Here is a 230,686-nt window from a genome sequence, read left to right on the forward strand (position 1 = left end):
AGGCGCGCGAGCGCGTCGTGGTCTTCCGGCGGCCACAGGGGTTCCTCTATCCACAGCGGCGCGGCCGCCGCCATGCCCGCGATCGCCGCTGGCGCCTCTTCGGGCAGCCAGGCGCAGTTGGTATCGACCATCAGCGGCACGCCCGCGCCGGCGGCCCGGCGCGCGGCGTCGACCGCCGAGACCGTGCGCTCATGCAGCTTGACCTCGGTATAGCCCTCCTCCAGCGCCTGCGTCACCACGCGGTCCAGCAGGGCGGCATCGCCGTAGTACTGCAGCAGCGATGCATAGGCCCTTATGCGGGGACGCTGGCGGCCGCCCAGAAGCTGATACACGGGTACGCCCGCGCGCTTGCCGCGCAGATCCCACAGGGCGATATCCAGGCCGGCGATCGCGTGCAGCACGGGACCCGAGCGTCCAAGGTTGTGCAAGGTGCGCCGTAGCGTCGGCAGCAGCGTTTCGTCTCCGGCGTCCCGGCCTTGCGCGAGCGGCGCGATCAGGGTTTCGAATATGGCGACAATCGCACGCGGCTCGACGCAGTAGGACTCGCCCCAGCCCACTGTGCCATCCGCGGTTTCCACGCGCACCAGCGCGCTATCGAGCCTGTCGCGCGGGCGCCCGGCGAACAGCGGCGGCGAGGTCCAGTGATGAAACGGCAGGCGCATGGGTATGCACTGCACGGAAACGATGCGGTTGGCTGCCATCTGTGCCTGCGGTTGCGCGGCGTTGTTGGGGAATGCCAGTGTCCCAGCCACCATACCCGTGGTCAAATAGCTGGATGGTCTGGTTTCATATGAATTTCTTATGGTGAGCCACGCATGCTGAACCGCCGCGAACTCGCGCTGCTGCGCGCGATGTACCAGCACGAGACCGTCACCGCGGCCGCGGCGTCCATCCACATGGCGCAGCCGGCCGCCAGCGCCCTGTTGCGCGACCTGGAAACGCGCCTCGGATTCGCGCTGTTCAGCCGCGAGAACCGCCGCCTGCAACTGACCAGCCAGGGCCGCGCCCTGTTGCCGGAAGTGCTCAACGCACTGACGGGCATCGAAGCCGTCGACCGGTTGGCGCGAGACATCCGCCACGGCTCCGCCACGCGCCTCGCGATCGGGGCGGTGGCCATCGCGGCATCCAGCCTGTTTCCGGCTGCGCTGGCGCGGCTGCGACGCGGCTACCCCGACGTAGCGGTGACGGTGCGCGCCGGCACCGCCCTGGAAATCGTCGACATGGCGGTGGACCATCGCATCGACCTGGGCATCATCATCGGTCCGTCGCCCGACGAAAGAGTCGATATGCAGGTGCTCAGCACGCTCAGCCTGTTCTGCATCCTGCGCCCCGACCATCCTCTGGCGGCGCGCAAGCGGCTGAGCCTGCGGGAAGCCGTGCGGGAACCCGCCATCGTGCTGGGTGCCGCGCTGCCGGCCGGGCGCGCCACCGCCCGGGCGCTGGAAGCCGCGGGCCTGGCGCATATGCCCACGGTGGAAGTCATGCAATCGTCCGCCGCGTGCGCCCTGGTGGCGGCCGGCGTCGGGATCGCCATCGTCGAAAGCCTGGGCGCGGTCTACGCCCAGCGCCAGGGCCTGGCCGCCATCCGCCTGATGCGCGTCGATGACCTGGCATTGCGCCTGGTGTGGCCGCGGCATCGCGGCATGAGCCCGCCGGCGGCGGAGCTCCGGCGCTGCCTGGTGGACGAAGCGGCCGCGCTCGGGCTCAACCGCTAAGGCTCTCTCGCCACCTTACATAAAGTTGAACAAATAGGGATTTCTTGCTATCTTCCCCAGCCTCTGACTGAGAATAATTTTCGTTAACAGCCTCCCGGCCCACGCGGGCGCCGGGGCTAGTCCGGAGCTGACCATGAAACCGCACCGTTCCACCTTGTCCAAGATCCTGGGCACGCTCTGCGTTGCCGGCGCCACCTACGCCACCCCGGCCCTGGCCGCCGGGGAGGTCACCCTCTACACCACGCGCGAGCCCAAGCTGATCCAGCCGCTGCTGGACGCATACACCAAGGAAAGCGGCGTCAAGGTCAATACGGTCTTCGTCAAGGACGGCCTGCTCGAACGGGTCAAGGCGGAAGGCGACAAGTCGCCCGCGGATGTGCTGATGACTGTGGACATCGGCAATCTGCTGGACCTGGTGGATGGCGGCGTCACCCAGGCCGCGCCGTCGAAGGCGCTGGAATCCGTGGTGCCCGCCAACCTGCGCGGCAACGGCGGCAGCTGGTATGCGCTGTCGCTGCGCGATCGCGTGCTGTACGCGGAAAAGGACCTGAACGTCAGCAGCTTCCATTACGAAGACCTGGCCGATCCCAAGTGGAAGGGCAAGGTGTGCATCCGCGCCGGCCAGCACCCGTACAACACCGGCCTGATCGCGGCCATGATCGCGCATGACGGCGCCGAGGCCACGGAAAAATGGCTGCGCGGCGTCAAGGCCAACCTGGCGCGCAAGGCGGCCGGCGGCGACCGCGACGTGGCGCGCGACATCCTGGGCGGCATCTGCGATATCGGCATCGCGAACGCGTATTACGTCGGCCACATGAAAAACGCCGAGCCCGGCACGGACGCACGCAAGTGGGGCGACGCCATCAAGGTCGTGCGCCCGACGTTCGCCAAGGCCAAGGACGGCGGCACGCACGTGAACATCAGCGGCGCCGCCGTCGCCAAACACGCGCCGCACAAGGCCGAAGCCGTCAAGCTGCTCGAATACCTGGTGTCGGCGCCGGCCCAGGCCATGTACGCGCAGGCCAACTACGAGTACCCGGTCCGTGAAGGCGTCAAGCTGGACCCGGTGGTGGCCAGCTTCGGTCCGCTCAAGGTCGACTCCCTGTCCGTGGCGGAGATCGCCAAGTACCGCAAGCAAGCGAGCGAGCTCGTCGACAAGGTGGGCTTCGATAACTGATGGCCTGGTCCTGGGGCGCGGCACTGATCGCGCTGGTGGTATGCGCCCCGCTGGCGGCGCTGGGGTGGCAGGCCTGGGGCGGCGATGCCGGCCACTGGCCGCACCTGGCGCAATACGTCCTGCCGCAAGCGGCCGCCAACACGGGGCTGCTGCTGTTGGGCGTGGGCGTGGTGACGGCCGTGCTGGGCACCGGCAGCGCCTGGCTGGTCAGCGCCTATGAGTTCCGCGGACGGCGCGTCCTGAGCTGGGCGCTGCTGCTGCCGCTGGCGGTGCCCACCTATATCGTCGCCTTCGCCTACCTGGATCTGCTGCATCCCCTCGGGCCCATACAGGGCGCCATCCGCGCGCTCCTGGGCTACGACAATCCGCGCCAATTCCGCCTGCCGGAACTGCGGTCCCTGCCCGGGGCGATCTTCGTGCTGGGCTGCGCGCTGTATCCCTATGTCTACCTGACCACCCGGGCGATGTTCATGACGCAGGCGGCCAACGTCATGGAAGCCGCGCGCACCCTGGGCGCCGGGCGCTACGCCGCGTTCTGGCGCGTCGCCCTGCCCATGGCGCGCCCGGCCATCGCGGTGGGCTTGAGCCTGGCGCTGCTGGAAACGCTCAACGACATCGGCGCGTCGGAGTTCCTGGGCGTGCAGACACTGACCGTCTCCGTCTACACCACCTGGGTCACCCGCTCCGACCTGGCCTCGGCCGCGCAGATCGCCTTGTCCATGCTGGCCATCGTGGTCGCGCTGATCCTGTTGGAGCGCCATGGGCGCCGCCGTCAACGCTATGCGGGCACGCAGCGCATGCGGCCGATGCAAGCGGTGCGCCTGCACGGATGGCATGCGGCCCTGGCCGCCGGCCTGGGCGCGCTGCCGGTCGCGCTGGGCTTCGTCGCGCCCGCCCTGTACCTGCTGTGGGAAACGCAAAAGCGAGTGCACTTGGTCGGCGGCGTATCGCGACAGCTGCTGGCCGCCGCCGGCAATACCGTGACAATCGCCGCGGCGGCGACCGTCTTGACGCTGGCATGCGGCATCGTGGTCGCCTGGGCGGCGCGGACCGTCCGCGAAAGCGGCCGGCGCCGCCTGACGGGCATTTATGCACGCGCGGCCGGCCTGGGCTACGCGGTGCCGGGGACGGTGCTGGCCATCGGGCTGCTGACGCCCTTCAACCTGGTCGACAGCGCCTTGTCGGCCACCGTGGGCACCGGTGGACTCGTGTTGATGGGCTCTGCCGCGGGGCTGGTCTGCGCCTACGCGATCCGCTTCCTTGCCATCGCCTCGGGTGGACTGGAAGCCGGCCTGGCGCGCATACCGCCGTCGCTGGAACAGGCCGCGCGCCTGCTGGGCGAAACCGCGGGCGGAACGTTGCGGCGCGTGCATCTGCCGCTGCTGCGCCCGGCGATGGCCTCGGCCGCCCTGCTGGTGTTCGTCGATGCCATGAAGGAACTGCCGGCCACGCTGCTGTTGCGGCCCATGAATTTCGACACCCTGGCGACCTGGCTGTACGCAGAGGCGGCCCGAGGCACCTACGAGGAAGGCGCGGTGGCGGCGCTGGCCATCGTCGCCGCGGGACTGATCCCGGTCATCCTGCTGGCACGCGGCCAGGAACGGGCGCCGACGCACGCCGCGCGCCCGCGACGCCACGCGGCAATCGGACGAAGCTCTACACCATGACGGCATACACAGCATGACCGCGGCACTCGAACTCGAACGCCTTAGCCTGGCATACGACACCCCGCACGGCACCCGCCGGGTGGTGGACGGACTCAGCCTGGCCTTGCCCGGCGGCCATATCGGCTGCCTGCTGGGGTCGTCCGGTTGCGGCAAGACGACCGTGCTGCGCGCCATCGCCGGTTTCGAGCCGCCGGTGGATGGTCGCATCCTGCTGGATGGCGCCGTGCTGTCCAGCCCCGCGCACTGCGTGGCGCCGGAAAAACGGCGCGTGGGCATGATGTTCCAGGACTATGCGCTGTTTCCGCATCTGAACGTGCGCCGCAACGTCGCCTTCGGCCTGCGCCGCATGGCGCGGGCGGCGCAGGATCGGCGCGTGGCCGAGATGCTGGAATTGGTGGGCCTGGCGCAGGCGGGCGACAGCTATCCGCACGAGCTCTCGGGCGGCCAGCAGCAGCGCGTGGCGCTGGCGCGGGCCCTGGCGCCCTCGCCCGATCTGCTGCTGCTGGACGAACCGTTCTCCAACCTGGATGCCGACGCGCGCGAACGCTTGGCTTTCGAGGTGCGCGACATCCTCAAGCAGACCAGCCACACGGCGGTGCTGGTGACCCATGACCAGGCCGAAGCCTTCGCCATCGCGGACCGCATCGGCGTCATGAGCGAAGGCCGCGTCGCGCAATGGGACACGCCCTACAACCTGCGCCACCATCCGGCTTCGCCCTTCGTCGCGGACTTCATCCGCCGCGAGGCGCTGGCCGAACGCCGCGCCGCCGCCTATGCGCGCGGCGCGCTGCGCACGGGGTCCTAGCCGGCTAGCGGCTCCCGGGCAGCGGCGCCAACGGCGCCCAGGGCGGCGCGGGGATGAACTCCGTCGTATCTTCCGGCACGGTCTGGCCGAAGCGATCGCGCTCCCAGTCCTCGCGTGCCTGATGGATGCGATCGCGGCGGCTGGAAACGAAGTTCCACCACAGATAACGCGGACCGTCCAGCGGCTCGCCGCCCAGCAGCGCCACGCGCGCGGCGGTGGCGGCCTTCAGCGTCACCGCCTTGCCCGGCGCGAACACGACCAGGCGGCCCGCCTCGAAACGCTGCCCGTCGATCTCGACTTCGCCGCGGGCGATGTAGGCGGCGCGTTCCTCGTATTCCGGGTCCAGCTGCACGCGCGCCCCGGCTTCCAGGGCGACGTCGCCCAGGAACAGCGGCGACAGCGTGCGCACCGACGATGTCTGTCCGAACAGCGAGCCGGCGACGATCTGCGCCCGCACGCCCTCGCCTTCGGCCACCGCCTGCGCGTCGCGGTCGTAGTGGACGAAGCCGGGATCGGTTTCCTCCAGGCTGGCCGGCAAGGCCACCCAGGACTGCAGGCCCGCCAGGCGCTGGGGCTGGGTCCGGCTTTCGGGGGACGAACGTTCGGAGTGCACGATGCCGCGCCCGGCCGTCATCCAGTTCACTTCGCCCGGCAGGATGGTGCGCACGTTGCCCGCGCCATCGCGATGCATGATCGCGCCTTCGTACAGGTAGGTGACGGTCGCCAGGCCGATGTGGGGATGCGGCCGCACGTCGATGCCGACGCCGGCCTGCAGCATGGCGGGACCCATCTCGTCCAGGAATACGAAGGGACCGACGGTCCGGCGCTCGCGCGACGGCAAGGCCCGCCGCACCTCGAAATTGCCGATATCGCTGGTGCGGGGAATCACCACGGTTTCGACCGATGCGGGAAACGGGGGCGTGAGCTGGGACATGGTTTTCTCCATCCGGGAACGATGATCACGATACGCCAGGTCGGCGCGCGGGTGTGGGGCGCCGCCCGCCCCGCGGGAGCGCGGGACGGGCGGGATGGCGGGACTGGGATCAGGGCAGATCGAACACCAGCACTTCGGCGCCCTCGCCCTTTTCCAGCGAGATGCCGGCCTCGTCTTCCACCGCCAGCGCGTCCCCGTCGACCAGGGCCTGGCCATTGACGGTGATCTTGCCGCGCGCCACGTGGACCCAGGCGCGGCGTCCGCCAGGCAGGGGCAGCGTGGCGCTTTCGTCGCCGTCGAACAGGCCGACGTACAGGCGGGCATCCTGATGGATCAGGACGGAACCGTCCGCCGCGTCGGGCGATGCCACCAGGCGCAGGCGTCCGCGCTTGTCGGCTTCCTCGAAGCGCTTTTCCTCATAGCCCGGGTCGATGCCGACGGCATTGGGCTCGATCCAGATCTGCAGCAGATGCGTGCCGCGGTCGGGCTGCGGGTTGAATTCGGAATGCAGCACGCCGCGTCCGGCGCTCATGCGCTGCACGTCACCCGGACGTATGGTCGACCCATTGCCCATGTTGTCCTTGTGCGCGACGGCGCCGTCCAGCACGTAGGTCAGGATTTCCATATCGCGATGCCCGTGCGTGCCGAAGCCGCGGCCGGCCGCGATGTGGTCGTCGTTGATCACGCGCAGCGGACCGAAGCCCATATGGCGCGGGTCGTAGTAGTTCGCGAAAGAAAACGTATGGGCGCTCTTCAGCCAGCCGTGGTCGGCGTGGCCGCGTTCTTCGCTGCGTCGCAGGGTAAGCATGGCGGAACTCCTTGTGTACGTTGTCGATGAACGTCATTGTGGGCGCCCGCGCCGGGCTTGCGGCTGAGCCGCTTTGAAGACATCATTCAATAAATTTGAATGACCTCCACCATGCCTGCCTCCCCTACGCCACCGCCTTCCGACGCCCTGATCACCCCCGAACTGCTGCTGCTGGTGGACGCGATCGCCCGGCACGGCAGCTTCGCCAAGGCGGCGCGCGAAATGGGCAAGGTGCCCTCGGCCGTCACCTACGCCATCCGCGGCCTGGAAGACCGGCTGGACGTGCTGCTGTTCGATCGCAGCGGCCATCGCGCGGTGCTGACGCCGGCCGGCCAGGCCCTGCTGGACGACGGCCGACTGCTGCTGAAATCGCTGGAAGACCTGACCCGCCGGGTCCGCCGGATCTCGACCGGCTGGGAGCTGGAACTGCGCATCGCCGTCAACGGCGTGCTGCCGTGGCCGCCGCTGTACGACCTGATCGAAGAATTCCAGACGCTGGACAGCACCACCAAGCTGCGCTTCACCAGCGAAGTGCTGAGCGGCACCTGGGACACCCTGGCGGGCGGGCGCGCGGACCTGCTGATCGGCGGCGATGCGGCGCTGGCGCCGCCGGGGCGTTTCGCCACCCAGCCCCTGGGCGAGGTGCACATGCTTTTCTGCGTGGCGCCTCACCACCCGCTGGCGCAGGCCACAGGGCCGCTGGGGCCGGCGGACATCGGCGCGCACTGCGCCGTCGTGGTGGCCGATACGTCGCGCGCCCTGCCCCCCTTGACGCGCAACCTGCTGGATACCCAGCAACGCGTGGTCATGCCCACCATGCAGGCCAAGATAGACGCGCAGATCCGGGGCGTGGGCTGCGGCTACATACCCAGGATGCTTGCCGCGCCGTACCTGGACCAGGGGCTGCTGGTGGCAAAGCCCACCCGCGACGGCGACCTGCACGAACGCCTGGCTTGCGCCTGGCGCGCGCCGGCGCAGGGCGAGGCGCTGAAGTGGTGGTTGAAGAAGCTGGAATCGCCGCGCCTGCGCGGCAGCCTGGTGGACGCGCCGGCCGCCGGGTAGACAGAAGCGGCCACGGCCAACCCGATCAACGGCATTTGCGCATCGATATCGCGACCGCCTGCACCACGTTGTTGGCCGCGAAGTTCACCCGATGGCATCCCAGCCATTCCGTCCCGTCCCCCTTGATGGGCGTGAATTCGACGTAGAACCGGGCATCGGCCGCCGCCGGCGTCCCGCCCATGCCGAAGATGGCCCGGAACGCGCCGCGCGCGCCATCGACGGCCATGACCGTATCGGCCGCCCCCTTGAAGGCATCCACCAGCGTGGCGCCCGCGCCCATGCGGCCGGCAATGCCGGTGGCCTGGGCCACGACCAGGTCCGCGACGATGCCCGCCATGGTCTTGAGGGTATCGCTGGCGCCGGCGGCCAATGCCCGTGCGGCAGAAAGATCGCTGAATCTTTCCATGGCCCGGTAGCGCGCCACCTTGACGTAAATATGCGGCAGGCCCTGGATATTGTTCACGATGCCATATCGCGACTCGTTCGCCAGGAAATCGCTGATTTCGGTCAGGGTCCCGATGAGAACCAGTGGCCGGGCGCCCACGGAACTGTCCTCGAAGTGGTAGCAGTTGGTTCGCGCCGATCGCAGCGCCGGCGAATACTGTCCGCGGTCTTCGACGAAGCTGGCGCCCTTGAACATATGGACTCGCGCGGAGCCCTTGCGCATCAAACGGATAGGCATGTCCTTCTCATACTGGTCGGTGGTGTTGGGGAAGCGGCGCGCATCTTGGCATCCGCGGTTCCGACCGAGAAGGTGATTATTCTGAAGCCGGCGACGGACGGCGCCCGCCGTCCCGCCGGCGACCGCTATTCGTCTTCCATCCCCAGATCGCGCAGCTTGCGCGTGATGGTGTTGCGGCCGATCCCCAGGCGCGACGCGGCTTCGACACGCCGCCCGCGGCTGGCCTGCAGGGCCGTCTGCAGCAGTATCCGCTCGAACTGCCGCGTCAGCGTCGCCATGATCGCCGGCTCGCCGCGATCCAGCCGGTTCTGCGCGTCGCGCAACAGCGATTCCTGCCAGTTCTGCGGCGTGGCGTCCGCCGCCGGCGCGCCCGCCGTGGCGGGTATCGCGGAGACGACGCGCGGCGTGGCCGCCTGCGGCAAGCCCGGCTGGGACGGCGCGCCGCCTTCCATGGCGCGGATTTCCGGCGGCAGGTCGGCGCGCTCGATGGTCTGGCCCGGCGCCATCACGGTCAGCCAGTGGCAGAAGTTCTCCAGCTGGCGCACGTTGCCGGGAAAGTCGAACTGGGTCAGCACCGCCAGCGCCTCGGGCGTCAGCCGCTTGGCTGACACGCCCAGCTGGCGCGCGCTCAAGGTCAGGAAGTGCTGCGCCAGCGCGGGGATGTCCTCGACGCGTTCGCGCAAGGGCGGCAGGCGCAGGCGGATGACGTTCAGGCGGTGAAACAGGTCCTCGCGGAACAGGCCTTGTTCGACGCGCTGTTCCAGCGGCTGATGGGTCGCCGCGACGATGCGCACGTCCACCCGCACGGGCTGGGCGCCGCCCACGCGGTAGAACGTGCCTTCGGCCAGCACGCGCAACAGGCGCGTCTGCAGTTCGATCGGCATATCGCCGATCTCGTCCAGGAACAGCGTGCCGCCATGGGCTTCTTCGAAACGTCCGCGGCGCAGCGTATTGGCGCCGGTGAAGGCGCCGCGTTCGTGGCCGAACAATTCGGCTTCCAACAGGTCGCGCGGGATCGCCGCGGCGTTCAAGGCGACGAAGGGGCCCTTGGCACGCGCGCCGTGGCCGTGCAGCGCCCGCGCCACCAGTTCCTTGCCGGTGCCGGATTCGCCGGTGATCAGGACCGTCACCTTGGACTGCGCCAGGCGCCCGATGGCGCGGAAGATTTCCTGCATGGCCGGCGACGCCGACTGGGTCATCATCCAGCGTTCGCCCGATTCGGCCTGCGCGCCGGAGGTCTCGCCATCCTGCCCGTCCACCGACTCCTGCGCCGCCCGCTGGATCAGCGAAACCGCTTCATTGACGTCGAAAGGCTTGGCCAGGTAATCGAACGCGCCGCCCTGGAAGGCCGACACGGTGCTGTCCAGGTCCGCGAAGGCCGTCATCACGATGACAGGCAGCGCGGGATGGCTCTCCTTGATCTGCCTCAACAGGTCCAGGCCGTTGCCGCCCGGCATGCGGATGTCCGATACCAGCGCCGCCGGCTCGTCGCCTTCGAGCGCCGTCAGGACGTCGTTGGCCTGGGAGAAGCTGCGGGTGTTGATGCCGGCCCGCGCCAGGGCCTTTTCCAGGACCCAGCGGATTGCCTGGTCATCGTCTACGATCCATACAGGTTTCATGCGGATTCCATCGGCAGGACCAGGCGGAATTCAGTGTGCCTGGGTCGGGATTCGAATTCGATGATGCCGCCGTGCTGCTGCACGAAGTCCTGGGCAAGGCTCAGGCCCAGGCCCGTGCCGCCGGGACGCGCGGTAACGAGCGGATGGAAAATGCGGTCGCGGATGTGTTCCGGCACACCGGGACCGTTATCGATAATGGACAGCACAGCGGCCAGACGATGCTGGCGATGCGCCAGCATGACCCGCCGCGCCACGCGCGTGCGCAGCGTGATCTGCGGCGGCGGCGCGTCACCGCCAGCCGGCTGGATGGACAATTCCTGCGCCGCGTTGCGCGCCACGTTAAGCACGGCCTGCATCAGGCGCGCGGCGTCGCCCTGCAGATCGGGCATGGACGCATCGTAGTCGCGGACGATGGTCAGGCCATCACGGAACTCGGCCTGGATAAGGGCGCTGACGCGTTCGCAGATTTCGTGGATATTCACCGCCCGCGCGTTCAGGGGTACGCGTTGCGGCCCGATGAGGCGGTCGACCAGCGCCTGCAGGCGGTCGGCCTCCGAAATGATCACCTGGGTATATTCCGCCAGCGCCGGATCGGGCAGTTCGCCTTCCAGCAATTGGGCGGCGCCACGCAGGCCCCCCAGCGGATTCTTGACTTCATGCGCCAGGTTGCGCAGCAACTGCCGGTGCGTTTCGATCTCGTCGACCAGCCGGTGATTGCGGTCGGCGGTCACCCGCAATTCGATTTCGCGCACCTCGATCAGCACGGGCCAGGGCTGGCCCATCAAGGCAACGGTGGTCACCGCGACGCCGACCGACTCGGCTCCGCGTCGCAGCGACGTCATCTGGCGAACGTCGGCAACATTGCCGGCCTTCGCCAGATCGATCGAAGATTGCATGGCCTCGCGGTCGTCGAACAACGTCTCGGCCGGCTGGCCGGTCAGCTGGCGACGCGAACGGCCCAGCAGATCCTCGGCCGCCGCATTCGCGTATTCGATACAACCCCGCTCGTTAACCAGCAGTACCGATGTCGCGAGCAGTTCAAAGGCTTCTACATTCATCGTCTTCACCCGGGGCGGTGTACAGGCGGACCGGTGCCCCGGTCCGCCCCTGCGCGCCCCCGGGAACTCAGCCGGCGATCACAGGCTGTAGTACATGTCGAATTCGACAGGGTGCGTCGTCATGCGCAGACGCTGCACTTCCTGCTCCTTCAACGCCAGATAGCCGTCCAGCATGTCGTCGGTGAACACACCGCCGCGCGTCAGGAACTCGCGATCCTTGTCCAGCGCTTCCAAGGCCTGGTCCAGCGACGAGCAGACGGTCGGGATCTTGGCATCTTCTTCCGGCGGCAGGTCGTACAGGTTCTTGTCGGCCGGGTCGCCCGGGTGGATCTTGTTCTGGACACCGTCCAGGCCGGCCATCATCAGCGCCGAGAAAGCCAGGTACGGATTGGCCAGGGGATCCGGGAAACGCGTTTCGATACGGCGGCCCTTGGGGTTGCCGACGTACGGAATGCGGATCGAAGCCGAGCGGTTGCGCGCCGAGTAGGCCAGCTTGACCGGCGCTTCGAAGTGCGGAACCAGACGCTTGTAGGAGTTCGTGCCCGGGTTGGTGATCGCGTTCAGCGCGCGGGCATGCTTGATGATGCCGCCGATGTAGTACAGCGCGAATTCGGACAGGCCGGCGTAGCCGTTGCCGGCGAACAGGTTCTGGCCGTCCTTCCAGATCGACTGGTGCACGTGCATGCCGGAACCGTTGTCGCCGACGACGGGCTTGGGCATGAAGGTGGCGGTCTTGCCGTAGGCGTGCGCCACGTTGTGCACGACGTACTTCAGGACCTGGTTCCAGTCGGCGCGCTGGACCAGCGTGCTGAACTTGGTGCCGATTTCCAGCTGGCCGGGCGCGGCCACTTCATGGTGGTGCACTTCGACCGGCACGCCTTGCTGTTCGAGCAGCAGGCACATTTCCGAACGCATGTCCTGGAAGGAGTCGACCGGGGGCACGGGGAAATAGCCGCCCTTGACCAGCGGACGATGGCCCAGGTTGCCGCCTTCGAATTCCACACCGGTGGACCAGGGGGCTTCTTCCGACTTGATCTTGACGAAGGTGCCCGACATGTCGGTGTTCCACGTCACGCCGTCGAACACGAAGAATTCCGGTTCCGGACCGAAGTAAGCGGTGTCGCCGATACCGGAGGACTTCAGGTAGGCTTCGGCGCGCTTGGCCAGCGAGCGGGGATCACGGGAATAACCCTTCATGTCCGACGGTTCGACGACGTCGCACGTCAGGATCAGGGTGGTTTCTTCCATGAACGGATCGATCCGGGCCGTGGTGGCGTCCGGGATCAGCAGCATGTCGGAGGCTTCGATGCCCTTCCAGCCCGGGATCGAGGAGCCGTCGAAGGCGTGGCCGCTTTCAAACTTGTCTTCATCGATCACGTGGGACGGCACCGACACATGGTGCTCGCGGCCGGCGGTGTCGGTGAAACGGAAGTCGACGAACTTGACTTCCGCGTCAGCAATCTGTTTTAGGACTTCTTTAGGACTTGCCATGTCATCTCCGTTGATAAAGGGTCGAGTGCTGCAACTCGACTGGCACTCGGCTAAAAAGCAACATCCATGCCATGTTTTCACATGGGAATCCCGGGGAGATCGGCCCGCCGCCGGACCGATCCCGGGATAATGCACCAATTATGTGCAAAACACGAAGCATGAAAAGAACCACTCTGGTGCATCAGTTCAAAAACAGTGCTTGAAGGTCGTTGAGGAACGCCCAACCGCGAGGCGTTGCCTTCAACCGGGTCGGGTCCGCGTCCAGCAAACCCTTGCCCGTGGCCGCCTCCAGTTGGTGCGCGATGGCCGCCAGCGACACCCCGGTGCGCTCCGCGAAATACGTCGCCGGCACGCCTTCCTTCAACCGCAGGACGTTCAGCATGAACTCGAAAGGCAGCTCATCCGCGGTGCTTTCGCGCGACTCGGCAATGTGCGAGCCGTCGCGCGCCACCGCGGCGGCCATCCAGCGTTCCGGATTGCGGGTACGGGCTTCGCGCAGGATACGGTCGTGAAATGAAAGTTTGCCGTGCGCGCCGGGGCCGATCCCCAGATAGTCGCCGAATTCCCAATAATTCACGTTGTGGCGACAGCGGGCGCCGGGCCGCGCGTAGGCGGACACCTCGTAGCGCGCCAGGCCGGCCTCGGCGGCCAGGGCTTCCACCTCGTCCTGCATGGCGGCGGCCGTATCGTCATCCGGCAGGTGCTCCGGCGGAAACTTCGCGAAGACCGTATTCGGCTCCATCGTCAGGTGGTACAGCGACAGGTGTTCGGTGCCATGGGACAGGGCTACACGGACGTCGGCCTGGCAGGCCTGCAGCGTCTGCCCCGGCAGGGCGAACATCAGGTCCAGGTTGACGCGGGGCACCGCGGCCTGCGCCATGGCGATGGCCCGGCGCGCCTGGCCGGCGTCATGGATGCGGCCCAAGGCGCGCAACTGCGCGTCGTCGAAGCTCTGGATGCCCAGCGACAGCCGGTTCACCCCGCTGGCGGCGTAGTCCCGGAAGCGGCCGGCCTCGGCGGTGCCCGGATTGGCCTCCATCGTGATTTCGGCGTCGGGCCACAGGTTCAGGTAGGCGCGCAGCATCGCCAGCAATTCGTCCAGGCCTGCGGCGGACAGCAGGCTGGGCGTACCGCCTCCCAGGAACACCGAGGTCACCTGGCGGCCCCAGACCTGCGGCAAGGCCTGCTCCAGATCGGCGCGCAGGGCGTCCAGGTAGGCGCGTTCCGGGATCTCGCCGTCAGCCGCGTGCGAGTTGAAGTCGCAATAGGGGCACTTGCGCACGCACCACGGCACATGCACGTAAACGGACAAGGGCGGCAGGCTGGTCAGGCCGGGGCGCATGAGCCCGGCCCCCGCGCTGGCGCGCCCGGGCGTGGGCGCGGCGCCGGCCGGCCGGATCGGAATGGTGATGGGCATGGCGTATGGCGTATCGCGTTGGCCGGCGCGTTCAGCGCGCCGCGCGCTGCAACTTGGCCATCAACTCGCGCAAAGCCTGCGCGCGGTGGCTGACGGCGTTCTTTTCGGCGGGCGCCAGTTCGGCGGCCGTCCTGCCCAGGTCGGGCAGATGGAAATACGGGTCATAGCCGAAACCGTGCTCGCCGCGCGGCGCCTCGGCGATTTCTCCATACCAGACGCCCTCGCCCAGCAAGGGCCGGGGGTCGTCGGCCGCGCGCACCAGGGCCAGGACGGCGATATAACAGGCGCGCCGGTCCGGCTGGCCCGCCAGCTCGCGAACCAGCAGGGCGTTGTTGGCGGCGTCGGACTTCTCGCCGCCGTTCATGCTGGCGTAGCGGGCGGAGTAGACGCCGGGCGCGCCGCCCAGGGCATCGACGCACAGGCCGGAATCGTCCGCCAGGGCCGGCAGGCCGGTCACCCGGCTGGCATGCCGCGCCTTTTCCAACGCGTTCTCGATAAAAGTGCAATGCGGCTCGGGGGCCTCGGGCACGCCCAACTGGCCCTGGGGTATCAATTCGATGCCCAGCGGCGCGAACAGCGCGGAGAATTCACGCAACTTGCCGGCATTGCCGGAAGCGAGCACCACGCGGCCTAGGCCGGGTACTGAGTCTGAAGCCATGGGATTTGTAACCAACGATGCGGGTGGCAAAGCAAACTGGTAGTGTATCGCCCGCGCGGCAAGACACAGATTGAAACGCCTGCGCAATATGCGCCGCTCACCATTAGGCGGTCTCCACCCGGTGCCAAAGCATGCACGCGTCCGTTCCTTCCGCTCTCCCGGCTGCCGGCGCTCCCGCCGTCCTGTCTCCCCTGGGCCTGCTGGACGAGATCCTGCGATCGGGACGCCTGAGCGCGCTATTCCAGCCGGTGGTCGACTTGACCAACACCCGCGTCTACGGCTATGAGAGCCTGATCCGCGGCCCCGTCGACAGCGAATTCCACATGCCGGAGGCGCTGTTCGGCGAAGCTCGCCGCCGCGGCGTGCATCCGCTGGTCGAACACGCCAGCGCCACCAGTGGCATGCGTTCCTTCCAGGACACCGAGGCGCCGGCCGGCAGCAACCTGTTCCTGAACATGTCGGCCTCGGCCCTGCTGCACTTCTGGATGCAATGGGGCGAATCGATGCCGGCCCGCCTGCTGGACGGCTGCGCCCTGGACCCGGGGCGCATCATCATCGAATTGACCGAGCACGATCCGGCCTTTCCGGACATGCGCGTGCTGACCCGCATCCTGCGCGCCTTGCGCGCGCATGGCATGCGGCTGGCGCTGGACGACTACGGCGTGGGCCATGGCAGCCTGCAACTGTGGTCCGAGGCGCAGCCCGACCTGGTCAAGATAGACCGCTATTTCTTCCATGGCATCGCGCAGGACGAGCGGCGGCAGAAACTGGTTCGCGCCGTGCTCTCGGTGGCGCAATGCCTGGGTACGCCGACGATCGCCGCGGGTGTCGAAACCGCGGAAGACCTGGCCGTCGTGCGCGACCTGGGCATCCGCTACGCCCAGGGCTGGTTCCTGGGCTATCCCGCCGCGCGCCCGCATGGCGATGTGGCGCCGCAGGTGCGCCAGGTCCTGGAGCAACGTGCTCCCGCGCGCGGCGCGGCGCGCGTCCCGGGCGCGACGGCGGCCACGCTGCGCGTGCAGGCGCCTTCGGTTTCGCCCAGCCGCCATACCAACGACGACGTCCACCGGCTGTTCGACGAACATAAATCGCTGCACGCCGTGGCCGTGGTCGACGACGACAACCGGCCGCTGGGCATCATCAATCGCCGCGATTTCACCGACCGCTATGCTCAGCGCTATACGCGCGAGCTGTTCGGGCGCGATGGCTGCACCACCTTCATGAACGGCGAACCGGTGCTGGTGGACGTGCATGCCTCCATCGACCAGCTCAGCCACGTGCTGGTATCGGACGACCAGCGCTACCTGGTCGACGGGTTCATCATCACCCGCGACGGCAATTACGACGGCCTGGGCACGGGCGAAGCCCTGGTGCGCTCGGTCACCGAGATGCGCATCGAAGCCGCGCGCTACGCGAACCCGCTGACCTCCCTGCCCGGCAACATCCCCATCAGCCAGCATATCGGCAGCCTGCTGGAAGGCGGGGTGGAGTTCGTGACCGGCTATTGCGACCTGAACCACTTCAAGCCGTTCAACGACGTGTACGGGTACTGGCGCGGCGACGACATGATCCAGCTGTGCGCGACGGTCATACGCAACCACTGCGATCCACAGCGGGATTTCGTCGGCCACGTGGGCGGCGACGATTTCGTGATCCTGTTCCGCAGCGCCGACTGGCGTGAGCGCGCCGAACGCATCATCCACGACTTCAATCGCAACGCGATCGACCTGTATGACGACGAAGGCCGCGCGCGCGGCGGGATCGAAGCGGAAGACCGCTATGGGGTCATGCGGTCATTCCCCTTCGTCACGCTGAGCATCGGCGCCCTGTACGTCTCGCCCCAGTCAGGCGTGCGCATCCGCCCGGAAGACATCGCTTCGGCGGCCGCCCGCGTCAAGCACCAGGTCAAGCATGGAGACGTGCCGCTCGTCGTCGAGCCTTACCTGGCGCCCGGCGGCTGACGCGGTATCCACCGAGCCGACGGGGGCCAGCCGGAATACTTCCACCGCTTGCCGCAGGCGTTCGGCGCGTCCTTCCAAGGCCGCCACCGCCGCGGCGGTTTCTTCCGCCAGGGCGGCGTTTTCCTGGGTATTGCGGTCCAGGCCCGACATCGCTTCGTGCATCGCGCCGATACCGGCTGCCTGTTCCGCGGCGGCCTGCGATATCTCCTGCACCAGCGCCGTCACCTGGGCGACCGCGACGCGCATATCGCCTATGGTCTGCCCGGCCGCGCCCACTTCCCGCACGCCCGCATCCACGTGATCGGCCGAGCCGGCGATCAAGGACTTGATTTCGCGCGCGGCACCGGCGCTGCGCTGCGCCAGCGTGCGCACTTCGCCCGCCACCACCGCGAAGCCGCGGCCGGACTCGCCCGCGCGGGCGGCCTCCACGGCGGCATTCAAGGCCAGCAGATTGGTCTGGAACGCGATGCCGTCGACCACGCCGACGATATCGCCGATGCGGCGGGCGCTGTCGGCGATATCCTGCATGCGCGCGACCACTCGGTCCACCGCTTGCGCGCCCTGCTCGGCCAGCGCCTCGACGCGCTGCGATCGGGCACTGGCGCGCTCGGCGTTTTCCGAGGTGGCGTTCACCGTGACCGCCAGGGTCGACATGCCGGCCGCCGTTTCCTGCAACATGCCGGCCTGTTCGGCGGTGCGCGCCGACAGCTGGACGCCGCCAGCGGCCAGCGCGCGCATATCGGAATGGATATCGTCCACCGCCAGGCGTACCGAGCCGACCGCGCCGGACAAGCCGCCCTGCATGCGGCTCATGGCGGAAAACAGGATGCCGATCTCGTTCCGCCCGCCCGCCGCGATGGGCTGCGTCAGGTCGCCATCCGCGATGCGGTCGAAATGGCCGCCCGCCTCGCGCAGCGGCCGCAACAGCGAACGATGCAGCACGACGCGGATGCCGACGGCCAGCAGCAGCACGAACAAGGCCAGGCCGGCCGCGCTGTAGACGGCGGCGTCCTGCATATGCGCCACTTCGGCGATGGCCGCGGCGCCCTGCGCCCGCGTGTAGCGCTGGAAGGCGCTTTCCGCCTTGACGTAGGCTTCTGCGGCCGCGGGCAGGACCTGGTCGTTCAGCCGGTTCACCTCCACGCCATTGAAGCCCTGGATGGCCTTGCGCATGGGCGTCAGGCAATCGTCGACCAGCCTGGCGTAGGCCTGCAAGGCGGCGTCGTACAGGGGCTTGCCTTCCGTGTTGGCATAGGGCAGCGCCTGCAAGCGTTCGACGCCCTTGCGGGCATCGCCCAGGAATCGCTCGACCACCGCGACCATCTGGTCGCGCTCCGGTATACGGCCGCCTTCCATATAGGTCTTGGCGTCCACCAGCGCGGCACGGGCCTGGAACACCGCGCTGCTGACGTTGCCCAGTTCGCTGGCGCGCTCGATATTGTCGCGCCCGAGTTCCTCTACCCACGCGCGGTTCTCGCGCAGCAAGGCGATCGCCGCCGCGCCCGCCGCGACGAACAGCGTCACGAACAGCGCCAGCACGATCGTCAGCGCCAGGTTCACACTCAATTTGTTCCGCATCACATCCTACCTACGCGCCCTCGCGGGCAAAAACATTCGGTAGGGATTATGTTGCGGTGAAGTGGCATTTTCTTGACATGCCACCGCTCGTCTTCAGGCCAGCGCCTGCTTCTGCGCCTGTACCAGCCCGCCGATGCCATGTTCGGCCAGCGCCAGCATCGCGTCCAGTTCGGCGCGGTTGAACGCCACGCCCTCGGCGGTGCCCTGCACTTCCACGAATGCGCCCGCGCCTGTCATGACCACGTTGACGTCCGCATCGCAGCCGGAGTCCTCTTCGTAGTCCAGGTCCAGCACCGGACGGCCATCCACCATGCCCACGGACACCGCCGCGACGTGATCGCGCAAGGGGTTCGCCGACAAATCGCCGCGCTTCATCAGCAGCGCGACCGCGTCGGCCAGCGCCACCCAGGCGCCAGTGATGCTGGCGCAGCGCGTCCCGCCGTCGGCCTGCAGCACGTCGCAATCGATATGCACGGTCCGTTCCCCCAGCGCGGTCATGTCGATCACCGCGCGCAGGCTGCGGCCGATCAGTCGCTGGATTTCCTGGGTCCGGCCGGATTGCTTGCCGCGCGCCGCCTCACGGTCGCCGCGCGTGTGCGTGGCGCGCGGCAGCATGCCGTACTCGGCCGTCACCCAGCCCTGCCCCTGGCCCTTCAGGAAAGGCGGCACCTTGTCCAGCACGCTGGCCGTGCACAGCACATGCGTATTGCCCGCCTTGATCAGCACCGATCCTTCGGCATAGCGGGTAAAGCCGCGCGTCAGCGCCAGCGGTCGCAGTTCATCGGCCGCGCGGCCGGAATGGCGCGTCGGGGAGGATGCGGATGAGGTCACGGATATCTCCAGTCGGTGGGAATTCAAAACGGCGTAGCGGCGCCGCCCCGGATTGTACGGGCCGCCCCGCCTTCGGGTTATCCTGCCGGCATGCGTACGCTTCGCGACGCCTCAATCAGGATGCATCAACCATGATACGTAGCATGACGGCCTTCGGCAGCGCCCGCGCCGATCTGGATCAAGGCTCGCTGTCGCTGGAATTCCGCAGCGTCAACAGCCGTTTCCTCGACCTGTACTTCAGGCTGCCGGACGATCTGCGCCACCTGGAAGCGCCGCTGCGCGAACTGCTGACCGGCAGCCTGGGACGCGGCAAGGTCGAAGTGCGCGTCAGCTACACGCGCAATGCCGCCGCCGACCTGGATCGTCTGGACACCCAATGGCTGCAGCGCCTGGCCGAACAGTTGCAGGCCGCCCGCCAGATCCTGCCGGAGACCGAGGCGCCGCGCCTCGTCGAACTCTTCAACTGGCCCGGCCAGCGCAACAACGACGCGCTGGATCCGCAGGCCTGGGGCGCGGCCGGCATGCAGGCCGCGCGCGAAGCGCTGGCGCAACTGCAGGACGCACGGGTCCGCGAAGGCGAACGCCTGGCCGCGATGATGCGCGACTGCGCCACGGGCATACAGAAGATCGTCGAGGACGTCGAACAGCATCTGCCGCAACTGCTGGCCGACCATCGCGAAAAGCTGGCCAACAAATTGCGCGAAACCGTAGAAGCCGCCTTCCCCGGCGGCTTCACGCACATCAGCGGCCCCGAATTGACCGAACGCCTGGCGCAGGAAGCGAACCTGTTCGCCATGCGCATCGACGTGGCCGAAGAACTCTCGCGCCTGCGCTCGCACCTGGCCGAGCTGGTCCACATCCTGGCCGACGACAAGGCCGGCGGCAGCGGTGACGGCAAATCCGGCAAGCGCGCCGGCGGCAGCGGCAGCGCGGGCAAGCGCCTGGATTTCCTGTTCCAGGAAATGAACCGCGAAGCCAACACCCTAGGCTCCAAGGCCGGCAGCGTCGACGTCACCCGCGCCGCGATGGATTTGAAGCTGCTGATCGAACAGATGCGGGAACAGGCGCAGAACATCGAGTAAAGCGGGGGAAAAGGCGGGGAAAAAGGCGCCCAGGCCCCCAGCGTCTGGCGCCCTGTTCCCGTGGCGATTTCGAAGGCGATGACCGTGCCACCGGGCGGGGCCGGCCCTAAGGGCTGTCGTCGCCGCCGGAAAAACGCGGCAGGCTCCACTTGTACCGCAGCGCGAGGCAACGCAAGGCGAAGCAGGACGCCACGGCAACCCAGGTCCGTCCGATCGACAACCATCCCAGGCGTTCCCCCGCCACCTCGATGGCAGCGCCTACCAGCGCCGCCGACGCATAGATCTCACGCCGCAGGATGATCGGCACCCGATTGAGCAGCACGTCACGCACGACGCCGCCGCCCACCGCGGTGACCACGCCCAGCAACACCGCCGCCTCCGCATCATGGCCAAGGATCATTGTCTTCTGCGCACCGGTCACGGCAAAAAGTGCCAGGCCGATGGAGTCGAAAATGATGACCGGGTGCGAAATGCGCACGACCATCGCATGGGCGGAGATGGTCAGCAAAGAGGCCGCCAGGGCGGCGGCCAGATAGCGCCAATCGGTCAGCCCGACCGGCGGCACCGCGCCGATGCAGACGTCACGCACCACGCCGCCGCCGCAAGCGACCGCGAACGCTATCGCGACCACGCCAAACCAGTCGAGGCCGCGGTCCCTGGCCGCGACGGCACCGCTGATGGCAAAGGCGAACGTACCCGCCAGATCGAGTGCCGTGAACAGCCGATGCCCGTTCAGGCTCTCGGCAACCAACTCCTGGGCAGTCACCTATTCGTTTCCTCCAGCGGTTGCGGCGGGCACAACCACGCGGCGGCCGCGGTCAGCATGGCCTCAAGCCCGGTCTCGAGCGTCGGATGGATCTGCGGCGCGAACTTGGGCGAGTGATTGCTGGGAATCTTGTTGACCGCTTTTTCCTGCACGGCTTGCGCGTACGTCGCCGGGTCGGTGCCACCCAGGAACCAGAACACATATGGGACGCCCCAGGTGCGGCCGAAGATGCTGAAATCCTCGCTCGCCGACGCCGCGCGCGGCGCCAACGAAGCATTTTCGCCGAACTGGCTGGCGAAGGCCTGCGCCACCTTCTCCGTCGCGACCAGATCGTTCTCGGTCAGCGGGTAGCTGTTGATGGTGTTGAACTCGGGCGGCCGCTCGGCGCCGGAAGCCTCGCATTCGGCGCAGCAGATGCGGCGGATCGCCTTGAGCATGTACTCGCGCGTGTCGTCGCTGAAGGTGCGCATGTTCAGCTTGATCGTCGCATCGTCAGGGATGATGTTTTCCTTGGTGCCTGCCTGTAGCGAGCCGATCGTCAGTACCGCCGGTTCGGTCGGCGCGATCTCCCGCGAGACGATGGTCTGCAGGCGCAGCGCGGTCGCGGCGGCCATGATGACCGGATCGATCGAGGTCTGCGGCTGTGACCCGTGCGAGCCGCGCCCGAACAGCTTGATCTTCAGGCTGTCTCCGGCGGACAGCGTCACGCCGGGACGGTAACTCACAGTACCCGCCGCCCCCACCATGACGTGCTGGCCCAGGATGATGTCAGGCTTGGGAAAGCGGCCTTCGCCCCAATCGCGCACCATGGCCTGCGCACCTTCGGCCGTTTCCTCGCCTGGCTGGAACACGATCATCAGCGTGCCCTGCCAGGCGGCGCGATTCGCCGCCAGGATGCGTGCCGCGCCGATCATCCAGGCGACGTGCATGTCGTGGCCGCAGGAATGCGCGACGCCGACCTCCATACCGTCCGCGTCCCGCGCCGTCACGGTGCTGGCATAGGGCAGCCCGGTGTTCTCCGCCATCGGCAGCGCATCCATGTCCGCGCGCAACATCACGGTCGGGCCGACGCCGTTCCTCAACACGCAGACCACGCCGGTCACGCCGACGTTGCGCGTCACCTCATAGCCCAGCGACTGCATCGTGTCGGCCACGATCTTCGCGGTGCGGACTTCCTGCATCGACAACTCAGGATGCTGGTGAAGATCCTTGTAGAGGGCCTCGAGGTCGGACACCAGGGTGGGCTCGGCTCCGCCAAGCGCTTGTGTGAGTGGATTCATGACAGCTCCTGGAAGGAGAATGACGCCTGACGGGAACCGCGCCTTGGGAATGGCCGGGGCCTGGAATGAAAGTCGGAAATTCAGGTCTGCGACCTTGCGCCCCTGGGCACCGTGAGCATGATCGAGAAGATCGCTATCAAGACCATCAGGACGTTGAAGCCCAGGGCGACCATGGCGGCTTGCCGGACGGCCACATTATCCTGGCGGCCACTGAACGTGATCAGTCCTTCCAGCCAGTTCATGCTCCCGTTGTCGCCGCTGAGCGCGGTGAAGATGGCGGCGGAGATCGCGACGCCGAAGGCGCTACCGAGCGACGAAGCCATTTTGTAGATACCCGCGCCCGATCCCGCCTGAGCCGCGGGCAGGTTCGACAGCGCCGCGTCGGTCGAAGGGGTGGCGTAGAAGGCCAGGCCTATGCCGAACAAGGTGTAGCCGAAGATGGCGAAGACCTTGTAATGCGACAACAGCAGTTGGGCGGGCGACAACAACAGGATTGCCAGGCCCGTGATCACGCAACCCCAGATCATCGGCTTGCGTGGACCGAAGCGCCGCAACAACATCTCGCCCACGCGTATAAATGCGATGATGGCAATCGCGTAACCCAGCGTGAGCAAGCCCGCCTGCTGGGCATTCATGCCGCCGCCGATCTGCAGCAGTTGCAACGACACGATCAACGTGCCAGCCGTTCCGTTGACCAGGAAGTTGGAAATCGTCGCACCGGTGTAGGTCGCATTCCTGAACAGGCTGAAATCGAAGAACGCATTCGATGCCTTGCTCTCGATGCGCAAGAACAGCCAGCCGAACACCACCGTCACCACCAGCAGCCCCAGACTGACCGTGCTTGTCCAGCCCAACTTGTTGCCCTGCGTGACCAGCACCTGCAAGGCCACCATGGTGACCATGAACGTCAGCACGCCAAACAGGTCGAACCTATAATCCGGCCTGGTTTCAGCCTTGCTCTCGGGCGTGCCGCGTATCATCCACAGGCCAAGCGCACTGACCGCGATCGCCACCCAGAAGATCGAGCGCCAGCCGAAATGCTGCGACATCAAGCCGCCAAACAGCGCGCATAGCCCGGAGCCGCCCCAAGATCCGATCGACCACATGCTGATGGCACGTTGGCGTTCCGCGCCTTCCCAGTACGCCTTCACCAGCGCAAGGCTCGCCGACATGATGCACGCCGCCGACAAGCCCTGCAGCGCGCGCCCCGACAGCATGACCGGCGCCGCCAGCGGCCCTTGCGGCGTGATGGCGACCAGCAGCGAGCCGGCAATGCTCAGGCAGAATCCGATGCGGGTGATCTTGAGCCGGCCGACGCGATCCGCCAGGCCTCCCATCACCACGATGAAGATGCCGGAGAACAGCGACGTGATGGCCACCGCGACGTTCATCGTGCTCGCGTCCATGCCGAGGTCGCGCCGCATGTCGGGCGCGATGTTCAGCGTCGTCTGGGCAAACAGCCAGAACGCGATGACGCCCATGATGATGCCGAACAGCAGCCGGTCGTTGCCCTTGTACGCGACCGTCGATCGGACACTGGTATCCATACCGTTCTCCATTGCGCATGCGCAGCGGGTCTATGTAGGCCTCGGCATCAACTTCGGTGTAGACGTGTTGTTCACACTACGCCTCTTTGAATTCATAAGCCACAGATTTTCCGTCGCTTAGCGCCTGGCCACCTCTACGGTGTTGATTCAGGTGGACGCGATGGGCGATTTTTTTTGAATAATGCCGCATCGGACATGCTGCCGCCTGCGATCCCGGGACGGCGGCGCTTCACGCCGCGCAAGTCTTCGTGCAAGCGCGGTGCTCATCCGCCATCTATCTGTTCCTCGATCTCACGAAGTACTCCCCATATATCGTGATCCGGGTATCGCCCTGCGGCCCATCGCCATAGATCTGGCGCGCGCGTATCGTCGCCAGTGCGCCCTTGCAGCCCCAGATGCCGCAATCCGCCCCGGCGTCGAATGGCGAAGGCGGCAGGAAGACCGCGTTCGTGGTCCATGTACCGTCCGACGCGGCCGTCACGTATTGCGTGGCGCCGCTGCCGCCGATCTGGCTGACTTCCAGCAAGGCGCCCGGCGCGGCGGTACCGGATACGCCGATGGGTGGCGGCGGGTTGCGGTTGGTCCAGTACATCACCGTATCGTTCGCTGGCGACGTAATCGCGACCGGCTGCAGGACCGCAAACTGCCTCACCGCGGTCGAGCCGGATGGTTGTGTCTGTTGCGCGGCCACGCTGTAGGCGCCGGCGCCGGTCACCGTGTAGGGGCCACACGACCACGACCCATCCGGCTGCACCTGGACCTGGCACTGCGGCCCGCCCGATAGCGTCACGGTCGCGCCGGGAACGCCGTAGCCGCGCACCACATAGGATTGCCCGACCAGCACCTGATCCGCCATGGGCCAGGCGATATAGAACACGGCGCTGCCAGGACAGGTCGCGCCGCCGACCGGATATTGCACGGACGCCTGGTCCAAGGGATAGCCATCCAGCACCTGCGTCGCGGTCAGGCTGTAGCAGCCCGGCCCGCTGGACAACAGATGCGGAAATACCCACTTGCCGCCGCCTTCCACGACGCTGAAGCCCAGGTCGTGCACGCCCATCAGCTTGAGGAAGACCTGCGCATTGGGCTCGCCCGTCCCGGACACATCGTAGGGTGTGTCGGCAAGCAGCCCGGCCCCTTGCGCCGGGTTGCCGAACATGGCGGGCAGCGCGGCCCGCGTCTTGAATTCGCGGCCAACAGGCTGATCCGACCAGTCGTAGGCCTGCCCGGACTGCAGCACGCTCAGGGTATAGGACGACGATGGCATGATGCCGTTCAACACGCAGGACCACGCGCCATTGGCGACCGTGGCGGCGCAGCCTTTCTTCGGATTGGCGGCCAGCGCGCCATCCACGATATCGACGTTGATCCTGGCGCCCTCCTGCCCCTGTCCGCTGACCGTCACGTCGCCGATGTCCTGTATGACCTCGCCATCGCGCGGCTTGTCCACGGTCGCCACCTTTGCCACGTCGACCGTCACGGTGGCCGCGCCCTGGGGCTTGTCGTCCACGTACTCGGTCGCGGTGATCGACAGGCGGACGCCGTTCACGCCATAGCTAACCAGCGGTACCCGATCTGTCGCCCAAACGCCGTTGACGATATCGATGGGCGCCAGCGCGTCGTTGCCCACCACGACCTTCGCCACCGCGCCGCTCTGGCCCGTTCCGCGCACCTGGATGCCGTCGACGGGATTGTTGCTGGACACCACGGCTTGATCGCGCGGGCTGCCGATGGAAATGCCCGTCGCGGCGGCAACCGAGTAAGGTCGGCCCACCGGCGGATCCTGCCAGCCAGGCCCGCTCTGCACACTGTTCGCGGTATAGGATGTTCCCGCAACCAGCCGCGTGATCGTGCACGCCCATCTGCCCTTGTCATCCGCGGTGGTGGAGCACGGCTGCGCGGGCGCGGCCGTGACCGCGATACTGGCAAAGGCCTGGCCCGTGCCGCTGACGTCCACGGTGGTATCGGCGGCGGGCAGCACCTGGTTCGGCGCCGGCAGCAATACCACCAGCGGCGTCGCGACCGTGAAATCGGCGTATTGCGGATCATCCGTCACGCCCTGCAAGGTCTGGGTCGCCGTCAACAGATAAGAGCCGCCGGGCTGCAGCCCCGCGATCTGGCACTGCCAGTTGCCGGGCGCGGGCCCGACCGTCTGCGGCGCGCAGGGCTGGGCGCCGGGGACGCCGACCTGCAAGGTGGCGCCCGGCTGCGCGGTTCCGGAAGCCGTGATGGCGGTGGTCGCGGACGCGAACACCTGGTTCTCGACAGGCGCCGCGATGGTAAGCGCACTGAAATCGGCGATCGAGAATTGGCGTTGCACGCCGGGGTCGATCCAGCTTCCCGCGCCCTGGATCGCATCGCTGCTGCCCTGCGTGACCGTGGCGGTATACGGCTGGCCGTAGCGCAAGCCCGCCACCTGGCACGACCAGGATCCGTCGCTGCCCACCACCTGGATGCCGCAGGGCGCGGCGCCCGGCACCGCCACTTTCACCGACGCCCCGGGCTGGCCGCGCCCCGCCAATCGCACGGCCGTCGTCTGCGGCGGAAACGACTGGCCGGCGCCGGGCTGGTCGATGCCCAGCGGTTGCGCGACGGCGAAGGACAGCGGAACGGCGGGATCGCTTTGCGAGAACAAGGACTGCTGTACGCTCCCGCCGTAGGAGGCCGGGGTCAGATTCTGGATCAGGCAGGACCATGAGCCATCCGCGGCGATCGTGGCGGACGCGCAGGCGCTCGCGCCATTCTGCGGCGTCAGGGGCCCCGGCGTCACCCTTGCCGAAGGCATGCCGGTGCCGGTCATCAGCAGGCTGGTCTGGCCCGACGGCAGCATCGCGCCGGATGTGGGATAACTGATTTTCAGGCGTGGCCATGAAGCAAACGTGGTACTGCTGCTGGGCGCCGGCTTGCCATTGACCGTCTGCAACGCCGGCACCATATAGCTTGTCGGCGGCGGGAAGAGGAACACCGGACCGGTCGTCCAGGTGCCATCCTGGCCGATCAGCGCGATGACAGGCCGCGTCTTGCTGAAGTCGGTGTCTATCGTCACCTGTCCGCCGGGCGTACCCGTCCCGCTGACCGCCCAGTTCGGCGGCGTGTCGCCATCGATATGGCCGCCATTGGGCGGACTGAGGATCGCCAGAGGGATGGGATCGATATGCAGGGGCCATTGCGCCTGCATGGGGTCCAGCCAGCTCCAGTTGCCGCTGCTGTCGTTCACCTGGCCCTGCTGCCAGGCGGCGAGGTCGTAGTCATTGCCCGCCAGCAGGTCCGTCAATCCGCAGGACCAGTTTCCATAAGGGTCCGCCACGCCGGAACACGTCGGCGCATCGGTATCGTGGGGATCCGACCGGACGACGACGGTGGCGCCGGGCATCGCGGTCCCGGTCACCGTGATGGGATCGCTGGTCCAGGTCACCGGGGACGGCGGCCCGTTGATCACCACGGCCGGAACGGAAATGAAGGTCGACGTATAAGTGCCTTCCACCGTCGACGTGACGGTCGCCGAATACACTTGGCCGGGCGTGAAGTGGTAGGCGGTATCGGTCGTCCAGTTGCCGCCATTGTCGGCCCAGGGAGATTCGACATGCCCATTGGCGCTCACGGTGACTTGCGTCTGCGGCGACGCCGTGCCGGTGATGGCCACATTGGCGGGATCGTCGCCATGGATCGCGCTGTGCTGGCCCGGCCACGTGATCACGGCCGGCTGCTTCTTGCCGTCGTAGCTGCCGTCGAAGTAGATGGTGATGCTGTCGCTCACGCCCGGAAGCAGCTCGGGGACCCATTCGTTCAGGCAACCCCACGTGCCGCAGTTCGCGCTCGTGACCAGGCCGTTTCCGGACGATGTGCCCTGGGGGCCCTGGATGGTCGTGCACCATGATCCCAGGTTGCAGGCGGCCACGCCTACCTTGAAGAGATCGTGCCTGAACATCAGGGGATACGGATTCGTCTGTCCGTTTTCCGTTTGGGCATGAACCGTCCACTTCACCCATTTCGGCTGATCGGTGCAGTTGTGGATGATGTGGAAGTGATTGCTGTCCACCAGGCTGATGCTGGTGGAACCGTACGAAGGCACATAGATCGAGCCCGGGCCCGCGTCATGCATGCACCCGTCATCCGTATGATCGATCGTGATGTTCGCCGGCCCGTTGTTGATGAACTTAACGCTGTAGGTAGCCTCCCGCGACTCCGGTCCCGTCTTCTGCGACGCGACGGACGCCGCGGACGCGCGCTCCGGGCGCGCTCTCGGCTGGTCCGAGGCCGCGGCGCTGGCTCCGGACCAGCCGAGAACCAGCCACGCCAAGGCGATCACGACGCCAGTCCCTCTTCCCCACGCTGCCATGCATCACCTCTTGACGTTGGTCCGGACCACGCCGTAGATCGTCACGGAAGCATCATTGATCTTCCGGCCGCCGTAGTACTCCGTCGCGGTGATCGTGCCCGGACCGCTCTTGCAGTCATAGGAACTCCAATAGCAGTTCTGCCCGTTCGGCGGATAGGGCGGCTGGAACACGGGATCGGTTTGCCAGTTGCCGCTGTCGTCGACCTGCACCGTCACCGGTCCGCCCGAGCCGCCGGTCTGGCTGACCTGCACCTGCGCATGCGGCGTCCCTGTACCCTCGACCAGGTAGTACAGGCAGTAGTTGCCGCCATAGCACGGAAACTCCTGTCCGTCGCGCGGGCTGGCGATCACCGCTGGCGGCGGCGCGCTCGTCGCCAGCGTGAACGACCGTGGCTCCGTCGGTGGGCCGACCTGCTGCGAGCCGTAGAACTCCGTGGCCACCGCGGTTCGCGGACCAGCCGGATTCGGGTCGTCCTGCGTTGTGTATTGAAGCGACCACTGTCCGCGGCTGTCCACCAGCGCCTGACGCGGCGACAGCCCCGACACCGCCACCTGCACCGTATCGCCGTTCGTCCCCGCGCCAGCGACCGTGTACGGCAGATAGACCACGGCGTCTTCACGGGGCTGCGTAATGCTCGCGCTCGCATTGCCGCCCACGTGGAAGGACACCGGCGCCGATGCCGTGCCCACCTGCGCGCCCTGCGGGTCGTACTGCGTGGCCGTGAGCGTGAAATCCCCGCGCGGCGGCGTGCCGCTGCCGTATTGCTGGAACCAGGCCCCCTGCGCATTGACCGGAATCCGCTGATAGGTGGGCAGCAAACCGCTGGCCTCCTTCAAGGTCACCGTCGTACCCGCCTGCGCCGTGCCGCTGACTGTGTACGGCACATCCACAGTCGCGCCGCCCGCCGGACTCACGATGACCACCGGCGCGGGCTGCACCTGATACGAACGCGGATCCGACGAGCCCTGCGCCTGGCCGTTGAGCCACTGCGTCGCCGTGATGGTGAAGCTGCCCTGCCATGGCGTATCCAGGCCGTACACCGTCGACCAGCTGCCGTCGGGCTGCACATCGATATCCGGATGCGGCGGCAAGCCGTTGTTGCCCGTCACAGTCACCTGCAGTCCAGGCTCCGCCGTGCCCGATACCGTGTAGGGCACTTGAACCGTCGCGCCCACCGTCGGCATTCCGATCACCACCGCCGCCAGCGTGGGGCTGGGCGGCGCCTGCCGCACCACCGTGTAGTGCCGCGTGACGCCATCGCCCACCTGCCGTGCCATGTTGCCGACCATCATCGACTGCGTGGCCTGCACCCAATAGGCGCCCGGCCCCGTATCGTAGGGACCGCATGACCATAGCCCGCTCGCCGGCACCGCCACCTGGCATGGCGAGCCACCCTTCGGATCGCTCAGCGTCACCGTCGCGCCGGCCTGCCCCTGCCCGCTGATCGAGTACGGAGATTGATCGATGGCCTGGTTCTCCCACGGCGACACGATCGTCAGCGCCGACGCATCCGTGCTCACGCTGTAGCTGAGCGGATCGCTGCGGCCGACGACTTCGCCATCGATCGATTCCCTGGCCATCACCGTATAGCTGCCGCGCCTGGCCAGGTAGGCGGCGGACCACGTGCCATCGGGGCGCACCGCGATCGGGCCCACGTCCGGCAGGCCCAGGCCGCGCACCGTGACGCTGGCGCCCACCGCCGCCGTGCCCGCTATCGTGTAGACCACGTCGCCGACGACCTGGCCCGATGTCGGCTCGGAGATCAGCACGGGCGCCGCGGGCGCGCCCACCGCGTAGTCGCGCTGTACCGCCGGGCCGGCGATCTGGTTCCCGATCCATTGCGTGGCCGTCACCGAGTAGGGTCCTGGCGCCAAGGCGTAGGGACCGCATTGCCATGTGCCCTGTGGCGTCACCGTCGTGTAGCACGCATTGTTGGCCGGCCCCGACAGCGTCACCACCGCGCCCGGCTGGCCACCGCCGCCGACCGGCGAGAACGCGCCAACCGTGGCGCCTGGCGTCGGCTCCAGGATGCTGACATTGGCCGGCGCCGCGACGGCGGCGACCGTATAGCTCACCGGATAGCTGCTGCGCCAGGCCGGCCCGCCGTCCGGACCGGCCTGCGTGGCCGTCGCCGTATAGCTGCCCGCCCGCGAGATGTAGGTCGTGGACCAGGCTCCCTTGTCGTCCACCGGAATGTCCGCGTGCGTGGGCAAGCCGGGTCCCGACACGCTGACATACGCACCCGGCTGGCCGCTGCCGGCTATCGTGTACGACGAATTGAGGATCTGCGCGCCGCCCTGCGGCGTGGCGATCGTCACGCCCGCCGCGCTTCCTTGCGCGGTGTAGATCACGGTGCCCGGCGAGCCTGCCTGGATGCCCGCCGTGGACGCTTGCACCGTCACGCTGTGCCCGCCCGGCACCGACAGGTAGCGCGTGGACCACTGGCCGCTTCCGTCCGCCTGCAGCGTGCGCCTGATCGCGAAGCCGCCGCTGCAACCGGGCAGCGCGCCGCCATTGCAATCGACCAGCGACAGCGTGGCCAGCGGCTGCGCGCTGCCTTGCACCGTCAGCAATCCCGCCGGCACCGTGGCGTTCGGCGTCGGCAACCACACCTGCGTCGGCGCCAGGGCTACGGTGTAGTCGCGCGTGGTCGGTTGTGCCTGTGCCACCTGGCCGATGTACTGCGTCGCCGTCACCGTGTAGGCCCCGGCCACCGGCACCAGTTGCGGCGACTGCCACGTGCCGTCGGGCTGCACCTGCAACGCCCATTGCAGCAGGCCTGCCGCGCCTGCCGGCGCCTGCGTACTGTCCAGCACCACCGTCGCCCCCGGCTCGCCCGTGCCCGAGACCCCATAGGTCCCACTGGTCACGTTCGCGTACTCCGCGGGCACCTGTATCACCGCCGCCGGGGTGCCCACCGTCACCTGGACTGCGTTCGAACTGGTCGGTACCCCAGACAGCGTATGGGTCACCGTGACGGCATAGGTGCCTAACTGGTCGGTCGGATACTGCCCGCATGACCAGTCGCCCGTGACCGGCACCGGATCCACCGTGCACAAGGTCGTGTTCCCGCGCGTCACCTCCACGCGCGCGCCGGGAAAGGCCCTGCCCACGATCGCGCGCGACTGGTGCAGCACCAGGGCCAGCTGCTGGGCGTTCTGCTCGATCTCCACCGCCACGTAGAAATGCCGGGTCACCGGCTCGCCCACCGGCTGCCCCTGGCGATAGATCTGCGCGTTCACCGTGTACTGGCCGCCCGGGGGAAACGGCAGCCAGGGCGAACGCCACGCGCCGGTGCTTGGACTGATAGGAATATCGATGCCACCGTCCGGCCCGCCGCCGCCACGGCCCTGCGGATTGCCGTTCTTCAGGTCGTAGCCTGGCGGCCAGAGATGCGAGGTGTCGCCGCCGCCGTTGCCACCACCGTCGCCACCTTGATGCCCGCCGAAGTTGACGTTGTTGCCGCCGTTGCCTCCACCACCGCCACCGCCCCCTCCGCCACCGCCTCCTCCTCCGCCGCCGCCACCGCCACCCGATCCGCCGCCGGTCATGCCGCCGTCCTTCGGGTCGTCGATGTTGTTCTTGTTCCTGTCCTTGTTGTTGTTATTGTCCGTCACGCTGTACTGACGGGATTCCGTGTTGAAGTACCGGCCGTCGATGTACTCCTTCACCGTCAACGTGTGTTTGCCCTCTTCCGTCGCCAGCACGCCGCAGCGCCAGTAACCGGTGGCGTTCACCGTCACGTCGCCGCTGGTGCATAGCGCGGTATCGGTGGCCAGGTTCGCTCGTGATTGCGCCAGCGTCGACCCTTGGTCACTGATCTTCAACTTCCCCCAGGGTTGGCCAGGTCCCTGCGCCACGAACAGCCCTTTTTCCTTCACATCACCGTCCTGGACATTGCTCACGTCCACGGGTTTGCCGATCTCGAAGGTGCGGGTGATCGTATCCACCCATTCAGCGGGATTCGTCGGAGCAAGCAGCTTCACCGTCATCACATAGGTGCCGGGTGTCTTGTCGGTGAAATCCGGACACTGCCACGAAGCGTCCGGCTTCACATCGATCTTGCAGGTGTAGTTTCCGGAATAAGGCGCGTCGTCCTTGGTGATGTCGCTTATGGAAACCGTGAATCCTGGCGATCCGGTCCCGGAAACGTGCACGATATCTTCGGGATGATATGCGCCGTCATCCTTGCCGCGTGGCGCGGAAACGGCAAACTCTGTCCCTGCTTGAAGATCGATATGTATCTGGTGAAAGCCCGTCTGCTCGCCATTTGTGAATTGGCTCGCCCATAATGGCGTGGGTTCCACGACGTACATCGCTATGCTCCGAGACGAACTATCTTGTACGTCCACGCGAGCAAAGATCGAATCCGACAACTCCGCCTGGCTATCGGCTCCGGACTGCCCAACAAGCTGCGTCATGAATCGCTCCGACACGCTGTCGTGATCGTGCGGAGAAAGAATGCTGATCGGCGCAACCGGCCCCCCATACGCGCTATACCCGGCTTGCGCGGTGCGATTGCTCACCCCCGCGGCTGTATCGTCCGGAAACCGTTGTACGGCTGTCAGCCTATACGCTTGGCCATCGCGGGCAACAGGGAGCGGACACACCCATTTCCGCAAGCCGTCTGGCCCAAGCCAATTGCAGATGGGCACGGATTGCGACAGCGTGTCCGCCAAGCTTGTACCGATCTCGATGATCGACGCTGCCGAACCAGTTCCAAGGACAGAGAACCTGTCCAGCACAAGGTGTGTACCGTCTCGATGGTAGTTTCCTGATGTCGTAGTCGGTGCCGTGAATTTCACGGCACCCACGTCTCCATAAGGAAGAAACACCCAATCTGCCGCGACGATCTCCTGGCCCGCATCGGGGACTATCGCGGCCGTGAGTTCGCCTTCTGAATCCGGCGACCCGGGCCCGGGCATGAAATCAGTCGATATCTGGCAGGCCCAGTCTCCTTGCGGACCGACCGGTATATTTTCACCGTCCGGTCCATAGCAATCGAGATCGCCCAACCACGCCGTAATAAAAGCGCCGGGCGGTCCCTTGCCCTTCACGTTCAGGATGGCCGGCTTTCCAGCGAACAAATAGGTTCCAGGCACCGGGGCCGTAATCAAAACACTGGAAGTAATCCTCTGCACCCACAGCGGATCCACAAGCGATGTGACGAGTACGCCCGGAGTGGATTTTCCCAGGGCAGACTCCTCAACGGTGGATGTGGACTGAATACCGAGCAGATATCTGCTGCGGTATACAAGCGGTCCGCCCGACGCGCCGGACAACATCGACGTGACTGGCGGCCCGATCAGTTGGACTCCTGTGCCACCCTCGCCGTCCACAACCCTGCCCATGGACGAAAAGGCGACCACGCCTCTCGTCAGCGGGTATGGATCCCGACGTGTTGCGGAACCCCCATATCCATACAGCCAGGTATTTTCGGCGTCTTTGCCGGGGTTCAAGTCCACACGCGCTATTGGAAGCAACTCCGACGGCTCGGTCCGCGCCGCCTTGGCTTCGGTCATCATCAGCAGCACGTCGCTGCCATATCCAGCCGATGTGTCCGGTTGCCTGCAAATCCGCGAAATCGCCACGCTCTGTTGGCGCGTGTCGTTCAAATAGCGGATGCGAAGGTCCTTGATATGGGAATTCGTCGTCGCATCGAGGCACTTGTCGTCTGACGCAGCGATCGGCACGGAGCCGGAGACGCAGTGATAGGCCGTCAAGATATAGTCATGCGTCAATGATGGATTCTGCTTGTCCGTGCTTTGCCAGACCACCGAACCCGAGCATGTATGCCACCACCCAAAGTTGGGAAAGAGCTGTTCTATGGATACGATCCCGGGCGCCTCGCCCAGCGGGATTTCATCATGGCGCAGCGGCCGTTGTGCCGATGCAGACGCAGTGGTTAAAAGCAGCGCTGCGCCAAGCCACCCCAGCGCGCGCAAGCGTCGCCCGCGCAGCCGGTCTATTCCATATACCCAGGTCCCCACCCGCATCCCCTTCGATCCGGACGCATCACAACATCAGGATATCCAGCGACGCGAATGGCGGGTGTTAATCCGCGGCAAAGTGTTTTGAAATGCGCCCCGCGCAGCACGGCGCGATGCTACGCATGAAGGGAAGCGCCCGAGGCTACAGCACCCGCCCGAACCACCACAGCGACACCAGCCCCGCGCAAGCAGCGAGCAGCGCGCCCAGGGCGGCGAACAGGGCCGTGATCTCGACCATGTCCTGCTTGTCGAAGGCCAGCCGCGCGCTGAGGATGCCGTAGACCTTCTTCAAGCCTTCCGCGTCTTCCGCGCGGAAGTATTCCCCGCCAGTGGTGTCGGCGACTTTCTTCAGGACCGCTTCGTCCAGCCGCACGCGCGACGACCAGCCGTCCACGGTGATGACCACGCCGTCGGGCGTGCCGATGCCCACCGTGTAGATGCGCACGCCGTGCTCGGCGGCCACCTGCGCGGCCTGGATGGCTTCGGGACCCGTGTTGCTCTCGCCATCCGACAGCAGCACGATGGCGCCGGAGTTGTCGGGGGTCGACGCCGACGGCGGACTTTCCCGCGGCAACCCCAGCCCATTCGACGCCTGGTCCGCCGGGCCGCGCGGCGCGGCGCGCGCGCCTTCCGACCGTTGCGGCGGCTTGGCCTTGTCTTCCTTCATGCTCTCGTTCATGAAGCGATCGACGTCGATGCCCGCCTTGGGCAGCAGCGTGACCAGCGCGATGATCAAGCCGTTGCCCAGCGCCGTGCCGCGCTGCGGCTGCAGGCGATCCAGCGCGGCGGCGACATCTTCCTTGCGGCGGCTGGGCGCCTGCGCCACGGAAGCCGTACCCGCCACGGCGACCACGCCGATGCTCACATCCGCCGGCTGCGACTGCACGAACAGCTTGGCCGCCTGCCGCGCCGCCTGGATGCGATTGGGCTTGATGTCTTCCGCCCGCATGCTGCCCGAAGCATCCATGGCCAGGATGATGGTCTGCAGCCGCGACGGCAACATCATCAGCGCCTGCGGACGCGCCACCGCCAGCAGCAGCGCGGTCACCGAAAGCAGTATCAGCGCGGCGGGAAAATGCCGTCGCCAGCCCGCCCCACCCTGCACGCGCAGCCCGGTGATCTTCAACGCCGGATAGCGCGCCGCCGCGCGCAGCCGGCGCCGATCGTGCCACACGTAAAGCAGCAGCAATATCGGCACGAGCACCAGCAGCCACAGCATGCGGGGCCACATAAAGCTGATGGTGGGCATGGCATTCATCGCAGCTTACGACCGTTTCATGGTTGACGCCGCACCGCGCTCGCGCGCCTGGCGGCCGGCCCCTTGGACGCGCCGCTGTTCGTCATCAGGACCGCGCGCAGATGCTCCTGCGAACGGGCCGGCGTGACGCCGGCCACTTCGGCCACTGGCGCATCGGCGCCCTTCGCATCGCCACCCGGCCGGCGGCGCTGCTGCGCGAACTTCAGCAGGGCCAGATCCAATCGCTCGTCGGTCCCCAGCGACAGGCAGGCCACGCCGGCTCGCGCAAACGCGTCGCGCAGCTCGGCCTCACGCGCCGCCGCCGCTTCGACAAAACGCTTGCGGAACGACGCATCGTGGGTATCCACCAGCAGCTGTTCGCCGGTTTCCGCGTCCTGCAGCACCACGAGCCCCAGGTCCGGCAAGGCCGATTCCAACGGATCGACCAGCCGCACCGCGACCACGTCGTGCTGCCGCGCCAGCAACCCCAGCGATGTTTCCCAACCGGGCGCGCTGATGAAATCGGAAACCACGAACACCGCCGACCGCCGGCTGACGACGCCGCGCGCATGATCCAGCAGATCGGCCAGCCGCGTCTCGCCCCGCGCGGCCGCGGGCGCCGCATGCATGCAGTCCAGCAGGTGCAGCAGATGGCGGCGGCCAGCCCGCGCCGGCACGACCGCCGGCCGTGCGCCCTGTGCGCCGGAATACAGCATGGCGCCGACGCGATTGCCATGGCGGGTGAGCAGGCGCGCCATGACCGCGGTGAAATCGCCCAGCAAGGCGCGCTTGCGTACGTCGCCGGAGCCGAAATCCACCGAGCCGCTCAGGTCCAGCAGGAACCAGGCGGCGATTTCGCGATCCTCCTGGAATTCGCGTACATGCGGCGTCTGCAGGCGCGCCGTGACGTTCCAGTCGATGTAGCGCACATCGTCGCCAGGCTGGTATTCGCGCAGGTCGGCGAAGTCGATGCCGAAGCCGCGGAAAAGCGTGTGGTAATCGCCCTGCAGCAGGCCGTCCAGGCGGCGGATGACCGTCCATTCCAGGCGCCGCACCAGCGCGTCGGCGCGCCGCGTGCGGACGGCGGCCGCGCCATCGCCCGGCGCCTTGCCGGACGCGCCGTCCCCCGGCGCCTCCGACGCCGCGCCATCGGCGCCCCGGGCGCGCCGGCTAGGCTTCCGCCACCCGAACATGGGATTCCAATGGGCGCTCGGGCGCCGGCATGGCCTGCAGGATACGCACGATGAGCTGGTCGGCGGTCACCCCGTCGGAAAGCGCTTCGTAGGAAAGCACCAGACGATGGCGCAGCACGTCGGGCACCAGGTCGATAACGTCCTCGGGCAAGGCGTAATCGCGGCCGCGCAGGAAGGCCAGCGCACGCGCGCCTTCGATCAGGCCGAGACTCGCGCGCGGGCTCGCGCCGAACGAGACGTAGCGGTCCATGTCCGCAAGGCCGAAGCGTCCCGGCGAGCGCGTGGCCGCCACCACGCGGACCGCGTACTGGATCAGCCCGGGGTCGACGTACACCCGGCGGCATTCCTCCTGCAGTCGCGCCAGTTGCGCCGGCGTCGCGACGGGATTCACCCCGATCGACGCGCCGGTGAAGCGGTTGACGATGACGACTTCTTCCTCTTCCGTCGGATAGCCGACCAGCACCTTCATCATGAAGCGGTCGATCTGCGCTTCGGGCAAGGGATAAGTGCCTTCGGTCTCGATGGGATTCTGCGTGGCCATCACCAGGAAAGGCGTGGGCACCGGGTGCGTCTCGCCAGCGATCGTCACCTGCCTTTCCTGCATGACTTCCAGCAGCGCGCTCTGCACCTTGGCCGGCGCGCGGTTGATCTCGTCGGCCAGCAGCAGGTTGGCGAAGACCGGCCCGAGCACGGTGGAAAACTCGCCGGTGCGCTGGTTGTACATGCGCGTGCCCACCAGGTCCGCGGGCAGCAGGTCCGGGGTGAACTGAATGCGCTTGAAGGAGCCGCGCATGGTGCGCGCCAGCGTGTTGACGGTAAGGGTTTTCGCCAGGCCCGGCACGCCTTCCACCAGCAGATGCCCGCGCGCCAGGATGGCGACCAGCACCCTTTCCAGGAAGTGGTCCTGGCCGACGACCACCCGCTTGACCTCATACAGCAGGCGTTCCATCAGGTTGGCGCTGTCCGCCGCGCCCATGGGTAGATCGTTCATACGCCTCCGCCTTCAGAAAGGAGAAATGCCCACGGCCGTGCCCGCGCTTTCGATCGTCGTGGCAAAGCCGATGCCGAGGAAAGTCTTGCTGTTCGTGGGGTTCAGGATGGCCGTCACGATGCCGACCACCTCGCCGTCCATGTTCACCAGCGGGCCGCCGGAATTGCCGGGGTTGGCGGCCGCGTCGAACTGGATGAGATGGTCGAGATCCTGCTTGCTCTCCGGGGACACGAACTGGCGGTTCAGGCCCGACACCACGCCGGAAGAGACGGATGGGCCGATGCCGAAAGGGAAACCGACGGCGACGACCTCGTCGCCGGGCGCGAGGTTGCGGCTGGAGCCCAGCGTGGCGGCCGGCAGATCGTCCGGCAGCGACGCCGCGCGAATGACGGCCAGGTCCTTCTCGGGCTGCGCGCCGACGACCGTGGCTTCCGATTCGTGGCCGTCATAGAAGCGCACCTTGAGACGGCGGGCGCCCGCGATGACGTGGAAGTTGGTCAGGATGACGCCCTGATCGGTGATGACGACGCCGGAGCCGATGTTGACGGCTTCGTCCTTGTCTTCGGGGTCGTCCTTGTCGCCGGGCTTGTCGGCGCCCGGCTTGTCGGTGCCCGGCTTGTCAGTGCCCGGCTTGTCGCCTTTCGGCGCGGCGCCCGGCGGGGTCGCGTCCGCGCGCGGGCCGTTGCCGGCGTCCGGGCCGTTCGCCCCTGGCGCATTCGCCCCCGGGCCGTTCGCTTCCGGCTTGCTGCCGTCCGGCGTGCCGGCCCCGGGTTTGCCCGCATCCGGCTTGTTCGCGTCCTGGCCCGGAGGCTTGCCGGCGTCCGCTGATTTGTCGTTTGGCGCGGCGCCGGTCTTCTCGTCGAGTTGCGGATAGCCGATGATCTCCACCACCGACGGCCGCACCGCTTCGGCGGCGCGCGCGGTGCGCGAAGGCAGGCTCTTGGTTTCCAGGGTATGCAGGACAGCGGCGTCGATGTCCTTCTGCGTCAACGGACGAAGCTTGGGTTGCATCAGCCAGGCTGAGCCCAGGCCGGCCACGAAAACCACCGCGACCGCCGCCGCTACCCATCCGTATATCGCAACCCTTTTCATCGTTGCCACCGGAATTCCGCCTCGTCGTGGAGGTACAGTACCATCGTCGCATCCATGCGCCAAGGAGAACTGCATGAGGTTTCTCTGGCCCGAATTGCTCTGGCTGCTATTGGTGCTGCCTTTGCTCGCCGCCGCCTACTTCTACGTGCTGGCGCGACGCAAGAAAGCGGCCGTGATCTACCCCAATCTGGCGCTCGCGCGCACCGCAATGGGGCCTGGCCAGCGGCTCCGAAGACATGTCCCTCCTTTTCTTTTCTGGCTGGCGCTGGGCGCGGCCCTGCTTGCATGCGCGCGTCCCGCCGCCACCGTCACGCTGCCCGCCGATACGCTGACGCTGGTGCTGACCATGGACGTGTCGCGCAGCATGGAAGCCGCCGACGTGCAGCCGACACGGCTGACCGCCGCGCAAGAGGCCGCGCGCAATTTCATCAAGGAACTGCCGGCCAGCGTGCGCCTGGGCATCGTCGCTTTCGCCGCCGCGGCCACCGTGGTGCAACCGCCCACCGACAATCGGCAGGACATGCTCGATGCCATCGACCGCTTCGAACTGCAACGCGGCACGGCCACCGGCAGCGGCCTGATCGTGGCGCTGGCCACCTTGTTTCCCGATGACCGCACGGAGTTCGATGCCTTGCTGCTGAACGATCCGGCGTCGCGTTTCGGCCCCTATGCGGCGCCGCTGGGCAACGCCGACGCCGCCAGCGATGCGCTCAAGCGCGAGCAGGAGCGCCCGTCGCGAGAGCCTGGCTCATACCGTAACGGCGCGATCATCCTGCTCAGCGATGGCCGACGCACGACCGGCCCCGATCCAATGGAGATCGCGCGCATGGCCGCCAAGCGCGGCGTCCGCATCTACACCGTGGGCTTCGGCACGCAGCAAGGCTCGACCGTAGGCGGTGAAGGCTGGTCGTATTTCATGCAGTTGGACGAGACCACCTTGCGGGCGGTGGCCAAGCTGACCGGCGGCGAGTATTTCCAGGCGGGCTCGGCCGCCGACTTGAGCCAGGTCTACAGCAAGCTGAGCACGCGGTTTTCGCTGGAGCGGCGCGATACCGAGATCAGCGCCCTGCTCGCGGCGGCGGCCGGGTTGCTGCTGGCGGTCGCATGCATACTTTCGGTGCTGTGGTTCAGGCGATGATCGACCGGCGTATCGTGGACTGAAGACTGACCTGGAATCGGGAAGCGACGTCTAGTCCAGGCGATAGCGCGCGTCGGGAACCGGCACGGCGCGCAGTTCGGTGTCGCCCACGGTTTCCCGCAAGGAGCGTTCGATATGGATGGCCAGCGCATCCAGCGGCAGGTCGTTGGCGTCCTGCCCAAAGGGATCTTCCAGCTCGCCGGCGATGGTGTGCAGCGCCATGAAAGCGTAGGAGATGAACACGGCGATGACAGGCGTCGCCCATCCCACGCTTTCCACCAGCCCCAAGGGCAGCAGCACGCAATAGAAATACGTGGTTCGGTGCAGCAGGACTTCGTAGGGATACGGTACCGGCGTGGTCCGGATGCGCTCGCATGCACCGGACGCCTGGGTCAGCGTGTCCAGATGCGCCAACGCCGAGGCCAGCAGAACGTCACCGATGCGCCCCTCCCTATGCCAGGCGACGATTCGCCTCTGGACGAGCAACAGAACGCCGTGGGGGCGATAGGCCCGCGCCAGGATTTCGGCGGCCTGGGTCTCGCCGACGAGCTTGCGCAGGTCTTGCGCCGGATCGGAATCGCGCAGCTGATGCTTGAGCACTTGCACGAAGGCGGTGAGCAGCGCCACCACCTGCCGGGCATCCTGATCGCCCGGCCCGGGTACCGTGACGGCAAAGCGTGCCAGGTCGCGCGTGGTCGACGTCAGCGTTCCCCACTGCTTGCGTCCTTCCCAGTACCGTTCGTAGCAGGCGCTGTTGCGAAAGCTGGCGAAGATTGCCAGCGCCACGCCGATCAGGGAAAACGGCACCGGACTCAACGAAAAGAGGAAGGCGTCGCTGCTTCGGTAACCCCACAGGGCGGCCAGCGATAACGCGAAGATGATGGCCAATGGGACCAGGATGGTGTTCTGCACCGAGTTTTCCCAGGCGAACAACATACGGAACCAACCAGTTTTTGGGCGCACGATCATGGGCTCGCACCATACCGGCGGGCCGTGCCGCATGCAAGGAGTACTTCAGAATTCTCCCGGATCTGATATGAAATAATATATCATTACATAAGAGGGTGAAAAAGCATCGCCGGCTGTACAAGCCCCCTCTTCCAAATCATCCGGGGAAAGCAGTTGCCGCTGGCGCCCAGTCCGTTCATGTCATCAGCAAGGCGTCCGACCGTGCGCGTCGCCGCCTTGCTATGGCTATGGCTGACGGTGATCGTCGCGCCCGTGGGCGCGACCTTGCATGCGATGTCGCACCTCGCGCCGCGGACGGGCGCGGTCATCGCCACGCCCGCACGGGAACCTCGCGCGGAAGCCGGCGCCACGTTCGGCGACCAGCATGGCGCCGCGGCGCATTGCCATGTGTGCGATGAATGGCAATTCCTGGATCACGTCCTGCCCAGCATGGCGTTCACCGGCGATGCGCCGGCGCCGGCGGACTCCCCCAGCCCTCTGCCGCTGGCCATGCGCCTGGCGGTCGAAGCGCCATGGATCCTGGCGCGCGCGCCGCCGGGGCGTGAACCCGGCGGCGCCGCCTGACGCCAAGCCGGCGCGGCCCGATCGGCGCCGCCCGATCTGCGCCGCCCGGCCTCCTCGGGCCGGCCGGGGCGGCCCCACCTGCGCGGCGCCGCCGGGGCGCCGAGTCCCCGGCCGCCACACCTGCCCATATCGCTTCCACCTGACCGTTCCCCGGTCCGGCACGACCTCTTTTTGCCTGTGAAAAAACCATGTCTCAACATTCCCACGCCTTCCCGCTCGCGTTGTCGCTGAGCGCCACGCTGGCCATTTGCGCCGCGCCGGCGGCACGCGCCCAGGATGCCAACACGCCCGCGGCCGGCGCCAGCGCCGGCGCGCAACCGCCGACGGTGACGCTCCCCACCGTCATCACGACCGGCAACCCGCTGGGCAGCGCCGAGATCGCCGCGCCGACCACCGTCCTGGAAGGAACCGGCCTGGACCTGCGGCGCGCCGACACGCTGGGCCAGACGCTGAACGGCCTGCCGGGCGTGTCCACCACCACCTACGGCCCCATGGTCGGGCGTCCCATCATTCGCGGCATGGACGGCGATCGCGTCCGCATCATGAACAACGGCCTGGGCTCGGTGGACGCATCCTCGCTGTCCTTCGACCACGCCGTGCCGCTGGACCCGATGAGCGCCAGCCGCATCGAAATCGTCCGGGGACCGGCGGCCCTGCTGTATGGCGGCAACGCGGTGGGCGGCGTCGTCAACGTCATCGACGACCGCATCCCGACCGAGCCGGTCCAGGGCATCCATGGACAAGCACAGGGCGACTGGGGTGGCGCCAACAACAGCCGTTCGGGCGCGGTCCAGGTCGAAGGCGGTGACGGCAGGTTCGCCATCCGCGCCGACGCCTACGGCCGCGAGACCGACGAGCTGCGCATCCCGGGCTATGCCCGATCGCCCGCGCTGCGCGCCCAGGACGACCCGGACACGGACCAGCCACGCGGTCGGCTGCCCAACAGCGACGGCTCGGTGCACGGCGGCGGCGTGGGCATGGCATGGACCGGCGACAGCGGCTACGCGGGCATTTCCTACAGCGGCTACGACTCCGACTATGGGTCGGTGGCGGAAGACACCGTCCGCCTGAAGATGCGCCAGGAACGCTTCGGCGCCACGGGCAAGATCGACGACCTGGACGGTCCGTTCAAAAGCCTGAAGTTCGACTTCGCGTACACGGACTACACGCACCGCGAAGTGGATGACGGCGTCACCGGCACCGTGTTCAAGAACCACGGCTACGAAGCCCGCGTCGAAGCCCAGCATCGCGACCTGGGTCCGCTGCATGGCGCGCTCGGCCTGCAGGTCAGCCAGACGCGTTTTTCCGCGCTGGGCGACGAAAGCCTGGTGCCGACCACCGCCACCGATTCCTTCGCGCTATTCGATGTCGAACAGTGGGATGTGACGGACAGGCTGAACCTGAGCCTGGGCGGCCGCGTCGAGTACACGCGCCTGTCCCCCTCCGCCGGCGGCATCGACAAGTTCGACGCCGCGTCCAAGCGCGACTTCACGGCCGGCAGCCTGGCGCTGGGCGCGGTGTACAAGCTGGACAGTGTCTGGTCGTTGGCGGCCAACGCCTCCTATACCGAACGGGCGCCCACCTTCTACGAGCTCTATGCCAACGGGCCGCACGACGCCACCGGCCAGTACATGATCGGCGACCCTTCGCTGTCCAAGGAACGTTCGTTCTCCGGCGACCTGGGGCTGCGATTCAAGGACGGGCCGCACCATGGCAGCATCGGCGTGTTCTACAGCCACTTCCGCAACTACATCACCGAGGTGAACACCGGGCTGTTCACCGACGACGACGGCGACATCGTGCCGCGCGGCACCGACGATGCCTTGTCGCAAGCGGTCTACCGCGGCGTGCCGGCGGATTTCTACGGATTCGAAGCGGAAAGCACCTTCCGGGTCCTGGACCGCGGCGCGCACAAGCTGGATCTGCTGCTGTCGGGCGACTACACCAACGCCCGCAACAGCGACACGGGAGAACCGCTGCCGCGCATCCCGCCGCTGCGCCTGGGTTTCGGGCTGGACTACACCCATGGCGCATGGGGCGCCGGCGTGTCCTTCACCAAGGCCTTTGCCCAGCATCGCCATCCGGACAACGACGACAGCACCGCCGGCTACTACAAGCTGGACGCGGACCTGACCTACAGCTTCCGCGTCGACAAGACGCAATGGCAGGCCTACCTGCGCGGCACCAACCTGACCAACCAGGAGATCCGTTACGCGACGTCCGTCCTCCGCGATATTGCGCCGGAAGGCGGACGCGCGGTCATGGTGGGACTGCGCGCCAGCTTTTGATGGGATTTATATGCGAACGCGCGCGCTTTTTCCGCAATCTTTGCGCATGCCGACGCAAACTTCCCATGTGGCCCGACAACCCCGCGGCGCGCCACCGGCGGTAAGCCGATGGCCTTGCGATCGACCCGTCGAAGCGGCCAGGAATAAGGGAATCAGTCCTTATTCCGGCCGCTGTAACGGACGGATTTCAAGGGGCCGGAGGGTTGTCACCAATTGCCGCCAGGATGCGCGAGATAGCAAGATATTCCCCGCAGATGTAAGAATTATTTCCGTTGTACAATCCGATTCGCGAACTATTTCCGCATCCGCCGGCTTGAACGCAGTTGAAGCCACGCCATTCCACTCCGATTTTCTGAAGTGAAGTTATGACGCCGCCGACGAGACGCTTTACCTTTTCTCGAGTTTTCCTTCCCACCGCCCTACTGACCATCGCCCTCTCCAGCCTGCCCGGCACCGCCGGCGCGATGATTTCGTCAGACGCCATACCCAGCCTGAAGGGGCTTTCCCCGACCGACCTGCCCACCGTCCCCTCGCTGCGCGAGCGCGTGGTCGCCGCCGGCCTGGACGCCCTGGGCACCCGCTACCGTTACGGTGGCGACGATCCCGATACCGGATTCGATTGCAGCGGCCTGGTCAGCTTCATCTACAAGGAAGTGGCCGGCATGGACCTGCCGCGCCGCGCCCGCGACCAGCGCGCCGAAGGCCGCGCGGTGAAAACCGCCCAGCTGCAGCCCGGCGACCTGGTGTTCTTCGGCATCCGCCGCCAGAACCAGACGTCCCACGTGGGCATCTACATCGGCAACAACGAATTCGTGCACGCGCCGACGCGTGGCGAAAAAGTGCGCATCGATACGCTGGACAGCGCCTATTGGTCCAAGCGCTACAACGGCGCGCGCCGCTACATCACCCCCGGCGAGGCCGCCGGGCTGGCCGTGGCGTCGAACGCCCGATAGCGGGATCCCGCCGCCGGCCCTGCCGGTGGCGAGCACCGTCTTCCCCTCGCGTCAGCCGCGACCCAGGAACGGCATCTTGGTCGCCATGATGGTCATGAACTGCACGTTGGCATCCAGCGGCAGGGCCGCCATGGCCGCCACCGCCTCGCCGACATGGGCCACGTCCATGCGGGGTTCGGGGCGCACGGTATGGTCGGGCTGCAATACCCCCGCCACCATGCGGTCCGTCATGGGCGTCGCCGCGTTGCCGATATCGATCTGGCCGCAGGCAATATCGTACTGGCGGCAATCCAGCGAGATGGACTTCGTCAGGCCGGTCACGGCGTGCTTCGTCGACGTATAGGCGATGGAGTACGGCCTCGGCGTGTGCGCCGAGATGGATCCGTTGTTGATGATGCGGCCGCCGCGCGGTTGCTGATCCTTCATGATCCGGATCGCCGCCTGCGCGCACAGGAACATGCCGGTCAGGTTGGTATCGACGACGCTGCGCCAGGTCTCCACCGGCAGTTCCTCGATGGGCACCGCCGGCGCGCCCCGGCCCGCATTGTTGAACAGCACGTCCAGGCGCCCAAACGCCGCCTTGGCCTGCTCGAACAGATTGCGCACCGAATCCTCGTCGCAGACGTCGGTCGGCACCGCCAACGCCTGCCGCGCATCGGCGCCAGCCGCCGCGCGCGTTTCCTCCAGCGCATCGGCGCGACGTCCCGCCAGGGCGACGCGATAGCCTTCGGCCAGCAACTGCAGCGCGACGGCCCTTCCTATGCCGCTGCCCGCGCCCGTCACGATCGCAACCTTTCCTTCACCGCGCCTGCCATTCGGATTCATCTCAGTCTCCTGTAGGAAAATACCGGGCATCCTACTCCAAGGCACCACGCTGCGACGATTTGTTATCCTTTACATCCCGCGCGCGCCATGCCACCGAAACGCCGATAGAAATGCCTGTCTCCGGAACCCCCGCTACGCCTGGAAACGTTTTTATGGTCGTCGCGCCCAGCGGCGCGGGAAAGTCCAGCCTCGTGCGCGAATTGCTGCACCGGGATCCGGCGATCCGCCTGTCCATTTCGTGCACGACTCGGCCGCCAAGGCCCGGCGAGCAGGACGGCCGGGAATATCGTTTCGTCAGCGTCGCGGAATTCGACCGCATGCGCGAGGACAACGCCCTGCTGGAATGGGCGGAAGTCCATGGCAATTTCTATGGCACGCCGGTGGATGGCATCGCGCAGAGCACCCGCGACGGCCACGACGTGCTGCTGGAGATCGATTGGCAAGGCGCCCGCCAGGTCCGCCAGCGGTTTCCGGGCGCGATCGGCATATTCATATTGCCGCCGTCGATCGACGAACTGGAAAGCCGCCTGAAGGCGCGGGGCCAGGATTCGGATTCGGTTATCGCGCGCCGGCTACTGGCCGCCGGGGGCGAAATCGCCCACGCGCCCGAATGTGAATATGTTATTATTAATCAAGAATTTAGCGTCGCATTACAAGAGCTGACACAGATTGTCAATGCGGCCAGGTTGCGTTTCTCCTCTCAAGCCGTCCGCCACGCTCAGCTTTTTTCCCAACTGGGTATCTCGGCGCCCCACTGAGTCCAGGGCGCAACCTTCGGTATTCCATCAATTGTCGTATTTCAGGTGACCACTATGGCCCGTATTACCGTCGAAGATTGTCTGAACAACATTCCGAATCGTTTCACGCTGACCCTGGCCGCCACCTACCGCGCGCGCGAACTGGCCCAGGGCCATGCTCCCCGCCTGGATAGCAAGAACAAACCCACGGTAACGGCGCTTCGCGAGATCGCCAAGGGCATGACCGGCGCTGAAATGCTGCGGAAAGTGCCTACCTGAGCGCGGTCGGGAGGTGGCGCATGGCCTTCCCCGCACTGAAATCCGCCTCTACCGGCCTGCTTGCCGCGCTGCGCGCGGGCTCCCGCCTGGGCCGCCGGCCCGGGCGAAAATCCGGTAAGGCCGGGCCTTCGCCTATCGCGGCGGCGGTCCAGCAGGCCGCGGAAACGCCGGCCTCAGCCCCCGTCGCATCGCTGGCCCCGCTGACGGAGATCATCGGCAAGTACCTGGAGCCCAAGGACGTCGAGCGGGTGCGCGAAGCCTATCGCTTCGCCGACCAGGCCCATCTGGGGCAGTTCCGCGCCAGCGGCGCGCCCTACATTTCCCACCCCATCGCCGTCACCGAAATCTGCGCGGGCTGGAAGCTGGACGCCAACGCGCTGTCCGCGGCCCTGCTGCACGACGTCATGGAAGACCAGGGCGTCACCAAGCACGAACTGGCCGAGCGTTTCAGCCCTGAAGTCGCCGAGCTGGTGGACGGCCTGTCCAAGCTGGACCGCCTGGACTTCGCCACCAAGGCCGAACAGCAGGCGGAAAGCTTCCGCAAGATGCTGCTGGCCATGGCGCGCGACGTCCGCGTCATCCTCATCAAGCTGGCCGACCGGGTGCACAACATGCGCACCCTGGATGCCGTGGCCCCCGAAAAGCGTCGCCGCATCGCCCGCGAAACGCTGGAAATCTACGCGCCCATCGCCCATCGGCTGGGCCTGAACCTGCTGTTCCGCGAGCTGCAGGACCTGTGCTTCGCGGCCATGTATCCCAACCGCTACCAGGTGCTGTACAAGGCCGTGCTGGCGGCGCGCGGCAACCGCCGCGAAGTCATCAGCAAGATCGAGGACGCCGTGCGCGCCGCCCTGCCCGCCGCCGGCATCGAGGCGGAAGTCAGCGGCCGCGAAAAGACCCTGTACGGCATCTACCGGAAAATGGTGGACCAGAAAAAGACTTTCTCGGAAGTCCTGGACATCTACGGGTTCCGCGTCATCGTGCACACCCTGCCGGAATGCTATCTGGCGCTGGGCACGTTGCATCAGCTGTATCGCCCGGTGCCGGGCAAGTTCAAGGACTACATCGCCATTCCCAAGGTGAACGGCTACCAGTCGCTGCACACGACGCTGGTCGGGCCCTACGGCACGCCCGTCGAGTTCCAGTTCCGTACCCGCGACATGCATCACGTGGCCGAAGAAGGCGTCGCGTCGCATTGGCTGTACAAGAGCGCCGATGTCTCGCTGAACGACCTGCAGAAGCGCACGCACCAATGGCTGCAATCGCTGCTGGACATCCAGAGCCAGACCGGGGATTCCAGCGAATTCCTGGAACACGTCAAGGTGGACCTGTTCCCGGACGCGGTCTACGTATTCACGCCGCACGGCAAGATCATTTCGCTGCCGCGCGGGGCGACGCCCGTGGACTTCGCCTACGCCATCCACACCGATATCGGCAACCAGGCGGTCGCGGCCAAGGTCAACGGCGAATTCATTCCGCTGCGCACGGAGCTATCCAGCGGCGATACGGTGGAAATCATCACGTCGCCCGCTTCGCGTCCCAATGCCCAGTGGCTCAATTACGTACGCACGGGCCGCGCGCGTTCGGAAATCCGCCATTACCTGCGCACGGTCAAGTATGCCGAGTCGGTCGCCTTCGGCGAACGCTTGCTGACGCAGGCCTTGCAGGAACTGCATCTGTCGCTGCCGCCGGCCGACGATCCCGAGTGGGAAAAACTGGCGCGCAGCACCGGCGCCAGCTCGCGCGACGAAATCCTGGCCGATATCGGGCTGGGCAAGCGCCTGGCTGCCGTGGTGGCGCGGCGCTTCGCGCCGGAACACGAACTGATCGCCACCACCGCCGCAGCGGTGGACGAAATCACCGCCGCACGCAGCGCGCCCATCCTGATCCAGGGCAACGAAGGCCAGGCGGTGCAACTGGCGCCGTGCTGCGGTCCGCTGCCCGGCGATCCCATCATTGCCGGCATGCGGCTGGGACACGGACTGGTCGTGCATACCGTCGACTGCCCCGTGGCCATCCGCCAGCGGGCGCGAGAGCCGGAACGATGGATCAGTGTCGCGTGGGATACGCAAACCGCCAAGCACCTGTCCACGCGCCTGGACATCGTGACCCGCAACGAACGCGGCGTACTGGGCCGGCTGGCCGCGGAAATCACCGCGACCGACGCCAATATCGTGCACGTGACCATGCATGACGACGCGGTGGCCACGGTGTCGCTGCACGTCACCGTGCAGGTGGATAGCCGCAAGCACCTGGCGCAGGTGATCCGCGCGATCCGCCATGTGCCGCAGGTGCAGAAGATCGTCCGGGTGAAGGGCTGATCGGGTCAGCGCGTACCTTGTCATCGCACCATGTATGGCGGCCTGACGAACTGCTGCAGGGCCGGATATCGGCGGAGATCGCGGTCCCGCAGCGACCTGCAGAAAAAGCAATGGACTTTCGTGTACCCATGGCCTTGCGAACGCAGGTGCGCGAGCAGCTCGGATAGCAGCATGTGCTCGTGGGGCCCGTTGTCGTCCAGTTGTTCGATGGTGACAAGATCGTAGCGCGGCAGGCACTCGATGACGTGGTTGTAGTTCTCGCCCTTTCCTTCCGCGGGCCGTGACTGGATCTTGCTCAGCTCATAATCCAGGTAGCTATGCCCCGATGAACGAATCTCGTAGGGGCGCGCGGCGACCTGCTCCCGTATGAAGGCCTGGTCGACCAGGCACGTCTTGATGGCCGCGTAGTCGGGTCCGTAAAAATGCAGGGCCATGCCCGGCGGCACGATGTGCCTTCTTCTGCGGTCTTCCACGACATGGCTGCCGTGGGAGGAAATCACCAGTTCCGTATTCCTTCTGCCCTGCCACAGGACATAACGGCCATAGTGCGTGCTGGACACATACCTGTCCGGCCGCGCGGACGCCGTGCGCACGGATGTTGGAAACGCCCTGGCAGGACGCGAAACGGGGAAGGCGGTGGCAGGCTGCGAGGAAACAGGAAAGGTGGTGGTCAGGCGGGGCTTGAAGAGGTGATGGCCAGGCATGCGAGGAAATCCGTCTATAGGGCTGGAGGCTCATATGGTGCGGGTCCTCCACACTATGCAGAATGCGAAGAATCTGACACCACTCCCACCAGGCGCGTGGACGGCATGAAAAATGTCTGCTGTGGATCGGCTGTCCTATGGGCAGAAGGCTATGAATCAGCCATTGTCGTGTTCTTCGCTTCGTCCAGCACCCACTGGGCAAACGCTCGTATCGGTTCGCCGCTCAATTCGATCGGCTCGGGAAGGAAGAGGCAGAAGGTTTTGGCGATCGTGTTGCCCTCCGGCCACGGTGCGACCAATCGGCCAGATGCCAATTCCGTTTCAACGTAGAGGCGCGGCACCAGGGCCACGCCAAGACCGGCCAGCGCCGCTTCGATCAACATCGAATGAAGGTCGTAGCGCGCGCCAATCGCGGGATTGGCCAGCAGGATGCCAGTCTCTTGGGCGTAGCGTTGCCAGGCCTCGGGGTTCTGCCGTCGGTGTAGAAGTGGCAGGCTGTCCAACGTGGCTGCCCCTTTACCTCCCTTCACGAGCGTGGGGTGGCACACCGGCACCAACACCTCATTGAGCAGGCGGTGCATCCGCATGCCTGTCCAGGCGGCGTGCTCGAAATGGATTGCTGCATCGAATCCGCTTCCGGCCAGGACGAACGGTTCCATGCGCTCGGCGAGGTGCACCGTGATGTTCGGGTACTTCCGCTGAAATCGTGACAGACGGGGAATCAGCCATCTCATGGCGAAAGTCGGGATGGTGGCAATGTCCAGGCTTGCCCCGTCAGGAGGTTGCCCCATCAGGTACTGGCTGTCCCGATCCAGTCGGTCGAGCACTTCACGCACTTGAGTCGCGTAGCGTTCCCCATTGGGGAGGAGTCGGACCCGGTTGCCGATGCGCTCGAACAGCGTGACACCGAGGAATGCTTCCAGCCTGCCGATCTGCCGACTGATGGCCCCTTCGGTCAGAGACAGTTCCCCCGCTGCGCGGGCAAAGCTGCCATGACGGGCAGCTGCCTCGAACGCCATCAGGGCCGTGTTGCTGGGGATCTTTCGGCGCATGAGCGCGGCAGGTTCTGGCCTCGGCATTCGTTTTACCTTGATGTTTTATCACTGAAGCGTACCGAAAAATCGTTTTATGCGCTGACTTCAAGGACATACCATGACTAAACATCAACAAAGAGATTCGTGGGGCGTCAGGCTCCCGGTCGTGATCCGATGATCTATACAGTCGAATGCAGCTTTGCCGATCCAGCCACCGAAGCGGAATGGAACGATTTCTATAGCCTGGAGAAGTTGCCAGCACTCATTTCCGTAAGTGGATTCCATACCTCGCAGCGCTTCAAGGCGTTGAGTTCGGGTTGCCCGACCTACTTCGCCATTCATACGATTGATAGCCTCGATATTCTCCAGGGCGATGAATATCGCCAGAAAGGCGGTGGCAATTTCGCGCGCTGGCAACAGCACATTACAGATTGGCACCGCAATCTGTATGAAGGCCTTGACCGTGCTCCGGCCATCGGTGACGGCGAATACTTGCTGGCCAGTTCGGTCGGCCCCGAGCCGCTGGTCGAAATGGGCCTCGTGCCCCTCCCGATGCAGGCTGTCGCATTGGAAAAATTCCCCGAACATCGGTGGCTGGCGAAAGCACGCTCCATTGATCCAAGCGAGGGACTTCCGGAAGGTGTCTATCTCTACGAAGCGATGACGGCACAGCTTCCCGAAACTGAATCCAGACTATGACTAACATGAGCTTCCCGAGCCAGCAGATCGGAGAGTTTTCGATCACGGCAATCAGTGATGGATACCTTTCCGCGAGCCTGGATTTTCTCTCCAATATCAGCCCGGAGGATGCGTCAAAGTTGCAGCAAGACGCAGGCGTGAACGGTCCATCTTCTATTCACATCAATTGCTACCTGGTCCGAGGTCGTGGCCGCACGATCCTGATTGATGCGGGTGCGGGAGGATTCAAACAGTGGGGAGGCAAGCTGAAAGCGAACCTTGCATTTGCTGGGGTGCAGCCTTGCGACATTGATACGATTCTTCTGACCCATGCGCATCCCGATCACGTTGGAGGGCTGATCGATTCGTCGGGAGAGGTCGCCTTCCCCGGTGCGGAGCTGGTCGTGCACCAGCATGAGGTTTCCTTCTGGGAGGACGATGGGAATCTGAGTCGAGCAAGTGAGCGTGCGCGCGGGAATTTTCTTTTTGCTCGAGAAGTATTCGATAAATATCGGGCAAGGATGCGCACATTTAGCGATAACGAAGTTCTTCCCGGCATCAGTGCGATGCCTCTACCCGGGCATACCGCTGGACATTCCGGGTATCGCATCGAATCCGATCATCGAAGTCTGTTGGTATGGGGAGATATTGTCCATTTCCCTCAAATCCAGATTGCCCGTCCTGACGTATCCATTGCATTTGACCAAGACCCGATTCTTTCTGCCAATACACGATCCCGACTATTGGATATCGTAAGTTCAGATAAGCTCCTTATCGCCGGCATGCACCTCGGCGAACTTGGATTTGCACATATCGAGCGAACAGGCAATACATACAAAATTTCTTACGAGCCTTGAGGGAATTGAATCCAGGTCATTTCCCTCCGCCCCGCGTTGCTCTCATGGTGAAATGAAAAAAGCCGCCTCGAGGTCGAAGTCGAGGCGGCTTGGCAATGGAACGCCTGGTTATCGGGATTCCTGTCAGGCGACGTGCTGCAGGAAATCCTTCAGGCGCTGGCTGGGCGGATCGGACAGCAGCGTTTCCGGCGAACCGTCATGCGCCACCTTGCCGCCATCGATGAATATCAGGCGGCTGCCGACGCGGCGGGCGAACTCCATTTCGTGGGTGACCACCACCATGGTCATGCCCTCTTCCGCCAGGTCGCGCATCACTTTCAGGACCTCATGGCGCAGCTCCGGATCCAGGGCGGATGTGGGCTCGTCGAACAGCATCAGCTTGGGCTTGATGGCCAGCGCGCGGGCGATGGCGACGCGCTGCTGCTGGCCCCCTGACAGCTCGGACGGATAGTGGCCCATGCGCTGGTCCAGGCCGACCTTGGCCAGCAGCGCCTCGGCTTCCTGCCGCGCCTGCGCTCGCGCGATGCCGCGGGTATGGACCGGACCGAACATGACGTTTTCCAGCGCGGTCATCTGAGGGAACAGATTGAACTGCTGGAAGACCATGCCCGCCTCGCGGCGGATCTCGCGGATCTGCGCGGTATCGCCCTTGACGCTGAGCCCGTCGACCAGCAGGTCGCCGTCCTCGATGGTTTCCAGCACGTTGATACAGCGCAGGAATGTGGACTTGCCGGAACCGGAAGGCCCCACCACGACGACGACCTCGCCGGCCTCGATGTTCAGGGTGATGCCGTTCAGGACGGTGGACGCGCCGAAGCGCTTGATGACGTTCTTGAATTCAACCATGCTCATAGGATGCGCATCCTCTTTTCGGCGATCCGCAGACCCACGGCCATCAGGCCCGTGATGATCAGGTATATGACCGCGACGGCGGACCAGATTTCGACAGCGCGGAAGTTGCTGGCCATGATTTCCTGTCCCTGGCGGGTCAGCTCGGCCACCCCGATCACGATGAACAGCGAAGAGTCCTTGAGACTGATGATGCACTGGTTGCCCAGCGGCGGAATCATGCGGCGCACCGCCACCGGCCCGATGATGTGCGTCAGGATCTTGTGGAACGGCAGCCCCATGGCCTGGCCGGCTTCCTTCAGGCCCTTGGGTACGGACAACAAGGCGCCGCGCACGATTTCGGCGATATAGGCGCCGGAATTGATCATCAGCGTAATGATGGCGGCCAACTCGGCATCGATGCGCAGGCCTTTGGCGATCAGCGGCAAGGCAAAGTAGATGAACATCACCTGCACCACGATGGGCGTGCCGCGGATCACGGCGACGTAGACCAGCGCGATGATGGCGAAGAAGCGCGGCGCGTAGGCGCGCGTGACCCCGGCCAGCGCGCCCAGCAGGAAGCCGCCGATCAGCCCCCAGGCGGTGATCTTGATCGTCATCACCGTTCCGTCGAGCAAATTGGGCAAGGCGGCCCAGATCACGGACCAATCGAAATTCACATGTTTCCCCTGAGATAGGAACCCGCGCCAGCGATCGGCGTAGCGATCGAGGCAGGCGGCGCAGCCGCGGCGGGTGAATCGGAAGAATCAGCGGGTCGCTGGAAAGATGCGCGCACGAGGCGCCCGGCGACCCGCCGGGTCGTGGTTTATTGCGGCTTCTTGCCGAACCACTTGACGTAGATGGCGTCGTACTCGCCGTTGGATTTCAGGGTGGCCAGCGCCTTGTTCACCTCGGCGACCAGCGGGCTGCCCTTGGGGAAGGCGATGCCGTAGAAGTCGCCGCTCTTGACGTTGCCGACGACCTTCACGCGGCCTTTGCCGGCGGTGTTGGCGTAGTACTGGACATTGGGCGTATCGTGCACGGCGGCGTCGACCCGGCCGGTGGCCAGTTCCAGATACGCGTTGTCGATGTTCGGGAACAGCTTGAGCTTGGCGGTCGGGACGTTTTTCTGCATGTAGTCCACGGTGGCCGTGCCCGTCTTGACGGCGACGGTCTTGCCGCCCAGGTCGGCGGCGTTCTTGATATTGCTGTTGTCGGCATTGACCAGAATGGACAGGCCGCTTTCGTAATAGGGATCGGAGAAATCGATCACCTGCTTGCGGTCGTCGCGGATGGTGATGCCAGCCAGGGCGGCATCGATGTTCTTGGTCTGCAGGCCCGGAATGATGCCGTTGAAGTCCATGGGCTGCAGCTTGTACTTCAGGTTCAGCTGCTTGGCGATGGCAGCCCAGAGGTCGACGTCGAAACCCGTGTAGGTGTTGCCCTGCTTGAACTCGAAGGGGACGAAGGCCGTATCCGTGGCCACCACCAGTTCCCGGTCCTTGCCGCTCTGCGCGGCGGCGGGCGTGGCCATGGCGAACCAGGCAACCGACACCCCGGCCATCATCGCGGCGAATTTCTTATTGAGCATGTTCGACTCTCCTTTGTTGAGCTGCGCCCGGGATACGGGCTGCGAGGCGTGCCACGGTTGGCGGCACGCCGAAGCAGAGGATGTTAACGCAGCACAACCGTCCGTATCCGTGCGGATATGTTTCGGCCCCGTTAAATTTTGCCGAAACCCCCTCCTCCCGGTGTTTCAACGACGAAGATGTCGTCAGGCTGGAGCTCGGTGCTGTCCTGCGGTCCCAGGGGCTCGATCCTGCCGTCCGCGCGTTCGACGTAGTTGCGGCCGACCTGTCCCGGCTCGCCGCCGTGCAGGCCGAACGGCGCGTAGCGGCGGTTGTTGGACAGGATCGCCGCCGTCATCGGTTCCAGGAAGCGCAGCCTGCGGATGCCGCCATCGCCGCCGCGATAGCGCCCGTTGCCGCCCGATCCATGACGGATCTCGTACGACTCCAGCCGCACCGGGAAGCGCAGTTCGAGCACTTCCGGATCGGTCAGGCGCGAATTCGTCATGTGCGCCTGCACCACCGACTGACCCGCGAAGCCCTGGCTGGTATCGGCGGGCGCGTCCACCCGCAACGGGCCCGCGCCGGTGCCGCCGGAGATGGTCTCGTAGTACTGGTAGCGGGCATTGCCGAAGGTCAGGTTGTTCATGGTGCCCTGGCTGGCGGCCAGTACGCCCAGCGCGCCGTACAGGGCGTTGACGATGCACATGGACGTCTCGACGTTGCCCGCGACGACCGACGCGGGCGGGTTCGGACGCAGCATGGACCCTTGCGGCACGATGATCTCCAGTGGCTTGAGGCCACCGGCGTTCAGCGGAATCTCGTCGTCGACCAGGGTGCGGAAGACATACAGCACGGCCGCCACGGCGATCGCGCCGGGCGCGTTGAAGTTGTTGTCCAGCTGCGGCGACGTTCCGGTGAAGTCCACCACCGCGCTACGCGCGGCCCGGTCGACCCGTACCGCGACGCGTATCACCGCGCCGTTGTCCAGGGGATACTCGTAGCTGCCGTCCTTCAGCACCGAGATGACGCGCCGCACGGCCTCTTCGGCATTGTCCTGTACGTGTCCCATGTAGGCGCGCACGACGTCCAGGCCGAAGTGGTCGCACATGCGCAGCAGCTCCTGCACGCCTTTTTCATTGGCGGCGATCTGCGCCCGCATGTCCGCGATGTTCTGGTCGGGATTGCGGGCCGGCCATTTACCCGAACCCAGGATGGCGCGGGCCTCCCGCTCGCGGAATTCACCGTCGCGCACCAGTTGAAAGTTCGTGAAAAGAACGCCTTCGTCTTCCACGGTACGCGAATCGGGCGGCATGGACCCGGGCGTGGTGCCGCCGATGTCCGCATGGTGGCCGCGCGACCCCACGTAGAACAGGATGTCGCGGCCGGCACGGTCGAATACCGGCGTGATGACGGTCACGTCCGGCAGGTGGGTGCCGCCATGGTAGGGGTCATTGACGACATAGGCGTCGCCCGGCTTCATGCGCCCTTCGTTGGCGGTCATCACGGTGCGGATGGACTCGCCCATGGACCCCAGGTGCACCGGCATGTGCGGCGCGTTGGCGATCAGGTTGCCCCGGTCGTCGAAGATGGCGCAGGAGAAATCCAGGCGTTCCTTGATGTTGACGGAGTACGCGGTGTTCTGCAGCCGATAGCCCATCTGCTCGGCGATGGACATGAACAGGTTGTTGAACACCTCCAGCATGACCGGGTCGGCCTGGGTCCCCACCGCGCGCCGTTGGGGCCGCGCTTCGAAGCGCCGCAGGACCAGATGGTCGCGCGGCGTCAATTCCACGCGCCAGCCCGGCTCCACGACGGTGGTCTGGTTCTTTTCGGAAACGATGGCCGGGCCGTCGACCCGGTCGCCCGGCATCATGTCGTCGCGTACGTACAGCGGGGTATCGCGCCAGGCGCCGCCGCTGTACATGCGCACCACGCGGCGCGCCTGCAGCGGTCCGTTGCGGTGCCCCTGCACGGGGGCCTCCGTCACGGGTTCGCCGCCGCCGGTGGCTTCCACCGAGATGGTTTCCACCACCAGTTCGCGTCCGGGCATCAGGAAGGAATAGCGTTGGCGATAGGCGGCCTCGAAATCGGCGCGCGCCTGGTCGACAGACGTGAAGGGCACTTCCAGCGCGGTATCGGTGCCACGGTATTTCAGGTGCAGGCGGCGCTGCACCGAAATCGCGTCCTGCGCGACGTGCTGGCGCCGCAGCTCGGCGACGGCGTCGCCGGCCAGCGCGTCCAGCTCCGTGCCCAGGGCGGCGAACAGGTCACCGTCCAGCACTTTCTCGACGGTTTTCTGGCGCATCTCGGTCTGGTCGGCCAGGCCCATGCCATAGGCCGAGAGGACGCCCGCCAACGGATGCGCGAATACCGTGGTCATGCCCAGGGCGTCGGCCACCAGGCAGGCATGCTGGCCACCGGCGCCACCGAAGACCGTCAAGGCGTATTCGGTCACGTCATGGCCGCGCTGCACGGAAATGCGCTTGATGGCCTCGGCCATATTGCCCACGGCGATTTCCAGGAAGCCTTCGGCCAGTTGCTCAGGCGTCATGTCGCGGCCGGTTTCCGCCTTGACGCGTGCCGCCATCGCGCGGAAGCCCTGCTCCGCGGCGTCGCGGTCCAGCGGCTGGTCGGCACGCGGGCCGAAGACCTTGGGGAAGAAGTCCGGCTGGATCTTGCCCAGCAGCACGTTGCAGTCCGTCACGGCCAGCGGCCCGCCACGCCGGTAGCTGGCGGGCCCCGGATTGGCGCCGGCCGAGTCGGGGCCCACGCGCAGGCGCGCGCCGTCGAAGTGCAGGATGGATCCGCCGCCGGCGGCCACGGTGTGGATACTCATCATGGGGGCGCGCATGCGTACGCCGGCCACGCGGGTTTCGAATTCGCGTTCGAACTCGCCGGCATAGTGCGAAACGTCGGTGGACGTGCCGCCCATATCGAAGCCGATGATCTGCTTGAAGCCCGCCAGTTCGCTGGTGCGCACCATGCCGACGATGCCGCCGGCCGGGCCGGACAGGATGGCGTCCTTGCCGCGAAAGCGGTGGGCATCGGTCAGGCCGCCGCTGGACTGCATGAACATCAGGCGTATGCCCGGCAGTTCACCGGCGACCTGTTCGACGTAGCGGCGCAGGATGGGCGAGAGGTAGGCGTCGACCACCGTGGTGTCGCCGCGCGAGACAAACTTGATCAGCGGGCTGACCTCATGCGAGACCGAGACCTGCGTGTAGCCGATCTGGCGCGCGAGTTCGGCGGCGCGTTGTTCGTGCCGCGGCTCGCGCCAGGCGTGCATGAACACGATGGCGACCGCGCGCATGCCTTCGTCATACCGGGCCTGCAGGTCGCGCCGCAGCGCGGCTTCGTCCAGGGGCGCCACCACGTCGCCGTTGGCGGCGATGCGCTCGTCCGCTTCGACGACACCGTCATAAAGCATTTCCGGCAGCACGACGTTGCGGTCGAACAGCCGTGGACGATTCTGATAGGCGATGCGCAGCCCGTCGCGGAATCCCCGCGTGGTCACCAGCAGCGTCCGTTCACCCTTGCGTTCCAGCAAGGCGTTGGTGGCCACCGTGGTGCCCATCTTGACGCAGTCGACCTGATCGGCGGGCACCGGTTCGCCCGGCGCCAGGCCCAGCAGCTTGCGGATGCCGGCCACCGCCGCGTCGCGATACTGCTCCGGGTTCTCGGAAAGCATCTTGATGGTGGTGGTCGAACCGTCGGGACGACGGCCCACGATGTCCGTGAACGTACCGCCACGGTCTACCCAGAATTGCCACTTCATAGCGATTCCTATGCTGTTTGCCGGGGCGCGACAGGCCCCGCCGAAAGGTTAGGTGTTGCGGAAAATATGCGGGCGCAGGTGACTACCGCGCGTGGTTCCATGCCGCGTCTGCCTTGGCGCCGGCGCTAGAGCGAGGTGGCCGCGCGCGCGGCCTGGTCGTACACGCCGGACAGCCCGCGCAGCAGGTTGGCCAGGTCCTGCGAAAACTCCAGGCCGCTGCTGGCCGCGGGCAAGCCGTCGATCAGGCAGCGTTCGCGCACCTCGACGTAGCGGCCGATGATCTCGCTGCCCTTGGGCGTCACGGAATAGATCACTTCCTTGCCGCTGCGCTGCCCCTGCACCACGCCCAGCCGCTCCAGCTTCTTGAGCGAGTAGTTGACGATATGGGTGTCTTCGATGTTCAGGGTGAAGCAGATATCGGCCAGCTTCTTACCGCGCTGGCGGTGATACACGTGATGCAGGACGATCACGTCGATCGAGGTCAGGTCGGGCAGGCCGGCGGCCGCCATGCAGCGCACGATCCAGCGGTTGAAGGCATGCCCGGCGATCATCAGGCCGAACTCCACGGCCGACAGGTCGGGCGCGCGGTCCGACACGAGATGGGATGAAGCCGCGATCAGGGACTTGGGGGCGTGGGTAGCGCTCATGTGCAGGCCTGTGGGGAAACGAAGGGACGCCACGCAGCGGCGATTCCGTCCACACAGCCCCGGCCCGGGCCGGAGGATCTGCGCGCACATGCACACCGCGATGCGATCACGGCGTGATACTAATATTTCGTTGATAAATTATCAACGAAATATCAAATAAATCGGGTTTACCCTAGACTGGGATGTCGGGCGACACCCCTGTCCGGGGTTGGGCCGGTAGAGTGCCGGCCTTCCCTATTTCCGAGTGCCGGCATCGGGATCCAGGCGTATGCCCTCCACGCCCTTGAGCGTGGGCGGGGTCGGGTCGACCGCGCCGGGCTGGGCGGGGGGCGGCGTGGTTCCTGTCGTCACCGGCGGGGCGGAGGGCATGGTGAACGCGGGAGCGCCGGCAGGCATGCCACCCCCAGCGCCACCTCCGGCGCCACCGCCTGCCCCACGCAACGCCGCCATCCGGGCCGAGGACGCCTGGCGCAGTTCCGCGGCCAGGTCCTTGTGCTGGGCCGATTCGGCCCAGGCGGCCGCATCCAGGCCCTGGGTATTGCGCATGGTCGGGTCGGCGCCCGCCTTGAGCAGCAGGTCCGTCATGTCGCGGCTGCCCGAAAGCCCCGCCATCATCAACGGCGTCGTACCGTCCGGCCCGGGCGCGTTGACGATGGCCTTGTGGGCCAGCAGCAGCCTGGCCATATCCATCTGGCCCTTGGAAGCGGCGTAATGGAGCGGCGTCCAGCCCAGGCGGTTGACCTGGGCGCCACGCGCGATCAGCGCCTTGGCGCGGTCGATCTGCCCCTGGATCGCCAGGTACATCAACGGCGTTTCGTCGTGGTCGTTGGCGGCATTGACGTCGGTGCGCCTGTCGGCCGCGAGCACGTCATACACCCGCCACGCGCCGTCGCGGACCGCCTGCATGATGGCGGGTTGACCCTTGATGCGCGTGTTCGGATTCCAGCCCTGGCCTAGCAGGGCACGCATGTCGTCGGCGCGATCGTTGGCCACGATGATGGGTGCGTTGGCCGGATTTTCGGCGTGGGATACGGCGGGCGCGGCCAGCCCCATAAGCATCGCGGCCGATACCACGGCAGGCGCCATTACAAATTTTCTTTTCATATCAGCTCCTTATAGGCAGAAATGAAAGCAGATTCTGAGGAAGCGGACGGTCCGCTGGCGCGCGCTGGCGCATGGGACGTGCCCCCGGCCGCCATTGCCGCATGGGCGGCGGCATAGGCCGCTAATACCTAAAGCAAATTCGAGATTACCGCTCTATCTTATTGAATAGCCGGAAAAAATTCTCTGTAGTGGCGTGCGCCACGTCGGCCACCGCCAGGCCCTTGAGGTCAGCGATCTTTTCAGCAACGTGGATGACCTTGGACGGGTCGTTCAGTTTGCCCCGGTACGGGACCGGCGCCAGATAGGGCGAATCGGTTTCGATCAGCAGGCGGTCCAGCGGCATGCGCGCCGCGACGTCGTGCAGCACGGCGGCGTTCTTGAAGGTGACGATACCGGACAGGGAAATATGGAAGTTCAGGTCCATTGCCGCCCGCGCGACATCCCAGGTTTCCGTGAAGCAGTGCATCACGCCGCCGACTTCCTCCGCCTTCTCCTCGCGCATGATGCGCAGGGTGTCCTCGGCGGACGAGCGGGTATGGATGATCAGCGGCAGGCCCGCGTCCCTGGCCGCGCGAATGTGGGTGCGAAAGCGGTCGCGCTGCCATTCCAGGGGTTCGCTCAGGCGGTAATAGTCCAGCCCGGTCTCCCCGATGGCGACGACCTTGGCGTCCGCCGCGAGCGCCACCAATTCGTCCGATGACGGATCCTGCGTCGACTCATGGTCCGGATGCACGCCCACCGACGCCCAGAGGTTGCGGTGCGGCTTCACCAATTCCATCAAACCGGGCCAATCCGGCATCGCGACGCTGACGACCAGGGCGTGGGTCACCTGGTTGGCGGCCATGCGATCCAGGATATCGGGCAGGTTTTCCGCCAGCTCGGGGAAGTTCAAATGGCAATGGGAATCGACGTACATGGCTCAGGCCTGGCAGGAGAGCACCACGCGCTGCAAGGCGGCGTGGGCGAATAGTTTGGCGTTCAAGGGGTGGCCGGCCAGGGCCCGCTGGCGGGTCAGCCAGCGCGCGGTGTCGGCCAGCCTGGCGGCATCGGCGCGCGCCGCCGTCCGTGCCGATGTGGCCGCCAGCGCCGGGAAATAGCGCGATGGGGCGCCGGCACCATTCAGCATCAGGTCCACGTAGTAGCGTTGCAGCGCGTCTATCCATTGCGCCGCTGGCAGCTTGTCCAACTGGTCGGCCAGGGCGCCCACGTCAGGCGATTGCCCCTGCGCCAACGGCCCCGCCAGTTGCTCCAGCCAGGGTGGGCAGGCGCTTTCCTCGGTTTGCGACAGGCGTAGCGCGCCCAAGGGCGCGCCGCCCGCGGCCGCCAGCCAGGACGCGGCATCGCGCACGCCCTGAGCTTCCAGCCACTGCAGCGCCTGTTCCGGCGCCGGCGTCGCCAGCGGCAGCCGGCGGCAGCGTGACAGCAGCGTCGGCAGCAGCCGGTCCGGCGCGTCGGCCACCAGCAGGAAGATGGTATGCGCGGGAGGTTCCTCCAGCACCTTCAACAAGGCGTTGGCGGAAATCACGTTCAAGGCCTGGGCGGGATAAAGCAGCGCGACCCGCCAGCCGCCACGATGCGTCGCGGTATTGAACCAGGATTCCAATCCGCGGATCTGGTCCACCCGGATGTCCTTGGAAGGCGCGCGCTTGCTGCTGCCGCTTCCCGCCGCTGTCGCGGCCTCGGCGTCTTCCGATTCGGCGGCGGCCTCCGCGCCCTCTTCCAGCGCGATGGCCTCGGGGCGGATGCGCCGCAGGTCGGGATGATTGCCGCTGGCTACCCAGCCGCAGGCCGCGCATGCGCCGCAGGCCAGCCCCTGGCGAGGCGATTCGCACAAGAGGCTGGCGGCGGCGGCGGCGGCGAACTGCAGCTTGCCGATGCCCGCCAGCCCATGGATCAGCCAGGCATGGGCAAACCGCTCACGCTGGCCCAGCCAGGCGCGCGCGGCGTCGGTCTGCCAGGGCAGGAATTGCGCCAGGCTCATCGCGACGCTTCCACCAGGTCGCGGATCTCGCTGCCGAGCTGCGCGCGTATCGCCGGGATATCGCGGGCGCTGTCGACGATATGGATGCGCGACGGAAAACGCGCGGCGCGCGCCAGGTAGACGTCGCGGGTGCGCTGGAAGAAGGCCGCGCCTTCGCTTTCGAAGCGGTCCGGGCTGCGCGCATCGGCCAGCCGCGCGCGGGCGACCTCCAGGGGCACGTCGAACAGCCAGGTGCGGTCCGGCTGCAGTCCCGGGTGCACCCACTGCTCCAGCACCGCCACGCGGTCCACGCCCAATTGCCGGCCGCCGCCCTGGTACGCATAGGTAGCGTCGGTGAAGCGGTCGCAGACCACCCAGTCGCCGCGCGCCAGGGCGGGCTCGATGACCTGCCGCACGTGCTCGCAGCGCGACGCGAACATGACCAGGGTTTCGGTCTCCAGGCTCATGGGCTCATGCAGCACCAGATCGCGCAGGCGTTCGCCCAGCGGCGTCCCGCCCGGTTCTCGCGTCGTCACCACCGACAGCCCGTGGCCGCGCAGGGTGTCCGCCAGCCACTCCGTATGGGTGCTTTTGCCGGCGCCGTCCACGCCTTCCAGGGTGATGAATTTGCCGCGTATCGTCATGGCGCGCGATCCTTGCCCAATATGTAGCGCGAGACGTTGCGATTGTGGTCGGACAGCGTCGCGGAGAACTCGCTGGTGCCATTGCCCCGCGAGACGAAGTACAGGAAATTGTGATGCGCCGGCCGCACGGCGGCGAGGAGCGCCGCGCGGCCGGGGCTGGAGATCGGCGTCGGCGGCAGGCCGGGACGGGTATAGGTGTTCCATGGCGTGTCCGTCTGCAGATCGCGGCGGCGGATACGCCCTTGATAGCTGTCGCCCATGCCGTAGATGACCGTGGGATCGGTCTGCAGCGGCATGCCTTCGCGCAGCCGGTTGGCGAAGACGCCGCCGATGCGCGTGCGGTCGGACGTATCGCCGGTTTCCTTTTCGATGATGGACGCCAGGATCAGGGCCTCGTAGGGCGTGGCCAGCGGCACACCCGGGTCGCGCTCGGCCCAGGTGCGGGCCAGGATGCGCTGCCCTTCCTGGTAGGCGCGGCGCAGCAGGTCGAAATCGGTGCTGCCGGGCGAAAAGACGTAGGTGTCCGGAAAGATCAGGCCTTCCAGGCTGGAGGCGTCCGACCCCAGGCGACGCAGGATTTCGGCGTCGTCCACGCCGCCCAGCGTCTGCTTGACGTCGGGATTTTCGCGCAGGGCCTGGCGGATCTGCTTGTAGGTCCAGCCTTCCACGAAGGTGATCTGGCGCATCGTCATGTCGCCGCGCGCCAGGCGCTCCAGCAGGCGCCAGGGGCTGTCGCCCTGGATTGCCTGATAGCCGCCGGCCTTGATGAGCTTGTCCCGCTCGGTCAGCCGCGCCATCCAGACGAAGCCGTCTTCCCACACCGGCACGCCGGCGCCGTTCAGGATGCGCGCCACCGTGCGGGGGCTGCTGCCGGGGTCGACGACGAAATCCACGCGCTCGGCAGGCAGCCGCAGCGTGTGGTGCATCCAGTACCAGGCGCTGCCGCAAGCCGCGGCCGCGGCCAGCACGACGACGAGCAGAAACGCGAGAAAGAAGGTTAAGGCGGATCGCTTCTTCATGAGATCCAGCAGTTTAAAGGATTCATGGCTGAGACATTCCACGGGCGGCGGGCGGTATCATGGGTGTTTCGGATCCCGTGCCACCGCGGCCAACTTTCCTTGCATTCCATGACCGACCTGCCCCCCTCTTCCCTCATCGCCGACCATGCCGAGTTGCCGGAGCTGCGACTGATTTCGGCCGGCGGCGCGGACGTCATCGATTTCCTTCACGGCCAGCTGACCCAGGACGTCCAGGGGCTGACGGACGACTCGGCGGCGCTGGCCGGCTACTGCACCGCCAAGGGCCGATTGCTGGCGACGCTGGTGATGTGGCGCGCGGCCGCCGCACCGGACGACGCCGGCGCGCCACGCTGGCATGCGCTGGTACGCGCGGACGTCGCCGAAGCCTTGCTCAAGCGCCTGCGCATGTTCGTGCTGCGCGCCAAGGTCACCCTGTCGGTCACGCCGGCGCACGTGGCCGGCGTGTGGACCGCTGGCGACCCGGCCGGCGTCGAGGCCGCCGCTGGGGGGGCCCTGCCACGGCAGGCCTGGCGCCGCGTCGAACTGCCCAGCGGAACCTGGATCGCCGCGCCGGCCGCGCATGGGCTGCGCTGGTGGTGGGTGGCCACGGACGAACAACGCCAGGCCGGCCCCGCGCTGCGCGACGTGCTGGCGGCCGGGGACGCACAGCGTTGGCGCGCGGACGAACTGGCCGCCGGGCTGCCCTGGGTGGGCACGCCGATACAGGACCTGTTCATTCCGCAGATGGTGAATCTGGACCTGATCGGCGGGGTCAGCTTCACCAAGGGCTGCTACCCGGGCCAGGAAGTCGTGGCGCGCAGCCACTACCGCGGCACGGTGAAGCGGCGCATGGCGTACGGGATCGTGGCGGGACAGGATGGCGCCGCGATCGCCCCGGGCGCGGACGTCTACGACGCCCGGGAACCGGGCGAGCCCTGTGGCCGGGTCGTCGATGCGGCCACGGCGGCGGGTACGCCGGACGCCGCGATCCTGTTCGAGACCACGCTGAGCAGCCTGCCGGCCGGCGACCTGCGCCTGGGCCGCGCGGACGGGCCGGCGATCCGGGTGGAACCCCTGCCCTACGCGCTGGAACCCGCCTAGGCCTTGCCGAACTCGTCCGCGAGTTCGCGCGAACGCTGCGCGGCCGCCTGCATCGCGCGGCTGACCAGCCCCATGAAGTCGTCTTCCTCGAACACCTTCAAGGCCGCCGCCGTCGTGCCGCCCTTGGACGTCACGCGATCGCGCAGCACCGCCGGCGGATCATCGGACTCGCGCGCCAGGCGCACCGCGCCGGACAAGGTCCCCAGCGCCAGCTCGCGCGCCTGCTCGGCATTCAGGCCGACCCGCTGGCCCCCTTCGATAAGCGCCTCGATGAATCGGAAGACATAGGCTGGGCCGCTGCCGGATAGCGCCGTCACGGCATCGATGGCGGCATCGTCGGCCACCCACACCACGCTGCCGACGGAGGCCAGCATGGTTTCGGCCAGGCGCCGCTCCTGATCCGTAACGCCCGGCATCGCCAGCATGCCGGTCACGCCTTCGCCGACCAGCGCGGGGGTGTTGGGCATGCACCGCACCAGCTTGGGCCAAGGCGCGGTCGCGCCCAACCAGCCCGCCAGCACGTCGCCCCGTATGCCGGCCGCCACGCTGATCACCAGCGTACCGTCGCGCAGGAAGGGCCGCGACGTGGTCACCGCCTCATGCATGAACTGCGGCTTGACGGCATAGAACCAGACCTGGCATTGCTCCAGCCGGCTGTCCGGCGTCGCCGACGCGGTGGCGCCGCGCGCCGCCCAGGCCGCACGGGCATCCGTATTGATGTCGACCACGTGGAAGTTTTCGGGCGGGCAGATCTTGCCGGCGAGTCCGGCGCCCAGGGCGGTCGCCATATTCCCGCCCCCGATGAAAGCGATGTGCAGATTTTTGTCCATGGAAGGATTGTAGACGGCAGTTCCATCCGACGCGGCGGCGTAGGACAACTCCTATTTGACAGTGAGGGGGCGCGGTGTAACAGTCACGAGTTCGTCACAAACAATTCATATGGTGTCGGGCTGCCTGCCCCTATCCGGGCCACGGCCACGTAATCCACGGAGGAATCCATCCATGCGCTCCCACCGCCTCGCGCTCGTCGCGGCGTCCCTGCTCACCGCATTCGCCGCCACCTCGGCCAATGCGGCCACCGAAATCCAGTTCTGGCACTCCATGGAAGGTGCGCTGGGCGATCGAGTCAACGAGATCGTCAACGACTTCAACAAGAAGAATCCCGACTACCAGGTCAAGGCGGTCTACAAGGGCAACTACGGCGAATCGATGAACGCCGGCATCGCGGCCTTCCGCGCGGGCAATGCGCCGGACATCCTGCAGGTATTCGAAGTGGGCACCGCCACCATGATGTACGCCAAGGGCGCCATCAAGCCGGTGCAGCAGATGTCCGAGGAAGTGGGCGATCCCATCAACCCGAAGGACTTCATCGGCGCCGTCGCGGGCTACTACTCGTCGCCGGATGGCAAGCTGGTGTCGATGCCGTTCAACAGCTCCACCGTGGTGTTCTATTACAACAAGGACGCCTTCCAGAAGGCCGGCCTGGACCCGGAAAAACCGCCCAAGACCTGGGAAGAACTGGCCGCCGACACCAAGAAGCTGAAGGCCGCCGGCGTCGAGTGCGGCTACACGACCTCCTGGCCGTCCTGGACCCAGCTGGAAACCTTCTCGGCCTGGCATAACGTGCCCTACGCCACCAAGGACAACGGTTTCGGCGGCCTGGACGCGCGCCTGGCCATCGATTCGCCGCTGCACGTGCGCCACATGGAATTCCTGGCCAACCTGGCCAAGGACGGCGAGTTCATGTACGGCGGGCGCGGCGACGATCCCAACGCCCTGTTCATCTCGGGCAAGTGCGCCATGATCACCGGCTCCAGCGGCCTGCGCGCCAACATCATGAAGAACGCCAAGTTCAAGTTCGGCATCTCCACGCTGCCGTACTACTCGGACGTCAAGGGTGCGCCGCAGAACACCATCATCGGCGGCGCGTCGCTGTGGGTCTTCGGCAACAAGAAGCCCGACACCTACAAGGGCGTGACCAAGTTCTTCAAGTATCTGTCCAGCCCCGAAGTGGCGGCCAAGTGGCACCAGCAGACCGGCTATGTGCCGGTGACCAAGGCCGCCTACGAACTGACGCAGAAACAGGGCTTCTATGACCAGAACCCCGGCACCGACGTCGGCGTCAAGCAGTTGAACGTCGAGACCACCGCGCAGTCGCGCGGCGTGCGCCTGGGCTACCTGCCGCAGATCCGTGAAATCGAGGACGCCACGATCGAACAGATCGTCTCCGGCAAGGTCGGTGCGCAAGCCGGCCTGAAGGACGCCGCCAAGCGCGGCAACGACCTGCTCGAGAAGTTTGAAAAAAGTGTAAAGTAGCGCCCTTTTCAGGCTGATGTAGGACCAAGTCGCGACCAAGACGCGACTTGGAACCCTGTGCCAACGAAGGCTAGTCCGCCGGCGATTCCCTCGGGAATCGCCCCGCCTGAAATGTTTCACGTTTTTGATGCGTCCGCGGCCATCCCGCGCGCATGCGCTGGCAAACATGGAAAAACGCGTCGTCTTCGGCCATAAGCTACTGCCCTACCTGCTGCTGTTGCCGCAGCTCGTCATCACGGTAGTGTTCTTCTTCCTGCCCGCCGGGCAGGCGATGTGGCAATCGCTGCATGTCGAAGACCCCTTCGGGCTGTCTTCCACCTTTGCCGGCCTTTCCAATTTCAAGGACCTGTTCAGCCAGGCCACGTACATCGATTCGTTCAAGGTCACCGCGGTGTTCTCGATCCTGGTCGCGGTGGTCGGCCTGTCGGTATCCCTGCTGCTGGCCGTCATGGCCGATCGCGTCATCAAGGCCGCCGGGCTGTACAAGACCCTGCTCATCTGGCCGTATGCCGTGGCGCCCGCGGTGGTAGGCGTATTGTGGCTGTTCCTGTTCTCGCCCGCGGTCGGCATCCTGGCCGTCGCGCTCAACAGGATGGGCGTCGCCTGGAACCCCCGCTTGAACGGCACCGAGGCCATGACGCTGGTGCTGATCGCTTCGGTGTGGAAGCAGATCTCCTACAACTTCCTGTTCTTCCTGGCCGGACTGCAATCCATCCCGCGCTCGCTGATCGAAGCCGCGGCGATCGACGGCGCCGGCCCCACGCGCCGGTTCTGGAGCATCGTCTTCCCGCTGCTGTCGCCGACCACCTTCTTCCTGCTGGTGGTCAACGTCATCTACGCCTTCTTCGACACCTTCGCGGTCATCGACACCACGACGCAGGGCGGCCCTGGCACATCGACGGCCATCCTGGTCTACAAGGTGTACAGCGACGGCTTCCGCGGCCTGGACCTGGGCTCTTCCGCCGCCCAATCGGTCGTGCTGATGGTCATCGTCGTGGCGCTGACCGTCATCCAATTCCGCTACATCGACCGCAAGGTCCAGTACTGACACAGAGGCTTTATGGTTGAGCGCCGACCCTGGCTGGATATCCTGGCCCACGTGATACTGCTCTGCGGCGTGGCCGTGGTCGCGTTTCCGCTGTACGTCACCTTCGTCGCCTCCACCCAGACGGCGCAGGAAGTGGCCAACGCGCCCATGTCGCTGCTGCCCGGTTCGCATTTCGTCGAGAACTACCTGCAGGCGCTGTTCGCCGGATCCGGCGGCGGTTCCAGCGGCACGCCGGTGGGCCGCATGCTGTGGGTCAGCCTGGTGATGGCGCTGAGCATTTCCATCGGCAAGATTCTCATCTCGCTGCTGTCCGCCTTCGCGGTGGTGTACTTCCGCTTCCGCGGGCGCATGTTCTTCTTCTGGATGATCTTCGTCACGCTGATGCTGCCGGTGGAAGTCCGCATCGCCCCGACCTACAAGGTCGTCGCCGACCTGGGGCTGCTGAACAGCTACGCCGGCCTGACGCTGCCGCTGATCGCGTCCGCCACCGCCACCTTCCTGTTCCGCCAGTTTTTCCTGACCGTGCCGGACGAACTGGTGGAAGCCGCGCGCATCGACGGCGCCGGCCCGCTGCGCTTTTTCCGGGACGTGCTGCTGCCGCTGTCGCGCACCAGCATCGCCGCGCTGTTCGTCATCCAGTTCATCTACGGCTGGAACCAATACCTGTGGCCGCTGCTGATCACGACGCAGGAAGACATGTACCCCATCGTGATCGGCATCAAGCGCATGGTCAGCGGGGGCGACAGCGTCACGGAATGGAACATCACCATGGCCACGGCCATGCTGGCGATGCTTCCGCCCGCGCTTGTCGTGATCCTGATGCAGAAGTGGTTCGTCAAGGGCCTCGTGGACACTGAAAAGTGATCGCCGCCGCAACTCACCGAATCTTCACATGGCTACTCTAAGCTTTCGCAACGTCAAGAAAACCTACGCCGGCAACATCCCGGTGATCCACGGCATAGACGTGGACATCGCCGATGGCGAGTTCGTCGTCATCGTCGGCCCGTCAGGCTGCGGCAAATCCACGCTGATGCGGATGGTGGCGGGGCTGGAAACCGTGACCAGCGGCGAAATCCAGATCGACGGGAAGACGGTGAACCACCTGGAGCCGGCCGAGCGCGATATCGCGATGGTGTTCCAGAACTACGCCCTGTATCCGCACATGAGCGTGTTCCAGAACATGGCGTACGGGCTGAAGATCCGCAAGATGTCCAAGGACGAGATCCGCAAGCGCGTCGAAGCCGCCGCGCAGATCCTCGAGCTGGGCCATCTGCTGGAACGGCGGCCGCGCCAACTGTCCGGCGGCCAGCGCCAGCGCGTGGCGATGGGCCGCGCGATCGTGCGCGAACCCAAGGTGTTCCTGTTCGACGAGCCGCTGTCCAACCTGGACGCCAAGCTGCGCGTGGCGATGCGCCTGGAACTGCTGAAGCTGCATCGGCGCCTGGGCACCACCAGCCTGTACGTGACCCACGACCAGGTGGAAGCGATGACGCTGGCCCACCGCATGATCGTCATGAACAAGGGCGTGCCGGAACAGATCGGTACGCCGATGGAAGTCTTCGAGCGCCCTGCCTCCACGTTCGTCGCGGGTTTCATCGGATCGCCGCCGATGAACCTGGTGCCGGTCAACGTGCAGGGTGACGGCACGCTGAAGACCACCGCCGGCCTGGACCTGGCGATCGCGCCCACCGACGTTCCTTCGGCGGTGCGTGGACGCAACGCGATCCTGGGCGTGCGGCCTGAGCACATGGTGCTCAACGCACCCGGCATGCGCGTCGAGATCGAAATGGTGGAAACGCTGGGATCCGAGCAGTTGGTCCACGGACGCTGCGGCGACGCGGACATCGTCGTGCGTTGCACCACGCGGCAGCTGCAGGAAGCGATCATCAAGCCTGGCGACCAGATGAACATCGGTCCGGACGGCCGCCACCCCCTGCACTGGTTCGACCAGGAAAGCGGCAAGCGCATCCAGGGCACCTGAGCACGCCGCGGCGGCGCACGGCCGCCGCGCGATCCCTACGCCAGCGACCGTCAGGCTGCCTGGTCCTGCTCCCGCCGTTGCGGCTCGGCTTCGCCGCCCCATGGCACGCGGTGCGCCACCCGCGACAATTCGCGGTCGCGCGAGATGGATTTTTCCAGCGTATCCTGAGCACGCCGGGCGACCGTGATGCGAAAGCCGTCGTCCTCGAACCGGGGCGCGGTCTCTTCCAGCATGGCGATGTTGTTGATGCGGAAGGCGTCCGCCACTTCCTTGGCCTCGTAGGCGCCCATCCCGAGCGCCTCCAGCGCCCGCCGGCCGGCCAGCAGCGACGACTCGAACAATTCCCGCTCGACCATATCGATGCCGCGCTTGCGCAGCTGGAAGTAATGCACGGCGTCGCGCGCCCGCGCGACCACGCGCAGATTGGGAAAGTCGCGCTGCACGACATCGACCAGGCGCAGGCTGTCGGACACGCTGTCGATGGCGTTGACGATGACTTCCGCCCGTGCCGCGCCCGCCGTTTCCAGCAGGTCCGACCGCGTGGCATCGCCATAGAACACCTTGGTGCCGAACTTGCGCACCGTATCGATGTTGTCCGGATCGTGGTCCAGGATCACGACCTTGACGCCATTGGCCAGCAGCAGGCGCCCGGCGATCTGCCCGAACCTGCCGAAGCCCGCGATGATGACGCGCGCCCCGTCGTCCTCGATCTCGTCGGTGGCCCGCGTGCTCTTGGGCTGGCGGCGTTCCAGCACGTCCAGCAACGCCAGGATCACCGGCGTCGCCGCCATCGACAGCGCCACCACCAGGGTCAGCACGCGCGACCAGTCCTCGGGCAGCACGTCGGCCGCGCGCGCCGTCGAAAACACCACGAAGGCGAATTCGCTGCCCTGCCCCAGCAAGGTGGCGAACATCAGGCAACGGCCACGCTGCGCGCCGAACAGGCGGCCCAGCGCGTACAGGACCGCGAACTTCAACACCAGGAAGCCCGCCAGCACGCCCAGGATCATCAGCGGACGCTGCAGCAGCGTGCCGAAGTCGATCGACATGCCCACGCCCATGAAGAACAGGCCCAGCAGCAGGCCCTTGAACGGCTGGATATCGCTTTCCAGCGCATGCCGGTATTCGGAGCTGGCCAGCAGCACGCCCGCCAGGAAGGCGCCCATGGCCATCGACAGACCGGCGTGTTCCATCAGCTCACCCACGCCGATGACCAGCAGCAGCGCCACCGCGCTGAAGACTTCGCGCAGGCCCGAACGGGCCACGAAGCGCAGCAGCGGCCGCGCCAGGTAGCGGCCCACCACCACCGCCACCGCCACCGCCGCGACGATCTTCAGCGTCGCCAGGCCGATGCTGTCGCCGCCTTCGCCGGCCTGGCCGCCCGCCAGCAGGGGAATCATGGCGATCAGCGGAATGGCCGCCAGGTCCTGGAACAACAGTACCGAAAAGGATCTTTCGCCCAGGGTCGTCTGCAGCAGGCTGCGTTCGCCCATGGCCTGCATCGCCACCGCGGTGGACGACAGCGCCAGGGTCAAACCCACCAGCGCCGCCACCGGCCAGGCCAGGCCCAGCCATGCCATGAAGGCTGCCAATGCCGCGCCGCACAATCCGACCTGAAGCGCGCCGCCGCCGAAAACCGGTACGCGCATGTGCCACAGGCGCCGGGGGTCGAGCTCCAGCCCGATCAGGAACAGCATCAGGACGACGCCGATTTCAGCAAAGCCCAGGATCTGCTCGGGATCTTCCACCACGCGCAGGCCCCAGGGCCCGATGACGCAGCCGGCGATCAGGTATCCCAACACCGAACCCATGCGCGCCCGCATCGCCAGCGGTACGAAGATGACCGCCGCGGCCAGGTACTCCAGGACTTCCAGCAGGAACGCCTTATCCATGTCCGGCCTCCGTCATGGCCGGGCTTGCGGGGCTGGCTAGACTGGCCGGGCTGGCCGGGCTGGCCGCGGCGGTACCGGCCGCATGGCGCGCCAGCACGTCGCGGTAGCCCGTCGCCACCGTCGCCAGCGCCATGGCGTCCAGCGTCACGGCGCCATGCACCGCATAGGGCGGCAGCCATTGCATGCCGCACAGCTCCGCGGCGCTGCGCAGGGGCTGGGCCAGTACGCCCAGGTCGGCGTCGGCGCAATGCGCGAAATCGTCCGCCGCGCCGCCCGTCGTCACGGCCCACATCAGGGCCTTGCCGCGCAGGGCGGCGCCGTCCACGCCATACGCCCAACCGTGTTCCAGCACCCTGTCCATCCATTGCCGGAACAGCGCCGGCGCGCCGTACCAATGCAGGGGATGCTGCCACACGACCACGCTGGCGTCGGCCAGCGCCGCCTGTTCGGCCGCCACGTCGATGTGGAAGTCCGGGTACAGGTCGTACAGGGAGCGCACGCGCACTTCCGGCACGTCGTCCAGCGCCGCGAGCATGGCACGATTGGTGCGGGAATGCCGCGGATAGGGATGGGCGTATACGATTAGGATCATGACGATGTCCTGCCAGAATGGCGATATGGCGTTACCCTTCGCATCTTAGCCGCGGGCGGGACGTTTCAGGAGTAGACGATGAAGGAAACGATCGATCTCATCGGCGCGCCGACCGATGTCGGGGCGAGCATACGCGGCGCGTCGATGGGGCCGGAGGCCTTGCGTGTAGCCGGCCTGCAGCAGGCGTTGGCGCGGCACGCACTCGAGGTCAACGACACCGGCAACCTGGCGGGGCCGCCGAATCCGGCCAGCGCGGCACCGGCCGGCATCCGCAACCTGGACGAGGTCGTGCAATGGAATCGCGCGGTCTACCAGGCGGTGCTGACGTCGCGGCGCAACGGGCGCTTTCCGATCCTGCTGGGCGGCGATCATTGCCTGGCGATCGGCTCCATCAGCGCCATTGCGCAACATTGCCGCGACGCCGGCAAGCCGCTGATGGTGCTGTGGCTGGACGCACACGCCGACGCCAACACCCATATGATCAGCCCGACCGGCAATATCCACGGCATGCCGATCGCCTGCCTGTGCGGCGACGGCCCGGATGAACTGACCCGGCTGGCGGATATCCACCCGGCCGTGCCCGACCCCGCGGCCATCCGGCAGATCGGCATCCGCAGCGTCGACGCGGAAGAAAAGCGCCAGTTGCGGGCGCTCGGGATCAAGGTCTTCGACATGCGTTATATCGATGAAAACGGCATGCGCCAGACCATGGAGATGGCCCTGGCGGACCTCACCGAGGACACCCACCTGCACGTCAGCTTCGACGCCGACTTCCTCGATCCGGTGGTGGCCCCGGGGGTGGGCACGCCGGTGCTGGGCGGCCCGACCTACCGGGAAGCGCAACTGTGCATGGAGATGATCGCCGACACCGGCCGCCTGGGATCGCTGGACCTGATGGAGCTGAATCCGGCCAGGGACATGCGCAACCAGACCGCGGAAGTGGTGGTGGATCTGGTCGAGAGCCTTTTTGGAAAATCCACGCTGATCCGCCCATAGCACCCGCGATGCTGATCAGGACGGAAAGATTTGCCATAATTGCGGGGCTTGTACCGGCGCCCGGTGCAAACCCTTGCGGGCCTCGGTGATTGCTTCCCCCCACATCAACCTTGAGAACAAAACGATGACCCGACATGACGACGCAGCCAAGCTTATCCTACGACTGGTGCTGGGCGTTCTTATCCTGCTGCACGGCATATTCAAGATGACCCACGGCGTGGGCGGCATTGCCGGGATGGTGCAGGCGCATGGCCTGCCCTCTTTCATCGCCTACTTCGTTTACATCGGCGAGGTGGTCGCGCCCATCCTGATCATCGCCGGCATATTCACGCGCCTGGGCGCGCTGATCATCGCCATCAACATGCTGGTGGCTTTCTCGCTGGTCCACAGCGGGCAGCTGTTCCAACTCAATGGCCAGGGCGGCTGGCAGCTGGAATTGCAAGGCATGTACCTGTTCACGGCAATCGCCATCGCGATGATGGGCGCCGGACGCTTCAGCGTCGGCGGCGCGGGGGGCCGCTTCAACTGAAGGGGCGGCTTCGGCCCCTCCGGGGGTGGCATTTCGACGGCCTCGTGCGATCCGCGCGGGGCCGTCTTGCTTTTACTCCTGTCATCTGGCTCACGCCTGGAAGCACTTGCATGCCTGTAGGACACACGCTGTACGCAGCGTAGGAATTCGTAACCCCGCGCCCATTTCAAAACGGTTTCAAAGCCGTCCGTATCCAGACAGCATATCTACACTGATTCCGTGTACCGCATCGCGGTGCATTACAGGAGTCAGGCATGAAGAAGCTCTTTGCAGTCTTGGCGGTGACCAGTACCTTGAGTGGCTGCGTGGTGGTGCCGGCACGGCCGGCCTATTACCACCGGCCGGCGCCGGTGTATTACTACCCCGCGCCCTACCACTACTATTACGGTTATTGACGAGACGCATGAACGATGTGGGGGTGTCATGGATACGATCTATCCTCCGCGCATCCGGCGTCTGGCAATCGGGGCGCTCCTGGTTGCCGCCAGCATGTCAGGCCTGACGCCACTGCGCGCGCAAACGACTTATTCGTCATCCGTTCCGGCGGACGCGGGGCCTGACGGTTCCGTGCAGTATTCGACCGGCGCGCCGCCGGACCAGGCCGCCCAGGATCCCACGCAATATCCCGCGCAGTACGGCGGCGATGACCAGGGCTATGCCGCGGACGGCGCGGCGGCGGGCGGCGATCCGGCCGATGCCAATCTGGCGGTATTGGATAGCTCGAACGAGCCGCCTCCCCCCTTGCCGGCCTATGAGCAGCCGCCCTCGCCCGGCGACGGCTACATGTGGGTGCCGGGGTATTGGGCCCGCAACGCCTACGGCTTCTACTGGGTGCCTGGCGTCTGGATGCTCGCGCCTTTCGTCGGCGCGCTGTGGACGCCCGGGTATTGGGTGTATGCGGCGCCGGTATATCGCTGGCGCAGCGGCTACTGGGGCCCCCACGTGGGCTACTACGGCGGTATCGACTACGGCTATGGCTATACGGGTCGCGGCTACGTCGGAGGCTACTGGCGCGACCGCCACTTCTATTACAACCGGGAAGTCACGCGCATCGTGCCGGGGAAGTCGCGCTACGTGTACAGCCATCCCGTTTCCCTGCCGCCGCCGCAAGGCCCGCGGGTGAGCTACTACGGCGGCCCGAATGGCCTGCGCCGGGGGCCCGATGCGCGCGAGCTGGCGGCGCAGCATGAAAGACATGCTCCACCCCTGCGCGCGCAGACCGACCTGGACCGCCACGCCGGCCGCGACCGCCAGCAGTACATGTCCGTGAACCAGGGCCGGCCGCCGCAGGCCGCGTTCGCGCACCCTGCCGGCAGCGCGGACAACAAATGGCCGGGTGCCCAATGGCCGGGGAAGAACGGCCAGGCCCGGCAGATGGAAGGGCAACAACGCCAGTTGGACCAGCGCCTGCAGGGCCAGGAGCGCCAGGCCGCCATGCAGCGCCAGGAACTGCGCCAGCGCACCGGCGACGCGCAGCGCGTGGCCCAGACCAGTCCTTCCTACCCGACGTATCCGCAACAGCTCCAGCAGCAGCAGGAGACGCAGCGGCAACAACTGCGCATGCAGCAGCAATTGCAGCAACAGCAGTTGCAGGATAGAGGCGACCAGCAGCAACTGCAGCAACGCCAGTTGCAGCAGCCCGCGCAGCCTGGCGACAGCCTGTACCAGCAGCAGTTGCGCCAGCAACAGCAAAGGCAGCAGCAGCAATTGCAGCAACAGCAGGCGCAGCAGCGCCAGCAACAGCAACAGCAGCAATTCCAGCAGCGCCAGCAACAGCAGCTCGACCAGCGCCAGCAGTCGCAGCGCGATCAGTACCGCCAGCAGTTGCAGAACGACGCGCGCCAGCAGCAGCAGTTTCGCCAGCAGCAGTTGCAGCAGGACCAGCAGCAGCAGCAATTCCGCCAGCAGCAGTTGCAGCAGCAACAGCAACAGCAGCAGCAACTCCGCCAGCAACAACAGCAGCAGCAGAATCGCCAGCAACTGCAACGGACCAACCAGCGCGAGGGCGACGCACGGCAGCAGGCGGTGCGGCAGGAATACGACCGCAACCAGCGCGCGGTGACGCAGCAGCTGGCGGCGCAACAGCGGCAGATGCAGCAGCAGGAACGCCTGCGTCAGCGGGAACAACAGCAATCGCGCCAACAGTGGCAGAATCAAAGCCGCCAGGCGCAACGCGAGATTTCCCGGCACGACAACGCGCAGCAACGCGAGATCCAGGGCAGGCAGAGCGCGCATCGCGAGGCGCGCCAGCAGCAGATACGCGAGGCGCAGCGATAATACGCATCTTCCGCCACCCCGAGGTCGCCATGAGAAAACCCGCTGCCGCGCTGTCCCTGCTAGCCGCCCTTGCCGCCGCGCCCATGGCGTGGGGGGCCCTGCCCGTCGGGGCGACGGCGCCCGACTTTTCGACGTCGGCGGCGATGGGAGGACAGGTCTTCCAGTTCTCGATGGCGCAGGCCCTGCGCGAAGGGCCGGTGGTGCTCTACTTCTACCCCGCCGCCTTCACGGCGGGCTGCACCGTGGAAGCCCATGACTTCGCGGAAGCCACGGATCAATACCGCGAACTGGGCGCGCGCGTGGTCGGCGTCTCGGCTGACGGCATCGACGTGCTGCAGCGGTTTTCCGTCAGCGCCTGCCAGAGCAAGTTCGCGGTGGCGGCCGATGCCGACCAGCGCATCATGCAGACCTACGATGCGGTGCACGACCGCAACCCCGAGCGGGCGCAGCGCATTTCCTATGTGATCGTGCCGCCCGGCAAGGTCATCTATTCCTATACGGACAGCAATCCGGAGCACCACGTCGCCAACACCCTGGACGCGCTGCGGCAGTGGCGGCGTGGGAATGCGCAGCAGTGAATCAGGCCGGCAGTATCTCGCGCACGACTTCGGCCGGCCGGCAAAGGCGCGTGCCCATGGGCGTCACTACGAATGGCCTGTTGATCAGGATGGGGTGTTCCATCATCGCGTCGAGCAGGCGCTCGTCGCCGACGTCCGCCGCGTCCAGGCCCAGCTCCTGGTAAACCGGCTCCTTGGCGCGTACGGCGTCGCGCACGCCGATTCCCGCCTGCGCGATCATGGACTTCAAGGTATCGCGTGACGGTGGCGTTTTCAGGTATTCGACGATGGTGGGCGTGACGCCGGCCTCTAGCAGGATCTCCAGGACCGTACGTGACGTTCCGCAGCGCGGATTGTGATAGATGGTAGTGGACATGGCGGGACCTGTATGGATGACGCGCCTTGGGCGCCGGGCCGCAAGTCTACTGCGCGCCCGATGCCCTGCCAACGTGCGGCGCCGCAATCCGTCGATCCGCCCGCCTGCGCCCCGCCCGCTAGCTGAAGGGCCAGACGGTCGGATTGGTGCCCGGCGGCACCGACGGCCGGGCCCACTTCGCGGGCGTCGCCGAAAAGCGCGCCGCGTGGCGGACCGCCACCAGCCTGCCGAAGCCCGACGAGGTTTCTTCCAGATATGCATCCAGCTGCGGCATGGCGCAGGTGAAACCATTGGGTACGCGGGGCAGGCTCCTGAGCCAGCGCGCCGTCTGCGCCAGCGACACGCGCACGTGCCAGCTGCCACCTTCGGTCGCCTGCCGCGCCAGCGCGGCCTGCGCGCCGAAAGCCATCAGATAGCCACTGGCGTAGTCCAATATCTGCACCGGCATGGGCCGCGGCGCTTCCTGCCCCGCGGCTTGCGCCTCGGCGTGGTTGAAGCCGCTGGCCGTCTGGACCAGGGAATCGAAGCCGCGGCGCCGCGCCCAGGGCCCGACGTGGCCATAGGCGGACAGCGACACATACACGATGCCGGGACGCAGGCGGGCGACATCCTCGGGACCGAAGCCTTGCGACTCCAGCGCGCCGGGCCGGTAGCCTTGCACGAACACGTGTGCGCTGCGCAGCAGGTTGCCCAGCGTGATGCGGCCCGTCGCGGTTTCCAGGTCCGCCAGCACCGAAAGCTTGCCGCGGCTGGTTTCAGCGATGGCGTTGATGTTGGGCAGTTCGGGGGAGTTCATCAGCATGACATCGGCGCCGTAGGCGGCCAGCGTGCGTCCGCAAACCGGCCCGGCGATGATGCGAGTCAGGTCCAGCACCCGTATATCCTGCAATGGACGTGGATCGTTGCCGTAGCGCGGCAGCGGCCGTTCCGGCGCATCGCCTATGCGTTCGATCGAGACCAGCGGCAGCTGGGACACCGCGATGCCCTGGGGATGGCGATCCCATTCGTCGAAGGTGCGCAGGGCCGCGACCACCAGGCCGGCCTCGGCGGCGGCTTCTTCGAATTCCAGCGCGCTCCAGCGCGACAGCGCGCGTTCCACTGCGCGACGCTCGACCGTGGCGCCGGTCGGGCAGCCCAGCAGCGCCAACGCGCCATCGCGGTGATGCTCGAAATTGGCGTGGATGCGTACCCAGTTGCCGTCGCCGCAGCGGTAGACACCGGTGATCTTGTCCCAGGCGTTCTGCTGTACGCCATCCAGCGTGAAATAGCCGCGGGTTTCCTGCACGGCGTGACGCATGTCCACCGACACCCGCTGCCGGCGCCCGCCGCGCATGTGCCAGATTTCGCCAGCGGCCAGCGCCGCCGCCGCCATGCTGCACTGGGCCGCCATGCCGACGGAAAACGAAGATGGGAGCACAGGATCGGCGCCCGGCAAATCGACATAGCCCAGCGCTTCTTCGGGCATCTCGGCCGACTGCCATAAAGCAGTAAGCGCACCATGCGTCGACTTGCGACTGGTGGATGCCCCTTTGAAGAAGGGCGGACGTAGATCCATCAAGTATCCCATTGCGTCTGGCCGTACTTATCCCAGCGCATTACAAATCCGGGACAACCAGAGCGTCAACATGGTACGAGGCGGCGCGTGTTTCACGGTTTGACCGTGCGACGGCACGGCACGCGGCGGCCTCTGGGCATCGATGTTCCAGCGGCCACGCAGCGGTCACATCTGTTTTCGTTTTGCAGCTCAAACCTACGCGGGTGGCATGGGTGGTGTGACGTCCTTCCAACACTTCGACTTGCGCCTAGCGATCCAATCTGCGTAGGAACACCGTGACTTCCTTCACCACCTGCGCGTCGCCGTGCGCGCTGGCGACGGCGGATGCGCGTTCCCAAGCTTCGCGCGCGCCCTCGCTGTCCTGCTTGCCCAGGCGGGCCTTGCCCAGCCATTTCCAGGCGACGGAGTAGTCGGGGTCGTAGGCGACCGACGTCTCCAGGTGGAGGCAGGCCTTGTCGAAATCGCCGGCTTCGGCGTAAGCCTTGCCCAGGGTATATCGCAACAGCTTGTCATCCCGGCCCGAGGCCAGCATGGCTTCCAGACGGTCCGTCATCGATGGCGGGGTCATGGCGCCTCCTCCTTGTCTTTGCGTGCAACGATACTGCTTTCCGGGCAAGCTTTCGGGTGCCTCTACAATCGCCCTTCCCTGTGGATGATGCCGGAAGCCGCCATGGCCACTCTTGCCGATTTTTCCGCCGTCGACATCGACGGCGCGCAGCGCTCGCTGCGCGAGTACGCCGGACGTGTCGTGTTGATCGTCAACGTCGCGTCGCGCTGCGGTTTCACGCCGCAGTACGAGGGGCTGGAAGCCCTTTATCGCGAACATGTCGATGCGGGCTTCACGGTGCTGGGTTTTCCCTGCGACCAGTTCCGCCACCAGGAACCGGGCGACGAGGCGGAGATCAAGCGCTTCTGTGCGCTGCACTATGACGTGACCTTTCCGCTGTTCGCCAAGATCGACGTCAACGGCGAGCATGCGCACCCTTTGTACCGGTGGCTGAAGCGGGAACGGCCGGGCTTGCTCGGTACGCAGGGCATCAAGTGGAACTTCACCAAGTTCCTGGTGGGACGCGACGGCTTGCCGATACGGCGCTACGGGCCGGCGGACAAGCCGGCCGCGATCGCTCCCGCCATCGTGGCGGCCTGCTCGGCGTGAGCGGAGCTGCTTTGCCATCACCCCAGACATCACCCGATGACGATCGAAGCATGAACCGACCTGTTGAAGCCGGCGGCGATGGCCTGCCGGAAATGCAAGCGGCCGTGGCGGCCATGACAACCCGGCTGCACGGTCTCGTATCGCGCACGGATCCCGGCCAGGTGGCCGCGGAAGTGTTGCGGCTGAATGACGCCGTGCGCGAAGGCGTGCGGGATCGGCTGACGCCGGGATTGCATCCACAGGATTACCCCGGGGTGATGATGCGCATGCGCGATGCGATGGCGGCCGATCCCGTGGCCGGCGCGGCGCCGGGGTCGGGATCGGCATCCACGGCGGAATTCGTGTCCGCATCGGCGTCGGCATCTCCTGCGCATGCCCGGGGCCAGAGTCATGCATCGTTGGCTCACGTATCGTCGCTGATCCGGCGTGGCGAAATCAGCGCCGAGGCCTTGACGCGCCAGGCGCTGGCGCGGGCGGCCGAGGTGCAGCCCGTGCTCAATCCCTTCATCGCCATCTGGGCGGAGCGCGCGCTGGAGCAGGCGCGCGAACGCGACCGCGAGCTGGCGCAGGGCCGCTGGCGCGGCCCGCTGCACGGCATCCCCCTGGCGCACAAGGACTGCTACACCCGCGCGGGCCTGCCGATGACGGTGGGCTCGAAGGTCCTGCCCGATACGCCTGGCGAGGCCGACGCCGCGGTGCTGCAGCGGCTGGACGCCGCCGGCGCCGTCGACCTGGGCCCGTTGAACCTCAACGAGATGGTATCGGGCCCGACCGGCCAGAACCCGCACTGGGGCGACTGCTGCAATGCACACGATCCCGCGCGCATCGCGGGCGGCTCGTCGAGCGGATCGGCGGTTGCGGTCGCCGCCGGCGCCGTGTACGGATCGTTGGGGTCCGACACCGGCGGTTCGATCCGCACACCCGCGTCCATGAACGGCGTCTACGGACTCAAGACCACCTACGGCCTGGTGTCGCGGCGCGGCTGCTTTCCACGCGCCTGGTCGCTGGACTGCATCGGGCCGCTGGCGCGCAGCGCGCTGGATTGCGGATTGATCCTGCAGGCGGTGGCCGGTCATGACGCGGCCGACCCGACCAGCCTGGACGCGCCGGTGCCCGACTACGCGGCCGCGATCGCGGCCGGCGCATCGGGCACGCGAGTGGCGCTGCTGGACGGCCTGGAACCCTATGACGACGCCATCGCCGATGCCCTGGCAGCGTTCATGAAGGGCGCCGCGAGCATGTTCGACGCGGGCGGTCGCGCCCGCTTCGACGACTTGCCGGCCTGCTATGCGATGGGCGACGTGATCGCCAAGGTCGAGGGCGCGACCATCCATGCCGAATGGATGCGCCGCACGCCGGAACGTTATTCGCAAGCGGTCTATTCGCGCACCGAGGCCGGCTTGCACATTCCCGCCGTGCGCTACGCGGAGGCCTTGCTGGCGCGCGCGAAGCTCGTGCAAGCATGGTTGTCCGGGCCCATGGCGCAGGCTGACGTGCTGGTCTGCCCCACCATACCGATCCAGGTACCTACCCGCGCGGAAGCCGACATGGAAGGCAAGGGTCGCGTCTTCGGCGTGGTCGCGGCGATCACCCGCCTGACCCGCGCCTTCAACTATCTGGGATTGCCAGTGCTGAGCGTGCCGATCGGCACGGACGGCAACGGCATGCCGATCGGGGCGCAGCTGATAGGCCGCCCGCTGTCCGAGGCCAGGCTGCTGGCCGTCGCGCACGCGCTGTCCCAGGCGTAGCCGGCCGCCATCAGGCCAGCGGCGGCAGCCTGCGGCGCAGGGTGGCGTCCTTGATGATGGCGGTGTTGGTTTCCGCGTATTCCGTGACGCGGTCCAGGATCTGGTCCAGATGGGTGATGGACCGCAGCACCACCCGGGCGACAAAGCAATCCTCGCCCGTCACCTTGTCGCACTCGATGAACTCCGGAATCTCTTTCAGCAGGGCTTCCACATGCCGCAGTTGGCCCGGCATCGGCCGCACCCGCACGATGGCTTGCAGCGCGTAGCCCAGTGCTTCGGGATCGATATCCACCGTGTAGCCGCGTATGACCCCGGATTCCTCCAGGCGGCGCAGGCGGTCGGCCACGCTGGGAGAGGACATGCCGACCGCCCTGGCGAGCTCGGCGACCGGGGCCCGCGCGTTGGCGCAAAGCAAGGTGATCAGGCGCCTGTCGACCGCGTCCAGGCCGACATCTCGATTATTAAGGGAAACTGCCATTTTTGCCTCCGTAATGCAGCCCTGGCGCTCAAAATTCCGCAATCAAACCATGTAAATCGTCTGATCCGGCTGGGATAATTTGTCCTGGAACTTACTTCGAAGCGGCCTGCCGCGCAAGCCCGCGCGACGGCGCCGACCACCAGGGCATAGCGAATCGCAGACGCGATACACCGAGGATCGCCATCATGGCTACACCAAACGAACGCATGGGCGTCGTGCAAATGAGCACGGCGATGACCATGTCCGGCACGCTGGGCTACTTCGTGCTGGCCTCCGGGCAGGCGCCCTTCAATGTCGTGTTTTTCCGCTGCGTATTCGGCGCCCTGGCGCTGCTGGTCTACTGCCAGGCGGCCGGCCTGCTGTCGCGGCGCTATTTCAACCGCGCGAGCCTGCTGATGGCGGTGGCGGCGGCCGCCGCCCTGGTGATGAACTGGGTGCTGCTGTTTTCCGCCTACCGGCTGGCGTCCATCTCGCTGTCGACCGCCGTCTACAACTTCCAGCCCTTCTTTCTGATGGGACTGGGCGCCGCCTTTCTGGGCGAACGCCCTGGCCTGGGCAAGGTGGCCTGGTCGGTGGTGGCGTTCGGCGGCCTGTTGCTGCTGCTGGACCTGGGCAGCGAACAGGCAACGCCGCGCCAGGGCCACTTGCTGGGCCTGGCATTGGGCCTGGGCGCCGGCGCCCTGTACGCCGTTACGGCGATCATCATCAAGCGTCTGGCGCATATTCCGCCGCATCTGCTGGCCCTGGTGCAGGCGGTCGTGGGCATCGTGATGCTGGCGCCGCTGGCCGATTTTTCCGCCTTGCCCACCCTGCCCGCACAGTGGGCCTGCCTGGTGGTGCTGGGCGTGGTGCATACCTGCCTGATGTACATCCTGCTCTATTCGGCGATCCAGAAGCTCGCCACGTCGATGCTGGCCGCCCTGTCGTTCATCTATCCCGCCGTGGCCATCCTGGTCGACTATGCCTTCTTCGGACAGCGCCTGGATCTGGCCCAGGCGCTGGGCATTTCGCTGATCCTGCTGGCGGTAGCGGGCGTGACGCTGAACTGGCGGCCATGGCCGCGCCGCGCGGGGGCATGCAAAGCGTAAAGGCCGGGCATGGCTTAACATCGACGCACGCGTCGCCGCCACGGCGGACGGCGCTCGTTGAGAGGAATCTCCCATGCATGGCGAATACAAGGTGCCCGGCGGCAAGCTCGTCGTGGCCGATGTGCAAGTCGACGGCGATGCGCTGTCTCAGGTCAGCATCAGCGGCGACTTTTTCCTGGAGCCGCCCGAGGCGCTGGCGGAGATCGACCGGGCCCTGACCGGGCTGTCCGCCGGTGCCAGCGAAGCTGAAATCGCGCTGGCGGTGGCGCTGGCCCTGCCGCGCGGCACGGAAATGTTCGGGTTCACGCCCGAAGCCGTGGCGGTGGCGGTACGGAGGGCGCTGGCATGACACGCACGGACTGGCGCGACCACGATTGGCGGCTGATCCGGGAAGGCCCGCGCACGCCCCTGCAGCACATGGCGCTGGATGCGGTGCTGTGCGACGAGGTGGCCGCCGGACGCCGTCCCCCTACCCTGCGGTTCTGGGAATGGGCCGCGCGCGCCGTGGTGATCGGCCGCTTCCAGTCGCTGAAGAACGAAGTGGATCCGGAAGGCGCGCGCCGCCATGACGTGCAGGTCGTGCGCCGCGTGAGCGGCGGCGGCGCGATGTTCGTCGAACCGGGCAACACCATCACGTATTCGATCTACGCGCCGCTCTCGCTGGTCCAGGGCATGAGCTTTCAGGAGTCCTATGCCTTCCTGGACCAATGGACGCTGGAAGCGCTGCAGTCGCTGGGCATCAAGGCCTGGTACCAGCCCTTGAACGACATCACGTCCGATGGCGGCAAGATCGGCGGCGCGGCCCAGGCGCGGCGCGGGCAGGCGGTGCTGCATCACGTCACCATGGCGTATGACATCGACGCCGACAAGATGGTGCAGGTCCTGCGCATCGGGCGTGAGAAGCTGTCCGACAAAGGCACGACCAGCGCGAAAAAGCGCGTTGATCCCCTGTTGACGCAGACCGGCATGCCCAGGGAACAGATCATCGACCGCATGATCCAAGTCTTCCAGGAACGGCACGGCCTGCGCCCCGGCGCGATCACCGATGCCGAACTCGCCGAAGCCGACCGCCAGGCGCGCGAGCGTTTCGCCAGCGAGGACTGGCTGACGCAGGTGCCATGAGACGTCCCGCCGCGAACAGATCCACCGGAGCCATGATGCCCTTTCCGAGTCCCGCCATCCCCATCCATCGAAACGCAACGCCGGCAAGGCGGGGCCGGCCCTGGACCGCCCGCGTGGCGCGCGGCGCCGCGGGTGGCATCATGGCGTGCGCGCTGGCGCTGCTGGCGGCCTGCGGCAGTTCGCCCCCCGCGGACATCAGCCTGGCGTCGGCGAACGCCCCGGCCGCCGATGCCGGCGACGTGAAGGTCGAGAGCGTGAAGTGGACCAGAACCAAGCCGGGCTGCAGCGGCGGTTGCCCTCGCATCGAGGTCGATTCCGTCGCCTTTCCCGGCATCCCCAAGCTGACCGCCCTGGTGGACCACGTGCTGGCCTACATGACCGGCCTGGACCGCTACCGCCGCGGCCAGTACGAAACGCTGAACGAATACGCGCAGTATTTCTTCCAGACGGCCCAGCCGCGTGACGAGACCTGGTTCAAGGCCAGCGTCAAGGACACGGTCGGCGACATCATTGCCATCGAGCTGCATACCGGCCAATACGTGACCGGTGCAGCCCATCCCATACCGGCCACCCAATACATGAACTGGGAGCGCAGCAAGGGACGGGTGCTCGCCCTGGGCGAAGCCATCCTGCCGGGCCGCGGTCCGCAATATGTCGAGGCACTGAAAGCCGCGCACGCCCGCTGGCTGAAGACCAACGACGACTACAAGCGCGATCCCGCCGCCTACGACAAGATGTGGCCTTACGAACCCACGGACAACTTCGCGCTGACGCGGGACGGGATGGTGGTGAAGTACGACGCCTATTCGATCGCGCCCTACTCCTACGGCGAACCGGAACTGTCGATTCCCTACAAGGACCTGGTCGGCATCCTGCGGCCGGAGTTCATCCCCACACGCAACTGAACGCGGGCGGCACCTGCCGCCCTGCGGTCTAGTTGACCAATTGGTTACCTTGAAGGTTATTCGCGCGACCGCCTCGCACACCGCAATCGCGCGCGGCGTCCTGTCCACAACACTTGGGGTCCGGCAGACCCTAGGGTAATCCCTTTCCCACCTTGACATCGTTGACCAACTAGTTAAACATTCGAGCCCATAGACAGGCGCCCGCGAGCGGCGTCCAGACCACATGGCAAGGGGTTCGGGTGGCCAAGATCCAGAGTTATATCCACGGCGCGAGCGTGGACCATGCGGGCGATGTGCTGCCCTTCGTTTCTCCCATCGATACATCGTCCGTGGGCGACCTGATCGATGCCCCGGCCGACGTCGTCGCGCAGGCCGTGAGCGACGCGGCCCAGGCCTTCCAGGCCGCACGCAAGCTGCCCGTCGCCGACCGCATGAGCTGGCTGTCCAAGGCCGCGGAAGCCATCGAAGCCCATGCCGCCGAGCTCGTCACGCTGATCATCCGCGACATCGGCAAGCCGCGCCGGGCCGCGACCTTCGAGGTCGGCCGGGCCGCCCAGTTCATTCGCGCCACCGTGGCGCAGGCCCAGACCTTCGGCGGCGAATCCCTGCCGCTCGATGTCACGCAGGCCGGCGCCGGCCGCATCGGCCTGACGCGGCGGGTGCCTTATGGCGTGGTCGCCGCCATCACGCCCTTCAACGCGCCCATCAACCTGCTCATACAGAAAGTGGCTCCTGCCCTGGCCGTGGGCAACGCGGTCGTGGTCAAGCCGCATCCGGCCGGTACGCGCGTCGCGCTCAAGGTGGCCGAACTGTTCATCCAGGCGGGCCTGCCCCCGGGACTGTTCAACGTGGTGACCGGCGACCGCGGGCCTGCCCTGGCCCTGGCGGGCGCGCAGGAAGTGTCGGTGGTCACCTTCACGGGCGGTACGCGCGCTGGCGAAGCCCTGATCCGCGCCGCCGGGGCGCGCAAGTTCGTCGCCGAATTGGGTTCGAACGCCGCCAACGTCGTGCTGGATGACGCCGACCTGGCGGACGCCGCCACCCGCATAGCAGCCGCCGGCTTCGAAGCCAGCGGCCAGCAGTGCGTGTCCGCCCAGCGCGTCATCGTCGCGGCCAGCGTGTACGAGGAATTCCTGGCGCATTTCGTCAAGGCCGCCGCCGCGCTGCGCGCGGGCGATCCGGACGATGCCAAGGCCGACCTGGGCCCCATGGTGTCCCTGGCCCAGGCCGATCGCGTCATGGCCATGGCGCGCGATGCCGTCGCCCATGGCGGCCGTTATGCGCTGGAACCGCGCCAGGATGGCTGCATGGTCACCCCGGGCATCCTGGTCGACGTCCCGCGTCGCGCCAGCCTGTGGTGCGACGAGGTATTCGGCCCGCTGGTCGTCGTCGAACGCGCCGCCGATGTCGAGGAAGCCCTGCGGCTGGCCAACGATTCCCCCTTCGGCCTGCAGGGTGCGGTGTTCACCCGCGACATCGCGCGGGCGTTGCGCTTCGCCGACGATTTCGACGTCGGATCGATGTGGGTCAACGAAGCCAGCCGCTTCCGGCTGGACACCTACCCCTTTGGCGGCGTCAAGCAATCGGGCTTCGGCCGCGAAGGCGTGCGCTATGCGATGGAAGAGCTCTCGCAGATGAAGTTCATCGGCATCCGGCCGGTGGCCTGACATGGAACAGGCCCCGCCCATCCCCGACTCCCTGCGCCAGTTGCTGGCCGACATCGGCCCGCGCTGGGGCCAGGACGTCGCCGCCAATGTGCGCCGCATGGTCGACGCCTACAGCCCCATCCTGGCGGCGGCGCCCAAGCACGGGGTGGAGGTCGTGCGCAATCTGGCCTACGGCCAGGACGAACGCCAGGTGCTGGACATCTACACCCCCGGACACGCGGGATCGCGCCCTGTGGTGCTGTTCGTGCACGGCGGCGCATTCGTCGATGGCCATCGCGACCGCAGCCCGGAAGTCTATGCCAACGTGCTGTACTACTTCGCGCGCCAGGGCTGCGTCGGCGTCAATATGGAATATCGCCTGGCGCCCGCGCATACCTATCCCAGCGGGACGCAGGACGTCGCCGGGGCGGTTGCCTGGGTGCGGGAGAACATCGGCCAATACGGTGGCGACCCCGGACGCATCTACCTGATGGGACATTCCGCCGGCGCGGCGCACGCGGCGTCGTATGCCTACGACGGCCGCCACCAGCCCGCGGACGGCCATGGCCTGGCCGGCCTGATCGTCGTCAGCGGCCGCGTGCGCGCGGAAAACATCGCCGAGAATCCCAATGCCCGCAAGGTCGAAGCCTATTACGGCACCGACGCCGCGCGCTACGACGACGTATCGGCCGTGACCCATGCCGGCGCGCACAGCCCGCCCACCATGGTGGCCTACGCGGAATACGAGAATCCCCTGATCGACCTGTACTGCCTGGAACTGGCGAACCGGCTGGCCGCCGCCAAGCGGCGGTCGCCGCGCATGGCCTACGCGCGCGGCCACAACCATACGTCCATCATCGCGCACTTCAATGCCGGCGAGGACTGGCTGGGCAGGGAAATCATGGCCTTCATTCAAGACACCCAAGATACCCAAGACCGCGCGCGCCAGACGCTACGCTAGCCGGCGCCCGCCCCCCTTACACCTGTTCGGAATCTGGAGATCCATCGTGGCCAAATTGCAGTTGAGTCTGGGCGTGTGCGACTACGATCGCACGCGGGCGGTGCTGGACGGTCGCGCGCCTGTCGAAGGCTGCGACATCATCGGCGTGCCGGTCGAGCCGGAAGAAGCCTTCCACCGCGCCTTCCGCTTCCAGGAGTTCGACATCACCGAGATGTCCCTGAGCAGCCACACCATGATGACCTCGCGCGGGCAGAACGAGTACGTGGCGATCCCCGCCTTCGTCTCGCGGCTGTTCCGCCATTCCGGGGTATATGTCCGCACCGACCGCGGCATCCGCAGCGGCGCCGACCTGGCCGGCAAGAAAATCGGCCTGCCCGAATACCAGATCACCGCCAACGTATGGATACGCGGCATCCTGCAGGACGACTTCGGCTTGAAGCCCGCCTCGGTCCACTGGCGCCGCGGCGGCCTGGAAGATGCGGGCCGCGGCGAGCGCGCGCCCATCAAGCTGCCCGACGACATCGACCTGCAGCAGATTCCGGACGACAAGACGCTGTCGGGCATGCTGGAAGCCGGCGAGCTGGACGGCCTGATCAGCGCGCGGGCGCCTTCCTGTTTCCTGAAAGGGGCGCCCAATATCGACCGGCTGTTCCCCAACTACCGCGAGACCGAGGCCGACTACTTCCGGCGCACCGGCATCTTCCCGACCATGCATGTGATCGGCGTGCGCCGGTCGCTGGTCGAGCAGCATCCCTGGCTGCCGGTCAGCATCTTCAAGGCCTTCATCAAGGCCAAGGAATTCGCGATGTACGAACTCGGCCAGATCGGCCACCTGTTCAACAGCCTGCCCTGGGGCGTGGCCGAATTCGACGATGCGCGCAAGCTGATGGGCGAAGACTACTGGAGCTACGGCTTCGAGGCCAACAAGCACGTGCTGGCAACCTTCACGCGCTATCACCACGAACAGGGACTATCGGCGCGCAAGGTGGCGCCCGAGGAACTGTTCGCCGAATCGTCGCTGGACCTGACCAAGATTTAACGTCCTTCCATATGCCTAGCCAGGGATCGAAGTGAAGCCCGCGCCTTTCAACCTGCACCTGCCCGGCACGGTGCAGGACACGCTGAGACTGCTAGCCGGTTCATCCAACGCCCGCGTGATCGCCGGCGGCCAGTCGTTGATGCCCATGCTGAACCTGCGCCTGGCGATGCCGGACGACGTCATCGATCTGAACGGCGTCGAAGGGCTCAGCTATATCCGCCAGGAAGGCGAGGACATCGCCATCGGTGCCATGACGCGACAGCGCGACCTGGAGTTTTCGGCGCTGGTGCGCGAACGCCTGCCGGTGCTGCATGCCGCCATCCTGAACGTCGGCCACCGGCAGACGCGCAATCGCGGCACCATCGGCGGCAGCCTGTGCCATATGGACCCATCGGCCGAGCTGCCCACGATGTGCGTCCTGCTGGACGCGCACATGGTCATCCAGAGCCAGCGCGGACGCCGCGAGGTACCGGCGCGCGAATTCGGGCTGGGACTGATGACGACCAGCCTGGCGGCCGACGAGCTCCTGACCGAAATCCGCCTGCGGCCCTGGCGGCAGGGACATGGCTGGCATTTCGTCGAGTACGCGCGACGCCATGGCGATTTCGCCGTGGCGTCGGCCAGCGCCCTGGTCGAACGGGACGGCAGTGGCAGGCTGACCCGCGCGGCCCTGGCCCTGGGCGGCGTATGTCCGGCGCCGGTGCGCCTGCCGGAGGCGGAACGCCTGCTGCTGGAAGGCAATGGCGATCGCGACGCGCTGCGCGCCGCGGCGGACCAGGCGCGGCTGTGCGATGCGTTGGAAGATCCCGCCTACCCGGCCTGGTATCGCCAGCGGCTGGCGTCGCGCCTGCTGCACGAGGCGATGGAACACGCCCTGGCGCGCGCCGCCGGCACGCACGGAAGCACGACATGAACGAAGCGAACCACGAAGCGAACCACCAGACGAACGAGGCAGCGAACCACGACCCCAGGAATGCGCTGCACCCCATCGTGCTGCGCGTCAACGGCGAAAAGCGTCCGGCCATCGTCGAATCGCGTACCACGCTGGCCGACTGCCTGCGCAACGAACTGGGCCTGACCGGCACGCACCTGGGCTGCGAGCATGGCGTATGCGGCGCCTGTACGGTGCTGGTGGACGGCCACAGCGCCCGCAGCTGCCTGATGCTGGCCCGGCAGGCCGAACGCTATGAATTGCGGACCGTCGAAGCGCTCGAAGAGCAAGGCCGGCTCAATATTTTGCAGCAGGCGTTCCACGACCTGCATGGCCTGCAATGCGGCTTCTGCACGCCGGGCATCCTGATGACGCTGACCGAGCTGCTGCGCGAGCAGCCGGACGCCGACGAAGCGGCGATCCGCGACGCGCTGTCCGGGCATCTGTGCCGCTGCACGGGCTACCAGAACATCGTGGCCGCGGCCATGGAAGCGCTGCGCCGCCAGCGGAGTGAGGCAGCATGAACCCGATGTACCGCTTCGATGAGCATGCCGGCGGCGCGGGCGCCGCGCGCGCCGCCAAGGACGCGCCCGCGACCGACATGCCCGGCGATGCCGCGCGTACGCGAACCGGCGGCAGGATAGGCGACCGCGTGGAACGCGTCGAGGATGGCCCCCTGCTGCGCGGCAAGGGCAAGTACGTGGGCGACGTCGACATTCCCGGGGGGCTGTATGCGGCCTTCGTGCGCAGCCCGCATGCGCACGCCAGGATACGCGGCATCGACACGGCCGCGGCGCTGCGGCGCGAAGGCGTGGTGGCGGTCATCACGGCGGCCGAGATGGCGCGCTACCTGACCAACCTGCGCATGCCCCTGGGCTTTCCCACGACGGCGCTGCCGGCCGGCATCACGCCTTACGTCCTGACGCCCGACGAGGTCTGCTTCGTCGGCGAAGCCTTGGCGCTGGTCATCGCCACCAGCCGCTATGCCGCCGAGGACGGCGCCGGCGACGTGCAGGTGGATTATGAGACGCTGCCCGCGGTCGGTGATTGCCGGCAGGCCCTGGACCCGGCGGCGCCGCGCGTGCGCACCGAGTTCCCCGACAATGCGCTGACGCGTTTCACCGTCGCCTACGGCGACTGCGACAAGGCCTTCGCGCAAGCCGCGCACGTGTTCCAGGATTCCCTGCACCAGCACCGCGGCGGCGCCCATCCGATGGAGGGGCGCGGCGTGGTGGCGGAATACGACGAGCTGCGCGACACGCTCACGGTGTGGTCTTCCACCCAGATGGCGCATGAACTGCAATTCACCCTGGCCGAGCTGCTCGGCGTGGCCGAGACGCGTATCCGCGTGATCGCGCCCGACGTGGGCGGCGGCTTCGGCGCCAAGTTCCTGATCTATCCCGAGGAAATCGCCATCGCGGCGGCGGCGTTCCATCTGCGCCAGCCGGTGAAATGGATAGAAGACCGCGCCGAACACTTCCTGTGCTCGATCCAGGAGCGCGACCAGTACTGGGACGTGGAAGTGGCCGTGGACGCCGATGCCCGCGTACTGGGGATCCGCGGCCGCATGGTGCACGACCAGGGCGCCTACACGCCCCAGGGCATCAACTGCCCCTACAACGCGGTGACGGGCGTGACCGGGCCTTATGTGGTGCCCAACTTCCACGTCGACGCCGTCGTGGCGCAGACCAACAAGGTGTACACCATCCCGGTGCGGGGCGCGGGCTATCCGGAGGGCGCTTTCGTCATGGAGCGCCTGCTGGACCGCATCGCGCAGGGCATGGGACTGGACCGCGCGGAAGTCCGGCGGCGCAATCTGGTCACGGTCGACAAGCTGCCCTACGTGAAGCCGCTCAAACAGCGTTCGGGCAAGCCCATCACGCTGGATACCGGCGACTATCTGCAAAGCCAGGACACCGTGCTGCGCGCCATCGACTATGCCGGCTTCGCGCGCCGCAAGGCCGAGGCCCGCGCCCAGGGCCGCCATATCGGCATCGGGCTGGCCAATGCCGTCAAGGGCACCGGGCGCGGACCTTTCGAGTCGGCGTCCGTGCGCATATCGGCGACCGGCCACATCAGCGCCGCGACCGGCGCCATGGCGATGGGCCAGGGCCTGCGTACCGCCATGGCCCAGATCGTCGCCGACGTCCTGCATGTGCCCGTCGGCGACGTGAACGTGCTGACCGGCGATACGTCGGCGATTTCCATGGGCATCGGCGGCTTCGCCAGCCGCCAGACCGTGACGGGCGGCTCGTCGATGCTGCTGGCCGCGCGCCAGGTCGAGAAAAAGGCGCGCAAGGTCGCCGCCCACGTATTGAAGGCCGACGAACAGGACCTGGAGCTGTTGGACGGCAAGGTGCGGCTGCGCGGCCAGCCCGAGAAATTCGTCACGCTGGCGCAGATCGCGCGCACGCTGCGCGGCATACCCGGCTACGACCTGCCGCCCGATACCGGCGCGGGGCTGGAAGCGACGGTGTGCTGGGAGCCCGACGCCATGACCTACGCCAACGCCTGCCATGCCTGCGAAGTCGAGGTCGACCCCGATACCGGCAACGTGGCCATCCTGCGTTACGTCGCGCTGCAGGACTGCGGGCGGCTGATCAATCCCTTGATCGTCGAAGGCCAGATACACGGCGGCATCGTACATGGCATCGGGAATGCCTTGTTCGAATACATGCGCTATGACGACAACGCCCAGCCGCTGACGACGACCTTCGCCGATTACCTGCTGCCGACGTCCACCGAGATTCCGCGCCTGGAACTGATCTTCACGCAAAGCCCGACGGACGCGAATCCGCTGGGTGTGAAGGGCGTGGGCGAAGTGGGCACCATCCCGGTCACGTCCGCCATCGCATCGGCCATCGACGACGCGCTGTCGGATTTCGGCATCCACGTGACGGCGATACCGGTCGATCCCGTACGGCTGGTGCAGCAGATGGACGAGGCGAGCGCCGCCTGAGGGCGGCCGGCAGGCTGGCGCGCCGCGCCGGGATCGCGTCCCGGCCGGCGCTCAATGCGCGCCGACGATGTAGCCGATCGCCAGGCAGGCCACGGCGATCGCGGCGACCGCGATCGTCTGCCAGACCCGCAGTTCCTTGTAGATATTCCGGGAGGGCAGTCCGGCAGCGGCGCTGTCCTGCCCGGCCTGGACGGCCGCGGGCAGCGTCCGTCCCGCTGCTTGAGGTGCCGGGGCGGCGCGCGCCGGCACGGGGGCCGGCCCGGCGCCATCGGTGACGTCGGCGGCCGGTCCGAAACTGCCCTTGAAACGCGAGAAGAATTCCGCTGCCATCCGCTTGGCCACGCCGTCGATCAGGCGCGAGCCGACCTGGGCCAGCTTGCCCGAGACCTCGGCGCTGGCCGTGTAGGTCAAATGGGTGCCCGGCGAACCCGCATCGTCGGCCGGCGCCAGTGCAACCGTGGCTTGTCCCTTGCCGAATCCCGCCGCGCCGCCGGAACCTTCGAACGACAGCGCGTAGCCGCGTGGCGGGTCGCTGTCATGGATGGCCAGCCGGCCCTGGAAACGCGCCTTGACCGGTCCCACCGCCGCCAGCATGCTGACGCGGTATTCGTTGTCGCCCTGCCGTTCTATCGATTCGCAGCCCGGGATACAGGCCTTCAGTACCTGGGGGTCGTTCAGCGCGGCCCAGACCGCATCCCGCGGCGCGGGAATGCGTTGTTCGCCGGTCATCTCCATTGCAGCCTACTCCGGGGTTTCCTGGAAGCCGTGAACTCTAAATTACCTTGACCGTACAGTCAATAAAACCCCCTCGCCTCCCAGGTGTTGTACGCCTATCTCAGGGTAAACACTGCATGGCAAGCCGGCTTTAAATCTTGTGTTGATTAACCATGTAGTCAATAATTTCGACACCGCCGCAGGTTCAGGGGCGGCCAAGTTCATATCGATATCACGAGGGGTATATGAAAACCGCAACCTTCCTGCAGCGCGCCCTGTTGAGCGCGGCGATCTGCGTGGGTGTGGCGTCCGGCGGCAGCGCCGCGGCTGCCGAGAAGCTCAAGCTCGTCTTCCCGACTTCTTCCGCCACGCTGGCCCTGCCCTATCTGGTGGCACAGAAAAAAGGCTGGCTGGACGCGGAAGCCATCCAGGTCAGCGGCGATTCCAACGCCGTGCGCGCCTTGCTCGCGGGCACGGGCGACGTCGCCATCGTCGGCGCCTTCAATGCCTTCGCCGCGGCTGGCGAAGGCGCCAAGTTCAAGGCCATCGGTACCTGGCAAGGCATCAACGATTACGAACTCGTGGTGTCCAGCGACATCAACACCATGAAGGACGTCGAGGGCAAGATTTTCGCGGGCACGGGCCCCGGCGGCCCGCCGGAAGAATTCGGCAAGCTGCTGTTCCGCAAGAACGGCGTGGACGTCTCCAAGGTGCGTTTCATCGCCGTTTCCGGCGGCCACGCCAACATCGTCCAGGCGCTGATGGCCGGACGGGCGTCGGCGGGCATGGTCAACACCCTGAGCGCCGTCACCGGCGTGCGGACGGGCAAGATCAAGATCCTGGTCAGCATGGGCTCGGCCTATCCGCAGATCGGCTATGTCTACAACCTGGTGCGCAACGATCGCATCGACGATCCGGCGCTCAAGCCCAAGCTGCAGCAGCTGACGCTGGCCGGCATCAAGGCGTCCCGCTACATCATGGATCATCCCGACGAGGCCGTGCAGATCCTGGTGGAACGCTACCCGGACCTGGACAAGGGCCTGGCGACCGACGTCGTGCAGGAGCTGAACCGCAACAAGGTGTGGGGCGTGAACGGCGGCATTTCCAAGGAACAGGTTGCGGCCACCCTGGACATCTTCAAGAGCACCGGCATGCTCAAGGCGGACGTCGATCCCGCGCAGTTGTTCGATTACCGCTTCATCGATGCCGCGCTGAAGGAAGTCGGAGGTAAATGACATGGGTAGCCTTTCCATGCTGAAGACCGCCGGCGCCACCATGTTCACCGGCAGCGCGGCGGTCACCGCCGGCAGCGCCGCCGCGCCCATGCCCGCGCCCGGCGCGCCCATGGTCGATATCCGTGGGCTGAGCAAGTTCTACTTCGTGCGCGACACCGAGAATGGCGGCGAACCGCGCCGCATCGTCGCGCTGGACAAGGTCGACGCGACCATCGCACGCGGTGAATTCATCTCCCTGCTGGGGCCCAGCGGCTGCGGCAAGACCACCCTGCTGCGCATCGCCGCCGGCCTCACGCAATGGGCCGAAGGCTCCATCTCCATCGGCGGACAGCCGGTGAACGGGCCGCGCAAGGATGCCTGTATGGTGTTCCAGCATTTCGGCCTGCTGCCCTGGCGCAGCGTCATTGCCAACGTCGGCTTTCCGCTGGAGCTGGACGGCGTGCCGCTCAAGGAGCGCACCGAACGCGGCATGGAGCTGCTCAAGCTGGTTGGACTGACAAAGTATGCGTCGCACTATCCCCATGAGCTGTCGGGCGGCATGCAGCAGCGGGTGGCCATCGCGCGCGCGCTGATGCGCCAGCCCAAGGTGCTGTTCATGGACGAGCCCTTCGGCGCGCTGGACGCGCAGACCCGCGAGAAGCTGCAGGAAGACTTCCTGAAGATCTGGGCCAACATCGGCACCACCGTCATGTTCGTCACCCACAGCATCGATGAAGCCCTGGTCCTGTCGGACCGCATCTTCGTGTTCACGCCCAGCCCCGGGCGGCTGAAGGCCATCGTCGATTCGCCCCTGAAGGACGAACGGCTGGGCGGCGACCCGCGCGCCCATCGCGCCTATGGCGACGCACGCCACGAATTGCGCAGCATGTTGATGGAGAGTCCGCAATGAGTTCCGCCGCAACCGCATCCAAGCCCTCCGCCGCGGAAACGCGCCCGGCCGGCCCGAAATGGTGGGTCTCGCATCCGAACATCGTCCGCTGCCTGTCGGTGGCGGTTTTCCTGCTGCTGTGGGAATACTTCGGACGCAAGATCGACCCGCTGTTCCTGGCGCCGCCCAGCCGCATCTTCGCGGCGGCCGTCGAGCTCACCAACAGCGGCGAACTGGGCCGCGCCCTGATGGCGACCCTGTATCCCTTCGTCATCGGCATGGCCATCAGCGTGGTGGCGGGCGTGATACTGGGCATCGCCATGGCGCAGTCGCGGCTGTTCGAATACATCATCGATCCCTTCGTCAACGCCTTCTACGCCATCCCGCGTATCGCCCTGGTGCCGCTGATCATGCTGTGGGCGGGCCTGGACACCACCGGCAAGATCGTGATCCTGGTGTCCAACGCGATTTTCCCGGTGATCATCAACACCTATGCCGGGATCCGCGACGTGCGCGGCTCCATACTGGAAGTGGGCAAGGCCTACGGCGCCACGCGGCCGCAGATCTTCTTCAAGATCCTGCTGCCGTCGGCCGTGCCCTTCATCATGACCGGCATCCGCCTGACCGTGGGCCAGGCCATCATCGGCATCATCGTCGCCGAGTTCCTGACCGCGCAGACGGGCCTGGGCGGCATGATCGTCTACTACGCCAACCTGTTCGCCACCGCCAAGCTGTTCGTGCCCATCATCGTCATCGGTGTGCTGGGCGTCGCGCTGACCGAGCTGGTGCAGTTGATCGAGCGGCGCTTCTCGCGCTGGCGCAAGCTGGAGCAGGACCGTGGGTAGCGGCGGCGACGGCCAGGCGGCGCGCGGCGCGCCGCGCCGCATCGCCCTGATCGGCTTCGGCGCGATGGGCGGGCACGTCCACCGCGCCCTGGCGGACGACGACCGCCTGCGCATCACCGACGTGATCGTGCCGCCCGAACTGGTCGATGCAACGCAGGCCAGGCTGCAAGGCCAGGCGCGCGTCGTCGGCAAGGTCGGCGACATCGATACGCCGCTGGATTTCGCGCTGGAATGCGCGGGGCACCAGGCCGTTACCGGCACCGTCCCGCAGTTCCTGACGCGCGGCGTGGACGTCATCGTCGCCTCGGTGGGCGCGCTCAGCCAGGACGGCCTGGTCGAAGCGCTGGAAGCGGCGGCCCTGCAAGGCGGGGCGCAATTGACGCTGGTGCCCGGCGCGGTGGCCGGCATCGACGCCCTGGCGGCGGCGCGCCAGCAGGGCCTGGAATCCGTGGAATACATCGGCCGCAAGGCGCCCGCGGGCTGGCGCGGCACGGCGGCGGAACAGAAGCTGGATCTGGACGCGCTGGCCGAGCCCACGGTGTTCTTCGAAGGCACGGCGCGCGAAGCCGCGGCGCTTTATCCCAAGAACGCCAACGTGGCCGCCATGGTCGGCCTGGCCGGCATCGGCCTGGACCGTACGCGCGTGACGCTGGTGGCCGATCCCTCCGCGCAGCGCAACAACCATCGCATCATCGCGCGGGGCGAGTTCGGCGACCTCGACATCCAGACGGCCGGCGTCACGCTGCCGGACAATCCCAAGACCTCGATGCTGGCGGCGCTGTCCATCGTGCGCGCCGTCCGCAACCGAGTGGCCGGCGTGGTGATCTGAGCAGGTGTATGCCGTTCAGGCCGTCGCGGCCTGGGCGGCGCCGCCACCCGCCGCATCGGCGGCGTCGGGCCGCAGATAACGCAGCACCATCTCGGCGGCGTGATCCAGGCGCTGCTTGATACGCTGCGCCGTCATCAAGCGCTGGCCGAAGATGGCCTCGAAGGTGTAGCGGTTGCTGACGTAGTGCGCGGTCAGCGACGTGATGGAGATATACAGGTCGACCGCGTCGATGTTTTCGCGGAACAGGCCTTCGTGCTGGCCGCGCTGCAGCAGGTCGCGTATGGTGTCCAGCAGCGGGTTGTACATCTCGCGGATCGCCGCGGACGTGACGATGTGCTTGCCCTGGTTCAGGTTTTCGCTGGAGAGGATGCGCTGGAACTCCGGAAAGCGCACCCACACCTGCCCCGTGAACACGACCAGCCGCCGCATGCCGTTGACCGGGTCCATGCCGCGGATCTGCAGGTCCTTCTGGTGCGAACGTATGGAATCGTAGGTGTATTCCAGCACCGCGGTGAACAGGTCGTCCTTGTTGCCGAAGTGGTGGTACAGGACGTTCTTGTTGATGCCGGCGCGCAGCGCGATCTCGTCGACCCGGCCGCCGTCGTAGCCTTTGCTGGAAAACTCCGCCAGCGCGGCCTGGATGATGGTTTCTCGCGTCTTGCGCGAGCTTTCACGGCGCACCACCGGCCGCGTCTTGTCGCGCGGCGGGCGTGCCTCGGTCGGTGCGTCTTGGGAGCTCATGTCGGCGTCGTGGTGATCTTGTTCGGTGGCCTGGCGGCATGGGATTGCTTACGACTCCCATGTGCCCGACGGGTGGCTCACGCAGGGCCTGCACGGACCTTGGGATAGCGCGATCGTGCGGCCAGACGGGCGGCGTCGATGCGGGCATCGACGTGCCGCCATTCTAGACGAGAATGCGGTCCGGCCCGCCCCGGTCAGGACAGGTGGGCAGAGTCCAGGTGGGCCGAACGGCGCTTGAACAGCTCGTCGTCGGCATAGCCCATGGTCTCCGGGCGGGCGCGGCCCAGCATGACCTGGAAGTACACCGGCTCCAGGCTGCGGTTCTCGTAGCCGTGGATGACGCCGGGAGGACACGCGATGCATTCCCACGGTCCCAGGCGCGTCCAGCGCGGTTCGCCGCCCTCTTCCTGGATGAAGACATCCAGGAACCCCTGCAGCACGAAGAACACTTCCTCGACCTCGTGGGTATGGGCGGCGTTGCCCTGCCCCGGGTTGACGAACATGATGCTGAGCGTGAAGCCGCGCGCCGGGATCACGGTGGTATCGCCGACCTTGCCCGACCCGCCCGCGCCGATGAAGCGATGCTGGGCGCGCTTGTAGCCTTCGATCTTGGCGTCTTCGAACGCATTCCAATCCGGCACGCGGTTGGAGAAGCGGGCGATGTACTTCTGCTCGATTTCCTCGAGCGTGGCGTTGGCCAGTTCGGGGGGCCGCGGATGACGGGCGATTGCCATTACTTGGACTCCATGGTCGGTTTTTTCCTGGCCGCGGGGGCGGCTCCGGCATGGTGACCAGATTAAATAAAATTGACCAGATAGTCAATTTCATACGATCAAAGTAGGCTGCGAGCAGCCCTGTTTTCCGGGCTAATGCGGGATATCCCCTAGGAACCCGATGCGAGCGGCATGTCGTTGCGGCGATATTGGTCGACACAAAGATAGACTATCTGGACAGGAAACTCGCCCGGGCTTGATATAAAGCAAAGCGGCCAGCGCTGAGGCTGGCCGCTTTGCTGGCGAACGACGGTGGCGCCTGGCGGCGCCAGAGGCGCTCAGGGGTACAGGCCGCGCACCTGGCGCGCCTGCAGGATGCGCGTGCACGCCACGATGAAGGCGGCGGTGCGCAGTGTCACCTTGTGCTCGCGCGCGACCTGCGACACGGCGGCGTAGGCGTCGCGCATGATGCGCTCCAGGCGGTGATTGATTTCGTCTTCCGTCCAGAAGAAACTGGAGAAATCCTGCACCCACTCGAAATAGCTGACCGTCACGCCACCGGCGTTGGCCACGACGTCGGGCACGACCAGGATGCCCTTGTCGAACAGGATGTCGTCCGCGTCCGGCGTGGTCGGGCCATTGGCGCCTTCCACCACCACCTTGGCATTGATTCCCGCAGCGTTCGCGCCATTGATCTGCCCTTCCAGGGCGGCGGGAATCAGGAATTCGGTTTCCAGCTTCCAGAAGTCCGCCGGATCCAGGGCCTGGGCTTTCTCGTAGCCACCCACGCCGCCATTCTGCGAGACGTGCACCAGCAGTTCCGGCACATCCAGGCCGAACTCGTTATAGATGGTGCCGGTGTGGTCCTGCACTGCGATGATCTTGGCACCGACGCCGTGGAACAGGCGCGCCGCCGTGCCGCCCACATTGCCGAAACCCTGGATGATCACCCGCGCGCCGTTGACGTCGAAGCCCAGGTCGCGCGCCGCTTCGCAGGCGACCACGAACACGCCGCGCCCGGTGGCTTCCACGCGGCCCAGGCTGCCGCCCAGGGCCACGGGCTTGCCGGTGACCACGCCGGTGGCCGTCGAGCCCTCGTTCATGGAATAGGTGTCCATCATCCACGCCATGATCTGGGCGTTGGTATTCACGTCGGGCGCGGGAATATCCTTGGACGGCCCGATGATGACGCCGATTTCGCTGGTGTAGCGCCGGGTGATGCGTTCCAGCTCGGCCTGGGACAGGCCGCGCGGGTCGACCCGTATCCCGCCCTTGGCGCCGCCGTAAGGCAGGTTGACCGCCGCGTTCTTGATGGACATCCAGGCCGCCAGGGCCATGACTTCCGACAGGGTGACGTCCTGGTGGAAGCGCACGCCCCCCTTGCCCGGCCCACGCGAGGTGTTGTGCTGGACGCGATACCCCTCGAAATGCGCGATGCGGCCGTTGTCCAGCTCAACCGGTACGTCGACGATGAGCGCGCGCTTGGGACGCTTCAGGGTCTCGACCCAACGGCCCAGCGCCCCAAGATAGGGCGTGACCCGGTCCACCTGTTGCAGATAGATACCCCAGGGGCCGAGGTCTTCGGGATTCAGGTACGACGGCAAAGCATGGGTAGGCGTTTGTTGCATTCGAACTGCTCCTCACGTGTGGTCGCGCCCATTGTAGTCGCAACACAGATCGCCGTCCCCGTTAAATCGATAAACGAACATAAAGGGGACGCATAGGAACGTTTCCTAAAAACAACGTAATTTCAACGCGCGGCGGCCGCGATACCTCCGATCACATGCCCAGATACGCTTGCCGCACCTCGTCGGAAGCGGCCAGCTCGGCCGCTTCGCCCGACAGCGCGACGGCGCCGCTTTGCATCACATACGCCCGCGTCGCCACGTCCAGTGCCGCATTCATGTTCTGTTCAACCAGCAGCACCGACAGGCCTTCCTGCTTGTTCAGCGCGGCCAGCGCGTCGAACACCTGCTCGACCAGCAAGGGCGAGAGGCCGAGGCTGGGTTCGTCGACGAGCAGCAGACGCGGCCCGCTCATCAGCGCGCGGCCGATGGCCAGCATCTGGCGTTCGCCTCCGGACATGGTGCCGGCCAGCTGCGTGCGGCGCTCCTTCAGCCGCGGGAACACTTCATAGACGTGCTCCAGCCGCTGCCGGTAGACCGCGTCGCTGGGAACCGTGTAGGCGCCCAGCCGCAGATTCTGTTCGACAGGCTGGCGGGCGAAGACCCGCGCGCCTTCCGGAATCAGCGCGATGCCGCGCTTGACCAGTTTTTCCGGGGGCGTGCCGGTGATGTCCTGGCCCTCGAAGTACACCCGTCCGGATGCCGGACGCACGGTGCCGACGATGGCCGCCAGCGTGCTGGATTTGCCGGCACCGTTGGCGCCGAGCAGTGCCGTGATCTCGCCCGGGCGCACCTCCAGCGAGATCCCGCGCACCGCCTGCACGCCGCCGTAGGCCACGTGCAGGTCCTCTACCTTGAGCATCGCGTCAGGCACGGTGCTTTCTCCCCAGATAAGCCTCGATCACCGCCGGATCGCGGACGATGTCCTGCGGCGCGCCTTCCGCGATGGTCTGGCCGAAGTTCAGCACCAGGACGCGCTGCGCCAGGCGCATGACGACTTCCAGCACGTGCTCGACGATGATCAGCGTGACGCCGGCGCCATGGATGCGGCGCAGGATTTCGCTGAGCGCGATGGCCTCGGTGGGATTCAGGCCCCCCGCCACCTCGTCCAGCAGCATCATGCGCGGTTCGGTGGCCAGCGCGCGCGCCAGCTCCACCCGCTTCTGGCCCGCCACGTTCAGGCCGGCCGCCTTGACGTCGGCGCGGTCGGCCAGGCCGACCAGCTCCAGCACTTTCTGCGCGGCCTCGCGCGCGTCGTTCAGGCGCGGATGCCGCAGCAGCGCGCCCACCATGGTGTTCTCCAGCACCGTCATCTGGCCGAAGTTGCGCGGGATCTGGTACGTGCGCACCAGCCCCATCGCGGCCACCTGCTCGGGCTTGCGGCCCAGCATGGACTGCCCATTGAAGGTCACCGTGCCGGAGGTCGGCGCGTGATGCCCGACAAGGCCATTGAACAGCGTACTCTTGCCGGCACCGTTGGGACCGATGATGGCGACGATCTCGCCCGCCTGCACGTCCAGGCTGATGTCCTTGTTGGCGACCAGCCCGCCGAAGCGTTTGGTCAGTTGTTTGACTTCAAGCAGAGCCACGGCGCCCCCTCAAGGTGATCAGGCCGCCAGGCAGGAACATGGTCACCAGCAGTATGGCCAAACCGAATACCAGCAGGTCCAGCCCAAGGCCGGAACTGCCCCACATCACACGCGTACCTTCGGACAGCGGCAGCAGCACGGCGGCCCCTATCCACGGCCCCACCAGCGTGCCGACGCCGCCCAGGATGGCCACCAGCACGACCTGCACCGACATGGTCAGGCTGAAGGTCGACTCCGGATCGATGAAACCGACATACATGGCGAAGAACCCGCCCCAGGCGCCGGTGACGGCGGCCGACAGCACGAAGGCCAGCATCTTGTAGCGATCGGCCGGTACGCCCAGGCTGCGCGAGGCGGCTTCGTCGCCATTGATGGCGCGCCAGTAGAAGCCGGTGCGCGAGTGCACGAGGAAATAGGTCAGCAGGAAGGTCAGCAGCGCCAGCGCCACCGCGATCCAGTAATACGGCGTCTTGGTGCGGAACAGCAGCATGAGCGGCGAATCGCCGATAGGCGCTTCCACACCGACCGCGCCGCCCGCCCAGTCCCAGTTGATCATCAGCAGCAGGCCGATCTGCAGCAACGCGATCGTCGCCATGGCGAAGTAGTGGCCCGACAAGCGCAGCGTCGGGCCGCCGACCAGCCAGGCCAGGATGGCCGAGACCAGCGCGCCCGCCGGTATGCCCAGCAGCGGCGTCACTTTCATGTGATGCAGCAGCAGGATGGTGGTGTAGGCCCCGACGCCGACGAACACCCCGTGGCCGAAGGAGATCCGGCCCAGGAATCCGCCGACCAGGTTCCAGGCCGCCCCCAGCGCGCCGAACATCAACACCAGCAGCAGCACCTGGATGGTGAACTGGTCCTTGATGAACAGCGGCGCCAGCGCGAACAGCAGCGCCACCACGAAAGCGGCCACCAGCGGCGCGCGGGAATGCTTCGCCTTGGCAGGCATCGCCGCGGTCATATCCAATTGTTTTACGGGATTCATATCACCACCGCCCGAACAGGCCGCGCGGCCGGTACCAGAGAACCAGAATGAACAGGATGAACACCGACACCGTCTTCAACGCGGGCGCCACGAAGTAGCCCGTCATCGCCTCGATGATGCCGATCAGGATGCCCGCGATGAAGGCGCCCGGCAGCGAGCCGAAGCCACCCATGCAGACCGCGACGAAGGCCAGCAGGCCGAACACCGTGCCCACCGAAGGGAATACGTAGAAGAAGGTCGTCAGCAGCGCGCCGGCCAGGCCGACCGCGGCGCTGCCCAGCATCCAGACCTGGGCGTTGACGCGGTCCGGCGAAATGCCGACCAGCGCCGCGACCTCGCGGTCTTCCGCCACCGCCTGCAGGGCGTGGCCCCAGCGCGTGCGGTAGACCAGCACGAACAGCGCGATCACCACCAGCAACGCGACCAGGCCCGTCACCACCTGCGGCCGTCCGATCGAGATCCCGGCCAGGGTCACGCTGCCGGACACCATCGTGTCGGGCAGGTTGCGGTAGTCCGGCGTGAAGGCGATGAACGCCAGCTGGCGCAGCACCAGGCCCAGCCCGAAGGTGGCCAGGATGATGGCCATCGGCGGCCCCTTCTGCAAGCGCTTGATGATCAGCGCGTAGGTCAGGAAGCCGACGAAACCCAGCAATATGGCGACCAGCGGCGCCGACAGCGTCGGGTCCACGTGGCCCAGCGTAAAGAACCAGTAGGCGGCGTACATGGCCAGCATCAGGAATTCGCCATGGGCGAAATTGATGACGTCCGTGATACCCCAGATCAGCGCCAGGCCCACGGCCACGGCGGCATAGATCAGGCCGTTGAACAGCCCGGCGTAAAGCGCTTCAAACATGCGGGACTCCTGCGGCGGGCCCCAGCGGACCCGCCGCGTCTTGCGTTGCGCCAGCGTGCCGGCCGATTACTTCCAGGTGAAGGGAAGCGCGGGCAGCGACTTGTCGGCGTTGAAGTTGGCTGGCCACACGGTCTGGTAGCCAGGGCCCTTCATCTGCAGGATCAGGCCGGCGCCCTTGCTGTTCTGGCCCTTGTCGTCGAACTTCACGCCGGACCACGGCATGGCGATCTGGTTGCCGTTCAGGTCGGTGGCGGCCAGCGCCTTGCGGATGGCTTCAGGATCGGTGGAACCGGCGCGGTTGATGGCGTCGGCCAACACCAGCACGCCCTGCATGGAACGGGCGTTGTTGCCGTTCAATTCCTTGCCGGTCTTGGCCTTGTACAGCTCGTTGACCTTCTTCAGGATCGGCAGCGTGGCGGCGATGTCGTTGCTCCACACGTCGCGCGTCAGCACGCCCTGCACTTGCGAACCGACTTCCTGCACGAAGCGCGAATCGATGAAGCCCGCGTCGTTGGCCAGGAAGATGGGCGGCGCGTACTTGGCTTCACGCATGGTGCGCACGAACAGCATGGCGTCGGACGTGTAGCTGGCGAAGATCGCCACGTCGGGCTTGGCATTGGCCAGCTTCTGCACTTCGGACGTCACGGAGGCCGAACCCGCCGTGTAGGCGATGTTGGCGACGATGTCGCGCTTGTACTGCTTGGCGAACTTTTCCAGGGCCTTGTAGGTGTTGACGCCGAAGTCGGTGTTTTCATACACCACCGCGATGCGCTTGGTCGGCTGGTCCTTGATGCCGTCCAGGAACTGCATCATGTTTTCGATGAAGGTGTCGTCGGTGGGCGACGTGCGGAAGAACCACTTGTAGCCGCGCTCGGTCAGGTCCGGGCTGCTGGACTCGCCGTTCAGGTACGGAATGCCGGCCTGCTCGGCGACACGGCTGGCGGTCTTGGTCACGGCGGACTGATAGGCGCCCGTCAGCGCCACGACCTTTTCCTGCTGGATCAGGCGCTGCGCATCGGCCAGGCCGACTTCCGGCTTGCCCTGGGAATCGCCGAACACGACTTCGATCTTGGCGCCGCCCAGCTTGGGGAGGCCCGCGCCTTCCGCCAGGGGCAGGCCCTTGAGTTCGGGATGCGGGTTGTTGATGATGTCGACGGCCAGCTCGATGGCCGCCTTGATTTCCGCGCCGGTGGACGCCAGCGCGCCGCTGAGCGGATAGATCGCGCCGATGCGCACGGTCTTTTCCTGTGCGGCGGCGGGCTGCCCGAACGTCAGCGCGAGACACGCGGCGGCGCTCGCGATCAGCTTGAATTTCATTGTTTGCTCCTGAGGATCTGACAACTTCAAAAAAGGGGAAACTGCCGACAGCAAGCTTATCCGCTGCGTCGCCGCAAAGCCGCCCGAACAAACCCTGACAGAATCGGTAACGAGTGCCGGGATGCCGGACGATCGCGGGATCGAACGGTGTGCCCGCCCGCGCCGCTCGGATGGCGTGGCGCGGGGCGCGCATTTTCAAAAAAGGTTGCGGCGCGTGCGGCGATCGCCGTCACGCGTGTGGGATCACAAGGCCGCGACGCGGCTGTTGATGAGATCGGTCACCAGCATATGGCCGGGGGCATGGGTGATGCAGAATTCCGGCTTGACCGCGGCCACGACCGACTGCGGCGTGACGCCGCAGGCCCAGAACACCGGCACCTCGCCCGGGCGGATATCCACGGCATCGCCGTAATCGGGCTTGTTGATGTCGGCGATGCCGATGGCGGCCGGGTCGCCGAAATGCACCGGCGCGCCGTGCACGGACGGGAAGCGCGAGGTGACCTGGATGGCACGGATGGCGTCGGCCGGCTTGAGCGGCCGCATCGATACCACCAGCGGTCCCGAGAAACGGCCGGCGGCGGCCGTCGGCACGTTGGTTCGGTACATGGGCACGTTGCGGCCCTGTTCGATGTGGCGCACCGGCAGGCCGTTGTCCAGCATGGCTTCCTCGAACGAGAAGGAGCAGCCGATCAGGAAGGACACGAGGTCGTCGCGCCAGACGTGGCGCACGTCCAGCGGCTCTTCGACGAGCACGCCGTCCTTCCAGACGCGGTAGCGCGGGATATCGGTGCGGATGTCGATGTCGACGCCCAGCTCCGGCAAGGACGGATCGCCCGGCTCGGAGACCGCCAGGATGGGGCACGGCTTGGGATTGCGCAGGCAGAAGCGCAGGAATTCGTCGGCCAGCGCCTTGGGCAGGATGGCCAGGTTGGCCTGGACATGCCCTGGCGCCACGTTGGCGGTCGGGCTCGTCGTCGCGCCGGAGCGCGCGTCCAGCCTTGCCTGATAAGGCGCCGACGGCGCGGTGGCGCCGGATTGTTGCGGAAGAGCGGACATCTCGATTCCCCGTGTGAATCATGCGTTTTTATCTGATGGCGCATTGCACCGTACCGCCCGTCGCACTGTCCAATCACATGTTCCGATGAACCGCGATCACAATTTCTTATCAGGGGACGTCGAAGCCCTGTTTTTACGGGGAAAAACGGCTCTGACGGCCTCGCGTCATTTTGCGGCTTTGGCCGCCCGACGCCGGGTAATCCCTAGGCCCGGCACGGGCATCGGCGCCGGGTCGAGGGTGAGCGAGCCGCCACCCGCGCGGGCGGCATCCTCGCGCGCGATGTACTGGGCGGCCTGCGCCACGGTCCGGGCGACGTGGCTGTCGGGACCCTGCATCCAGCAGGCGGTGTAATTCAGCGGCGGCAGTTCGGGGGCCTGCACGTCCAGTATCTGCAGCAGGCCCTGGGCCAGCTCGCGGCCCAGGATGACCGGGGCGATGACGGCGGTGCCGATGCCGTCCAGCGTCATGCGCACGATCACGCTCAGCGCGGAGCTGCCGTACATGCGGGGCGATTGGACCCCGCCTTCGATGAGGATGCGCCGCACCGCCCGGTGGGGGTCGGTGTTGGAGGTGTAGGTGATCACGGGCCAGCGGCCCAGGCGCTTGAGCGAGATCGGCGGACGCCCCAGTTTCAGCTGCGGGCTGGCGATCCATGCCAGCGGATAGCGGCATAGATGGATGTTTTCGACGCGCGGTTCGTCCATGGGGCCCAGCAGGAAGGCCAGGTCGATCTGGTGCGAGGACAATTGCGTGCGCAAGGCGGTGCTGGTGTCCACCTGGATTTCGACCATCAGGGCGGGATAGGCCTCGTGCATGTATTCCATCAGGCTGGGCAGCCAGGTGTGCACGATGCTTTCCGACACGCCCAGGCGCAGCGTGCCGCTCATCACATTCTGCGCCGCCGCCGCGCGCTGCATGTCGGCGCGCATCTGCAGCATGCGCTCCGCATGCGAGAGCAGTTCATAGCCCTTGGCGGTCAGCGTGATGCCGCGCGAGTCGCGCTCGAACAGGCGCACGCCCAGGCCGGATTCCAGCGACGCAATGCGCTGCGAAATCGCCGGCTGGGTAGCGTTCAGCTTCTCCGCGGCCGCGCGGAAGCCGCCCAGGCGGGCGACCCAGAAGAAGGTTTCTATGTTGCGCAGGTCGATCATGAACGGCGGGCGAGGCGAGCCATCAGGAAAATTGATCGCCGTGAGCGTATCATGGCGGCCGGCCAGGTGCGGCCGGCCAGGCGCGGCCGGCCAGGCGCGGCCGGCCAGGCGCCGCAAGCCCGGCGCAGGCGACGAGGCGCGGCGCGGCCGGCGCGTACCACCGCCTGAGGCGCCCGCCGAGGCGCATCGTGGCTCAGCAAGAGGAGGATGGAGGCTTATGTCGTCACGGGTGCAAGACGCCCACGCCCGCCCGCCGACGCGCGTGGCGGCGCCGCTGCCCGTGTCCGCGCACCCAGTGCTGGGCATCGCGCTGCTGCTGCTTTCCATGTGCGTCCTGTCCACCCTGGACGCCAGCGGCAAGTGGGTCATGGCCGCGGGCGTGCCCATGCTGCTGCTGTCGTGGGTCCGTTACGCCGCGCACCTGGTGGTCGCCCTGGCGCTGATCGTGCCCGCCCGTGGATGGCGCATCCTGGCCAGCCGCCGCCCGCGCGAGCAGATGCTGCGCGGCGGCGCCATGCTCTGCGCCACCCTGTTCTTCTTCACGTCCCTGAGCCACCTGCCGCAGGCCGAGGCGACGGCCATCAATTTCCTGGCGCCCCTGATCGTGCTCCTGCTGGCGCCCTGGGTACTGCGCGAACCGCCGCGCCTCTCGCGCTGGGTGGCGGCCGGCGTCGCCTTCCTGGGCGTGATCATCGTGATCCGGCCGGGGGGCGGACTCGATCCCGCCGGCACGATGTTCGGCCTGGCCGGCGCGCTCTGTTTTTCGGTGCAATACATCGCCAGCCGACGCGTCGCCGCCGACGACCCGTTGACGTCGATCATATGGAGCGGCGGCGTGGGCACGGTGGTGCTGTCCTTCGCCCTGCCCTATGCCATACCCGCCGGGCTGCCCGCGTTGCGGGAGCTGGACCCGCTGCACTGGTTCGTGCTCGCGTCCACGGGCGTCACCGGCTGCGTGGGACACCTGCTGCAGATCGCCGCCTACCGCAAGGCCGCGGCATCCACGCTTGCGCCTTTTTCCTACCTGCAGATCGTCAGTTCCACCGCGACAGGCTGGCTGATCTGGGGTCAGTTTCCCGATGCGCTGACCTGGCTGGGCATCGCCATCATCTGCGGCAGCGGCATCACGATAGGCGTGCTCGAATGGCGCCGCGCACGGCTGGCGGCGGGAACCAGCTTGCGCTGAGCGGTTTGCTCCGTTTGCGGTAGCAGCCCGCCCCAGCCCATCCGGCGGCTGGCCGCGCGCCTATACTGGCCGAAAAAATCTACCGGCCCAAGCATCTGCCGGCCGAAGGATTGAATGCGGGCGGCGGCATGCCCGGGCAGCTTGTCCCAGGCGCGCACGAGCCCCGGCCCAGGTACGGAGGAGCACACCATGACGCGCAAATACATCGATTGCCGCGAGTTCCCCAGCGACAGCCATTGCACCGTCGCGCTATCGGCCGATAGCGATGACGAACTGCTGGAAGCTGCCGTACAACACGCCTGCGCGGTTCACCACCACTCGGATACGCCCGAGCTGCGCACGCAGATCCGCACCCTTTTCCACGAGGGTACGCCGCCGGTCGAATCGCCGCCGCGGGCCTGAGAAACAGCGCCCGGAACCGCCGGGCGCGCGCAACGCGGCCCGGCCGGCGTGACCGCGTTGCCCCCAATCGGCGCCCGGCCGCTCCTTGCCCGCGCGCCCCGCCGGCAACGCGCGCGGGGCATACCCATGCCCCGTCGAAGGGGGTATTCATGTTCACACTGTCCAGCACCGCCTTGGACGACCTCAAGGCCAACACACGCGGCCGTGTCGTTCTTCCCACGGATCCCGACTACGACGAAGTACGCAAGGTGTGGAATGCGATGATCGACCGGCGTCCGGCCGCCATCGTGCGTTGCGCCGGCGTCGCCGACATCCGCCGCGCGATCCTGTTCGCACGCGAACACGGCGTGCCGCTGACGATACGCGGCGCCGGCCACAACATTGCCGGCAGCGCGATCTGCGACGATGGCCTCATGATGGACCTGTCGCCGATGCGCGCCATCCGTATCGACCCCGCCGCGCAGCACGCGTGGGTCGAACCGGGCGCCACGCTGGCCGACTTCGACCACGAAGCGCAGGCCTTCGGCCTGGCGACGCCGGTGGGCATCAATTCGACCACCGGCATTGCCGGCCTGACCCTGGGCGGCGGATTCGGCTGGCTGAGCCGCCGCTATGGCATGACGATAGACAACCTGCGCGCCGCGGACGTGCTCACTGCCGATGGCGAGCTCATCCGGGCCAGTCCCAACACGCATGAAGACCTGTTCTGGGCCATCCGCGGCGGCGGCGGCAATTTCGGCGCGGTGTCGATGTTCGAATTCCAGCTGCACGCCGTGGGGCCGCAGATCTACGGTGGCCTGGTCGTTTTCCCGATGGCGCAGGCGCGCGAGGCGCTGCGGGCGTATCGCGCCGCCGCGCAATCCATGCCGGAAGAATTGACCGTGTGGGCGGTGCTGCGCAAGGCGCCGCCCTTGCCCTTCCTGCCGACGGAAACGCACGGCCAGCCGGTCATCGTCTTCGCGGTCTGCTATAGCGGGCCCGTGCAGAACGGCGAGCTGGTGACGGAGGCCGTGCGACAGTTCGGCACGGCGTATGGCGAGCATCTGGGCGCCATGCCCTATACCGCCTGGCAGAAGGCTTTCGACCCACTGTTGACGCCGGGCGCGCGCAACTACTGGAAGTCGCATGACTTCGACGAACTGTCGGACGACCTGTTCGACACGCTGATCGATTCGGCATCGCGGCTGCCTTCTCCGCAATGCGAAATCTTCCTGGGCCAGCTGGGCGGCCATGCCGGCCGCATACCGCCTGACGCCATGGCCTATCCGAACCGCAACGCACGGTTCATCGTCAACGTGCATTCGCGCTGGGAGAGCCCGACGGACGACGCAGCCTGCATAGGCTGGGCACGCGAGTTCTTCGACGCGGCGGCGCCCTTCGCGCTGGGCAGCGTATACGTGAATTTCATGACGGAAGAAGAATCCACGCGCATCAGCGCCGCCTACGGACCCAACTACACCCGGCTGCGCGCGATCAAGGGCCGCTACGATCCGCACAATCTGTTCCGGCATAACCAGAACATCGCCCCCGTCACGCGGACGTGACCACCTTTCCCGCCGCCAGGACCAGCTGACGTTCGCAGCGGGCCGCGAGCCCGGGGTCGTGCGTCACGAGCACCAGCGTGGCGCCGTGTTCGCGGTGCAATTCGAAGATCAGGTCTATCACGCGTTCGCCGGTGGCCGCGTCCAGGCTGCCGGTGGGCTCGTCGGCGAACAACAGGTCTGGCCGGACCACGAAGGCGCGTGCCAGGGACACCCGCTGCTGCTCGCCGCCCGATAGCGTCCTGGGATAGTGATGCAGGCGGTCGCCCAGGCCGACGCGCTCCAGCATGGCGCGCGCCGCCTCGCGCGCCGGCTGGCCCGCCAGTTCCAGCGGCAACATGACGTTTTCCAGTGCCGTCAGGTTCGGCAGCAGCTGGAAGGACTGGAATACGAAGCCCACATGATTGGCGCGCAGCCGCGCGCGTCCGTCCTCATCCAGGGCGAACAGATCGCGGCCGGCCAACGTGACCGATCCGCTGCTGGGAACATCCAGGCCGGCCAGCAGTCCCAACAGGGTCGATTTACCCGAACCGGAACTGCCCGTAATCGCCAGGGCCGTCCCGGCCGGGACCGTAAAATCGATACCATCCAGTATGGCCAGCGTGCCGCCCGCGTCGGCGACCTGCTTGCCCAATCCCCGCACCTCTATCGCATTACCCGTATCCATGCGCCCGCTCATCCGTTTGTTGTTCGCGACCATCCTGTCCCTGCTGGCGGCCAGTGCCCACGCTCAGACCGCCGCAAACCCCGCTGGTTCCAATAATGGCACCGGCGAGCATAAGACCATACTCGTGGTGGGTGACAGTCTATCCGCCGAGTATGGCATCGCGCGGGGCACGGGATGGGTGCCGCTGCTGGGGCGCCGCCTGGCCCAGGAATATCCCGGCTGGTCGGTGGCCAATGCCAGCATCAGCGGCGATACCACCAGCGGCGGCCTGACACGCCTGCCCGCCTTGCTGAAGCAGCGTCCGGCGATCGTGATCCTGGAGCTGGGCTCCAACGACGCCCTGCGCGGCCTGCCGCTGGCCATGACCGAGCAGAACCTGACGGCGATGGCGCGGCAGGCCAGTCAGGCGGGCGCGAAGGTATTGCTGGTGGGCATGCAGATACCGCCCAACTACGGCCGCGCCTACGCGGATCAGTTTCGTGAACTGTTCGTCAAGGTGGCGGCGGCGGAAAACGCCGGCCTGGTGCCTTTCCTGATGGATGGCATCGCCACCGATCGCGAGATGTTCCAGCCGGACGGTATACACCCCAACGAACAAGGGCAGCCGCGCCTACTGGAGAACGTATGGGGTGGGCTGGAACCGATGTTGAAGTAATCGGGATTGCCATCGGGACGGCGATCCCGACGATGGTCGGGGCGGCGGGCCTGGATCCCGCCGCGCCCGGCGATCAGCCCGTCTGCTGCTCGGTGTCGCCGCCCTGCAGGACGCGCTGCGCCTCGGGCGCGATTTCCACCTTGTATTGCTGACGCAGCATTTTCAGCACGGCTTCGTTCTCAGCCTGGCCCCAGGCGCCCGACAGTTGCTGCTTCAGGCTGGCCAGGGCGTCCGCGTCGGTCTTGCCGGGCTCCACCTTGTCGATGCGCGCGACCACGTAGTCATCGCCATCGCGCGCGCCGGCGTAGGAAGGCAACGGCGTGGCCGGCGCCCGCATGACGGCGTCCAGCACCGGGCGCGCCATGTTCTGCGTATTCTGCCGCGACACATCCACCGCATTGCCGAAGCCGTCGGCCGGGGCCGCGGGATTCTTGCGCAGGGCTTCCAGCGCCTGCTGGCCCGCCTTGGCGGCGGCGTCCGAGGCGCGCGTTTCGACCAGGCGCTGGCGGATCTTGTCCTTCAACTGATCCAGCGGCGGCACGTGGGCCGGCGTATTGGCGGCGACCCGGACCACCACCATGGTGTCGGAGGAAAGCTCGATCACACCGGAATTCTGCTTGTCGCGCAGGACCTCGGGGCTGAACAGCGCCTGGCGCACGCGCGGGTTGTCCAGCAGGGCCGAATCGGGGCTGGCCGAAGCCGCGCCCGCGCCAGCCTGGTCCTGCGGCAGCAGGCCGGTGCGGGTGATGCCCCCCGCCTGGCGTATCTTCAGGCCGAGCGCGTCGGCGGCCGGCTGCAGGCTGTCGCGCTGGTCATAGACCAGGGACGTCAGCTTGGTGGCCATATCCGAAAAACGCGACGCGGCGATCTGCTTGCGGATTTCTTCGGTGATCTGGTCGCGGACTTCCGCCAGCGGCTTGGTCTGCGCCGGCTGCAGGTCGGTCAGCTGCACGACGTGCAGGCCGAACGGGCTTTCGATCACACTGGACACCTGCCCCTTCCGCAAGCCGTCGATGGCCTTCTGCAGCGACGGCGTGAGCATGCCCGGGCCGATCCAGCCCAGGTCGCCGCCCTTGCTGGCGGAACCGGCGTCCTCGGAATACTTCTTGGCCAGGTCGGCGAAGGCGCCGGGATTGGCGGCGGCCTGCCTGGCGATGTCGTCGGCCTTGGCGCGCGCGGCCTTGCGCTGCGCGTCGCTGGCGTCGGCCGCCAGCTTGATCATGATGTGGCTGGCGCGGCGGCGTTCGGGCTGGCCGAAGCGGCTCTTGTTCTGCTCGTAGTACTTGGCGATGTCGTCATCGCTGACCTTGATGCCGGCGCTGGCGGCGGCTTCATCCAGCACCACGTACTGGGCCTGGACCTGGTCCGGCACCTGGTACTGCTGCTTGTTGTCGTCGTACCACTTCTGCATATCGGCGTCGCTGACCTGGACCTGGCCCTTGTAGTCGGCCGCGGCGAAGCGGCGCGTCGCCACGTGGCGGGTCTCGGTCAAGGCATGGTCGATGGAGGCGGCCACCTCGGCCGGCAGGCGGGCCGACTGCGCGATCGGATCCAGCACCCGTCCCACGGCCAGGTCGCGCCGCAGGCCGGCTTCGAAGGCGGCGGGCGTCAGGCCTTGCGCGGCCAGCGCGGCGCGGTAGCGTTCCGGGGAGAACTTGCCGTTGTCCTGCACGGCGGGATTCGACGCGATCGTATTGCGCAGGGTCTCGTCCGATACGGAGAACCGGTTGTCGGCGGCCGCGGCGGCCAGCAGGCGCTGGTTGATCAGCTGATCCAGCAGCCGTTCACGCATGGCCGGCGTGTCGAACAGCGCGGGGTCGAATTGCGCGCCCATCATCTGCCGGTACTGGTCCAGCTGGTCGCGCCGGGCCTGGTCGTATTCGCGTTGGGTGATGGGCTTGCCGTTCACCGTCGCCATCTTGGGCTCTTCGGACATGAAGCTGCTGTAGCTTTGCACGCCGAAGAAGGCGAAGGTCGGAACGATCAGGATCAGCAGGATGAACTGCATCCAACGCTGATGGTTGCGGATGAAATCGAACATGTGGTCCCTGTAGCGGCGGACGTGTGAAAACGCATGTGAAAGCACATGCCCGGCGCAAAAAAAAAGCGAACCGGATTCGCCTCGCTTTCTTGACGGTTAGTACCGGATCAGCGCGCTGGAGTTTAACACTTCCGGCAGGGGTGATCCGCTGCGGTATCCTTGGCGCATTGCGCCGACGAATCGCACAGGAACCGCTGTCATGGATACTCCCCTTCCCGCCTGGCCCTATCCCCGCCTGATCGCCCACCGCGGGGGCGGCAAGCTGGCGCCCGAAAACACCATGGCCGCCATGCGCGCCGGCGCAGGGCACGGCTACCGGATGTTCGAATACGACGTGAAGCTCAGCAAGGACAATGCGCTGATCCTGCTGCACGACGACGACGTCGACCGCACCACCGACGGACACGGCCCGGCCAGCGGCATGACCTACGCCGAACTCGCCGCGCTGGATGCCGGCGCCTGGCATTCCCCCGCTTACGCCGGGGCGCGCATACCCAAGCTGGAGGAAGTCGCCCGCTACACCATCGAACAGGGCATCGCCAGCAACGTCGAAATCAAGCCCTGCCCGGGCCGCGACAGCGAAACGGGCACCGCAGTGGCGCTGGCCGTCCGCGAGCTCTGGCGCGATGCGGCCGTGCCCCCGCTGCTGTCGTCGTTCTCCGAGGTGGCCCTGGCCGCCGCGCACGTGGCGGCGCCGCAACTGCCGCGCGGGCTGCTGGTGGAGCAGATCCCCATGGACTGGCGCGACCGCCTCGTGCAGCACGATTGCATCGCCTTGAACGTCAACCAGAAGGACGTCACGCCGGAGCTGGTCAAGATGGTGCACGCGGCGGGATACCGGCTGACGGCCTGGACCGTCAACGATCCGGCGCGCGCGCGCCAGTTGCTGGACTGGGGCGTGGACGGCATCTTCACCGACGAACTTGCGGCCATCCGGCCGGATGCCTGAACGGCACGCCAGCCCCGGAGCCCCCCGCCTTGTTCAGCTACCGCCACGCCTTCCACGCCGGCAACCATGCCGACGTGCTCAAACACGCCATCCTGATCCACGTGCTGGACTACCTGGGACAGAAGGACGCGCCTTATTGGGTGATCGATACCCATGCCGGCGCCGGCCTGTACCGGCTGGACAGCGATTGGGCCAGCAAGAACGCCGAATTCGCCGACGGTGTCGGCCGCCTGTGGGAGTCCGCCGATGCCCCGCCCCTGGTGGCCCGCTACCTGGAGCGTGTCCGCGACTACAACCGCGACGGCAGGCTGCGCCATTACCCCGGCTCGCCGTGGCTGGCGCTGGATGCGCTGCGCGAGCACGACCGCCTGCGTCTGTTCGAGGCCCATCCGACCGAAGCGGAAGTGCTGGTCTCCAATCTGGAAAAGCAAGGCGGCCTGGCCTTGCGCCAGACCACCATCTATGACACCGATGGCTTCGAGGGCATGAAGGCCCTGCTGCCGCCACCGCCGCGGCGCGGACTGGTGGTGATCGATCCTTCCTACGAAGACAAGCAGGACTACCGGCGGGTCGCGCTGGCCCTGAAGGAAGGCTTGAAGCGTTTCGCCACCGGCGTATATGCCGTGTGGTATCCGCAGGTGCAGCGGCGGGAATCGCTGGAGCTGCCACGCCAGCTGGAGAAGGCCGGCAAGCGCTGGCTGCACGTGTCGCTCTCGGTCAGGAAGCCGGCCGCGGACGGTTTCGGCCTGCATGGCAGCGGCATGTTCCTGGTGAACCCGCCCTGGACGCTGGCCGCCCAACTGAAAGAGGCGATGCCCTGGCTGACGCAGCAACTAGCGCAGGACGAGCGCGCGCGCTACACGCTGGATTCCGCGGAAGGCTGACGCCGACATCCCATGCCTGGCGCCCATGCTGGCGCCTTTGCCAGCGCCATGCCGGCGCCCCTGGCGAGGCGCGCCAGCGCTTTCCTTCCGGCTCCTATTGAACGACGGTTCCCGGCGCCTGGCCCGCCTGCGCCGGCGCCTGCTGCGCCTGGACGGTGTGCTCCGTCCAGCCGCCACCCAGCACCCGATACAGATCCACCAGATTGGTCAGGCGCGCCAGCCGCGTCTGCACCAGCACCTGCTGCGAGTCGTATAGCGAACGCTGCGAATCCAGCACGTTCAAGTAGCTGTCCACGCCCTGCCGGAAACGCTGCTGCGACAGGTCGTAGGCGCGCTGGTTGGCCTGCACCAGCAGTTGCTGCGCGCGGATCTGGTCGTCGATCGTGCCGCGTCCCGCCAGCGCGTCGGCCACGTCGCGGAAGGCCGACTGGATGGCGCGTTCGTAGTTGGCGATCTCGATGCGTTTCTGCACCTTGGCAAGATCCAGGTTGGCCTGCAGCGAACCGCCCGCGAAGATCGGCACCGCGATCTGCGGCGCAAAGCTCCATACGCCCTGCCCGCCGTCGAACAGGCGTCCCAGGCTGGCGCTGGCCGTGCCCGCGCTGGCCGTCAGCGAGATGGTCGGGAAGAAGGCCGCGCGCGCCGCGCCGATGTTGGCGTTGGCGGCCTCCAACTGATGTTCCGCCGCGCGGATGTCAGGGCGGCGTTCCAGCAGTTCGGACGGCATCCCTGCCGGCAAGGTCGTCGGCATCATGGCATCGTTCAATGCCGACGGCGTTTCCAGTCTTGCCCGCACGTCCTGCGGCAGCGGATTGCCCAGCAGCAGCACCAGGGCATTCATGTCCTGCGCGACCTGGCGTTCGAACTGGGCCTGGTTGCGTTCGGCCGTGCGCACCGAGACCTCCGCCTGGCTCAGGTCCAGCGCGGTGGCGATGTCGTTGTCGAAGCTCTGCTTGGTCAGGTCATAGGAGTCGCGCTGGCTCTTCAAGGTGTCGCGCGTAAGCTGCAGCAATTCCTGGTCACTGCGCAAGGTCAGGTAGGCCGTCGCCACTTCCGACACCAGCGACAGCTGCGTGGCCGTGCGCGTCTCGTCCTGCGCCAGGTACAGCTGCAATGCCTGCTCGTTCAGGCTGCGGATGCGGCCGAACAGGTCCAGTTCCCAGGAAGAGATGCTGGCGCCCACCTGGTAGGTGCGGCTGGTCACCGCGCTGCCGCTGCGCGACAGATCGGCCGGCGTGCGCTGCGCGGTTTCCTGCGCGCCCACCGCCACCGTCGGCAACAGCTCGGAACGCTGGATGCGGTATTGCGCCCGCGCGGCCTCGACGTTGAGCGCGGCCACGCGCAGGTCGCGGTTGTTCTCCAGCGACAGCGTGATCAGCTGCTGCAACAGCGGGTCCGTGAAGAACTCGCGCCAGCCGACGTCGGACGTGGCGACACCGCCCGCGGGCACGGTCGCCTGGTTGGCCGACCGGTACGCCGGACCGCTGGGATACGCGGCGTCGATGGGCGCCGCGGGACGTTCATAGTCCGGCATCAGGGTGCAGCCCGCCAGCGCCGCCACGAAGGCGGCCGACAGGGAGAAACGCAGCGTCGTTGTCATTCTCGTGGTCGTCATTCGGCGTGTCCCCCTTCCGGGACGGACGGAACCGAACGGTGTTTCGGATCGTTGGGATCGTGCGGATCGCCGCGTTCACTATGCCGCTTGACCTTGAACAGGCGCAGCATGGCCACGAAGAAGGTCGGCACGAAGAAGATGGCCAGGAAGGTCGCCGTCAGCATGCCGCCGATCACGCCGGTACCGATGGCGTTCTGGCTGCCCGAGCCCGCGCCGTTGGCGATGGCCAGCGGCACGACGCCCAGGATGAAGGCCATCGACGTCATCAGGATGGGTCGCAGGCGCTGCCGGGCAGCATGGATCGCCGCTTCGGTCAGGCTGGCGCCTGACTCGTAGTGCTCCTTGGCGAATTCCACGATCAGGATCGCGTTCTTCGCCGCCAGCCCCACCGTCGTCAGCAGGCCCACCTGGAAATAGACGTCGTTGGACAGCCCTCGCAACAGCGTCGCCGCCAGCGCGCCGATGATCCCCAGCGGGACCACCATCATCACCGCCGTCGGTATCGACCAGCTTTCGTACAAGGCGGCCAGGCACAGGAACACCACGATCAGCGAGATCGCATACAGCGCGGGCGCCTGCGAACCGGAAAGCCGCTCTTCGTACGACAGGCCTGTCCATTCGTAGCCGATGCCGGGCGGCATGGTGGCGGCCAGGCGCTCCATTTCCGCCATCGCTTCGCCGGTACTGTGGCCCGGGCTGGGCTGCCCCAGGATTTCATAGGCCGGCACGCCGTTGTAGCGGTTCAGCTTCTGCGGGCCGTAGCTCCATTCGGCCGAGGCGAAGGCCGAGAACGGCACCATATCGCCCTGCGCATTGCGCACGTACCACTTGTTCAAGTCGTCGGGCAGCATGCGCGAGCTGGGCACGCCCTGCACGTACACCTTCTTGACGCGGCCGCGATCGATGAAATCGTTGACGTAGCTGGAGCCCCAGGCCGTGGTCAGCACGCTGTTCAGGTCCTGGATGGAAATACCCAGCACGCGCGCCTTCTCGCGATCGATATTCAGGCGGTATTGCGGCGCGTCTTCCACGCTGTTGGGCCGCACGCCGGCCAGGATGGGACTCTTCGCGGCTTCCCCGAGCAGCTTGTTGCGGGCGTTCAGCAATGCATCATGGCCCAGGCCCGCGCGATCGACCAGCATCAGGTCGAAGCCCGTGGCGTTGCCGAGTTCCAGCACGGCCGGCGGCGGGAAGGCGGCAACCTGGGCGTCGCGGATGTTCTTGGCGAAATACCCGGAGGCGCGCGCCGCCAGCGCGCCCACCTTCCGGCTCGCTTCCGAGCGGTCGCCCCAGTCCTTCAGCTTCACGAACATCATGCCCGCGTTCTGGCCACGGCCGCCGAAATTGAAACCGTTGATGGAGAACACCGACGCCACCGTGTCCTTCTCGTTTTCGAGCAGGTACTTGGTGGCCTGGTCGATGACCGCCTGCGTGCGTTCGGCCGTGGCGCCCGAAGGCGTGGCGACCTGCACGAACAGGATGCCCTGGTCCTCGTCAGGCAGGAAGGACGTCGGGATGCGGGCGAACAGGAACACCATCCCGGCCACGATCAAGGCGTAGATCAGCATCAGCCGCGGCGTGCGGTTCAGCACGCGCGCGACGGTATTGGCGTACCCGTGGCTGCCGCGGTTGAAGGCGCGGTTGAACCAGCCGAAGAAGCCGGTCTTGGCTTCGTGGTGGTCCTTGTCGATGGGCTTGAGCAGCGTCGCGCACAGCGCCGGCGTGAAGACCAGCGCGACCAGCACCGACAAGGCCATCGACGAGACGATGGTGATGGAAAACTGCCGGTAGATCACCCCGGTGGAGCCGCCGAAGAAGGCCATGGGAATGAACACGGCGGCCAGCACCATGGCGATGCCCACCAGCGCCCCGGTGATCTGTTCCATGGATTTGCGCGTGGCCTGGCGTGGCGTCAGCCCTTCTTCAGCCATGACCCGCTCGACGTTTTCCACCACCACGATGGCGTCGTCCACCAGCAGGCCGATGGCCAGCACCATGCCGAACATCGTCAGCGTATTGATGGAATAGCCGAATGCCGCCAGTACGCCGAAGGTGCCCAGCAGCACGACCGGCACCGCCAATGTCGGAATCAACGTGGCGCGCAGGTTCTGCAGGAACAGGTACATGACCAGGAACACCAGCACGATGGCTTCGCCCAGGGTCTTGAACACGTCCTCGATGGACAGTTCGACGAAAGGCGTGGTGTCGTAGGGATAGACCACCTCCATGCCCGGCGGGAAGAAGGGCTTCAGGCCGTCGATGGTGTGGCGGATCGCTTCGGCCGTGTCCAGGGCATTGGCGCCGCTGGCCAGCTTGACGGCCAGGCCGGCCGCGGGCTTGCCGTTGTACAGGCTGTCGATGGTGTAGCTCTGCGCGCCCAGCGCGACGCTGCCGACGTCGCGCAGGCGGACCTGCGAGCCGTCCGGATTGACCTTGAGCAGGATGTTGGCGAACTGATCGGCCGTCTGCAGCCGGCTGGGCCCGATGATGGTGGCCGTCAGGTCCTGGCCGCGCACGGCCGGCAGGCCGCCCAGCTGGCCGGTGGACACCTGCACGTTCTGCGTCGAGATCGCGTTGACCACATCGATGGTGGTCAGGTTGTAGTTCAGCAGCTTGGCGGGATCCAGCCAGATGCGCATCGCGTATTGCGAGCCGAACAGCTGGAAGTCGCCCACGCCGCTGGTGCGGCTGATCGGATCCTGCACATAGGACGCCACATAGTCGGCCAGGTCGGCGCGCGTCATGCTGCCGTCGGTCGAGATGAAGCCCGCCACCAGCAGGAAGTTCTTGGTCGCCTTGGTGACCCGGATACCCTGCTGCTGCACTTCCTGCGGCAGCAGGGGCTGCGCCAGCGACAGCTTGTTCTGCACCTGCACCTGGGCGGTGTCGGGGTTGGTGCCTTGCCCGAAGGTCAGCGTGATGGTCACGCTGCCGTCGGCCGCGCTTTCCGAACTCAGGTATTCCAGGTTGTCCAGGCCGTTCATCTGCTGTTCGATGACCTGCACTACCGTGTCCTGCACCGTCTGCGCCGAGGCACCGGGGTAGTTCACCTGGATGCTGATGGACGGCGGCGCGATGGCGGGATACTGGGACACCGGCAGCCGCAGGATGGACAGCGCGCCCGCCAGCATCATGACGATGGCGATCACCCAGGCGAAAACCGGCCTTTCGATAAAAAACTTAGCCATGCTTGAAACTCCTTGCCGGCCTTACTGGGCCGGCGCGGCCGGGGCCGCCGCCGGGGATGCCGGCTGGGCGCTGACCTCGTGCGGGGCGACTTCCATGCCAGGGCGTATGGTCTGCACGCCTTCGACCACGACCTTGTCGCCGGGCTTCAGGCCGCTCGTCACCAGCCAGTTGGCGCCGATGGCGCGGTCGGTGACCAGGTCGCGCGTCTGGATCTTGCCCTGGTCGTCGACGATGTAGGCGATGGGGCTGCCGCGCTGGTTGCGCGACACGCCGCGCTGCGGCACCAACAGGCCTTCGGTGGCCACGCCGTCGACCAGCTTGGCGCGTACGAACATGCCGGGCAGCAGCCGGTGTTCGGGATTGGGGAACACCGCGCGCAGCGTGACCGAACCGGTGCTCTGGTCCACCGTCACTTCGGAAAACTGCAGCTTGCCGTCATGGTTGTATTGCGTGCCGTCTTCCAGGGTCAGGCCGACCTGGGCGGCCTGCTCGCCGGCGGCGCGCTTGATTTCGCCCTTGGCCAGTTGATCCTGCAAACGCAGCAGCTGCACGCTGGACTGCACGACGTCGACGTAGATGGGATCGATCTGCTGGATGGAGGCCAGCGCGTTGGTCTGGTTGGCCGTTACCAGCGCCCCTTCCGTCACATTGGAGCGGCCGATGATGCCTTCGATGGGCGACAGCACCTTGGTATAGACCAGGTTGATGCGGGCGGTATCGACGGCGGCCTTGGCGGACAGCACGTCGGCCTTGGCCTGGTCGCGCGACGCCACCGCGTCGTCGTAGGTCTGGCGGCTGATGGCGCGCGTTTCCGTCAGCGGCTTGTAGCGCTCGGCCAGCAGGGTTGCGGTCTTGACCTGGGCTTCGGCACGCGCCAGCGCGGCGCGCTGGCTGTCCAGCGTGGCCTGGTAAAGGGCAGGATCGATCTGGTACAGCTGCTGGCCGGCCTTGACGGTGCCGCCCTCCGTGAACAGGCGCTTGAGGACGATGCCGTTCACCTGCGGGCGCACTTCGGCGACCCGGAACGGCGAGGTGCGGCCGGGCAGTTCCGTGGTCAGGGATACCGGCTGCGCCTTCAGGGTCACCACGCCGACGGTAGGCTTGGATGCGGTGGCCGCTGCGTTGTCTTTCTTGCCGCAAGCAGCCAGCGTAAGCGCAAGCACGCCAACCGCGGCCGCCGCGGCCGCGCGCCCGGCAGTCTTCTTGTTCATAAGATGCATTTCCTGATTCCTGCTGGAGGCGGCCGGCGAACGCCGACCGTCGTCACTGTCACGGCAATGCGGCCGGCGGCAGGCCGTGCCCGCGTTGCTGCATTGCAAAAGCCCAGATTTTGCACTATTCCATCCGCGTAACAAAGACCGGGGCCACGAAAACATAGTTCCACTGGTGAGACAATCGGTGGAAAATCACGCCATGACAAAACGCCTGCAAACCATGGAGCTCTTCGTCGAAGTCGCGCGCGCGAAGAGCTTCAGCCGCGCCGCCCTGGTCCTCGGCATCCCCAAGTCCACCCTGTCCCGCCAGGTGGCGGAACTGGAGCGGTCGCTGGGCGTGCAATTGCTCAGCCGCACTACCCGCAAGGTCGAATTGACCGACGCGGGATCGCGCTACTTCGAACGCTGCCAGCACATCGTTGCCGAAGCGCAGATCGCCGACCAGGAAATCCAGGGCCTGGCCAGTACGCCGGCCGGGCCGCTGCGCGTCAACATGCCGGTGGACTTCGGCACCGACTTCCTGGCCGAATCGCTGATGGCATTCTCGCGCCGCTACCCCGACGTCACCTTCCACCTGGACATGGCGGCCCCCGAACACGCGGGCAAGGTCTTCCTGTCCTGCGACGTCGCCATCGAGATCGGCGAACGGCAATCGGCCACCCATATCGCTCGGCTGCTCGGCTCGATATCGGTCTACCTGTACGCCTCGCCGGAATACCTGGCCAGCCGCGGCGTGCCGAGGCAGCCCGACGATCTGACGATACATGAGTGCATGGAGTTCCGCGCGACCTTGGGCGCGCGGGTGACGCCGTGGCCGCTGCACAGGAACGGCGAACGTATCGAATTCCATCCGGGAAAGCGCTTCTCGCTGAACAGCGCCAGCATGCTACGGCGGCTGGCGACGCTGGGCGCGGGCATCGCGGTGCTGAGCGACGTCAGCGCGTCCCAGGAAGTGGCGGCCGGCCGGCTGCAGCGCGTGCTGCCGGACTGGGAGGTGGGGCCCTTTCCCGTATACGCGGTGACGGAAACCCGCTTGCTGCCCGTCAAGACCCGCATATTCGTCGAGTTCCTGACCGAGCGGCTGCAGCACGAGTGGTCACGCCAGGGTAAGGGTAGCGCAGCGCCCTTGCCTGCCATCGGGGCTGAAACCGACTGAAATAGCTGATGCGGCCCTACTTATCGCAGGGTTAATGTTCCCAAGGCGGCACCAGGCGGTAGTCGCTGGCGCGCCCGCCAGCAAGGCGATCGCGCACGGCCGCCGCGTCATCGTCGCGCCCCAGCAGCGCCAGCGCGCCCAATACCTGCCAGTCGGCGCCGACTTCGAAGAAGTCGCGCAGGCGGGCCCGCGTATCGCTGCGGCCGAAACCGTCGGTGCCCAGCGTGCGGTAAGGGGCGCCGACCCATGGGCGTATCTGTTCCGGGACATTCCGCACGTAATCGCTGGCGGCCAGCGTCGGCAGCGGCGAGGCCCGCCATTGCGACTCGATCCAGGACGGGGCCGTGTCCTGGCCCAGCAGGCGCGCACGCTCCACCGTGCGGGCGTCGCGCGCCAGTTCGGAAAAGCTCGTCACGCTCCAGACCTCGGCCGCGATGCCATGGTCGTCGCGCAGGCGTTGGGCGGCGATCACCGCTTCGGCCACGATGGCGCCCGCGGCAAGCAGGCGGATGGCCGGCTCGCCATCGGCCGGCCGCAGGCGGTACATGCCACGCAGGATGCCCACGCGCACGTCGGCGCCGTCCGGCATGTCCGGCTGCGGCAGGTTTTCGTTGGTCACGGTCAGGTAGTAGAACTCGTCGCGCTGTTCGCGCAGCATGCGCTGCAGGCCGGCTTCGACGATCACCGCGACCTCGTAGGCGAAGGCGGGATCGTAGGCGCGGCAGTTCGGGATGGTCGCCGCCACGATATGGCTGCTGCCGTCCTGATGCTGCAGGCCTTCGCCGCCCAGCGTGGTGCGGCCCGACGTGGCGCCGACCAGGAAGCCGCGCGTACGCTGGTCCGCCGCCGCCCAGATCAGGTCGCCGACACGCTGGAACCCGAACATCGAGTAGTAGATGTAGAACGGCAGCATGGGCAGGCCGTTGACCGAATAGCTCGTACCCGCCGCGATCCACGACGACAGCGCGCCGGCCTCGGTGATGCCTTCCTCCAGGATCTGGCCGTCGTGCGCCTCGCGGTAATGCAGCACCGAGCCGATGTCCTCGGGTTCGTAGAGCTGGCCCTGCGAGGAATAGATCCCGATCTGCCGGAACAGGTTGGCCATGCCGAAGGTGCGTGCCTCGTCGGCTACGATGGGCACGATGCGCGGACCGATATCGGCGTCCTTCAGCAAGGCCGTCAGCATGCGCACGATGGCCATCGTGCTGGACATTTCCTTGCCGCGCGGCGCCAGCGCGAAGGCGGCCCAGGCCTCGGCCGGCGGCGCGGGCAGCGACGGCGCGGCCGAACGGCGGCGCGGCACGCAGCCGCCCAGCTCGGCGCGGCGCGCGCGCAGGTAACGCATCTCGGCGCTTTCCGGGTCGGGGCGATAGAAGGACAGCGCCGCGCAATCGGCGTCGCTGATCGGCAAGGCGAAGCGGTCCCGAAAGGCCAGCAGCGCTTCCACGTCCAGCTTCTTTTGCTGGTGCGTGGTCATCCTGCCCTGCCCCGCCTCGCCCATGCCGTAGCCCTTCTTGGTCTGCGCCAGGATCACCGTCGGCTGTCCGGCATGCCGGACCGCGCGGTGATAGGCGGCGTGGATCTTGGCGATGTCATGGCCGCCGCGGCGCAGCCTGTCGATGGCCTCGTCCGACCAATCCGCGACCAGGGCCGCCAGCGCGGGATCGCGGTCGAAGAAGTGGCGGCGGTTGTAGGCGCCATCCTTGGCGGCAAAGGTCTGGAACTGGCCGTCCACGGTATGGGAAAACGCGCGCGCCAGCGCCCCCGTGGCGTCACGGGCCAGCAGCGGATCCCAGTCGGCGCCCCAGAGCAGCTTGATGACGTTCCAGCCGGCGCCGGCATACAGCGTTTCCAGTTCGTCGATGATGCGTCCGTTGCCGCGCACGGGTCCGTCCAGGCGCTGCAGGTTGCAGTTGACGACGAACACCAGATTGTCCAGGCGTTCGCGCGCGGCCAGGGTCAGCGCGGCGACCGATTCGGGCTCGTCCATCTCGCCGTCGCCGAAGATGCCCCAGACCTTGCGGTCCGAAGGCGCGGCCAGCCCGCGGTGCTCCAGGTAGCGCATGAAGCGCGCCTGGTAGATGGCGTTGATGGGACCGATGCCCATGGACCCGGTGGGAAACTGCCAGAAGTCCGGCATCAGCCAGGGATGCGGATAGGAAGACAGTCCGCGCAGCCCATGTTCGGCCGCCGTGATCTCGCGGCGGAAGTGTGCCAGGTCCGGCTCGCCCAGGAAGCCTTCCAGGAACGCGCGCGCATAGACGCCGGGTGCGGAATGCGGCTGCATGTACACCAGGTCGCCGCCGTGGCCGTCCGTGGGGGCTCGCCAGAAATGGTTGAAGCCCACCTCGAACAGATCCGCGGCCGACGCATAGCTGGCGATGTGCCCGCCCAGTTCCCCATGCGCCTGGTTGGCGCGTACCACCATGGCCAGCGCGTTCCAGCGGTTGATGGAGGCGATGCGCTCTTCGATGCGCAGGTCGCCGGGGAACGGCGGTTCCTGGTCCGCGGGGATGGTGTTCAGGTATGCGGAGGCCACCGGCCCGTGGCCCCGCACGCCCAGCCGGGCGGCGTGCGCCAGCAGCTGTTCGAGCACGAAGGCGGCGCGATCGGGGCCTTCCGCCGCGACCAGCGCGGCCAGCGCGTCGCGCCATTCGGCCGTTTCCACGGGATCGCTGTCCTGCGGAATGCGGGCGCCGCCAGCGGCGCCGCCTTCCGCGGTTTGCGCCCATTGCGCCATATCGGTGTCGAACATGCCGGTCTCCCTTGCCACGCCATCGGGTGATGTAGGACTCAATTACCCGTCATCATGCTAGACGCGGCGGCGCGGCATAGGGCATTGAAATAAGCGCCCCGGGCACCGCCAGACGGCATAAAATGCTGCCATGCATAGCCAAGGAGGCATTTCATGCCGACACCCATCCTGGATGCCATCGATCGACGCATACTGGAGGTCCTGCAGACCGACGCCAGCATCACCAATGTGGAACTGGCGCGACGCGTCCATCTGTCGCCGTCCCCCTGCCTGGCGCGGGTCAAGGCGCTGGAAACGGCCGGCGTGATCCGCGGCTACGTGGCGCTGGCCGACCCGCTGGCGCTGGGCTTGAGCCTGAACGTGTTCATCCAGGTCAGCCTGGAGAAGCAGATCGAATCGGAACTGGAGCGATTCCAGCAGGCGATGGCTGCCTACCCCGAAGTCATGGAGTGCTATCTGATGACGGGCGACGCCGACTACCTGTTGCGCGTGGTGGTGCCGGACATGCGCGGGCTGGAACGCTTCATCGTCAGCGACCTGTCGCGCATACCGGGCGTGAAGAACATCCGTTCGGGCTTCGCGCTCAAGCAGGTGAAGTACCAGACCGCTTTGCCCTTGCCGCAATGAAGGCCTCAGCCGGCGGCCGCGCCGCGCAGGCCGGAAATGGTCAGGCGCGGGGATAGCGCGTCCTGGCTGACGCGCAGCTCCAGCAAGGCGGGCGTGCCGGCCGAGCGCGCGCGCGCCAGCGCGGCGGGGAAATCTTCCGTGCGCTCGACCACCTCGCCATATGCGCCATAGGCTTGCGCCATCCGGGCGAAGTCGGGATTGCGCAGCTCGGTGGCGCACACCCTGCCCGGATAGTGGCGTTCCTGGTGCATGCGGATGCTGCCGTACATGCCGTTGTTGACGACGATCACCAGGATGTTCAAGCCATACTGCACGGCGGTGGCCAGCTCCTGCCCGTTCATCAGGAAGCACCCGTCGCCGGCAAAGCACACCACGGTGCGATCGGGGTGGGTCAACTTGGCCGCCACCGCCGCCGGCATGCCGTAGCCCATGGTGCCACTGGTGGGCGCCAGCTGCGTGCGGATGCCCCGGTACTGGTAGAAGCGCTGCACCCACAGGGTGTAATTGCCGGCGCCATTGCTGACGATCGTGTCGGGCGGCAGTTGCTCGCGCAGGTGGACCATGACGCGGCCCATATCGACGGGACCGGGCATCGGGCCGGGTTGCAGATTGTCCAGGTAATCGGCGCGCGCGGCCTGCGTCCACGCCCGCCACGGGGCGGGCGCCGCCGGCGCTGGCAAGGCCGCGGCGGCCGCGGCGAAGGCCGGCATCGCGGCGTTCATGATGAGATCCGCATGGTAGACGTGGCCCAGCTCTTCCGGATCCGCATGAACGTGGATCAGGCTTTGCGCGGGGCGCGGCACGTTGAGCAAGGTGTAGCCGTTGGTGGTGGTCTCGCCCAGGCGCGCGCCGATGGCCAGGATCAGGTCCGCGTCCCTGATCCGCTGCGCCAGGCGCGGGTCCATGCCCAGGCCCGCTTCGCCGACGTAGTGGGAATGCTGGTTGTCCAGCAGGTCCTGGCGGCGGAAGGCGCACGCCACCGGCAGGTCGAAGGCCGTGGCGAAGGCCGCCAGGTCGTCGCTGGCAGCGCGCGTCCAGCCCCCTCCGCCCAGGATCGCCAGCGGACGGCGCGCTTGCGCCAGCCGGGCCGCCATCTCCTGCATGGCATCGGCGGACGGACTGGCCTGGGCGCGTTGGAAAGGCGGGCTGTCGGCGACGACGGCGCTTTCGGCCAGCATGTCCTCGGGCAATGCCAGCACCACCGGACCCGGGCGCCCCGATGTTGCGACGTGGAAGGCGCGGTTGATGTATTCCGGTATGCGCGCCGCGCAATCGATCTGGTCCACCCACTTGGCAATGTGGCCGTACATGTGGCGATAGTCGATTTCCTGCCATGCTTCGCGGCCCATGCAGTCGCGGGCGACCTGGCCGATGAACAGGATCAGCGGGGTGGAGTCCTGCCGCGCGGTGTGCACGCCGATGCTGGCATTGGTGGCGCCCGGGCCGCGGGTCACGAAGCAGATGCCGGGCTTGCCGGTCAGCTTGCCGTGCGCCTCGGCCATATGGGCCGCGCCGCCCTCCTGCCGGCACACCACCAGGCGGATGGCGTCACGCGCATCGTGGAAGGCGTCGATGGCCGCCAGGAAGCTCTCGCCGGGTACGCAGAAGGCGGTGTCCACGCCGTGGATGCGCAGCGCATCTATCAGGATCTGGCCGCCAGTGCGGGATGCGGGCTGCTTGGGGGTCATGTTGTCTCCTCTATCGGTGTTCCGTGGAATCGCGCGGGGGCGGCCGCCGGCGCATCCGCGCGGCAAAGAAAGTCCGGCCCCAGGCCCGCCACGTCGGGGCAGCCCAGCAAGGCCAGGTCGACGTCGATCTCGCGCCGCAACAACGCCAGGGCATGCGCGGCGCCGCGCTGCCCGCCGGCGGCCAATCCGTACAGGGCCGGCCGGCCGACGAAGGCCGCATGCGCGCCCAGCGCCAGCGCCTTGAGCACGTCGGTGCCGCGGCGGATGCCGCCGTCCAGGATCAACGTCAGCCCGGGCGCGGCGGCGGCAATGGCGGGCAGCGCGTCCAGCGACGCGACGCTGCCGTCCAACTGCCGCCCGCCGTGGTTCGATACGAAAATGCCGTCCAGGCCGATGGCGCGCGCGGTCGCCGCGTCCTGCGCGCGCAGCACGCCCTTGACCAGCAGACGGCCCTTCCAGCGTTCGCGTATCCAGGCGATTTCCTGCCAGGTCATGGCGGCACGTCCCGCCCGATGGTCGCCGCGCGCCGCCGTGACGATGGGCCCGCCCCGTTCGGCGGTGAAGTTCTCGAAATGCGGAATGCCCTGACGCAACAAGGTGCGCGCGAAGGTCCGCAGTGCCCAATGCGGGCGGATCGCCCCGCCCCACAACAGGCGCGGGCTGAGCCGCAACGGAATGCTGAAACCGTTGCGCAGTTCGTTTTCCCGGGTGGACGCGATGGGCACGTCCACGGTCACCACCAGCACCGGTACACGCGCCCGTTCCAGCCTTTGCAGCAGGGGCCCGATGACCTCGCGATTCGCGGGCAGGTAACCCTGGTACCACATGTCCGGATTGGCGGCGGCGACACGTTCCAGCGGCGTCGTCGACGCCGCGCTGAGCACGAAGGGCACCTGCGCGTCGCGCGCCGCCCGCGCCAGCGCCACGTCGCCGTCATAGCCGCACAGGCTGACGACGCCCATCGGGCTGATGCCGAACGGCGACCCATAACGCACGCCGAACAGCTCGACCGCCTGCGATCGCGCCGACACATCCACCAGCGGCCGCGGCAGGAAACGCCAGCAATCGTAGGCCTGGCGATTGGCGCGCAGCGAGGCGTGATCCTCGCTCGCGCCGCTGACGTAGCCATAGATGCTGGGCGGCAGGCGGCGCCGGGCGGCGTCCGCCAGGTCGGCGATGGACAGGGCCGATTCCACGGGCATTCAGGTCTTCCTCTTCGTTGGCGATCACGGCGCGCGCCCGGCGTGCGCCGTCGGATGTCCCTGCTCAGCTGCCGCGGAAGGTAGGCGCGCGCTTGCCGTGGAAGGCTTCGACCCCTTCGCGGAAATCGTCGCTGCTGCGCAAGCGGCTATAGCAATGCCCTTCCAGTTCGATGGACGCGGACAGCGAGGCGTCCTCGGTGTCGCTCAGCAGCTTCTTGGCGGTGCGCTGGGCCAGCGGCGAGAAGCCCACCAGTTCAGCGACCAGCCGGTCAGTCGCCGCTTCCAGTTCGCCGTTGGGCACGATTTCCGTGGCGATGCCCCAGTCATAGGCCTGCTGGCCCGAAATGCGGCGCGAGCGCATCACGACGTCCTTGGTACGCGTGATGCCCACCATCTTCTGCAGGCGGGCGGAACCGCCGGAGCCGGGAATCTGGCCCAGCTTCTGTTCCGGCAACGCGTATTGCGTCGTGTCGGTCACCAGGCGGAAATCGCAGGCCAGGGAGATCTCGAAACCGACGCCGAAGCAGTAGCCGCGGTTGGCGGCGATCACCGGCTTGGCGCAGCGGGCCGGCGCGGCGATGTTCCAGGCCAGCTTGGACACGTGCTCGGGCGAGGCTTCGAGGAAGCCCTTGATGTCGCCGCCGCTGGAAAAATGATCGCCGACGGCGCGCAGCACGATGACGCGCACGCGGTCGTCGGCATCCAGGGCCTCGAATACCAGCCGCAACTGGTCGCGTTCGGGCATGGAGATGATGTTGAACGGCGGCCGCTCCAGCACGATGTCGGCACGTGCCCGGACGGCGTCGACGTGGACCTGGAAGCCGTCGAACGTATCGAGCAGCGTGTGGGCGGGATGGTTGATTTGCGGCATCGGGGCAATCTCCTGATTCGTGGGATGTTCAAAGGGCGGTATCCGCGGCATCGCTGGCGTCGCGGGAAGGACGCAATCCTTCCCAGCGCCGCACCAGGCCGGCGGGTTCGATGTCGAAGAGGTCCAGCACGCGGCCCACCGTATGATCGACCATGTCGTCGATCGACGTGGGCCGCGCGTAGAAAGCGGGCACGGGCGGCAGGATGATGCCGCCCATTTGCGTCACCGCGGTCATGTTCTGCAAGTGGGCCAGGTTCAGCGGCGTTTCGCGCACCATGAGCACCAGCCGGCGGCGCTCCTTCAGCACGACGTCGGCCGCGCGGCTGACCAGGTTGTCGGCCAGCCCGTGGGCGACGCTGGCCAGCGTCTTCATGGAGCATGGCGCGACCACCATGCCGGCGGTACGGAAGGATCCGCTGGAAACCGCCGCGCCGATGTTCTTGACGCTGTGCACGACGTCGGCCAGGGCTTCGATGTCGCCGCGGCGCATATCCAGTTCCTGCGCCGCAGTCAGCGCGCCGGAGGCCGACATCACCAGATGCGTCTCCCAGCCGGGCATGGCCTTGAGCACCTGCAGCAGGCGCACGCCATACACGGCGCCGCTGGCGCCCGTGATCGCGACGATCAGCCGTCGCGTCATTGCCGTGCACCATCCGCGGCGAAATCCACGCGCGCGGCCGTATCGATTTCCACGGCCAGGTCCACGTCGTCCTCGCCCGGCACGCGCACCTTGGTGAACACGTGCTCGTGATAGACCACCGGCCGGGTGGCGTCCAGGCCCATCTTGGCGCTGATGCCCTGCAGGTGGGCCGGCGCCGTCTCGCCATCGGCGGGGTTCCAGCCGACCGTGGTGGAAGGATCCAGCACGGAGCCCTGCGCGCCGGGTATCACCACCAGGTCGCGGTCGGCCTGGAAGCGTGTGGCAACCGCCCATTCCACCTGCTGCGGATCGTGCACTTCCACGTCGTCGTCCACGACGATGACCTGCTTGATGTCGTAGTGGGCGCCGAAGGCGGCGCAGATCACGTTCTTGGGCTGGCCCTCATGCGTTTTGCGCAGCTTCACGTAAAGGTGATAGCGCCCCACTCCGCCTATCGCAAGGTGCACGTCCAGGACATTGGGAAAGCTGCGCTGCAGATGCGCCAGCAGCGTCGCCTCGCGCGGGATCGATCCCAGCAGCAGATGCTCCATCTCCGCCGGCACGATGGTGTGGTAGATGGGATCGCGGCGGTGCGTGATGGCGTCCACCGAGATGACCTCGCGCTGCTCGCGCGCGCTGTAGTACTTGGGAAACTCGCCGAATGGCCCTTCGAGCTCCAGATCGCCCGGCATGATGCGGCCTTCGATGACGATCTCGCAGTCGGCCGGCACGCGTACGTCGTTGGTCCGGCACTTGACCACCCGCAGCGGCGCGCCGTGCAGGGCGCCGGCGATCTCCATTTCATCGCTGTCCAGCGGCGCGATGGCCTGCGAAGCGAGCATGGTCAGGGGATCGACGCCGATGGCCACGGCCACTTCCAGCGGCTGCTTGCGTGCTTCCGCTTCCTTGTAGAACGCCCACAGATGGCGCGGCAGGATCAGGATCGCCATGCGCGTCGGCGCGTGTACCTGGATGCGGTGTATCGACACGTTCTGCGCGCCAGTCGCGGGATTGCGCGCGATGACCAGGCCGGCGGTGATGTAGGGACCGTTGTCGTGTTCGCTGTGCGTGGGAATGGGCAGGATGTCGCGGACGGCGCGTTCGCGGTGCACGACCTGCTGGCACGGCGCCTGGTCCTGCGGGATTTCCTGCCACGGCACCGGATGTTCGGCCGCGTCGCGGAAGCGCCGCAGCAACTGGGATTCGGGTACGCCGATGGCTTCGGCGATCCAGGCGCGGCGGGCCATGAATCCCGATACCACGGGCACCGCATGCCCGTCCGGCTTGGGAAAATAAGCCGCCTGCTTGCCGTCCAGGCGTTTGGCGATCGCCGCCAGGCGGTGCTCGAGCGGCACGCCTTCGCGTATGACCGCCATGCGGCCGGTGTTCGCAAGGTGGGCCAGCCAGTGGCGCAGGTCCTTGAAGGGCGCGCCGGATGCCGGAATGGAAGATGCGCTGGTGCTCATGATGTTTCTCGGGCAGGGTTGGAGGGGGCCGTGCCGGCCGGGCCGCACGGCGTACCCAGGGCCTGGTATTCGCCTGCCGCCAGCTTGCGACGCAGGATCTTGCCCACGGGCGACTTGGGAATCTCGGCGACGAAGACGTATTCGCGCGGACGCTTGAAGTTGGGCAGGTCCGATTGCCGGCAGTGGGCGTCCAGGGACTGTGCGTCCAGCGCGGGACGCGCGTCGCTGCGCGTCACGAAGGCCACGACGCGTTGGCCCCAGCGTTCGTCGGGCAGCCCGGCGACGGCGACTTCCGCCACGCCGGGGCACAGCGAGATCACGGACTCGATGTCGACGGGCGAAATGTTTTCGCCGCCGCTGATGATCATGTCGTCGACGCGGCCGGTCACGAACAGGTCGCCGTCCGCGTCCAGGTAGCCGATGTCGCCGGTGTAGTACCAGCCATCGCGCAAGGATTTGGCGTCGGCGTCCGGCCGCTTCCAATAGCCCTCGAAGGCCTCGTCGCCGCTCAGGTCGACGATGATCTGTCCTTCTTCGCCCACGGCGGCGACGTCATGCGCGCCGCGTGCGTCCAGCCGCACCACCCGCAGGCGGGTGTTGATGCCGGCGCGACCGGCGCTGCCGGGTTTGCGCAGGGCATCCTGGTCGATGGAGAAGGTGTAGACCTCGGAAGATCCGTAGTGGTTGACGAACAGGCGCGGCTCGAAGGCGTGCCGCAGGCGCTGCAGCAAGGCGTCCTGCATGGGCGCGCCGGCAAAGCCCAGCTTGTCGACGGACGCCAGGTCGGGGCCGGGCCCCGTGCCGCCGCCCTGCCGCTCGCGCTGCACCATCATGTCGTGGTACAGCGTGGGCACCAGGTAAAGGCAGGTCAGGCGTTCGCGTTCGATGAGCGCGAGCGCGCCGGCCGTATCGAAGCGCGGCATGCAGACGAAGACGCCGTCGACCAGGGCCATGGCCAGCAGCGAGCGCACCCCCATGGTGTGGTACAGCGGCATGACGCCCAGTGTACGTTCGCCGCGTGCATACAGGTTCTGCGCCACGTGCGCCAGGGCGGCGGCGCGTTCCTGCCGGTGACGTCGCGGTACGCCCTTGGGCTTGCCGGTGGTGCCGGACGTATACAGCATCAGCGAAAAATCATCGGCCCGCGCTTCGGGCTCCAGGGCGGCGCCGGTGTTGTCCAGCAGCTCGTCCCAGGCCAGTACGGCACCGGCGCCGTCTTGGGACGCGGCGTCAGGCGGCAGGCCCACGGCGATGCGCGGCAGCGGCCGCGCGGCGACGCTGCCCAACACGGCCCCCTGGCTGGCCGGCTCGAAGAACACCACCTTGGCCTCGGCATCCGTGACGCAGTAATCGACTTCCTCCGGCTTGGCGCGCCAGTTCAGCGGCACCATGGTGACGCCCATGAACTGGCAGGCCCAGTGCAGCGTGGCCGCCTGGTGGCGGTTCTGCAGGACCGACAACAGGCGATCGCCGTGGGTCAGGCCCAAGCGCCTCAGCCCCACGACCGTGCGTGCGATCTGCCCATGCCATGCGGCGTAGTCCAGGCGCAGGTCGCCGTCGACCAGCGCCAGCGCGTGCGGGCTGCGCTCCACGCTTTGCAGAAAAGTTCTTCCCAGGTCGAGCATGTCAGGATCCCGTGGACGACGTGACGGAGATGGGGGACGCGGCGTTGGAGGCGGCGTTGGAGGCCGCGTTGGCAGCCTGGGCCGCACCGCGTTGCGCGGCGATTTCCAGCACCGCGCGGACGATGGGCGTGTAGCCCGTGCATCGGCACAGGTGCCCGGACAGCATCTCGCGCACTTCCGCCTCGGTCGGATCCGGACGTCGCCGCAGGTAGTCGTCGCAGGACATCAGGATGCCGGCCGTGCAGAAACCGCACTGCAGCGCGTGGTGGCGCTGGAAAGCCGCCTGCAGGTCGGACAGCGGCCCGTCGGCATCGCACAAGCCTTCCACCGTGTCGATGTGCCGACCTTCCGCCTGCACCGCCAAGGTCATGCATGAACGCTGTGCGACGCCGTCGATCTGCACCGTGCAGGCGCCGCAGACGCCGTGCTCGCAGCCGACGTGGGTGCCCGTCGCACCCAGGCCTTCGCGCAGGAAATCCGACAGCAGCGTGCGCGCGGCGCAGGCCGCGCCGCGCTCGACGCCGTTCAATTGCAGCCGCACCGTGTGCAGGCTGTCGCGGGCTATCTGCTTCATGTGTTCGTTGTCTCCGTGACCTCGCGCAGCACCTGCGCGCCCAGCCGCCGCACCAGGTGGCGGCGAAAGCTGGCGCTGGCATGCGCGTCGCCCTGCGCGTCCAGCTGCCAGGCGAAATCGTTGAGCGCGCTTTCCAGGTCGGCGCCGCGCAGATCGGCCGGCCAGCACGCCAGCCGCGGCCGATCCGCCACGCCGCCCACGGCCAGGCGCAGCTCGCCGGGGCCGGCCACGGCGGCCACCGCGACGATGGCGAAATCGCCGTGGCGCGCGGAAAACTCCGTGAAGGCGCAGCGCTGCCCGGCGACATCCAGCGGAAAGCGCACTTCCTGCAGCAGCTCGTCCGGCGCGCGCGCCGTCATCAGCATGCCCTGGAAGAAATCCTCGGCCGCCACCGTGCGCCTCCTGGCGGCCCGCCGCAGCACGACTTCGCCGCCCAGCGCCAGCAATGCCAGCGGCAGTTCCGCGCTGGGATCGGCGTGGGCCACCGAGCCGCAGACCGTGCCGCGATTGCGGATCTGGAAGTGCGAGATATGGGGGAATATCCGCTGCAGCAGCGGGACCTCGTGCGCCAGCTTCGCGCGCCACTCCACGCTGGCCTGCGTCGCGGCGGCGCCCACCGCCAGCACGCCGCCGTCCGCGCGCACGTAGTCCAGGTCCGCCGTACGAGAGATATCGATCAACGCGGCCGGCTGGGCCAGGCGCATGTTCAGCACCGCCATCAGCGATTGCCCGCCGGCCAGGATGCGGGCGTCCTCGCCCAGCCTGCCCAGCAGCTCCACGGCCTCGTCGGCGCTGTCGGCGCGCAGGTAGTCGAAAGCAGCTGGCTTCATCGCGATACTCCCAGGCGACGCAGCAGCCAGCGCAGCCAGGACTGTCGCGGCGCCGCCTCTGCCGCGCCGCCGGCGGCCTGCCGGCCCAGTTGTTCGAAGAGCTGGCGCAACACGATTTTGGCGGCGCCCTCCAGCATGCGGCCGCCCACAGCCGCGACCTTGCCGGACACCTGGGCTTCATAGTCGTAGCGCAGCAGGCAGCCGCCATCGCGCGGTTCCAGCGACACCACGCCGCTGCCCTGCGCCGCCCCCATGCTCGACAGGCCCGAACCCGCCAGCCGCAGGCGATGCGGCGGGTCCAGGTCGCTCAGGGCCACCTCGGCGGCGTAGCGGGCCTTGATCATGCCCACGCCCACGGTCACGTCGGCCCGATAGCGGTGCGGCCCGATCTCTTCCAAGGCATGGCAGCCGGGAATCACGCGCGCCAGCGCGGCGGGATCCATCAGCACGTCGAAGACGGCCTGGGGCGTGGCCGACAACGCGATCTCGCCGCGCGCGGACAAGGCCTTGCCCTTGGCATCGCCGCCGATGCGGCCGACGGCCGTGCCGTCGGCGGCGCCCTGGGCCGTCCCGTCCGGGCGGCCTGCCTCGCCTTGTGCGCCCAAGGCGCCCGCGGCCTCCAGCGACGCGGCGACCGCCGCCGACGGTGGCGGATCGTCGATGCCGATCAGCGCCATCACGCGCGCCGGCGTCAAGGGCAGTTCGATGTCCTCGCAGCCCAGCGCATCGGCCACCGCGTTCGCAATACAGGGCGGCGTGCTCATGTTGTTGCCCTCGCCCAGGCCCTTGGCGCCCAGCGGTGTAAAGGGGCTGGGCGTCTCCAGATGCAGGATCACCGGCTCGGGGACTTCGCAGGTGGTCGGCACCAGATAGTCGGCGAACGTGCCGGACTGGAAGCTGCCGTCGCCGCCGTAGCGGAATTCCTCCATCAACGCCGCGCCCAGGCCCTGCGCGAAGGCGCCGCGTATCTGCCCATCGGCCAGGGCGGGATTCAGCAGCGTGCCGGCGTCGTGCGTGGTGACGTAGCGATCGATCCGCACCCGGCCGGTGTCGCGATCCACTTCCACGGCGCAGATGTCGAAGGCAAAGCCATAGGCGGCCGACGTATTGATGCGATCGTCGTCGTCCGGCGGCGTGAGCTGCGGCGGCGTCCAGAACGCCGTCTCGCGCAGTCCCGGCGCCTCGCCCGCGGGCAGCAAGCCGGGCGCCCAGTGCGGGCCGGCGGCGAAGCGGGCGAACGGCAGGCCGCGCGCCGGGTCATGGCGCGGATAGACCTTGCCGTCCTCGAACACCACGTCGTCCGGTTCGCACCCCAGCGTCGCGGCGGCAATGCGCGCGAGCTTGTCGCGCAAGCGCTGGCAGGCGATGTGCAGCGTTCCCGCCACCGCGCCGGCGAAACGGCTGGAATAGTTGCCGGCGGCGACGGACCAGGCATCCTTGGTGGTGTCGAACTCCACGTTCACCATCACGTCTTCGATGGCCACGCCGAAGACCTCCGCGGCCACTTGGGCGCATACCGTGCGATGCCCCTGCCCCGCCGGCGAGGACGCCACGGTGACGGTGATGCCGCCCAGCGGATCGATGGCCACGGTGGCCGCGGCGATCCCGCCGTTCTTGGGGCCGGCCTTGGCGCGCTGGTCGCGCGTCAGGGCCGTGGTGATATAGCCCATGTTGGAAATCGACGGCTCGACGATGGCCGCGAAGCCGATGCCGTAGAGCCGTCCCTGCACACGCGCGGCTGCCCGCCGGGCGCGCAGCTCATCCAGGCCACCCTCGCGCACGGCCAGCTCCAGCGCCTTCTGGTAATCGCCGGAATCGATCAGCGCACCCGCGGCGGCGCGGTAAGGAAACGCGTCGCGGGGAATGAAGTTGCGCCGGTAGACATCCAGCGGATCCATCTCCAGCTCGACCGCGATGCGCTGCGCCAGTCGCTCCAGCACGAAATACGTCTGCGCGCCGCCGAAGCCGCGCACCAGGCCGGTGGGCGTCTTGCTGGTCAGCACCACGCGGTTGCGCACGCGCAGGTGTTCGATGGCATAGGCGCCGGTCAGGCAGCCATGCATGCGGTAGAACGTGGCGGGCTCCGGGGCGCGCAGGTAGCCGCCGCAATCGTCGAACTGGTCCAGCGACAGGGCCAGGATGCGCCCGTCATGGTCGACCGCCGCTTCCGCATGGCACAGGCGCGCGGTGGCCGATGTGGCGGCCGCCAGGTGCTCCAGGCGGTCTTCCACCCACTTCACCGGCGCGCCGGCCTTGCGCGCGGCCAGGCACATGAGCACGACCGAACTCATCACCGCCTGCTTGACGCCGAAGCTGCCGCCGGAATCGGGGAAGGTGCGATGGCGCAGCCGGTTGCCCGGTATCTTCAGGGCCATGGCCATCACCGTGTGCAGCGAGAACGGCCCCATGAAGTTGGACTGGACGTCGTAGCCGTCCTGCTCGGAAAGGAACTGCGCCACGACCACCGCGGTCTCGATGGGCGTGCACGAATTGCGCGGATAGCGCAAGGTCAGCGCGATGCGCCTGGGCGCCGCCGCGAACGCGGCGTCCGGATCGCCATAGCGAAAGCTGCGGTCGCTGACCACGTTGCTGCCCACCTGCTCGTGCAGGACGGGCGCGTCGGGTTCGATGGCGCTTTCGATGTCGGTGACCGGTCCCAGCGGCTCGTACTCGGCTTCCACCAGTTCGGCCGCGTCTTCCGCCAGGTAACGGCTTTCCGCCACCACCACGGCCACCGGCTCGCCTACGTAGCGCACCTTGTCCACCGCCAACGCCCACAAGTCCATGGGCTGCTTTACGCCGACGATGAAGGGTTTGGACCAACGCCGCACGTCGGCGCCGGTCAGCACCGCGCGTACGCCGGGCATGGCTTCGGCGCGCGCGGCGCGGACCTCCCGCAGCCGGGCATGCGCGTGGGGCGAACGCACCACCGCAGCGTGCAGCGTACCGGGCCGCAGCGCCGCATCGTCGCCGTAGCCGCCGCGGCCGGTCAGCAGCGCGCGGTCTTCGACCCGCGCTGTCGCACGGCCCAGATGACGGCGCCGCTCCGGCGCCGGCGCGGCGGACGTATCGGGATCCAGGGTGGTCAGGGTCATCGTACTGCGCTCATTCGGCCCGGATGCCGGCCTTCTTGATCACCGGCGCCCATTTGCCGTCCTGCGCCTGAAAGAACTTATCGAAGTCGGCCGTGGATCCGCCCAGTATCTGGACGCCCTGCGCCTCGAACACCGACTTCACGTCATCGTCGCGCAAGGCCTTGTTCAACTGCGCGTTGAGCTTTTCGATGATGGGCTTGGGCGTGCCGCGCGGGGCGGCCAACCCATACCAGACCGAGACCTCGAATCCGGGATACCCTTGTTCGGCCACCGTCGGAATGTCGGGCACCGACGGCAGGCGCTTGGCCGTGGTGATGCCCAGGGCGCGCATCTTGCCCGCCTTGATCTGCGGCAAGGCGTTGGGCAGGTTGTCGAACATGACGTCGACCTGTCCGCCCAGCAGGGCCGTGACCATGGGCGCGCTGCCCTTGTACGGGATCTGGTTCAGGTCCGTGCCGGTCACGTTCTTGAAGTACTCCATCGCCAGGTGCAGCGACGTCCCGTTGCCGGCGGACGCGTAGTTCATCTTGCCCGGGTCGGCCTTGGCCCTGGCCACCAGGTCGGGCAGCGACTTGATGGGCGATTCGCTGCGCACCAACAGCACGTTGGGCGTCTCGCCCGCCAGCAATACCGGCACGAAGTCGCGTTGCGTGTCGTACGGCAGCTTGGAATAGATGTATTGATTCACCACCAGCGGGAAGCCCACCACCACCAGCGTATAGCCGTCCGGCGTGGCGCGGGCGCCCGCTTCGGTGCCCACCACGGTGCCGGCCCCGGGCCGGTTTTCCACGATGACAGGCTGGTGCCAAGCTTCGGTCAGCTTCTTGCCCAGCACGCGCGCCATGGTGTCGTTGAAGCCCCCGGGCGTATACGGCACGATGATGCGCATCGCATTGTCCGGATAACTGGCCACGTCGGCGGCGGCGGCCGGCGCATTGCCGAGCGCGGCGGCCATGGCCATGCCTGCCATGGCCAGCAATGCGCCGCGGCGGCGCGCGAAATTCCTGTTTTGCATTCGTCCCTCCTCGTTATGGCTGCATCGGTCGACCGATGCTCGCGTCATCGCCCGCGATCAGGCGACCCCCACCTGTTGGTAGATGTGCTTTATTTCCTGGAAATCGATCAGGGCGTCGTAGCCATGCAGGCGTCCCAGGCCGCTGCGCCGGTAGCCGCCGGTCTCGGCTTCGGCAAACAGCTTGTTGTGTTCGTTGATCCACACCGTGCCGTTCTTCAGCGCGCGGGCAACGCGCAACGCGCGGGCCCCGTCGCGGGTCCATACGCTGGCCGACAGGCCGTATTCGGAATGGTTGGCGCGCGCGATGGCCTCGGCCTCGTCCTCGAAGCGTTCGATCACCACCAGCGGCCCGAAAATCTCTTCCTGGATGAAGAAGGCCTGCGTGTCCCGATGCGCCACCAGCGTGGGGCTCAGGAACGCGCCACCCGCCAGGGCGCCGCCCAGGCGCTCGCCACGCAACACGACTTCGTCGGCGGCCTCCATGGCCTGCGCGATGCGCGCGCCCACGCTTTCCGCCGCCGCCACGTCGATCAGCGGCCCCATGCTCGCGCCCTCGGACAGGCCGGGGCCGACCCGCTGCGCGCGCAAGGCGTCGGCCAAGGCCTGCTTCATGGCGTCGTAGTGCCGCGCATGCACCAGCACCCGGCGCGCGGCCGTGCATTGCTGGCCGCTGATGATGGTGGCCGCCGCGGCCAGCGCGGATGCGGCGGTGGCGATGTCGGCGTCCTCGAACACCAGGCAGGAAGACTTGCCGCCGAGTTCCAGCGACAGCTTTTTCATGGTGGGCGCGGCCGCGGCCATGATGCGCTGGCCGACCGCGTTCGAACCGGTGAAGCTGATGACGTCCACGTCCGCCGATTCCACCAGCCGCGCGGCCACGGCATGCCCCGCTTCGCTGACCAGGTTGACCACGCCGGGCGGCAGGCCGGGCGCTTCATGCAGCGCGGCGATCAATGCGGCGGTCAGCAGCGCGGTCTGCGGCGCCGGCTTGATCACCGCCGTGCAGCCCGCGGCCAGCGCCGGCGCCAGCGAGCGGATCAACAGCACCGCGGGCGCGTTCCACGGCACGATGATGCCGGCCACGCCGGCGGGCTCCTTCAACAGCGTCGAAAACGCGCCGGGCTCGACCTCGAACACATGGCCGGGCAGATAACGCGCCAGGCCCGCGTAATAGCGGATCTCCGATACCGCCCCGGCGATCTCGCCACGCGATTGCGCCAGCACCTTGCCGTTTTCCAAGGTCAGCAGCCGCGCCAGCGCGTCGGCGCGAGCCTCCATCGCATCGGCCCAGCGCAGCATGACCATCTGCCGCAGCCGCGGGTTCTGCGCCCACGAGGGCTGGTCGAAAGCGCGGCGCGCGGCGGCGATCGCGTCATCGGCGTCGACGCGCCCGGACGCGGCATAGCGCCCCAGCGCACTACCGTCCGCGGGATTCAGGCTGTCGCCCCACTGGCCGCCTTGCGCGGGCCGCCATTGCCCCTCGATCAGATTGTTCGCCTGCCTGGATTCCATGTTCCCGCGCCCCTTCATTCGACAGTGATATGGCCGTCGCGAACGACCTTCTTCCACAAGGCCACCTGCTTCGCGATGAAACCGCGGAAGGCTTCCGGGGTACCCCCGTCCGGCACCACGCCCTGCTGGGCGAAGGCCTCCTTGACGTCGGGCATGGCCAGCACCTCGTTCAGGTCGCGGTTGAGCTTGTCGACGATGGCCGTCGGCGTGCCCGCCGGCACGACGAAGCCGTGCCAGGATTCGACCTCATAGCCCGGCAGGCCCGCTTCGGCCGACGTCGGCAGGTCCGGCATCAGCGGCGTACGCTTCGCGCTGGCCACCGCCAGCGGCAGCACCTTGCCGGACTTCAGGAAAGGCAGCGCGTTGGGCAGCAGGTCCATGGCCACATCGACCTGGCCGCCGGCCAGGTCGGTCAGCATGGGCGTGCTGCCCTTGTAGGGCACCTGCGTCATGCGCGTGCCGGACATGTTCTCGAACAAGGCCATCGCAAGGTGATTGGATGAGCCCGGTCCCGACGACCCGTAGTTCAATGCGCCGGGCTTGGCCTTGCCGGCCGCCAGCACATCCTTCAGGCTGCGCAGGGGACTGCCCGCGTGCGTCACCAGCATCATGGGCGACCGGCCCGCCAGGATCACCGGCGTGAAGGCCTTTTCGGTGTCGTATGGCAGCTTGTACAGCGAAGGATTCGAAGCGAATGGAAACTGCACCACCAGCAGCGTGTAGCCATCGGGCGGCGCCATCGCCACGGTCTGCGTGCCGATCACCGTGCCGCCGCCGGGCTTGTTCTCGACGATGACCGATTGCTTCCACTTCGGTCCGAGCTTGGCGGCGACCAGGCGCCCCAGGGTGTCGTTGAAGCCGCCCACCGGATACGGCACCACGATGCGCACCGGCTTGGAAGGATAGGATTCATCCTGGGCCAGCGCCCGGCCCGGCGCCATGACCAGGCTCGCGCCCAGCAGGGCCGCGGTCAACGTCAACATAAGGCTGCGGCGCGCCGCGAACCGGAATGCGTGCATGCCAGGTCTCCTCGTTTTTTTTGGATAAAACTGCGTCAGGCGTAAGCCGGTCCTTCGATGGGCGGATGCGCCGACAGGAAAGCCTCGTCGACCTCCACGCCGATGCCTGGCCCGGATGGCGGCGCCACGCAGCCGTCTTCGCCGATGGCGAAAGGCGTGTCCACGAGCGCGTCGCGAAAAAGATTGCCGCGCGATACGTCGGCTTCGAAATAGCCGCCGTGGTCGAGCGCCGCCAGCACATGCAGGGTGGCCGCCATGTTGATTCCCGTCATCGAGGAATGCGGATGCACCTTCAGCTTGTAGGCCGAGCCCAGGGCGGCGATGCGCAAGGTTTCCGTGATGCCGCCGGTCTTGGACAGATCGGGCTGCAGGACGTCGACGACGCGGTCATCCACCAACCGGCTGAATTCGAAGCGCGTGTAGTGGTTTTCGCCCGCCGCGAAGGCGATCCGGCCAAAGGCGCGGGCGCGTTCGTAATTGCGGTAGTCATGGGCGGGAAAAGGTTCTTCCAGCCAGCCCACGCCCAGGGCGTCCAGGGCCGGTATCGCCTGGCGCGCATCGTCCAGCGTATAGGCGGCATTGGCATCGGCAAGGATCGCCAGATCGGCGCCGAAGGCCTCGCGCACGGCCTGCACGCGGGCGATATCGCGGGCGACGGAATCGCCCAGCCGCAGCTTGACGGCCTTGTAGCCCGCGCGCACGTGCGTGCCGGCTTCTTCCACCAGCGCGGCCGGCTCCTGCCAACCCAGCGCCACGCCGCCGGCATAGGCAGGAATGCGCCGGGCCGCGCCGCCCAGCAGGCGATATAGAGGCCAGCCGACCGCCCGGGCGCGGATGTCCCATAGCGCCATATCGATGCCGCTCATGGCGATGGCGCAGCCCGCGCCGATGCCGTGGCTGGCAAGCTGGCGCGTATAGACACGTTGCCAGACGCCGTTGACGTCGGCCGCGTTCATGTCCAGCACCATGGGCCGGAGCCCGTGATTGACGAAATGCGCGATGCTGGAATGGGCGCGGCCGTGATGCGATTCGCCCCATCCCACCAGGCCGCCCGCGGTCGTCACCTTCACGACCACGGCATCGCGCTTCAGCGTGCGGCCCACGCCCAGGCGCACGCTGTGCGCCGGCGGCACCGGAAAGGAGGTGGCCCAGGCCTGGATGTCGGCGATCGCGAGTTCCGGCGCGTCGTACGCCTCTCCGTGTATCGGCATGGGCTGCATGAATCCTGTCTCCTTGTCGCGGTCTCGTGCGGACCGGTTGGAGAAAGTTTAGGAAGCGCGTAACATCAGGTCAATTAATATTAAATTATCCCTCCCATCATTCTGAATGATGGATCACGGAACGATACGGAGCCCAAGGCGATGGAATTCCGCCAGATCCAGTATTTCGTCTGCCTCTACGAGGAAGGCTCTGTGACGCGCGCCGCGCGGCGGCTCAATATCGTGCAGCCGGCGTTGAGCATGCAGATCGCCAAGCTCGAACAGGAGACCGGACGCCAGCTGTTCGTGCGCAGCTCCAGCGGCATGCAGCCCACGCCGGAGGCGCGGCAGATGTACCGGATCTTCATGCCGGTGCTCGCGGATTTCGCCCGCGCACGCGAACAGGTGATGCAGACGGACGCGGAACTGAGCGGCCAGGTGCGCGTGGGCATGATCGCCACCATCGCGCAGGGCGTCATGGTCGATGCACTGATGGCCTTCACGCAGATGCATCCCAAGGTGGCGCTGGCGCTGGTCGACGGCTACAGCGGCGGCCTGATCGACGCCGTGGCCGGGGGGCAGCTGGATGCCGCGGTCATCAACAAGCCGCGCCGGCCGCTGGCCCTGGCCACCGAACCGATTACCGAGGAAAACCTGGTGCTCGTCACGGGCAGCCATCATCCCGGCCTGCCGGCCGAAATCCCGCTGCGCCGCCTGGCGGGATTGAAACTGGTGCTGCCCACGCGCCAGCATGGCCTGCGCGGCATCATCGAAAGCTTCGCGCAGGCGGAAGACGTGGACCTGGCGCCCACCGTGGAAATCGATTCGATCAGCGCCATCCTGAAACTGGTGCACGGCAGCGACTTCGCGTCGGTGCTGCCGCAGATCGCGGTGACCAGCGAAATCGCCCTGGGGCGCGTGCGCACCCATGCCATCGTGCGCCCGCGCCTGACGCGCCAGGTGGTGTGCGTGACACATCCGCGCCGTACGCCAGGCGCGGCCGCCACGGCCTTCCTGCGGGTGCTATTGGCGCACGTGCACGATATGGCCACCGCGTCCGCCTGAGGTGGCCACCGCGCCCACGCAAGGCGATCAGAAGCGCTCGTCTTCCCGCAGATAGCGCCACTGGCCCGGCTGCAGGTCGCCCAGCATGACGCGGCCGATGCGCACGCGCTTCAGGCCTATCACTTTCAGCCCCACCAGTTCGCACATGCGGCGGATCTGGCGCTTCTTGCCTTCCTTCAGGATGAAGCGCAGCTGGTCCTGGTTCTGCCAGGACACCTTGGCGGGTTTCAATGCCTTGCCGTCCAGCGAAAGGCCGTGATTCAGCAGCGCCAGGCCCTGCTCGCCCAGGCGTCCCTGCACCCGCACCAGGTACTCTTTTTCGATGCCGGAATCCTCGCCGATCAACTGCTTGGCGATGCGGCCGTCCTGCGTCAGCACCAGCAGGCCGGTGGAATCGATGTCCAGGCGGCCCGCGACGGCCAGCCCGCGCAGGTGGGCGCGATCGAAACGCAGCGGCGAACGGTCGTTGGCGGCCCGCGACCGCGAATCGATCAAGGCGGCGGCGGGCTGGTAGCCGTCTTCCGCCTGCCCGGAGACGTAGCCCATGGGCTTGTGGATCAGGATGGTCACGCGCTCCTGCTGCCGCGCCTGGGCGGCGCGCTCCAGCGTGATGACCTGGTTGGGGTAGGCTTTCGCGCCCAGTTCGGCGACGACCACGCCATCCACGCGCACCCAGCCACGCTCGATATAGCTGTCGGCCTCGCGCCGGGAACACAGGCCGCGTTCCGACATGAGCTTGGAGATACGTACTTTTTCCATGGAGCGCGTCGTGAAAGCCGACATTCTAGCGGCTTTGGACGTGCGGCCCGGCGCAACCGCCTGGAGCTGGCCGCCATGCCCTCGGCGGCGGCGCGGTGCCGGCTGCCTGACCGCTATGGCCACTGGCGGGGAGTCGCCTGCTTTCCGTCGATGGCAGCGGCAGCAACGCGCTTGCGGGATAATACGTCGCCATGAAGATTCCTCACCCCGGCAGTCGCGGCTGGACGCCGCTCCCCCTACCCTCCTGCACCTCCACCCAGAAATTCTGGCTGTTCCGCCCCGGCGCATTGACCGCCGGCCTGCGCCAGTTGGGCGAATTCCGCCTGCGTGTGCTGGCCGAGTACGCGCAGGCCGCGCCCGCTGACGAAGCGCTGGCCATGCGGCTGCGCCCCGGCGCGATGGTCTGGGTGCGCGAAGTCCTGATGTCGGTCGATGGCATCGACGCCGTGGCCGCGCGCAGCCTGACCCCGCTGGAGGCCTCGCGCGGCATATGGCAGGGCATGCGCCGCCTGCGCACCCGGCCGCTGGCCGATATGCTGTACCACGACCGCACCGTGCGCCGCACGGCCTTCGAATGCCGCCGCCTGGCGCCGGGCGTGCCCTTCTACGCCACCGCGCGCGCGGTCGTCGCCGAGACAGGATCCCGCGAGGCGTCCCGCGAACCGCGCATCCTGGCACGGCGGTCGGTGTTCTGGCGCCACGGACAGCCCTTGCTGGTGGCGGAAGGGTTCATGCCCGGGTTCTGGGACAAGGCCGGCGATCGCCGGCCCGCCTAGCGAAAGTCAAACGCCCGCGGTTGCCGCATCCTCGTCGCGCCGCGCCCGCGGCTGCGATGCGGCGCTTGCGGCGTCGGCGTCCCCGCCCTGCCGCACTTGCGGCTGCGGCTGCGGCTGCGACGTGGCACTTCCCGCTTCGGCGTTTTCCTTCAACCGCTGCGCGACCTGCGCCGCCACCTTCGCCTGGTCTTCCGGCGACATCGCGTCGTACTGTTCCTGGCTGATCCCCATGCTGGCCAGCATCATGTAGAACATGCGCTTGCTCAAGGGCATGGACAGATAGTCGGACAACTGTTGTGCCGCGGCGGACTTGGCGCCGGGGCCGCCGGCGGGAGCGCCGTGCGCCGCCGCCCATTGCTCGGGGTCGGCCATGCTGTACCGGTTGCCCGAGCCGGCCGCGCCCGACGCGCCTGATGACGCGGCCCCGTTCGCCGCGCCGCTGCCGGCCGCATGCTTGAACAACCGGTCGAAGCCGCCGGCCACCCCGCCATCGCCGGACGCGCCATGATCGGCGGCCTTGTCCTGCGGACGCCCGTTCAACAAGCCGACGGTGGCGTTGGCGATGTCCTGCAAACCGAAATTGCCCATACCCGATCCTTTACACGGAAGGCACGGCCGATTCGCGCCCGCTGCATGGGCAGGGGCGCCAGCGTGCTCTGCAATGGGCGGATCATAGCGCCGCCCGGGCCGGTCGCTAGCAGGGGAACAAAGGGCCGGAATCCCTCCTATTCCAGCCTGCGGTCACTCGCGCCAGGTCTCCGGCACGACGACCACGCTGCCGGCGGCGGCGGTCACGTAGACCTCGCCATCCTGCACGTTCAGGTCCAGCGACATGGTGCGCTCGGCCAGTTCGCCCAGCGCCTGCGTCTGCTGCGCCGGCAGATTGATCACCTTCAGGTTGCGCGCGCGCGAGACGCGGTCGCGTATGCCGTCCCACCAGATCTGGCTGGCATGGCCGCCGTAGCAATAGACCAGCACCTGCGCCGAGCGCCCGCAGGCCTTGAGGATACGGCGCTCGTCGGGCTGCCCGACTTCTATCCACAACTCGATGGCGCCGGTCAGGTCCTTGCGCCAGACGTCGGGCTCATCCGTTTCGCTCAGGCCTTTGGTGAAGGCCAGCGATTCATCGGCGTTCAAGGCATAGGCCAGCATGCGCACCATCATGCGCTCATCGGTTTCCGACGGATGCCGGGCGACGGTGACGGCATGGCTGCCGTAATACCGGCGATCGTTGTCCGCGATGTTCAGGTCCGCCTTGTAGATGGTCGCGCGCAATGCCATGGATGTCTTGTCCGCCTGTGAAGCCCGGCATGATACCGCCATGCGCGGGTCACTGGATGCGATGCACCCTGGACACGTAGGCCTCCGACGCGGAGTCGGGGCTGGCGTCGTCGGTTCCGCGCTGGTCGAAATCGCTGCGCGCCGCCTCGATCTCATCGAGATGGTTGATCGTCCAGCTGCCCAGCGGATCGATGGACGCCAGCATGGATGCGCCCATTTCGGTCAATTGGTACTCCACACGCGGCGGGACCTCGGGAAACACCGTCCGCTTGAGCAGGCCGTCGCGTTCCAGGTTGCGCAGGGTCAAGGTCAACATGCGCTGCGAAATACTGTCGGTGATGCGCTTGATTTCGCTGAACCGGCGCGGCCCATTACGCAAGCATCCCATGACGCGCATGGACCAGCGGTCGGCGACGCGCGACAGCACGCCGGAGATCTTCTCGCAAACCTTGGGATCATGATCAGCAGTGGGGTCGGTCACATCCATGTACCTCGGTATAAAAAAAGTGCCTTCTTGTGGCGCCAGGCCCGGAGGCCGAACATGCGGCCACCGAAACCATGGATTACGCCGCATCATGAAGCTTCTGCACATCGACGCCAGCATCACCGCGCCTCAGTCCGTCAGCCGTACGCTGTCGGATGCCATCGTACAGCGGCTGCGCCATACGATACCCGACCTGGAAATCACGCGCCGCGACCTCCACGCCGACCCACTCCCCCATCTGTCCCTGGCCACCCTGCCTTCCAGCCACCCCATGGTGGTGTCGACGCCCGACAGCGCGCGTGCCGTCGCTTCCAGCCAGGCGGTGCTGGACGAATTCCTGGCGGCCGACATCGTCGTGGTGGGTGCGCCCATGTACAACTTCACCATTCCCAGCCAATTGAAAGCCTGGATCGATCGTCTGCTGGTGCCCGGCCAGACCTTCGCCTATGGCGCGGACGGGGTCAAAGGCCTGGCCGGCGGCAAGCGCGTCATCCTGGCGCTGGCGCGCGGCGGCGCCTATGGTCCGGAATCGCCCGCGGCGGCGGCCGAGCATGCCGAGTCCTACCTGCGCACGGTATTCGGCTTCATCGGCATCACCCAGCCCGAGGTCATCGTCGCCGAAGGCCTGCAAATGGGGGCGGACCAACGCAGCCGTGCCCTGGAAGATGCCCAGCGCGCCGTCCAGGCGCTGTAGCCGGCCCATCGCCGTCGGAAGGCCGGGAAATGATGCAAGGAAAATTCTGATTCATAGCGCCGGGCTTTTACCCGAGCATGTAGGCCGGACCTGATCGCGTCAGCCATTTCTCCCGCCCCGGCAGCCAGGGGCGCGGGCGATGAGCCGCGCCCACTTTCTCGCCTCATGCCTACTCCGACCCAGTACGACGCCACCGCCGGCTTTCCGGCCGTCCATATCGAAGCCTTCAAAGAGGTCAGCCGCGCGAACCGCATGGTGATTTCCTCGCGCGGGCTCAACCCCTTGTGCACCGACCTGTTGCTCGAAGGCTATGCGGCCAAGGGTTATCACATCAAGGCCAAGACCTGCGACTGGGGGCCGATGGCGGGCTTCGTGCCCGCCGACCACCGGTTCACCAAGGCCAGCCAGGCGCTGGACAAACAGCGCCTGGCCGTCGCCGATGCCCTGCGCGCGGGCGCGCGGCCCACGCCGCTGGTCATCTCGTCGGCACGGATGGAAACCCTGCGCAGGCTGGGAAAGTTCACCGTACGCGGGCATGGCGGCCGCCTGCTGACCGTCCAGGCCGCGCCCGGCGCGGGGCACGCGCCGCACACCTTCGTACTCGTCAAGCAGCTCGACTGCCGCCACTGGGCCATCTGCTATCCCAGGCCCGCCGCCGGGACCACCGGCGGCCATGAAGGCCGGGCCCAGCCTGGCATGCAAACCGCGGGGCTGGAGCCGGTGCAGGGCCTGGCCAACCCGGGGCGGCGGCTCGCCGCCACCCATGGCGCGGCCGGCTTCAGGTCGGCGGTTTGCGGCGACTACGATTTGTGGTGCCTGTTTCCCCACGGCACCCTGCGGTCGCCTGGCATCAACGACAGGCAGGCGCCGCTGAACGCCACGCTGACCGCGCCGGCTTCGCGGCGCCCGGACGGGTTGGTGGCAAGCCGCGCGCTGCAGGCCGGGCTCATCCTGCCGCCGGTGCTGGAACCGGCACGCATGGCGGCGTTGCTGGGCGACCCGCACCTGGGCAATATTTCACATGCTGTCCTGCGCGTGCGGCAGCAGCTGAACCGCGCCTGCCAGGCGCCGGGGGGAGACGTGGTCATGCACGCCGACTATGGCGGCTATGCCTTCGGCGCCATCGATTACCCGATCATCTTTTTCATGCCCCGGCCCGACACCGGCTTCCAGCAAGTCGACCACGCCGTCGCCACGTCCCTGGCCACGCTCAAGCCGCTGCTCAAGCGCATCGAGGCCATGGGTTATCGGGTCGAACCGAATCCGGCGTGGTCGCTGCCCAATGTTCCCGCCATGCCGGGGCGCGACGCCCCCGCGCCGGCCGCGGCCGGGCCGGCGCCACACCCCGCCTACATGGCGGGATAGGCTCCGACCGCATGCCGCGCCACGAAGTGGCCGGGCGACACCTCGACCAGCGGCGCGACCACGGGCTCGTCGCCCACCTTGCGCACCGGGCTGGGGATCTCGTCGACCAGCAGCGAACGCTGGCGATGGCGCCGCTGCGGATCGGCGATCGGCACCGCCGCCATCAGCTTCCTGGTGTACGGGTGCTGCGGATTCTCGAAGATGGCCCGGCGCGGACCGATCTCGACGATCTGCCCCAGGTACATCACCGCCACCCGATGGCTGACGCGTTCGACCACCGCCATATCGTGCGAGATGAACAGGAAAGACACGCCCAGCTCGCGTTGCAGGTCCAGCAGCAGGTTGACGATCTGCGCCTGGATCGAGACGTCCAGCGCCGACACCGATTCGTCGGCGATCACCACCTTGGGATTCAGCGCCAGGGCCCGCGCAATGCACACCCGCTGGCGCTGGCCACCGGAGAACTCGTGCGGATAGCGGCCTATCATTTCGGGCACCAGCCCGCACTTGTCCATCAGCCAGCGCACGCGCTCCTGCGCCTTCGCGCCCCTGGCCACGCCGTGGATCAGCAGCGGCTCCATGATGGAATCGCCCACCGTCATGCGCGGATCGAGCGAACCGAAGGGATCCTGGAAAATGAATTGGATGTGCCGGCGCAGGGTCTGCATGGCCGCGCCGCGCAGCGCGCCGATGTTGCGTCCGTCGAACTCGATGGTGCCGCCCTGGCTGTGCACCAACTGCAACAGCGAGCGACCGGTCGTGGTCTTGCCGCAGCCCGATTCCCCCACCAGCGAGAGCGTCTCGCCCGGGTAGAGATCGAAGCTGACCTTTTCCACCGCGTGCACCCGGCGCTGCACGCGCCCCAGGATGCCGCCAGCGATGTCGTAGCGCGTGACCAGGTCGCGCACCTTCAGCACCGGGCCGTTTTCCCGCCGCACCGTGCTTTCCACCACGCGGCGCTCGGGCGCGGGCGTCGACTGGCCCTGCTCGACGTCGCTGACGGTCAGCAAGGGGAACGGCGCCGGTTCGTCCGTGCCGTGCATGGCGCCCAGGCGCGGCACCGCCGACAGCAGCGCCCGCGTATACGCATGGCGCGGATGGGCAAAGACTTCGTCCGAACCGCCCTCTTCCACCTTGTCGCCGCGGTACATGACCAGCACGCGGTCGGCCACTTCCGCCACCACGCCCATGTCGTGCGTGATGAAGATCACGCCCATGTTCATCTCTTCCTGCAGCTGGCGTATCAACTGCAGGATCTGCGCCTGGATGGTGACGTCCAGCGCGGTGGTGGGCTCATCGGCGATCAGCAGTTGCGGCTTGCATGACAGCGCCATGGCGATCATCACGCGCTGGCGCATGCCGCCGGACAATTGGTGCGGATAGCGGTCCAGCACGGACTTGGCTTCCGGAATGCGCACGCGCTCCAGCATGCGCAGCGTCTCGGCGCGGGCTTCCGCGGCGTCCAGGCCCTGATGCAGCCGCAGGGCCTCGGCGATCTGCACGCCGGCCGTGAAACTGGGGTTCAGCGACGTCATCGGCTCCTGGAAGATCATGGCGACGTCGGCGCCGCGCACGCGCTGCAGCGTCGCTTCGTCGGCACCCGTCATGTCCAGCATCTCGCCGTTGCGGCGGCGCAGCCGGATCGAGCCGTTGACGATCCTGCCGCCACCGTATTCGACCAGCCGCATCAGCGCCAGCGAGGTCACCGACTTGCCCGACCCGGATTCGCCGACGATGGCCAACGTTTCGCCGCGATCGACGTGGAAGGACACGTTGCGCACGGCTTCGACGGTGCGGTCGTGGGTCTTGAAGCGCACGGTCAGGTCGTTGACGTCAACGACGCGGTTCGATTCCATCGCTTGCATCGCGCTCACTTCTCCTGACGCGGGTCCAGGGCGTCGCGCAAGCCATCGCCCAACAGGTTGAAACCCAGCACCGCCAGGAAGATGGCGGAGCCGGGGAAAATCGACATCCATGGCGCCTGCGTCATGAAGTTCTTGGCCGTGTTGAGCATCGAACCCCAGGACGGATTGGGCGGCTGCAAGCCCAGGCCCAGGAAGGACAGGCTGGCCTCGGCGATGATGGCCGTGGCGATGGTGATGGTGGCCTGCACGATCAGCGGCGGCATGATGTTGGGCAGGATGTGGCGCACGATGATGCGCGTATCCGACGCCCCCAGCGCCCGCGCGCTGGCCACGTAGTCTTCGTTCTTGACCGCCAGCACCTGTCCGCGCGCCAGGCGCACGAACTTGGGCGCGGCCGACACGCCGATGGCCAGCATCGCATTGATCAGGCTGGGGCCCAGGAAGGCGGCCAGCGCGATTGCCAGGATCAGGAAGGGGATCGCCAGCAGCGCCTCGGTCACGCGCGAAATCGAGCTGTCCACCCAGCCGCCGAAGTAGCCGGACAACAGGCCGAACGGCACGCCGACGATCATGGCGATCAGCACGGAGGCCAAACCCGCCATCAGCGATGCGCGCGCGCCGAACAGCATGCGCGTATAGATGTCGCGGCCCAGCTCATCGGTGCCCAGCCAGAAGTTCGCCGACGGCGGCTTGCGGATGGTCGTGAAGCTGGTCTGGAAAGGATCGTGGTTGGCCAGCAGCGGCGCGAGGATCGCCACGACGACGAAGAACAGCACGATGGCCGCGCCTATCATGGCGATGCGGTTGCGGCGGAATTTGGCCCAGGCCCGGTTGGTGCGCCTGGGCGTCGCGCCGCCGGCGATGGCGGCAGGTGTAGCGCTCATGAGTGCCTCAGACGGGGATTGACGACGATGTACAGGATATCGGCCACCAGGTTCATCACGATGAAGCCGACCGCCACGCAAAGCACCACGCCCTGCACCACCGCGTAGTCGCGGTTGAACACGGCGTCGACCACCAGCTTGCCGAAGCCGGGAATCGTGAACACCTGCTCGGTCAGCACCGCGCCGGCCATCAATTCACCGAACAGCAGCGTGACCAGGGTCACGATGGGCATCAGCGCATTGCGCAAGGCGTGGCGCAGCACCACCTTGCGCGGCGACACGCCCTTGGCGCGCGCGGTGCGCACGTAGTCGGCGCCCAGCGCTTCCAGCATGGCCGACCGCGTGTGCCGCATCAGGTAGGCGGCCAGCGCCGTCGACAGCACGATGGCCGGCATGATCATGGTCTTCATGGACAGCCAGAAGTTCTCGGATGGCGAGACATAGCCCGACGCCGGCAGCCAGCGCAGCTGCACCGACACCACCATGATCAGGATGATGCCCAGCCAGAAATTGGGTATGGACATGCCCGACAGGGCCGCCACATTGGCGCCGTACTCCAATAACTTGCCTTTCTTGACCGCCGCCAGGATGCCCATCGGGATGCCCACCAGCAGCGCGATGATCATGGCCATCGCGGCCAGCTGCAGCGTCACCGGCAGCTTCTGCGCGATGAGCGACGTCACGGGCACGTCGGTGCGCAGGGACTTGCCCAGGTCACCGGTGGCGACCTGCTTGACCCAGGCCACGTACTGCACGGGCAAGGGATCGTCCAGATGGTATTTGTCGCGCAGGTAATCCAGCACGGCGGGATCGCGTTCTTCGCCCGCCAGGGTCAGTACCGGGTCGCCGGGCAGTAGCTTCTGGAGCAGGAAGACGATCATCGACACCAGGATCAGCGTCGGAATCGCCACCAGCACACGGCGCAGGATAAGTTTGAACATGAAGAAAAACCGCCGAAAACATAAAGAGCGAAGCGCCGGGACAGGACGTCCCGGAAACCCCGCTCGGCCAGAGCCGGAAGCGCCTTAGTTCGAGAAGGTGACGCCCTTCAGGCGGATCATGCCGTCAGGATAAGGCAGGAAGCCCTTGACCTTCTTCTGCATGGCGAACGGCCATGGCTGGAAGTACAGGAAGGCGTCGGGCATTTCCTTCTGGATAATGGCCTCGGCCTGCTCGTACAGGGCCTTGCGCTTGGCTTCGTCGGGCACCTTGCGCGCCTCGTTCAGGAACTCGTCCACCTTGGGATTGCAGTATTCCCCGTCGTTCAGCGCACCCTTGCAGGTGATGAAGGGATAGACGTTGCCGTCCGGATCGGGCCGGCCGGACCAGCCCCGCAGCGCCACCTCGAAGTTGCCGCCGCGCATCTGCGTCAGCAGCGCCGCGTAGTCGGTGGGCCGCAGGCTCAGTTCGATGCCGGCTTCGCGCGCCATGGCCTGCATCATTTCGGCGATCGCCGCCGTCGTGGTGTTGTTGCCGAAGGCCAGTTCCGCCTTCACCTGCGTCAGCCCTGCCTGCTTGAGCAGCGCCTTGGCCTTGGCCACGTCGCGCTTGGGCACCGGGAACTTATCGCTGTGATACGGGCTCGCCGGCGGGAAGGCCTGGTTGGCCGGTTCGTAGATGCCGCCGCCGATCACTTCGTTGATGGCGTCGCGGTCGATCGACAGGCTCAAGGCCTGGCGCACGCGCTCATCGCGGAAGGGATTGTTCTTGGCCCGTTCGCCGTTGTTCTGGTTGAACACGATTTCCTGGAAGCCCAGCCCCGCCACCGATGAAAAATGCAGGTTGCCGTCCTTCTTGACGTCCGGCGCATCCGACGGATTCAGGCGCTCCAGGATGTCCAGGCCGCCCGAGCGCAGGTTCTGCAGGCGCACGGTGGTATCCGGAATCGGCAGGAAAGTGATCTTGCTGAACTGGTACGACTTGGCGTCGTAGTACTTGTCGAATTTCTCCAGGACGATGCGGTCGTTCTGCACCCGTTCGACGAACTTGTAGGGTCCGGAGCAGATGGGCTTGCGGCCCACGGCGTTGGTGTCCTTGTCGTTGAAGATGGCCGGCGACATCATCATGCCGGCGCGGTCGGTCAGCTGGTACAGCAGGGTCGCGTCCGGCTGCTTCAGCTTGAGCACCAGCGTCTGCGCGTCCGGCGCCTGCACGTCCTGCACGGACGCCAGTTCGCCCTTGCGGAAGCTGTCGGGCAGCGTGCGGGCGCGGTCCAGGTTGGCCTTGGCCGCCGCCGCGTCGAACTTGCTGCCGTCATGGAACAGCGCGTCGCCGCGCAGTTTCATGGTCAGCTCGGTGTTGTCGGCGTTCCAGGTCCAGGACGTCGCCAGCTGCGGCACGATGTGCAGCTTGGGATCGATGTCCACCAGCTTGTCGCACAGCGACGTGAACACGATGCGGCCCACATAGGTGCGGGCGCGCGCGGGATCCAGCACGTCCGGATCTTCTTGCAGGCCGATGCGCAGTTCCTGCGCCACCGCGGACCCGGCCGCCAGCGCCAGCACGGCGGCGCTGATCACGGAACCCAGTTTCTTCATTGCAATCCCCTTGTCAGTGCACATGCATGCATACGATCAGAAACCCACCGCCTGTCCATCCCGCCGGCTGTCGCTGGCGGCGACGTAGCCGAGTTCGTTGTCGTCTTCCGACATGCGCCAGATGAACTGGCCGGAACCGAAATCCATGTAGGGGTCGTTGACGCTCTTCAGCTGGTGGCCCAGGCTCTTGAGCCCTTCCATCGTGCTGGCGGGCATCGTGGCTTCCAGATCCACGGTGAAGTCGCGGTTGACCTTCCAGCGCGGCGCGTCGCACGCCGCCTGCGGGTTCTGATGATAGTCCAACATGCGCACCACGGTTTGCAGGTGGCCCTGCGGTTGCATGTCGCCACCCATGACGCCGAAGCTCATGACCGGCTTGCCGCCGCGCGTCAGGAAACCGGGGATGATGGTGTGGAAGGGACGATGGCCGCCCTTGACCACGTTGGCGGCCTTGGGATCCATCGAGAAGCCGACGCCGCGGTTCTGCAGGCTGATGCCGGTGCCCGGCACCACCACGCCCGAGCCGAAGCCCATGTAGTTGGACATGATGAAGGAAATCATCATGCCGCTTTCGTCGGCGGCCGTCATATAGATGGTGCCGCCCGCATGGGGACGGCCCGCGGAGAAATGCGTGGCGCGGTCCATGCTGATCAGCTTGGCGCGCGACGCCAGGTAGGCGTCGTCCAGCATCTGCTCGGGGGTGACCTCCATGCTGCGCGGGTCGCCCACGTACTTGTACAGATCGGCGAACGCCAGCTTCATGGCTTCGATCTGCAGATGCTGCGACCGGACCGTATCCACACCCAGGCCGGCGACGTCGAACTTGTCCAGGATGCCCAGCGCGATCAGCGCGGCGATGCCCTGCCCGTTCGGCGGGATCTCGTGCAATTCGTAGCCGCGGTAGGAGCGCGAAATCGGCTTGACCCAATCGGGCTTGTAGTTGCGCAGGTCGTCCAGCGTCATCGCCCCGCCGCACTCCTTGCTGAAGGCGATCAGTTTTTCGGCGATCTCGCCTTCGTAGTAGTCGCGGCCCTTGCTGGCGGCGATGCGGCGCAGCGTCCAGGCGGCATCCGGAATGCGGAAATGCTCGCCGACCTGCGGCGCGCGGCCGTTCGGCATGAAGGTCTGCGCGAAGCCGGGCTGGTCCTTCAGCTCCGGCACGGCGGCGGCCCACTTGCGGCCGACGATAGGCGGCACGGCGTAGCCGCGCTCGGCGATTTCGATGGCCGGTTCGAACAGCTGCTCGAAGGGCAGCTTGCCGAACTTCTCGTGCAAGGCCGCCCAGCCCGCCACGGCGCCCGGAACGGTCACGCTATCCCAGCCGCGCTTGGGCTGATTCGCTAGGCCGTTGGCGCCCGTGCCGTACTTATTCTTGAAGTAGTCCACGCTCCACGCGGCCGGCGCGACGCCCGAGGAATTCAAGCCCTGCAGCTGCTTGCCATCCCACACGATGGCGAAGCAGTCGCTGCCGAGTCCGCAGGACACCGGCTCCGTCAGCGTGATCGTCGCGGCCGCGGCGATGGCGGCATCCACCGCGCTGCCGCCCTTGAGCAGCATGCGCAGCCCGGCCTGCGCGGCCAGCGGATGCGAGGTGGACACGAAATTGCGCGCGAACTGCGGCGCGCGGATGGTCGGATACGGGTTTTCCCAGAGGAAGCTCTTCATGGTGTCGGCGATGGCTCGGTAGAACGGCGGGGACGCAAACCGTGCAAGGTACACGCGTGGTTTAATTAGATCAATTTGAATTTTTTTCGAGTCACAAAAGATTTTTTTATGAGTCGATGGCTCCGCTCGTGCGTCGCGACACCGGTCGAACGGTGTCTCAGGGCATACCCTAGGGCGACCGCGGCATCACCGGCACCGCAACCATGAGCACCGTCCGTTTCCTCCGCACTTTCATGGCGGTCGCCCGCTATGGCTCCTTTTCCGAAGCCGCCGAGCGCGTCGCGCTGACCCAGGCGGCCGTCAGCTTCCAGATGCGGGCGCTGGAAGAAGACCTGGGCCGCGAGCTGTTCGACCGCAGCGGCCGGCTGGCCCTGCTGAACGCCGCCGGCCGGGAACTGCTGCCCGAAGTCAAGCAACTGCTCGACCTGTACGACCGCATGCGCCTGCCGCAAAAGCCCGGCCCAGGGCAGTTGGCCGGCTCGGTGGCCTTCGGCGCCATCGTGTCCTGCATGGGCGCCTTGTCCAAGGTCGTGTCCCAGCTCAAGCGCCGGCACGACAGCCTGGACGTGCGCCTGTTCACCGGCAAATCCGGCGAGCTGGCCAGCAAGGTGGAAAGCGGCGACCTGGATGCGGCCTTCGTGGTGGAATCGGGCCGCCGCATGGCCAGCATGCGCTGGACCCCGCTGCATGAAGAACCGCTGGTGGCGCTCGCGTCGCCCACGGCGGCCGGCCAGACCGTGCGCGAGCTGCTGGAACGCAACCCCTTCCTGCGCTTCGACCGTACCCAGCGCACCGGCCTGCAGATCGACCGCGTGCTGCGGCGGATGAACGTGCATGTGCACGACTTCCTGGAATTGAACGCCATCGAAACCGTGGTGGAGCTGGTGCGCCAGGAAGTCGGCGTCAGCCTGCTGCCGCAACTGATGTGGGCGCAGTGGCGCACGGCGCCGGACCTGCGCGTATGGGACCTGCCGGAAGATATCGGCCCGGTGGTCCGGGCCGTGGGCATGATAGAGCGCCGCGAACATGCGCGGCAGAACATCACGGAATCGATTTTCAAGGAGTACGCGGCCCTGCACCAGGCCCGCGACGACAAGCGCTAGCGCCCGCCTTGCCGGGACGTCACGACCCCACCAGCAGGTCCATGAAGCGCGCCATCTGTACGTCCTGCGACGTCACGCCGCCGGCGTCATGCGTGGCCAGCACCACTTCGACCCGGTTGTAGATATTGGACCATTCGGGATGATGGTCCATCTTGGCCGCCATCAGCGCCACGCGCGCCATGAAAGCGAAGGCGGCGTCGAAATCGCCGAACACGAAGGTCTTGGCGATGGCGTCGCGACCGGCGACGGCGGACCATCCGGACAACTCCCGCACGGCCCGATCGGCGCCTATCCTGGCAAGGTCAACCATGTGAGGTACTCCCGTATCCCTGCAACTACAGGGCGTCGTTGTCGGATTCGCCCGTGCGAATCCGGATGGCCTGTTCGACCGCGGTCACGAAAATCTTGCCGTCGCCGATCTTGCCCGTGCGCGAGGCCTTGACGATGGCTTCGATGGCGTTATCCACCATCTCGTCCGGCAGGACGACCTCGACACGGATCTTGGGCAGGAAATCGACGACGTATTCGGCGCCGCGATAGAGCTCGGTATGCCCCTTCTGGCGGCCGAAACCCTTGACTTCCGTCACGGTCAGCCCGCTGACGCCGACGTCGGCCAGGGCTTCGCGGACTTCGTCCAGCTTGAAGGGCTTGATGATGGCGGTAACTAGTTTCACGTGCAGTCCTCGATTCTTATTTATGACGAATGGGTGGCGGGGGTCAGGTCGTTTCCCGGAAGCCGTTCGTGACAGGATAGCGCCAATCCCTGCCGAACGCCCTGGGAGTAATACGGGGTCCGGGGGGTGCCTGGCGCCGCTTGTATTCGCTGACGCGGATCAGCCGCACCACCTGCTCGACCGCGTCCTCGGGGAAACCGGCGGCCACGATGTCGGCGGCGGACTGGTTGCGCTCCATATAGCGCTCGACGATGCCGTCCAGGATGTCGTAGGGCGGCAGGCTGTCCTGGTCTACCTGATCGGGCCGCAGTTCGGCCGAAGGCGGCCGGGTAATGATGCGCTCGGGAATGACCTCCTTCTGGCGGTTGCGCCAATTGGCCAGGCGGTAGACCAGTGTTTTCGGTACGTCCTTGATCACCGCGAAGCCGCCCGCCATGTCGCCGTACAGCGTGCAGTAGCCGGTGGTCATCTCCGACTTGTTTCCGGTGGTCAGCACCAGCCGCCCGGTCTTGTTCGACAGCGCCATCAGCAGCGTGCCGCGCACGCGGGCCTGGATGTTCTCTTCCGTGGCGTCCGGCGCCATGCCGGCGAAATGCGGCGCCAGCGCGGATTCGAAGCCTTCCACGACGGGACCGATGGCGATCACGTCGTAGCGCACGCCCAGGCGCTTGGCCATGTCGGCGGCGTCCGTCTGCGAAATATCGGCGGTGTAGCGCGACGGCATCATGACGGCGCGCACGTTGTCGGCGCCCAGGGCGTCGACGGCGATGGCCAGCACCACCGCCGAATCGATGCCGCCGGACAGGCCGATGATGGCGCCGGGAAAGCGGTTCTTGCCCAGGTAGTCGCGCACGCCAACCACGAGCGCTTTCCAGACCTGCTCTTCCGGATCGCTGGGCCGCAGGTCGGCCTGCGCATCCACGGGGGTGATGCTGCCGTCCGCGCCCACGTCCACGGCATGCACGCAGGCCTCGAACTCGGGCAGACGCGCACGCGGCTGCCCCTGCGCGTCCACCGCGAAGGACGCGCCGTCGAAGACGAGTTCGTCCTGGCCGCCCACCATGTTGGCGTAGATCACCGCGCCGCCGCTCAGGCGCGCGCATTCGGCCACGACCTCCATGCGCTGCGCCTGCTTGCCGGTGTTGAACGGCGAGGCATTGGGAACCAGCAGCACCTGGCTGCCGGCTTCGCGCGCCGCCTGCGGCGCATGCGGAAACCAGATGTCCTCGCAGATCACCACGCCGAAGCGCACGCCCTTGACGTCGAAGGTGAACGGCTTGCCGTCGGCAATGAAATAGCGCTGCTCATCGAAAACGGAGTAATTCGGCAGTTCGCGCTTGCGGTAGGTGCCCAGCACGCGGCCGTCCAGCAGCACCGAGGCCGCGTTGTACAGCACGTGCCGGCCCGTACGGTCCGCGAAGGCGTAGGCCTTGGCGCCGCAGGTGTCGCCGTCGACGTGGCCGACGACCACGTGCAGGCCCTTGAGCTCGGCCAGGTCGCGGCGCAGTTCATCCAGTTGCTGCTGCTGCTCGCAGACGAATTGCGGCCTCAGCAGCAGGTCTTCCGGCGGATAGCCCGTCAGTACGAGTTCCGGCGTCAGCAGTATGTCGGCGCCCATCCGGTGCGCCTCGCGAGCCGCCTGCAGGACGCGTTCGGCATTTCCGCAGATGTCTCCGACACAAGAATTGATCTGGGCGATCGCGACGCGGGGTGCGGTCATGGAGTTGCTTCCGTAGAGAGGGTGGCGGAACGCCGGCGCGGCGGCCGGCACAGCCGTTGGAACGTATACCGATTATCTCACCATCGGGCGGCCAGGCCGGTTCGATTATGACACCGGGCCGCACGGCGGGCTCTATAATCCCCATCACTATGTCGACGCCCTCCTCCCCCTCTCAGAACCAGTTCGCCAACAAGGCGCAAGCCTGGTCCGCCCGGTTTTCCGAACCGGTCTCCGATCTCGTCAAACGCTATACGGCGTCCGTGGATTTCGACCAGCGCCTGGCGCGCCACGATATCCAGGGTTCTCTTGCCCATGCGGACATGCTGGCCGCCCAGGGCATCATTTCCGCGCAGGACAAGGCCGACATCGAACGCGGCATGGCGCAGATCCTGTCGGAAATCGACGCCGGCAGCTTCCAATGGCTGCTGGACCTGGAAGACGTCCACCTGAACATCGAAAAGCGCCTGGTGGAACTGGTGGGCGACGCCGGCAAGCGGTTGCACACCGGCCGTTCGCGCAACGACCAGGTGGCAACCGACATCCGCCTCTGGCTGCGCGGCGAAATCGACGTCGCGCTGGACCTGCTGCGGCAATTGCGCCATGCCCTGGCCACTGTGGCGCTGGAGCATGCCGACACCATCATGCCCGGGTTCACCCATTTGCAGGTGGCCCAGCCCGTGACCTTCGGCCACCATCTGCTGGCCTACGCCGAAATGTTCGGCCGCGACGCCGAACGCCTGCAGGACTGCCGCCGCCGCGTGAACCGCCTGCCCCTGGGCGCCGCGGCGCTGGCCGGCACCAGCTTCCCCATCGACCGGGAACGCGTCGCCGCCACCCTGGGCTTCGATGGCGTGTGCCGCAATTCCCTGGACGCCGTGTCGGACCGCGACTTCGCCATCGAATTCTGCGCCGCCGCCGCGCTGGTGATGACGCACGTGTCGCGTCTTTCGGAAGAGCTGGTCCTGTGGATGAGCCCGCGCGTCGGCTTCATCGACCTCGCCGACCGCTTCTGCACCGGCAGCTCCATCATGCCGCAGAAGAAAAATCCCGACGTCCCCGAACTGGCGCGCGGCAAGACCGGCCGGGTCAATGGGCATCTGGTGGCCCTGCTCACCCTGATGAAAGGCCAGCCCCTGGCCTACAACAAGGACAACCAGGAAGACAAGGAAGGCCTGTTCGATACGGCCGACACGCTGCGCGACACCTTGACGATCTTCGCCGACATGGCGGGCGGCATCAAGGTCAAGGCGGAAAACATGCGCGCCGCGGCGCTGCAGGGCTACGCCACCGCGACCGATCTGGCCGATTACCTGGTCAAGCGCGGCATTCCCTTCCGCGACGCGCATGAGGTCGTGGCCCATGCGGTGCGCGACTGCGAACTGCGCGGCTGCGACCTGGCCGACCTGACGCTGCAGGAACTCCAGGCCTACCACGCGTCCATCGGCGACGACGTACACCAGGTGCTGACGCTGGAAGGCTCGGTCGCGGCGCGCAATCACATTGGCGGAACCGCGCCGCAGCGCGTGCGCGAAGAAGCGCAGCGGGTGCTGGCGCAGACGTCCGCCTGATACACGGACGCCACGCGCCCGGCAGCGGGCAGCGAACAAAGGCCGGCGATCAGCCGGCCTTTTGTTTGGCAGCAGGCCCTGCTCAGGCGGCCTGCGGTTTGGTCCAGGTTGCCGCTCAGGCGGCCTGCGGTTTGGCCCGGCCGCTGCTCTCAGGCAGCCTTCTCTTCGCCCGCGGCCTGTGCGGCTTCCTGGCGTTTTTCCGCCGCCTGGCGCTGGGCCGCCTCGATGGCCGCCGCATCCCCCGACTCGAACACGGCGATGGATTCCACGTGCCCCGTGTGCGGGAACATATTGATGACGCCGGCGCTCAGCAGGCTGTAGCCGCCCTCGTGCACCATGATGGCGGCGTCGCGCGCCAGCGTGGCCGGGTTGCAGGACACGTACACGATGCGATGCGGCCGTTCGGCGGCGGACAGTTGCGCCAACGCTTGCGCGACGGCCTGCGCGCCTTCGCGCGGCGGATCGATGAGCATGCGGTCGAAATGGCCCAGGCCGCGCAGCCACTGCACGTCGACCTCGAACAGATTCAGGGTGGCGAAGGACACGCGGTCGCCCAGGCCATTGCGCGTCGCGGCTTCGTGCGCCCTATCCGTCAAGGCCTTGCTGCCTTCCACGCCGACTGCCTCACGCGCCCGCGTGGCCAGGGGCAGCGTGAAATTGCCCAGCCCGCAGAACAGGTCGGCGACACGATCGTCCGGCCGGGCTTCCAGCAAGGACAAGGCGCGCGACACCAGCGCACGGTTGATGGCGTGATTGACCTGCGTGAAATCGGTGGGCTTGAACGGCATGCGCAGGCCGAACTCCGGCAAGGTGTAGGCCAGCGTTTCGGCGTGCTCCCTTTCGAGCGGATGACAGGTGTCCGGCCCCTTGGGCTGCAGCCACCACTGCACGCCGTTTTCCCGGGCGAAGGCGCGCAGGATGTCGATATCGCCCGGCGTCAGGGGCAGCAGGTGGCGCAGTACCAGCACCGTGGCGGCGTCGCCCACAGCCACCTCGATCTGCGGCATGCGGTCGGGCGCGGACATGGCGCCGATCATCGCGCGCAGCGGCATGAGCAGACGCGCCACATGGGGCGGCAGGACGTGGCATTCCCGCATGTCCGCGACGTAGCTGCTCTTGCGCTCGTGGAAGCCGACCAGGACGCCCCCCTTCTTGGGCACCACGCGCACGGAAAGCCGCGCGCGGAAACGGTAGCCCCAGGTGGGTCCATGCAGCGGCGGCAGGATGCGCTGCGGGCGCAGCTTACCCACATGCCAGAACGTGTCTTCCAGCGAGCGCTGCTTGATCGCCACCTGGGCCGAGGGCTCCAGGTGCTGCATGGCACAGCCGCCGCAGACGCCGAAATGCGGACAGCGCGGCGTGACGCGCTGGGACGAGGGACGCAGCACCTCCACCGTGCGGGCGATATCGTAGGACGGCTTGCGGCGCACGGTTTCGCCGGTGACGCGCTCGCCGGGGAGCGCGCCTTCGACGAATACGACCTTGCCTTCGCGGCGGGCGATACCCCTGGCTTCCAGGTCCAGGGATTCGATATTCAGGACTTCGGACATCGGCTATCTCATGAGAACAGCCCGGCATTGTAGAAGTTCTGCAGCTTTTCGCCTTGGGGCGGCTTTCATGCGAAAAAAAAAACGTCCGCCGGATGGCGGACGTTTCCCCTTGGGAGCGCGGTCAAGCCGCTTTTGTATGCAATGCGACGGTCGCGCCGGTGGCGCGCCCGCTCAGAACGTGCGGGAGATCGATGCGACCAGTCCCAGCCGGCCGGCGGGATGGTCGTACTTGGTGCTGTACCAGTTGTCCTTGGACGCACCGACGGCGGCCAGGCCGAACACCCAGCCCTTGATGTCCTTGGTGACGCCCAGCTTGTAGTCCACGTAGTGGCCCAGCTCGTCGCCATCCGTATCGACCTGGTTCTTCAGCTTCTGGTAGCCCACGTGGCCCACCAGGCCCCAGCCGTCGCCCAGGTCCCAGGTGGCCGACGCATCCAGGTACCACGTCCCTTTCGAATTCGGCGTGCTGAAGAAATCGCTGGGCGTGTAGGAGTACTTCAGGGAGTAGCCGCCATAGGTACCGGCGATGTACAGGTCGGTATTGTTGTAGTTGCCGCCCTTGGGAGACGACGAACCCGGGTAGTAATAGTGCAGCGCGCCGACGTCGATGCCGAAGCCGTTGTAGACCTCTCCGCGCCAGCCGCCGTAGAAGTCCATTTCGAGGTTGCCCTCGTTGTACAGGGTGCTGGAAACATTCGAGTTCCAGTTGCCAAGGTAGAAGCCCGACGAGTGCGTCAGGTCCAGTCCCAACTGAGCCGCCGGCCGGAAATCGGTCTGCGAATAGCCACGGAAACGATAGTCGTTGGTAATGGTGGCGTTGCCACTCAGCGAGAAACCGGCACCCAGATCGGTCGGGTCGGCATGGGCCGCGCCGGCAAAACACGTGGCAAGTACAAAGGGGACTGCGCGCAGCGTCTTCTTCATGGCAAGGATCCTAGTCTCAGTGATGCGTGTATATGGGCATGATCCGGCGGGCGAACCCGCCGGTCATGGCGCAGCGGGAAATGACAGGTACTACGAAACCGCCGCGGCCAACCCCATTTGCATCGGGATAGCCGCACCTCCTCGGCTTCTCCCCCATCAAAGCGAAATCCGTGCCAACTTTTCACACCTTGAAGAATACGTAAACGGACGTTGTGTGGTACTGAAACCGGCACCACAACAGTGCGAAACACGCCCCGCAAGCCTGCGCGCGCGACGCCCCAAGAAAGGGAAACGCCCGGATCCGTGCATACGGATCCGGGCGTCGGGTACCCGCCACCAGGAACGACCGGCCAAGGTGCAGCCGGCGCCCCCGGGAAGGGCTTAGCTGGAGGTCGACGGCGCGGCCGGGGCCGGGCGACGTTCGGCGCCCGGACGGCCGTCCTTGCGATGCTCCTCGCGGCGCTCCTGCATGCGCGCCTGGCGATCCTTGACGAACTGGGTCACCTGCTGGCGCTGGCCGTCGTTCAGGCTGTCCCACACGGCCAGCCATTTCTGGCGGACCTCATCGGCTCGCCCCTGGTACTGCTGCCGGGCCTGGGCCTGCGCGTCGGCCAAGGCATGGGGATCGAGCTTGCCGGCCTGCAGTTGCTGGTCCAGCGTCTGGTGCCGGGTGGCCATGCCCTCACGCATGGACTTGCCGAAGTCCTGCTGCGCCTGCTGGGCGGCGGAGAACAGCGCCTGCTGGTTGGCATCCAGCTTCAGCGCCGTGACTTCCTTCTTGCCGAGCGGGCCCACGCCAGGCACCCACAGGGCGTCACGCATGTCTTGCATGTGGTGGAAGCGACGGCCGTCCGCGCTCTTGCCGGAATGGCTGGCGCCGGACTGCGCCGTGCTGGGCTGCGCCGCGGACGAGGAAGCGTCCGGCGCCGCGGAAGCAGCCCCGGCGAAAGTACCGGCAGCGACGGCAAGCGCCAGGCTGGCGACGACGGGACGAATGGCGAATCGGGACATGAGAGGTCTCCTAGGGAGTGAGAGTGCGAGACCATTGTCATGGGGGTCCGATTACGCGCCGGTTTCGCGCGTGGCCCTGTCTGTTTCAGTCGATTGCGCCCGATCGGGCTCAGGGGGCCGCCCGCTCCTGGTCCCAGGCCGCCAGGTATTCCTTCCAATGCGGCGCCGGGCTGGCCGCGAGCGTATCGCGCACCAGGTCGATTTCTTCCTGGTAGGAAGCGGCATCGAGCTCGCCACGCAGGAAACGCCAGCGGCAGTACACCAGCCAGGTGTTGACCACGTCGGTCTCGCAATAGGCGCGGACTTCATCGGCCTTGCCCTGGTTCCAGGCATCCCAGACCTTGCCGCCATCCATGCCCAGCTTGCCCGGGAATCCGCACAGCTTGGCCAGTTGGTCCAGCGGCGCGTTGGCGCGGCCGTTGTACTTGGCAAGCACGTCCATCAGGTCGACGTGGCGGGTGTGGTAGCGGCCGATGTAGTTGTTGAACTTGAATTCGCGGTCGTCTTCGCCCTGGTCCCAATAGCGCGGCGCCGGCACGCCGTGGATCAGGCTGCGATAGTGCAGCACGGGCAGGTCGAAACCGGAACCGTTCCAGCTGACCAGCTTGGGCGTATAGCGCTCTATCGTTTTGAAAAAGCCCGCCAGCAGCGCGGGTTCGTCGTCGTCCGGCTTGCCCAGCGTACGCACCCGAAAGCCTTGGTCGTCGCGGAAGACGCAACCGATCACGGCCACGCGGTGCAGATGCAGCGGCAGGAAATCGCTGCCGCCGGTGGCCTCGCGCCGTTCGGCGAAGGCGCGCTCGGCGACTTCGCTGTCGGGCAGGTCGGCGCCCCAGCCATTCAGGCGGCGCAGCCCCGCCACGTCGGGCAGGGTCTCCAGATCGAAGACCAGGGTGGGCGTCATGATCAGCGCTGGGGCAGGTATTGCAGGGGATCGACCGGCGTGCCCTGGCGGCGGATCTCGAAGTGCAGGCGCGGCGACGCGGCGTCGGTCTGGCCGATTTCCGCGATCTTGGCGCCCTTCTTCACTTCCTGGCCGCTCTTGGCCAGCAGCGCGCGATTGTGCGCATAGGCGGTGATGAAGCCATTGGTGTGCTGGACGATGATCAGATTGCCCAGGCCACGCACGCCGTTGCCGCTGTACATCACCTTGCCGTCGGCGGCGGCCACGACTGGATCCCCGGGATTGCCGGCGATATCGACGCCCTTGGTGCTGTTGTTGAAGGTCGCGATCACCTGGCCCTGGGCGGGCCAGCCCCAGTTGATCACCCCTGCATCCGATGCGCGGGCCGGCTTGGGCGTTTCGGCCGGCACCGGCGCGGGCGTCGTTGCCGGCGGCGTGGTGGTCGCCGGCTGTTGCGTGGGCGGGGCTTGCGTCGGCTGCTCGCCCGGCGGCGGCAGCGGCGTGGGTTCGATGCGCGTGTCGGCCGGCTTGACCGGCGTGGCGGGCGCGGGCTTGCCGCCACCCGCCGCGGGGGTCGCCGCCCCTGCCGCCGGCGCGGACAATTTCAACACCTGCCCCACCGCCAGATGGTTGGAATCGGCCAGGTTGTTCCAGCGCTTCAGGCTGTCGACGTCGACGCCATTGGCGCGTGAAATGCCGTACAGCGTGTCACCGGGCTTGACCACGTAGGTCGCCCCCGAGACAGCCGGGGTCGACGGCGCGGGCGTGGTATTCAGGTCGACGACCGGCGCGCGCTCGGTGCGCGAGGCGCAGCCCGCCAGGACCAGGCAGACAAATCCCACCCAGAACAGGGCGCGGGACGGGCGCGCGGCAGGCGCGCCCGGGAATTCGGTGGCGGTCAGTTGCAACTGCCCGTCGAGCATATGATTCTCCTGGTAGCTCACGATTGTATGCCGGCCCTTAGCGGGACAAATCGAACGGCTTCGAGTTCCACGCGTTTCCAGCTGGACGCCCCGGTCCGCTCCACCAGCACCAGGCGCTGGTCGGAACCGCCTTCGGGCGCGATCAGCCGGCCGCCCGGCGCAAGCTGCGACAACAAGGCCTGCGGGATGGCCAGGCCGGCGGCGGCCACCACAATAGCATCGAAAGGCGCCGTATTCGGCAAACCCAGCATGCCGTCGCCATAGGTCAGGCGCACGCGCGTGGTCAAACGCAATTGCCGCAGGTGGCCGCGCGCCAGTTCGTATAGTCCGCGTATGCGTTCGATCGCGTACACGTCGCGGATGAATTGCGCCAGCACCGCGGCCTGGTAGCCACAGCCCGCGCCGACTTCCAGCACGCGGGTGGGCTCGCGATCTTCGCACACGGCGGCGATCATGCGCGCCACCACCCAAGGTTGGGAAATCGTCTGCGAATGCCCGATCGGCAACGCCGCGTCTTCATAGGCGCGGCTGGCCAGGGCCTGGTCGACGAACAGGTGGCGAGGCACCGCGTCCATGGCGTTCAGCACGCGATCGTCGGTAATGCCCTGGTCGCGCAGTCGCTGCACCATCGCACGGCGCAGGCGTTCCGAATTCAGGCCCAGGTTTCCGGCCGTATTGGGTATCGCCGGCGCGCCGCCGGGTAGCGTCGGCGGCGTGCGCGGCAACGTCGCCGCGGAAATCCGTGTGTTGCTGTTGGTGGCGGTATAGCCGGGCCCGAGGTTGCCGGTCTGGTACCCGCCGGCGCGCGACCTGACGGGCGGGCTCGCGGGCGGAATCGGTTCCGGGTCTACCCTTTTGCGCATAGAGGCTCCGCCCAGTGGCGCAGTTCAGGCAGCATCGCCTGGTGCGTCAGGTCCAGTCGCAGGGGCGTGATCGATACCGCGCCGTCGGCCACCGCATGAAAATCCGTGTCCGGGCCGGCATCCGCCGCGAGCCCGGCCGGCCCGATCCAGTAGACGGTATCGCCGTAAGGCGTGGTGGTGCGCACCACGGGCTCGGAAGGATGGCGCTTGCCCAGTCGCGTCACGCGCATGCCCTGCATGGTCTGCTCGGTCCGATTGGGAATATTCACGTTCAGCAGCACCGTCGCGGGCAGCGGATGGGCGATGTGGTGCTCGACCACCCGACGCGCCATGGCGGCGGCGGCGTCCAGGTGGGCCCAGCCCTTTTCATGCAGGGAAAACGCGATGGAAGGAATGCCGAACAGATAGCCTTCGATGGCGGCGGCCACGGTGCCCGAGTACAGCGTGTCGTCACCCATGTTGGCGCCGTTGTTGATGCCCGAGACGACCAGATCCGGACGCGCGTCCACCAGGCCGCCCGTGAGGGCGACGTGTACGCAATCGGACGGCGTGCCGTTGACGTAGAGAAAACCGTTGGCGGCCTCGCGTACCGACAGCGGACGACTCAACGTCAGGGAATTGGAGGCACCGCTGTGGTTGACCTCCGGCGCGACCACGGTCAGGTCGCCCAATCCCCGCAAGGCGTCCACGAGCGCCAGCAGGCCGGGCGCCGAATAACCATCATCGTTGGAAACCAGAATCCGCATTCTGCGTCGAAAAGAAAATTATGGCGGCGGGTCGCGTCGAATTGTACTGTAGGCAGCCGGCGCGGCAGCACCACGGTAGAATCCGCGCCTGTTTCTCTTCGCGTAAAGGCCCATGCTGCAGACCCACTACCCCATCGCCTACAACGTCGGGCTTGTCGTACTGGCCTATCTGATCGGCTCCATCCCCTTCGCCGTGGTGGTCACCCGGCTGATGGGGATGCAGGATCCGCGTACCTATGGGTCCGGCAACCCCGGCGCGACCAATGTGCTGCGCTCCGGGAACAAGACGGCCGCCGCGCTCACCCTGCTGGGAGATGCCGCCAAGGGTTGGTTCGCGGTGTGGCTGGTGCAACGCATCGGCAGCCCGGTGGGCGTGACGTGGAACGTGATCGCGCTGTCGGCGGTGGCGGTTTTCCTGGGGCACCTGTACCCCGTCTTCCTGAAATTCCAGGGCGGCAAGGGGGTGGCGACGGCCTTGGGCGTGCTGTTCGCGGTCTCCCCCTGGCTGGCGCTGGCCACGGTGGCGACATGGATCATCATCGCGGTGTTCTTCCGCTATTCGTCCCTGGCGGCGCTGGTCGCGGCGGTGTTCGCGCCGGTGTATTACCTGTTCGGATCGAACCTGGCCTGGTACGCCGAACCGCCGCTGGTGGTGGCGATCACGGTCATCAGCGTCCTGCTCATCCTGCGCCATCGGGCCAACATCAGCCGCCTGCTGAACGGTACGGAATCGCGGATCGGGCAAAAGAAGAAAAACTGAGCGCGGCTGTTGTCAGGCCGCCACGGAGACCTCTTCCAGGTCCCAGCGCGGCCGTACGGTAAACGCATGGCTGCCACGGTCCAGCACCGCCAATCCCGCCTTGACCCGCTCGCCGGCGGCGAATGCGATCATCGCGCCATTGTCCGTGCATAACGACAGCGGCGGGAAATAGGCCTGCGCCTTCAGGCGCGGCAGCGAGGCCGCCAGCCGCTCGCGCAGGGCCTTGTTTGCCCCGACGCCGCCCGCGACCACCAGGCGCCGCAGGCCGGTTTCCTTCAAGGCTTTCGCCGCCTTGGCGGCCAGCACGTCGACAATGGCGGCCTGCGTGGCGGCGGCCAGGTCCGCGATCGCGGCCGGGTCCGGCTCGCCACCGGCCTGCCGCAGGGCCTTGACCCGCGTCAACACCGCCGTCTTCAGGCCGCTGAAGCTGAAATCCAGGTCGCCGCTGTGCAGCATGGGACGCGGCAGCTCGAAACGCGCCGGATCGCCCTGCTCCGCCAAGCTGGCCAGCGCCGGACCGCCCGGGTAACCCAGGCCCAGCAGCTTCGCCGACTTGTCGAAGGCTTCGCCGGCCGCGTCATCCAGCGTCTCGCCCAGCAAGGTGTAGCGCCCCACGCCGTCCACGCGCATCAACTGGGTGTGCCCGCCCGATACCAGCAGCGCCACGAAGGGAAACTCCGGACGCGGATCCGCCAGCAGGGGCGACAGCAGATGCCCTTCCAGATGATGGATGGCGATGGCCGGCAGGTCGCGCGCCCAGGCGAAGGCCTGCGCCACGCTGGCGCCCACCAGCAGGGCGCCGGCCAGGCCCGGACCGGCCGTGTAGGCGACGGCGTCGATATCCGATACCGCAAGGCCGGCTTCCCGCAGGACCTGGCGGGTAAGCGGGACCACGCGCCGCACGTGGTCGCGCGACGCCAGTTCGGGCACCACGCCACCGTATTCCTGATGCATGGCGATCTGCGTGTGCAACGCATGCGCCAGCAAGCCGCGTTCGGTGCAGACGGCGGCCACGCCGGTCTCGTCGCAGGAGCTTTCAAAGCCGAGAATGATCATGGCCGCAAGTTTACTGCGCCGTCGGAAATGGTATGTTCGCGCCTTGGCCGATAACCCCCGCGACGACGACGGGACCGCCTGGGAGAAGCAAATGCTGGAGAGACTATTCCGACTGACGGAACATGGGACGACGACACGCGGGGAAGTCGTCGCGGGACTGACGACGTTCCTGACGATGTCCTACATCATCTTCGTCAATCCCGACATCCTGTCGACCACCGGCATGGACCGCGACGCCGTGTTCGTCGCCACCTGCCTGGCCGCCGCGCTGGGGTCCCTGGTCATGGGGCTGCTGGCCAACTGGCCCATCGGCATGGCCCCCGGCATGGGCCTGAACGCCTTCTTCGCCTTCACCGTGGTCAAGGCCATGGGCTACTCCTGGCAGCAGGCGCTGGGCGCGGTATTCATCTCCGGCCTGATCTTCCTGCTGTTGACCGTCACCGGCGTGCGCGGATGGCTGATCAAGGGCATCCCGCAATCCCTGCGCAGCGCCATCGCGGCGGGGATAGGCCTGTTCCTGGCGATCATCGCCCTGTCGAACGCCGGCATCGTGGTGGCCAACCCGGCCACCAAGGTCAGCCTGGGCGACCTGCGCACGCATGGACCGCTGTTCGCCGTGCTGGGCTTCTTCATCATCGCCGCGCTGGATGCGCTGCGCGTGCGCGGCGCCATCCTGATCGGCATCCTGGTCGTCACGGTGCTGTCGATGGCGCTGGGCTACAACAGCTTCCATGGCCTGTTCTCGTCGCCGCCGAGCCTGACGCCGACCCTGATGCAGCTGGATGTCGCCGGCGCGCTGAACAGCGGCTTCTTCCATGTCATCCTGGTCTTCGTGCTGGTCGAAGTGTTCGACGCCACGGGTACGCTGATCGGCGTGGCCAAGCGGGCCGGGCTGATCCCGGAAGGCAAGCCCAACAACCTGGGCCGCGCGCTGTTCGCCGACAGCGCGGCCATCGTGGCGGGCTCCGCGCTCGGCACCAGCAGCACCACCGCGTACGTGGAAAGCGCGTCCGGCGTGCAGGCCGGCGGCCGCACCGGCCTGACCGCCGTGGTCGTCGCCCTGCTCTTCCTTGCGGCCCTGTTCATTTCGCCGCTGGCGGGATCGGTGCCCGCCTACGCCACCGCGCCCGCCCTGCTCTACGTGGCCGGCCTGATGATGCGCGAACTGATCGAAGTCGACTGGAACGAAGTGTCGGAAGCCACGCCCGCGGCCCTGACGGCGCTGGTGATGCCCTTCACGTACTCGGTGGCCAACGGCCTGGCCTTCGGCTTCATCAGCTATGTCGTGCTCAAGACGCTCACGGGCAAGGCGCGCGAGGTGCACGCGGCCACCTGGCTGGTGGCCGCCCTGTTCGTCATCCGGTTCGCGTTCTTCGCCGGCTGAAGCCGGGGCGGTAAAAAATGCCCCCACGCCGCGCCGGTGAACCGGCTTGCTGCCCCCCAAGGGGGCCCTTTTTGCCTTGGGGCGGCCCGGCGGCAAAAAATCCGCCGCACGCTAAAATAGCGGGTTTTACAGACCCGCTGTTTTCATGACCTACGCCGTCAAGGAAATTTTCAAGACCCTGCAGGGCGAAGGGGCGCAGGCGGGACGAGCCGCGGTTTTCTGCCGTTTCGCCGGCTGCAACCTGTGGTCCGGCCGCGAAAGCGACCGCGCCACCGCCGCCTGTACCTTCTGCGACACCGACTTCATCGGCACCGACGGCCCCGGCGGCGGCAAATTCGCCAGCGCCGAGATGCTGGCCGATGCGCTGGCCGCGGAATGGGGTCCCGACAGCGCCCTCCGCTACGTGGTTTTCACGGGCGGCGAACCGCTGCTGCAGCTCGACCGTGCCCTGATCGCCGCGGTGCACGCGCGCGGCTTCACGATCGCCATCGAAACCAACGGCACCATGGTGCCGCCGGAAGGCATCGACTGGATCTGCGTCAGCCCCAAGGGCAAGGCGCCCGTACTGCTGCGCGCCGGCAATGAGCTGAAGCTGGTCTATCCGCAGGCCGACGCGCGGCCGGAGTCCTTCGCCGGCCTGAAGTTCGAGCACTTCTTCCTGCAGCCCATGGACGGGCCCGAACGCACGGCGCACACGCAGGCGATCGTCGAGTACTGCAAGCAGCATCCGCAATGGCGCCTGAGCCTGCAAACCCATAAATACATAGGCATTCCATGAGCAGCCCCACGCGCCCGGCACCCGGCACGATTTCCGTCACCCGCCGGCTGGAATTCGACGCCGGCCATCGCATTCCGGACCATCGCAGCCAGTGCCGCAATATGCACGGCCATCGCTATGTGCTGGAGGTCACGCTGGAAGGCCAGGTCATCGATGCGCCCGGCGCATCGGACAACGGCATGGTGATGGACTTCTCGGACATCAAGGCGATCGCCAACGAACACCTGGTCGGTCATTGGGACCACGCTTTCCTGGTGTATGCGGGCGATGCCGCCGTGCGCGGCTTCCTGGACAGCCTGCCGGGGCACAAGACCGTGGTGCTGGACCGGATTCCCACGGTGGAGAACCTGGCGCGCATCGCCTTCGACATCCTGCGTCCGCATTACCACCGGCAGTTCGGCGGCGATCTGCGGCTGGCCCGCGTGCGGCTGTATGAAACGCCCAATTGCTGGGCCGATTGCGAAGGTTGACGCGCCGGCCGCCGGCCGCCTATTCCCCGGCCGACGGCGTGTCCGTTTCCTCGGAGTCCTGGTAGGTCAGCAGATCCCCGGGCTGGCACCGCAGGGCGCGGCAGATCGCTTCCAGCGTGTCGAAGCGCACGCCCCTGACCTTGCCGGATTTCAGCAGGGACAGGTTCTGTTCCGTGATGCCGACGGTGGCGGCCAGGTCCTTGGACTTCATCTTGCGCTTGCTGAGCATGACGTCCAGTGTGACGACGATGGGCATTGCAGTCCTGCCGTGGGGTGTATGTCGTCGCTGGTCGTTAGACGAACTGCTGGTTTTCGCGATAGACCTCGGACGCGCGCTGCAGGATGCGACCGATGATGGCGATGCATGCGGCGACGAACAACGCCACCAGCGCCGATGCGTCCAGCGACAGCGCGACGATGTGGTGGCCGGGTTCGGCGCGTATCGTCAGCCATATGCTCAGTACCGGCTCGGTCAGGAACTGCACCACCACCCACAACGCGATCCAGCGCCCGACCGCGGCCAGATGGCGTCCGGCGCGCATCGAAAAGTAGGCACCCCGGGCATAGTCGCGGAACAGCGCGCGCAGATGGGCCAGGCCGCGCATCAGCACCAGCAGCGGCACGCTGGTGATCAACATCGCGCCTATCGTCTGCCACACCGGGAATTGCGCCAGGTCCAGCGACCCGTCCGACAGCCAGCGCGAGGTCATGCCGAAGCTGAAGCCATAGCCGTGCGGGCCATAAGGGGGATAGATCCAGTTGACGATGTTGAGCGCCAGCAAAGCGGCCATTACCACCAGGGTGAGGCCGGCCATGCGGTGGCTGAGGTCGGCCAGGCGGTCGGATGTCAGGCTGCGGCGGCCGCGCGCGCGGTTGAACAGGGTCATGGGAAAACCTCTCGAAGATTGGCGACGTGGCGCTGGGTGTAGCCGCCGACCGCGGGTGGCGGATAAGCCATCCGAAGTCCCTGCGGCAACTGCCCAACGCGGACGCATCTTAGCAAGAAAATTATCGTTAAACAATAATTTCTTGCTGCGAAGGATTAACTGAATGGCACACTCGGTCGCGTCGGGGCCCGATCAGGTCAGGGCCGCATAGCCGCCCTGCGCCGGTCCGCCCATCGCCGGATCGGAGATCCCATGAGCGCCGGTTTCCATCCGGCCGGCGAACCGCCTGGCGTAGCCCTGGCCGGCGGTCCCGCCAGCCGTCCCGACCCCGAGCGTGAAGTCGTACCAGCAATGCGACGCCGCCAGCGGCCATCGCCATTCGGCCTGCTGGCCCGCCGGGATGTCCTGGCTTTTCACCGCGCCACCGAAGTAGGCGTTGTCGGTGACGGTCACCGCAAGGCCGGCTTCGGATGGATTGCTGACCGTCACCACCAGCGCGCCTTCGGCGGGTGCGTAGCGGACGCGTGTTATCGGCAGCCGGGGCGCGGGTGGCGATGCCAGGGTGCCGGCGAAGTGCCGGTGGAAGCCGTTGGGGCCGAGCACCCAGAGGCTGTAGCGCCCGTCCGGCAGCGGCAGCCAGACGTCTTCCAGCGCCCTGCCCGGCTCGACGGTATAGCGGCGCGGCAGGGCGTCCAGGCGGTGGATGTCGTAGACGTGAAAAACAGCGGCCCTCCCACCCGTGTTGGAAAAGCGCAGCCGCAGGCGCTTCTCCACCATCTCGTCGTCCACATGCAGCTCGTAAGGCAAGGCGCGCGAGCGCCGCGTCCCCACGGCCTGCACCGGCAGCTCGGGCGCCGCCGGCGCGATCGGCACCGTGGTGCCGGACAGCGACCGGCTGCGCCCATCCAGCGCGGCGGTGTCCGGCAGCCGCGCCGGCAAGCCGCCCTGGTTGGGCGTGGCGAAATCGAAGCAGGACATCAGGTCGCCGGCGACCGCCCGCCGCCAGGGGCTGATGTTGGGCTCATCGACGCCAAAACGCCGTGCGATGAAACGCAGCACCGACGTGTGGTCGAACACCTCCGAATTCACCCAGCCGCCACGGCTCCAGGGCGAGATCACATACATCGGTACGCGCGGTCCCATGCCGTAGGGATGATGGCGATAGGCCAGCGTGGACTGCACGCCGCCCACATCGTCACCCAGATAATCGTCGCTGGCGTCCACCGTGCTGGCGCCCTGCGGGTCGAGCGCCTGCGTGCCGCCGGCCGTGCGCGCGTACGACGGCGGCGCGGGTGGCGGCATGTGGTCGAAAAAGCCGTCGTTCTCATCGAAATTCAGGATAAGCACCGTGCGGCTCCACACGCGTGGATTCGCCGTCAATGCATCCAGCACCTGCGCGGTATAGGCAGCACCCTGCGCCGGGCTGGACGGCTGCGGATGCTCTGACGCCGACGACGGCGCGCAGATCCAGGAAACCTGCGGCAGGCGGTCCGCCATCACGTCCGCGCGCAGCGCGTCCAGGTTGCGCGTGCGTATGCCTCTTTCGTACAGCGCGCGTTCGCGTTCCGTGCGCTCGGGCAGCACGGCGGGTACGCTGCGCGCGTGCGCCTGCCGGAAGGCCTTGAAGCCGAACAAGGGATTCAGCGCGTAGAACTCGAACTCGTTGTCCTGGTACACCTGCCAGCTGACGCCCGCGTCCTGCAGCCGTTCCGCGTAGGTCATCCAGGTGTAGCCGTCCTTGTGGGCGCCTTTCTTCAGCGTGTTGTAGCTGTTGTCCAGCGCGGGGCCGTTGTAGATGTCCGGCCTGGCAGGATCGTCCCGCCCGTGATTGGTGCCGGTAAAGATGAAGCAGCGGTTCGGATTGGTCCCCCCCGTCAGTGAACAATGATAGGCATCGCACACGGTGAAGGCGTTTGCCAGCGCGAACTGGAAAGGCAGGTCGGCCTGGGCGTAATAGACCATGGACGCGTTCTTCTTGAACTGCGGCCAGTGCGTCATGCGTCCGCCATCCCAGGCATCCTGCGCATCGGGATAAAGATGCGGCGTACCCGCGGTGCGCATCAGCCGAAAATCCACCGCCGTGTCGTTGTGCTGCGGCGCCAGGATGGCCGGCAGGCCCGCCGGCTGGCCGTCGTGGCGTTGGTACCAGACCGTCCTGCCTTGCATGCCGGGGGCGTCGGCAACGGGAATGGGGAAGCGGTCGCCGAAGCCCCTTACGCCGGCCAGCGTGCCGAAATAGTGGTCGAAGGCGCGGTTTTCCTGCGTCAGGACGACGATGTGCTCGACGTCGCGCAGGGTGCCGGTGCGACGGTCCGCCTCGATGGCGAGCGCCTTGCGTATGGCTGGTGGAAACATCGACAAGGCCGCTGCGGCGCCCGCGCCGCGGGCCGACTTGCGGAAGAATTCGCGGCGGCGATGATCGGTGGACATGTTCCGGACTTGCTCCCTATACGCGGCGATACGGCCGCCTCTTCCACGTTCTTCCACGGTAACGCCTGGCCGGCCAGGCGCGGCCGGCTAGGCGCGGCCGGCCAGGCGCGGCCGGCAAGGCGCGCCGTCGTCCGGTCGCGCTGCCCGCCGGTCAGCGGTATCTGCCAAGTATGCCCGCATCCGGCGCACATCGAGCTGACAAGCCCCGACCCCGGACCGGCGGTTTCTTCATTCACGCCCAGCGTTTACAGTGTTGGATCGCCGGTGCCAGGGTAACGCCCTTCCGACCGGCTTCCGTCCATCGCCGCTGGCGCGGCGCGCACAGTGAGGTCATGCCATGAGCACGCAGCCGACGAACGCCCCCTCCCAGCCGACCACCGCCACGCAGACGGCAACGATGCCGGGCAACCGCTACGACGCCATCATCATCGGTGCCGGCCAGGCCGGGCCGCCGCTCGCCGGACGCCTGACCGAGGCCGGCCAGCGCGTCGCGCTCATCGAACGCAAGCACTTCGGCGGCACTTGCGTGAACACGGGCTGCATGCCGACCAAGACGCTGGTGGCCAGCGCCTACGCCGCGCATCTGGCACGGCGGTCCGCGGACTTCGGCGTCACCTTGCCGGGACAGGTCGGCATCGACGCGACGCGCCTGAAGGCGCGCAAGGACGAAGTCGTCATGCGCGCGCGCGGCAATGTCGAAAAATGGCTGCGCGGCATGGACAAATGCACCGTGCTGCAAGGCCAGGCGCGATTCGTCGGCCCGCATGACATCGAGGTCGATGGGCAGCGCCTATCGGCCGACCGCATCTATATCAACGTGGGCGGCCGCGCCAATATCCCGGACATGCCGGGCGTGCACGATATCCCCCTGCTCACCAACACCAGCCTGCTGGAACTGGACAGCGTGCCGCGCCATATGGTGGTCATAGGCGGCAGCTACATCGGCCTGGAATTCGCGCAGATGTACCGGCGCTTCGGCGCCGAGGTCACGGTGGTGGAGAAAGGCCCGCGCCTGATCTCGCGGGAAGATCCCGATGTATCCGACGCCATCCTGAAGATCCTGGAAAAGGAAGGGATACGCGTGCACCTGAACGCCGAATGCATACGCTTCGAATCGCATCCCGACGGCGCGGCCGTGCGCGTGTCATGTTCGCAGGATCCGGGCCCCATCATCGGTTCGCACGTGCTGATGGCCGTGGGCCGCGTGCCGAATACGACCGACCTGGGGCTCGAGGCCGCCGGCGTGAAGATGGACGCGCGCGGCTATATCGTGGTCGACGACGAACTGCGCACCAATGTGCCGCACATCTGGGCCCTGGGCGATTGCAATGGGCGCGGCGCCTTCACCCACACTTCGTACAACGATTTCGAGATCGTCGCGGCGAACCTGCTGGACCAGGACCCGCGCCGCGTCAGCGACCGCCTGCCCTGCTATGCCCTGTACATCGACCCGCCCCTGGGCCGGGTCGGCATGACCGAAGCCGCGGTGCGCGCCACCGGCCGCCCCGCGCTGGTCGGCATCCGCCCCATGACGCGCGTCGGCCGCGCCGTCGAAAAGGGCGAGACCGAAGGCTTCATGAAGGTCGTGGTCGACGCCGAAACCAAGGCCATCCTGGGCGCCGCCATCCTGGGCACCGGCGGCGACGAAGCCGTCCACGGCATCCTGGACGTCATGTCCAGCAAGGCACCCTACACCACCCTGCAGCGCACCGTGCACATCCATCCCACGGTATCGGAGCTGATACCCACGGTACTGGGTGAGCTGAAGCCCCTGGCATAGATGGCTTGGTCCGTATCAGAACGACACTTCAAAGGAAATTCCGCAGTAATTGGATCGGGGTGCCAACTGACGGCCTGGACCTTGTTCGAAATAGATCAATCCGTACTGTTCCATGGTCCGCAACGTACGGGAAAGATTTGATTTTGCCCTGCCGCTTTTGCTGGCAAGTTCATTCAACGATGCGGGTTTTGTCCGCGCAATGAGGGCGAGCAGTGCCCGGTTCTTGTCGGACAAGACCTGAGCAAGGCTTTCCATGGATTGGAACCAGACTTTGGGCTCGCCAGCGCTCGGCCGGTATTCGCCCCTGGCTATAGCGAGTGTCCTGGCCTTGTACTGCTCAAGCGACGCGATACCGATTTTGAGCATTTTCATGTCAGGGGGTCCTGTCGCGCAGCGTCATCTCAACCTCCGTCCAAAAGTCGCTGAGCAAAGTAGCTGCGTCCATATATGTGTAGAAGCGCACGCGGCTGGATTTGTGTTTATGGTCGTATTCGATACGCGTTCGCGCGCCAGGACCTCCGCCCTCCTTGACGGGATGCGCATTGTCGAACCCAAGCATCCGCTCGCCATTTTCATCATGAAGCGTCAATGAATATTTGATCCCGTGCGGCCTGTGCCGGCAGGCTCGAACTCGCTTGACCTCAAACTTGACCCACGCCTTGCCCGCAACATCTGCGACGAAGGTTTCGCCATCGAGTAATAACAAGGTGTCCAGGCGAGGGTCCGGTCGTCGATATGATCACTGGATGACAACCAAATCAAAAAGAATAATCTCCCTCAGTCTGAGCACGAGGATTGCGGTTCCGAGAGTAGGCCGATCAGGCGCTACCGAGATTCAACGCCAAGGAAAAGGGCCCAGCGAACACTGAGCCCTAAGCATTGATGCTCAAGGCCGTACGGCCCGAAGCGGTGCACCTGCGACCCTGGTCAATCCACCGTCGCCCCGGACGCCTTCACCGCCTTGCCCCAGGTGCCGATTTCCTTGACCACGTAGGAATGGAATTCCGCCGGCGTCATGTGCATGGGCTCCACGCCCAGCGTGGCGAGCTGTTCCTTGACGTCGGGGGCGTTGAGGATGTCCTGTACTTCCTGGTTCATGCGCCTGGTGATGGCGTCGGGGATGCCGGCCGGGCCGAGCAGGCCGTACCAGGGCTGCGCGTCGACGCCCTTGATGCCGGTTTCGGCCAGCGTGGGCACGTCGGGCAAGGCGGCGGAGCGCTGCGCGCCGGTGACGGCCAGGACTTTCAGGTTGCCGGCCTTGACCTGCTGCATGATGGGCAAGGGGTTCTCGAAGGCCAGCGGCACCTGGCCGCCGACCAGGTCGTTCAGCAGTGGCCCGGAACCCTTGTACGGGATGTGGCGAATCTTGGTGCCCGCCGCCGTGTTGAACATTTCGCCGATGATGTGCTGCGGCGTGCCGGAACCGGCCGAGCCGAAGACCAGGTCGCCGGTCTTGCCCTTGGCGATGACGTCCTTGATGGAATTCAAGCCCGACTTCGCGTTGACCGCGACCACGAAGCTGGTGCGCGCCAGCGGCGCGACTTCCGTGAAGTCCTTGGCCGGGTCGTAGGGCAGCGACTTGTACAGCGTGCCGGCGATCACGATGGGACCGCTGGCCGCCAGCAGGTAGGTATAGCCATCCGGCTTGGCCTTGGCCACATAGGCGGTGCCGATGTTGCCGCCGGCGCCGGCGCGGTTTTCGACCACGACGGTCTGCTTCAGCTTGTCGTGCAGGCGGGTCGCCAGCAGACGGGCCAGGACGTCGGTGGTACCGCCCGGCGCATAGGGCGAAACCAGCGTGATGGGCTTGTCGGGCCACGCATCGGCCGCCCGCGCCGCGGGTGCGGCGGCCAGGACGGCGGTGGCGAACAGCGCTGCGAAGCAGCGATTGAAAGCACGGCTCATGTGTCTGTCTCCTTGGTTTTCTAATCGCGCGACCGCAGGGATCGCGCGTCCGGGCCGAAGCGCCGAATCCGGAGGATAACCAGGGAAACAAGACGGGGATATGCGGGTATTCCACCCGCACCGCGGCGTGGACGGTGCAGCCGCGGGCTATCCGGCGCGCGGCGCCGGCGATGCTAACGATGCGCCCTGCGCATGCGGACCACCCGGTTGTACAAGGCGCCCAGCGCCATCAACAGGCTGGTGCCCAGGAACACCGAACGCATGCCGAAATGGCCGCCGACGAAACCGCCCGCCAGCGGCCCTACCACCTGGCCCACGTACTGCGCCGATGTCGAATACCCCAGCATGCCCCCCGCCACGCGCTCCGGCACGTTATGCCGGATCACCGAGGCAATGCAGGGTAGCAGCCCGCCCAGGGACAATCCCATCAGGAAACGCAGCACCACCAGCTGCCAGCTCGCCGTGATGAAGGCCTGCGGGATCAGCAGCAGCGCCGACACCAGCAGGCAGGCGACGATCACGTTCCAGTGCCCTACCCGGTCCGCCAGCCGGCCCAGGCGCGAGGCGGACAGGATGCTGCCCAGCGCCGTCGCCGACATCACCAGCCCAGCCACCATCGTCACGTTGCGCGGCTCGGCGAACTGCGCCACGTACACCGTGATGATGGGCTCGATCGACATGTTCGCCAGCATCAGCAGCATGCCGGTGAAGAGCATCGCCAGCAGCGGCCCCTTGTCGGGAACGGCGGCCAGGCCGCCCTTGGGCTTGTCGGCCGACTTCGCGGGCCGGGGCCTGTGCTCTTCCTTGATCAGGAAAGTCGTCACCAGGAAGGCCACGAAAATCAGCACGCCCGACGCCAGGAAAGTCGCCCGTATGCCGATCAGCGGCGGCAGAGCCCCGCCGATCAACGGTCCGGCGAGGTTGCCCGCCATGATGCCGGACGACAGCATGCCCAGCGCCCAGCCGGTGCGATGCCGGGGCGTCTGCGTGGCCACCAGCACCATGGAGCCGGACGCATAGCCGCCCAGCAAACCGGCCAGCAGCCGCAGTCCGACCAGTTGATACACGTTCTCCGCCATGCCGATCAGCGACATGGCGATGGACATCCCCAGGCTGGCGCGTATCAGCATCAGCTTGCGGCCATAGCGGTCGGCCAGGCGTCCCCACAACGGCGCGGTCAACGCGGCGGTGAAGAAGGTGGCGCCGAAGGCCACCCCCGACCACTGCACGATCGCCGCATGATCCTTGACGCCCAGCTGCTCCACATACAGCGGCAGGAAGGGCAGCAGCAAGGTCATGCCGATGATGGTGGTGAAGGAACCGAACACGCATACCGCCAGGTTGCGCATCCAGTGGTCCGAACCCTGCTCCAACAGGGTGGTATCGGCGGTGGAAGATGTCGTGGTGGAGCTGCTCATGGGGCGATGGACTGACGTGGTTCCGGAGGGACGCGCGAGGCAGCTGGCACTATACGCCGCCGCCTGGCGGCTACCCAGCCGAGCGCCCGTACCGTAATAGCGCACACCGGCATGTCGCATACTGGCATCCACAGCACCAGGATGAGCGGCCCGTTTCGCTTATGTCTCGAAAGAGGCACAATCCGTGCGGGGGATCTTTCCATCGGCGCCAGGTGCTCGCGACGCGAGACGCCAGCAGACGCCGCGAAAAACGACAAGACGAGACAACGGAAGATCATCATGACAACAGCATTCCCGCGCCGCCGCACCCGCCTCGCCATCGCGCTGTCGGCCTGCCTGGCCGCCGGTGCCGCCATGGCGGCGGACTGGCCCAGCCATCCCATCACCTTCGTCGCGCCCTTCAGCCCGGGCGGTGGCATCGACCTGGCCGCGCGGCTGGTCGCCAAATCCGTCAGCGAACAGCTGCACCAGTCGATCATCGTCGAAAACCGCCCCGGCGCGGGCGGCGCCATCGGCGCGGCCCACGTCGCGCATAGCGCGCCCGATGGCTATACCTTCCTGGTGGGCGGCAACAGCGTCATCACCAACAGCCTGATCCACCCCAAGCAGCCGTACAAGGACGAGGAATTGACGCCTGTCGTGCTGATGACCGTGACTCCCTCGGTCATCGTCACCAGCGCCGCCAATCCTTCCAGCAACCTGAAGGAATTCCTGGACGATGCCAGGAAGAACCACGAGGGTCGCATCACCTTCTCCACCGCCGGCAATGGCAGCGCGCCGCAGTTCGTCGCCGAAATGCTGCGCGAAGCCACCGGCATGAAGGTCGAGCCCATCACCTACAAGAGCGGGGGCGAAGGCGTGACCGCGGTGGTCGCCGGGCAGGTCGACGCGACCTCCGAAGCCAGCGTCGCCACCCTGCCCCTGATCAAGGGCGGCAAGCTGAAGGGCCTGGCGATCACCGGCGACAAGCGCATGGCCAGCGCGCCCAACATCCCGACTACCGCGGAAGAAGGCCTGCCAACGCTGCGCATCGTGCATTGGGCCGGCCTGCTGGCGCCGACCGGTACGCCCGACGATATCCTGGACAAGATGAACGCCGCCGTGAACGCGGCGCTGAAAACGCCGGACGTGCAGCAGGCGCTACAGCGCAGCAGCCAGGACGCAGGCGGCGGCACGCGGGCGTCCTTCACGCAGTTCACCCGGGACGAACGCGAGCGCCTGGGCCAGATCGTCAAGACCGGCCATATGCAGACCGACTGATCGCGGCCGGCGGCGCCGTCACACGCTCTGTTCGACGCCGCGTCGCAGGATACGCGCCGGCCGGTGCGCGCCGTGGCTGTAGCACAGCTCCGCCAGCTCCGGCACCCGCCAGAACACCAGGTCGGCCCACTTGCCCGGCGTCACGGTGCCGATCTCGTCCTGCAGGCCGAGCGCGCGCGCCGCGGCCTGGGTAACGCCCCGCAGCGCCTCCGCCGGCGTCAGGCGAAACAGCGTGCACGCCATGTTGAGCATCAGCAGCAAGGACGAGAACGGCGACGTGCCGGGATTGCAGTCGGTCGCCACCGCCATGGGCACCTGGTGCCGGCGCAGCAGATCGATGGGCGGCACCTTCGTATCGCGCAGGAAATAGAACGCGCCGGGCAATAGCACCGCGACCGTCCCCGCCGCCGCCATGGCGCGCGCGCCGGCTTCGTCCAGATGCTCCAGATGATCCGCCGACAAGGCGCGATAACGCGCGCCCAGCGCGGCCGCGCCGCACAGGTTCAGCTGTTCGGCATGCACCTTCACCGGCAGGCCCAGCGATGCCGCCGTGCGGTAGACGCGCTCCGTCTGCGCGGCATCGAAGCCTATGCTTTCGTGGAACACGTCCACGGCGTCCGCCAGCCCGAGGCGCGCGGCCTCCGGCAGCACGTCGGTGCAGACGAAGTCGATGTAGTCGTCGGCACGGCCGGCATATTCGGGCGGCAGCGCATGCGCGCCCAGGAAAGTCGTGCGTATCGTCACCGGCAGGCTCGCGCCGAGGGCACGGGCCGCGCGCAGCATGGCCAGTTCGGTGTCGCGGTCCAGGCCGTAGCCGGACTTGATCTCCACGGTGGTCACGCCCTCGCGCAACAAGGCGCGCAGGCGCGGCAAGGCTTGCGCGATCAGGCCGTCCTCTCCCGCCTGCCGCGTGGCGCGCACGGTGGAAACGATGCCCCCGCCGGCACGCGCGATATCTTCATAGGAGGCGCCATTCAAGCGCATCTCGAATTCGCTGGCGCGCGATCCCGCATAGATCAGGTGCGTATGGCAATCGATCAGGCCGGGCATGACCCAGGCGCCCTCGGCATCGATCAGGCGGCCCGGATGGCCCGCGGGATCCGTCCACGCGCCGGCGGGCGCATCCGCTGCCGGGCCTATCCAAGCGATACGCCCGCCCTGGATGGCGATCGCATCGGCGTCGTCGCGTATGCCGTACGGGCCCGCGTCACGGAAGGTGGCGATACGTGCATTGACGATCAGGGCGTCCTGGCTCTGTTCTATGGTCATGGGGTCGTCTTCCAGCGCATGGGGCTTTATCGCGCATCGACGCGATTCCGCCATCCTCGGGTTTTCCATAGCCGGATGGTACTTGCCTATACTTGTATATTCAAGTTAGAGTTTTGCCCATGCCTGCCACCAGCCTCCCGCTCCCTCCCTACGCCCGCATCAAGCAGCACATCGTCGAGCAGATCGAAGCCGGCGAGTGGGCGGTGAACGACCAGGTCCCCTCGGAAAACCAGCTGGCGGCGCAGTTCGAGGTTTCCCGCATGACGGCGCGCCGCGCCATCCTGGAGCTGACCCAGGAAGGCATGCTGGTCCGCAGCCAGGGCCTGGGCACCTTCGTGGCGGAACAGAAACCCGCCCTGCCCGTGCTGGAAGTCCGCAACATCGCCGAGGAAATCGCCCAGCGCGGCCACCGTTATTCCAACCGCGTGCTGCAGCTGGAGCGCGTCACCGCGCCGGAAGCCATCGCCACCGCGCTGGACCTGTCCATCGACAAATCCGTCTACCACTCGCTGATCCTGCACCTGGACAACGAAGTGCCGGTGCAGCTGGAAGACCGCTACGTCAACCCGCGCGTCGCCCCCGACTACATCCAGCAGGACTTCAGCCGCGAAACGCCCAATGCCTACCTGAGCCGCGTCGCGCCGCTGACCGCCGTCGAACACACCATCGAGGCCATTCTTCCCGATACCCGCGTCGCGGGCTGGCTGGGACTGAAAGGCCCGCAAGCCTGCCTGCAGGTGCTGCGCCGCACCTGGTCCGGCGAGCACGTCGTCACCTACGCCCGCCTTATCCATCCCGGCGACCGCTACCGCCTGACCGGCCATGCCGTCATGCCCACGCGCCCCGCCCCCGCCAAGATTTCCGGAGATCAACAGCCATGACCGCTACGCAAAACTCCCGCATCGATCCGTCGCGCAAGATCCGCGCGCCGCGCGGCAATACCCTGAGCTGCAAGAACTGGCTGATCGAGGCCGCCTATCGCATGATCCAGAACAACCTGGACGCGGAAGTGGCCGAGCACCCGGATCAACTGGTGGTGTACGGCGGCATCGGCCGCGCCGCGCGCGACTGGCCGTCCTTCGACAAGATCCTGGAAGTGCTGCGCCGCCTGCAGCCCGACGAAACGCTGCTGATCCAATCCGGCAAGCCGGTCGGCGTGTTCAAGACCCATGAAGACGCGCCGCGCGTGCTGCTGGCCAACTCCAACCTGGTGCCGCACTGGGCCACCTGGGAACACTTCCACGAACTGGACCGCAAGGGCCTGATGATGTATGGCCAGATGACGGCCGGCAGCTGGATCTACATCGGCTCCCAGGGCATTGTGCAAGGCACCTACGAAACCTTCTATTCCGTGGCCAATCGCCATTTCGGCGGCGATCCCAAGGGCCGCTGGATCCTGACGGCCGGCCTGGGCGGCATGGGCGGCGCGCAGCCGCTGGCCGCCACCATGGCCGGCTTCAGCATGATCGCCGTGGAGTGCGACGAGTCGCGCATCGACTTCCGCCTGCGCACCCGCTATATCGATGTGAAAGCCAGAACCCTGGACGAAGCGCTGGGCCTGCTGGAGCAGGCCAAGGCCCAGGGCAAGGCCGTGTCCATCGGCCTGTTGGGCAATGCGGCCGACGTGCTGGCGGAAATGGTCCAACGCGGCATCACGCCGGATTGCGTGACCGACCAGACCTCCGCCCACGATCCCTTGAACGGCTACCTGCCTCAGGGCTGGACGATGGAAGAATGGAAGGCCCGCCGCAACACCGAGCCGGATGCCGTGGTGCGCGCCGCCAAGCAATCCATGGCCGGCCATGTGCGCGCCATGCTGACGCTGCAGGAACGCGGGGCAGCGACGCTGGACTACGGCAACAACATCCGCCAGATGGCGCTGGAAATGGGCGTGGAGAACGCCTTCGATTTCCCCGGTTTCGTGCCGGCCTATATACGCCCGCTGTTCTGCGAAGGCATCGGCCCGTTCCGCTGGGCCGCGCTGTCGGGTGATCCGGAGGACATCTACAAGACCGACGCCAAGGTCAAGGAACTGATCCCGCACGACAAGCATCTGCACAACTGGCTGGACATGGCGCGCGAACGCATCGCCTTCCAGGGCCTGCCGGCGCGCATCTGCTGGGTGGGGGTGCGCGATCGCGCGCGGCTGGGGCTGGCCTTCAATGAAATGGTCCGCACCGGTGAACTGAGCGCGCCCGTCGTCATCGGCCGCGATCACCTGGATTCCGGCTCGGTGGCCAGCCCGAACCGTGAAACCGAATCCATGCGGGATGGCTCGGACGCGGTGTCCGATTGGCCCTTGCTGAATGCCTTGCTGAACACCGCGGGTGGCGCGACGTGGGTCTCGCTGCATCACGGCGGCGGCGTCGGCATGGGGTTCTCGCAGCACGCCGGCGTGGTCATCGTGTGCGATGGCACCGAAGCGGCGGATCGCCGCATCGCGCGTGTGCTGCATAACGACCCGGCCACGGGCGTCATGCGCCACGCGGACGCCGGCTACGAAGAAGCCATCGCCTGCGCGCGCGACGCCGGGCTGGACCTGCCCATGCTGGATCGTTAATCAGGCCGGCCACGGCCGGCATCAAGCAGCAGTAGACACACACACAAGGGGAATACCATGAAACTGTCTCTGAACCTGCGCCTGGCGGCCTTTGCCGCCGGCGCCCTCATCGCGGCATCCGCCGCGTCCGTGCACGCGGCGGATGCCTATCCTTCCAAGCCCGTGACCATCATCGTGCCCTTCGGCGCGGGCGGGGTCGCCGACGCCATTCCGCGCATCGTCGGGCAGAAGCTCAACGAAATGTGGGGCGTGCCGGTCATCATCGAAAACCGCCCCGGCGCCTCCGGCAACCTCGGCATGGGCCAGGTTGCCCGCGCCGCCGCCGACGGCTACACGCTGGGCCTGGCGCCGGCCGGCAACCTGACGGTCAACCCGCTGCTCTACACCAACCTGAATTTCGACACGGCCCACGCCTTCGCACCCATCACGCTGCTGGCGACGTCCCCCAACATCCTGGTGGTGAACCCTGCCCTGCCGACCAAGGACTTCAAGTCCTTCATCGAATACGCCAAGAGCAAGCCGGGCAAGCTGAACTTCGCCTCGCCCGGCGCCGGCAGCGGCGCGCATTTGGCAGGCGAGCTGCTGAACCAGTCCGCCGGCATCAATACCATGCATATCCCGTACAACGGCATGGCGCCCGCCGTCACCGACGTGGTCGCGGGCAACGTGGACATGATGTTCGCGGGCGTTTCCAGCGTGTTGCCCTTCATCCGCAGCGGCAAGCTGCGCGCGCTGGCCGTCGCCGGACCGCATCGGCTGCCGCAGTTGCCGGACGTCCCCACTGTCGCGGAAAGCGGCTACCCGGGCTTCGACGTGACGTCGTGGTACGGCCTGGTCGCCCCCGCCAAGACCCCGCCCGCCGTCCTGGCCAAGCTGGCGCAGGACGTCGCGACCGTTCTGAAGGATCCCGCCGTGCGGCAGAAGTTCGAAGACCAGGGCGTGGAGCCCTCCAGCATTACATCGCAAGCCTTCGCCGCCATGATCCAGGACGAGTCCCGCAAGTGGGCGGACATCGTCAAGACGGCGGGCATCAAGCCTATCCAGTAAGTCCGGAGACATCATGCAGTCCATCGACATTACCTACCTGAACGGGCCCGACGTCAAAGCCCTGAACATCACCGATGCCGAAATCCTGGCCGCGGTGGAAGGCGCCCTGCGCGCGCAGGGCCTGGGCAAGACCGTGATCGAGCCGCGCGTGCACCTGGTGCCGGAATCCTCGGACAAGGGCCACTTCAACGTGCTGCGCGGCTACATCGAGCCGCTGCACGTGGCCGGCGTCAAGGTGGTCAGCGATTTCGTCGACAACTACAAGGTCGACCTGCCATCCGAAATGGCCTTGTTGAACCTGTTCGATCCGGTCACCGGCAAGCCGTTGGCCATCGTCGATGCGACTGCGATCACCGACATGCGCACCGGCGCGGTCACCGCGCTGGGCGCCAAGCACCTGGCGCGGCGCGACAGCAAGATACTGGGCCACATCGGGGCGCGCGGCACCTCGTACTGGAACGTGCGCCTGCTGGACAGCATCTTCAATTTCGACGAGATCCGCGTGCACTCGCGCCGTCCCGAAAGCCGCCAGGCCTTCGGCGATCGCCTGTCGCGCGACCTGGGCAAGCCGGTCAAGGTGGTGGAAGATTGGGAATCCTGCGTGCGCGACGCCGACATCGTCGTCGAAGCCTCGCGCCTGCCCAAGCCCACGCCGCTGCTCAAGACGGAATGGATCAAGCCGGGCGCGCTGGTCATGCCCTACGGCACCATGAGCGCGGTCGAACTTTCGCTGACGGACATCATGTCCAAGGTGGTGGTCGACGATTGGGGCCAGTGCCGCAAGGGCCTGCCCTTCGGTTCGCTGCGCGCCCATGTGGACAGCGATCGCATCACCCAGGAAAACCTGCACGCCGAGATCGGCCAGATCGTGGCCGGCCTGAAGCCGGGACGCGAGAACGATCAGGAGACCATCCTGTTCTGGCATCGCGGCCTGTCGACGACGGACATCGCGCTGGGGCAGGCGATGCTGGACAAGGCCAAGCGACTCGGTATCGGGCAGACCTTGAAGTACGCCTGATCGAACACACCGGGAGCCCCCCATGACCGCTACGCCTTTGATCGCATCGACCCGCATGTACGACGTCGCGCCGTCCGCCAAGACGGCGTGGCATGCGCTGCTGGCCGAGGCACATCGGCGGGCGGGCCTGCACGTGACCTTTGTCGAACACGGTTGGCCGACGCCCATCGGTGAACTCTGGGCGCGGCCGGGCCTGTGCGGCGCCTTCATGTGCGGCTGGCCGTTCGCGCAAGCGTTGCGCGGCGGCAAGGCTTATACGGCGGTGGCCGCCGTCGTGCCGGATTTGCCCGGATACGAAGACCAGGCGCGTTATCGCAGCGCCTTCCTGGTGCGGGACGATGCGCCCTGGCAGCGGCTGGAGGATACGTTCGGAAGCCGCTACGGGTGGATGGTGCGCGACTCCCAGTCCGGCTGGAACGCGCCCCGGCGCCTGCTCGCCCGCCATGCGGCGGCGCACGGGGGCTCCCTATTCCAGGAAGTCAAAGGTCCTTATGGCAACCCACGTGGCCTGCTGCGCGCCTTGCGCGATGGCGAAATCGACCTGACGGCCGTGGACGGGTGGTATCTGGACCTGCTGCGGGTGCATGACGCAGACGCGCTACAGGGCCTGCGCGCGATCGGATATACGGATTGGACGCCGAATCCCTTGCTCGTCAGCGGACAGGATGTCGACCCCGCGACGTCCGAGCGCCTGACAGCCGCGCTGCTCGGCATGCACGCCGACGCCGGCACCAGGGAATTGCTGCGCGCGGCGCACGTCGCGCGCTTCACGGCCGCGGACCCGCGTGCCTACGACGTACTGCTCGACCACGATAGCGACCGCAGCTATCCGGAGATCCGCTAGGTCACGTCCGCGATTCGGGAATTGGATAGCGGCGGATGGAGGTGCCTCCAACCGCCGCCAGTTCGACGCTGTTCCGCGCCGTGCAGACTGCTTAAATGACGTGGAACAGCCAAAGCAGAATGATGACCGGGATGGGGATCCCCAACAGCCAGAGCAGAATGCCTCGCATGGCGCTCTCCTTTCTCGGTTGCCCGCTACGTATGGCAGGCTTCGGGTCACGGTGGAGCAAGGGCCGTGCCCGGCAGTGAATTGCTTACTTCGAGTCAATAATCCATTGACATCCAGGCCGTGTACGCACGACGCTCCGAGTGCTCCAATGACAACGGACACAACACAAGGAGCTTTCAATGGCCGATCAGAAAACCGTACTTATTCTGGGCGCGTCACGCGGCCTGGGCCTGGCGCTGGCCGAGGAATACTGCGGCAAGGGCTGGCACGTCATCGCCACCACGCGCAGCCAGTCTCCGCAACTTGAAGCCCTGCGCGAACGTAGCGTCTGTGAGCTGGAAATCCAGTCCGTCGACATCACCGACCTGGCGTCGGTACGTGAACTGCACGCTCGCCTGCAAGGCCGCACGCTGGACACCCTTTTCGTCAATGCGGGAATCTGCAAGGCGAACGAGCTGACCCCGCTGCAAGTCGACGAACAGGATTTCATCGACATGATGCTGACCAACGCGCTCAGCCCCATGCGGGTCATCGAAGTCTTCCAGGACATGGTTGCGCGCGATGGCGTCATCGCGGTCATGTCCTCGGAGCTGGGCAGCATCACCAACAACGAAGGCTTCTGGGAGCTGTACAGTTCTAGCAAGGCCGCGTTGAACATGTTGATGAAGGCCTACGCGTCGCGCCATGCCGGCGGCACGCAAGCCCTGCTACTGGTCGCGCCCGGATGGGTGCGTACCGAGATGGGCGGCAGCAACGCCGCCCTGGACGTCTCGGAAAGCATCCCGCTGGTGGTCGACACGGTAGAGCACCATGCCGGCCGGCCAGGACTGCGCTACATCGACCGGCACGGCAAGACGCTGCCCTGGTAGCGCCAGCGACGACTACAGCGGCCGGATCGCCAGATCCCCACGGTACACCGTGTTCGCCAGCGTCTCGGCGTGCGCGCGATGGGGATCCGGCTCCGGCGCCAGGTTCAGTGACAGCGTATGTTCGGCCAGTTGCTGGCAGGTCATGAAGCGCACGTCGCCCAGCTGCTTGATCTCGGTCAGCAAGGTATCCAGCACCGCGATACGCGCCGCCCGCGTCGAACCGAAATCCCCGCGCAGGTTCAAGGTGAGCGGAATCAGCGTACCTTCCGCATGCATCGCCGCGATCTCATCGCGCCAGATCGTCTGCAGACGCGCATGCGTATGGCGCGCCGAATACACCGGCGCATCGTCCAGCGCGAATGTCGATGGCAGCTCCACCACCTTCTTGTCGCCCGACAGGCCGAACACGTAGGGATAATCGGCGTCCTGGAAACTGGCGTCGTAGATAAAGCCCAGATCGGCCAGGTGATCCAGCGTCCTGGACGACAACTCGCCGCCCGGCGCGCGGAAGCCCTGCGGCGCCACGCCGGCAACGTCCGCCAGGATGTCGCGCGACGCCTTCAACACCTGCGTTTCCTTGTCGCCCAGCGTCGCGAAGTTCTCCAGATCCACGCCACGCGCCGCGATCTCATGGCCGTTGGCGACCAGCTCGCGGATCAGCTCGGGATGCCGGCGGGCATCCGTGCCCGGCACGAAGAAAGTCGCCGGCACGTCGTGTTTCTTAAGCAATTCCACCAGCCGCGGAAAGCCCGCGCGCACCGCATAGCGGCCATAGGAATAGCGGCCGAACATGCGTTCGGTGGGGACTTCCTTCAGATCGAAGGACTCGGCGTCGAAGTTCACGGTCAGCAGAACGACCGCGCGGGCGCCATGGGGCCATGTATACGTGCTCATGCGAACGACACCTCTTCAAGATTGTTGCTGTTGTCCAGGCACCATTGGGCGAAAGCGCGCGACTCCATGAATTGCACCCCGTCGTGCGTCTTCATATAGGCAATCAGGTCGGACAGCGTCTTGGTGCGCGACGGCGTACCGGAGCCCCAGCCCGCGCGTGGATGCAGCGACATCACAAAGAACCTGTCGTTGCGATAGATCGCATCGAACTCCGACTTCCATTGCGCCAGCACTTCCGACGGCGGCGTATAGCTGAACTTGTAGAACGGGAAATCGTCCAGGCTGTAGGTGTTGTTCGGCAGTTCGACGATGACGTCGTCCTGCGTCTTGCCGAAGCGCAGCCGGTACGGACGGTCGTAGTCCTTGTCGCTGGAATCGTAGATATAGCCCAGCGACTTCAGCACCTTCATGGTCTTGTCGCTCTTGCGGCCGGACGGCGAGCGCCAGCCCAGCACGGGCTTCTTGATGATGTCACGCAGGATGCCGTCGGTCTTGCGCAGCAGGGCTTCTTCTTCCTCCGCCTTGAGTTCCCAGGCCTCGTGCAGATAGCCGTGCGCGGCGACTTCGAAACCGTTGCGGTCGATGTCCTCGATGGTCGTGGGATGCCGTTCGGCGTCATAGCCCGGGACGAAGAACGTGCCCTTGATGTTGTGGCGGTCCAGCATTTCCATGTGCCGCGGCACGCCGCAACGGGCGGAGTAATTTCCCCAGGAATGCTTGCCCAGCGGCGCGATCCCGCGCCCCACTTCGTGGCTGGGACCATCGAAGTCGATGCCGATCAGCACAACGCAGCGCATCGCTTCCGGAAATGTCGTTTGTCTCATCCTTGATCCTCGATGATCGTTGACGATTTGCTCAATCCAGCTTGATGTTCGATTCGCGCACCACGGTGCCCCACTTCTGGCGTTCGTTCACCAGGAACTTGTCGAACTCCGCGGGCGGCATATTGGCGATATCGAAGGAACGCGCGCGCATGGTGGCCTGGAAATCCGGCGATGCATAGACTTTCTCGATGGCCTTGTACAGCGTATCCACCGTCGATTGCGGCATGCCCGCCGGCCCGAACAGGCCTACCCAACCCACCGCGCTGAAACCAGGATAGCCGGATTCCGCGATGGTCGGAACCTCGGGCAGCACGGCATTGCGCTTCAGCGCCGTCGTGGCGATGGGCCGCACCTTGCCGGCCTTGATGTTGCCGATCTGCGTGCCGACCAGGTCCAGCATATAGTCCAGGCGACCGGCCAGCAGGTCCGTCGTGGCTTGGCCCGCGCCGTTGTACGGCACGCCGCTGGCCTTGATGCCGGCATCGCGGTTGAACTTTTCCACCGCCAGGTGGGCGGAGCTGCCCACCGTGGTCACGCCGTAATTGAGCTTGCCCGGATTGGCCTTGGCCGTATCCACCAGCTCTTTCAAGGTCTGGATCCTGGAAGACTCCGGCACCACGACGACGTTGTCGAAAGTCGCCAGCACCGTGATCGGCGTGAAGTCCTTCACCGGGTCATAAGGCAGCTTGGAGTACAGGAACTGGTTCGCGCCGTGCGTGCCGGTCGATCCCACCAGCAAGGTATAGCCGTCCGGCTTGGCCTGGCCCACGAAGGCCGCGCCGATGCCGCCGCCGGCGCCGGGCCGGTTCTCGACCACGATGGTCTGGCCCAGCACCTTGCCCACTTCCTGTGCGACGATGCGCGCCTGGATATCCGTGCCGCCCCCAGCCGCGAAAGGCACGATCAGGCGGATCGCATGCGAAGGATATTTGTCGCCGTCCTGCGCCGTGGCGATGCCCGGCGTGGCGATGGCCGCCGCCAGTCCCAGCGCCGCCGTCATGCGGACGAACTTGCCCGCGAACACGCCGCCGTGCGGCAGATTGGATTTGAAGGCCTTTTTCATGGCTGATTCCCCTGTGATGTTCTGGAAAATTTCTTAGCGCTGGCGCTGCGGCAGTTCGTACTTGGCGAAGGTGGGATCCAGCGCCGGCAGATTGGCCACCTCCATCACGCCCAGCGCAGGCTGCATGACGACGGTGGACACCGTGGCGCTGCGCGTATCCCGCCCGAAATCCCCGCGCGGCGGCCGGCACACCGACCACGGCGACTGGAAATCATCCAGCAGCGCCCGCTTGACCGAATCCACGGTAATGCGGCCCACATCCGGCGTCAGCAGATCCCGCACGCGCTGCTCGCGATACAGCGTGCACGGCGAAAACGCGATACCCGTATCCTTCAGCTTGCCCAGGGCGATCGGGCTCAGCCAATGATTCGAATGCACCAGCAGGCCATTTTCCGGCAGGAGCTGGAACGTCTCGTCCGGCGCGCACTCGAAGTTGATCGCGATGCCTTCGTGATGGCAGACCGCCATATTGTTCGAACCCGTCTTCGGGGTCGCGTACACCGCGTGCAGCGCCCAGGCCAGATACGGACTTTCCAGGGCCTTGCGGCGGATCAAGGGAAGCGGCACGCCGATCTGCCGGTAATCGCGGTCGCACTCCAGGTTATTCCCCGTGATCGAAATCCCGGCCGAATTGAAGCCCGAGCGAGCCAGCATCCCCGCTTCGGTAAACGTCAGCACGTTCGGGCCGTCGTCACGCAGTATGCGCAGTACCACGCCGGTCTCCGAACACTCTTCCTTCCAGTCCCAGTTCTGCGCGTGGATCAGCCGGCCGTCGGCGGTCGCTTCGCGCATCACCTTCACCGACGTGCAGCCATCGTTGGTCTCGCCCAGCAGCCGCGCGCGCAGCTCCGGCTTGAATGCCAGCTTCATCACTTCCGTACGGGCGTTCAGCAGGAAGATGTCCTCCAGGCGCACGCCGGCGCCGTCGGCGATGCCCTGCATCTCCGTCAGGTAGTTCTCGTCGAACTTGCGCACCGCCGGGATATAGCTATGGATAATCCTGTCGATCTCGCTGCGTTCCAGCTTCCATCGCGCGGCCTGCTCGCTGTAGTGCTCGATGGAGCGGGCGATGCGCTTCCTGGCTTGTTCGCCATAGGACCGCCCCCGCTCCAGCGGCGCCCCGCTGATCTCGTAAAGGGGAAACGGTGTCACTTGCTGCCTGCTCATCGATGCTCTCCAACTCTGCCTTGTTACAGGATCGGTACAAATCGTAGAGGCGGCAGCTCATATCATCAAATGATTTATCCGGAACATATAATGCCTTTTTTGATATGGATCTCCGGCCATCGTGGAACTGGATACGCTGCGCAAGGTCAACCTGAACCTGCTGACCGTTTTCGAACTGCTGATGGAAACGCGCAGCGCCACGGAGACGGCGGCGCGACTGCATACGACCCAGCCGGGCATCAGCAGAAAGCTCGCCGAATTGCGCCGCCTGCTGGCCGATCCCCTGTTCGTCCTGATAAAGCGGCAGCTCGTCCCTACCCCGCGCGCGCTGGAAATCCGCCCCGTCGTTCGGGAAGCATTAGCCGCCATCGGCGGCATCATGGAAGACGGCGGCGCTTTCGATCCCTTGAAGTCATCCCGCACATTTCGCATCGCCGCGCGCCACACCATCGAATGGATGCTCGCGCCGGGCCTGCGCAGCTATTGCGACAGCCACGCGCCGCAGGTGCGGTTCAGCTTCGTCAATATGCAAGGCGTGGCCTTGCCGGAAAAGCAGCTGGAAGATCACTCCATCGATATCGCGCTAGGCCGCTTCGAAGAAGTCGGTGGGCGGTTCCGCACGCACGCGCTCTATGACGACGATCGTGTCTGCCTGCTCCGGCGGGGCCATCCCTTCGCGGGCAAAAAACTTACCCCGGGCACCTTCTGCAAATTGCGCTTCGTGACCACCACCGACATGTTCGGCAAGGACAACGAGGTGGACGCATGGCTGCGCAAGCTGGGCCACCAGCGGCGCTTCGACTTGTACGTCTCCAGCATGAGCCATGTGCCGTTGATACTGCTGCAGACCGATCTGGCGGTGACCATGCCGCGCAGGCTGGCCACGTATGTCGCGCAATTTCATCCGCTGCATGTGCTTGAACTGGGCTTTCAATTGCCCAAATCGCACTACAACATGGTCTGGCACGCCCGGTGGAATGATGTGCCGTCGCATGAATGGATGAGACAGGTGGTCGCGGGTTTGATGACCACGCCCCGATAACGCAGCCCCGCGTGAGCCATCAGCCTGGGCCAGCGGCGCCAGAACCGTCCAGCCTGAAGAAATCAATGAAGGCCCTGAGCGGTGCGGGCGTATAGGCCCTTTCGGGATAATAAATATAGAGGCCTGAAAATGGTTTGCACCATTCGTCCAGGACGCGGATCAATTGCCCCGATTCCAGGAAGGACGCCACGAAGCTTTCAGGCAGAAAAGCGAGAGCAGCGCCCTGCAGCGCACTCGCAAGCAGGATGTCCGAATCGTTGACAGTCAGCACGTTGCGGACCTCGACATCCAGCGGCCCGTCCGGGCCAACAAAATTCCAGCGATAAAGCGCGCCCGTATCGTCCCACCGATAGGTCACGCACCGATGATCCCGCAAGTCCCGCGGCGTATCGGGTGGCGGCCGTTGCGCGAAATAGGCCGGCGCACCGACGACGGCCATCCGCAGATCCGGCGTCAGCCGCACCGCGACCATATCCTGGTGCAGCGCCGCGCCCACACGAACGCCAGCGTCGAATCCCTTGGCGACCACGTCGACCATGTTGTCGTCGACGACCAGATCGAGCTCGACGTCCGGATAGGCTCTCGTGAACGCCTTGAGTTCAGGCAGCACGACAAGATGCGCTGTTATCTGCGGCAGGTTGATCCGAACGACGCCCTTCGGCCGCGTCTGATGGCTTGCGCTATCGCGAACAGCCCCCTCGATCGCGCCTATTCCCTGTCGCAAGCGCTCGAACAGCGTCTGGCCGGCCTCGGTCGGGGCCACGCTGCGGGTGGTGCGATTGAGCAGCCTGACTGCCAGCCGCTCTTCCAGGGAACGGATGGTCCGGCTCAAGGCCGAGGGCGACACGCCAAGCTGCCTGGCCGCACGTCGAAAGCTCCTTTCCTGCGCGACCGCCACGAACGCGTTCAGCTCAGCGAATTCGGCCCCCGTCATTGTGTCCTCCCGACGCAACAGATCATGCCGATTGTAGGGGATTATTGTTTACAGTCCGGCCGCTCATAATTCCGGCGCGTGCCCTTCCCCGGGCTACGCGAATACGAAAACACACCCACCAGGAATAAACGATGAGCACTACGATGCGGCGTTGGGAAATCGACGCACTCGGACGAGACCACCTGAAACTGCGCGAGGTCGAGATGCCCGATCCAGCGCCGCGGCAGGTTCTGGTGAAGGTTTCGGCCGTGGCCCTGAACTATCGCGACAAAATGGTCATCGAGTCCGGTCGCGGCCTGCCGCTTGGCTTCCCATTCACGCCGGGCTCAGATTTGGCGGGACAGGTCGTGCAACTCGGCGGGGAAAGCACCCGCTTCGCTGTGGGTGACCGCGTCATCTCCCAATTCACGCCGGACTGGATAGACGGGCTACGGCCTGGCGACGCGCGCACCCCGGGGTATCGCACACTGGGAGGCTTCTATCCGGGGGTTTTGGCCGAGTATGTCGCCCTGCCCGAAGACTGGCTCGTGCGGGCTCCCGAAACGCTCGCCGACTGGCAGGCTTGCACCCTGCCCTGCGCCGGCGTCACCGCATGGTTCGCACTGGTCGAACGCGCCGGCGTGCGGGCTGGCGACACCGTGCTCATCCCCAGCACGGGCGGCGTAGCGCTATTCGGCCTGCAGATCGCCAAAGCGCATGGCGCGCAGGTCATCGTCTCCGGCAATTCCGGCAACGAAGCCCGCACGCGGGCCCTGGGCGCGGATCATTATGTCGACCGCGATCGGGAAGACTGGGTGGAGGCGATATACCAGCTGACCGGGAATCGCGGTGCCGACCATGTTCTGGAGGTGATCGGCGGCTCCCATCTCGGCAAGGCGGTACAGGTCGCGGCCGTGGGCGGGCACATATGCCAGATCGGCGCTTTGGACGGTTTCGATCTAAGTGCCCCGGCAATGCCATTGATGATCAAGGACGTCACCATACATGGGATAGGGACCGGCAGCCGCAAGGCCCTGGAGCGGCTGGTCCGCGCGGTAGACCTGAACGGGATCAGGCCGGTCGTTGATACGCGCTATCCGTTCGCCGATCTTTCAGCGGCTTTCGATCATCTGGATCGAGGTGCGTACGGGAAGATCGTCATTGACGTCGCCGGATGATCGATGAGCTTGTCCCTATTCCTAATCCCCTTACTTGTTCTTCGGAATCAGCCGCGACTGGCAGGAATGGGGCCGCGACCCCGACATCGTCAAGCGCCCTCGCGCGACACATCTGGCAACAACGCCGCCAGCGTCTCCAAGGTATCCGCGTCCTGCGGCGTCTTGTCCTGCCGCCACCGCAGCATGCGCGGGAAGCGCACCGCGATACCGCTCTTGTGCCGCGCACTGCGTGCGATGCCCTCGAACCCGAGTTCGAATACTTGTGTGGGTTCCAGGCTGCGGACCGGGCCGAACTTCTCGATGGTGGTTTTGCGCACGATGGCGTCGACCTGGCGGATTTCCTGGTCGGTCAGGCCGGAATATGCCTTGGCGAAGGGAACCAGCCGGCGTTCCGGCGCTTCCGGCGGCGCGTCCCAGACGGCGAAGGTGTAATCGGTATATAGACTGGCCCGCCGGCCATGGCCGCGCTGGGCGTAGATCAATACGGCGTCGACGGAAAACGGATCGACCTTCCATTTCCACCAGACGCCGCTTTCCTTGGTACGGCCGACGCCGTAGTGCGCGTCCGCGGCCTTCAGCATCATGCCTTCCACGCCCAGGGCCCGCGAAGCTTCACGCTGGCGCGCCAGGTCCTGCCAATCCGCGCCATGCAACAGCGGCGACAGGACCAGCGCGGGATCCTGGATGCCGGCAGCCAGCCGTTCCAGCATGGCGCGCCGCTCGGCCTGCGGCCGGCCGCGCAGGTCTTCGCCGTCCAGTTCCAGCAGATCGTAGGCGAGCAGCACGACGGGCGCGTCGGCCAGCAGCTTGGCGCCGACCGACTTGCGGCCCAGGCGCTGTTGCAGGTGGGCGAAGGGCTGCACCCTGTCCTCTTTCCAGACGACGATTTCGCCGTCCAGCACGGCGCCTTCCGGCAGGCGGTTGCCCAGGCGCAGCAGCTCCGGAAAGCGCTCGGTGACGAGTTCTTCGCCGCGCGACCAGACCCAGGTCTGTTCGGCGCGGCGCACCAACTGAGCGCGGATGCCGTCCCACTTCCATTCGATCTGCCAGCCCGATGGCGGGCCGAGCAGGTCCGGGAAGGCAGCGGGATCGCTGTTCAGGGGATGGGCCAGGAAGAACGGATACGGCTGCCCGTCCAGGCGGGCCTGGCCTTCGTGCGTGACGGGTTCGAGCAGGCGCTGGAACACTTCCGCCTGCGGGCGGGCGCCGATGTCGGTGTAGCCGATCAGGCGCTGCGCCATGTGGCGGGTTTCGACGCCGGCGACTTCAGCCAAGGCCCGGGTCAGGAGCAGCTTGGACACGCCCACGCGCATGGAACCGGTCATCAGCTTGGCGCAGACGAAGCGGCCGTGCTGGTCCAGGCGGGCGAACAGGTCTTTCAGGCGGTGGACGATTTCGGCCGGCGGCAGGCCCCGCAGCGGCAGCAGCCGTTCCTCCACCCACTCCGTCAGGCTGGCGGTATCCGAGACTCCAGGGTCGGGCAGCAGCAGCGACAGTGTTTCGGCCAGGTCGCCGACGGCCTGGTAGCTTTCTTCGAACAGCCATTCCGGGACGCCGGCGGCATCGGTGATGAACTGCCGCAGTACCTTGGTCGGAACCAGTTGGCGCGGCTTGCCGCCCGCCAGGAAATAGGCGGCCCAGGCGCCGTCGGCCGGCGGGGCGGCCCGGAAATAATCGCGCATGGCCGCCAGCTTGGCGTTGCTGGACGTGGTTGCATCCAGCCGGGTATAGAGATCGGCGAAATCCTTCACGAGGCCGGGTCCTCCGGGTCATCGCCGGCATCCGGGTCGGACGGCAATCGCGCCCGCGTTTCGCTTGCCGCCTGAGCGGATGCCACGGCCTCCGCGCCGTCCGAGGCGACTTCGTCGCTTGCGTCGGCCCTGGTGGCGCCTTGCTCCTTGTCCGGACCACCCTCGTCCTCCTCCGCCCCGTACTCGGTGGTGAAGGATTCCCCGCGCAGGCCCAGCTCGTTCAGCCAGCGCACCAGGACGGCGACGCTGCCATGGGTAACGATGACCCGCTCGGCGCCCGTGGCGCGGATGGCCTTGCCCAAGCCCGGCCAATCCGCGTGGTCGGACATCACGAACCCTCGATCCACGCCGCGCCGGCGGCGCGCGCCGCGCAAGCGCATCCAGCCGCTGGCGAATGCGTCGGCGTGCTCGCCGAATCGCCGGGTCCACGGCGTACCCCGCGCGGACGGCGGCGCCAACACCAATGCCCGGCGCAAATCCGCCGGATCGGCGATCTCCGACACGGTGATGGTGGGCGGCATGACGACGCCGGATGTCCGATATACCCGGTTCAGCCCTTCCACCGCGCCATGCGCGACGATCGGCCCGATCGACGCATCCAGCCCATGCAGGATCCGCTGGGCCTTGCCAAAGGCATAGCAATATAGGATCGACGCCCGGCCTTCGGCGGCATTGGCGGCCCACCAGGCATTGATGTCGGCCCGCACCTGCGCCACGTCATCCCAGCGATAGACCGGCAGGCCGAAGGTCGATTCGGTAATGAAGACGTCACACGGTACGGGCTCGAAGGGGTCGCAGGTGCCGTCTTCCTGCAGCTTGTAGTCGCCCGACGCGACCCAGACCTGGCCGCCATGCTCCAACCGCACCTGCGCCGACCCCAAAACATGCCCGGCGGGAAAAAGGGTAATGCGCACGCCGTTATGTACACGCGTTTCGCCGTAGGGCATGGCATCCAGGTCGACGTCGCCGACCCGCGCACGCAAGACGCCCGCACCGGCCGCCGACGCCAGGTAATGGGCGTGGCCCGCGCGTGCGTGATCGGAATGCGCATGCGTAATGATGGCGCGTTCGACCGGCCGCCAGGGGTCGATGTAGAAATCACCGGGTGGGCAATACAGGCCTTCGGGTCGTGCGACGATCAAATCCATGAAGTTCACAGTGCGGTGTTGCTTGGGGCGATGGCCAGGGCGCGTCGCCACGCATGATCGAGCTCTTGATCAACCTCAAGGCGTCCGCCTGTTGGCCGAGCTAGTCTGCCCGGGCAAGGCGCCCGTCCGGCGCGAAGCAAGCCGCAAGCCGGAAAGTGGCCGCACGGGTTACCAAAGTACACATCGTGGCAGGCTGACCATGAGCAAAATAGCTGTTGACTCCCCGTTCCCATCACCTTGGGCACGCTGCTTGCCAAGATACATGCATCCGGTCCCGAGCCGGTTGCGGATAGCAGCGAAGCATCGCGTATAGAAATTACGTTGCGTGTCATTTTCTACGCGAGAGACAGTAGCAATCGTTACCCGTCGCCGTCTCCCGGCCTCCCCGTTGTCTTCGCCTGGCGCGTCCCAACTTTTTATCCGGACGCGTTTTCATTGGAGTAGGTAATCGTGTCGCGAAAAATCCTGGCTGTTACGTCGGAAGCGTTTCCCCTGGCAAAGACCGGGGGCCTGGGTGACGCCGTCAGCGGCATGGCGCGCGCCCTTCACGAAAGCGGCACGGCCATTACGCTGATGTTGCCCGCCTATCGCGGCACCATCGAAAAATTGACGCAGGTCAGGGAAATCGCCCGCTTGCGCCGCCTGCCCGGCGGCGAAGCGCGGCTGCTACACGGCATCTGCCCGGCGCTGGGCGGCGTGCCGGTGCTGCTCTTGCAGAACGACAAGCTGTACGACCGCGACACGCTGTACACCGACGCGGAAGGCCGCGAATACGAGGACAACGGCATCCGCTTCGCGGCGCTGGCGCACGCCGCCGCTCGCGTGGCCGCCGGCACCACGCGCATCCCCCGCCCCGATATTGTGCATGCGCACGACTGGCACACCGGTCTGGTGCCTATGCTGGTGCGTGACAAGGGCATCAACGTGCGCACGGTGCTCACCATCCACAATATGGCCTTCCAGGGCGTGTACCCCATGCATATGGCTGACGCCATGGGCATCCACCCGCGCCACCTGACGGTGGAAGGCATCGAGTACTGGGGCCAGCTCAGCTTCCTGAAAGCGGGCATCCGGCACGCGGACCGCATCACCACGGTCAGCCACACCTATGCGCGCGAGATCCTGACCGAACGCTTCGGCTGCGGGCTGGAAGGCGTGCTGGCGACGCGCCTGCACGACCTGCTGGCCGTGCCGAACGGCATCGATCCGGAAGAATGGGATCCCGCCAATGACGTCCACCTGGACGGTTATGCCTTCAGCGCTTCCAATATGGACAACAAGCCGCGCTGCAAGGTGCGTCTGCAGCGGCACTTCGGTCTGACGGAAAACCCGCGTGCGCCGGTGCTGGTCATGGGCAGCCGCCTGACCAGCCAGAAAATGGCTGACCTGGCGGTACAGGCCATTCCCCGCATGCTGGACGATTATCCCGACCTGCAGGTTGCCGTGCTCGGCCAGGGCGAAAAATGGATAGAAGCGGCGCTGCGCCAGTTGCAGCGCTGCTATCCGGGCCGCTGCGCCGCGCGCATCGGCTTCGACGAAGAAACCGCGCATATCCTGCACGCCGGCGGCGACATGCTGCTGCACGGCAGCCGCTTCGAACCCTTCGGGCTGACGCCGCTGTACGCGATGCGCTACGGCACCATACCCATCGGCTCGCGTGTCGGCGGGATGGCGGACACCATTACGGACCCGGGCGTGCGCGCGGGCCGCGATGCCATGCGCAACGCGACGGGCGTGCTGTTCGACGGCGAAACCGCGGATGCCATGGCCGGCGCCATTACGCGTGCGATCAGCCTGTACCGCCGCCCCGCCATCTGGCAGGCGATGCGCCACCGCGCCATGACCACCGATTTCAGTTGGGAACGCGTCGTCCCGAGCTATGACAGCCTGTATCGGTCGTTGATGCCGGACGATGCCGTCCAGCAGACGCCTGCCGCCGTGCCCGCTCCCATCCGGCCTTCCCTGCTGGATCAGGTCACCGCCGCCGCGCGCCCGCTGGCCGTGGTCGGAATCGGCGGTCGATCCGGCAAGGACGCCGCGCCCAGCGCGCTGACCGCCGGCGCTGCTTGAGGGACTCCGCCAATTGGTGGATAGGGCCACTCCGCCAACGGTGGAGCTGCCTGCGCGCCATTGGCGGATTGCCGTCCGCAGCGCACGGATAGGCGAACGGCAATCCGACCGGCTTATCGTCGACGACAACCCACCATCGCGTCCGGGCCTTGCGCTTGCGACGCGATGGCCGCGTCCGGGCCTCTGGCTTGCGATGCCGCAGCCGCGGCCCGCGGCCGTGCCCGTCACCTATCGATCAACGAGACACTCTACGAGCCCTAAATGCGCATTTATTACGTCCATCCCGTGCTCGCCGGTCCGCTTTCCAACAATGCCGCCGGGCGCTGGCCGGCGATATGCGCGCGCGCCAAGGCGCTGGGATTCGACACGCTGATGGTGGCGCCCCTGGGCGCGCCCGATCCTGCCGGCAATCCTTACGTGCCCAGCGATCCCGGGCGCTTGAATCCCGCGCTGGGCCAGCTGGCGCTGGACGAAACCTTGGCCACCTTGTCCGCGCTATGTGACAAACACCGGCTGGCGCTGATGGTGGACCTGGTACTGGACCGTGTGGCGGCGGACGGCGCGATGGCGCAGGCGCATCCGGACTGGTACGAGCATCCCGAAGGCGTGGATGCGCTGCTCGATCCGCGCAAGCCGCTGGAAGAGCGCCATGCCCTGCCGCTGCGCCGCGAAGGCGGCGCTGCGCCCCAAGGCTTCATCGCCGATTGGGTCGAGCGCCTGGGCCTGTGGGTACAGAATGGCGTGGCGGGCTTTCGCTGCATGTCGCCGCACGGACTGAACGCCCCGGAATGGCGCGATCTGATGGAAGGCGTGCGGGCGGTGCGTCCCGATACCCGCTTCCTGGCATGGACGCCGGGGCTGAACCCGGCGCAGACCGGCCAATTGGCCGGCGCCGGCTTCGATGGCGTGTTTTCCTCGCTGCCGTGGTGGGACTATCGCTCGCCCTGGTTGATGGACGAGTACACGCGCCTGCGCCTGATCGCCCCCGTCATCGCCGCCGCGGAAGCGCCTTACGCCAAACGCGTGGCGGCCTGGCGCGACGACGCGCATGGGCGCTATCTGAACGCCGCACGGGCGATCTGGACCGCCGCGGTGGTGGGCGACGCCGGGATCTTCGTGCCGATGGGCTTCGAGGACAGCGCCGTCGAAACCATCGAACCGCATGGCGGCGACGGCAATCCCGACCTTTGGTATGGAGAAGCTTCGGCCTCCGCGGCCAACCCCGCCAACCGTGACGGGGCGCCGTCCGCGCGGGGTTCCCGGCGGCGCGCCAACGATGTCCCGGATAGCGGCCCCCACCCCACCCTCCACGGGGATATTTCGCTGGTGAACCAGTGGTTGAGCCGCACCGCGGGCGCGACAGGACCGCTGCGCAGCCTGCTCGGGCCGTTGTCGCCCGTCACCGCCTTGTTCCGCGGCGACGGCCACCCCTACGCCTTGCCCGGCAATGGCCGCGCGCCAGCGCGGCTTGTGGTGCTGAACCCCGACGATCACCACGACGCCCCCATCGATTGGGACACGCTGGCCAGCCGCCTGCCGGACACCTACGCCAGGCTGGACATGTGGGAAGCCGATCAGGCGGCCACGGAACTGCCCGAACGCCTGGCGCCCGGCGCCGTCGTGCGGCTGGGCGCCAGCCGGCTGCCGCCGGTACGCATGCCGGCGTCCGACGAAGGGCGCACGTCCGTGACCGCGGCCATGCGGGCGCCCCGAGCGGCGATCGAGCGTGTCACGCCCGCGGTCGACGATGGCGCCTTCCCGGTGAAACGCGTGGTGGACGAGCCTGTCAACGTGGAAGCCGACGTGTTCATGGATGGCCACGAGCACATCGCCGTCGCCCTGCTGTGGCGCGCCGCCGACGAACGCGGATGGCGGCGCGAGCCCATGACGCTGCTGAACAACGATCGCTGGCAAGGCCAGTTCGTGCCGCGCCGCAATGGCCGCCATTACTTCGTGGTGCAGGCATGGTCCGACACCTGGCATTCCTTCACGGAGGGTTATGCCAAGAAGCATCAGGCGGGCGTGGACATCGCGCTGGAGACGGCCGAAGGCCGCCAGGCCATCGCCGCCGCGCTCGAACGCCTGCCCGCCGACACGCCCGCCGCGGAATCGCTGCGGCACGCCTTGCGGGTGCTGGGCCATGAACCCGAAGCGCCCGCGCCCCGGCGCGGGCGCCGCAAGGCCGACGCGCCGCCGCCGCCAGTGTTCGCCGCGCCGACGCCCGAACAGGTGGCTGTCCTGCTTGCCGAGGAAACCACCGTGGCCATGCGCCAGGCTGACGCGCGCCCCTTCGAAACCACCACCCCGGTGGAATACGCCGTCACCGTGGACCGCCCGGCGGCGCGCTTCGCCAGCTGGTACGAGATCTTCCCACGCTCGCAGACCGACGATCCGGCGCGCCACGGCACATTCGACGACGTCATCCGCGAGCTGCCGCGGATACGCGCCATGGGCTTCGACACGCTGTATTTCCCGCCCATACATCCCATCGGCCGGCGCAACCGCAAGGGCCGCAACAACACCCTGACGCCGAGCGCCGACGATCCGGGCAGCCCCTACGCCATCGGTGCCGAGGAAGGCGGCCACGATGCCCTGCATCCCCAGCTGGGCTCATTGGACGATTTCAAGCGCCTGATCGACGCGGCGCATCGCCATGAACTGGAGATCGCGCTGGACTTCGCCATCCAGTGCTCGCCCGATCACCCCTGGCTGAAAGAGCACCCGGAATGGTTCGACTGGCGCCCGGACGGCTCGCTGAAGTATGCCGAGAATCCGCCCAAGAAATACGAGGACATCGTCAACGTCGACTTCTATGGTCCGCAGGCCGGCGCTTCGCGCCAGGCCGGGCTGTGGCGGGCATTGCGCGACGTGGTGCTGTTCTGGGTTGCGCAGGGCGTGCGCATCTTCCGCGTGGACAATCCGCACACCAAGCCGCTGCCCTTCTGGCAATGGATGATCGCCGACGTGCAGAGCCGTCATCCGGAAACCCTGTTCCTGTCCGAAGCCTTTACCCGGCCCAAGATGATGTACCGGCTGGCCAAGGTCGGCTTCAGCCAGTCGTACACCTACTTCACGTGGCGCGATACCAAGCAGGAACTGACGGAATACCTGACGGAGCTGAATGCCGCGCCGCCCGCGGAATTCTTCCGGCCGCATTTCTTCGTCAACACGCCGGACATCAATCCGCGCTTCCTGCAGACCTCGGGGCGCGGCGGCTTCCTGATACGCGCCGCGCTGGCCGCGACGCTGTCCGGGCTGTGGGGCGTCTATAACGGCTTCGAGCTGTGCGAAGCCTCGCCGGTGCCGGGCAAGGAGGAATACCTGGATTCGGAGAAGTACCAGATCCGCGTCTGGGACCATGACCGGCCCGGCAATATCGTGCGCGAAGTCACGCAGTTGAATGCGATACGGCGCGCCAATCCCGCCCTGCATACGCACCTGGGCGTGCGATTCCACAGTGCGTTCAACGATAACGTTTTGTTCTTTTCCAAGGCCACGGCGGAACGCGATAACGTTGTGCTCGTGGCCATCAGCCTGGATCCCCACAACGCGCAGACCGCGCAGGTGGACCTGCCGTTGTGGGAGTTCGGGCTGCCGGATCACGGCACACTTCATGCCGACGATCTGGTCGACGGTAGCCGCCAGTCCTGGCAAGGCAGGCAGCAAACCATACATCTGCATCCGGGGCAGCCGTACCGGATCTGGCGGGTCGCGGGCATGGCCTGATTCACCCGAGTCGGGCGGCCCCGTGAAAACAACAGAGACACGCAAGCGAAGCAAACCATGACCGACAGCACCGTCAATACCCCCGACCGCGATGATCCGCTCTGGTACAAGGACGCGGTCATATACCAGTTGCACCTGAAGTCGTTCTACGACGCCAACAACGATGGCGTCGGCGACTTCTCGGGGCTGATCGAGAAGCTCGACTACATCTCGCAGCTGGGCGTCAACACCATCTGGCTGCTGCCCTTCTATCCGTCGCCGCGGCGCGACGACGGCTATGACATCGCCGACTATCGCGGCGTGCACGAAGACTACGGTTCGCTGCCCGACGTGCGCAAATTCATACGCGCCGCGCACGCGCGCGGCCTGCGCGTGATCACCGAACTGGTGGTCAATCACACCTCGGACCAGCACCCCTGGTTCCAGCGCGCCCGCCGTGCCAAGCCTGGATCGGCGGCCCGCAACTACTACGTGTGGTCGGACAACGACCAAGCCTACGCCGGCACGCGCATCATCTTCCTGGATACGGAAAAGTCCAATTGGACCTGGGACCCCGTGGCGGGCGCCTATTTCTGGCACCGTTTCTATTCGCACCAGCCGGACTTGAACTACGACAATCCGCAGGTGCTGAAAGAAGTGCTGGGCGTGATGCGCTATTGGCTGGACATGGGCGTGGATGGATTGCGCCTGGATGCCGTGCCCTATCTGGTGGAACGCGAAGGGACCAACAACGAGAACCTGCCGGAAACGCATGACGTCCTGAAGAAAATCCGCGCCACGCTGGACGCCGAGTACACCAATCGCCTGTTGCTGGCGGAAGCCAACCAGTGGCCGGAAGACGCGCAGGAATACTTCGGCAAGGGCGACGAATGCCATATGTCGTTCCACTTCCCGCTGATGCCGCGCATGTACATGGCCATCGCGCGGGAAGACCGCTTTCCCATCACCGACATCATGCGGCAGACGCCGGACATCCCGGAAAACTGCCAGTGGGCCATCTTCCTGCGCAACCATGATGAATTGACGCTGGAAATGGTGACCAGCAGCGAACGCGACTACCTGTGGGACGTCTACGCCGCCGACCGCCGCGCGCGCCTGAACCTGGGCATCCGACGGCGCCTGGCGCCGCTCATGGAGCGCGACCGCCGCCGCATCGAACTGATGAACAGCCTGCTGTTGTCCATGCCTGGCACCCCGGTGATCTACTACGGCGACGAGCTGGGCATGGGCGACAACGTCCACCTGGGCGATCGCGACGGCGTGCGCACTCCGATGCAGTGGTCGCCCGATCGCAACGGCGGCTTTTCGCGTGCCGATCCGGAACGCCTGCCCCTGCCGGTCCTGATGGGTCCGCTGTACGGCTACGAAGCGGTCAACGTGGAAGCGCAGCAGCGCGATCCGCATTCCCTGTTGAACTGGACGCGCCGCATGCTGGCCACCCGCCGGCAGACGCGCGCCTTCGGCCGCGGCACCCTGCGTTTCCTGTTTCCGGGCAATCGCAAGATCCTGGCTTACCTGCGCGAATACGAGGACAGCGTCATCCTGTGCGTGGCCAACCTGTCGCGCGCGCCGCAGCCGGTGGAACTGGACCTGTCCGCCATGAACGGCCGCGTGCCGGTGGAATTGCTGGGCGGCACGCCCTTCCCCGCCATCGGCGAACTGCCCTACCTGCTGACGCTGCCGCCTTATGGCTTTTACTGGTTCGAACTGAGCACCGTGGCATCGCCGCCTTCCTGGCACGCGACGCATCCGGAACAGATGCCGGAGTACTACACCCTGGTGCTGCGGGGTCGTACCGGCTACGACCTGACGGAAGGCGCGGTGCGATCGCTGCGCCAGGACGTGCTGCCCCTGTACCTGGCGCGCCAGCGCTGGTTCCCCAAGGATCGCAAGGTCAACTTCGCCCAGGCTGCCTACGCCGTGCAGTTGAAGGACACGGAATTCGAATGCTTCATCGCCGAGCTGGAGATGGACTTCGACGGCAAGCCGGCACGTTTCCTGTTGCCGGTGGCGCTGATCTGGGGCGAGACGCTGCCGCCGATGGCGCAGCAGTACGCACTGGCGCGCGTGCGCCGCGCCGCCGAAATGGGCATGCTGACGGATGCCTACACGCTGCCTACCTTCATCCATGCGCTCGTGCGCGGACTGCGCCAGCGGCTCGAGCTGCCGGTGCCGCGCGCCAATCCGCCCTGCGTGCTGCACTTCCGCGGCGAACCGGGACTGGACGCCCTGGATCTGCCGCCCGATCCTGAAATCACCTGGTTCACCGGCGAGCAGTCCAACAGCTCGATGACGGTGGGCGGCGTGGCGATGCTGAAGCTGATCCGCCACATCGTGCCGGGCGTGCATCCGGAAGCGGAGATGACCCGCCGGCTGACGCAGGCCGGCTACACCAACAGCGCCCAATTGCTGGGCGAGATCGTCCGCATCAATGAAGACGGCACGCCGCACACGCTGGCCTTGATGCACTCGGTCATCACCAACCAGGGCGATGCCTGGGGCTGGACCCTGGAATACCTTAAGCGCACGCTGGAAGCCGGCGCGCTGACGCCCGAAAGCGCGGAAGACTACGCCGAGGACCTGAAGGGCTATATCGCCTTTGCCTCCGCCATCGGCAAGCGCCTGGGCGAGCTGCACGCGGTACTCGCCCAGGACAGCGACGATCCCGCCTTCGAGCCGCACAAGGCCACGGCCGCCGATGCGCGCAAGCGCGCGGCGGATGTGACCGCGATGCTGGATCGCGGGCTGAAGCTGCTGAAGGAGAACATCGGCAAGCTGGAAACGGCTTGCGCCGACAAGGCGCAGCGCCTGATCTCGCTGCGCGACGAACTGGTCGAAGCAATCAAGACGCTGGCCCAGAGCGAGATCGGCACGCGGCATATCCGCATCCACGGCGACTTCCACCTGGGCCAGGTGCTGGTGGCGCAAAGCGATGCCTACATCATCGACTTCGAGGGCGAACCGGCCCGCTCGCTGGAAGAACGCCGTGCCAAGAGCAGCGCGGCGCGCGACGTGGCCGGCCTGCTGCGGTCGTTCGACTACGCGGCCGCCACGGTGGCCAACGGTTTCGGTGACGCCGAAGCCAAGGCCGCCGAAGCGCAGCCCGCCGATGTCGTCCTGCGCGATCGCCGCCGCGGCCTGATCGTGCACTTCCGCGAGGTCGCCAATCAGGCCTTCCTTTCGGCGTACCGCGAAGTGTCGCGCAACGCCGAGCCGCGCTGGATGGACGACGACCAGGAAGACCCGCTCATCGACCTGGCCCTGATCGAAAAAGCCGCTTATGAAATCGCGTACGAGGCAGCCCACCGTCCCGACTGGGTCAGCATCCCCCTGAACGGCCTGGCCGCGCTGGCGGACCGCGTGCTGGCCCCGGATACGGCTTCCGGGCCCGCCAACGCAGAATAGGAACACCGGAACCAACATGACGTCAGCCTCTACCTCCGTACCCATACCCGATGCCTTGCATCGGGACATCGACGCTTTGCTCGCGGGCTGGCATGCCGATCCCTTCGGGGTGCTGGGCCCGCATCGGGAGGGCGACCGCACGGTGGTCCGTGTGCTCGCACCGAACGCGCGGCATATCGTGCTGCTGCGCGCCGACACACGGGAAGAGCTCGAATTCCAGCACGTCCGCGAAGGCTTCTTCGTCGTCGACGCCGGCGATCTTCCGCTCGGCCAGCCGGACGCCTATCGCTTGCGCATCGACTGGGGCGGGGCCGTGCAGGAGACCGAGGACGCCTACGCCTTCGGGCCCCTGCTGGGCGACCTGGACCTGTACCTGATCAGCGAAGGCCGGCATGAGTCCCTGGCCGATTGCCTGGGGTCGCACGTGACCACCGTCCAGGACGTGGAAGGCGTGCGCTTTGCCGTGTGGGCGCCGAATGCGCGACGCGTTTCCGTGGTCGGCGATTTCACTTCCTGGGACGGCCGGCGCTATCCCATGCGCCTGCGGCACAGCGCCGGCGTCTGGGAAGTGTTCATCCCCCGGCTCCAGGCCGGCGAGCGCTACAAGTACGAGATCGTGGGCGCGAACGGCAACCTGCTGCCCCTGAAGGCCGATCCCCTGGCACGCCAGACGGAAGTGCCGCCCGCCACCGCGTCGGTGGTGCCGGCGCCGGACGATTTCACGTGGACCGATGACGCATGGATGGCGGCCCGCGGCGCGCGCCAGGCGCCCGATGCGCCGATATCGGTCTATGAAGTCCACGCCGGCTCCTGGCTGCCGCGCGGCGGCGAGAGCGAAGACAGCGTCTGGGAAAGACTGGGCGACCGCCTGGTGCCGTATGCCAAGGACATGGGCTTCACGCACATCGAGCTGCTGCCCATCATGGAGCATCCCTTCGGCGGGTCCTGGGGCTACCAGCCGCTGGGGGTCTTCGCGCCGACGGCGCGGTACGGCAAACCCGCCGACTTCGCCCGCTTCATCGACCGCTGCCACGCGGCTGGGCTGGGCGTGATCCTGGACTGGGTGCCGGCGCACTTCCCCACCGACACCCATGGACTGGCGCAGTTCGACGGCACCGCGCTGTACGAATACAGCGACCCGCGCGAAGGCTTCCATCCGGACTGGAACACCCTGATCTACAACCTGGGCCGCACCGAGGTGCGCAACTTCATGGTGGCCAGCGCGCTGGAATGGGTGCGCCGCTACCACGTGGATGCGCTGCGCGTCGATGCCGTGGCGTCCATGCTGTATCGCGACTACAGCCGCAAGGCCGGCGAATGGATACCCAATCGCTACGGCGGCCGCGAAAACCTGGAAGCCGTGGATTTCCTGCGCGACATGAACGCCACGGTTGCCAAGCTATGCCCCGGCGCCATCACGGTGGCCGAGGAATCCACCGCCTGGCCCGGCGTGACGGCGCGCCCGGAAGATGGTGGCCTGGGCTTCACCTACAAGTGGAACATGGGCTGGATGCACGACACCCTGCGCTACATGCACCACGAGCCGGTGTATCGCAGCTACCATCACCACGACATGACCTTCGGGATGGTGTACGCGTATTCCGAGCGCTTCATCCTGCCCCTGTCGCACGATGAGGTCGTGCACGGCAAGGGTTCGCTGTTGAACAAGATGCCGGGCGACCGCTGGCAGCAATTCGCCAACCTGCGCGCCTATTACGGCTTCATGTGGACCCACCCCGGCCGCAAGCTGCTGTTCATGGGCGGCGAGATCGCCCAGTCGAGCGAGTGGAACCACGACGCCAGCCTGGACTGGCCCGCGCTGGACGACGGCCTGCATCGCGGCGTACAGCAATTGGTGCGGGACTTGAACCACCTGTACAGCGAGCTTACGCCGCTACACCGGCACGACGGCGACCCCAGCGGTTTCGAGTGGGTCGTGGGCGACGACAGGGGCAACAGCGTCTTCGCCTATATGCGCAAGGATGGCGATCGCCACGTGCTGGCGGTGTCCAACTTCACGCCGGTGCCCCGCCAGGACTACCGGATCGGCGTACCGCGTCCGGGTTGGTGGCGCGAACGGCTGAATACGGATGCCGGCGGGTACGGCGGGTCGAACGTGGGCAACGGCGGCGGCCGCCATACGGAAGAGATCGCCTCGCACGGGCAGGCCCAGTCGCTGTCGTTGACGCTGCCCCCCTTGGCGACGGTGATATTCGAACTGCAAGGATAGATCCCCCATGCCAGGTCCGCTACCCGACCGGCTGTCGCCTGGCCTGCCCTATCCCCTGGGCGCCAGCAGCGATGGGCTGGGCGTTAATTTCGCCGTCTTTTCGGCCAATGCCACGCGTATCGACCTCTGCATCTTCGATGCGCGAGGCCGCAAGGAAATCCGCAGGATGCCGCTGCCGGAATGCACCGACGAGGTCTGGCACGGCTATCTGCCGGACGCCGCGCCGGGACTGGTGTACGGCTACCGCGCCTACGGCCCTTACGACCCCAAGAACGGCCACCGCTTCAACCCCCACAAGCTGCTGCTGGATCCTTACGCGCGGCAGCTGGTCGGCCCGTTGCGCTGGACCGACGCCCTGTTCGGCTACCGCACCGGCCACGCCCGTGCCGACCTGACACCGGACCGGCGCGACAGCGCGCCGGCCATGCCCAAGGGCGTGGTGACGGACGACAGTTTCAACTGGGGCGAGACGCGCTCGCCGCGCACGCCCTGGGAAAACACCGTCATCTACGAAGCCCACGTGCGCGGCGTCTCGATGCGGCGCGACGATATCTGGCAGCACCTGCGCGGCACCGTCAGCGCCCTGTCGGACCCCCGCTTCATCGATCACCTGCACAAGGTCGGCGCGACGGCCATCGAATTGCTGCCGGTCCATGCCTACCTGCAGGATAAATTCCTGGTGGAAAAAGGGCTGAGCAACTATTGGGGCTACAGCACGCTATCGTATTTCGCGCCGGAGCCGGCCTATCTGCCGCAGGGCGATCCCAACGAGTTGCGCATGGCCATCCGCCGCCTGCAGGCGGCGGGCATCGAGGTCATCCTGGACGTGGTCTACAACCACACCTGCGAAGGCAACGAACTCGGACCCACGCTGTCGTGGCGCGGTTTGGACAACGCCAGCTACTACCGCCTGATCCCGGGCGACGAACGCTACTACATCAACGACACCGGTTGCGGCAACACCGTGAACCTGTCGCACCCGCGCGTACTCCAGATGGTGCTGGATTCCCTGCGGCACTGGGCGACGTCGTATCGCATCGACGGCTTCCGCTTCGACCTGGGCGTCACGCTGGGCCGCGAAGGCACGGGCTTCGATCCGGGCTCGGGGTTCTTCGACGCCATCCTGCAGGACCCGGTACTGTCGCGACTGAAACTGATCTCCGAGCCCTGGGACATCGGCCCGGACGGCTACCAGCTGGGCCAGCATCCGCCCGGCTTCGCCGAGTGGAACGACAAATTCCGCGACACGGTGCGCCGCTTCTGGCGCGGCGATCCCGGTCAGCGCGGCCACCTGGCCGAGCGCATGGCTGGTTCCAGCGACCTGTTCGACCGGCGCCATCGCCGTCCATGGGCATCGGTGAATTTCGTCGCCGCCCATGACGGCTTCACGGTGCGCGACGTGGTGAGCTACAACGAAAAGCACAACGAGGCCAACCTGGAAGACGGCCGCGACGGCCACAACGAGAACTGCAGCCGCAACTGGGGCGCCGAAGGGGCGACCGACGACCCGCAGATCCAGCACGTGCGGCGGCGCCTGCAGCGCGCCATGCTCGCCACCGTATTGCTTTCCTACGGCACGCCCATGCTGCTGGCTGGCGACGAGTTCGGCAACAGCCAGGACGGCAACAACAACGCCTACTGCCAGGACAACGCGATTTCCTGGCTGGACTGGGAGCTGGCGGGGACGCAGGAAGGGCGCGACCTGACCGCTTTCGTGGCGCGCATCGCCGCCTGCCGGCGCGAGCACGCGAGCCTGCGCAGCACCCGCTACATGAATGCGCACCAGGAAGTCGCGCCCGGCATGGCTGGGGTGACCTGGTTCGACGTGAACGGCGATCCGATGACGCAGCAGGCCTGGCACGACCCGGAAGGCCGGGCCCTGGGCTTGCGCAGGGCCATCGGCACGCATGACGGCTTCGACGTCACGCTGACACTGATGAACGGCAGCGACGTCGACGTTTCCTTCACGCTGCCGCCCGACATGACATGGCGCATGCTGGCCGATTCCACACGGCCGGAGGTGCCTGAACACAATGTGCACGGCCACCATGTGACCGTGCACGCGCATGGAATCGCACTATTAAGCGGGTACCCCCGCAGCAGGGAGCACGCATGACTAGCACCAACACATCCGTTGGCACGGACCATCGCGACGGCGCCACGGCGCGGCCGAATGCGAGCTCATCCAACGAAGCCGGCGGCCCGCACGGACTGCTGCCCTGCTTTGGCGCCTGGCATCTGGCGAACGGCCTGACACGGTTCCGGCTCTGGGCGCCCAACGCCGCGGAAGGCGTCAAGCTGGAAATCGCCGATCGCGAACCGCTGCCCATGACCGACGTCGGCGATGGCTTCTATGAAATCCAGACCCCCTGCCCGCCCGGCACCCGCTACCGCTATCGCGTCGGGCCGGAGCTGAGCGTGCCGGACCCGGCGTCGCGCCTGCAGGCCGGCGATGTCCATGACGACAGTGTCGTCACCGCCCCGGACTCCTACGCCTGGACCAACACCGGATGGCGCGGCAGGCCGTGGCGCGAAACCGTGCTGTACGAGCTGCACGCCGGCCTGGCCGGCGGCTACGCCGGCATCGAAGCCAAACTGCCGGAGCTGGCGGCGCTCGGGATCACGGCGGTCGAGCTGATGCCCATCGCCGACTTTCCCGGCCCGCGCAACTGGGGCTATGACGGCGTGTTGCCTTACGCGCCGGATTGCGCCTACGGCACGCCCGACGAGCTCAAGCGCATGATCGATACCGCGCACGGGCTGGGCATGATGGTGTTCCTGGACGTGGTCTACAACCACTTCGGGCCGGATGGCAACTACCTGTCCGCCTATGCCAGCGATTTTTTCCGTGACGACGTGCATACGCCCTGGGGCGTGGCGATCGACTTCCGCCGCCGCGCGGTGCGGCAGTTCTTTGCGGAGAACGCGCTTTACTGGCTGCACGAATTCCGCTTCGACGGCCTGCGGCTGGATGCCGTGCACGCCATCAAGGACGTGGGCTGGCTGGAGGAAATGGCCGGCTTCGTGCGCACCCACCTGCCTGCCGACCGCATCGTGCACCTGGTGCTGGAAAACGACGACAACCAGGTCCACCCGCTGGAAAACGGCTACCAGGCGCAGTGGAACGACGACGGCCACCACGTGCTGCACCAGTTGCTGACCGGCGAAAGCGAAGGCTACTACAGCGACTATGCCTCACATCCCGCGCAACGGCTGACCCGCGCGCTCAGCGATGGCTTCATCTACCAGGGCGAGACTTCCGAGCACCGCGGCGGCCCACGCGGCGAACCCAGCGCGCACCTGCCGCCGACGTCCTTCGTGCTGTTCCTGCAGAACCACGACCAGACCGGCAACCGGGCCATGGGCGAACGGCTGCTGGCGCTGGCCCGCAACGATACCCGGCCGGTGCGCGCGGCAGTGGCGCTGCTGCTGCTGGCGCCGCAGATTCCCCTGATCTTCATGGGCGAAGAACGCGGATCGACCGCGCCTTTCCTGTACTTCACCAGCCATGGCGACGCCAAGCTGGCGCAGGCGGTGCGCGACGGCCGCCGCAAGGAGTTCGAGAAATTCCGTGCGTTCGCGCATCCGGAGACACGCGACCGCATCCCCGATCCGAACGACGAGGCCACCTATACGCGTTCCAATCCCTTCCAGGCGCCGGCCGATCCGGAATGGCTGGACTACTACCAGGCGCTGCTGCAGCTGCGCCAGCGCGTCGTCGTGCCGCGCCTGGATGGCGCGCACTCGCTGGGCGCCCACGTCCTGGGACTGCGGGCCGTCGTGGCGCAATGGCTGCTGGGCGATGGCGCGGTCCTGTCGATCTACGTCAACCTGGGCACGGTGGACGTGCGGCCGGACTGGCTGCAGGAAGACCGTGGCGATGAAACGCTGCTGTTCGAAAGTGAAACCGGCGCCGGCCGCGCGCTGCGCGATGGACTGCTGCAGCACGGCGTGACGGTCGCCCTGTTGAAGGAATTGGCATGAATGCCCCAGCCATACCGGAAGACGAATCACAGGCCTTGGCACTGCTGGCGGAACGGGCCGGCATCGCCGTGGACTGGAAGGATGCCCGCGGACGCCCCCAGCGGGTGCGCGAAGAGGTCGTCCGCACCCTGCTGCACGCGCTGGAGCTGCCCGCCGGCAGCCTGCCGCAGATCAAGGACAGCATAGGCAGGCTGGCGGAAGAAAGCGGCGAGCACGACGGCTTCAGGATCGTCGACGCCGGCGCGCCCATCGTCCTGCGCGGCGTGCGCGACATGCATTTCGAACTGATAGACGAAGCCGGCGAAACCCGCGCGCTCACCGCGCATGGCATGGACGGTGGCGACGCCCACCTGCCCGTGCTGGATACCCCGGGCTATTACCGCCTGCGCGGCGATGGCCGCGAATGGACGCTGGCGGTGGCGCCAGGGCGCTGCCCCAGCGTGGGCGATGTGCTGGAAACCTCGACGCCGCGCGCCTGGGGCGTGGCCGTGCAGCTGTACAGCCTGCGCCGCGCGCACGACGGCCAGGCGACGCGCGCCGCCGGCATCGGCGATTTCACCGCCCTTGCGCAGTTGGCCGAAGCCGCAGCCGGGCGCGGCGCCGAAGCCATCGCGATCAGTCCGGTGCATGCGATGTTCGCCGCCGATCCCAGCCGCTACAGCCCGTACGCGCCATCCAGCCGCCTGTTCCTGAACAGCCTGTACGCAGACCCCTGCCAGCTGCTGGGCGAGCCGGCGGTCGGCGCGGCGATGAATGCCCTGAACCTGGGCGAGGAAATCATGCGCCTGGACGGCCTGCCCCTGGTGGACTGGCCGGCCGTGGCGCGCCTGCGCATGAAACTGATGCGCAAGCTCTACGAAGACTTCCGCACCGACGGCACAGCCGCGCTGCATGCCGATTTCGACGCCTTCCGCGCGGCCGGGGGCGAAGCGCTGGAAAGCCATGCGCGCTTCGAAGCCCTGCATGCGCGCCACCTGCCTCCCCTGGGCGACGCCACCGACTGGCGCCATTGGCCCGCCGACCTGCGGGATCCCACGGGACACGGGGTCAAGACGTGGGCCCACGCCCACGACAAGGAGGTTGCCTACCACGTCTTCCTGCAGTGGCTGGCCGCGCGCGGCCTGCAGCGGGCACAGCGCGCCGCGCTGGATGCCGGCATGCGCATCGGCCTGATCAGCGATCTGGCGGTGGGTACCGATCCCAGCGGGAGCCACGCCTGGAGCCGGCAGACCGACATCCTGTCGGACCTGTCGCCCGGCGCCCCGCCAGACGTCTACAACCCCCTGGGCCAGAGCTGGGGGTTGACCGCGTTTTCACCCCGCTCGATGCGCTTGAACGGCTATGCCGCCTTCCGCGAAATGCTGCGCGCGTCGCTGGCCTATACCGGCGGCGTGCGCATCGACCACGTGCTGGGCCTGGCCCGCATGTGGCTGGTACCACGCGATGCCTCCCCCAAGGACGGCGCCTACCTGCGTTATCCGCTGGAGGACATGCTGCGGCTGGTGGCCCTGGAAGCCTGGCGGCATCGCGCCGTCGTCGTCGGCGAAAACCTGGGCACGGTGCCTGAGGGTTTCAACGAGCGCATCGAGCGCGCCGGCATGCTGGGGATGGACGTTCTCTGGTTCCAGCGCGCCGGGTGGAGCGATCCCACGCCCTTCATGCCGCCGAATGCCTGGTCCCCGTCGTCCATCGCCCTGAGCACCACGCACGATTTGCCCACCGTGGCGGGCTGGTGGACAGGGACCGACATCGGATGGCGCGCGCGCCTGCAACTACTGGGCGACGACGAAACCGAAGACGGCCTGCACCAGCAGCGCGCACGCGATCGCGGCGCCTTGTGGCATGCCATGCGCCAGGCCGGCTGCGCGCCGGACGACGCCCCGCACGATCCGCCGCAAGAAGCGCCCATCGAGGACGTCCTGCGTTTCGTTTCGCATACCCCTTCCCCCTTGATGGTCGTCCCCACGGAAGACCTGCTGGGACTGAACGAGCAGCCCAACCTGCCCGGCACCATCGATCAACATCCCAATTGGCGTCGGCGCCTGGGCGCCGACGCGGCCCGGCTGTTCGAAAGCGAAGCCGTGCGCCGCCGCGCCGACGCCGTAGCCGATACCCGGAGCAAACCATGACCGCGCCCCGCGCAACCGTACGGCTGCAACTGCACCAGGGCTACACCCTGGCCGATGCCCGCGAGCACGTGCCCTATTTCGCCCGCCTGGGCGTCAGCCACCTCTATCTTTCGCCGATCACCCGGGCGCGCCCCGGGTCGCAACACGGCTACGACGTCGTCGACCACGCCCAGGTCAACCCCGAACTGGGCGGCGAGCCGGCGCTGCGCGCGCTGGCCGCCACGGCCCGCGAGGCCGGGCTGGGCCTGATCGTCGACATCGTGCCCAACCACATGGCGACCAGCACGGACAACCCGTGGTGGCGCAGCGTGCTGGAGCGGGGCCGCGGCAGTCCGCATGCGGAATGGTTCGACATTACCTGGGACAGCACGGACAAGGACATGCACGATAAGGTGCTCGCGCCTTTCCTGGGCAAACCCTATGGCGAAGCGCTGGCCGCGGGCGACATCGGCCTGCGTTACGACGCCCGGACGAAGCGCTGCTACGTCGATGTGCACGGTTCCCCCTATCCGCTGGATCCGGCGAGCCTGGACGATGGCGGCCCACGCGATGCCGGCGCCCTGGCGGACTTCGACCCCGCGACCGATGCCGGCCGCGAGCGGCTGCATGCCCTGCTGGAGCGCCAGCACTACCGCCTGGCGTGGTGGCGCGCGGCGCCGGAAGAAATCAACTGGCGCCGCTTCTTCGAGATTACCGACCTGATAGGCGTGCGCGTGGACCAGCCCGTGGTCTTCGACGCCGTGCACGCCATGATCCTGGGCTTCTACGAAGAAGGCCTGATCGACGGCGTGCGCGTGGACCACGTGGACGGCTTGAGCGATCCCATCGCTTATTGCGAACGCTTGCGCGCCGCGCTGGACGAGCGCGCGCAGCGCCGCCCCGCCCAGCTGCGCGACCAGGACCCGTATCTGGTCATCGAGAAGATCCTGGCCGACGACGAGACGCTGGACGACCGCTGGAAGGTCAACGGCACCACGGGCTACGACTTCATGAGTCAGGTCGGCGCGGTGCTGCATGATCCCAGCGGCGAACAAACCTTGACCGAACTGTGGGAAAGCGTATCCGGCGATCCCCGCCCGTTCACCGCCATCGCGAACGAGGCCCGCGACCTGATGATGCTGCGCCACTTCCCCGCCGAACGCCTGGCGGCGGCGCGCGCGCTGCATCGCGTGGCGCGGCTGGACCTGCGCACGCGCGACTGGGGCGAATCGGCCATCCAGCGCGTGCTCTGGGAACTGCTGTCGGTGTTCCCGGTGTACCGCATCTATGCCGACGAACGCGGCTGGCATCATATGGACCGCGTGCGCTTCGAGCACGCCGCCACCCAGGCCCATGCCCGCATCCGCCTGGACCGCGACGGCGACGACGGTCCGCTGCTGGAGCTGATGTCCGGCTGGCTGGGCGGGGAAGCGCCGGAGAACTTCCCGCCCGAGCAATGCCTGGCGCGCCGGGAGGCCGTACGCCGCTTTCAGCAACTGACGCCGCCACTGACCGCCAAATCGCTGGAAGATACCGCCTTCTACCGCTACGGCAGGCTGCTGTCGCGCAACGAGGTGGGCGCCGATCCCGGATTGTTCTGCATGGCGCCGGATGTCTTTCATCGCCGCTGCTCGTCGCGTGGCCGGCATTTCCCCCACGCCATGGTCGCCACCGCCACGCACGACCACAAGCGCGGCGAAGACACCCGCTCGCGCCTCGCCGCGCTGAGCGAGGTATCCGCGCAGTGGGCCGACACCGTGCTGGACTGGATGAACCGGCACGTGCCGGCCACGTATAGCGGCGCTGGCACGCTGTCGCCACATCCGGGCGACGTCTACATGCTCTTGCAGACCCTGGTCGCCGCCTGGCCGCTCGCGCTCGCCCCGGACGACGAAGCAGGCCTGCAGGCCTTCGGCGACCGCGTGTCGGCCTGGCAGCAGAAGGCCCTGCGCGAGGCCAAGCTGCGCACCAGCTGGGTGGTGCCGGACGCCACTTATGAAGCGGCTTGCGAGGACGTGCTGCGCAAGTTGCTGCAGCCCGCCACGGAGCCTGACTCCCCGGCCCGTGAGATCGCCGCCTTCGCCAACCGCATCGCGCCCGCCGGCGCCGTCAACAGCCTGTCGCAGACGCTCTTGCGCATGACCGTTCCGGGCGTGCCCGACCTGTACCAGGGCACCGAGTTCTGGGATTTCAGCCTGGTCGATCCGGACAACCGCGCGCCGGTTGACTATGCCGCCCGCATGGCCGCGCTGGAGGCCGGCGACGCGGACGATCCGGACGCGCTGCTGGCCAACTGGCGGGATGGCCGGCTGAAGCAGGCCATCGTGCGCGGCGCGCTGCAGGCGCGGCGCGACTATGCCGATATCTTCGCCGACGGCAATTACGTGCCCTTGCCCATCCTGGGATCGCGCGGCGCCAATATCCTGGCTTTCCTGCGTTGCCTGGAAGACCGCTGCGTGTTCGTCCTGGCGCCGCGTCTGTGCAGCCTGGGCCTGCGAGGCGAAGCGGGCGACGACCCCTCCGGCCCGTCCACCGCCCTGCCGCGTATCGATGGCGATTTCTGGGACACGACGGCCGTCGTGCTGCCGCACCGCTACGCGGGCGCGACGCTGCGCGACGCGCTCAGCGGCCGCGAGCGCCGCGTCGGCGCCGACAGCATCCTGCCGCTGGCGGAGGCGCTGGCCGATTTTCCGGTCGCGCTGCTCGTCGCCGACTGAAGCGGCGGGGCCGCCGCCCTTCTGCACACTCCAGGCCCGCCGCATGCGCTCCGGATCGGAGTAGCGTGCGGCCCCGCCAGGAACAAGCCTGATCGTGGAAAAGTGTTTCCCATGCGCGGACCGCCGTCAAAATAGATAGGATACTATTAATTAACATATAATCCTTTTCATGAAAAAGCCCACCGATGCCTGCCTCGCGGCGATGACCAGCCACCTGCTGGTCCTGCACCGCGCCTACCGCGCCGCGGCGGATAAAGCCCTGGCCGATTACGGCCTGTCGCAGGCCACTGCCTGGCCGGTCATCTGGCTGGGCCGGCTGGGCGACGGCGTGCGCCAGGGAGTATTGGCGGACGCCATGGGCGTGGAAGGCCCTTCGGTCGTACGTCTCGTGGATCAGCTCGAAGCCGCCGGCCTGCTGGAACGGCGCGAGGATCCGCTGGACCGCCGCGCCAAGACGCTGCACATGACGCAGGCCGGCCACGCCCTGCGTGCCCGCGTGGAAGAGATGCTGGTGCATTTGCGCCGCCAGGTCTTCCGCGGCGTGGACGCGGCCGATGCCGAGGCTTGCGTGCGCGTATTCGAAAGCATCAAGGTCTCGCTCGCGCACATCGAACCCATTCCGGTCAGTGCCGTCCGGCGGGAGCGTGGGCAATGAAACTGCCTACCGCGGAGGAGACGCTGTTTTCCGTCAAGGCCTATATCGGCGCGATGGCGGCGCTCTATCTTTCCATGGTCATCGACCTGCCGCGCCCGTTCTGGGCCGTGACGACCGCCTATATCGTTTCGCAACCCTGGGCCGGCGCGGTGCGCTCCAAGGCGATATTCCGGCTGGGCGGCACCTTTTGCGGCTGCGCGGCAATGGTCTACCTGGTGCCGAAGTTCGCCAATTATCCCGTGCTGATGGTGCTGGCCCTGTCGCTATGGCTGGGCGTCTGCCTGTACCTGGCGGTGTTGGACCGCACGCCGCGCTCCTATCTGTTCATGCTGGCTGGATATACCGCCGCGATGATAGGCCTGCCGAGCGTGACGGCGCCGCAAACGGTGTTCGATACCGGCCTGGCGCGGGTGGAAGAGATCACCGCCGGCATCCTCTGCGCCATGCTGGCGCATGTACTCATCCTGCCCCGCGGCATCGGCGGCGCGGTGATCGGCAAGCTGGACCAGACGCTGCGCGACGCCCGGCTCTGGGTGCAGGATGCCCTGCGCGGCGACACCGCCACGCAAAGCGCCAAGGACCGGCGCGCGCTGGCCAATGACATTACCCAGCTGCGCCTGCTGGCGACGCACGTGCCCTATGACACCGGCAATATCCGCTGGACGGCAAGCTCGGTAACCGCCATGCAGGACCGCATGGCGGCCCTGACGCCGACGGTATCGTCGCTGGAAGACCGGCTGCGGGCGCTGCGCGCCTCGGGACGTCCGCTGCCGGCCGCGCTACCCGCGCTGCTGGACGACGTCTCCGCCTGGGTTGAAGCCGGGCGGCGCGGCGATCCCGCCCAGGCGGCGGCGCTGCGCGCGCGCGCGGATGAGCTGGCGCCCAAGATCGACGCCGGCGCGGGCTGGCACGATCTGCTGCTGGTCAGCCTGGCGGCGCGGCTGCGCGAATTGATCGGCCATTGCGAACGCGGTTTCGCGCTGCGGCGCGACATCCAGGCCGGCCTGTCGGGCGCCCCGGTCCGCATGTCGCGTCACGCGGCGACGTCGAATCGCGCCCTGCACCACGATCGTGGCATCGCCCTGCTGTCGTCGGTTTCCGCCGCCGTGGCGATCGGCGTGGTCTGCGCCTTCTGGATAGGCACGGCATGGACCAATGGCGCCACCGCCGCCATGATGGCGGCGATATTCAGTTGCTTCTTCGCCTCACAGGACGACCCGGTGCCGGGCATACGCCAGTTCCTGGTCTATACGGTCGTGTCCATTCCTATATCCGCGCTCTACCTGCTGGTCGTGCTGCCCGCTGTCCACTCCTTCGAAATGGTGGCGCTGGCGATGTTTCCGGTGTGCTTCGTCTGCGGCGTCTATATCGCGCGTCCGGCGCACACGGGCAAGGCGATGGCGGTTTTCTTCGGATTTTCCGGCACCTTGGCGCTGCACGATACCAACACCGCCGACCTGGTGTCCTTCATGGACACGATGATCGCGCAGATCATCGGCGTGGGCAGCGCGGCCGTGGTGGCGGCCTTGCTGCGCCGTATCAGCGGCGAATACAGCGCCCGCCGCATCCAGGCGGCCAACTGGCGCGAGCTGGCCGCCATGGCGGCGGCCGACCGTCCGCCCGCCGGCGACAGCTACACCGTGCGCATGCTGGACCGCATCGGCCTGCTTTACACCCGTCTGGCCGCGCGAGGTATCAACGACGCGCCGGTGGAAGAAGACACCCTGCTGGACCTGCGCGTGGGCAACGAGATCGCCGAACTGCAGCGCGCACGCCGCGAACTGCCTGTCGCGGATGCGGCGATCCGGCCGGTGCTTTCCTGCCTGGCGGAGTGGTTCCGTGGCCGCATCCGCGGACGCAACGCCATGCCGGATACGTTCCTGCCGCGCCTCGATCAGGCCCTGGCACGGGTCAATGGCGCCCCCGCGAATTCGGCGCGCGAACGCGCCATCGTCGCGCTGGTCGGCCTGAGGCGCGGGCTGTTTCCCCAGGCATCCGACTACGTGCCGGCGTTCTCGACCGCGACCGCCGCCGTGCCGGGTGCCCAGCCAGGAGCCGCGTCATGATCGGTGAAGTCAGCCTCTACGGGATCTATATGCCCTGGCTGCTGGTGCTGGCGGTCTTGACGCTGGGCGTCGCGTGGTTCGTGCGACGCCTGCTGGCGCTCACCGGCATCTACCGGCTGGTCTGGCATCCCGCCTTGTTCGATCTGGCGCTGTACATCGTGCTGCTGTACGGCGTGGTCTGGATCTCACCGCACGTTTTTTCGAGATTGTCATGAAGGTTCCTTCCCTGCCTGGCCCGCTCGCATGGGCACGATTCGCCGTTACCGCCCTGCTGGTCGTCGCCGCCGTGATCGCCGGCCGCCACCTGTGGGCGCACTACGAGCTGGAGCCGTGGACACGCGACGGCCGCGTCAAGGCCTACGTCGTCCAGGTCGCGCCGGACGTGTCCGGCCTGGTCACCGCCGTGCCGGTGCATGACAACCAGGACGTCAAGGCCGGCGACGTGCTGTTCGAAATCGACCGTGCCCGCTTCCAGCTGGCCTATGACCAGGCCAAGGCCGCGCTCGGATCGCAGACGGTGGCGCTGCAGCAGGCGAACCGCGACGCGCGGCGCAACCGCGAACTGGGACAACTGGTGTCCGCGGAAATACGCGAGCAGAGCCAGACCCGCGTCGAGCAGGCCGAAGCGGCGCTGGCGCAAGCCAAGGTGTCCCTGAACGAAGCCAGCCTGAACCTGGAGCGCAGCCGCGTGGTCGCGGCCACGAACGGCCGTGTCACCAACCTGGACCTGCGCGTCGGCGCCTATGCCGCGGCGGGCCGGCCCGTGATGGCGCTGGTGGACTCCGCCAGCTTCTACGTCGAAGGCTATTTCGAGGAAACCAAGCTGCCGCGCATCCATGAAGGCGACGTGGCGACCATCGCGCTGATGGGCGAACCGCGCACGCTGCGCGGCCACGTCGAAAGCATCGCCATGGGCATCGCCGATCGCGACCGCAGCAGCGCCGCCAACATGCTGCCCAATGTGAATCCCAACTTCAATTGGGTACGCCTGGCCCAGCGCATCCCGGTGCGCGTGCAGATCGACGACGTGCCCAACGGCGTGCGCCTGGTCGCCGGCCAGACAGCGACGGTGTCGCTGGTGGGCGGCGACAAGCTGGCGCTGCAGGGGTTCTGAGGACGACATCATGCAAGCCATACGCTTCGTCCTTGCCGCGGCCGCGGCGGCCACGCTGGCCGCCTGCACGACCGTCGGGCCCGACTACCACGTGCCGGATGCGGCCGTTGCGGAACGCCCGGCGGCGTCGGCGCCTTTCAGTAGCGCTGGCAGTGGCGCGATTTTCCAGGCCAATGCGGTACCGGGCGAATGGTGGCGGCTGTACGACGATCCGGCCATGAATGCGCTCGTCGCCAAGGCCATGGACGCCAATACCGACCTGCGGGTCGCCGCCGCCAATCTCGAACGCGCCGATGCCATCCTGCGCGAAACGCAGGCGCAGACGCGGCCGTCCGCGACATTGAACGCCTCGCCCACGTATGGGCATGTGTCGGGCATCCAGGAACTGGCGCCCGATTATCGGCCGCCCAATGCCTGGTCCTACAGCGGCAGCGCGGGCATCTCCTACCAGGTGGACCTGGTGGGCCAGATCCGCCGCGCCATCGAGGCCGCGGGCGCCGATCGCGATGCGGCCCAGGCCGCCTACGATGCGACCCGCGCGGCCGTGGCGGCGCAGACCATACGCGCCTACACCACGGCATGCGCGGCCGGCATGCAGCTGGCGTCGGCGCAGCATTCCGTCGACGTGCAGAACGAATCGGTGCAGGCCACCGAAAGGCTCCAGCGGCTGGGCCGCGGCACCACGTTGGACGTGACCCGCGCGCGCAGCCAGCTGGAGCAGCTGCGCGCCAATTTGCCGCCGCTGCAGGCGCAGCGCCGCACGTCCTTATTCCAACTGGCCACGCTGACCGGCGATACGCCGGCCCAGTTCCCGCCCGAGCTGGCCGGCTGCGCCGCCGTGCCAGCGCTGCGCCAGCCCATTCCGGTAGGCGACGGCGCGGCCCTGCTGCGGCGCCGTGCGGACATCCGCCAGGCCGAACGCAGCCTGGCCGCCGCCAACGCGCGCATCGGCGTGGCCACGGCCGATCTGTATCCCAAGATCACGCTGGGGCTGTCGGCCGGTTCGGCGGGCCCGGCGCAATATTTCGGCAACGCCAGCACCTTCAGCTGGAGCGTCGGCCCGCTGATTTCCTGGACCATCCCCAATACGGGCGCGGTACAGGCGCGTATCGCCGAAGCGGAAGCCGGCACGCGCGCCGCGTATGCGCGGTTCGACGCCACGGTGCTGAACGCGCTGCGCGAAACCGAAAGCGCGCTGGAGAACTACGCCCGCGAACTGGACCGCGACGCGTCGCTGCGCGCGGCACGCGACCAGGGCGCCGAAGCCGCGCGGCAGGCGCGCATGCTGTACCAGTACGGCAAGACGGATTACCTGACCGTGCTGGATGCGGAACGCACGCTGGCCAGCAACGAAAGCGCGCTGGCCGCGTCGCAGGCGCAATTGGCCAACGACCAGATCACGCTATTCCTGGCCTTGGGCGGGGGCTGGCAGACGGCGGACGAACCCACCACGCGGCACTAGCGCCGCGCGAGTGCGGCGCTGGTGTGCCTTCAATGCAGCACCGTCCCCGGCGGCGGCGCCTGGTTCAGGCCCAGCGCCGCTTCCCAGCTGCGCAGCGGCACGCAGGTCTGCAGCCGCACCACCGCGCGTTCGATCAGCGCTGGATGCAGCTCGTGCCCCACCCGCGTCGCGATGTCGATGGTGGAATCCCCATGCAAGGCATCCAGCCTCGCCTGCGCCAGCCGTGCGTGGTCGGCCGGAACGACGCTGTCGTCGGCGCCGTGCAGCAGATGGATGGTCGTGTATTGCGGCGGGCTTTGCGGCATGGACGCATAGCGCCCGGAAAACGCCAGCACGCGGCCGGCCAGGCCGTCGTGCGCGGCGGTGGCTTCCAGCGCCATGATGGCGCCCTGCGAGAACCCCGCCAGCGCGGTGTCGGTCTGCAGCAGATGAAAGCGCAGCTGCGCGGCGCGTATGTATTCCACCAGGGGTGGCAAGGCCGATGCCACGCGCGCCGGGCGATTGTGTTCGTCGATGCCGCGCGTGGAAAACCACTGGCGACCCTCGCCCGCGCCGTCATAGGGCTCGAAACCCGCCGGCACCACGATGGCCGATTGCGGAAAGGCGCGGCGCACCGCGGCCGCCAGGTCGCGCATGTCCGCGGGCGTGCCGCCGACGCCATGCAGCAGGATGAATAACTGTCGCACCTCGCCTTCGACGGGCACGTATTCGATATCGCTGGAAAAACTCATAGGCTGCTCCGGTTCGGCAGCGGCGGCCCGAGCCGCCCATGAGCGTCATTCTAGGCCTGTTCGGCAATCTGTCGGCCGGGCCGGCCAGGCCCGGCTCATCAGGCCCCGAAGCCCTCCAGCACGATCTTGCCGCGCGCCTTGCCGCTTTCCTGCGCCGCATGAGCACGGCGCAGATTAGCCGCGTCGATGCGGCCGAAGTGCTCGCCCAGCGTCGAACGCAGCGTGCCGTCGTCCACCAGGCGCGCCACGCGCTCCAGGATTTCGTGCTGGCGGATCATGTCGCCCGTCTGGAAGAGCGAACGGGTGAACATCAGCTCCCAGTGCAGCGAGATGGCCTTGCGTTTCAGCGGTACGGCGTCCAAGGTCGCCGGATCGTCGATGAGGCCCAGCTTGCCCTGCGGCGCCAGCGCTTCGATCAGTTGCGAATAGTGGGTATCGGTATGCGTCAGGCTGGCCACGTGGGTGACCTCGGGAACGCCGACGCGCTTCAGTTCTTCCACCAGGCCCCGATGATGATCGATGACGTGGTGCGCGCCCAGGCGCCGCACCCAGTCCTGGGTTTCCGGGCGGGACGCGGTGGCGATGACGGTCATGCGCGTCATCCGGCTGGCGATCTGCGTCAGGATGGAGCCCACGCCTCCGGCACCGCCGACGATCAGCAGGCTCTGGTCCGCGCCCCCGCCTTCGGGCACGCCCAGGCGATCGAACAGCAATTCCCAGGCGGTTATCGCGGTCAAAGGCAGCGCGGCCGCGTTGGCGTAGTCCAGGGTGGCCGGCTTGTGCCCCGCGATGCGCTCGTCGACCAGTGCGTACTCCGCGTTGCAGCCGGGGCGCACCAGCGAGCCGGCGTAGAAGACCTCGTCGCCGGGCTTGAACAGCGTCACGCCGGCACCGACGGCGGTGACCACGCCGGCGGCGTCCCAGCCCAGGATGCGCTGCCCGTCCGGGGCCATGCCGCGCCGCACCTTGGTGTCGACGGGATTGACGGCGATGGCGTGGATGCGCACCAGCAGGTCGCGGGTGCCCGGCGTGGGCACGGCGACGTCTGCGTCGTACAGCGCGCGGGGATCTTCCGGCTCCAGGCCGGCCTGGTCGTAGACGATGGCTTTCATGATGACCTCTGCTTCAGGATGATGGGCGGCATTATGTCCGCCGCGCGGCCGATGGAAAAAGCGCGTCCGCGCGAAAACAGCTGCTCCGGAATCAGGATAATCCGATCAGCCGCCGCGTCAGGACGCTTGCGGCGCCCGATACCCCAATTGCGCCGACAGGGTGCCGGCGGCTTCGCGCAAGGCGGCGATGATGCCCTCGACGTCCGCGTGCTCCCAGCGGAAGGTGGGGATCAGGAATCCCAGGCTGCCCACCACCTGGCCTTCCGCGTCGAAGAATGGCGCGCCCACGCCGACGGTATTGGGCGTGCGGTGCGAATACGTGACGGCATGGCCGTCGATGCGTATGCGTTCCAGGGCGGCCGTGATCTCCGCCGGGTCGGGCGCCAGGCCCTGCACCGGCGACGGGCCGCTGGCCGCGATCGCCGCGTCGATTTCCGCCGCGCCCAGATGGGCCAGGATCACGCGCGCCGTCGCGCCCCAGACCAGGGGCTCCAGCACGTTCAGCCGGATGTTGTAGCGCATGGGATCGTCGGGCGATCCGCTGGCGGCGTGGAACATCTTCAGTTGCCGGCGCTCCAGCAACGTCAGCAGAGACGTCTCGTGGAAACGTTCGGACAAGCGCTGCAGATAGGGTTCGGCCAGCCGCCGATACGGCATGTGGCCGCCCAGCTTGGCGGCCATGCGATAGATCTCCAGCCCCGGGCCGAAAGTGCCGCCGGCCTCATGGCCGGCGTAATCGTTGTCCCGCAACGTGGCCAGCAGGCGATGCACCGTGCTGCGCGGCAGATTCAGGCGATACGCCAGCGCCTGCGCCGATTCGCCGGGATGGTCCACCAGGCACTGCAGCAGCAGCAGGATGCGCTTGACCGTGCTGGTTTCCTTGGCTTCCCCCGCTGCTGACCCCGCCGTATCGCCCGCCGTCGTCTTCGCTTTCATCGTGCTCCGCATGCCTTGATGGTTCGGGCGGCATTGTAGAACCCGCCCCCGGAAGCCCACCCCGCCCGCACACCGATAAGCGCTTGGCGTTGACAAGACGTATCGGCCTCCCGCAGAATTATCACTAAACGGACATATGTCTCACTCAATGAGACAAAAGAATAACGCCGGGCGCGGCGCCTCGCAACGCCCCTACGCCGGCACCGCCGGCCCAACCTTCCAGGCAGAGAGACACCATGGAACTGAATTTCGAAGGACGTACCGCCCTGGTCACGGGCGCCAGCCAAGGCATCGGCCGCACGACGGCGCGCATGCTGGCCCTGTCCGGCGCCAACGTGGTCGCGGTGGCCCGGCGCGTCGAGCTGGTCGAACAGAGCGCCGCGGAAATCGCCGAACAGGTCGCCAGGCAGGGCAAAGGCGGCAAGATCATTCCCCTGGCGGCGGACTTCTACGACGAGGCCACCCCGGACCGCGTCGCCGCGGAAGCGCAGCGCCTGCTGGGCCGCGTCGACATTTTGATGAATGCCGCCGGCGCCAGCCGCCCCGTCCCTTTCGAAGCCACGCGCGACCAATGGCACGAAGGCATGCTGCTGAACTTCTTCCGCATCCGCGAACTGACGCATGCCGTGGTGCCCGGCATGAAGCAGAACGGCTGGGGCCGCATCGTCACCTTCACCGGCACGTCCGAACCGCGCATGCTGAATGCCGCCTTCACCGCCAAGGCCGCCGTGCACGTGTGGTCCAAGGGGCTGTCGCGTGAAGTCGCGCCTTACGGCGTCACCATGAACTGCCTGCAGCCGGGCCGTATCCGCAGCGAACAGATTTCCAAGCGCTACCCCACCCCCGAAAGCGAGCGCGAGTATGCCCAGGCGGAAATCCCCGTGGGCCGCTTCGGCGAACCGGAGGAAATCGCCGCGGTGGCGTTGTTCCTGGCATCCGACCAGGCGCGCTACGTCACTGGCACCGTCATCCCCGTGGATGGCGGCTCCAGCCGCTTCGCGTTCTGATTGCCATGGCCGCGCCTTCCGCCCCGACCGTACTGCAACAGCTGGCGGCGTTCGTCCATGACGTCCGCTACGAAGCGCTGCCGAACGAGGTCATCGACTACGCCAAGCGCCTGATCCTGGACACGCTGGGCTGCGCCTTCGGCGCCATGGACAGCGACGTCGCCGTCGCGCTGCGCCGCTACGCGGACGACGCGGGCGGCGCGCCGCAGGCCACGCTGATCGGCAGCGGCCGTCGGACTTCCGCGGCACTGGCCACGCTGGTCAATGGCGGCCTGCTGCGCTATCTGGACTGCAACGACTATTACTTCGGCCGCGATCCCGCGCATCCCAGCGGCAATCTGGCGCCGGCGCTGGCGATGGCGGAACGCCAGGGCCGGGGCGGCAAGGCGCTGATCGCCGCGCTGGTGGCCGCGTACGAGGTGCATCTGCGCCTGGCCGATCATGCGGGCGAACCTTCGTTGTGGCGGCGTGGCTGGCACCACGGCACCAATGCGCAGTTTTCCAGCGCGGCGCTGGCCGCACGCCTGGCGGGCCTGGACGCGGCCGGCACGGCGCACGCCATGGCCATCGCGGGCAGCCACCAGAACACGCTGGCGCAACTGCAAAGCGGCGCCATCTCCATGATCAAGGCCACGGCTGAAGCCTGGGTCGCCAAGGCCGGCGTGGAAGCCGCGCTGCTGGCGGGCCACGGCATGACCGGCCCGCTGGCGCTGGTGGAAGGCCAGAACGGCTGGGCCGCGACCGTGGCCGGACAGACGGGCGAACAGCTGGATGCCGCCGCGCTGACCGGCCCCTTCGACGGCCGTTACCGGTTGCTGGAAACCAGCATCAAGCCCTACCCCGTGGTCGCC

The 230,686-nt window shown here is 66.9% G+C and carries 194 protein-coding genes (2 of these 194 cut by a window edge); 85 read left to right on the plus strand and 109 right to left on the minus strand.

Annotation, left to right across the window (positions count from 1 at the left end; translation table 11 throughout):
• On the minus strand, positions 1-701 hold the 5' portion of the coding sequence (locus CAL12_RS15265; protein WP_086067907.1) for a mandelate racemase/muconate lactonizing enzyme family protein. 394 nt of this gene lie to the left of the window's left edge; the window shows 701 of its 1,095 coding nt (coding positions 1-701); its start codon is at positions 699-701; its stop codon lies off the left edge, out of view.
• 114 nt (positions 702-815) lie between these two features.
• On the opposite strand from CAL12_RS15265, the gene CAL12_RS15270 reads away from it, so the two are divergent.
• The 4 genes from CAL12_RS15270 (at position 816) to CAL12_RS15285 (ending at position 5,364) form a co-directional block, all read left to right on the plus strand.
• Entirely contained in the window at positions 816-1,715 is a 900-nt protein-coding gene (locus CAL12_RS15270) for a LysR family transcriptional regulator (RefSeq protein ID WP_086065347.1), read from the plus strand.
• A gap of 133 nt (positions 1,716-1,848) precedes the next feature.
• Positions 1,849-2,892, plus strand: a complete 1,044-nt coding sequence (locus CAL12_RS15275) for a Fe(3+) ABC transporter substrate-binding protein (protein WP_086065349.1) — start codon at positions 1,849-1,851, stop codon at positions 2,890-2,892.
• A complete protein-coding gene (locus tag CAL12_RS15280) occupies positions 2,892-4,559 on the plus strand; it encodes an ABC transporter permease (RefSeq protein ID WP_086065351.1) in 1,668 nt (555 codons plus the stop codon). Before CAL12_RS15275 ends, CAL12_RS15280 begins: the two co-directional genes overlap by 1 nt.
• A 13-nt stretch (positions 4,560-4,572) precedes the next feature.
• Positions 4,573-5,364: an ABC transporter ATP-binding protein gene (locus tag CAL12_RS15285; protein ID WP_086065353.1), complete on the plus strand. Its 792-nt coding sequence runs from the start codon at positions 4,573-4,575 to the stop codon at positions 5,362-5,364.
• A gap of 4 nt (positions 5,365-5,368) precedes the next feature.
• On the opposite strand, the gene CAL12_RS15290 is transcribed toward CAL12_RS15285, so the two are convergent.
• A complete protein-coding gene (locus CAL12_RS15290; RefSeq protein WP_086065355.1) occupies positions 5,369-6,298 on the minus strand; it encodes a pirin family protein in 930 nt (309 codons plus the stop codon).
• A 109-nt stretch (positions 6,299-6,407) separates the two neighbouring features.
• The gene (locus CAL12_RS15295) at positions 6,408-7,106 is read right to left on the minus strand and encodes a pirin family protein (RefSeq protein WP_086065356.1); all 699 of its coding nucleotides are present in this window, start codon (positions 7,104-7,106) and stop codon (positions 6,408-6,410) included.
• A gap of 111 nt (positions 7,107-7,217) precedes the next feature.
• Here CAL12_RS15295 and CAL12_RS15300 point away from each other — a divergent pair, with 111 nt between their 5' ends.
• Complete coding sequence (locus CAL12_RS15300) at positions 7,218-8,168, plus strand: LysR family transcriptional regulator (RefSeq protein ID WP_086067908.1); 951 nt, start codon at positions 7,218-7,220, stop codon at positions 8,166-8,168.
• A 25-nt stretch (positions 8,169-8,193) separates the two neighbouring features.
• On the opposite strand, the gene CAL12_RS15305 is transcribed toward CAL12_RS15300, so the two are convergent.
• From CAL12_RS15305 to rdgB, 6 genes are all read right to left on the minus strand, one after another.
• Positions 8,194-8,850 carry a hypothetical protein gene (locus CAL12_RS15305; protein ID WP_086065357.1) on the minus strand — a complete coding sequence of 219 codons (657 nt, stop codon included), beginning with the start codon at positions 8,848-8,850 and terminating at the stop codon, positions 8,194-8,196.
• 125 nt (positions 8,851-8,975) lie between these two features.
• Positions 8,976-10,469, minus strand: coding sequence for a nitrogen regulation protein NR(I) (ntrC, locus tag CAL12_RS15310; RefSeq protein WP_086065358.1), 1,494 nt, complete (start codon positions 10,467-10,469; stop codon positions 8,976-8,978).
• Entirely contained in the window at positions 10,466-11,527 is a 1,062-nt protein-coding gene (gene glnL / locus CAL12_RS15315) for a nitrogen regulation protein NR(II) (RefSeq protein ID WP_086065359.1), read from the minus strand. The genes ntrC and glnL overlap by 4 nt, the downstream gene beginning before the upstream one ends.
• A gap of 78 nt (positions 11,528-11,605) precedes the next feature.
• A complete protein-coding gene (gene glnA, locus CAL12_RS15320; RefSeq protein WP_086065360.1) occupies positions 11,606-13,018 on the minus strand; it encodes a type I glutamate--ammonia ligase in 1,413 nt (470 codons plus the stop codon).
• 181 nt (positions 13,019-13,199) lie between these two features.
• Complete coding sequence (hemW, locus tag CAL12_RS15325) at positions 13,200-14,435, minus strand: radical SAM family heme chaperone HemW (protein ID WP_086065361.1); 1,236 nt, start codon at positions 14,433-14,435, stop codon at positions 13,200-13,202.
• 31 nt (positions 14,436-14,466) lie between these two features.
• Positions 14,467-15,093 (minus strand): RdgB/HAM1 family non-canonical purine NTP pyrophosphatase, encoded by a 627-nt coding sequence (rdgB, locus tag CAL12_RS15330; RefSeq protein WP_086065362.1) that lies wholly within the window; start codon positions 15,091-15,093, stop codon positions 14,467-14,469.
• A 131-nt stretch (positions 15,094-15,224) separates the two neighbouring features.
• Between rdgB and CAL12_RS15335 the strand changes: the two genes are divergently transcribed.
• The gene (locus CAL12_RS15335; protein WP_086065363.1) at positions 15,225-17,054 is read left to right on the plus strand and encodes an EAL domain-containing protein; all 1,830 of its coding nucleotides are present in this window, start codon (positions 15,225-15,227) and stop codon (positions 17,052-17,054) included.
• Here CAL12_RS15335 and CAL12_RS15340 read toward each other — a convergent pair.
• The gene (locus tag CAL12_RS15340; protein ID WP_086065364.1) at positions 16,938-18,632 is read right to left on the minus strand and encodes a methyl-accepting chemotaxis protein; all 1,695 of its coding nucleotides are present in this window, start codon (positions 18,630-18,632) and stop codon (positions 16,938-16,940) included. The genes CAL12_RS15335 and CAL12_RS15340 overlap by 117 nt on opposite strands.
• A gap of 93 nt (positions 18,633-18,725) precedes the next feature.
• Complete coding sequence (gene rph, locus CAL12_RS15345; RefSeq protein ID WP_086065365.1) at positions 18,726-19,463, minus strand: ribonuclease PH; 738 nt, start codon at positions 19,461-19,463, stop codon at positions 18,726-18,728.
• A gap of 131 nt (positions 19,464-19,594) precedes the next feature.
• On the opposite strand from rph, the gene CAL12_RS15350 reads away from it, so the two are divergent.
• On the plus strand, positions 19,595-20,545 hold the full coding sequence (locus CAL12_RS15350; protein ID WP_086065366.1) for a YicC family protein: 951 nt from the start codon (positions 19,595-19,597) through the stop codon (positions 20,543-20,545).
• Positions 20,546-20,651: 106 nt separating this feature from the next.
• Here the strand turns inward: CAL12_RS15350 and CAL12_RS15355 are convergent, their stop codons facing one another.
• From CAL12_RS15355 to CAL12_RS15395, 9 genes are all read right to left on the minus strand, one after another.
• Entirely contained in the window at positions 20,652-21,311 is a 660-nt protein-coding gene (locus tag CAL12_RS15355) for a trimeric intracellular cation channel family protein (protein ID WP_420042725.1), read from the minus strand.
• On the minus strand, positions 21,308-22,591 hold the full coding sequence (locus CAL12_RS15360) for a M20 family metallopeptidase (protein WP_086065367.1): 1,284 nt from the start codon (positions 22,589-22,591) through the stop codon (positions 21,308-21,310). The genes CAL12_RS15355 and CAL12_RS15360 overlap by 4 nt, the downstream gene beginning before the upstream one ends.
• A gap of 80 nt (positions 22,592-22,671) precedes the next feature.
• Complete coding sequence (locus CAL12_RS15365) at positions 22,672-24,138, minus strand: MFS transporter (RefSeq protein WP_086065369.1); 1,467 nt, start codon at positions 24,136-24,138, stop codon at positions 22,672-22,674.
• 274 nt (positions 24,139-24,412) lie between these two features.
• Positions 24,413-28,240, minus strand: coding sequence for a hypothetical protein (locus CAL12_RS15370; protein WP_157793007.1), 3,828 nt, complete (start codon positions 28,238-28,240; stop codon positions 24,413-24,415).
• Positions 28,241-28,480: 240 nt separating this feature from the next.
• Positions 28,481-32,635: a hypothetical protein gene (locus tag CAL12_RS15375; RefSeq protein WP_232464533.1), complete on the minus strand. Its 4,155-nt coding sequence runs from the start codon at positions 32,633-32,635 to the stop codon at positions 28,481-28,483.
• Between the two features lie 1,975 nt (positions 32,636-34,610).
• On the minus strand, positions 34,611-35,717 hold the full coding sequence (locus CAL12_RS15380) for a VWA domain-containing protein (protein ID WP_232464534.1): 1,107 nt from the start codon (positions 35,715-35,717) through the stop codon (positions 34,611-34,613).
• A gap of 26 nt (positions 35,718-35,743) precedes the next feature.
• Positions 35,744-36,898: a DUF58 domain-containing protein gene (locus CAL12_RS15385; RefSeq protein ID WP_086065375.1), complete on the minus strand. Its 1,155-nt coding sequence runs from the start codon at positions 36,896-36,898 to the stop codon at positions 35,744-35,746.
• Positions 36,876-37,889, minus strand: coding sequence for an AAA family ATPase (locus CAL12_RS15390; protein WP_086065377.1), 1,014 nt, complete (start codon positions 37,887-37,889; stop codon positions 36,876-36,878). The genes CAL12_RS15385 and CAL12_RS15390 overlap by 23 nt, the downstream gene beginning before the upstream one ends.
• A gap of 12 nt (positions 37,890-37,901) precedes the next feature.
• Complete coding sequence (locus CAL12_RS15395; protein WP_086065379.1) at positions 37,902-38,981, minus strand: trypsin-like peptidase domain-containing protein; 1,080 nt, start codon at positions 38,979-38,981, stop codon at positions 37,902-37,904.
• Between the two features lie 73 nt (positions 38,982-39,054).
• Here CAL12_RS15395 and CAL12_RS15400 point away from each other — a divergent pair, with 73 nt between their 5' ends.
• Positions 39,055-40,119, plus strand: coding sequence for a VWA domain-containing protein (locus tag CAL12_RS15400; protein ID WP_086065381.1), 1,065 nt, complete (start codon positions 39,055-39,057; stop codon positions 40,117-40,119).
• A 51-nt stretch (positions 40,120-40,170) separates the two neighbouring features.
• Here the strand turns inward: CAL12_RS15400 and CAL12_RS15405 are convergent, their stop codons facing one another.
• On the minus strand, positions 40,171-41,121 hold the full coding sequence (locus CAL12_RS15405; protein ID WP_086065384.1) for a bestrophin family protein: 951 nt from the start codon (positions 41,119-41,121) through the stop codon (positions 40,171-40,173).
• A 144-nt stretch (positions 41,122-41,265) separates the two neighbouring features.
• Here CAL12_RS15405 and CAL12_RS15410 point away from each other — a divergent pair, with 144 nt between their 5' ends.
• The 3 genes from CAL12_RS15410 to CAL12_RS15420 all read left to right on the plus strand — a co-directional run bounded on the left by CAL12_RS15410 (position 41,266) and on the right by CAL12_RS15420 (position 44,893).
• On the plus strand, positions 41,266-41,652 hold the full coding sequence (locus CAL12_RS15410; RefSeq protein WP_157793009.1) for a hypothetical protein: 387 nt from the start codon (positions 41,266-41,268) through the stop codon (positions 41,650-41,652).
• Positions 41,653-41,840: 188 nt separating this feature from the next.
• Positions 41,841-43,940, plus strand: a complete 2,100-nt coding sequence (locus tag CAL12_RS15415) for a TonB-dependent receptor (RefSeq protein ID WP_086065388.1) — start codon at positions 41,841-41,843, stop codon at positions 43,938-43,940.
• 365 nt (positions 43,941-44,305) lie between these two features.
• Complete coding sequence (locus tag CAL12_RS15420; RefSeq protein WP_086065390.1) at positions 44,306-44,893, plus strand: C40 family peptidase; 588 nt, start codon at positions 44,306-44,308, stop codon at positions 44,891-44,893.
• Between the two features lie 51 nt (positions 44,894-44,944).
• On the opposite strand, the gene CAL12_RS15425 is transcribed toward CAL12_RS15420, so the two are convergent.
• The gene (locus tag CAL12_RS15425) at positions 44,945-45,718 is read right to left on the minus strand and encodes an SDR family oxidoreductase (protein ID WP_086065391.1); all 774 of its coding nucleotides are present in this window, start codon (positions 45,716-45,718) and stop codon (positions 44,945-44,947) included.
• Positions 45,719-45,828: 110 nt separating this feature from the next.
• Here CAL12_RS15425 and gmk point away from each other — a divergent pair, with 110 nt between their 5' ends.
• From gmk to CAL12_RS15440, 3 genes are read left to right on the plus strand one after another with little or no spacing between them, the layout of a single operon-like run.
• Positions 45,829-46,476, plus strand: a complete 648-nt coding sequence (gene gmk, locus CAL12_RS15430; protein ID WP_086065392.1) for a guanylate kinase — start codon at positions 45,829-45,831, stop codon at positions 46,474-46,476.
• Positions 46,477-46,530: 54 nt separating this feature from the next.
• Positions 46,531-46,734, plus strand: coding sequence for a DNA-directed RNA polymerase subunit omega (gene rpoZ, locus CAL12_RS15435; RefSeq protein ID WP_086065394.1), 204 nt, complete (start codon positions 46,531-46,533; stop codon positions 46,732-46,734).
• 20 nt (positions 46,735-46,754) lie between these two features.
• Entirely contained in the window at positions 46,755-49,055 is a 2,301-nt protein-coding gene (locus CAL12_RS15440; RefSeq protein WP_086065396.1) for a RelA/SpoT family protein, read from the plus strand.
• 20 nt (positions 49,056-49,075) lie between these two features.
• On the opposite strand, the gene CAL12_RS15445 is transcribed toward CAL12_RS15440, so the two are convergent.
• Both CAL12_RS15445 and CAL12_RS15450 read right to left on the minus strand, forming a co-directional pair.
• Entirely contained in the window at positions 49,076-49,615 is a 540-nt protein-coding gene (locus CAL12_RS15445) for a putative adhesin (protein WP_157793010.1), read from the minus strand.
• A 293-nt stretch (positions 49,616-49,908) separates the two neighbouring features.
• Positions 49,909-50,811 carry a LysR substrate-binding domain-containing protein gene (locus tag CAL12_RS15450; RefSeq protein WP_086065400.1) on the minus strand — a complete coding sequence of 301 codons (903 nt, stop codon included), beginning with the start codon at positions 50,809-50,811 and terminating at the stop codon, positions 49,909-49,911.
• A gap of 156 nt (positions 50,812-50,967) precedes the next feature.
• Here CAL12_RS15450 and CAL12_RS15455 point away from each other — a divergent pair, with 156 nt between their 5' ends.
• Positions 50,968-51,492, plus strand: coding sequence for a sugar ABC transporter (locus CAL12_RS15455; RefSeq protein ID WP_086065402.1), 525 nt, complete (start codon positions 50,968-50,970; stop codon positions 51,490-51,492).
• Entirely contained in the window at positions 51,489-52,328 is an 840-nt protein-coding gene (locus CAL12_RS15460) for an MBL fold metallo-hydrolase (protein WP_086065404.1), read from the plus strand. Before CAL12_RS15455 ends, CAL12_RS15460 begins: the two co-directional genes overlap by 4 nt.
• Before the next feature lie 123 nt (positions 52,329-52,451).
• On the opposite strand, the gene glnQ is transcribed toward CAL12_RS15460, so the two are convergent.
• The 10 genes from glnQ to mltG form a co-directional block, all read right to left on the minus strand.
• The gene (gene glnQ / locus CAL12_RS15465) at positions 52,452-53,180 is read right to left on the minus strand and encodes a glutamine ABC transporter ATP-binding protein GlnQ (RefSeq protein ID WP_086065407.1); all 729 of its coding nucleotides are present in this window, start codon (positions 53,178-53,180) and stop codon (positions 52,452-52,454) included.
• Positions 53,177-53,836 carry a glutamine ABC transporter permease GlnP gene (gene glnP / locus CAL12_RS15470; protein ID WP_086065409.1) on the minus strand — a complete coding sequence of 220 codons (660 nt, stop codon included), beginning with the start codon at positions 53,834-53,836 and terminating at the stop codon, positions 53,177-53,179. Before glnP ends, glnQ begins: the two co-directional genes overlap by 4 nt.
• Before the next feature lie 146 nt (positions 53,837-53,982).
• Entirely contained in the window at positions 53,983-54,747 is a 765-nt protein-coding gene (gene glnH, locus CAL12_RS15475; protein ID WP_086065411.1) for a glutamine ABC transporter substrate-binding protein GlnH, read from the minus strand.
• A 131-nt stretch (positions 54,748-54,878) separates the two neighbouring features.
• A complete protein-coding gene (locus tag CAL12_RS15480; RefSeq protein WP_086065413.1) occupies positions 54,879-58,502 on the minus strand; it encodes a hydantoinase B/oxoprolinase family protein in 3,624 nt (1,207 codons plus the stop codon).
• A 125-nt stretch (positions 58,503-58,627) separates the two neighbouring features.
• A complete protein-coding gene (locus CAL12_RS15485) occupies positions 58,628-59,149 on the minus strand; it encodes a winged helix DNA-binding protein (RefSeq protein ID WP_086065415.1) in 522 nt (173 codons plus the stop codon).
• A gap of 234 nt (positions 59,150-59,383) precedes the next feature.
• Positions 59,384-60,253 (minus strand): ankyrin repeat domain-containing protein, encoded by an 870-nt coding sequence (locus CAL12_RS15490; RefSeq protein WP_086065417.1) that lies wholly within the window; start codon positions 60,251-60,253, stop codon positions 59,384-59,386.
• 145 nt (positions 60,254-60,398) lie between these two features.
• Positions 60,399-61,169, minus strand: coding sequence for a TatD family hydrolase (locus tag CAL12_RS15495; RefSeq protein WP_086065419.1), 771 nt, complete (start codon positions 61,167-61,169; stop codon positions 60,399-60,401).
• A 3-nt stretch (positions 61,170-61,172) separates the two neighbouring features.
• Positions 61,173-62,234, minus strand: coding sequence for a DNA polymerase III subunit delta' (gene holB, locus CAL12_RS15500; protein WP_086065422.1), 1,062 nt, complete (start codon positions 62,232-62,234; stop codon positions 61,173-61,175).
• Positions 62,231-62,857: a dTMP kinase gene (gene tmk, locus CAL12_RS15505; RefSeq protein ID WP_086065424.1), complete on the minus strand. Its 627-nt coding sequence runs from the start codon at positions 62,855-62,857 to the stop codon at positions 62,231-62,233. The genes holB and tmk overlap by 4 nt, the downstream gene beginning before the upstream one ends.
• Entirely contained in the window at positions 62,854-63,876 is a 1,023-nt protein-coding gene (gene mltG / locus CAL12_RS15510; RefSeq protein ID WP_086065426.1) for an endolytic transglycosylase MltG, read from the minus strand. Before mltG ends, tmk begins: the two co-directional genes overlap by 4 nt.
• A gap of 99 nt (positions 63,877-63,975) precedes the next feature.
• Here mltG and ygfZ point away from each other — a divergent pair, with 99 nt between their 5' ends.
• Positions 63,976-64,977 carry a CAF17-like 4Fe-4S cluster assembly/insertion protein YgfZ gene (gene ygfZ, locus CAL12_RS15515; protein WP_420042726.1) on the plus strand — a complete coding sequence of 334 codons (1,002 nt, stop codon included), beginning with the start codon at positions 63,976-63,978 and terminating at the stop codon, positions 64,975-64,977.
• Here ygfZ and proC read toward each other — a convergent pair.
• Complete coding sequence (gene proC, locus CAL12_RS15520; RefSeq protein ID WP_086065430.1) at positions 64,974-65,807, minus strand: pyrroline-5-carboxylate reductase; 834 nt, start codon at positions 65,805-65,807, stop codon at positions 64,974-64,976. The genes ygfZ and proC overlap by 4 nt on opposite strands.
• Positions 65,808-65,979: 172 nt before the next feature.
• Here proC and ugpB point away from each other — a divergent pair, with 172 nt between their 5' ends.
• The 4 genes from ugpB to CAL12_RS15540 all read left to right on the plus strand — a co-directional run bounded on the left by ugpB (position 65,980) and on the right by CAL12_RS15540 (position 70,322).
• Positions 65,980-67,293, plus strand: coding sequence for a sn-glycerol-3-phosphate ABC transporter substrate-binding protein UgpB (gene ugpB / locus CAL12_RS15525; protein WP_086065432.1), 1,314 nt, complete (start codon positions 65,980-65,982; stop codon positions 67,291-67,293).
• Between the two features lie 166 nt (positions 67,294-67,459).
• Positions 67,460-68,341 carry a sn-glycerol-3-phosphate ABC transporter permease UgpA gene (gene ugpA, locus CAL12_RS15530; protein ID WP_086067911.1) on the plus strand — a complete coding sequence of 294 codons (882 nt, stop codon included), beginning with the start codon at positions 67,460-67,462 and terminating at the stop codon, positions 68,339-68,341.
• A 12-nt stretch (positions 68,342-68,353) separates the two neighbouring features.
• A complete protein-coding gene (gene ugpE, locus CAL12_RS15535) occupies positions 68,354-69,205 on the plus strand; it encodes a sn-glycerol-3-phosphate ABC transporter permease UgpE (protein ID WP_086065435.1) in 852 nt (283 codons plus the stop codon).
• Positions 69,206-69,233: 28 nt separating this feature from the next.
• The gene (locus CAL12_RS15540; RefSeq protein WP_086065437.1) at positions 69,234-70,322 is read left to right on the plus strand and encodes a sn-glycerol-3-phosphate import ATP-binding protein UgpC; all 1,089 of its coding nucleotides are present in this window, start codon (positions 69,234-69,236) and stop codon (positions 70,320-70,322) included.
• 50 nt (positions 70,323-70,372) lie between these two features.
• Here the strand turns inward: CAL12_RS15540 and kefC are convergent, their stop codons facing one another.
• Positions 70,373-72,214 carry a glutathione-regulated potassium-efflux system protein KefC gene (gene kefC, locus CAL12_RS15545; RefSeq protein WP_086065439.1) on the minus strand — a complete coding sequence of 614 codons (1,842 nt, stop codon included), beginning with the start codon at positions 72,212-72,214 and terminating at the stop codon, positions 70,373-70,375.
• Entirely contained in the window at positions 72,207-72,806 is a 600-nt protein-coding gene (gene kefF, locus CAL12_RS15550) for a glutathione-regulated potassium-efflux system oxidoreductase KefF (RefSeq protein WP_086065441.1), read from the minus strand. Before kefF ends, kefC begins: the two co-directional genes overlap by 8 nt.
• A 78-nt stretch (positions 72,807-72,884) precedes the next feature.
• Here kefF and rocF point away from each other — a divergent pair, with 78 nt between their 5' ends.
• From rocF to CAL12_RS15575, 5 genes are all read left to right on the plus strand, one after another.
• Positions 72,885-73,802 carry an arginase gene (rocF, locus tag CAL12_RS15555; RefSeq protein WP_086065443.1) on the plus strand — a complete coding sequence of 306 codons (918 nt, stop codon included), beginning with the start codon at positions 72,885-72,887 and terminating at the stop codon, positions 73,800-73,802.
• Positions 73,803-73,926: 124 nt separating this feature from the next.
• The gene (locus tag CAL12_RS15560; protein WP_086065444.1) at positions 73,927-74,331 is read left to right on the plus strand and encodes a DoxX family protein; all 405 of its coding nucleotides are present in this window, start codon (positions 73,927-73,929) and stop codon (positions 74,329-74,331) included.
• 254 nt (positions 74,332-74,585) lie between these two features.
• Positions 74,586-74,726: a hypothetical protein gene (locus CAL12_RS28305; RefSeq protein WP_179283369.1), complete on the plus strand. Its 141-nt coding sequence runs from the start codon at positions 74,586-74,588 to the stop codon at positions 74,724-74,726.
• A 28-nt stretch (positions 74,727-74,754) separates the two neighbouring features.
• Positions 74,755-76,608: a YXWGXW repeat-containing protein gene (locus tag CAL12_RS28310; protein WP_232464536.1), complete on the plus strand. Its 1,854-nt coding sequence runs from the start codon at positions 74,755-74,757 to the stop codon at positions 76,606-76,608.
• Positions 76,609-76,637: 29 nt separating this feature from the next.
• Positions 76,638-77,186 carry a peroxiredoxin gene (locus CAL12_RS15575; RefSeq protein WP_086065445.1) on the plus strand — a complete coding sequence of 183 codons (549 nt, stop codon included), beginning with the start codon at positions 76,638-76,640 and terminating at the stop codon, positions 77,184-77,186.
• Between the two features lies 1 nt (position 77,187).
• Here CAL12_RS15575 and arsC read toward each other — a convergent pair whose 3' ends face one another.
• From arsC to CAL12_RS15590, 3 genes are all read right to left on the minus strand, one after another.
• Positions 77,188-77,541: an arsenate reductase (glutaredoxin) gene (gene arsC / locus CAL12_RS15580; RefSeq protein WP_086065446.1), complete on the minus strand. Its 354-nt coding sequence runs from the start codon at positions 77,539-77,541 to the stop codon at positions 77,188-77,190.
• 118 nt (positions 77,542-77,659) lie between these two features.
• Complete coding sequence (locus tag CAL12_RS15585) at positions 77,660-79,108, minus strand: CoA transferase (protein ID WP_086065448.1); 1,449 nt, start codon at positions 79,106-79,108, stop codon at positions 77,660-77,662.
• 235 nt (positions 79,109-79,343) lie between these two features.
• The gene (locus tag CAL12_RS15590; protein WP_086065449.1) at positions 79,344-79,664 is read right to left on the minus strand and encodes a tetratricopeptide repeat protein; all 321 of its coding nucleotides are present in this window, start codon (positions 79,662-79,664) and stop codon (positions 79,344-79,346) included.
• Between the two features lie 102 nt (positions 79,665-79,766).
• Between CAL12_RS15590 and CAL12_RS15595 the strand changes: the two genes are divergently transcribed.
• Positions 79,767-80,252, plus strand: a complete 486-nt coding sequence (locus CAL12_RS15595) for a glutathione peroxidase (RefSeq protein WP_086065451.1) — start codon at positions 79,767-79,769, stop codon at positions 80,250-80,252.
• Positions 80,253-80,302: 50 nt separating this feature from the next.
• On the plus strand, positions 80,303-82,000 hold the full coding sequence (locus tag CAL12_RS15600; protein ID WP_086065453.1) for an amidase: 1,698 nt from the start codon (positions 80,303-80,305) through the stop codon (positions 81,998-82,000).
• A gap of 10 nt (positions 82,001-82,010) precedes the next feature.
• On the opposite strand, the gene CAL12_RS15605 is transcribed toward CAL12_RS15600, so the two are convergent.
• The gene (locus tag CAL12_RS15605) at positions 82,011-82,478 is read right to left on the minus strand and encodes an Lrp/AsnC family transcriptional regulator (protein WP_086065455.1); all 468 of its coding nucleotides are present in this window, start codon (positions 82,476-82,478) and stop codon (positions 82,011-82,013) included.
• A gap of 185 nt (positions 82,479-82,663) precedes the next feature.
• Between CAL12_RS15605 and CAL12_RS15610 the strand changes: the two genes are divergently transcribed.
• The 10 genes from CAL12_RS15610 (at position 82,664) to CAL12_RS15650 (ending at position 93,129) form a co-directional block, all read left to right on the plus strand.
• Positions 82,664-83,566 (plus strand): DMT family transporter, encoded by a 903-nt coding sequence (locus CAL12_RS15610; protein ID WP_086065457.1) that lies wholly within the window; start codon positions 82,664-82,666, stop codon positions 83,564-83,566.
• A 73-nt stretch (positions 83,567-83,639) separates the two neighbouring features.
• Positions 83,640-83,915: a biotin--protein ligase gene (locus tag CAL12_RS28315; protein ID WP_179283371.1), complete on the plus strand. Its 276-nt coding sequence runs from the start codon at positions 83,640-83,642 to the stop codon at positions 83,913-83,915.
• A complete protein-coding gene (locus tag CAL12_RS15615) occupies positions 83,912-84,688 on the plus strand; it encodes a lipoate--protein ligase family protein (RefSeq protein WP_198298250.1) in 777 nt (258 codons plus the stop codon). Before CAL12_RS28315 ends, CAL12_RS15615 begins: the two co-directional genes overlap by 4 nt.
• Before the next feature lie 140 nt (positions 84,689-84,828).
• Positions 84,829-85,593: an RsiV family protein gene (locus CAL12_RS15620; RefSeq protein ID WP_086067912.1), complete on the plus strand. Its 765-nt coding sequence runs from the start codon at positions 84,829-84,831 to the stop codon at positions 85,591-85,593.
• 239 nt (positions 85,594-85,832) lie between these two features.
• Positions 85,833-87,260, plus strand: coding sequence for an aldehyde dehydrogenase family protein (locus CAL12_RS15625; protein WP_157793011.1), 1,428 nt, complete (start codon positions 85,833-85,835; stop codon positions 87,258-87,260).
• 1 nt (position 87,261) lies between these two features.
• Positions 87,262-88,200 (plus strand): alpha/beta hydrolase, encoded by a 939-nt coding sequence (locus CAL12_RS15630; protein ID WP_086065462.1) that lies wholly within the window; start codon positions 87,262-87,264, stop codon positions 88,198-88,200.
• 43 nt (positions 88,201-88,243) lie between these two features.
• Complete coding sequence (locus CAL12_RS15635; RefSeq protein ID WP_086067913.1) at positions 88,244-89,239, plus strand: 4,5-dihydroxyphthalate decarboxylase; 996 nt, start codon at positions 88,244-88,246, stop codon at positions 89,237-89,239.
• A gap of 31 nt (positions 89,240-89,270) precedes the next feature.
• Complete coding sequence (locus tag CAL12_RS15640; RefSeq protein WP_232464537.1) at positions 89,271-90,152, plus strand: FAD binding domain-containing protein; 882 nt, start codon at positions 89,271-89,273, stop codon at positions 90,150-90,152.
• The gene (locus CAL12_RS15645; RefSeq protein ID WP_086065464.1) at positions 90,149-90,694 is read left to right on the plus strand and encodes a (2Fe-2S)-binding protein; all 546 of its coding nucleotides are present in this window, start codon (positions 90,149-90,151) and stop codon (positions 90,692-90,694) included. The genes CAL12_RS15640 and CAL12_RS15645 overlap by 4 nt, the downstream gene beginning before the upstream one ends.
• A complete protein-coding gene (locus tag CAL12_RS15650) occupies positions 90,691-93,129 on the plus strand; it encodes a xanthine dehydrogenase family protein molybdopterin-binding subunit (protein ID WP_232464538.1) in 2,439 nt (812 codons plus the stop codon). Before CAL12_RS15645 ends, CAL12_RS15650 begins: the two co-directional genes overlap by 4 nt.
• Before the next feature lie 51 nt (positions 93,130-93,180).
• On the opposite strand, the gene CAL12_RS15655 is transcribed toward CAL12_RS15650, so the two are convergent.
• Positions 93,181-93,864, minus strand: coding sequence for a CoxG family protein (locus tag CAL12_RS15655; protein WP_086065467.1), 684 nt, complete (start codon positions 93,862-93,864; stop codon positions 93,181-93,183).
• Positions 93,865-94,088: 224 nt separating this feature from the next.
• On the opposite strand from CAL12_RS15655, the gene CAL12_RS15660 reads away from it, so the two are divergent.
• From CAL12_RS15660 to CAL12_RS15675, 4 genes are read left to right on the plus strand one after another with little or no spacing between them, the layout of a single operon-like run.
• Complete coding sequence (locus CAL12_RS15660) at positions 94,089-95,078, plus strand: ABC transporter substrate-binding protein (protein ID WP_086065469.1); 990 nt, start codon at positions 94,089-94,091, stop codon at positions 95,076-95,078.
• A 1-nt stretch (position 95,079) separates the two neighbouring features.
• The gene (locus CAL12_RS15665; RefSeq protein ID WP_086065472.1) at positions 95,080-95,967 is read left to right on the plus strand and encodes an ABC transporter ATP-binding protein; all 888 of its coding nucleotides are present in this window, start codon (positions 95,080-95,082) and stop codon (positions 95,965-95,967) included.
• Positions 95,964-96,791, plus strand: a complete 828-nt coding sequence (locus CAL12_RS15670) for an ABC transporter permease (RefSeq protein ID WP_086065474.1) — start codon at positions 95,964-95,966, stop codon at positions 96,789-96,791. Before CAL12_RS15665 ends, CAL12_RS15670 begins: the two co-directional genes overlap by 4 nt.
• The gene (locus CAL12_RS15675) at positions 96,784-97,620 is read left to right on the plus strand and encodes an aspartate dehydrogenase (RefSeq protein ID WP_269768395.1); all 837 of its coding nucleotides are present in this window, start codon (positions 96,784-96,786) and stop codon (positions 97,618-97,620) included. Before CAL12_RS15670 ends, CAL12_RS15675 begins: the two co-directional genes overlap by 8 nt.
• A 15-nt stretch (positions 97,621-97,635) precedes the next feature.
• On the opposite strand, the gene CAL12_RS15680 is transcribed toward CAL12_RS15675, so the two are convergent.
• The 10 genes from CAL12_RS15680 to CAL12_RS15725 all read right to left on the minus strand — a co-directional run bounded on the left by CAL12_RS15680 (position 97,636) and on the right by CAL12_RS15725 (position 107,651).
• Positions 97,636-98,361, minus strand: coding sequence for a TetR/AcrR family transcriptional regulator (locus CAL12_RS15680; protein WP_086065475.1), 726 nt, complete (start codon positions 98,359-98,361; stop codon positions 97,636-97,638).
• Positions 98,362-98,555: 194 nt separating this feature from the next.
• Complete coding sequence (locus CAL12_RS15685; protein ID WP_086065477.1) at positions 98,556-99,095, minus strand: cupin domain-containing protein; 540 nt, start codon at positions 99,093-99,095, stop codon at positions 98,556-98,558.
• 317 nt (positions 99,096-99,412) lie between these two features.
• Positions 99,413-100,702, minus strand: coding sequence for a Glu/Leu/Phe/Val family dehydrogenase (locus CAL12_RS15690; RefSeq protein WP_086065479.1), 1,290 nt, complete (start codon positions 100,700-100,702; stop codon positions 99,413-99,415).
• Positions 100,703-100,853: 151 nt separating this feature from the next.
• Positions 100,854-101,561 carry an ABC transporter ATP-binding protein gene (locus CAL12_RS15695; RefSeq protein ID WP_086065481.1) on the minus strand — a complete coding sequence of 236 codons (708 nt, stop codon included), beginning with the start codon at positions 101,559-101,561 and terminating at the stop codon, positions 100,854-100,856.
• A gap of 4 nt (positions 101,562-101,565) precedes the next feature.
• Positions 101,566-102,288, minus strand: a complete 723-nt coding sequence (locus tag CAL12_RS15700) for an ABC transporter ATP-binding protein (protein WP_086065483.1) — start codon at positions 102,286-102,288, stop codon at positions 101,566-101,568.
• Positions 102,275-103,237 (minus strand): branched-chain amino acid ABC transporter permease, encoded by a 963-nt coding sequence (locus tag CAL12_RS15705; RefSeq protein ID WP_232464539.1) that lies wholly within the window; start codon positions 103,235-103,237, stop codon positions 102,275-102,277. Before CAL12_RS15705 ends, CAL12_RS15700 begins: the two co-directional genes overlap by 14 nt.
• Before the next feature lie 37 nt (positions 103,238-103,274).
• Positions 103,275-104,126, minus strand: a complete 852-nt coding sequence (locus tag CAL12_RS15710; protein ID WP_086065487.1) for a branched-chain amino acid ABC transporter permease — start codon at positions 104,124-104,126, stop codon at positions 103,275-103,277.
• Positions 104,127-104,192: 66 nt separating this feature from the next.
• Positions 104,193-105,443, minus strand: coding sequence for an ABC transporter substrate-binding protein (locus tag CAL12_RS15715; protein ID WP_086065489.1), 1,251 nt, complete (start codon positions 105,441-105,443; stop codon positions 104,193-104,195).
• A gap of 243 nt (positions 105,444-105,686) precedes the next feature.
• Positions 105,687-106,499, minus strand: coding sequence for a putative hydro-lyase (locus tag CAL12_RS15720; protein WP_086065491.1), 813 nt, complete (start codon positions 106,497-106,499; stop codon positions 105,687-105,689).
• 165 nt (positions 106,500-106,664) lie between these two features.
• The gene (locus CAL12_RS15725; RefSeq protein WP_086067916.1) at positions 106,665-107,651 is read right to left on the minus strand and encodes a LysR family transcriptional regulator; all 987 of its coding nucleotides are present in this window, start codon (positions 107,649-107,651) and stop codon (positions 106,665-106,667) included.
• A gap of 217 nt (positions 107,652-107,868) precedes the next feature.
• Between CAL12_RS15725 and CAL12_RS15730 the strand changes: the two genes are divergently transcribed.
• The 3 genes from CAL12_RS15730 (at position 107,869) to CAL12_RS15740 (ending at position 110,783) form a co-directional block, all read left to right on the plus strand.
• Entirely contained in the window at positions 107,869-108,837 is a 969-nt protein-coding gene (locus tag CAL12_RS15730; RefSeq protein ID WP_086065494.1) for a DMT family transporter, read from the plus strand.
• 189 nt (positions 108,838-109,026) lie between these two features.
• Positions 109,027-109,239, plus strand: coding sequence for a DUF1059 domain-containing protein (locus tag CAL12_RS15735; RefSeq protein WP_086065500.1), 213 nt, complete (start codon positions 109,027-109,029; stop codon positions 109,237-109,239).
• A gap of 149 nt (positions 109,240-109,388) precedes the next feature.
• The gene (locus tag CAL12_RS15740; RefSeq protein ID WP_086065501.1) at positions 109,389-110,783 is read left to right on the plus strand and encodes an FAD-binding oxidoreductase; all 1,395 of its coding nucleotides are present in this window, start codon (positions 109,389-109,391) and stop codon (positions 110,781-110,783) included.
• Here the strand turns inward: CAL12_RS15740 and CAL12_RS15745 are convergent.
• Positions 110,770-111,447 carry an ABC transporter ATP-binding protein gene (locus CAL12_RS15745; RefSeq protein WP_198298251.1) on the minus strand — a complete coding sequence of 226 codons (678 nt, stop codon included), beginning with the start codon at positions 111,445-111,447 and terminating at the stop codon, positions 110,770-110,772. The two genes, CAL12_RS15740 and CAL12_RS15745, sit on opposite strands and share 14 nt — an antisense overlap.
• Between CAL12_RS15745 and CAL12_RS15750 the strand changes: the two genes are divergently transcribed.
• Positions 111,446-112,102: an arylesterase gene (locus tag CAL12_RS15750; RefSeq protein ID WP_086067917.1), complete on the plus strand. Its 657-nt coding sequence runs from the start codon at positions 111,446-111,448 to the stop codon at positions 112,100-112,102. The two genes, CAL12_RS15745 and CAL12_RS15750, sit on opposite strands and share 2 nt — an antisense overlap.
• A gap of 73 nt (positions 112,103-112,175) precedes the next feature.
• On the opposite strand, the gene CAL12_RS15755 is transcribed toward CAL12_RS15750, so the two are convergent.
• Complete coding sequence (locus CAL12_RS15755; RefSeq protein ID WP_086065503.1) at positions 112,176-114,143, minus strand: SurA N-terminal domain-containing protein; 1,968 nt, start codon at positions 114,141-114,143, stop codon at positions 112,176-112,178.
• 199 nt (positions 114,144-114,342) lie between these two features.
• Between CAL12_RS15755 and ugpQ the strand changes: the two genes are divergently transcribed.
• The gene (gene ugpQ, locus CAL12_RS15760; RefSeq protein ID WP_086065504.1) at positions 114,343-115,092 is read left to right on the plus strand and encodes a glycerophosphodiester phosphodiesterase; all 750 of its coding nucleotides are present in this window, start codon (positions 114,343-114,345) and stop codon (positions 115,090-115,092) included.
• A 29-nt stretch (positions 115,093-115,121) separates the two neighbouring features.
• Positions 115,122-115,976 (plus strand): 23S rRNA (adenine(2030)-N(6))-methyltransferase RlmJ, encoded by an 855-nt coding sequence (locus CAL12_RS15765; protein ID WP_086065505.1) that lies wholly within the window; start codon positions 115,122-115,124, stop codon positions 115,974-115,976.
• A gap of 94 nt (positions 115,977-116,070) precedes the next feature.
• Here CAL12_RS15765 and CAL12_RS15770 read toward each other — a convergent pair whose 3' ends face one another.
• From CAL12_RS15770 to CAL12_RS15780, 3 genes are read right to left on the minus strand one after another with little or no spacing between them, the layout of a single operon-like run.
• Entirely contained in the window at positions 116,071-117,591 is a 1,521-nt protein-coding gene (locus tag CAL12_RS15770; RefSeq protein ID WP_420042727.1) for an efflux transporter outer membrane subunit, read from the minus strand.
• Positions 117,588-120,779 carry an efflux RND transporter permease subunit gene (locus CAL12_RS15775; RefSeq protein WP_086065507.1) on the minus strand — a complete coding sequence of 1,064 codons (3,192 nt, stop codon included), beginning with the start codon at positions 120,777-120,779 and terminating at the stop codon, positions 117,588-117,590. The genes CAL12_RS15770 and CAL12_RS15775 overlap by 4 nt, the downstream gene beginning before the upstream one ends.
• A gap of 21 nt (positions 120,780-120,800) precedes the next feature.
• Positions 120,801-121,991, minus strand: coding sequence for an efflux RND transporter periplasmic adaptor subunit (locus CAL12_RS15780; RefSeq protein ID WP_086065508.1), 1,191 nt, complete (start codon positions 121,989-121,991; stop codon positions 120,801-120,803).
• Positions 121,992-122,214: 223 nt separating this feature from the next.
• On the opposite strand from CAL12_RS15780, the gene CAL12_RS15785 reads away from it, so the two are divergent.
• A complete protein-coding gene (locus CAL12_RS15785) occupies positions 122,215-123,150 on the plus strand; it encodes a LysR family transcriptional regulator (RefSeq protein ID WP_086067918.1) in 936 nt (311 codons plus the stop codon).
• 31 nt (positions 123,151-123,181) lie between these two features.
• Here the strand turns inward: CAL12_RS15785 and mdeB are convergent, their stop codons facing one another.
• Complete coding sequence (gene mdeB, locus CAL12_RS15790) at positions 123,182-125,890, minus strand: alpha-ketoglutarate dehydrogenase (protein ID WP_086067919.1); 2,709 nt, start codon at positions 125,888-125,890, stop codon at positions 123,182-123,184.
• Positions 125,891-126,058: 168 nt separating this feature from the next.
• Here mdeB and CAL12_RS15795 point away from each other — a divergent pair, with 168 nt between their 5' ends.
• Positions 126,059-126,532, plus strand: a complete 474-nt coding sequence (locus CAL12_RS15795) for an Lrp/AsnC family transcriptional regulator (protein WP_086065509.1) — start codon at positions 126,059-126,061, stop codon at positions 126,530-126,532.
• Between the two features lie 5 nt (positions 126,533-126,537).
• Here CAL12_RS15795 and CAL12_RS15800 read toward each other — a convergent pair whose 3' ends face one another.
• From CAL12_RS15800 to CAL12_RS15860, 13 genes are all read right to left on the minus strand, one after another.
• A complete protein-coding gene (locus CAL12_RS15800) occupies positions 126,538-128,220 on the minus strand; it encodes a thiamine pyrophosphate-binding protein (protein WP_086065510.1) in 1,683 nt (560 codons plus the stop codon).
• On the minus strand, positions 128,217-129,422 hold the full coding sequence (locus CAL12_RS15805; protein ID WP_086065511.1) for an alpha-hydroxy acid oxidase: 1,206 nt from the start codon (positions 129,420-129,422) through the stop codon (positions 128,217-128,219). Before CAL12_RS15805 ends, CAL12_RS15800 begins: the two co-directional genes overlap by 4 nt.
• A gap of 64 nt (positions 129,423-129,486) precedes the next feature.
• Positions 129,487-130,293 carry an enoyl-CoA hydratase/isomerase family protein gene (locus tag CAL12_RS15810; protein WP_086065512.1) on the minus strand — a complete coding sequence of 269 codons (807 nt, stop codon included), beginning with the start codon at positions 130,291-130,293 and terminating at the stop codon, positions 129,487-129,489.
• Positions 130,294-130,321: 28 nt separating this feature from the next.
• The gene (locus tag CAL12_RS15815) at positions 130,322-130,933 is read right to left on the minus strand and encodes a UbiX family flavin prenyltransferase (RefSeq protein ID WP_086065513.1); all 612 of its coding nucleotides are present in this window, start codon (positions 130,931-130,933) and stop codon (positions 130,322-130,324) included.
• Complete coding sequence (locus CAL12_RS15820; protein ID WP_086065514.1) at positions 130,930-132,399, minus strand: UbiD family decarboxylase; 1,470 nt, start codon at positions 132,397-132,399, stop codon at positions 130,930-130,932. Before CAL12_RS15820 ends, CAL12_RS15815 begins: the two co-directional genes overlap by 4 nt.
• Entirely contained in the window at positions 132,396-134,024 is a 1,629-nt protein-coding gene (locus CAL12_RS15825) for an AMP-binding protein (RefSeq protein ID WP_086065515.1), read from the minus strand. Before CAL12_RS15825 ends, CAL12_RS15820 begins: the two co-directional genes overlap by 4 nt.
• Position 134,025: 1 nt before the next feature.
• Entirely contained in the window at positions 134,026-134,598 is a 573-nt protein-coding gene (locus CAL12_RS15830) for a (2Fe-2S)-binding protein (protein WP_086065516.1), read from the minus strand.
• The gene (locus CAL12_RS15835; RefSeq protein ID WP_086065517.1) at positions 134,595-135,428 is read right to left on the minus strand and encodes an FAD binding domain-containing protein; all 834 of its coding nucleotides are present in this window, start codon (positions 135,426-135,428) and stop codon (positions 134,595-134,597) included. The genes CAL12_RS15830 and CAL12_RS15835 overlap by 4 nt, the downstream gene beginning before the upstream one ends.
• Positions 135,425-138,523, minus strand: a complete 3,099-nt coding sequence (locus CAL12_RS15840) for a xanthine dehydrogenase family protein molybdopterin-binding subunit (RefSeq protein WP_086065518.1) — start codon at positions 138,521-138,523, stop codon at positions 135,425-135,427. Before CAL12_RS15840 ends, CAL12_RS15835 begins: the two co-directional genes overlap by 4 nt.
• Positions 138,524-138,533: 10 nt before the next feature.
• Positions 138,534-139,538, minus strand: coding sequence for a Bug family tripartite tricarboxylate transporter substrate binding protein (locus CAL12_RS15845; RefSeq protein WP_157793012.1), 1,005 nt, complete (start codon positions 139,536-139,538; stop codon positions 138,534-138,536).
• Between the two features lie 57 nt (positions 139,539-139,595).
• Positions 139,596-141,050 (minus strand): aldehyde dehydrogenase family protein, encoded by a 1,455-nt coding sequence (locus tag CAL12_RS15850; protein ID WP_086067920.1) that lies wholly within the window; start codon positions 141,048-141,050, stop codon positions 139,596-139,598.
• A 14-nt stretch (positions 141,051-141,064) separates the two neighbouring features.
• Positions 141,065-142,069, minus strand: a complete 1,005-nt coding sequence (locus CAL12_RS15855) for a tripartite tricarboxylate transporter substrate binding protein (RefSeq protein WP_232464540.1) — start codon at positions 142,067-142,069, stop codon at positions 141,065-141,067.
• Positions 142,070-142,104: 35 nt separating this feature from the next.
• Positions 142,105-143,289: a mandelate racemase/muconate lactonizing enzyme family protein gene (locus CAL12_RS15860; protein ID WP_232464541.1), complete on the minus strand. Its 1,185-nt coding sequence runs from the start codon at positions 143,287-143,289 to the stop codon at positions 142,105-142,107.
• A gap of 141 nt (positions 143,290-143,430) precedes the next feature.
• On the opposite strand from CAL12_RS15860, the gene CAL12_RS15865 reads away from it, so the two are divergent.
• On the plus strand, positions 143,431-144,333 hold the full coding sequence (locus CAL12_RS15865) for a LysR family transcriptional regulator (RefSeq protein ID WP_086065520.1): 903 nt from the start codon (positions 143,431-143,433) through the stop codon (positions 144,331-144,333).
• Between the two features lie 27 nt (positions 144,334-144,360).
• On the opposite strand, the gene CAL12_RS15870 is transcribed toward CAL12_RS15865, so the two are convergent.
• Positions 144,361-145,092, minus strand: a complete 732-nt coding sequence (locus CAL12_RS15870; protein ID WP_086067923.1) for a pseudouridine synthase — start codon at positions 145,090-145,092, stop codon at positions 144,361-144,363.
• Between the two features lie 191 nt (positions 145,093-145,283).
• On the opposite strand from CAL12_RS15870, the gene CAL12_RS15875 reads away from it, so the two are divergent.
• The gene (locus tag CAL12_RS15875) at positions 145,284-145,868 is read left to right on the plus strand and encodes a chorismate--pyruvate lyase family protein (RefSeq protein WP_086065521.1); all 585 of its coding nucleotides are present in this window, start codon (positions 145,284-145,286) and stop codon (positions 145,866-145,868) included.
• Positions 145,869-145,874: 6 nt separating this feature from the next.
• Here the strand turns inward: CAL12_RS15875 and CAL12_RS15880 are convergent, their stop codons facing one another.
• The 3 genes from CAL12_RS15880 to CAL12_RS15890 form a co-directional block, all read right to left on the minus strand.
• Positions 145,875-146,456: a hypothetical protein gene (locus CAL12_RS15880; RefSeq protein ID WP_086065522.1), complete on the minus strand. Its 582-nt coding sequence runs from the start codon at positions 146,454-146,456 to the stop codon at positions 145,875-145,877.
• Positions 146,457-146,609: 153 nt separating this feature from the next.
• Positions 146,610-147,149, minus strand: coding sequence for a YaeQ family protein (locus CAL12_RS15885; RefSeq protein ID WP_086065523.1), 540 nt, complete (start codon positions 147,147-147,149; stop codon positions 146,610-146,612).
• A 49-nt stretch (positions 147,150-147,198) separates the two neighbouring features.
• Positions 147,199-147,636: a winged helix-turn-helix transcriptional regulator gene (locus CAL12_RS15890; RefSeq protein WP_086065524.1), complete on the minus strand. Its 438-nt coding sequence runs from the start codon at positions 147,634-147,636 to the stop codon at positions 147,199-147,201.
• 88 nt (positions 147,637-147,724) lie between these two features.
• Between CAL12_RS15890 and CAL12_RS15895 the strand changes: the two genes are divergently transcribed.
• Entirely contained in the window at positions 147,725-148,327 is a 603-nt protein-coding gene (locus tag CAL12_RS15895; protein WP_086065525.1) for an FMN-dependent NADH-azoreductase, read from the plus strand.
• Positions 148,328-148,492: 165 nt separating this feature from the next.
• Positions 148,493-149,692 carry an anthrax toxin-like adenylyl cyclase domain-containing protein gene (locus tag CAL12_RS15900; RefSeq protein ID WP_086065526.1) on the plus strand — a complete coding sequence of 400 codons (1,200 nt, stop codon included), beginning with the start codon at positions 148,493-148,495 and terminating at the stop codon, positions 149,690-149,692.
• On the opposite strand, the gene CAL12_RS15905 is transcribed toward CAL12_RS15900, so the two are convergent.
• From CAL12_RS15905 to CAL12_RS15925, 5 genes are all read right to left on the minus strand, one after another.
• Entirely contained in the window at positions 149,677-151,548 is a 1,872-nt protein-coding gene (locus tag CAL12_RS15905) for a dipeptide ABC transporter ATP-binding protein (protein ID WP_086067924.1), read from the minus strand. The genes CAL12_RS15900 and CAL12_RS15905 overlap by 16 nt on opposite strands.
• A 14-nt stretch (positions 151,549-151,562) precedes the next feature.
• Positions 151,563-152,441, minus strand: a complete 879-nt coding sequence (locus CAL12_RS15910) for an ABC transporter permease (protein ID WP_086065527.1) — start codon at positions 152,439-152,441, stop codon at positions 151,563-151,565.
• A complete protein-coding gene (locus CAL12_RS15915; RefSeq protein WP_086065528.1) occupies positions 152,438-153,382 on the minus strand; it encodes an ABC transporter permease in 945 nt (314 codons plus the stop codon). The genes CAL12_RS15910 and CAL12_RS15915 overlap by 4 nt, the downstream gene beginning before the upstream one ends.
• Positions 153,383-153,466: 84 nt before the next feature.
• Positions 153,467-154,978, minus strand: coding sequence for an ABC transporter substrate-binding protein (locus tag CAL12_RS15920; protein ID WP_086065529.1), 1,512 nt, complete (start codon positions 154,976-154,978; stop codon positions 153,467-153,469).
• Between the two features lie 36 nt (positions 154,979-155,014).
• A complete protein-coding gene (locus CAL12_RS15925; protein ID WP_086065530.1) occupies positions 155,015-156,643 on the minus strand; it encodes a gamma-glutamyltransferase family protein in 1,629 nt (542 codons plus the stop codon).
• Between the two features lie 203 nt (positions 156,644-156,846).
• On the opposite strand from CAL12_RS15925, the gene CAL12_RS15930 reads away from it, so the two are divergent.
• Positions 156,847-157,746 (plus strand): LysR family transcriptional regulator, encoded by a 900-nt coding sequence (locus CAL12_RS15930; protein ID WP_086065531.1) that lies wholly within the window; start codon positions 156,847-156,849, stop codon positions 157,744-157,746.
• 19 nt (positions 157,747-157,765) lie between these two features.
• Here the strand turns inward: CAL12_RS15930 and CAL12_RS15935 are convergent, their stop codons facing one another.
• From CAL12_RS15935 to CAL12_RS15945, 3 genes are read right to left on the minus strand one after another with little or no spacing between them, the layout of a single operon-like run.
• Entirely contained in the window at positions 157,766-158,056 is a 291-nt protein-coding gene (locus CAL12_RS15935; RefSeq protein ID WP_086065532.1) for a 4a-hydroxytetrahydrobiopterin dehydratase, read from the minus strand.
• Positions 158,057-158,081: 25 nt separating this feature from the next.
• Positions 158,082-158,420 (minus strand): P-II family nitrogen regulator, encoded by a 339-nt coding sequence (locus CAL12_RS15940; protein WP_086065533.1) that lies wholly within the window; start codon positions 158,418-158,420, stop codon positions 158,082-158,084.
• 43 nt (positions 158,421-158,463) lie between these two features.
• The gene (locus tag CAL12_RS15945; RefSeq protein ID WP_086065534.1) at positions 158,464-160,140 is read right to left on the minus strand and encodes an NAD+ synthase; all 1,677 of its coding nucleotides are present in this window, start codon (positions 160,138-160,140) and stop codon (positions 158,464-158,466) included.
• Between the two features lie 149 nt (positions 160,141-160,289).
• Here CAL12_RS15945 and argH point away from each other — a divergent pair, with 149 nt between their 5' ends.
• Positions 160,290-161,708, plus strand: coding sequence for an argininosuccinate lyase (gene argH, locus CAL12_RS15950; RefSeq protein WP_086065535.1), 1,419 nt, complete (start codon positions 160,290-160,292; stop codon positions 161,706-161,708).
• Positions 161,709-161,857: 149 nt separating this feature from the next.
• Here argH and rlmD read toward each other — a convergent pair whose 3' ends face one another.
• The 7 genes from rlmD to surE form a co-directional block, all read right to left on the minus strand.
• Positions 161,858-163,258, minus strand: a complete 1,401-nt coding sequence (rlmD, locus tag CAL12_RS15955) for a 23S rRNA (uracil(1939)-C(5))-methyltransferase RlmD (protein ID WP_086065536.1) — start codon at positions 163,256-163,258, stop codon at positions 161,858-161,860.
• 171 nt (positions 163,259-163,429) lie between these two features.
• The gene (locus CAL12_RS15960; RefSeq protein WP_086065537.1) at positions 163,430-164,182 is read right to left on the minus strand and encodes a TorF family putative porin; all 753 of its coding nucleotides are present in this window, start codon (positions 164,180-164,182) and stop codon (positions 163,430-163,432) included.
• Positions 164,183-164,563: 381 nt separating this feature from the next.
• Positions 164,564-165,193, minus strand: coding sequence for a hypothetical protein (locus CAL12_RS15965; RefSeq protein WP_086065538.1), 630 nt, complete (start codon positions 165,191-165,193; stop codon positions 164,564-164,566).
• Between the two features lie 109 nt (positions 165,194-165,302).
• Positions 165,303-166,097, minus strand: a complete 795-nt coding sequence (locus tag CAL12_RS15970) for a 3'-5' exonuclease (protein WP_086065539.1) — start codon at positions 166,095-166,097, stop codon at positions 165,303-165,305.
• A gap of 2 nt (positions 166,098-166,099) precedes the next feature.
• Positions 166,100-167,020: a peptidoglycan DD-metalloendopeptidase family protein gene (locus tag CAL12_RS15975; protein ID WP_086065540.1), complete on the minus strand. Its 921-nt coding sequence runs from the start codon at positions 167,018-167,020 to the stop codon at positions 166,100-166,102.
• A gap of 17 nt (positions 167,021-167,037) precedes the next feature.
• Positions 167,038-167,883: a protein-L-isoaspartate(D-aspartate) O-methyltransferase gene (locus CAL12_RS15980; protein WP_086065541.1), complete on the minus strand. Its 846-nt coding sequence runs from the start codon at positions 167,881-167,883 to the stop codon at positions 167,038-167,040.
• On the minus strand, positions 167,868-168,629 hold the full coding sequence (gene surE / locus CAL12_RS15985; protein WP_086065542.1) for a 5'/3'-nucleotidase SurE: 762 nt from the start codon (positions 168,627-168,629) through the stop codon (positions 167,868-167,870). The genes CAL12_RS15980 and surE overlap by 16 nt, the downstream gene beginning before the upstream one ends.
• A 112-nt stretch (positions 168,630-168,741) precedes the next feature.
• Between surE and plsY the strand changes: the two genes are divergently transcribed.
• A complete protein-coding gene (plsY, locus tag CAL12_RS15990) occupies positions 168,742-169,389 on the plus strand; it encodes a glycerol-3-phosphate 1-O-acyltransferase PlsY (protein WP_086065543.1) in 648 nt (215 codons plus the stop codon).
• A gap of 12 nt (positions 169,390-169,401) precedes the next feature.
• Here plsY and tsaD read toward each other — a convergent pair whose 3' ends face one another.
• On the minus strand, positions 169,402-170,445 hold the full coding sequence (gene tsaD, locus CAL12_RS15995) for a tRNA (adenosine(37)-N6)-threonylcarbamoyltransferase complex transferase subunit TsaD (RefSeq protein ID WP_086065544.1): 1,044 nt from the start codon (positions 170,443-170,445) through the stop codon (positions 169,402-169,404).
• A gap of 91 nt (positions 170,446-170,536) precedes the next feature.
• On the opposite strand from tsaD, the gene CAL12_RS16000 reads away from it, so the two are divergent.
• The 3 genes from CAL12_RS16000 (at position 170,537) to queD (ending at position 173,077) form a co-directional block, all read left to right on the plus strand.
• Positions 170,537-171,829 carry an NCS2 family permease gene (locus CAL12_RS16000; protein WP_086065545.1) on the plus strand — a complete coding sequence of 431 codons (1,293 nt, stop codon included), beginning with the start codon at positions 170,537-170,539 and terminating at the stop codon, positions 171,827-171,829.
• 145 nt (positions 171,830-171,974) lie between these two features.
• Positions 171,975-172,607 (plus strand): 7-carboxy-7-deazaguanine synthase, encoded by a 633-nt coding sequence (gene queE / locus CAL12_RS16005; protein ID WP_086065546.1) that lies wholly within the window; start codon positions 171,975-171,977, stop codon positions 172,605-172,607.
• A complete protein-coding gene (gene queD, locus CAL12_RS16010; protein ID WP_086065547.1) occupies positions 172,604-173,077 on the plus strand; it encodes a 6-carboxytetrahydropterin synthase QueD in 474 nt (157 codons plus the stop codon). Before queE ends, queD begins: the two co-directional genes overlap by 4 nt.
• 19 nt (positions 173,078-173,096) lie before the next feature.
• Here queD and CAL12_RS16015 read toward each other — a convergent pair whose 3' ends face one another.
• From CAL12_RS16015 to CAL12_RS16025, 3 genes are all read right to left on the minus strand, one after another.
• The gene (locus CAL12_RS16015; RefSeq protein WP_086065548.1) at positions 173,097-173,333 is read right to left on the minus strand and encodes a helix-turn-helix domain-containing protein; all 237 of its coding nucleotides are present in this window, start codon (positions 173,331-173,333) and stop codon (positions 173,097-173,099) included.
• A gap of 37 nt (positions 173,334-173,370) precedes the next feature.
• Positions 173,371-173,964 carry a DUF2975 domain-containing protein gene (locus tag CAL12_RS16020; protein ID WP_198298252.1) on the minus strand — a complete coding sequence of 198 codons (594 nt, stop codon included), beginning with the start codon at positions 173,962-173,964 and terminating at the stop codon, positions 173,371-173,373.
• A 192-nt stretch (positions 173,965-174,156) separates the two neighbouring features.
• The gene (locus tag CAL12_RS16025) at positions 174,157-176,394 is read right to left on the minus strand and encodes a phosphocholine-specific phospholipase C (protein ID WP_086065549.1); all 2,238 of its coding nucleotides are present in this window, start codon (positions 176,392-176,394) and stop codon (positions 174,157-174,159) included.
• Between the two features lie 397 nt (positions 176,395-176,791).
• Here CAL12_RS16025 and CAL12_RS16030 point away from each other — a divergent pair, with 397 nt between their 5' ends.
• On the plus strand, positions 176,792-178,174 hold the full coding sequence (locus CAL12_RS16030) for an FAD-containing oxidoreductase (protein WP_086067926.1): 1,383 nt from the start codon (positions 176,792-176,794) through the stop codon (positions 178,172-178,174).
• Between the two features lie 15 nt (positions 178,175-178,189).
• Here CAL12_RS16030 and CAL12_RS16035 read toward each other — a convergent pair whose 3' ends face one another.
• The 4 genes from CAL12_RS16035 to CAL12_RS16050 all read right to left on the minus strand — a co-directional run bounded on the left by CAL12_RS16035 (position 178,190) and on the right by CAL12_RS16050 (position 181,497).
• Positions 178,190-178,546 (minus strand): HVO_A0114 family putative DNA-binding protein, encoded by a 357-nt coding sequence (locus CAL12_RS16035; protein WP_086065550.1) that lies wholly within the window; start codon positions 178,544-178,546, stop codon positions 178,190-178,192.
• Position 178,547: 1 nt separating this feature from the next.
• Complete coding sequence (locus CAL12_RS16040) at positions 178,548-178,880, minus strand: toxin-antitoxin system TumE family protein (RefSeq protein ID WP_232464542.1); 333 nt, start codon at positions 178,878-178,880, stop codon at positions 178,548-178,550.
• A gap of 221 nt (positions 178,881-179,101) precedes the next feature.
• Positions 179,102-180,079 carry a Bug family tripartite tricarboxylate transporter substrate binding protein gene (locus CAL12_RS16045; protein WP_086065552.1) on the minus strand — a complete coding sequence of 326 codons (978 nt, stop codon included), beginning with the start codon at positions 180,077-180,079 and terminating at the stop codon, positions 179,102-179,104.
• Between the two features lie 173 nt (positions 180,080-180,252).
• Positions 180,253-181,497, minus strand: a complete 1,245-nt coding sequence (locus tag CAL12_RS16050) for an MFS transporter (protein ID WP_086065553.1) — start codon at positions 181,495-181,497, stop codon at positions 180,253-180,255.
• Between the two features lie 279 nt (positions 181,498-181,776).
• Between CAL12_RS16050 and CAL12_RS16055 the strand changes: the two genes are divergently transcribed.
• Complete coding sequence (locus CAL12_RS16055; protein ID WP_086065554.1) at positions 181,777-182,757, plus strand: Bug family tripartite tricarboxylate transporter substrate binding protein; 981 nt, start codon at positions 181,777-181,779, stop codon at positions 182,755-182,757.
• A gap of 18 nt (positions 182,758-182,775) precedes the next feature.
• Here the strand turns inward: CAL12_RS16055 and hutI are convergent, their stop codons facing one another.
• Complete coding sequence (hutI, locus tag CAL12_RS16060) at positions 182,776-184,026, minus strand: imidazolonepropionase (RefSeq protein WP_086067927.1); 1,251 nt, start codon at positions 184,024-184,026, stop codon at positions 182,776-182,778.
• 119 nt (positions 184,027-184,145) lie between these two features.
• On the opposite strand from hutI, the gene hutC reads away from it, so the two are divergent.
• The 6 genes from hutC to CAL12_RS16090 all read left to right on the plus strand — a co-directional run bounded on the left by hutC (position 184,146) and on the right by CAL12_RS16090 (position 190,532).
• A complete protein-coding gene (gene hutC / locus CAL12_RS16065) occupies positions 184,146-184,907 on the plus strand; it encodes a histidine utilization repressor (RefSeq protein WP_086065555.1) in 762 nt (253 codons plus the stop codon).
• Complete coding sequence (gene hutU / locus CAL12_RS16070; RefSeq protein ID WP_086065556.1) at positions 184,904-186,586, plus strand: urocanate hydratase; 1,683 nt, start codon at positions 184,904-184,906, stop codon at positions 186,584-186,586. Before hutC ends, hutU begins: the two co-directional genes overlap by 4 nt.
• Before the next feature lie 57 nt (positions 186,587-186,643).
• Entirely contained in the window at positions 186,644-187,633 is a 990-nt protein-coding gene (locus CAL12_RS16075; protein ID WP_086065557.1) for a Bug family tripartite tricarboxylate transporter substrate binding protein, read from the plus strand.
• Positions 187,634-187,646: 13 nt separating this feature from the next.
• Positions 187,647-188,651 (plus strand): ornithine cyclodeaminase family protein, encoded by a 1,005-nt coding sequence (locus tag CAL12_RS16080; RefSeq protein ID WP_086065558.1) that lies wholly within the window; start codon positions 187,647-187,649, stop codon positions 188,649-188,651.
• Between the two features lie 22 nt (positions 188,652-188,673).
• Positions 188,674-189,495: a phosphate/phosphite/phosphonate ABC transporter substrate-binding protein gene (locus tag CAL12_RS16085; RefSeq protein ID WP_086065559.1), complete on the plus strand. Its 822-nt coding sequence runs from the start codon at positions 188,674-188,676 to the stop codon at positions 189,493-189,495.
• Positions 189,496-189,842: 347 nt separating this feature from the next.
• A complete protein-coding gene (locus CAL12_RS16090; protein ID WP_086065560.1) occupies positions 189,843-190,532 on the plus strand; it encodes an SDR family NAD(P)-dependent oxidoreductase in 690 nt (229 codons plus the stop codon).
• A gap of 12 nt (positions 190,533-190,544) precedes the next feature.
• On the opposite strand, the gene CAL12_RS16095 is transcribed toward CAL12_RS16090, so the two are convergent.
• Genes CAL12_RS16095 through CAL12_RS16110 form a run of 4 tightly spaced genes read right to left on the minus strand, consistent with a single transcriptional unit; the run spans position 190,545 to position 194,480 of the window.
• Complete coding sequence (locus CAL12_RS16095) at positions 190,545-191,426, minus strand: polysaccharide deacetylase family protein (protein WP_086065561.1); 882 nt, start codon at positions 191,424-191,426, stop codon at positions 190,545-190,547.
• Positions 191,423-192,250, minus strand: coding sequence for a polysaccharide deacetylase family protein (locus CAL12_RS16100; protein ID WP_086065562.1), 828 nt, complete (start codon positions 192,248-192,250; stop codon positions 191,423-191,425). Before CAL12_RS16100 ends, CAL12_RS16095 begins: the two co-directional genes overlap by 4 nt.
• 31 nt (positions 192,251-192,281) lie before the next feature.
• Positions 192,282-193,313, minus strand: a complete 1,032-nt coding sequence (locus tag CAL12_RS16105; RefSeq protein ID WP_086065563.1) for a Bug family tripartite tricarboxylate transporter substrate binding protein — start codon at positions 193,311-193,313, stop codon at positions 192,282-192,284.
• A gap of 33 nt (positions 193,314-193,346) precedes the next feature.
• Positions 193,347-194,480, minus strand: a complete 1,134-nt coding sequence (locus tag CAL12_RS16110; protein WP_086065564.1) for a C45 family autoproteolytic acyltransferase/hydolase — start codon at positions 194,478-194,480, stop codon at positions 193,347-193,349.
• Between the two features lie 121 nt (positions 194,481-194,601).
• Between CAL12_RS16110 and CAL12_RS16115 the strand changes: the two genes are divergently transcribed.
• Positions 194,602-195,522, plus strand: coding sequence for a LysR family transcriptional regulator (locus tag CAL12_RS16115; RefSeq protein ID WP_086065565.1), 921 nt, complete (start codon positions 194,602-194,604; stop codon positions 195,520-195,522).
• Positions 195,523-195,541: 19 nt separating this feature from the next.
• On the opposite strand, the gene CAL12_RS16120 is transcribed toward CAL12_RS16115, so the two are convergent.
• Positions 195,542-196,456 carry a LysR family transcriptional regulator gene (locus CAL12_RS16120; RefSeq protein WP_086065566.1) on the minus strand — a complete coding sequence of 305 codons (915 nt, stop codon included), beginning with the start codon at positions 196,454-196,456 and terminating at the stop codon, positions 195,542-195,544.
• Positions 196,457-196,587: 131 nt separating this feature from the next.
• Between CAL12_RS16120 and CAL12_RS16125 the strand changes: the two genes are divergently transcribed.
• On the plus strand, positions 196,588-197,613 hold the full coding sequence (locus CAL12_RS16125) for a zinc-dependent alcohol dehydrogenase family protein (RefSeq protein WP_086065567.1): 1,026 nt from the start codon (positions 196,588-196,590) through the stop codon (positions 197,611-197,613).
• 89 nt (positions 197,614-197,702) lie between these two features.
• On the opposite strand, the gene CAL12_RS16130 is transcribed toward CAL12_RS16125, so the two are convergent.
• Both CAL12_RS16130 and CAL12_RS16135 read right to left on the minus strand, forming a co-directional pair.
• Positions 197,703-199,364, minus strand: coding sequence for an ATP-dependent DNA ligase (locus CAL12_RS16130; RefSeq protein ID WP_086065568.1), 1,662 nt, complete (start codon positions 199,362-199,364; stop codon positions 197,703-197,705).
• Positions 199,361-200,512, minus strand: a complete 1,152-nt coding sequence (locus CAL12_RS16135; protein WP_086067928.1) for a ligase-associated DNA damage response exonuclease — start codon at positions 200,510-200,512, stop codon at positions 199,361-199,363. Before CAL12_RS16135 ends, CAL12_RS16130 begins: the two co-directional genes overlap by 4 nt.
• 447 nt (positions 200,513-200,959) lie before the next feature.
• Here CAL12_RS16135 and glgA point away from each other — a divergent pair, with 447 nt between their 5' ends.
• The 13 genes from glgA to CAL12_RS16200 all read left to right on the plus strand — a co-directional run bounded on the left by glgA (position 200,960) and on the right by CAL12_RS16200 (position 226,049).
• Positions 200,960-202,582, plus strand: coding sequence for a glycogen synthase GlgA (glgA, locus tag CAL12_RS16140; protein WP_086065569.1), 1,623 nt, complete (start codon positions 200,960-200,962; stop codon positions 202,580-202,582).
• Between the two features lie 261 nt (positions 202,583-202,843).
• Positions 202,844-206,308 carry a maltotransferase domain-containing protein gene (locus CAL12_RS16145; RefSeq protein WP_086065570.1) on the plus strand — a complete coding sequence of 1,155 codons (3,465 nt, stop codon included), beginning with the start codon at positions 202,844-202,846 and terminating at the stop codon, positions 206,306-206,308.
• Between the two features lie 57 nt (positions 206,309-206,365).
• On the plus strand, positions 206,366-209,713 hold the full coding sequence (gene treS / locus CAL12_RS16150; RefSeq protein WP_086065571.1) for a maltose alpha-D-glucosyltransferase: 3,348 nt from the start codon (positions 206,366-206,368) through the stop codon (positions 209,711-209,713).
• 16 nt (positions 209,714-209,729) lie between these two features.
• On the plus strand, positions 209,730-211,943 hold the full coding sequence (glgB, locus tag CAL12_RS16155) for a 1,4-alpha-glucan branching protein GlgB (RefSeq protein ID WP_086065572.1): 2,214 nt from the start codon (positions 209,730-209,732) through the stop codon (positions 211,941-211,943).
• 7 nt (positions 211,944-211,950) lie between these two features.
• On the plus strand, positions 211,951-214,059 hold the full coding sequence (gene glgX / locus CAL12_RS16160) for a glycogen debranching protein GlgX (RefSeq protein ID WP_086065573.1): 2,109 nt from the start codon (positions 211,951-211,953) through the stop codon (positions 214,057-214,059).
• Positions 214,056-215,927 carry a malto-oligosyltrehalose trehalohydrolase gene (gene treZ / locus CAL12_RS16165; protein WP_086065574.1) on the plus strand — a complete coding sequence of 624 codons (1,872 nt, stop codon included), beginning with the start codon at positions 214,056-214,058 and terminating at the stop codon, positions 215,925-215,927. The genes glgX and treZ overlap by 4 nt, the downstream gene beginning before the upstream one ends.
• Positions 215,924-218,056, plus strand: coding sequence for a 4-alpha-glucanotransferase (gene malQ, locus CAL12_RS16170; RefSeq protein WP_086065575.1), 2,133 nt, complete (start codon positions 215,924-215,926; stop codon positions 218,054-218,056). The genes treZ and malQ overlap by 4 nt, the downstream gene beginning before the upstream one ends.
• Positions 218,053-220,752 (plus strand): malto-oligosyltrehalose synthase, encoded by a 2,700-nt coding sequence (gene treY, locus CAL12_RS16175; RefSeq protein ID WP_086065576.1) that lies wholly within the window; start codon positions 218,053-218,055, stop codon positions 220,750-220,752. The genes malQ and treY overlap by 4 nt, the downstream gene beginning before the upstream one ends.
• 169 nt (positions 220,753-220,921) lie before the next feature.
• On the plus strand, positions 220,922-221,407 hold the full coding sequence (locus CAL12_RS16180; RefSeq protein WP_086065577.1) for a MarR family winged helix-turn-helix transcriptional regulator: 486 nt from the start codon (positions 220,922-220,924) through the stop codon (positions 221,405-221,407).
• Positions 221,404-223,473, plus strand: coding sequence for an FUSC family protein (locus CAL12_RS16185; RefSeq protein ID WP_086065578.1), 2,070 nt, complete (start codon positions 221,404-221,406; stop codon positions 223,471-223,473). The genes CAL12_RS16180 and CAL12_RS16185 overlap by 4 nt, the downstream gene beginning before the upstream one ends.
• On the plus strand, positions 223,470-223,688 hold the full coding sequence (locus CAL12_RS16190) for a DUF1656 domain-containing protein (protein ID WP_086065579.1): 219 nt from the start codon (positions 223,470-223,472) through the stop codon (positions 223,686-223,688). Before CAL12_RS16185 ends, CAL12_RS16190 begins: the two co-directional genes overlap by 4 nt.
• Positions 223,685-224,587: an efflux RND transporter periplasmic adaptor subunit gene (locus CAL12_RS16195; protein WP_086065580.1), complete on the plus strand. Its 903-nt coding sequence runs from the start codon at positions 223,685-223,687 to the stop codon at positions 224,585-224,587. The genes CAL12_RS16190 and CAL12_RS16195 overlap by 4 nt, the downstream gene beginning before the upstream one ends.
• Before the next feature lie 10 nt (positions 224,588-224,597).
• The gene (locus CAL12_RS16200; protein WP_086065581.1) at positions 224,598-226,049 is read left to right on the plus strand and encodes an efflux transporter outer membrane subunit; all 1,452 of its coding nucleotides are present in this window, start codon (positions 224,598-224,600) and stop codon (positions 226,047-226,049) included.
• A gap of 29 nt (positions 226,050-226,078) precedes the next feature.
• On the opposite strand, the gene ypfH is transcribed toward CAL12_RS16200, so the two are convergent.
• The 3 genes from ypfH to CAL12_RS16215 all read right to left on the minus strand — a co-directional run bounded on the left by ypfH (position 226,079) and on the right by CAL12_RS16215 (position 228,828).
• Positions 226,079-226,780, minus strand: a complete 702-nt coding sequence (ypfH, locus tag CAL12_RS16205; protein WP_086065582.1) for an esterase — start codon at positions 226,778-226,780, stop codon at positions 226,079-226,081.
• Between the two features lie 98 nt (positions 226,781-226,878).
• A complete protein-coding gene (locus tag CAL12_RS16210; RefSeq protein ID WP_086065583.1) occupies positions 226,879-227,892 on the minus strand; it encodes a zinc-binding alcohol dehydrogenase family protein in 1,014 nt (337 codons plus the stop codon).
• Positions 227,893-228,009: 117 nt separating this feature from the next.
• The gene (locus CAL12_RS16215) at positions 228,010-228,828 is read right to left on the minus strand and encodes an IclR family transcriptional regulator (RefSeq protein ID WP_198298253.1); all 819 of its coding nucleotides are present in this window, start codon (positions 228,826-228,828) and stop codon (positions 228,010-228,012) included.
• A 236-nt stretch (positions 228,829-229,064) separates the two neighbouring features.
• Between CAL12_RS16215 and CAL12_RS16220 the strand changes: the two genes are divergently transcribed.
• Together CAL12_RS16220 and CAL12_RS16225 are read left to right on the plus strand one after the other, a co-directional pair.
• Positions 229,065-229,835: an SDR family NAD(P)-dependent oxidoreductase gene (locus CAL12_RS16220; RefSeq protein WP_086065585.1), complete on the plus strand. Its 771-nt coding sequence runs from the start codon at positions 229,065-229,067 to the stop codon at positions 229,833-229,835.
• Between the two features lie 5 nt (positions 229,836-229,840).
• Positions 229,841-230,686, plus strand: the 5' portion of a protein-coding gene (locus CAL12_RS16225; protein ID WP_086065586.1) for an MmgE/PrpD family protein. It continues 558 nt past the right edge of the window; the window shows 846 of its 1,404 coding nt (coding positions 1-846); it begins with the start codon at positions 229,841-229,843; its stop codon lies beyond the right edge, outside the window.

Origin of the sequence: Bordetella genomosp. 8, from assembly GCF_002119685.1 — a bacterium.
In the GTDB taxonomy this organism is placed as follows: Bacteria; Pseudomonadota; Gammaproteobacteria; order Burkholderiales; family Burkholderiaceae_B; genus Bordetella_C.

Excerpts from the sequence above, each read along its gene's own strand:
- CAL12_RS15270 (WP_086065347.1), top strand. The coding sequence starts at position 816 with ATGCTGAACCGCCGCGAACTCGCGCTGCTGCGCGCGATGTACCAGCAC.
- CAL12_RS15275 (WP_086065349.1), top strand. The coding sequence starts at position 1,849 with ATGAAACCGCACCGTTCCACCTTGTCCAAGATCCTGGGCACGCTCTGC.
- CAL12_RS15280 (WP_086065351.1), top strand. The coding sequence starts at position 2,892 with ATGGCCTGGTCCTGGGGCGCGGCACTGATCGCGCTGGTGGTATGCGCC.
- CAL12_RS15285 (WP_086065353.1), top strand. The coding sequence starts at position 4,573 with ATGACCGCGGCACTCGAACTCGAACGCCTTAGCCTGGCATACGACACC.
- CAL12_RS15290 (WP_086065355.1), bottom strand. The coding sequence starts at position 6,298 with ATGTCCCAGCTCACGCCCCCGTTTCCCGCATCGGTCGAAACCGTGGTG.
- CAL12_RS15295 (WP_086065356.1), bottom strand. The coding sequence starts at position 7,106 with ATGCTTACCCTGCGACGCAGCGAAGAACGCGGCCACGCCGACCACGGC.
- CAL12_RS15300 (WP_086067908.1), top strand. The coding sequence starts at position 7,218 with ATGCCTGCCTCCCCTACGCCACCGCCTTCCGACGCCCTGATCACCCCC.
- CAL12_RS15305 (WP_086065357.1), bottom strand. The coding sequence starts at position 8,850 with ATGCCTATCCGTTTGATGCGCAAGGGCTCCGCGCGAGTCCATATGTTC.
- ntrC (WP_086065358.1), bottom strand. The coding sequence starts at position 10,469 with ATGAAACCTGTATGGATCGTAGACGATGACCAGGCAATCCGCTGGGTC.
- glnL (WP_086065359.1), bottom strand. The coding sequence starts at position 11,527 with ATGAATGTAGAAGCCTTTGAACTGCTCGCGACATCGGTACTGCTGGTT.
- glnA (WP_086065360.1), bottom strand. The coding sequence starts at position 13,018 with ATGGCAAGTCCTAAAGAAGTCCTAAAACAGATTGCTGACGCGGAAGTC.
- hemW (WP_086065361.1), bottom strand. The coding sequence starts at position 14,435 with ATGCCCATCACCATTCCGATCCGGCCGGCCGGCGCCGCGCCCACGCCC.
- rdgB (WP_086065362.1), bottom strand. The coding sequence starts at position 15,093 with ATGGCTTCAGACTCAGTACCCGGCCTAGGCCGCGTGGTGCTCGCTTCC.
- CAL12_RS15335 (WP_086065363.1), top strand. The coding sequence starts at position 15,225 with ATGCACGCGTCCGTTCCTTCCGCTCTCCCGGCTGCCGGCGCTCCCGCC.
- CAL12_RS15340 (WP_086065364.1), bottom strand. The coding sequence starts at position 18,632 with ATGCGGAACAAATTGAGTGTGAACCTGGCGCTGACGATCGTGCTGGCG.
- CAL12_RS15350 (WP_086065366.1), top strand. The coding sequence starts at position 19,595 with ATGATACGTAGCATGACGGCCTTCGGCAGCGCCCGCGCCGATCTGGAT.
- CAL12_RS15360 (WP_086065367.1), bottom strand. The coding sequence starts at position 22,591 with ATGAATCCACTCACACAAGCGCTTGGCGGAGCCGAGCCCACCCTGGTG.
- CAL12_RS15365 (WP_086065369.1), bottom strand. The coding sequence starts at position 24,138 with ATGGATACCAGTGTCCGATCGACGGTCGCGTACAAGGGCAACGACCGG.
- CAL12_RS15370 (WP_157793007.1), bottom strand. The coding sequence starts at position 28,240 with ATGCATGACGCGGGCCCGGGCTCGATCTATGTGCCTTCGTACGGTTCC.
- CAL12_RS15380 (WP_232464534.1), bottom strand. The coding sequence starts at position 35,717 with ATGCCCACCATCAGCTTTATGTGGCCCCGCATGCTGTGGCTGCTGGTG.
- CAL12_RS15385 (WP_086065375.1), bottom strand. The coding sequence starts at position 36,898 with ATGTTCGGGTGGCGGAAGCCTAGCCGGCGCGCCCGGGGCGCCGATGGC.
- CAL12_RS15390 (WP_086065377.1), bottom strand. The coding sequence starts at position 37,889 with ATGAACGATCTACCCATGGGCGCGGCGGACAGCGCCAACCTGATGGAA.
- CAL12_RS15395 (WP_086065379.1), bottom strand. The coding sequence starts at position 38,981 with ATGAAAAGGGTTGCGATATACGGATGGGTAGCGGCGGCGGTCGCGGTG.
- CAL12_RS15400 (WP_086065381.1), top strand. The coding sequence starts at position 39,055 with ATGAGGTTTCTCTGGCCCGAATTGCTCTGGCTGCTATTGGTGCTGCCT.
- CAL12_RS15405 (WP_086065384.1), bottom strand. The coding sequence starts at position 41,121 with ATGCGGCACGGCCCGCCGGTATGGTGCGAGCCCATGATCGTGCGCCCA.
- CAL12_RS15410 (WP_157793009.1), top strand. The coding sequence starts at position 41,266 with ATGTCATCAGCAAGGCGTCCGACCGTGCGCGTCGCCGCCTTGCTATGG.
- CAL12_RS15415 (WP_086065388.1), top strand. The coding sequence starts at position 41,841 with ATGTCTCAACATTCCCACGCCTTCCCGCTCGCGTTGTCGCTGAGCGCC.
- CAL12_RS15420 (WP_086065390.1), top strand. The coding sequence starts at position 44,306 with ATGACGCCGCCGACGAGACGCTTTACCTTTTCTCGAGTTTTCCTTCCC.
- CAL12_RS15425 (WP_086065391.1), bottom strand. The coding sequence starts at position 45,718 with ATGAATCCGAATGGCAGGCGCGGTGAAGGAAAGGTTGCGATCGTGACG.
- gmk (WP_086065392.1), top strand. The coding sequence starts at position 45,829 with ATGCCTGTCTCCGGAACCCCCGCTACGCCTGGAAACGTTTTTATGGTC.
- rpoZ (WP_086065394.1), top strand. The coding sequence starts at position 46,531 with ATGGCCCGTATTACCGTCGAAGATTGTCTGAACAACATTCCGAATCGT.
- CAL12_RS15440 (WP_086065396.1), top strand. The coding sequence starts at position 46,755 with ATGGCCTTCCCCGCACTGAAATCCGCCTCTACCGGCCTGCTTGCCGCG.
- CAL12_RS15450 (WP_086065400.1), bottom strand. The coding sequence starts at position 50,811 with ATGCGCCGAAAGATCCCCAGCAACACGGCCCTGATGGCGTTCGAGGCA.
- CAL12_RS15455 (WP_086065402.1), top strand. The coding sequence starts at position 50,968 with ATGATCTATACAGTCGAATGCAGCTTTGCCGATCCAGCCACCGAAGCG.
- CAL12_RS15460 (WP_086065404.1), top strand. The coding sequence starts at position 51,489 with ATGACTAACATGAGCTTCCCGAGCCAGCAGATCGGAGAGTTTTCGATC.
- glnQ (WP_086065407.1), bottom strand. The coding sequence starts at position 53,180 with ATGAGCATGGTTGAATTCAAGAACGTCATCAAGCGCTTCGGCGCGTCC.
- glnH (WP_086065411.1), bottom strand. The coding sequence starts at position 54,747 with ATGCTCAATAAGAAATTCGCCGCGATGATGGCCGGGGTGTCGGTTGCC.
- CAL12_RS15480 (WP_086065413.1), bottom strand. The coding sequence starts at position 58,502 with ATGAAGTGGCAATTCTGGGTAGACCGTGGCGGTACGTTCACGGACATC.
- CAL12_RS15485 (WP_086065415.1), bottom strand. The coding sequence starts at position 59,149 with ATGAGCGCTACCCACGCCCCCAAGTCCCTGATCGCGGCTTCATCCCAT.
- CAL12_RS15490 (WP_086065417.1), bottom strand. The coding sequence starts at position 60,253 with ATGAAAAGAAAATTTGTAATGGCGCCTGCCGTGGTATCGGCCGCGATG.
- CAL12_RS15495 (WP_086065419.1), bottom strand. The coding sequence starts at position 61,169 with ATGTACGTCGATTCCCATTGCCATTTGAACTTCCCCGAGCTGGCGGAA.
- holB (WP_086065422.1), bottom strand. The coding sequence starts at position 62,234 with ATGAGCCTGGCGCAATTCCTGCCCTGGCAGACCGACGCCGCGCGCGCC.
- tmk (WP_086065424.1), bottom strand. The coding sequence starts at position 62,857 with ATGACGATACGCGGCAAATTCATCACCCTGGAAGGCGTGGACGGCGCC.
- mltG (WP_086065426.1), bottom strand. The coding sequence starts at position 63,876 with ATGAAGAAGCGATCCGCCTTAACCTTCTTTCTCGCGTTTCTGCTCGTC.
- proC (WP_086065430.1), bottom strand. The coding sequence starts at position 65,807 with ATGGACAAAAATCTGCACATCGCTTTCATCGGGGGCGGGAATATGGCG.
- ugpB (WP_086065432.1), top strand. The coding sequence starts at position 65,980 with ATGCGCTCCCACCGCCTCGCGCTCGTCGCGGCGTCCCTGCTCACCGCA.
- ugpA (WP_086067911.1), top strand. The coding sequence starts at position 67,460 with ATGGAAAAACGCGTCGTCTTCGGCCATAAGCTACTGCCCTACCTGCTG.
- ugpE (WP_086065435.1), top strand. The coding sequence starts at position 68,354 with ATGGTTGAGCGCCGACCCTGGCTGGATATCCTGGCCCACGTGATACTG.
- CAL12_RS15540 (WP_086065437.1), top strand. The coding sequence starts at position 69,234 with ATGGCTACTCTAAGCTTTCGCAACGTCAAGAAAACCTACGCCGGCAAC.
- kefC (WP_086065439.1), bottom strand. The coding sequence starts at position 72,214 with ATGGATAAGGCGTTCCTGCTGGAAGTCCTGGAGTACCTGGCCGCGGCG.
- kefF (WP_086065441.1), bottom strand. The coding sequence starts at position 72,806 with ATGATCCTAATCGTATACGCCCATCCCTATCCGCGGCATTCCCGCACC.
- rocF (WP_086065443.1), top strand. The coding sequence starts at position 72,885 with ATGAAGGAAACGATCGATCTCATCGGCGCGCCGACCGATGTCGGGGCG.
- CAL12_RS15560 (WP_086065444.1), top strand. The coding sequence starts at position 73,927 with ATGACCCGACATGACGACGCAGCCAAGCTTATCCTACGACTGGTGCTG.
- CAL12_RS28305 (WP_179283369.1), top strand. The coding sequence starts at position 74,586 with ATGAAGAAGCTCTTTGCAGTCTTGGCGGTGACCAGTACCTTGAGTGGC.
- CAL12_RS28310 (WP_232464536.1), top strand. The coding sequence starts at position 74,755 with ATGGATACGATCTATCCTCCGCGCATCCGGCGTCTGGCAATCGGGGCG.
- CAL12_RS15575 (WP_086065445.1), top strand. The coding sequence starts at position 76,638 with ATGAGAAAACCCGCTGCCGCGCTGTCCCTGCTAGCCGCCCTTGCCGCC.
- arsC (WP_086065446.1), bottom strand. The coding sequence starts at position 77,541 with ATGTCCACTACCATCTATCACAATCCGCGCTGCGGAACGTCACGTACG.
- CAL12_RS15585 (WP_086065448.1), bottom strand. The coding sequence starts at position 79,108 with ATGGGATACTTGATGGATCTACGTCCGCCCTTCTTCAAAGGGGCATCC.
- CAL12_RS15590 (WP_086065449.1), bottom strand. The coding sequence starts at position 79,664 with ATGACCCCGCCATCGATGACGGACCGTCTGGAAGCCATGCTGGCCTCG.
- CAL12_RS15595 (WP_086065451.1), top strand. The coding sequence starts at position 79,767 with ATGGCCACTCTTGCCGATTTTTCCGCCGTCGACATCGACGGCGCGCAG.
- CAL12_RS15600 (WP_086065453.1), top strand. The coding sequence starts at position 80,303 with ATGAACCGACCTGTTGAAGCCGGCGGCGATGGCCTGCCGGAAATGCAA.
- CAL12_RS15605 (WP_086065455.1), bottom strand. The coding sequence starts at position 82,478 with ATGGCAGTTTCCCTTAATAATCGAGATGTCGGCCTGGACGCGGTCGAC.
- CAL12_RS15610 (WP_086065457.1), top strand. The coding sequence starts at position 82,664 with ATGGCTACACCAAACGAACGCATGGGCGTCGTGCAAATGAGCACGGCG.
- CAL12_RS28315 (WP_179283371.1), top strand. The coding sequence starts at position 83,640 with ATGCATGGCGAATACAAGGTGCCCGGCGGCAAGCTCGTCGTGGCCGAT.
- CAL12_RS15615 (WP_198298250.1), top strand. The coding sequence starts at position 83,912 with ATGACACGCACGGACTGGCGCGACCACGATTGGCGGCTGATCCGGGAA.
- CAL12_RS15620 (WP_086067912.1), top strand. The coding sequence starts at position 84,829 with ATGGCGTGCGCGCTGGCGCTGCTGGCGGCCTGCGGCAGTTCGCCCCCC.
- CAL12_RS15630 (WP_086065462.1), top strand. The coding sequence starts at position 87,262 with ATGGAACAGGCCCCGCCCATCCCCGACTCCCTGCGCCAGTTGCTGGCC.
- CAL12_RS15645 (WP_086065464.1), top strand. The coding sequence starts at position 90,149 with ATGAACGAAGCGAACCACGAAGCGAACCACCAGACGAACGAGGCAGCG.
- CAL12_RS15650 (WP_232464538.1), top strand. The coding sequence starts at position 90,691 with ATGAACCCGATGTACCGCTTCGATGAGCATGCCGGCGGCGCGGGCGCC.
- CAL12_RS15655 (WP_086065467.1), bottom strand. The coding sequence starts at position 93,864 with ATGGAGATGACCGGCGAACAACGCATTCCCGCGCCGCGGGATGCGGTC.
- CAL12_RS15660 (WP_086065469.1), top strand. The coding sequence starts at position 94,089 with ATGAAAACCGCAACCTTCCTGCAGCGCGCCCTGTTGAGCGCGGCGATC.
- CAL12_RS15665 (WP_086065472.1), top strand. The coding sequence starts at position 95,080 with ATGGGTAGCCTTTCCATGCTGAAGACCGCCGGCGCCACCATGTTCACC.
- CAL12_RS15670 (WP_086065474.1), top strand. The coding sequence starts at position 95,964 with ATGAGTTCCGCCGCAACCGCATCCAAGCCCTCCGCCGCGGAAACGCGC.
- CAL12_RS15680 (WP_086065475.1), bottom strand. The coding sequence starts at position 98,361 with ATGAGCTCCCAAGACGCACCGACCGAGGCACGCCCGCCGCGCGACAAG.
- CAL12_RS15685 (WP_086065477.1), bottom strand. The coding sequence starts at position 99,095 with ATGGCAATCGCCCGTCATCCGCGGCCCCCCGAACTGGCCAACGCCACG.
- CAL12_RS15690 (WP_086065479.1), bottom strand. The coding sequence starts at position 100,702 with ATGCAACAAACGCCTACCCATGCTTTGCCGTCGTACCTGAATCCCGAA.
- CAL12_RS15695 (WP_086065481.1), bottom strand. The coding sequence starts at position 101,561 with ATGCTCAAGGTAGAGGACCTGCACGTGGCCTACGGCGGCGTGCAGGCG.
- CAL12_RS15705 (WP_232464539.1), bottom strand. The coding sequence starts at position 103,237 with ATGCCTGCCAAGGCGAAGCATTCCCGCGCGCCGCTGGTGGCCGCTTTC.
- CAL12_RS15710 (WP_086065487.1), bottom strand. The coding sequence starts at position 104,126 with ATGTTTGAAGCGCTTTACGCCGGGCTGTTCAACGGCCTGATCTATGCC.
- CAL12_RS15715 (WP_086065489.1), bottom strand. The coding sequence starts at position 105,443 with ATGAAATTCAAGCTGATCGCGAGCGCCGCCGCGTGTCTCGCGCTGACG.
- CAL12_RS15720 (WP_086065491.1), bottom strand. The coding sequence starts at position 106,499 with ATGTCCGCTCTTCCGCAACAATCCGGCGCCACCGCGCCGTCGGCGCCT.
- CAL12_RS15725 (WP_086067916.1), bottom strand. The coding sequence starts at position 107,651 with ATGATCGACCTGCGCAACATAGAAACCTTCTTCTGGGTCGCCCGCCTG.
- CAL12_RS15730 (WP_086065494.1), top strand. The coding sequence starts at position 107,869 with ATGTCGTCACGGGTGCAAGACGCCCACGCCCGCCCGCCGACGCGCGTG.
- CAL12_RS15735 (WP_086065500.1), top strand. The coding sequence starts at position 109,027 with ATGACGCGCAAATACATCGATTGCCGCGAGTTCCCCAGCGACAGCCAT.
- CAL12_RS15740 (WP_086065501.1), top strand. The coding sequence starts at position 109,389 with ATGTTCACACTGTCCAGCACCGCCTTGGACGACCTCAAGGCCAACACA.
- CAL12_RS15750 (WP_086067917.1), top strand. The coding sequence starts at position 111,446 with ATGCGCCCGCTCATCCGTTTGTTGTTCGCGACCATCCTGTCCCTGCTG.
- CAL12_RS15745 (WP_198298251.1), bottom strand. The coding sequence starts at position 111,447 with ATGGATACGGGTAATGCGATAGAGGTGCGGGGATTGGGCAAGCAGGTC.
- CAL12_RS15755 (WP_086065503.1), bottom strand. The coding sequence starts at position 114,143 with ATGTTCGATTTCATCCGCAACCATCAGCGTTGGATGCAGTTCATCCTG.
- ugpQ (WP_086065504.1), top strand. The coding sequence starts at position 114,343 with ATGGATACTCCCCTTCCCGCCTGGCCCTATCCCCGCCTGATCGCCCAC.
- CAL12_RS15770 (WP_420042727.1), bottom strand. The coding sequence starts at position 117,591 with ATGACGACCACGAGAATGACAACGACGCTGCGTTTCTCCCTGTCGGCC.
- CAL12_RS15775 (WP_086065507.1), bottom strand. The coding sequence starts at position 120,779 with ATGGCTAAGTTTTTTATCGAAAGGCCGGTTTTCGCCTGGGTGATCGCC.
- CAL12_RS15780 (WP_086065508.1), bottom strand. The coding sequence starts at position 121,991 with ATGAACAAGAAGACTGCCGGGCGCGCGGCCGCGGCGGCCGCGGTTGGC.
- CAL12_RS15785 (WP_086067918.1), top strand. The coding sequence starts at position 122,215 with ATGGAGCTCTTCGTCGAAGTCGCGCGCGCGAAGAGCTTCAGCCGCGCC.
- mdeB (WP_086067919.1), bottom strand. The coding sequence starts at position 125,890 with ATGGCGCAATGGGCGCAAACCGCGGAAGGCGGCGCCGCTGGCGGCGCC.
- CAL12_RS15795 (WP_086065509.1), top strand. The coding sequence starts at position 126,059 with ATGCCGACACCCATCCTGGATGCCATCGATCGACGCATACTGGAGGTC.
- CAL12_RS15800 (WP_086065510.1), bottom strand. The coding sequence starts at position 128,220 with ATGACCCCCAAGCAGCCCGCATCCCGCACTGGCGGCCAGATCCTGATA.
- CAL12_RS15805 (WP_086065511.1), bottom strand. The coding sequence starts at position 129,422 with ATGCCCGTGGAATCGGCCCTGTCCATCGCCGACCTGGCGGACGCCGCC.
- CAL12_RS15810 (WP_086065512.1), bottom strand. The coding sequence starts at position 130,293 with ATGCCGCAAATCAACCATCCCGCCCACACGCTGCTCGATACGTTCGAC.
- CAL12_RS15815 (WP_086065513.1), bottom strand. The coding sequence starts at position 130,933 with ATGACGCGACGGCTGATCGTCGCGATCACGGGCGCCAGCGGCGCCGTG.
- CAL12_RS15820 (WP_086065514.1), bottom strand. The coding sequence starts at position 132,399 with ATGAGCACCAGCGCATCTTCCATTCCGGCATCCGGCGCGCCCTTCAAG.
- CAL12_RS15825 (WP_086065515.1), bottom strand. The coding sequence starts at position 134,024 with ATGCTCGACCTGGGAAGAACTTTTCTGCAAAGCGTGGAGCGCAGCCCG.
- CAL12_RS15830 (WP_086065516.1), bottom strand. The coding sequence starts at position 134,598 with ATGAAGCAGATAGCCCGCGACAGCCTGCACACGGTGCGGCTGCAATTG.
- CAL12_RS15835 (WP_086065517.1), bottom strand. The coding sequence starts at position 135,428 with ATGAAGCCAGCTGCTTTCGACTACCTGCGCGCCGACAGCGCCGACGAG.
- CAL12_RS15840 (WP_086065518.1), bottom strand. The coding sequence starts at position 138,523 with ATGACCCTGACCACCCTGGATCCCGATACGTCCGCCGCGCCGGCGCCG.
- CAL12_RS15845 (WP_157793012.1), bottom strand. The coding sequence starts at position 139,538 with ATGCAAAACAGGAATTTCGCGCGCCGCCGCGGCGCATTGCTGGCCATG.
- CAL12_RS15850 (WP_086067920.1), bottom strand. The coding sequence starts at position 141,050 with ATGGAATCCAGGCAGGCGAACAATCTGATCGAGGGGCAATGGCGGCCC.
- CAL12_RS15855 (WP_232464540.1), bottom strand. The coding sequence starts at position 142,069 with ATGCACGCATTCCGGTTCGCGGCGCGCCGCAGCCTTATGTTGACGTTG.
- CAL12_RS15860 (WP_232464541.1), bottom strand. The coding sequence starts at position 143,289 with ATGCAGCCCATGCCGATACACGGAGAGGCGTACGACGCGCCGGAACTC.
- CAL12_RS15865 (WP_086065520.1), top strand. The coding sequence starts at position 143,431 with ATGGAATTCCGCCAGATCCAGTATTTCGTCTGCCTCTACGAGGAAGGC.
- CAL12_RS15870 (WP_086067923.1), bottom strand. The coding sequence starts at position 145,092 with ATGGAAAAAGTACGTATCTCCAAGCTCATGTCGGAACGCGGCCTGTGT.
- CAL12_RS15875 (WP_086065521.1), top strand. The coding sequence starts at position 145,284 with ATGAAGATTCCTCACCCCGGCAGTCGCGGCTGGACGCCGCTCCCCCTA.
- CAL12_RS15880 (WP_086065522.1), bottom strand. The coding sequence starts at position 146,456 with ATGGGCAATTTCGGTTTGCAGGACATCGCCAACGCCACCGTCGGCTTG.
- CAL12_RS15885 (WP_086065523.1), bottom strand. The coding sequence starts at position 147,149 with ATGGCATTGCGCGCGACCATCTACAAGGCGGACCTGAACATCGCGGAC.
- CAL12_RS15890 (WP_086065524.1), bottom strand. The coding sequence starts at position 147,636 with ATGGATGTGACCGACCCCACTGCTGATCATGATCCCAAGGTTTGCGAG.
- CAL12_RS15895 (WP_086065525.1), top strand. The coding sequence starts at position 147,725 with ATGAAGCTTCTGCACATCGACGCCAGCATCACCGCGCCTCAGTCCGTC.
- CAL12_RS15900 (WP_086065526.1), top strand. The coding sequence starts at position 148,493 with ATGCCTACTCCGACCCAGTACGACGCCACCGCCGGCTTTCCGGCCGTC.
- CAL12_RS15905 (WP_086067924.1), bottom strand. The coding sequence starts at position 151,548 with ATGGAATCGAACCGCGTCGTTGACGTCAACGACCTGACCGTGCGCTTC.
- CAL12_RS15910 (WP_086065527.1), bottom strand. The coding sequence starts at position 152,441 with ATGAGCGCTACACCTGCCGCCATCGCCGGCGGCGCGACGCCCAGGCGC.
- CAL12_RS15915 (WP_086065528.1), bottom strand. The coding sequence starts at position 153,382 with ATGTTCAAACTTATCCTGCGCCGTGTGCTGGTGGCGATTCCGACGCTG.
- CAL12_RS15920 (WP_086065529.1), bottom strand. The coding sequence starts at position 154,978 with ATGAAGAAACTGGGTTCCGTGATCAGCGCCGCCGTGCTGGCGCTGGCG.
- CAL12_RS15925 (WP_086065530.1), bottom strand. The coding sequence starts at position 156,643 with ATGAAGAGCTTCCTCTGGGAAAACCCGTATCCGACCATCCGCGCGCCG.
- CAL12_RS15930 (WP_086065531.1), top strand. The coding sequence starts at position 156,847 with ATGAGCACCGTCCGTTTCCTCCGCACTTTCATGGCGGTCGCCCGCTAT.
- CAL12_RS15935 (WP_086065532.1), bottom strand. The coding sequence starts at position 158,056 with ATGGTTGACCTTGCCAGGATAGGCGCCGATCGGGCCGTGCGGGAGTTG.
- CAL12_RS15945 (WP_086065534.1), bottom strand. The coding sequence starts at position 160,140 with ATGACCGCACCCCGCGTCGCGATCGCCCAGATCAATTCTTGTGTCGGA.
- argH (WP_086065535.1), top strand. The coding sequence starts at position 160,290 with ATGTCGACGCCCTCCTCCCCCTCTCAGAACCAGTTCGCCAACAAGGCG.
- rlmD (WP_086065536.1), bottom strand. The coding sequence starts at position 163,258 with ATGTCCGAAGTCCTGAATATCGAATCCCTGGACCTGGAAGCCAGGGGT.
- CAL12_RS15960 (WP_086065537.1), bottom strand. The coding sequence starts at position 164,182 with ATGAAGAAGACGCTGCGCGCAGTCCCCTTTGTACTTGCCACGTGTTTT.
- CAL12_RS15965 (WP_086065538.1), bottom strand. The coding sequence starts at position 165,193 with ATGTCCCGATTCGCCATTCGTCCCGTCGTCGCCAGCCTGGCGCTTGCC.
- CAL12_RS15970 (WP_086065539.1), bottom strand. The coding sequence starts at position 166,097 with ATGACGCCCACCCTGGTCTTCGATCTGGAGACCCTGCCCGACGTGGCG.
- CAL12_RS15975 (WP_086065540.1), bottom strand. The coding sequence starts at position 167,020 with ATGCTCGACGGGCAGTTGCAACTGACCGCCACCGAATTCCCGGGCGCG.
- CAL12_RS15980 (WP_086065541.1), bottom strand. The coding sequence starts at position 167,883 with ATGCGCAAAAGGGTAGACCCGGAACCGATTCCGCCCGCGAGCCCGCCC.
- surE (WP_086065542.1), bottom strand. The coding sequence starts at position 168,629 with ATGCGGATTCTGGTTTCCAACGATGATGGTTATTCGGCGCCCGGCCTG.
- plsY (WP_086065543.1), top strand. The coding sequence starts at position 168,742 with ATGCTGCAGACCCACTACCCCATCGCCTACAACGTCGGGCTTGTCGTA.
- tsaD (WP_086065544.1), bottom strand. The coding sequence starts at position 170,445 with ATGATCATTCTCGGCTTTGAAAGCTCCTGCGACGAGACCGGCGTGGCC.
- CAL12_RS16000 (WP_086065545.1), top strand. The coding sequence starts at position 170,537 with ATGCTGGAGAGACTATTCCGACTGACGGAACATGGGACGACGACACGC.
- queE (WP_086065546.1), top strand. The coding sequence starts at position 171,975 with ATGACCTACGCCGTCAAGGAAATTTTCAAGACCCTGCAGGGCGAAGGG.
- queD (WP_086065547.1), top strand. The coding sequence starts at position 172,604 with ATGAGCAGCCCCACGCGCCCGGCACCCGGCACGATTTCCGTCACCCGC.
- CAL12_RS16015 (WP_086065548.1), bottom strand. The coding sequence starts at position 173,333 with ATGCCCATCGTCGTCACACTGGACGTCATGCTCAGCAAGCGCAAGATG.
- CAL12_RS16020 (WP_198298252.1), bottom strand. The coding sequence starts at position 173,964 with ATGACCCTGTTCAACCGCGCGCGCGGCCGCCGCAGCCTGACATCCGAC.
- CAL12_RS16025 (WP_086065549.1), bottom strand. The coding sequence starts at position 176,394 with ATGTCCACCGATCATCGCCGCCGCGAATTCTTCCGCAAGTCGGCCCGC.
- CAL12_RS16030 (WP_086067926.1), top strand. The coding sequence starts at position 176,792 with ATGCCGGGCAACCGCTACGACGCCATCATCATCGGTGCCGGCCAGGCC.
- CAL12_RS16035 (WP_086065550.1), bottom strand. The coding sequence starts at position 178,546 with ATGAAAATGCTCAAAATCGGTATCGCGTCGCTTGAGCAGTACAAGGCC.
- CAL12_RS16045 (WP_086065552.1), bottom strand. The coding sequence starts at position 180,079 with ATGAGCCGTGCTTTCAATCGCTGCTTCGCAGCGCTGTTCGCCACCGCC.
- CAL12_RS16050 (WP_086065553.1), bottom strand. The coding sequence starts at position 181,497 with ATGAGCAGCTCCACCACGACATCTTCCACCGCCGATACCACCCTGTTG.
- CAL12_RS16055 (WP_086065554.1), top strand. The coding sequence starts at position 181,777 with ATGACAACAGCATTCCCGCGCCGCCGCACCCGCCTCGCCATCGCGCTG.
- hutI (WP_086067927.1), bottom strand. The coding sequence starts at position 184,026 with ATGACCATAGAACAGAGCCAGGACGCCCTGATCGTCAATGCACGTATC.
- hutC (WP_086065555.1), top strand. The coding sequence starts at position 184,146 with ATGCCTGCCACCAGCCTCCCGCTCCCTCCCTACGCCCGCATCAAGCAG.
- hutU (WP_086065556.1), top strand. The coding sequence starts at position 184,904 with ATGACCGCTACGCAAAACTCCCGCATCGATCCGTCGCGCAAGATCCGC.
- CAL12_RS16075 (WP_086065557.1), top strand. The coding sequence starts at position 186,644 with ATGAAACTGTCTCTGAACCTGCGCCTGGCGGCCTTTGCCGCCGGCGCC.
- CAL12_RS16080 (WP_086065558.1), top strand. The coding sequence starts at position 187,647 with ATGCAGTCCATCGACATTACCTACCTGAACGGGCCCGACGTCAAAGCC.
- CAL12_RS16085 (WP_086065559.1), top strand. The coding sequence starts at position 188,674 with ATGACCGCTACGCCTTTGATCGCATCGACCCGCATGTACGACGTCGCG.
- CAL12_RS16090 (WP_086065560.1), top strand. The coding sequence starts at position 189,843 with ATGGCCGATCAGAAAACCGTACTTATTCTGGGCGCGTCACGCGGCCTG.
- CAL12_RS16095 (WP_086065561.1), bottom strand. The coding sequence starts at position 191,426 with ATGAGCACGTATACATGGCCCCATGGCGCCCGCGCGGTCGTTCTGCTG.
- CAL12_RS16100 (WP_086065562.1), bottom strand. The coding sequence starts at position 192,250 with ATGAGACAAACGACATTTCCGGAAGCGATGCGCTGCGTTGTGCTGATC.
- CAL12_RS16105 (WP_086065563.1), bottom strand. The coding sequence starts at position 193,313 with ATGAAAAAGGCCTTCAAATCCAATCTGCCGCACGGCGGCGTGTTCGCG.
- CAL12_RS16110 (WP_086065564.1), bottom strand. The coding sequence starts at position 194,480 with ATGAGCAGGCAGCAAGTGACACCGTTTCCCCTTTACGAGATCAGCGGG.
- CAL12_RS16120 (WP_086065566.1), bottom strand. The coding sequence starts at position 196,456 with ATGACGGGGGCCGAATTCGCTGAGCTGAACGCGTTCGTGGCGGTCGCG.
- CAL12_RS16125 (WP_086065567.1), top strand. The coding sequence starts at position 196,588 with ATGAGCACTACGATGCGGCGTTGGGAAATCGACGCACTCGGACGAGAC.
- CAL12_RS16135 (WP_086067928.1), bottom strand. The coding sequence starts at position 200,512 with ATGGATTTGATCGTCGCACGACCCGAAGGCCTGTATTGCCCACCCGGT.
- CAL12_RS16145 (WP_086065570.1), top strand. The coding sequence starts at position 202,844 with ATGCGCATTTATTACGTCCATCCCGTGCTCGCCGGTCCGCTTTCCAAC.
- treS (WP_086065571.1), top strand. The coding sequence starts at position 206,366 with ATGACCGACAGCACCGTCAATACCCCCGACCGCGATGATCCGCTCTGG.
- glgB (WP_086065572.1), top strand. The coding sequence starts at position 209,730 with ATGACGTCAGCCTCTACCTCCGTACCCATACCCGATGCCTTGCATCGG.
- glgX (WP_086065573.1), top strand. The coding sequence starts at position 211,951 with ATGCCAGGTCCGCTACCCGACCGGCTGTCGCCTGGCCTGCCCTATCCC.
- treZ (WP_086065574.1), top strand. The coding sequence starts at position 214,056 with ATGACTAGCACCAACACATCCGTTGGCACGGACCATCGCGACGGCGCC.
- malQ (WP_086065575.1), top strand. The coding sequence starts at position 215,924 with ATGAATGCCCCAGCCATACCGGAAGACGAATCACAGGCCTTGGCACTG.
- treY (WP_086065576.1), top strand. The coding sequence starts at position 218,053 with ATGACCGCGCCCCGCGCAACCGTACGGCTGCAACTGCACCAGGGCTAC.
- CAL12_RS16180 (WP_086065577.1), top strand. The coding sequence starts at position 220,922 with ATGAAAAAGCCCACCGATGCCTGCCTCGCGGCGATGACCAGCCACCTG.
- CAL12_RS16185 (WP_086065578.1), top strand. The coding sequence starts at position 221,404 with ATGAAACTGCCTACCGCGGAGGAGACGCTGTTTTCCGTCAAGGCCTAT.
- CAL12_RS16190 (WP_086065579.1), top strand. The coding sequence starts at position 223,470 with ATGATCGGTGAAGTCAGCCTCTACGGGATCTATATGCCCTGGCTGCTG.
- CAL12_RS16195 (WP_086065580.1), top strand. The coding sequence starts at position 223,685 with ATGAAGGTTCCTTCCCTGCCTGGCCCGCTCGCATGGGCACGATTCGCC.
- CAL12_RS16200 (WP_086065581.1), top strand. The coding sequence starts at position 224,598 with ATGCAAGCCATACGCTTCGTCCTTGCCGCGGCCGCGGCGGCCACGCTG.
- ypfH (WP_086065582.1), bottom strand. The coding sequence starts at position 226,780 with ATGAGTTTTTCCAGCGATATCGAATACGTGCCCGTCGAAGGCGAGGTG.
- CAL12_RS16210 (WP_086065583.1), bottom strand. The coding sequence starts at position 227,892 with ATGAAAGCCATCGTCTACGACCAGGCCGGCCTGGAGCCGGAAGATCCC.
- CAL12_RS16215 (WP_198298253.1), bottom strand. The coding sequence starts at position 228,828 with ATGAAAGCGAAGACGACGGCGGGCGATACGGCGGGGTCAGCAGCGGGG.
- CAL12_RS16220 (WP_086065585.1), top strand. The coding sequence starts at position 229,065 with ATGGAACTGAATTTCGAAGGACGTACCGCCCTGGTCACGGGCGCCAGC.